The organism is [Mycobacterium] manitobense, assembly GCF_025821665.1.
Taxonomy (GTDB): Bacteria; Actinomycetota; Actinomycetes; order Mycobacteriales; family Mycobacteriaceae; genus Mycobacterium; species Mycobacterium arseniciresistens.
Map to the genome: position 1 here is coordinate 1 of NZ_JACKSJ010000024.1, position 176,263 is coordinate 176,263.

178 protein-coding genes and 3 pseudogenes are annotated in these 176,263 nt (G+C 69.4%); 119 read left to right on the forward strand and 62 right to left on the reverse strand.

Features of this window, described 5'->3' with window-relative positions:
* From H7I41_RS02770 to H7I41_RS02785, 4 genes and pseudogenes are all read left to right on the forward strand, one after another.
* Positions 1 to 560: pseudogene (locus H7I41_RS02770) on the forward strand (hypothetical protein); the annotation flags it as partial.
* 93 nt (positions 561 to 653) lie between these two features.
* On the forward strand, positions 654 to 1,487 hold the full coding sequence (locus H7I41_RS02775) for a cutinase family protein (protein ID WP_264011037.1): 834 nt from the start codon (positions 654 to 656) through the stop codon (positions 1,485 to 1,487).
* A gap of 110 nt (positions 1,488 to 1,597) precedes the next feature.
* Positions 1,598 to 2,428, forward strand: a complete 831-nt coding sequence (locus H7I41_RS02780; protein ID WP_372503651.1) for an SHOCT domain-containing protein — start codon at positions 1,598 to 1,600, stop codon at positions 2,426 to 2,428.
* Positions 2,429 to 2,497: 69 nt separating this feature from the next.
* Positions 2,498 to 3,352, forward strand: coding sequence for a mycofactocin-coupled SDR family oxidoreductase (locus H7I41_RS02785; protein ID WP_264011039.1), 855 nt, complete (start codon positions 2,498 to 2,500; stop codon positions 3,350 to 3,352).
* A 9-nt stretch (positions 3,353 to 3,361) separates the two neighbouring features.
* On the opposite strand, the gene rocD is transcribed toward H7I41_RS02785, so the two are convergent.
* Together rocD and ddaH are read right to left on the reverse strand one after the other, a co-directional pair.
* Positions 3,362 to 4,606 carry an ornithine--oxo-acid transaminase gene (gene rocD, locus H7I41_RS02790; protein WP_264011040.1) on the reverse strand — a complete coding sequence of 415 codons (1,245 nt, stop codon included), beginning with the start codon at positions 4,604 to 4,606 and terminating at the stop codon, positions 3,362 to 3,364.
* Positions 4,579 to 5,427: a dimethylargininase gene (ddaH, locus tag H7I41_RS02795; protein ID WP_264011042.1), complete on the reverse strand. Its 849-nt coding sequence runs from the start codon at positions 5,425 to 5,427 to the stop codon at positions 4,579 to 4,581. The genes rocD and ddaH overlap by 28 nt, the downstream gene beginning before the upstream one ends.
* A 113-nt stretch (positions 5,428 to 5,540) precedes the next feature.
* Between ddaH and H7I41_RS02800 the strand changes: the two genes are divergently transcribed.
* On the forward strand, positions 5,541 to 6,008 hold the full coding sequence (locus H7I41_RS02800; RefSeq protein ID WP_264011043.1) for an Rv2324 family transcriptional regulator: 468 nt from the start codon (positions 5,541 to 5,543) through the stop codon (positions 6,006 to 6,008).
* A gap of 37 nt (positions 6,009 to 6,045) precedes the next feature.
* The gene (locus H7I41_RS02805; RefSeq protein WP_264011044.1) at positions 6,046 to 7,227 is read left to right on the forward strand and encodes an NAD(P)/FAD-dependent oxidoreductase; all 1,182 of its coding nucleotides are present in this window, start codon (positions 6,046 to 6,048) and stop codon (positions 7,225 to 7,227) included.
* A 52-nt stretch (positions 7,228 to 7,279) separates the two neighbouring features.
* Here H7I41_RS02805 and H7I41_RS02810 read toward each other — a convergent pair whose 3' ends face one another.
* The 3 genes from H7I41_RS02810 to mftR all read right to left on the reverse strand — a co-directional run bounded on the left by H7I41_RS02810 (position 7,280) and on the right by mftR (position 9,801).
* On the reverse strand, positions 7,280 to 8,572 hold the full coding sequence (locus H7I41_RS02810; protein WP_264011045.1) for a VOC family protein: 1,293 nt from the start codon (positions 8,570 to 8,572) through the stop codon (positions 7,280 to 7,282).
* A complete protein-coding gene (locus H7I41_RS02815; protein ID WP_264011202.1) occupies positions 8,569 to 9,048 on the reverse strand; it encodes an RNA polymerase sigma factor in 480 nt (159 codons plus the stop codon). The genes H7I41_RS02810 and H7I41_RS02815 overlap by 4 nt, the downstream gene beginning before the upstream one ends.
* A gap of 93 nt (positions 9,049 to 9,141) precedes the next feature.
* Entirely contained in the window at positions 9,142 to 9,801 is a 660-nt protein-coding gene (gene mftR, locus H7I41_RS02820; RefSeq protein WP_264011046.1) for a mycofactocin system transcriptional regulator MftR, read from the reverse strand.
* A 92-nt stretch (positions 9,802 to 9,893) separates the two neighbouring features.
* Here mftR and mftA point away from each other — a divergent pair, with 92 nt between their 5' ends.
* The 7 genes from mftA (at position 9,894) to mftG (ending at position 16,467) form a co-directional block, all read left to right on the forward strand.
* Entirely contained in the window at positions 9,894 to 9,989 is a 96-nt protein-coding gene (mftA, locus tag H7I41_RS02825) for a mycofactocin precursor MftA (protein WP_264011047.1), read from the forward strand.
* 2 nt (positions 9,990 to 9,991) lie between these two features.
* Positions 9,992 to 10,327 (forward strand): mycofactocin biosynthesis chaperone MftB, encoded by a 336-nt coding sequence (gene mftB / locus H7I41_RS02830; protein ID WP_264011049.1) that lies wholly within the window; start codon positions 9,992 to 9,994, stop codon positions 10,325 to 10,327.
* Positions 10,324 to 11,544: a mycofactocin radical SAM maturase gene (mftC, locus tag H7I41_RS02835; RefSeq protein WP_264011050.1), complete on the forward strand. Its 1,221-nt coding sequence runs from the start codon at positions 10,324 to 10,326 to the stop codon at positions 11,542 to 11,544. Before mftB ends, mftC begins: the two co-directional genes overlap by 4 nt.
* Positions 11,545 to 11,546: 2 nt before the next feature.
* A complete protein-coding gene (gene mftD / locus H7I41_RS02840) occupies positions 11,547 to 12,740 on the forward strand; it encodes a pre-mycofactocin synthase MftD (protein ID WP_264011051.1) in 1,194 nt (397 codons plus the stop codon).
* A gap of 120 nt (positions 12,741 to 12,860) precedes the next feature.
* The gene (gene mftE, locus H7I41_RS02845; protein WP_264011203.1) at positions 12,861 to 13,619 is read left to right on the forward strand and encodes a mycofactocin biosynthesis peptidyl-dipeptidase MftE; all 759 of its coding nucleotides are present in this window, start codon (positions 12,861 to 12,863) and stop codon (positions 13,617 to 13,619) included.
* Complete coding sequence (gene mftF / locus H7I41_RS02850; RefSeq protein WP_264011052.1) at positions 13,616 to 15,028, forward strand: mycofactocin biosynthesis glycosyltransferase MftF; 1,413 nt, start codon at positions 13,616 to 13,618, stop codon at positions 15,026 to 15,028. The genes mftE and mftF overlap by 4 nt, the downstream gene beginning before the upstream one ends.
* Before the next feature lie 8 nt (positions 15,029 to 15,036).
* Entirely contained in the window at positions 15,037 to 16,467 is a 1,431-nt protein-coding gene (mftG, locus tag H7I41_RS02855) for a mycofactocin dehydrogenase MftG (RefSeq protein WP_264011053.1), read from the forward strand.
* Here mftG and H7I41_RS02860 read toward each other — a convergent pair.
* A complete protein-coding gene (locus tag H7I41_RS02860; protein WP_264011054.1) occupies positions 16,457 to 17,122 on the reverse strand; it encodes an aspartate/glutamate racemase family protein in 666 nt (221 codons plus the stop codon). The genes mftG and H7I41_RS02860 overlap by 11 nt on opposite strands.
* A gap of 9 nt (positions 17,123 to 17,131) precedes the next feature.
* Complete coding sequence (locus tag H7I41_RS02865) at positions 17,132 to 18,760, reverse strand: MFS transporter (RefSeq protein WP_264011055.1); 1,629 nt, start codon at positions 18,758 to 18,760, stop codon at positions 17,132 to 17,134.
* 91 nt (positions 18,761 to 18,851) lie between these two features.
* Between H7I41_RS02865 and H7I41_RS02870 the strand changes: the two genes are divergently transcribed.
* Complete coding sequence (locus H7I41_RS02870; protein ID WP_264011056.1) at positions 18,852 to 19,523, forward strand: TetR/AcrR family transcriptional regulator; 672 nt, start codon at positions 18,852 to 18,854, stop codon at positions 19,521 to 19,523.
* Here the strand turns inward: H7I41_RS02870 and H7I41_RS02875 are convergent.
* Positions 19,489 to 20,739: a cytochrome P450 gene (locus H7I41_RS02875; protein WP_264011057.1), complete on the reverse strand. Its 1,251-nt coding sequence runs from the start codon at positions 20,737 to 20,739 to the stop codon at positions 19,489 to 19,491. The two genes, H7I41_RS02870 and H7I41_RS02875, sit on opposite strands and share 35 nt — an antisense overlap.
* 72 nt (positions 20,740 to 20,811) lie before the next feature.
* On the opposite strand from H7I41_RS02875, the gene H7I41_RS02880 reads away from it, so the two are divergent.
* Positions 20,812 to 22,488, forward strand: a complete 1,677-nt coding sequence (locus H7I41_RS02880; RefSeq protein WP_264011058.1) for a carboxylesterase/lipase family protein — start codon at positions 20,812 to 20,814, stop codon at positions 22,486 to 22,488.
* A gap of 12 nt (positions 22,489 to 22,500) precedes the next feature.
* Here H7I41_RS02880 and H7I41_RS02885 read toward each other — a convergent pair whose 3' ends face one another.
* Positions 22,501 to 22,974, reverse strand: a complete 474-nt coding sequence (locus tag H7I41_RS02885; RefSeq protein ID WP_264011059.1) for a hotdog fold domain-containing protein — start codon at positions 22,972 to 22,974, stop codon at positions 22,501 to 22,503.
* Positions 22,975 to 23,397: 423 nt separating this feature from the next.
* On the opposite strand from H7I41_RS02885, the gene rpsJ reads away from it, so the two are divergent.
* The 15 genes from rpsJ (at position 23,398) to H7I41_RS02960 (ending at position 35,720) form a co-directional block, all read left to right on the forward strand.
* Positions 23,398 to 23,703, forward strand: coding sequence for a 30S ribosomal protein S10 (gene rpsJ / locus H7I41_RS02890; protein WP_003883485.1), 306 nt, complete (start codon positions 23,398 to 23,400; stop codon positions 23,701 to 23,703).
* A gap of 14 nt (positions 23,704 to 23,717) precedes the next feature.
* Positions 23,718 to 24,371 (forward strand): 50S ribosomal protein L3, encoded by a 654-nt coding sequence (rplC, locus tag H7I41_RS02895; RefSeq protein WP_264011060.1) that lies wholly within the window; start codon positions 23,718 to 23,720, stop codon positions 24,369 to 24,371.
* The gene (gene rplD / locus H7I41_RS02900; protein ID WP_264011061.1) at positions 24,371 to 25,051 is read left to right on the forward strand and encodes a 50S ribosomal protein L4; all 681 of its coding nucleotides are present in this window, start codon (positions 24,371 to 24,373) and stop codon (positions 25,049 to 25,051) included. Before rplC ends, rplD begins: the two co-directional genes overlap by 1 nt.
* Positions 25,051 to 25,353 (forward strand): 50S ribosomal protein L23, encoded by a 303-nt coding sequence (gene rplW, locus H7I41_RS02905; RefSeq protein ID WP_264011062.1) that lies wholly within the window; start codon positions 25,051 to 25,053, stop codon positions 25,351 to 25,353. The genes rplD and rplW overlap by 1 nt, the downstream gene beginning before the upstream one ends.
* 40 nt (positions 25,354 to 25,393) lie before the next feature.
* Entirely contained in the window at positions 25,394 to 26,230 is an 837-nt protein-coding gene (rplB, locus tag H7I41_RS02910; protein WP_264011063.1) for a 50S ribosomal protein L2, read from the forward strand.
* An 18-nt stretch (positions 26,231 to 26,248) separates the two neighbouring features.
* Entirely contained in the window at positions 26,249 to 26,530 is a 282-nt protein-coding gene (gene rpsS / locus H7I41_RS02915; protein ID WP_260992268.1) for a 30S ribosomal protein S19, read from the forward strand.
* On the forward strand, positions 26,530 to 27,087 hold the full coding sequence (gene rplV, locus H7I41_RS02920) for a 50S ribosomal protein L22 (RefSeq protein WP_264011064.1): 558 nt from the start codon (positions 26,530 to 26,532) through the stop codon (positions 27,085 to 27,087). The genes rpsS and rplV overlap by 1 nt, the downstream gene beginning before the upstream one ends.
* Positions 27,087 to 27,944: a 30S ribosomal protein S3 gene (gene rpsC, locus H7I41_RS02925; RefSeq protein WP_264011065.1), complete on the forward strand. Its 858-nt coding sequence runs from the start codon at positions 27,087 to 27,089 to the stop codon at positions 27,942 to 27,944. The genes rplV and rpsC overlap by 1 nt, the downstream gene beginning before the upstream one ends.
* A gap of 1 nt (position 27,945) precedes the next feature.
* On the forward strand, positions 27,946 to 28,362 hold the full coding sequence (rplP, locus tag H7I41_RS02930; RefSeq protein ID WP_264011066.1) for a 50S ribosomal protein L16: 417 nt from the start codon (positions 27,946 to 27,948) through the stop codon (positions 28,360 to 28,362).
* A complete protein-coding gene (gene rpmC / locus H7I41_RS02935) occupies positions 28,362 to 28,595 on the forward strand; it encodes a 50S ribosomal protein L29 (RefSeq protein ID WP_264011067.1) in 234 nt (77 codons plus the stop codon). The genes rplP and rpmC overlap by 1 nt, the downstream gene beginning before the upstream one ends.
* Positions 28,595 to 28,909 carry a 30S ribosomal protein S17 gene (gene rpsQ / locus H7I41_RS02940; protein ID WP_264011068.1) on the forward strand — a complete coding sequence of 105 codons (315 nt, stop codon included), beginning with the start codon at positions 28,595 to 28,597 and terminating at the stop codon, positions 28,907 to 28,909. Before rpmC ends, rpsQ begins: the two co-directional genes overlap by 1 nt.
* Before the next feature lie 223 nt (positions 28,910 to 29,132).
* Entirely contained in the window at positions 29,133 to 31,037 is a 1,905-nt protein-coding gene (locus H7I41_RS02945; protein WP_264011069.1) for a hypothetical protein, read from the forward strand.
* Positions 31,034 to 32,572 carry a hypothetical protein gene (locus H7I41_RS02950; protein WP_264011070.1) on the forward strand — a complete coding sequence of 513 codons (1,539 nt, stop codon included), beginning with the start codon at positions 31,034 to 31,036 and terminating at the stop codon, positions 32,570 to 32,572. The genes H7I41_RS02945 and H7I41_RS02950 overlap by 4 nt, the downstream gene beginning before the upstream one ends.
* On the forward strand, positions 32,569 to 34,059 hold the full coding sequence (locus H7I41_RS02955; protein ID WP_264011071.1) for a glycosyltransferase: 1,491 nt from the start codon (positions 32,569 to 32,571) through the stop codon (positions 34,057 to 34,059). The genes H7I41_RS02950 and H7I41_RS02955 overlap by 4 nt, the downstream gene beginning before the upstream one ends.
* Complete coding sequence (locus H7I41_RS02960; protein ID WP_264011072.1) at positions 34,056 to 35,720, forward strand: ArnT family glycosyltransferase; 1,665 nt, start codon at positions 34,056 to 34,058, stop codon at positions 35,718 to 35,720. Before H7I41_RS02955 ends, H7I41_RS02960 begins: the two co-directional genes overlap by 4 nt.
* 27 nt (positions 35,721 to 35,747) lie before the next feature.
* Here the strand turns inward: H7I41_RS02960 and H7I41_RS02965 are convergent, their stop codons facing one another.
* Positions 35,748 to 36,368, reverse strand: a complete 621-nt coding sequence (locus tag H7I41_RS02965; protein ID WP_264011073.1) for a TetR/AcrR family transcriptional regulator — start codon at positions 36,366 to 36,368, stop codon at positions 35,748 to 35,750.
* Positions 36,369 to 36,507: 139 nt separating this feature from the next.
* Here H7I41_RS02965 and H7I41_RS02970 point away from each other — a divergent pair, with 139 nt between their 5' ends.
* From H7I41_RS02970 to H7I41_RS03005, 8 genes are all read left to right on the forward strand, one after another.
* Positions 36,508 to 37,371 (forward strand): SDR family NAD(P)-dependent oxidoreductase, encoded by an 864-nt coding sequence (locus H7I41_RS02970; RefSeq protein ID WP_264011074.1) that lies wholly within the window; start codon positions 36,508 to 36,510, stop codon positions 37,369 to 37,371.
* A gap of 17 nt (positions 37,372 to 37,388) precedes the next feature.
* Positions 37,389 to 38,465, forward strand: coding sequence for an NAD(P)H-dependent amine dehydrogenase family protein (locus tag H7I41_RS02975; protein ID WP_264011204.1), 1,077 nt, complete (start codon positions 37,389 to 37,391; stop codon positions 38,463 to 38,465).
* Positions 38,466 to 38,544: 79 nt separating this feature from the next.
* Entirely contained in the window at positions 38,545 to 39,723 is a 1,179-nt protein-coding gene (locus H7I41_RS02980) for an acyl-CoA dehydrogenase family protein (protein WP_264011075.1), read from the forward strand.
* A gap of 13 nt (positions 39,724 to 39,736) precedes the next feature.
* Positions 39,737 to 40,813: an acyl-CoA dehydrogenase family protein gene (locus tag H7I41_RS02985; RefSeq protein ID WP_264011076.1), complete on the forward strand. Its 1,077-nt coding sequence runs from the start codon at positions 39,737 to 39,739 to the stop codon at positions 40,811 to 40,813.
* Positions 40,810 to 41,310, forward strand: coding sequence for a MaoC family dehydratase (locus tag H7I41_RS02990; RefSeq protein ID WP_264011077.1), 501 nt, complete (start codon positions 40,810 to 40,812; stop codon positions 41,308 to 41,310). The genes H7I41_RS02985 and H7I41_RS02990 overlap by 4 nt, the downstream gene beginning before the upstream one ends.
* Positions 41,311 to 41,319: 9 nt before the next feature.
* The gene (locus H7I41_RS02995; RefSeq protein ID WP_264011078.1) at positions 41,320 to 41,757 is read left to right on the forward strand and encodes a MaoC family dehydratase; all 438 of its coding nucleotides are present in this window, start codon (positions 41,320 to 41,322) and stop codon (positions 41,755 to 41,757) included.
* Positions 41,754 to 42,956: a thiolase family protein gene (locus tag H7I41_RS03000; RefSeq protein WP_264011079.1), complete on the forward strand. Its 1,203-nt coding sequence runs from the start codon at positions 41,754 to 41,756 to the stop codon at positions 42,954 to 42,956. The genes H7I41_RS02995 and H7I41_RS03000 overlap by 4 nt, the downstream gene beginning before the upstream one ends.
* A 12-nt stretch (positions 42,957 to 42,968) precedes the next feature.
* Positions 42,969 to 43,388, forward strand: coding sequence for a Zn-ribbon domain-containing OB-fold protein (locus H7I41_RS03005; protein ID WP_264011205.1), 420 nt, complete (start codon positions 42,969 to 42,971; stop codon positions 43,386 to 43,388).
* A gap of 4 nt (positions 43,389 to 43,392) precedes the next feature.
* On the opposite strand, the gene H7I41_RS03010 is transcribed toward H7I41_RS03005, so the two are convergent.
* Positions 43,393 to 44,013, reverse strand: a complete 621-nt coding sequence (locus H7I41_RS03010) for a PadR family transcriptional regulator (RefSeq protein WP_264011080.1) — start codon at positions 44,011 to 44,013, stop codon at positions 43,393 to 43,395.
* Between the two features lie 99 nt (positions 44,014 to 44,112).
* Between H7I41_RS03010 and H7I41_RS03015 the strand changes: the two genes are divergently transcribed.
* The 3 genes from H7I41_RS03015 to fadD1 are packed head-to-tail and all read left to right on the forward strand — an operon-like array spanning position 44,113 to position 48,263.
* Positions 44,113 to 45,060, forward strand: coding sequence for an alpha/beta hydrolase (locus H7I41_RS03015; protein WP_264011081.1), 948 nt, complete (start codon positions 44,113 to 44,115; stop codon positions 45,058 to 45,060).
* A complete protein-coding gene (locus H7I41_RS03020) occupies positions 45,057 to 46,661 on the forward strand; it encodes a flavin-containing monooxygenase (protein WP_264011082.1) in 1,605 nt (534 codons plus the stop codon). The genes H7I41_RS03015 and H7I41_RS03020 overlap by 4 nt, the downstream gene beginning before the upstream one ends.
* 9 nt (positions 46,662 to 46,670) lie before the next feature.
* A complete protein-coding gene (gene fadD1 / locus H7I41_RS03025) occupies positions 46,671 to 48,263 on the forward strand; it encodes a fatty-acid--CoA ligase FadD1 (RefSeq protein WP_264011083.1) in 1,593 nt (530 codons plus the stop codon).
* Here fadD1 and H7I41_RS03030 read toward each other — a convergent pair.
* Positions 48,245 to 49,504: a cytochrome P450 gene (locus tag H7I41_RS03030; RefSeq protein ID WP_264011084.1), complete on the reverse strand. Its 1,260-nt coding sequence runs from the start codon at positions 49,502 to 49,504 to the stop codon at positions 48,245 to 48,247. The genes fadD1 and H7I41_RS03030 overlap by 19 nt on opposite strands.
* Before the next feature lie 103 nt (positions 49,505 to 49,607).
* On the opposite strand from H7I41_RS03030, the gene H7I41_RS03035 reads away from it, so the two are divergent.
* The 13 genes from H7I41_RS03035 (at position 49,608) to H7I41_RS03095 (ending at position 57,595) form a co-directional block, all read left to right on the forward strand.
* Positions 49,608 to 51,959, forward strand: a complete 2,352-nt coding sequence (locus H7I41_RS03035) for an arylsulfatase (RefSeq protein ID WP_264011085.1) — start codon at positions 49,608 to 49,610, stop codon at positions 51,957 to 51,959.
* A gap of 2 nt (positions 51,960 to 51,961) precedes the next feature.
* Positions 51,962 to 52,654: a hypothetical protein gene (locus H7I41_RS03040; RefSeq protein WP_264011087.1), complete on the forward strand. Its 693-nt coding sequence runs from the start codon at positions 51,962 to 51,964 to the stop codon at positions 52,652 to 52,654.
* 236 nt (positions 52,655 to 52,890) lie between these two features.
* Complete coding sequence (rplN, locus tag H7I41_RS03045; RefSeq protein WP_137148880.1) at positions 52,891 to 53,259, forward strand: 50S ribosomal protein L14; 369 nt, start codon at positions 52,891 to 52,893, stop codon at positions 53,257 to 53,259.
* Positions 53,260 to 53,577, forward strand: a complete 318-nt coding sequence (gene rplX, locus H7I41_RS03050) for a 50S ribosomal protein L24 (RefSeq protein WP_264011089.1) — start codon at positions 53,260 to 53,262, stop codon at positions 53,575 to 53,577.
* Position 53,578: 1 nt separating this feature from the next.
* Entirely contained in the window at positions 53,579 to 54,142 is a 564-nt protein-coding gene (gene rplE / locus H7I41_RS03055) for a 50S ribosomal protein L5 (RefSeq protein ID WP_264011090.1), read from the forward strand.
* Between the two features lie 4 nt (positions 54,143 to 54,146).
* Positions 54,147 to 54,332 carry a type Z 30S ribosomal protein S14 gene (locus H7I41_RS03060; RefSeq protein WP_011558444.1) on the forward strand — a complete coding sequence of 62 codons (186 nt, stop codon included), beginning with the start codon at positions 54,147 to 54,149 and terminating at the stop codon, positions 54,330 to 54,332.
* A gap of 98 nt (positions 54,333 to 54,430) precedes the next feature.
* On the forward strand, positions 54,431 to 54,829 hold the full coding sequence (rpsH, locus tag H7I41_RS03065) for a 30S ribosomal protein S8 (RefSeq protein WP_264011091.1): 399 nt from the start codon (positions 54,431 to 54,433) through the stop codon (positions 54,827 to 54,829).
* A 14-nt stretch (positions 54,830 to 54,843) separates the two neighbouring features.
* Positions 54,844 to 55,380: a 50S ribosomal protein L6 gene (gene rplF, locus H7I41_RS03070; RefSeq protein ID WP_264011092.1), complete on the forward strand. Its 537-nt coding sequence runs from the start codon at positions 54,844 to 54,846 to the stop codon at positions 55,378 to 55,380.
* A gap of 2 nt (positions 55,381 to 55,382) precedes the next feature.
* Positions 55,383 to 55,793, forward strand: coding sequence for a 50S ribosomal protein L18 (gene rplR, locus H7I41_RS03075; RefSeq protein ID WP_276008208.1), 411 nt, complete (start codon positions 55,383 to 55,385; stop codon positions 55,791 to 55,793).
* A gap of 28 nt (positions 55,794 to 55,821) precedes the next feature.
* Positions 55,822 to 56,499: a 30S ribosomal protein S5 gene (gene rpsE, locus H7I41_RS03080; protein ID WP_264011093.1), complete on the forward strand. Its 678-nt coding sequence runs from the start codon at positions 55,822 to 55,824 to the stop codon at positions 56,497 to 56,499.
* Positions 56,500 to 56,502: 3 nt separating this feature from the next.
* Positions 56,503 to 56,691: a 50S ribosomal protein L30 gene (rpmD, locus tag H7I41_RS03085; RefSeq protein WP_264011094.1), complete on the forward strand. Its 189-nt coding sequence runs from the start codon at positions 56,503 to 56,505 to the stop codon at positions 56,689 to 56,691.
* 2 nt (positions 56,692 to 56,693) lie between these two features.
* Positions 56,694 to 57,137: a 50S ribosomal protein L15 gene (gene rplO, locus H7I41_RS03090; protein ID WP_264011096.1), complete on the forward strand. Its 444-nt coding sequence runs from the start codon at positions 56,694 to 56,696 to the stop codon at positions 57,135 to 57,137.
* 110 nt (positions 57,138 to 57,247) lie between these two features.
* A complete protein-coding gene (locus H7I41_RS03095) occupies positions 57,248 to 57,595 on the forward strand; it encodes a DUF732 domain-containing protein (protein WP_264011097.1) in 348 nt (115 codons plus the stop codon).
* Here the strand turns inward: H7I41_RS03095 and H7I41_RS03100 are convergent.
* From H7I41_RS03100 to H7I41_RS03120, 5 genes are all read right to left on the reverse strand, one after another.
* Positions 57,592 to 58,827: a serine hydrolase domain-containing protein gene (locus tag H7I41_RS03100; protein ID WP_264011098.1), complete on the reverse strand. Its 1,236-nt coding sequence runs from the start codon at positions 58,825 to 58,827 to the stop codon at positions 57,592 to 57,594. The two genes, H7I41_RS03095 and H7I41_RS03100, sit on opposite strands and share 4 nt — an antisense overlap.
* 123 nt (positions 58,828 to 58,950) lie before the next feature.
* Positions 58,951 to 60,489, reverse strand: coding sequence for an HNH endonuclease signature motif containing protein (locus tag H7I41_RS03105; RefSeq protein ID WP_264011099.1), 1,539 nt, complete (start codon positions 60,487 to 60,489; stop codon positions 58,951 to 58,953).
* Between the two features lie 91 nt (positions 60,490 to 60,580).
* Entirely contained in the window at positions 60,581 to 61,531 is a 951-nt protein-coding gene (locus tag H7I41_RS03110; RefSeq protein ID WP_264011100.1) for an alpha/beta hydrolase, read from the reverse strand.
* A 62-nt stretch (positions 61,532 to 61,593) separates the two neighbouring features.
* Positions 61,594 to 62,109, reverse strand: a complete 516-nt coding sequence (locus H7I41_RS03115; protein ID WP_264011101.1) for a nuclear transport factor 2 family protein — start codon at positions 62,107 to 62,109, stop codon at positions 61,594 to 61,596.
* A gap of 140 nt (positions 62,110 to 62,249) precedes the next feature.
* A complete protein-coding gene (locus H7I41_RS03120) occupies positions 62,250 to 63,176 on the reverse strand; it encodes an LLM class flavin-dependent oxidoreductase (RefSeq protein WP_264011102.1) in 927 nt (308 codons plus the stop codon).
* Positions 63,177 to 63,231: 55 nt separating this feature from the next.
* Here H7I41_RS03120 and sppA point away from each other — a divergent pair, with 55 nt between their 5' ends.
* A complete protein-coding gene (gene sppA / locus H7I41_RS03125; RefSeq protein ID WP_264011103.1) occupies positions 63,232 to 65,019 on the forward strand; it encodes a signal peptide peptidase SppA in 1,788 nt (595 codons plus the stop codon).
* On the opposite strand, the gene H7I41_RS03130 is transcribed toward sppA, so the two are convergent.
* From H7I41_RS03130 to H7I41_RS03145, 4 genes and pseudogenes are all read right to left on the reverse strand, one after another.
* A complete protein-coding gene (locus H7I41_RS03130) occupies positions 65,016 to 65,924 on the reverse strand; it encodes a class I SAM-dependent methyltransferase (RefSeq protein WP_264011104.1) in 909 nt (302 codons plus the stop codon). The genes sppA and H7I41_RS03130 overlap by 4 nt on opposite strands.
* Positions 65,925 to 65,934: 10 nt before the next feature.
* Positions 65,935 to 66,835, reverse strand: a pseudogene (locus H7I41_RS03135) (class I SAM-dependent methyltransferase).
* The gene (locus H7I41_RS03140) at positions 66,832 to 67,755 is read right to left on the reverse strand and encodes a class I SAM-dependent methyltransferase (RefSeq protein WP_264011105.1); all 924 of its coding nucleotides are present in this window, start codon (positions 67,753 to 67,755) and stop codon (positions 66,832 to 66,834) included. The pseudogene H7I41_RS03135 and the gene H7I41_RS03140 overlap by 4 nt, the downstream one beginning before the upstream one ends.
* Before the next feature lie 8 nt (positions 67,756 to 67,763).
* On the reverse strand, positions 67,764 to 68,690 hold the full coding sequence (locus H7I41_RS03145; RefSeq protein WP_264011106.1) for a class I SAM-dependent methyltransferase: 927 nt from the start codon (positions 68,688 to 68,690) through the stop codon (positions 67,764 to 67,766).
* Between the two features lie 157 nt (positions 68,691 to 68,847).
* On the opposite strand from H7I41_RS03145, the gene H7I41_RS03150 reads away from it, so the two are divergent.
* The 14 genes from H7I41_RS03150 (at position 68,848) to H7I41_RS03215 (ending at position 82,803) form a co-directional block, all read left to right on the forward strand.
* Complete coding sequence (locus tag H7I41_RS03150) at positions 68,848 to 69,873, forward strand: alpha/beta hydrolase (RefSeq protein ID WP_264011107.1); 1,026 nt, start codon at positions 68,848 to 68,850, stop codon at positions 69,871 to 69,873.
* Between the two features lie 2 nt (positions 69,874 to 69,875).
* On the forward strand, positions 69,876 to 70,727 hold the full coding sequence (locus tag H7I41_RS03155; protein ID WP_372503661.1) for an SDR family NAD(P)-dependent oxidoreductase: 852 nt from the start codon (positions 69,876 to 69,878) through the stop codon (positions 70,725 to 70,727).
* The gene (locus H7I41_RS03160) at positions 70,724 to 71,644 is read left to right on the forward strand and encodes a ferritin family protein (protein WP_264011109.1); all 921 of its coding nucleotides are present in this window, start codon (positions 70,724 to 70,726) and stop codon (positions 71,642 to 71,644) included. The genes H7I41_RS03155 and H7I41_RS03160 overlap by 4 nt, the downstream gene beginning before the upstream one ends.
* 1 nt (position 71,645) lies before the next feature.
* Entirely contained in the window at positions 71,646 to 73,136 is a 1,491-nt protein-coding gene (locus tag H7I41_RS03165) for a flavin-containing monooxygenase (protein ID WP_264011110.1), read from the forward strand.
* A gap of 3 nt (positions 73,137 to 73,139) precedes the next feature.
* A complete protein-coding gene (locus H7I41_RS03170) occupies positions 73,140 to 74,090 on the forward strand; it encodes a MerR family transcriptional regulator (RefSeq protein WP_264011111.1) in 951 nt (316 codons plus the stop codon).
* Positions 74,091 to 74,307: 217 nt separating this feature from the next.
* On the forward strand, positions 74,308 to 75,633 hold the full coding sequence (gene secY, locus H7I41_RS03175) for a preprotein translocase subunit SecY (RefSeq protein WP_264011112.1): 1,326 nt from the start codon (positions 74,308 to 74,310) through the stop codon (positions 75,631 to 75,633).
* 15 nt (positions 75,634 to 75,648) lie between these two features.
* Positions 75,649 to 76,194 (forward strand): adenylate kinase, encoded by a 546-nt coding sequence (locus H7I41_RS03180; protein WP_264011113.1) that lies wholly within the window; start codon positions 75,649 to 75,651, stop codon positions 76,192 to 76,194.
* Position 76,195: 1 nt separating this feature from the next.
* Positions 76,196 to 76,990: a type I methionyl aminopeptidase gene (map, locus tag H7I41_RS03185; RefSeq protein WP_264011114.1), complete on the forward strand. Its 795-nt coding sequence runs from the start codon at positions 76,196 to 76,198 to the stop codon at positions 76,988 to 76,990.
* 53 nt (positions 76,991 to 77,043) lie between these two features.
* On the forward strand, positions 77,044 to 77,577 hold the full coding sequence (locus tag H7I41_RS03190; protein WP_264011115.1) for a sigma-70 family RNA polymerase sigma factor: 534 nt from the start codon (positions 77,044 to 77,046) through the stop codon (positions 77,575 to 77,577).
* Positions 77,574 to 78,314: an anti-sigma factor family protein gene (locus tag H7I41_RS03195; protein WP_264011116.1), complete on the forward strand. Its 741-nt coding sequence runs from the start codon at positions 77,574 to 77,576 to the stop codon at positions 78,312 to 78,314. The genes H7I41_RS03190 and H7I41_RS03195 overlap by 4 nt, the downstream gene beginning before the upstream one ends.
* Positions 78,315 to 78,403: 89 nt before the next feature.
* Positions 78,404 to 80,110, forward strand: coding sequence for a thiamine pyrophosphate-binding protein (locus H7I41_RS03200; RefSeq protein WP_264011117.1), 1,707 nt, complete (start codon positions 78,404 to 78,406; stop codon positions 80,108 to 80,110).
* The gene (locus H7I41_RS03205) at positions 80,088 to 80,753 is read left to right on the forward strand and encodes an SRPBCC family protein (RefSeq protein WP_264011118.1); all 666 of its coding nucleotides are present in this window, start codon (positions 80,088 to 80,090) and stop codon (positions 80,751 to 80,753) included. Before H7I41_RS03200 ends, H7I41_RS03205 begins: the two co-directional genes overlap by 23 nt.
* Positions 80,754 to 80,758: 5 nt before the next feature.
* Positions 80,759 to 81,769, forward strand: coding sequence for a 3-oxoacyl-ACP synthase III family protein (locus H7I41_RS03210; RefSeq protein WP_264011119.1), 1,011 nt, complete (start codon positions 80,759 to 80,761; stop codon positions 81,767 to 81,769).
* On the forward strand, positions 81,769 to 82,803 hold the full coding sequence (locus H7I41_RS03215; RefSeq protein WP_264011120.1) for a pyridoxal phosphate-dependent aminotransferase: 1,035 nt from the start codon (positions 81,769 to 81,771) through the stop codon (positions 82,801 to 82,803). Before H7I41_RS03210 ends, H7I41_RS03215 begins: the two co-directional genes overlap by 1 nt.
* 21 nt (positions 82,804 to 82,824) lie before the next feature.
* Here the strand turns inward: H7I41_RS03215 and H7I41_RS03220 are convergent, their stop codons facing one another.
* Entirely contained in the window at positions 82,825 to 83,493 is a 669-nt protein-coding gene (locus tag H7I41_RS03220; RefSeq protein ID WP_264011121.1) for a potassium channel family protein, read from the reverse strand.
* An 82-nt stretch (positions 83,494 to 83,575) separates the two neighbouring features.
* Between H7I41_RS03220 and H7I41_RS03225 the strand changes: the two genes are divergently transcribed.
* Complete coding sequence (locus tag H7I41_RS03225) at positions 83,576 to 85,072, forward strand: potassium/proton antiporter (protein WP_264011122.1); 1,497 nt, start codon at positions 83,576 to 83,578, stop codon at positions 85,070 to 85,072.
* A gap of 49 nt (positions 85,073 to 85,121) precedes the next feature.
* Complete coding sequence (locus H7I41_RS03230) at positions 85,122 to 85,628, forward strand: MarR family winged helix-turn-helix transcriptional regulator (RefSeq protein ID WP_308214577.1); 507 nt, start codon at positions 85,122 to 85,124, stop codon at positions 85,626 to 85,628.
* On the opposite strand, the gene H7I41_RS03235 is transcribed toward H7I41_RS03230, so the two are convergent.
* Positions 85,625 to 86,584 (reverse strand): NmrA/HSCARG family protein, encoded by a 960-nt coding sequence (locus tag H7I41_RS03235; protein WP_264011123.1) that lies wholly within the window; start codon positions 86,582 to 86,584, stop codon positions 85,625 to 85,627. The two genes, H7I41_RS03230 and H7I41_RS03235, sit on opposite strands and share 4 nt — an antisense overlap.
* An 84-nt stretch (positions 86,585 to 86,668) precedes the next feature.
* On the opposite strand from H7I41_RS03235, the gene H7I41_RS03240 reads away from it, so the two are divergent.
* The gene (locus tag H7I41_RS03240) at positions 86,669 to 87,148 is read left to right on the forward strand and encodes a MarR family winged helix-turn-helix transcriptional regulator (protein WP_264011124.1); all 480 of its coding nucleotides are present in this window, start codon (positions 86,669 to 86,671) and stop codon (positions 87,146 to 87,148) included.
* 22 nt (positions 87,149 to 87,170) lie between these two features.
* Here H7I41_RS03240 and H7I41_RS03245 read toward each other — a convergent pair whose 3' ends face one another.
* Both H7I41_RS03245 and H7I41_RS03250 read right to left on the reverse strand, forming a co-directional pair.
* Entirely contained in the window at positions 87,171 to 88,391 is a 1,221-nt protein-coding gene (locus tag H7I41_RS03245; RefSeq protein ID WP_264011125.1) for a GAF domain-containing sensor histidine kinase, read from the reverse strand.
* Positions 88,388 to 89,050, reverse strand: coding sequence for a response regulator (locus H7I41_RS03250; RefSeq protein WP_264011126.1), 663 nt, complete (start codon positions 89,048 to 89,050; stop codon positions 88,388 to 88,390). The genes H7I41_RS03245 and H7I41_RS03250 overlap by 4 nt, the downstream gene beginning before the upstream one ends.
* Positions 89,051 to 89,148: 98 nt before the next feature.
* Between H7I41_RS03250 and H7I41_RS03255 the strand changes: the two genes are divergently transcribed.
* Positions 89,149 to 89,958: an HAD family hydrolase gene (locus tag H7I41_RS03255; RefSeq protein WP_264011127.1), complete on the forward strand. Its 810-nt coding sequence runs from the start codon at positions 89,149 to 89,151 to the stop codon at positions 89,956 to 89,958.
* Here the strand turns inward: H7I41_RS03255 and mmsB are convergent.
* The 4 genes from mmsB to H7I41_RS03275 form a co-directional block, all read right to left on the reverse strand.
* Positions 89,947 to 90,819, reverse strand: a complete 873-nt coding sequence (gene mmsB / locus H7I41_RS03260) for a 3-hydroxyisobutyrate dehydrogenase (RefSeq protein WP_264011128.1) — start codon at positions 90,817 to 90,819, stop codon at positions 89,947 to 89,949. The genes H7I41_RS03255 and mmsB overlap by 12 nt on opposite strands.
* A gap of 45 nt (positions 90,820 to 90,864) precedes the next feature.
* A complete protein-coding gene (locus H7I41_RS03265; protein ID WP_302471744.1) occupies positions 90,865 to 92,028 on the reverse strand; it encodes an acyl-CoA dehydrogenase family protein in 1,164 nt (387 codons plus the stop codon).
* 7 nt (positions 92,029 to 92,035) lie between these two features.
* Entirely contained in the window at positions 92,036 to 93,556 is a 1,521-nt protein-coding gene (locus tag H7I41_RS03270) for a CoA-acylating methylmalonate-semialdehyde dehydrogenase (protein ID WP_264011129.1), read from the reverse strand.
* A gap of 79 nt (positions 93,557 to 93,635) precedes the next feature.
* Complete coding sequence (locus H7I41_RS03275; RefSeq protein WP_264011130.1) at positions 93,636 to 96,584, reverse strand: arabinosyltransferase domain-containing protein; 2,949 nt, start codon at positions 96,582 to 96,584, stop codon at positions 93,636 to 93,638.
* Positions 96,585 to 96,728: 144 nt separating this feature from the next.
* Here H7I41_RS03275 and H7I41_RS03280 point away from each other — a divergent pair, with 144 nt between their 5' ends.
* Positions 96,729 to 97,424, forward strand: coding sequence for an LpqN/LpqT family lipoprotein (locus H7I41_RS03280; RefSeq protein WP_264011131.1), 696 nt, complete (start codon positions 96,729 to 96,731; stop codon positions 97,422 to 97,424).
* A gap of 3 nt (positions 97,425 to 97,427) precedes the next feature.
* On the opposite strand, the gene H7I41_RS03285 is transcribed toward H7I41_RS03280, so the two are convergent.
* From H7I41_RS03285 to H7I41_RS03310, 6 genes are read right to left on the reverse strand one after another with little or no spacing between them, the layout of a single operon-like run.
* Positions 97,428 to 98,030 (reverse strand): dTDP-4-dehydrorhamnose 3,5-epimerase family protein, encoded by a 603-nt coding sequence (locus H7I41_RS03285; RefSeq protein WP_264011132.1) that lies wholly within the window; start codon positions 98,028 to 98,030, stop codon positions 97,428 to 97,430.
* Positions 98,027 to 99,031 carry a dTDP-glucose 4,6-dehydratase gene (gene rfbB / locus H7I41_RS03290; RefSeq protein ID WP_264011133.1) on the reverse strand — a complete coding sequence of 335 codons (1,005 nt, stop codon included), beginning with the start codon at positions 99,029 to 99,031 and terminating at the stop codon, positions 98,027 to 98,029. Before rfbB ends, H7I41_RS03285 begins: the two co-directional genes overlap by 4 nt.
* A 49-nt stretch (positions 99,032 to 99,080) precedes the next feature.
* Complete coding sequence (locus H7I41_RS03295) at positions 99,081 to 99,947, reverse strand: LLM class F420-dependent oxidoreductase (protein ID WP_264011134.1); 867 nt, start codon at positions 99,945 to 99,947, stop codon at positions 99,081 to 99,083.
* 21 nt (positions 99,948 to 99,968) lie between these two features.
* Positions 99,969 to 100,814, reverse strand: a complete 846-nt coding sequence (locus H7I41_RS03300) for an LLM class F420-dependent oxidoreductase (RefSeq protein ID WP_264011135.1) — start codon at positions 100,812 to 100,814, stop codon at positions 99,969 to 99,971.
* Between the two features lie 58 nt (positions 100,815 to 100,872).
* Complete coding sequence (locus tag H7I41_RS03305; RefSeq protein ID WP_264011136.1) at positions 100,873 to 102,378, reverse strand: ATP-binding protein; 1,506 nt, start codon at positions 102,376 to 102,378, stop codon at positions 100,873 to 100,875.
* Positions 102,379 to 102,390: 12 nt separating this feature from the next.
* On the reverse strand, positions 102,391 to 104,091 hold the full coding sequence (locus H7I41_RS03310) for an NAD(P)/FAD-dependent oxidoreductase (protein WP_264011137.1): 1,701 nt from the start codon (positions 104,089 to 104,091) through the stop codon (positions 102,391 to 102,393).
* Positions 104,092 to 104,145: 54 nt separating this feature from the next.
* On the opposite strand from H7I41_RS03310, the gene H7I41_RS03315 reads away from it, so the two are divergent.
* Positions 104,146 to 104,613, forward strand: coding sequence for an SRPBCC family protein (locus tag H7I41_RS03315; protein ID WP_264011138.1), 468 nt, complete (start codon positions 104,146 to 104,148; stop codon positions 104,611 to 104,613).
* 174 nt (positions 104,614 to 104,787) lie between these two features.
* Positions 104,788 to 105,969 carry an alpha/beta hydrolase family protein gene (locus tag H7I41_RS03320; protein ID WP_372503662.1) on the forward strand — a complete coding sequence of 394 codons (1,182 nt, stop codon included), beginning with the start codon at positions 104,788 to 104,790 and terminating at the stop codon, positions 105,967 to 105,969.
* Positions 105,970 to 105,974: 5 nt separating this feature from the next.
* Here H7I41_RS03320 and H7I41_RS03325 read toward each other — a convergent pair whose 3' ends face one another.
* Both H7I41_RS03325 and H7I41_RS03330 read right to left on the reverse strand, forming a co-directional pair.
* Positions 105,975 to 107,459, reverse strand: a complete 1,485-nt coding sequence (locus tag H7I41_RS03325) for a flotillin family protein (protein WP_264011140.1) — start codon at positions 107,457 to 107,459, stop codon at positions 105,975 to 105,977.
* Between the two features lie 3 nt (positions 107,460 to 107,462).
* Positions 107,463 to 108,029 carry an NfeD family membrane protein gene (locus tag H7I41_RS03330; protein WP_372503655.1) on the reverse strand — a complete coding sequence of 189 codons (567 nt, stop codon included), beginning with the start codon at positions 108,027 to 108,029 and terminating at the stop codon, positions 107,463 to 107,465.
* A 317-nt stretch (positions 108,030 to 108,346) separates the two neighbouring features.
* Here H7I41_RS03330 and infA point away from each other — a divergent pair, with 317 nt between their 5' ends.
* The 8 genes from infA to truA all read left to right on the forward strand — a co-directional run bounded on the left by infA (position 108,347) and on the right by truA (position 113,006).
* The gene (gene infA, locus H7I41_RS03335; RefSeq protein ID WP_003418601.1) at positions 108,347 to 108,568 is read left to right on the forward strand and encodes a translation initiation factor IF-1; all 222 of its coding nucleotides are present in this window, start codon (positions 108,347 to 108,349) and stop codon (positions 108,566 to 108,568) included.
* 29 nt (positions 108,569 to 108,597) lie between these two features.
* A complete protein-coding gene (rpmJ, locus tag H7I41_RS03340) occupies positions 108,598 to 108,711 on the forward strand; it encodes a 50S ribosomal protein L36 (RefSeq protein ID WP_003879483.1) in 114 nt (37 codons plus the stop codon).
* Between the two features lie 184 nt (positions 108,712 to 108,895).
* Positions 108,896 to 109,270, forward strand: a complete 375-nt coding sequence (gene rpsM / locus H7I41_RS03345) for a 30S ribosomal protein S13 (protein ID WP_264011142.1) — start codon at positions 108,896 to 108,898, stop codon at positions 109,268 to 109,270.
* 6 nt (positions 109,271 to 109,276) lie between these two features.
* Positions 109,277 to 109,693: a 30S ribosomal protein S11 gene (gene rpsK, locus H7I41_RS03350; RefSeq protein WP_264011143.1), complete on the forward strand. Its 417-nt coding sequence runs from the start codon at positions 109,277 to 109,279 to the stop codon at positions 109,691 to 109,693.
* A 28-nt stretch (positions 109,694 to 109,721) separates the two neighbouring features.
* Positions 109,722 to 110,327 (forward strand): 30S ribosomal protein S4, encoded by a 606-nt coding sequence (gene rpsD / locus H7I41_RS03355; RefSeq protein WP_264011144.1) that lies wholly within the window; start codon positions 109,722 to 109,724, stop codon positions 110,325 to 110,327.
* 81 nt (positions 110,328 to 110,408) lie between these two features.
* Positions 110,409 to 111,461: a DNA-directed RNA polymerase subunit alpha gene (locus tag H7I41_RS03360; RefSeq protein ID WP_264011145.1), complete on the forward strand. Its 1,053-nt coding sequence runs from the start codon at positions 110,409 to 110,411 to the stop codon at positions 111,459 to 111,461.
* Positions 111,462 to 111,520: 59 nt separating this feature from the next.
* Entirely contained in the window at positions 111,521 to 112,129 is a 609-nt protein-coding gene (gene rplQ, locus H7I41_RS03365) for a 50S ribosomal protein L17 (RefSeq protein ID WP_264011146.1), read from the forward strand.
* 13 nt (positions 112,130 to 112,142) lie between these two features.
* Positions 112,143 to 113,006 (forward strand): tRNA pseudouridine(38-40) synthase TruA, encoded by an 864-nt coding sequence (gene truA / locus H7I41_RS03370; protein WP_264011147.1) that lies wholly within the window; start codon positions 112,143 to 112,145, stop codon positions 113,004 to 113,006.
* 2 nt (positions 113,007 to 113,008) lie between these two features.
* On the opposite strand, the gene H7I41_RS03375 is transcribed toward truA, so the two are convergent.
* The 4 genes from H7I41_RS03375 to H7I41_RS03390 form a co-directional block, all read right to left on the reverse strand.
* On the reverse strand, positions 113,009 to 113,698 hold the full coding sequence (locus H7I41_RS03375) for a cutinase family protein (RefSeq protein WP_264011148.1): 690 nt from the start codon (positions 113,696 to 113,698) through the stop codon (positions 113,009 to 113,011).
* A gap of 40 nt (positions 113,699 to 113,738) precedes the next feature.
* A complete protein-coding gene (locus H7I41_RS03380) occupies positions 113,739 to 114,329 on the reverse strand; it encodes a cutinase family protein (protein ID WP_264011209.1) in 591 nt (196 codons plus the stop codon).
* Between the two features lie 96 nt (positions 114,330 to 114,425).
* Positions 114,426 to 115,094, reverse strand: a complete 669-nt coding sequence (locus tag H7I41_RS03385; protein ID WP_264011149.1) for a cutinase family protein — start codon at positions 115,092 to 115,094, stop codon at positions 114,426 to 114,428.
* A gap of 23 nt (positions 115,095 to 115,117) precedes the next feature.
* Positions 115,118 to 116,164, reverse strand: coding sequence for an EamA family transporter (locus tag H7I41_RS03390; protein WP_264011150.1), 1,047 nt, complete (start codon positions 116,162 to 116,164; stop codon positions 115,118 to 115,120).
* Between the two features lie 76 nt (positions 116,165 to 116,240).
* Here H7I41_RS03390 and H7I41_RS03395 point away from each other — a divergent pair, with 76 nt between their 5' ends.
* Positions 116,241 to 116,795, forward strand: a complete 555-nt coding sequence (locus H7I41_RS03395) for a CGNR zinc finger domain-containing protein (RefSeq protein WP_264011151.1) — start codon at positions 116,241 to 116,243, stop codon at positions 116,793 to 116,795.
* Between the two features lie 31 nt (positions 116,796 to 116,826).
* Here H7I41_RS03395 and H7I41_RS03400 read toward each other — a convergent pair whose 3' ends face one another.
* Genes H7I41_RS03400 through H7I41_RS03415 form a run of 4 tightly spaced genes read right to left on the reverse strand, consistent with a single transcriptional unit; the run spans position 116,827 to position 124,305 of the window.
* On the reverse strand, positions 116,827 to 118,905 hold the full coding sequence (locus tag H7I41_RS03400) for an FAD-dependent oxidoreductase (protein ID WP_264011152.1): 2,079 nt from the start codon (positions 118,903 to 118,905) through the stop codon (positions 116,827 to 116,829).
* Positions 118,902 to 122,108 (reverse strand): ATP-binding protein, encoded by a 3,207-nt coding sequence (locus H7I41_RS03405; RefSeq protein WP_264011153.1) that lies wholly within the window; start codon positions 122,106 to 122,108, stop codon positions 118,902 to 118,904. Before H7I41_RS03405 ends, H7I41_RS03400 begins: the two co-directional genes overlap by 4 nt.
* The gene (locus tag H7I41_RS03410) at positions 122,105 to 122,836 is read right to left on the reverse strand and encodes a hypothetical protein (protein WP_264011154.1); all 732 of its coding nucleotides are present in this window, start codon (positions 122,834 to 122,836) and stop codon (positions 122,105 to 122,107) included. The genes H7I41_RS03405 and H7I41_RS03410 overlap by 4 nt, the downstream gene beginning before the upstream one ends.
* On the reverse strand, positions 122,836 to 124,305 hold the full coding sequence (locus H7I41_RS03415; protein WP_264011155.1) for a hypothetical protein: 1,470 nt from the start codon (positions 124,303 to 124,305) through the stop codon (positions 122,836 to 122,838). Before H7I41_RS03415 ends, H7I41_RS03410 begins: the two co-directional genes overlap by 1 nt.
* Before the next feature lie 96 nt (positions 124,306 to 124,401).
* Here H7I41_RS03415 and H7I41_RS03420 point away from each other — a divergent pair, with 96 nt between their 5' ends.
* From H7I41_RS03420 to eccB, 3 genes are all read left to right on the forward strand, one after another.
* Positions 124,402 to 125,061 (forward strand): hypothetical protein, encoded by a 660-nt coding sequence (locus H7I41_RS03420; protein ID WP_264011156.1) that lies wholly within the window; start codon positions 124,402 to 124,404, stop codon positions 125,059 to 125,061.
* Complete coding sequence (locus H7I41_RS03425; protein WP_264011157.1) at positions 125,058 to 126,110, forward strand: polyprenyl synthetase family protein; 1,053 nt, start codon at positions 125,058 to 125,060, stop codon at positions 126,108 to 126,110. The genes H7I41_RS03420 and H7I41_RS03425 overlap by 4 nt, the downstream gene beginning before the upstream one ends.
* A gap of 66 nt (positions 126,111 to 126,176) precedes the next feature.
* Complete coding sequence (gene eccB / locus H7I41_RS03430) at positions 126,177 to 127,583, forward strand: type VII secretion protein EccB (RefSeq protein ID WP_264011158.1); 1,407 nt, start codon at positions 126,177 to 126,179, stop codon at positions 127,581 to 127,583.
* Here the strand turns inward: eccB and mycP are convergent.
* Together mycP and eccD are read right to left on the reverse strand one after the other, a co-directional pair.
* A complete protein-coding gene (gene mycP / locus H7I41_RS03435) occupies positions 127,542 to 128,888 on the reverse strand; it encodes a type VII secretion-associated serine protease mycosin (protein WP_372503657.1) in 1,347 nt (448 codons plus the stop codon). The two genes, eccB and mycP, sit on opposite strands and share 42 nt — an antisense overlap.
* Positions 128,885 to 130,249, reverse strand: coding sequence for a type VII secretion integral membrane protein EccD (gene eccD / locus H7I41_RS03440; RefSeq protein WP_308214578.1), 1,365 nt, complete (start codon positions 130,247 to 130,249; stop codon positions 128,885 to 128,887). Before eccD ends, mycP begins: the two co-directional genes overlap by 4 nt.
* Before the next feature lie 86 nt (positions 130,250 to 130,335).
* Between eccD and eccCa the strand changes: the two genes are divergently transcribed.
* The 12 genes from eccCa to H7I41_RS03500 all read left to right on the forward strand — a co-directional run bounded on the left by eccCa (position 130,336) and on the right by H7I41_RS03500 (position 143,239).
* Complete coding sequence (eccCa, locus tag H7I41_RS03445; protein WP_264011160.1) at positions 130,336 to 134,145, forward strand: type VII secretion protein EccCa; 3,810 nt, start codon at positions 130,336 to 130,338, stop codon at positions 134,143 to 134,145.
* Entirely contained in the window at positions 134,142 to 135,317 is a 1,176-nt protein-coding gene (locus H7I41_RS30260) for a type VII secretion-associated protein (protein WP_264011161.1), read from the forward strand. Before eccCa ends, H7I41_RS30260 begins: the two co-directional genes overlap by 4 nt.
* Positions 135,318 to 135,391: 74 nt before the next feature.
* Positions 135,392 to 135,715: a WXG100 family type VII secretion target gene (locus H7I41_RS03455; RefSeq protein WP_264011162.1), complete on the forward strand. Its 324-nt coding sequence runs from the start codon at positions 135,392 to 135,394 to the stop codon at positions 135,713 to 135,715.
* A gap of 16 nt (positions 135,716 to 135,731) precedes the next feature.
* Positions 135,732 to 136,028, forward strand: a complete 297-nt coding sequence (locus H7I41_RS03460; RefSeq protein WP_264011163.1) for a WXG100 family type VII secretion target — start codon at positions 135,732 to 135,734, stop codon at positions 136,026 to 136,028.
* 434 nt (positions 136,029 to 136,462) lie between these two features.
* Complete coding sequence (rplM, locus tag H7I41_RS03465) at positions 136,463 to 136,906, forward strand: 50S ribosomal protein L13 (protein WP_264011164.1); 444 nt, start codon at positions 136,463 to 136,465, stop codon at positions 136,904 to 136,906.
* Positions 136,907 to 136,941: 35 nt separating this feature from the next.
* On the forward strand, positions 136,942 to 137,415 hold the full coding sequence (gene rpsI, locus H7I41_RS03470) for a 30S ribosomal protein S9 (RefSeq protein ID WP_372503664.1): 474 nt from the start codon (positions 136,942 to 136,944) through the stop codon (positions 137,413 to 137,415).
* Between the two features lie 310 nt (positions 137,416 to 137,725).
* Positions 137,726 to 138,145, forward strand: coding sequence for a hypothetical protein (locus tag H7I41_RS03475; RefSeq protein ID WP_264011166.1), 420 nt, complete (start codon positions 137,726 to 137,728; stop codon positions 138,143 to 138,145).
* A 373-nt stretch (positions 138,146 to 138,518) separates the two neighbouring features.
* Complete coding sequence (locus H7I41_RS03480) at positions 138,519 to 138,881, forward strand: hypothetical protein (RefSeq protein WP_264011167.1); 363 nt, start codon at positions 138,519 to 138,521, stop codon at positions 138,879 to 138,881.
* Positions 138,882 to 139,025: 144 nt separating this feature from the next.
* Positions 139,026 to 140,402: a phosphoglucosamine mutase gene (gene glmM, locus H7I41_RS03485; protein WP_264011168.1), complete on the forward strand. Its 1,377-nt coding sequence runs from the start codon at positions 139,026 to 139,028 to the stop codon at positions 140,400 to 140,402.
* A gap of 39 nt (positions 140,403 to 140,441) precedes the next feature.
* Positions 140,442 to 140,747, forward strand: a complete 306-nt coding sequence (locus H7I41_RS03490) for a DUF7162 family protein (RefSeq protein ID WP_264011169.1) — start codon at positions 140,442 to 140,444, stop codon at positions 140,745 to 140,747.
* Between the two features lie 3 nt (positions 140,748 to 140,750).
* Positions 140,751 to 142,232, forward strand: a complete 1,482-nt coding sequence (locus tag H7I41_RS03495; protein WP_264011170.1) for a hypothetical protein — start codon at positions 140,751 to 140,753, stop codon at positions 142,230 to 142,232.
* 59 nt (positions 142,233 to 142,291) lie between these two features.
* The gene (locus H7I41_RS03500) at positions 142,292 to 143,239 is read left to right on the forward strand and encodes a hypothetical protein (protein ID WP_264011171.1); all 948 of its coding nucleotides are present in this window, start codon (positions 142,292 to 142,294) and stop codon (positions 143,237 to 143,239) included.
* 63 nt (positions 143,240 to 143,302) lie between these two features.
* Here the strand turns inward: H7I41_RS03500 and H7I41_RS03505 are convergent, their stop codons facing one another.
* The 4 genes from H7I41_RS03505 to H7I41_RS03520 all read right to left on the reverse strand — a co-directional run bounded on the left by H7I41_RS03505 (position 143,303) and on the right by H7I41_RS03520 (position 147,966).
* Positions 143,303 to 144,745, reverse strand: coding sequence for a DEAD/DEAH box helicase (locus H7I41_RS03505; RefSeq protein WP_264011172.1), 1,443 nt, complete (start codon positions 144,743 to 144,745; stop codon positions 143,303 to 143,305).
* Positions 144,746 to 144,969: 224 nt separating this feature from the next.
* The gene (locus tag H7I41_RS03510; RefSeq protein WP_264011173.1) at positions 144,970 to 146,010 is read right to left on the reverse strand and encodes an LLM class F420-dependent oxidoreductase; all 1,041 of its coding nucleotides are present in this window, start codon (positions 146,008 to 146,010) and stop codon (positions 144,970 to 144,972) included.
* 44 nt (positions 146,011 to 146,054) lie between these two features.
* Entirely contained in the window at positions 146,055 to 146,900 is an 846-nt protein-coding gene (locus H7I41_RS03515) for a dienelactone hydrolase family protein (RefSeq protein WP_264011174.1), read from the reverse strand.
* 67 nt (positions 146,901 to 146,967) lie between these two features.
* Entirely contained in the window at positions 146,968 to 147,966 is a 999-nt protein-coding gene (locus H7I41_RS03520; RefSeq protein WP_264011175.1) for an alpha/beta hydrolase, read from the reverse strand.
* A 283-nt stretch (positions 147,967 to 148,249) separates the two neighbouring features.
* Here H7I41_RS03520 and glmS point away from each other — a divergent pair, with 283 nt between their 5' ends.
* Positions 148,250 to 150,115, forward strand: coding sequence for a glutamine--fructose-6-phosphate transaminase (isomerizing) (glmS, locus tag H7I41_RS03525; RefSeq protein WP_264011176.1), 1,866 nt, complete (start codon positions 148,250 to 148,252; stop codon positions 150,113 to 150,115).
* A 5-nt stretch (positions 150,116 to 150,120) separates the two neighbouring features.
* Entirely contained in the window at positions 150,121 to 151,002 is an 882-nt protein-coding gene (locus H7I41_RS03530; protein ID WP_264011177.1) for an alpha/beta fold hydrolase, read from the forward strand.
* A gap of 6 nt (positions 151,003 to 151,008) precedes the next feature.
* Here H7I41_RS03530 and H7I41_RS03535 read toward each other — a convergent pair whose 3' ends face one another.
* Positions 151,009 to 151,875, reverse strand: a complete 867-nt coding sequence (locus H7I41_RS03535) for an alpha/beta fold hydrolase (protein ID WP_264011178.1) — start codon at positions 151,873 to 151,875, stop codon at positions 151,009 to 151,011.
* A gap of 84 nt (positions 151,876 to 151,959) precedes the next feature.
* Here H7I41_RS03535 and H7I41_RS03540 point away from each other — a divergent pair, with 84 nt between their 5' ends.
* Complete coding sequence (locus H7I41_RS03540; protein WP_372503658.1) at positions 151,960 to 152,421, forward strand: CGNR zinc finger domain-containing protein; 462 nt, start codon at positions 151,960 to 151,962, stop codon at positions 152,419 to 152,421.
* Here H7I41_RS03540 and H7I41_RS03545 read toward each other — a convergent pair.
* The gene (locus tag H7I41_RS03545; protein WP_264011180.1) at positions 152,418 to 152,879 is read right to left on the reverse strand and encodes a MarR family transcriptional regulator; all 462 of its coding nucleotides are present in this window, start codon (positions 152,877 to 152,879) and stop codon (positions 152,418 to 152,420) included. The genes H7I41_RS03540 and H7I41_RS03545 overlap by 4 nt on opposite strands.
* A gap of 108 nt (positions 152,880 to 152,987) precedes the next feature.
* Here H7I41_RS03545 and H7I41_RS03550 point away from each other — a divergent pair, with 108 nt between their 5' ends.
* The 13 genes and pseudogenes from H7I41_RS03550 to pknB form a co-directional block, all read left to right on the forward strand.
* On the forward strand, positions 152,988 to 153,425 hold the full coding sequence (locus tag H7I41_RS03550) for a VOC family protein (protein ID WP_264011181.1): 438 nt from the start codon (positions 152,988 to 152,990) through the stop codon (positions 153,423 to 153,425).
* A 10-nt stretch (positions 153,426 to 153,435) separates the two neighbouring features.
* Positions 153,436 to 154,857, forward strand: a complete 1,422-nt coding sequence (locus H7I41_RS03555) for an NAD(P)H-hydrate dehydratase (protein WP_264011182.1) — start codon at positions 153,436 to 153,438, stop codon at positions 154,855 to 154,857.
* 16 nt (positions 154,858 to 154,873) lie between these two features.
* Positions 154,874 to 156,256, forward strand: coding sequence for a glutamate decarboxylase (gad, locus tag H7I41_RS03560; protein ID WP_264011183.1), 1,383 nt, complete (start codon positions 154,874 to 154,876; stop codon positions 156,254 to 156,256).
* A 55-nt stretch (positions 156,257 to 156,311) separates the two neighbouring features.
* A complete protein-coding gene (gene alr / locus H7I41_RS03565) occupies positions 156,312 to 157,478 on the forward strand; it encodes an alanine racemase (RefSeq protein ID WP_264011184.1) in 1,167 nt (388 codons plus the stop codon).
* Complete coding sequence (locus H7I41_RS03570; protein WP_264011185.1) at positions 157,475 to 158,593, forward strand: alpha/beta fold hydrolase; 1,119 nt, start codon at positions 157,475 to 157,477, stop codon at positions 158,591 to 158,593. The genes alr and H7I41_RS03570 overlap by 4 nt, the downstream gene beginning before the upstream one ends.
* Positions 158,586 to 159,053 (forward strand): tRNA (adenosine(37)-N6)-threonylcarbamoyltransferase complex ATPase subunit type 1 TsaE, encoded by a 468-nt coding sequence (gene tsaE / locus H7I41_RS03575; RefSeq protein ID WP_264011186.1) that lies wholly within the window; start codon positions 158,586 to 158,588, stop codon positions 159,051 to 159,053. Before H7I41_RS03570 ends, tsaE begins: the two co-directional genes overlap by 8 nt.
* Positions 159,050 to 159,685: a tRNA (adenosine(37)-N6)-threonylcarbamoyltransferase complex dimerization subunit type 1 TsaB gene (tsaB, locus tag H7I41_RS03580; RefSeq protein ID WP_264011187.1), complete on the forward strand. Its 636-nt coding sequence runs from the start codon at positions 159,050 to 159,052 to the stop codon at positions 159,683 to 159,685. Before tsaE ends, tsaB begins: the two co-directional genes overlap by 4 nt.
* Positions 159,682 to 160,134 carry a ribosomal protein S18-alanine N-acetyltransferase gene (gene rimI, locus H7I41_RS03585; protein WP_264011188.1) on the forward strand — a complete coding sequence of 151 codons (453 nt, stop codon included), beginning with the start codon at positions 159,682 to 159,684 and terminating at the stop codon, positions 160,132 to 160,134. Before tsaB ends, rimI begins: the two co-directional genes overlap by 4 nt.
* Positions 160,131 to 161,156, forward strand: coding sequence for a tRNA (adenosine(37)-N6)-threonylcarbamoyltransferase complex transferase subunit TsaD (gene tsaD / locus H7I41_RS03590; protein ID WP_264011189.1), 1,026 nt, complete (start codon positions 160,131 to 160,133; stop codon positions 161,154 to 161,156). The genes rimI and tsaD overlap by 4 nt, the downstream gene beginning before the upstream one ends.
* 84 nt (positions 161,157 to 161,240) lie before the next feature.
* Positions 161,241 to 162,233 carry an alpha/beta fold hydrolase gene (locus H7I41_RS03595; protein WP_264011190.1) on the forward strand — a complete coding sequence of 331 codons (993 nt, stop codon included), beginning with the start codon at positions 161,241 to 161,243 and terminating at the stop codon, positions 162,231 to 162,233.
* Between the two features lie 181 nt (positions 162,234 to 162,414).
* Entirely contained in the window at positions 162,415 to 162,717 is a 303-nt protein-coding gene (gene groES, locus H7I41_RS03600; RefSeq protein WP_045384501.1) for a co-chaperone GroES, read from the forward strand.
* 124 nt (positions 162,718 to 162,841) lie between these two features.
* Positions 162,842 to 164,461 (forward strand): chaperonin GroEL, encoded by a 1,620-nt coding sequence (gene groL, locus H7I41_RS03605; RefSeq protein WP_264011191.1) that lies wholly within the window; start codon positions 162,842 to 162,844, stop codon positions 164,459 to 164,461.
* A 210-nt stretch (positions 164,462 to 164,671) separates the two neighbouring features.
* Positions 164,672 to 166,165, forward strand: a pseudogene (gene pknB, locus H7I41_RS03610) (Stk1 family PASTA domain-containing Ser/Thr kinase); the annotation flags it as partial.
* A gap of 14 nt (positions 166,166 to 166,179) precedes the next feature.
* On the opposite strand, the gene H7I41_RS03615 reads toward pknB, so the two are convergent.
* Both H7I41_RS03615 and H7I41_RS03620 read right to left on the reverse strand, forming a co-directional pair.
* Positions 166,180 to 166,689, reverse strand: coding sequence for a nuclear transport factor 2 family protein (locus H7I41_RS03615; RefSeq protein WP_264011192.1), 510 nt, complete (start codon positions 166,687 to 166,689; stop codon positions 166,180 to 166,182).
* A 74-nt stretch (positions 166,690 to 166,763) separates the two neighbouring features.
* Positions 166,764 to 167,126 carry a hypothetical protein gene (locus tag H7I41_RS03620; RefSeq protein ID WP_264011193.1) on the reverse strand — a complete coding sequence of 121 codons (363 nt, stop codon included), beginning with the start codon at positions 167,124 to 167,126 and terminating at the stop codon, positions 166,764 to 166,766.
* A 226-nt stretch (positions 167,127 to 167,352) separates the two neighbouring features.
* Between H7I41_RS03620 and H7I41_RS03625 the strand changes: the two genes are divergently transcribed.
* Positions 167,353 to 168,018, forward strand: a complete 666-nt coding sequence (locus tag H7I41_RS03625) for a pyridoxamine 5'-phosphate oxidase family protein (protein ID WP_264011194.1) — start codon at positions 167,353 to 167,355, stop codon at positions 168,016 to 168,018.
* Here the strand turns inward: H7I41_RS03625 and H7I41_RS03630 are convergent.
* Positions 167,994 to 168,830 carry a class I SAM-dependent methyltransferase gene (locus H7I41_RS03630; RefSeq protein ID WP_264011195.1) on the reverse strand — a complete coding sequence of 279 codons (837 nt, stop codon included), beginning with the start codon at positions 168,828 to 168,830 and terminating at the stop codon, positions 167,994 to 167,996. The two genes, H7I41_RS03625 and H7I41_RS03630, sit on opposite strands and share 25 nt — an antisense overlap.
* Before the next feature lie 131 nt (positions 168,831 to 168,961).
* Here H7I41_RS03630 and H7I41_RS03635 point away from each other — a divergent pair, with 131 nt between their 5' ends.
* Positions 168,962 to 169,645 carry an HD domain-containing protein gene (locus tag H7I41_RS03635; protein WP_264011196.1) on the forward strand — a complete coding sequence of 228 codons (684 nt, stop codon included), beginning with the start codon at positions 168,962 to 168,964 and terminating at the stop codon, positions 169,643 to 169,645.
* Between the two features lie 179 nt (positions 169,646 to 169,824).
* A complete protein-coding gene (locus H7I41_RS03640) occupies positions 169,825 to 170,556 on the forward strand; it encodes a DUF4349 domain-containing protein (RefSeq protein WP_264011211.1) in 732 nt (243 codons plus the stop codon).
* A 24-nt stretch (positions 170,557 to 170,580) separates the two neighbouring features.
* Here the strand turns inward: H7I41_RS03640 and H7I41_RS03645 are convergent, their stop codons facing one another.
* The 6 genes from H7I41_RS03645 to H7I41_RS03670 all read right to left on the reverse strand — a co-directional run bounded on the left by H7I41_RS03645 (position 170,581) and on the right by H7I41_RS03670 (position 175,767).
* Positions 170,581 to 171,309 (reverse strand): PAS and ANTAR domain-containing protein, encoded by a 729-nt coding sequence (locus H7I41_RS03645; protein WP_264011197.1) that lies wholly within the window; start codon positions 171,307 to 171,309, stop codon positions 170,581 to 170,583.
* Between the two features lie 203 nt (positions 171,310 to 171,512).
* Complete coding sequence (locus H7I41_RS03650) at positions 171,513 to 173,294, reverse strand: penicillin-binding transpeptidase domain-containing protein (protein WP_264011198.1); 1,782 nt, start codon at positions 173,292 to 173,294, stop codon at positions 171,513 to 171,515.
* Between the two features lie 38 nt (positions 173,295 to 173,332).
* Positions 173,333 to 173,614, reverse strand: a complete 282-nt coding sequence (locus H7I41_RS03655) for a thiocyanate hydrolase (protein ID WP_264011212.1) — start codon at positions 173,612 to 173,614, stop codon at positions 173,333 to 173,335.
* Positions 173,615 to 173,713: 99 nt separating this feature from the next.
* Positions 173,714 to 174,424: a thiocyanate hydrolase subunit gamma gene (gene scnC, locus H7I41_RS03660; RefSeq protein WP_264011199.1), complete on the reverse strand. Its 711-nt coding sequence runs from the start codon at positions 174,422 to 174,424 to the stop codon at positions 173,714 to 173,716.
* Positions 174,425 to 174,452: 28 nt separating this feature from the next.
* Positions 174,453 to 175,292, reverse strand: a complete 840-nt coding sequence (locus H7I41_RS03665; protein ID WP_264011200.1) for an SH3-like domain-containing protein — start codon at positions 175,290 to 175,292, stop codon at positions 174,453 to 174,455.
* 184 nt (positions 175,293 to 175,476) lie between these two features.
* Positions 175,477 to 175,767: a WhiB family transcriptional regulator gene (locus H7I41_RS03670; RefSeq protein ID WP_264011201.1), complete on the reverse strand. Its 291-nt coding sequence runs from the start codon at positions 175,765 to 175,767 to the stop codon at positions 175,477 to 175,479.
* Between the last annotated feature and the right edge of the window lie 496 nt (positions 175,768 to 176,263).

Consider the following 176,263-nt stretch of genomic DNA (forward strand, 5'->3'; position numbering starts at 1 on the left):
GCCCTGCCGCCGCCCCGCGCCCCGCCGCCGCCCCGCGCCCCGAGCCGGCCCCGCGTCCGAATTTCGATTTCACACCCGTCCGGCCGGAGAACTTCTGGTCGCCGGCGCAGGTACCGGCGGGAGTCGACGCGCAGCGCACGGTCGACACCGTCGTCGGTGCGGTCACCGGCACTGCGGGCTGGGTCGGCAACGGGGTGGTCGACATCCTGAGCGCCATGATCATCGCCAACGGCAACGGCAATTGGGCCGGCGGTCCCCAGACGCCGGAAGCCGCCCTCGGCGCACTCCTGCTCCCGGCTCTCACCACCGGGCCTGGCATGCCGAATTCCCTGCCCGCCCTCGACCTCTTCACGCTGCCGCCGCCGAATCTGGACTTCATGCGCAACGTGCCGCCGCCCAACCTCGACTTCCTGCGAGGGTTCCCACCGCCGAACCTCGATGTGACGAAGATCCCGCCGCCGAACCTGGACTTCCTGCAGAGCATTCCGCCGCCGCAGATGCCGCCGCCGCCGAACCTCGACTTCCTGCGCAGCATCCCGCCGCCACGCTTCCCGTTCTGATGCTCGCGTGATCCGTCCCACCTGTAACACGTCCGGCCGACCGGCGATATATCTCGCAGTGGCCGCGCGACGGCCGGAAAGGGTCGGGGTCTCGTGTTTCGTCGTTTAGTTTCGCTGGTCGGTGCCACCGCTCTCGGGGGCGCCGCCGTCATCGGCATGGCCGGTGCGGCCCAGGCGCAACCCGCATGCCCGGACGTGCACTGGATGGGTGCCGCCGGCTCCGGTGAGCGCGGTGCCGAGGTCACCTTGAACGAGGGCATGGGACGTGTGGTCTACCGGTCCATGCTCGACCTGGATCGCCAGCTGCAGCAGGACGGCCGCACCATGACGGCCGAGGCCGTCGTGTACCCGGCGACGGAGGTCCCCGAGGACGGCGGGATCCTGGACTGGTCCGGCTTCATCGACAGTGTCGACGAGGGCTCCGCGGCGCTGGGCAGCCAGTACGCGGCGTTCGTGCAGCAGTGCCCGACCACCAAGGTGGTGCTCGCCGGCTACTCGCAGGGCGCGATGGTGGTGCACCGCAACCTGCACGCGCTGGCCGCCAGCCCGAACCTCGCCGCGTCGCTGCTGATCGCCGACGGCGACCGGCTGCCAGCCGACCCGACGCTCAACCTCGGCTCGGTGTCGTCCGTGCCCGGCGCCGGCAAGGGCGTCGCGCAGGACTGGCCGATCCTGGCGCATGCGCCCGCACCGCTGCCTCCCGCTGTCGGCAGCCGGACGATCAGCGTGTGCGACCTCGGCGACGCGGTGTGCGACTACGACCCCGAGGCCGAGGACACCATGAACCCGCTCGCGGTGGCTGTCCACACCAGCTACGCCACGTCGACGGCCGGCGACTACGTCTGGACCTCGCCGCTGTACCAGCTGGTGTCGTCGACGCTCCCGGCCCCGCAGAACCCCGTGCAGGACGTCTCGCTGCCGTCCTGAGGCACCCTGGAAGACACCACTCGAAAAGCGCCGGTGAGCGTTAGTCTGACACGCGACGTGTCAGACGAGGGGTGTGGCAGATGTTGTGGCGGTACATCAAAGCTCAGGTCATGGTCCTGCTGTGCGGCGGCCTGGTCGGACCGATCTTCCTCGGTGTCTACTTCGCGATGGGCCGAAGCGAGTACGTCGCCTGGATGTTCTGGGCCGGCCTGCTGATCACCGTCGTCGACGTACTGGTCGCGCTGGCGCTGGCGTCGTGGAACGCGCAGCGCGCGGCGAAGACGCAGGCGCTCGAGGCGGGCGGCGTGCTCGCCCTGGCCCAGATCACCGGTATCCACGACACCAACACGCGGATCAACGAGCAGCCGCTGGTCAAGCTGGACCTGAACATCTCGGGTCCGGGACTGGCGCCGTTCGCCAGCCAGGACCGGGTGGTCGCGTCGATCGGCCGGTTGCCGATGATCACCAACCGGAGGCTGGCCGTGCTGGTCGATCCGGCCACCAACGAGTATCAGATCGACTGGGACAGAAGCAGTCTGATCGGCGGGCTGATGCCGGCGACGTTCACGGTGGCCGAGGACAACCGCACCTACGACCTCACCGGTCAGGCGGAACCGCTGATGGAGATCCTGCAGATCCTCAAGGCCCACAACATCGGCATGAACAACATGATCGACCTGCGGTCCAATCCGGCCGCCCGGCAACAGGTGCAGGACATCGTCCGGCGGGCGGCGGCCCGGCAGGCGCCGGCGCAGGGCGCACCGGGCGTCATGCCGGCAGCGCCCGCACCTTCGGGTCCCACGTCGCCGGCCGCGGCGGTCGCCCCGCCGCAACAGTCGACCGCGGCCCGGTTGCAGGAACTCGAGACGCTGCGGGCCATGGGCTCGGTCTCCGAGGAGGAGTACGCGGCCAAGCGCCAGGCCATCATCGCCGACCTCTGACTCGGCGGTACCTAGAACACGTTCCAGTTCGGCTGTTAGCCTGATCGCGTAATCGCGAAAGGAGCAGCGGTGACTGCATCGGGTGGACCCCTGGACGGTCGAGTGGCATTCATCACCGGGGCCGCCCGGGGCCAGGGCCGGGCGCACGCGGTCCGGCTGGCCGCCGACGGCGCCGACATCATCGCGATCGACATCTGCGCCCCGGTCTCCGACACGATCACCTACCCGCCTGCCACCTCCGAGGAACTGGCCGAGACGGTGCGTGCGGTCGAGTCGACCGGCCGCAAGGTGCTCGCCCGGGAGGTCGACATCCGCGATCTGTCCGCGCTGCAGCAGGTGGTGGCCGACGGTGTCGAGCAGTTCGGCCGGCTCGACATCCTGGTGGCCAACGCCGGTGTGCTCAGCTGGGGGCGGCTCTGGGAGATGTCGGAAGAGCAGTGGCACACCGTCATCGACGTCAACCTCAACGGGACGTGGAAAACGATCCGGGCGGCGCTGCCTGCGATGATCGAGGCCGGTAACGGAGGCTCGGTCATCATCGTCAGCTCGTCGGCCGGTCTGAAGGCCACGCCCGGCAACGGCCACTACTCCGCGTCCAAGCACGGACTCACCGCGCTGACCAACGGCCTCGCGCTCGAGGCGGGCGAATTCGGCATCCGGGTCAACTCGATACACCCCTATTCGATCGACACGCCCATGGTCGAGCGCGACGCCATGATGGAGGTGTTCGGCAAGCACCCGAGCTTCCTGCACAGCTTCGCGCCGATGCCGCTGCACCCCGTCAACCACGAGGGCAAGAAGGGTCTGCAGGAATTCATGTCGCCCGACGAGGTGGCCGACGTGGTGGCCTGGCTCGCGGGCGACGGATCGGCGACGCTGTCAGGCAGCCAGATCGCCGTCGACCGCGGCGTGATGAAGTACTGACCTCCCCGCTCAGCCGGTGAGCACGGCGGTGAACTGGTCCACCGCCCAAGTGATCTCGTCTTCGGTGATCACCAGTGGGGGAGCGAATCGCAGCGTCGAGCCGTGCGTGTCCTTGACCAGGACGCCGCGCTCGGCGAGCCGCAGGCTGATCTGCTTCCCGCTGCCCAGCGCCGGATCGATGTCGACGCCGGCCCACAGGCCCAGCCCGCGTACCTCGAGGACGCCGTGGCCGATGAGCCCGCGCAACTGCTCGTGCAGGACGCGGCCCAGGTGCGCCGAACGCTCCTGGTACTCGCCGCGCTCGAGCATCGCCACGACCGTGCTGCCGATGGCGGCAGCCAGTGGGTTGCCGCCGAACGTGGAACCGTGCTCGCCGGGGTGCAGCACCCCGAGCACGTCGCGGTCGGCGACCACCGCCGACAGCGGCACCACCCCGCCGCCGAGCGCCTTGCCGAGCAGGTAGACGTTTGGCCGCACATCCCAGTGGTCACAGGCGAACGTGCGGCCGGTGCGGGCCAGCCCGGACTGGATCTCGTCGGCGATCATCAGCACACCGCGGTCGGTGCACAGACGCCGGACCCGCGGCAGGTAGTCGGCGGGCGGGACGATGATGCCGGCCTCGCCCTGGATCGGCTCGAGCAGCACCGCGACGGTGTGCTCGTCGATCACGGCGGCCAATGCGTCGGCGTCACCGAACGGCACCGAACGGAATCCCGGTGTGTACGGGCCGAATCCGCGGCGGGCTGTCTCGTCGTCGGAGAAGCTGATGATCGTCGTGGTGCGGCCGTGGAAGTTGTTGGCGGCCACCACGATGTTGCCGAGGCCGGCGGGGACCCCCTTGACGTCGGTGCCCCACTTGCGGGCCACTTTGAGCGCACTCTCGACGGCCTCGGCGCCGCTGTTCATCGGCAGCACCATGTCCTTCCCGCACATCGCGGCCAGCGCGGCGCAGAACGGGCCGAGCCGGTCGGAGTGGAACGCGCGGCTGACCAGGGTCACCGCGTCGAGCTGCGCGTGCGCGGTGGCGATCACCTCGGGGTGGCGATGCCCGAAGTTCACCGCCGAGTAGGCCGCCAGGCAGTCGAGGTGGCGACGGCCTTCGACATCGGTGATCCACACCCCCTCCGCGTGCGCGGCGACCACCGGCAGCGGTGAGTAGTTGTGGGTGACATGGCGGTCGTCGAGGGCGATGGCGCGCCGGGTCTCCGTCTCGAAGTCCACGATCGTCACGGGTGTACCTCCAATGTGCAGCATTTGACGGAGCCGCCGCCCTTGAGCAGCTCGGAGAGGTCGACGCCGACGGGACGGAAGCCGGCGTCGCGGAGTTGCCCGGCGAAGCCGGTGGCGGCGGCGGGCAGCACCACGTTGAGCCCGTCGGACACCGCGTTGAGGCCGAGGGCGAAGGCGTCGGCGCTGGCCACCTCGATCGCATCGGGGAAGACCTCGAGCAGGTGGGTCCGGGAGGCGTCGGCGAACGCCGGCGGGTAGAAGGCCACCGTGGTGTCGTCGAGCACCGCGAGTGCGGTGTCGAGGTGATAGAACCGCGGGTCGACGAGTTCGAGGCTCAGCACCGACACGTCGAGGATGTCCGCGATCTCGTCGTGTGCGCGACGGTCGGTGCGGAAGCCATACCCGGCCAACATCATCGGGCCGATCATCAACAGGTCGCCCTGACCCTCGTTGAGGTGGCGGGTGTGCACCGGTGCGAAGCCGCGCTGCTCGAGCCAGTCGGCGTAGGCGGCGGACTCGGCAGCCCGCTGCGGGTAGGCGAACCGGGCCAGGACGGCGTTGTCTCCGACCACCACCGCGCCGTTGGCGGCGTACACCATGTCGGGCAGACCGGCGCGGGCGTCGACGAGTTCGACCGTGTGCCCGAGCCTTTCGTACGTACGGCGCAGGACGTCCCACTGGGCGACGGCGAGGGCGGTGTCGACCGGAACGGTCGTGTCCATCCAGGGGTTGATCGCGTACTCGACGACGAAGTGGGTGGGCGCCGTCATGGCGTAGCGGCGGGTTCTGGCGATTCGTGCGTCGGGCAGGGCGGCGACCGGGGCGTCGGCAGCAGACAACGTCATGGATCGACCATAGAAGCGAGCGGTTGTGCAATCAATCGCTGCCTATTGCTTGTACACCGGTGATCTGTTGCGCTACGGATACTATGTCAGCAATCTATTGCGCGGAGGCGATCATGGACCGTCTGGACAGCACCGACGAGCGGATCCTGGCCGAACTGGCGGAGCACGCCAGGGCGACGTTCGCCGAGATCGGCCAGCGGGTCAGCCTGTCGGCGCCCGCGGTGAAGCGGCGGGTCGACCGGATGCTCGACGACGGGGTGATCCGCGGGTTCACCACCGTCGTGGACCGCAGCGCGCTCGGCTGGAACACCGAGGCCTTCGTACAGGTGTTCTGCCACGGCACAATTGCGCCCGACGAACTGCGGGCGGCGTGGGTCGACATCCCGGAGGTGGTCAGCGCGGCCACCGTCACCGGCACCGCCGACGCCATCCTGCACGTGCTCGCGCGCGACATGCGGCACCTGGAACAGGCACTGGAACGCATCCGGGCGAGTGCGGACATCGAGCGCAGCGAGAGCATCGTGGTGTTGTCGAACCTGATCGAGCGCGCCGCTCCGGAGGTGTCCGAAGGCACAGGGTGACGTGCATGTGGCGGGCGTCATCGTGTAGAACTCCCACGTGAGCACTTCAGGGGGCATCGTCATCGTCGGCGGCGGCCTGGCGGCCGCTCGCACCGCCGAGCAGCTGCGTCGTTCGCAGTTCAGCGGGGCGGTGACCATCGTCAGCGACGAGGACCATCTGCCCTACGACCGGCCGCCGCTGTCGAAGGAAGTACTGCGCAGCGAGACCGACGACGTCACGCTCAAGCCGGCCGAGTTCTACGACGAGAACGACATCACCATGCTGCTCGGCGCCGGGGCGAAGTCCGTCGACACCGCCGCCAGGACGCTGACGCTGACCGACAGCCGCGAAATCGGCTACGACGAGCTGGTGATCGCCACCGGTCTGGTGCCCAAGCGCATCCCGTCGTTCCCTGATCTCGCGGGCATCCACGTGCTGCGGAACTTCAACGAGAGCCTCGCCCTGCGCCAGGAGGCCGGATCGGCACGGCGCGCGGTGGTGGTCGGCGCCGGCTTCATCGGCTGCGAGGTCGCGGCCAGCCTGCGCAGCATGGGGGTGGAGGTGACGCTGGTCGAGCCGCAGCCCGCGCCGCTGGCCAACGTGCTGGGTCAGCAGATCGGCGAGCTGGTCGCCCGCGTGCACCGCGCCGAGGGCGTCGACGTGCGGTGCGGGGTCGGGGTGTCGGAAGTGGTCGGCGCCGACAAGGTCGAGAAGGTCGTGCTCGCCGACGGCGCCGAGGTGGAGGCCGACCTGGTGGTCGTCGGCATCGGGTCCACCCCCGCGGTCGGCTGGCTCGAGGGCAGCGGCATCGCACTGGACAACGGCGTGGTCTGCGACGCGCAGGGCCGCAGCAGCGCCCCGAACGTGTGGGCCATCGGTGACGTGGCGTCCTGGCGCGACACCGTGGGTCAGCAAGTGCGCGTTGAACATTGGAGCAACGTAGCCGACCAGGCCCGGGTCCTCGTGCCGGCGATGCTCGGGCAGGACGTGCCCCAGGTGGTCAGCGTGCCATACTTCTGGAGCGACCAGTACGACGTGAAGATCCAGTGCCTCGGCGAGCCGGAGGCCGACGACATCGTGCACGTCGTCGAGGACGACGGCCGCAAATTCCTGGCGTTCTACGAGCGCGACGGTGTGGTCGCGGGTGTGGTCGGCGGCGGCATGCCGGGCAAGGTCATGAAGACCAGGGGCAAGATCGCCAACGGCGCCCCGATCGCCGACGTCCTGCCCAAGCCCTGAGTGATTTCGGCGCGGAAACCGTCGCTCAGCGAACGTTTCCGCGCCGAAATCCCTAGAACTCGCCGAGGTAGAAGCGGCCGCCCTGGTCGTCGGTGCACTGCGCGGTGACGCCGTAGGGCTGGCGTGCCGGCTGCTCGATCACGGTGCCACCGGCCTCGACGACCCGCCGCACGGCCGCGTCGATGTCCGCGACCGTCCACATCGGCACGGTGGTTGGGGTGGAGCTCCCGCCGGCCATCCCCGACATCGGGTGCGGGCCCGTGACGCCCCAGCCGTCGTCGACGCGGCCCCGTTCGAACGTCCAGAACAACACCCGGCTGTAGAACGACTTGAACGCCGCCGAGTCCTCCACTTGGTAGGTGATGTACGAGAGTTCGCCCGGTCCACCGCCGTTGAGCTCGGGCCGCGGCTCACCGGGTGCGGGCTGGTACACCGCGAACGCCATGCCCGAGGCGTCGGTGGCGCCGAGCACCGCGCCGAAGTCGAACTGCTGGACCTCGTCGACGGTTCCGCCGCCGTCGAGGATCGACTGCCGCGCGCCCGCGAGGTCGGTGACGGCGTAGCAGCAGAACAGCGTGCTGCGGTCGGCGACGGAGAAGATGCCGATGCGCTGGCCGGTGTTGGTGACCTGGTGAGTCGCCGGGTCGTAGGCCCAGCCCAGCACGTGGCCGTAGAAGGCGGCCGCGCGATCGGCGTCGGGCGTCCACAACGAGACGTAGCCGACGTCACCGTGCTGGATCGGGGTGGCGGCGCCGGTGAGCGGCCCGGACAGCATCCACCGATGGCCGAACGGGTCGGTGATCGATGCGCCCCGCGAGCCGTGCTGCTCATAGGCCTCGCTCTGCACCCGGGCGCCGCGGTCGCGGGCCCTGCGCAGGGCGGCGTCGGTATCGGGTACGGCGATCATCAGGCTGACCGAAACCGCTTGCGGATCCGGCGCTCTCAGTCCGAGTTCCGGATACTCGTCGGCCAGGTAGAACACCCCGCCGGACAAAGCCAACTCGGCATGGCCGACGCGGCCGTCGTCCATCACGATCGGTTCACCGACCAACGTCGCGCCCAGGGCGTCGACGTACCAGTCGATGGCGGCCCGGCCGTCGGCGACCGCGAGGTAGGGCAGTGCGGCGGAGCGGGGGACGGTCGATGCGGCCGCCGGTGCAGCGGTGGTCTCGTTCAGTTCGGCGATTGCGGTGTCGGTGCCACTCATGACAACTCCTGAGGTTTGACGGGGAAGGGTGAGCGCCGATTCCAGGCGAGACCGCAGCCGTGCCGCGAACGCCGGATCGGGTTGCACCGGAAGGTCGTCGCCGTGCAGTGCGGCCAACGGATCGTGGTCGTTGTTCATGACGGGGTCCCTCCTTCCGGGTAGTGCGTGCGGAATGCGCGGCGGGCCCGCACCAGCAGCGCCTCGGTGGCGTGCACCGTGCGGCCGATCAGTTCGGCGCACTCGGGTACCGAGCAGTCGTCCATGTAGCGCAGCGCCAGTACGGTCCGGTGGTGTTCGGGCAGCCTGGCGAGCACGCTCTCGGCGACGATGCGGTCCAGTTCGGCATCCCAGTGGTCGATCGGGTCCACGGGTTCGGGCAGCTCGGCGACCGGAACGCTGAACCGGTCATGCCGGCGGCGATAGTGGTCGGCGAGCTTGTGCCGTGCCACCCCGATCAACCACGGCACCGAGATCGCCGGTGGAACGTCCTTGCGGGCCGCGTCCATGGCGGCCAGAAAGGTCTCCGACGTCAGGTCCTCGGCGGTGCCGCGGTCGCCGCAGCGCCGGACGAAGTAGCCGTACACGGACGGCAACGCCTCGTCGTACAGCGCCATCAGACGCTGCGGCGCTTGAGCGGGATCGGCCCGCCCGGATGGGACGCTCACACCCTCAACGTCGCCACCGGAGCCCGAACTCCGACGCCCCGATCACGTTTTTCTTCTCTCCGGCCTCAATGGATCCCGGTCGAGGGCCCGCAAGCCGTCGCTGACCGTGTCGAATGCGGCGTCGAGCGCGTCGGCGAGTGACACCGACTCGTCGGCCAGCCAGTGCTCGTACGCCGACAGTGCGGTGCCGAGCATCGTCCACGCCACGGTCTGCGGTACCAGGTCGGCGGGTTTCGCTCCCAGTCTGCGGGACACGAACTCCGCCACCACCGCACGCCAACCGCCGTACATCGTCATCGAATGTGCCTGCAGCGCATCGGTCTGCAGGATGACGCGCATCCGTTGCCGGTGTCGTGGCGTCTCGGCCTCGTCGAACCGGTTGAACGCCAGCAGCGCCGCGCGCAGCGAGTCGCCGATCGGCACCTGCGGGTCGGCGGCGTCCAGCAGGGCCCGCATCCGGTCCAGGTGGGCGTCGAAGTCGCCCCACGGGATGGCGTTCTTCGACGGGTAGTAGCGGAACAGGGTGCGCCGGGCGATGCCGGCCGCGGCGGCGACGTCGTCGACGCTGACCTCGTCGAACCCCCGGGCGGCGAACAGATCGAGCGCGACGTCGGTGATGTGGTCGCCCGTGGTGGATCGGCGCCGGCCCACGCCGCGCTTGACATCGCCGGCCTGTGGGTGGGGTGCCGAGTCGTCCCGCATCCAACCCACCCTTCCATTTCGGCACTCGATGCCATATTCTTGCGATCTCGGTCACACCTGTCGAGAACCAGTCCACACGAAAGGCGGCGGTTATGGAACCGAATCAGAACGTCGAAGCCGACACCGAGCTCGTCACCGAGACCCTCGTCGAAGAGGTCTCGATCGACGGGATGTGCGGGGTCTACTGATCATGACGACGGCTGCGGGTGCCCGGCCGGGCCCGGATTCCGGTCCGAGGCCCGACGCGGGGTTCGATCCGGACGTGGCTTGGCGGCTGCACCACCAGGTGGCGGTGCGGCCGGAATCGTTCGGGGCGCTGCTCTATCACTTCGGCACCCGCAAGCTGTCGTTCCTGAAGAACCGGACCATCGTCGAGGTGGTCACCTCGCTCGAAGACCACCCCGACATCCGATCCGCCTGCCGCGCAGCCGGAATCGACGATGCGCAGCAGGCGCCTTACCTGCACGCACTGGGCGTGCTGGCCCAGTCCAAGATGCTCGTGACCCGGGAGGGCCAGACACCGTGACTGAGACACTCGTTTCCCGAGGACATGCCCCCGTTCCGCGCCTCATCGAGCAGTTCGAGCACGGCCTGGACGCGCCGATCTGCCTGACGTGGGAACTCACCTACGCCTGCAACCTCGCGTGCGTGCACTGCCTGTCCTCTTCGGGCAAGCGCGATCCGCGCGAGTTGTCGACCCGGCAGTGCATGGACATCATCGACGAGCTCGAACGCATGCAGGTGTTCTACGTCAACATCGGTGGCGGCGAACCCACTGTGCGCCCGGACTTCTGGGAACTGGTCGACTATGCGACCGCCCACCACGTCGGGGTGAAGTTCTCCACCAACGGGGTGCGCATCACCCCGGAGGTGGCCACCAAGCTGGCCACCAGCGACTACGTCGACGTGCAGATCTCCCTCGACGGCGCCACCGCGGAGGTCAACGACGCGGTGCGCGGCAAGGGATCCTTCGCGATGGCGGTGCGCGCGCTGGAGAATCTCGAGGCCGCAGGCTTCTCCGACGCCAAGATCTCAGTGGTGGTGACCCGCCACAACGTCGACCAACTCGACGACTTCAAAGCGTTGGCCGACCGCTACGGCGCCACCCTGCGCATCACCCGGCTGCGTCCGTCCGGTCGCGGGGCCGACGTCTGGGACGAGTTGCATCCCACCGCCGAACAGCAGGTACAGCTCTACAACTGGCTGGTCGCCAAGGGCGAGCGGGTGCTCACCGGTGACTCCTTCTTCCACCTGTCCGGCCTCGGTGAGCCGGGCGCACTCGCAGGGCTCAACCTGTGCGGCGCCGGCCGGGTGGTGTGCCTTATCGATCCCGTCGGCGACGTCTACGCGTGCCCGTTCGCGATCCACGACAAGTTCCTGGCCGGAAACATCCTGGAAGACCGCGGATTCGGCACAGGCTTCTCCGCTGTATGGAAGAACGCGCCGCTGTTCCGCGAACTGCGGGAGCCGCAATCGGCGGGCGCCTGCTCGGGCTGTGCGCACTACGACGGCTGCCGAGGCGGCTGCATGGCCGCCAAGTTCTTCACCGGCCTGCCGCTCGACGGCCCCGACCCGGAGTGCGTCCAGGGCTTCGGTGCGCCCGCGCTCGCGCAGGAGCGGGCCAAGCCGCGGCCCAGCGGCGACCACTCCCGGGGCACCCGTCAGGTGTCCGGTCAAGGCCCGATACCGCTCAAACTGCTGACCAAGCCGCCCGCCCGGCTGTGTAACGAAAGTCCGGTGTAACCATGGCCCGCGACACCTGGTTCGAGACCGTCGCCATCGCCCAGCAGCGCGCGAAGAAGCGCCTGCCGAAGTCCGCGTATTCGTCGCTGATCTCGGCGAGCGAGAAGGGCGTTTCGGTATCCGACAACGTCGAGGCCTTCTCAGAACTTGGCTTCGCGCCGCACGTCATCGGCGCCACCGAGAAGCGCGACATGGCGACAACGGTTATGGGACAAGACATCTCGATGCCCGTCGTCATCTCGCCGACCGGTGTCCAGGCCATCGACCCCGACGGCGAGGTCGCCGTGGCACGCGCCGCCGCGGCGCGGGGCACCGCGATGGGACTGTCCTCGTTCGCCAGCAAGCCGATGGAGGAGGTCGTCGCCGTCAACGACAAGATCTTCTTCCAGATCTACTGGCTGGGCAGCCGCGACGAGATCCTGGCCCGCATGGTGCGTGCCCGCGAAGCCGGCGCGGTCGGTCTGATCTTGACCACCGACTGGAGCTTCAGCCACGGCCGGGACTGGGGCAGCCCCAAGATCCCGGAGCAGATGGACCTCAAGACCATGGTGAAGATGGCGCCGGAGGTCATCACCAAGCCGCGCTGGTTCTACAGCTTCGCCAAGACGCTGCGCCCGCCGGACCTGCGGGTTCCCAATCAGGGTCGCCGCGGTGAGCCCGGCCCGACGTTCTTCGAGGCCTACGGGCAGTGGATGGGCACCCCGCCGCCGACCTGGGAGGACGTCGCCTGGTTGCGCGAGCAGTGGGGCGGCCCGTTCCTGCTCAAGGGCATGGTGCGGGTCGACGACGCCAAACGCGCGGTGGATGCGGGTGTTTCGGCGATCACCGTGTCCAACCACGGCGGCAACAACCTGGACGGCACCCCGGCGGCGATCCGCTGCCTGCCCGCCATCGCCGACGCCGTCGGCGACCAGGTCGAGGTTTTGCTGGACGGCGGGATCCGGCGCGGGAGCGACGTCGTGAAGGCCGTCGCCCTCGGGGCCAGGGCGGTCATGATCGGCCGGGCCTATCTTTGGGGTCTGGCGGCCAACGGCCAGGCGGGTGTGGAGAACGTGCTCGACATTCTTCGCGGGGGCATCGACTCGGGGCTGATGGCGCTGGGCAAATCCTCGATCCACGATCTGACGCCCGAGGACATCCTGATACCCGACGGCTTCACCCGTGCTCTCGGCGTCTCCGCTGGTACTGACACCTGAGGCCAGCCCGTCCCGCACCTGCCCGCCGCTGTGACAGGGGTGGCCTGAGAGGCTCACGGGGTGGGACCTTCGGCGCCGGGCAATCTAGTTGTGAAATCAATTGCTGCGCATACGCCAACAATCGGCGCACACCAGGTTAATTCGGCCTACCATCGGCGGGTGGCTTCCCCCAGCGAGCTTGGGAACTCAACGTCGAGGCGGCTGCAGTACACGTCCTCGGCGTTGATCGTCCCGATCGGTTCGATCGAGCAGCACGGACCCCATTTGCCGCTGGACACCGACACCCGGATCGCCACCGCGGTGGCCGCAGGCGTTGCCGAGCAACTCCGAGTGGCCCCGGGGGGTGAGTGGTTGCTCGGTCCGGCGTTGAGCTACGGCGCGAGCGGGGAGCACGAGGGGTTTGCCGGCACGGTGTCGATCGGCACTTCTGCCCTGCGTCTGCTGCTGGTGGAGTTCGGCCGGTCGGCGGCGAGGTGGGCATCGCAACTGGTCTTCGTCAACGGGCACGGCGGAAACACCGAGGCACTTTCGGCCGCGGCCGCTTTGCTCCGCTACGAGGGGCGCGACGTCGCCTGGTGCCCGTGCAGCGCCGAGAATGCCGATGCACATGCCGGTCACACCGAAACGTCGGTACTGCTCCATCTTTCGCCGAGCGACGTGCGCGTCGACGAGCTGGTTCCCGGCAACACCGCGCCGCTCGCCGAATTGATGCCTGCAATGCGCACCGGGGGCGTCGCGGCCGTCAGCGAGGTCGGGGTGCTCGGCGACCCGACGACGGCCACGGCCGCCGAGGGCGCCAGGATCTTCGCCGAGATGGTCGCGGGCTGCGCCGGGCGGGTCGCGCGGTGGCAACCCGACCGGGACGGACGGCTGAGGTGACCGGTCCTCGGCTTCCCGACGGCTTCGCGGTCCAGGTGGATCGGCGCGTCAAGGTGCTCGGCGAGGGCTCGGCGCTGCTCGGCGGCTCACCGACCAGGCTGCTCCGGCTGGCCCCGACGGCGCAGACGATGCTCACCGGCGGCCGCCTCGAGGTGCACGACGCGATCAGCGCGCAGCTGGCCCGCACCCTCCTCGACGCGACCGTCGCCCATCCGAGACCGGCCAGCGGACCGTCGCATCGCGACGTCACCGTCGTCGTCCCGGTGCGTGACAACCCATCTGGGCTGCACCGACTGGTGGCTGCGCTGCGTGGCCTGCGGGTCGTCGTCGTCGACGACGGGTCGGCCGTGCCGGTCCAGCAGTCCGACTTCGCCGGCATGCACTGCGACGTGCAGGTGATCCGGCACCCCGAATGCCGGGGGCCGTCGGCCGCACGCAACACCGGACTGGTGGCCAGCAACACCGACTACGTGGCGTTCCTGGATTCCGACGTGGTGCCGCGCCGCGGTTGGCTGGAGGCGTTGCTCGGCCACTTCTGCGATCCGGCGGTGGCCCTGGTCGCCCCGCGCATCGTCGGCCTCCGCCAGCCCGACAACGTGGTCGCCCGGTACGAGGCGGTGCGTTCGTCGCTCGACCTCGGGCTGCGCGAGGCGCCGGTGGTGCCGTACGGAGCGGTGTCCTACGTCCCGAGTGCCGCGATCATCTGCCGCCGGGCGGTGCTGACCGAGCTCGGTGGCTTCGACGAGACGATGCGCTCGGGCGAGGACGTCGACCTGTGCTGGCGGCTGGTCGAGGCCGGCGCCCGGCTGCGCTACGAGCCGATCGCGCTGGTGGGCCACGACCATCGGACACATATCCGGGATTGGTTCTTGCGCAAGGCATTCTACGGCGAGTCGGCGGCGCCGCTGTCGGTGCGCCATCCCGGTAAGACCGCTCCGCTGGTGATCTCGGGATGGAGTCTGGCGGCCTGGCTGCTGCTGGCGATGGGCTCCTACGCGGGTTTCCTGGCGTCGCTGCTGGTCGCCGGTGTCACCGGCCGCCGGATCGCGAACTCGCTGCGCCCGGTCCATACCGAGCCGGGTGAGGTCGCCGCGGTGGCGGCGCACGGGCTGTGGGCCGCCGCCCTTCAGCTGGCCTCGGCGATCTGCCGCCACTACTGGCCGGTGGCGCTGGTGGCGGCGCTGCTGTCGCCGCGGTGCAGGCAGGCGGTGCTGGTGGCGGCGATAGTCGACGGGGTGGCGGACTGGCTGGCCCGCAAGGGCAACGCCGACGACGACACCAGACCGGTGGGATTGCTGACGTACCTGCTGCTCAAGCGTCTCGACGACATCGCCTACGGACTGGGGTTGTGGACCGGAGTGGTCCGCGAGCGGCACGCAGGCGCACTGAAGCCGCAGATCCGGACCTGACCGCCGCCTTGCACAGCGACGTCCTGATCGTCGGCGCCGGCAGTGCCGGATCCGTTCTTGCCGAGCGCCTTTCCTCCGACCGTGGGCGCCTTGTCACGGTGGTGGAGGCCGGCCCGGGACCCACCGACCCGCGGGTGCGCGCGCAGATCAGCGACGGACTGCGGCTGCCGATCGGCGCGGCGAGTTCGGTGGTCCGGCACTTCCCGACCACCCTCACCGACCGGCCGGCCCGACCGGCGTCGATCATGCGCGGCGCGGTGGTCGGCGGGTCCGGCGCGGTGAACGGCGGCTACTTCTGCCGGGGGCTGCCGGGCGACTTCGCCGATTGGGCGCAGCCGGGGTGGAGCTGGCAGGACGTGCTCCCACACTTCGTGGCAATCGAGAACGACATCGACGTCACCGGCCCGCTGCACGGATCATCGGGCCCGATCGTGGTGCGCAGGGTCCGTGAATTTGACGGCTGCACAGCATCGTTCGTCGAAGCCGCCCTCGACGCCGGCTACCGCTGGGTGCACGATCTGAACGGCGCCACACCGGAGGCGCCCCGGCCGCTGGGGGTGGGAGCCGTTCCGCTGAACATCCACGGCGGAACCCGGGTCGGACCGGGCGGCGCTTTCCTGCAACCCGCACTCGACCGGGCCAACCTCACGCTGATGGCGGACACGCGGGTACTGCGCCTCGACCTGGCGGCGGGCCGGGTGGTCGGCGTGCACTGCCGAGGACCTGCCGGTGATGAACTGCTCACCGCAGACCGGGTGGTGCTGTGCACGGGCGCCATCGGCACCGCGCAGTTGCTGATGCTCTCCGGCGTGGGTTCGCCGGAGGTGCTCGAACCGCTGGGCATTGCGGTGGTCGCCGACCTCCCCGTCGGCGTCGCGACGGCGGACCACCCGGAATGGGTGCTCCCGGTGGACTGGACTCCGACCCACGATCTCCCCCCGCTGGAAGCCGTGCTGACCACCGGCGAAGTCGAGATCCGGCCCTACACAGCGGGTTTCGCTGCAATGGTGCACGGCCCGGGGCACGATCCGACAGACCGGCCGCACCTGGGGATCGCGCTGATGAAGCCGCGGTCGCGCGGGCGGATCAGGTTGGCCTCCGACGATCCGTCGGTGGCCCCGGTGATCGAGCACCGCTACGACAGCGAACCGGCCGACGTCGCCGCGCTCGCGGCCGGAGCCGAGCTCGCCGCCGACATCATCGGCGGCCCGTCGGGCTTGGCGGCTGCCGCGTGGTCGACCTCCCAGCACCTGTGCGGATCGGCCAGGATGGGCTCCGAGGACGACGACGCCGCGGTCGTCGACCCGCGCTGCCGCGTGCGCGGCGTCGAGAATCTGTGGGTGGCCGACGGCTCGATCATGCCGGTGATCACGGGACGGGGTCCGCACGCCACGATCGCGATGATCGGGCACCGTGCGGCGGAGTTCGTCAGCGGCTGACGAGGGGGACGATCGCCTCGGCCAGCAGGGTCGCCGCGGCGACGCCGTCGACGACCGGGACACCAAGACGGCGCCGCAACGGTTCGGCAAAGCGGGCCATCGCCGCGCAGCCCAGCACGATCGACCGGCTGCCGTCACCGGTCAGCGCTGCGGCGCACAGGTCACCGATGGGTTCGATCGTCGAAGGGTCGGAATCGATGCGCAGCACCGGGATGTCGCACGCGTGGACGCCGACGCACGCCGAAGGGGTGTAGGCCTTCGCGAGTTGCCAGGCCCTCGGCACGGTCGCCGACATCGACGTCACCACCGAGAAGCTGCCTGCCGCAAGGGCGGCCGCGTGCATCGCGGCCTGGGCGATCCCCAGCACGGGGGTGTCGAGCATCCGGCGGGCCTCGTCCAGTCCGGGATCACCGAAACAGGCCACCACGTACGCGTCCGGCCGGTCTTCGGCGGGGCGGCGGGCGGCCTCGGCGAGCAACTCGAGAAGGCCGGGTACGCAACGGCGTTCGTCGTCGTCGTTCTCGATGCTGGCGGGACCGGCCTGCGGGTTCACCGCCTCGACGACGGTGTCCGCTCGCGCGACCGCGGCGGCGCCCGCGGCAATGGCCCGGGTCATCGACGCGGTCGTGTTCGGATTGGCGAGCAGCAGGCGCACGCCGCCAGGTTAGCCGCGCCGGGCCGGCGGCACAGCCCGGAGGGCGGCGATGCGGCGCGCGCGCGGAATCGCGGCGAGCCGGCGGAGGTACCGCGACTGCCTGCCGTCGCGCCCCGGCGACCACACCGCCACGAACACCGCCGCGACGGTCACCGCCACCGCCAGCACGAGCAGGGAGCCGTCCATCGCCTGCAGGAAGGCGTGGTTGGCGTCGGCGGCCAACTGGGCGCCCTGCGGGCCGAGGCGTTCGGCGACCTCCAGCGCCTGGGCCAGCGAGTCCAGCGCAGGCCCGCGAACGGGTTCCGGCAGCGCGGCGACGGCGGGGGAGAGCAGGTTGCCGTACTGGGCGGCGAGCACCGAGCCGGCAGCGGCGATGCCGAGGGCCGCGCCGACCTCGCGCGTGGTGTCGTTGACCGCTGAGGCCACCCCCTGTTTCTCGTCGGGCGCCGCGCCCATGATCGCCGACGTCGTCGGCGCCGTGCACAGCCCGATGCCGGCGCTGACGATCATCAACGGCCAGGCCAGATCCCAGTAGGACGACTCGACATCGAGGATGCGCATGCACGCAAGGCCCGCCGCGAGGAGGAGCAGGCCCACGGTGACCGAGAGCCGCAACCCGATGCGGGGCAGGTACAGCGGTGTCAGCGCGCTGAGGATCAGCACCGGGACCGCCAGCGGCGTGAGCGCGAAGGCGGTCTGCAACGGGTTGTACCCGAGTACCAGTTGCATGTACTGCATCACGAGGAAGAAGAAGCCGAAGTTCGCGAAGAACAGGAAGGTGACCCCGAGCGAGCCGGTCGCGAAGTCCGGCCGCCGGAACAGCCGCACGTCCAGGAGCGGATGCGTCAGCCGGAGCTGGAGTGCGGCGAATGCCGCGGTGAGCGCCAGGCCGGCGCCCACACATCCCCACACCACCGGACTCGACCAGCCGCGGGCGGGCGCCTCGATCACACCGAAGACGAACACCGCCACCGCCGCGGCGACGAGCACGCCGCCGGCCCAGTCGACGGGAGCACCCGACTCGTCGCGCGAGGACGTGATGGTCAGCGTCAGCCCGAAGAGGACGACGGCGACGATCGCGAACGCCCAGAAGATGGACTGCCACGAGAAGAAGTGCAGCAGCACACCGGTGCCGAGGAAACCGATGATGGCGCCGGACCCGCAGACACCGGCCCAGATGCCGACGGCCTTGTTGCGCTCGGCTTTCGGGAAGCCCGCGGTGAGCAGCGAGAGCGTCGCGGGCATGATCAGAGCGGCGCCCGCGCCCGCGACCGCACGCGCGATGATGATCTGCAGCGGGGCGTCGAAGAACACCGGAGCGACCGAGGCGGCGGCGAACACCGCCAGGCCGGCCAGCAGGGCGCCGCGGCGGCCGTAGCGGTCACCGACAGCGCCGGCGGGCAGCAACAGGCAGGCCAGTACCAGCGTGTAGCCGTCGACCACCCAGGTGAGCTCGGTCTGCGTCGCGGCGGTGTTGACGGCGATGTCGGGCATGGCCGCGTTGAGCGCGACCATCGACGAGATCACCAGCAGCACGTCCAGGCATGCCACCGCGAGCAGCCAGGTCCTGGCGCGCGCCGACACGTCGCCGAGCCGGGGATCGGTAGGCTGACCGGGCCGGGCGAGAGTGTCGACCATGGACCTCTCCTTCCGGAAGAGTGACTTTTGAGACTAACCGTCTCGTAGCGAGACCGATAGTCTTGTTCCCCCGCGGAAGGTGGTGTAAACGATGGCCGGCGGTAGTACCGATCCGCGACCGGCGCGCTCCCGTGCCGCATTGCTGGAAGCCGCGACCACGCTGCTGCGCTCAGGCGGCCCGAGTGCGGTGACCATCGACGCGGTCACCCGCACCGCCAACGTCGCGCGCGCCACCCTCTACCGCCACTTCTCCAGTGCCAACGACCTTCTCGCCGCGGCCTTCGTGAGCCTGCTGCAGCCTGCGCCGATGCCGCCCCCTGAGGGGGAACTGCGCGACAAGCTGATGGCCGTGGTCGTCGGCTGGGCCGACTCGATTGCCGAGGTGCCCACGACGCTGGCCGCGATGACGTGGCTGGCGTCGGGTCCCGACCTCGGGCCGTGGGCCGAGGTCCGCGAATCGGGTGCGGTCGACAGCGACGGGACGGCCGTCGCCACGCTGCGCGAGCGCATCATGGCGCTCTACACGGTGCCGTTCGACGCGATCTTCGACAGCCCGCAGGCGCGCGAAGAGCTCGTGGAGGTCGACCGGATCGGGGCGATCGCCCTGCTCATCGGACCGCTGATCCTCGGCCGGCTGAGCACGCTGGCCGACTTCGACTTCCGCGGCTGCGCCGAGGCGGCCGTCGACGGCTTCCTGGCCACCCACGCCAGGAAGGCCGACGGGGGAGTCAGCGCAACGCGTACCGGATCGGCAGGTGCTTGAGGCCGCCGACGAACGTCGTGGCCGTCAGTTCCGCAGGGCCGGCCGGCTCGATCGACTCGAGCCGCGGGATCAGTTCGGTGAACAGACTGTTCATCTCCATCCGGGCCAGCGCGGCGCCGAGACAGAAGTGCACACCGTAACCGAACGACAGGTGCTTGTTGGGCTCGCGGCCGACGTCGAACCGGAACGGCTCGTCGAAGATCTCCTCGTCGCGGTTGCCGGAAACGTATGCGAGATAAACTGATTCACCCTTGGCGATCGGCACGCCGCGCACCTCGGTGTCCTCGGCGGCGGTGCGCATGAACTCCTTGACCGGTGTCGACCAGCGGATCATCTCCTCGACCGCCGTCGGCATCAGCTCCGGGTGCCGGCGCAACCGGTCCAGCTCGCCGGGATTCTCGATCAGCGCGTGCAGTCCGCCGGAGATGGCGTCCTTAGTGGTGTCGTGTCCCGCGCTGGCGACGATGACGTAGTAGGAGGCGGTGTCCATGTCGCCCATCGGCTCACCGTCGATGCGGCCGTTGGCGATCGCCGATGCGAGATCGTCTGTCGGGGCGGCCCGGCGCGACGCGGTCAGCGTCGAGAAGTAGTCGAAGAAATCCGCAAGCACCGCCAGCATGTCCTCGGGACTCTTACCCCGCTGGAACTCCTCGTCGTCTCCGCCGAACATCTCCTGGGTGAGCATGTGCATGCGGCCGTAGTCCTCCTCGGGCAGGCCGAGCAGCGACATGATCACGTACAGCGGGAACTGCACGGCGATGTCGGTGACGAAGTCGCATTCCGGCCCGATGTCACGCATCTGATCGACGTAGCGCCTGGCCAGTTCGTCGACGCGGATCTTCAACGCGCGCATCGCCTTTGGGCGGAACCAGTCGGCGCCGATCGACCGGACCTTGCGGTGGTGCGGATCGTCCATGTGGATCAGGGTGCGCAGTCCGATGCCGGCGTCCAACTGCGCCTTGAAGATGTCGTCGGCTTCGGCGGTGGCCAGCAGTGGCCGCGGCTCCGACAGGAACAGGTCGTTGGCCCGCTCGATCGCCATGATGTCGGTGTGCCTGGTGATCGCCCAGAACGGCCGGTACGGCGGGTTGTCCACCCATGCCACCGGGTTGTTCGCCCGCAGGTCGGCCAGCGCCGCGTGCAGCCGGGCGTCGTCCGCGTAGGCGGTCGGATCGGCAAGCACCTTTGCGGCGTCGTCCATCGTCGGCGTGCTCATCCGGGCTCCTCTACGTCTTGACAGGTGTCCATAAGCCAGCTTATGTGACGCGGGCCACGCTGGGAAGGAGCCATGGGCCGATGCACCGGGGTCTACGCGTGCTTCTCGGTAGGCTCCGCAACCGTGCCCCCATCGCTACGCCTGTCGCGGCGGGCGCTGGTGCGGGCCGCCTGCCTGCTGCTGGTGCCGGCGCTGACGCTCGCGGGCTGCGGCCGTCAGGACGACTCCGCTGCACCCTCGGCCTCCGCCGGTGCCACCCCGGCGGGCGACCCCGCGGAGGTGGAGACCGTCACCGGACGGGTCCGCGGCGAGGTGTCGGCCGGTCACCGGGAGTTCTCGGGGATCCCGTACGCGGCGCCGCCGACCGGCCCGCTGCGCTTCCGTCCGCCGGCGCAGGCGCAGCCGTGGGTCGACGTGCGCGACGCCACCCACCCGGGTCCCCGCTGCATCCAGGACCCCACTGCCGACCTGGAATTCGGCAGGCAGACCGACGAGGACTGCCTGACGCTGAACGTGTGGACGCCGCCGGTGTCTGCCGAGCCCAAGCCGGTGATGGTGTGGATACACGGCGGCGCGTTCGTCAACGGCAGCGGCGGTGTCTACAACGGCAGCTGGCTGGCGTCGCGGGGTGACATCGTCGTGGTGACGGTGAACTACCGGCTCGGCACGCTGGGCTTCCTGGCCCACCCGGCGCTGGGGCCGGCCGGCGACGTCGGCAACTACGGGCTCGCCGACCAGCAGGCCGCGCTGCGCTGGGTGCGCGACAACATCAGCCGGTTCGGCGGCGACCCCGGCAGGGTCACGGTGGCCGGCGAGTCGGCCGGCGGCATGTCGGTCTGCGACCACCTGGTCGCGCCTGGCTCCGCGGACCTGTTCCGGGCGGCGGTCGTGATGAGCGCCCCGTGCCAGGTGCAGGCCGACCTGCCGACCGCCGAACGCGCCAGCGTGGACTACGCCGCCCGCGCCGGTTGTGCCGATCCGGGCACCGCGGCCGAGTGCCTGCGCGACCTGCCCGTCGACAAGCTCCGCGAGCCGGTCTGGTACACCGGCATCGGCGAGGACCGCCTGACCGGTCCGGTGACCGGGACACGGACGCTGCCGGTCGACCCGGTGCGGACCATGGCCGACGGCCGGGCGCTCGAGGTGCCCGTGTTGATCGGCACCACCCGCGACGAGTTCACCCTGTTCGTCGCGTTGCAGTATCTGCGGGGCGTGCGCTATCCCGACACCGAATATCCTGCGCTGCTGCGCGACACGTTCGGTGAAGACGCTGCGGCGGTGGCCGCGCGCTATCCGCTCGCCGACTATCCCGATGCGGCACTGGCCTACTCGGCGGCCGTCACCGACGGGGCGTTCGCCTGCGTCACCGACCGGATGGCCGACGGCCTGACCCGCAGCGGACCGGTGTACGCCTACGAGTTCAACGACCGCGACGCGCCCGCGCCCGAGCCGCTGCGGACGCTGCCGTTCAAGGTGGGCGCCAGCCACTCACTCGAGCTGCGCTACCTGTTCGACGTGGGCGGCGCGCCTGCGCTGTCGGACGACCAGCACCGGCTCTCCGACCAGATGATCGACTACTGGAGCCGCTTCGTGACCACCGGGAAGCCCGACGCGGTGGGCCAGCCCGACTGGCCCGCGCTCGACGGCATCGCCGACCCGGCGCGGATGTCGTTGCAGCCGGGCGGCAGCCGCATCGTCGACACCTTCGACGCCGAACACCGCTGCCCGTTCTGGGCCGGGCTCGAGTAGCCCGCGGGCGGATCAGGCCGGTGTCACCCAGGTGGTGATCTCGGCGTGCACCACCTCCGCGCCGACGCGGTCGGTGACCGTGACGGGGACCACGAGATCGGCGCCCTCGGTGATGGCCGTGAAGTCCGGCGGGTCCAGCCGGGCCGTCGCCCGCAGCGACGTCGTCGCCTTCTGCAGGTACTGCACCGTCATCGCCTTGGGGATCCACCGGTGCGTGGTCGGCACCGTGGCCTCCATCAACATGCCCATCGCCATCTCGGCGGCGTTGCACGACGCGATCGCGTGCACCGTGTGCAGGTGGTTGTGGACGAAGAACCACTTCGGCACCGCGACCTCTGCCAGCCCGGGCTCCATGCGCACCACGTGCGGCGCGATCGAGGCGAAGTAGGGCACCCGCGCGATCGCCGCGGCGGAGAACAGGCGGCTGCCCGCAGGCACGCCGGCCAGTCGCTGCCAGGCCCGGTATGTGCTGGTCGTCTCACTCATCCGCGCTACCTTACTCGCGAGTAAGTTGACCGGTCGCGGACCGCGGTGTTCAGCTGGGTGACGACGCCGTTTCCCGTGCACACGACCCGTCCCCGGTGCGCTGTCGGGCGGCCGGCCAGCAATTTGGATGACGCCCGCTCTTGAGGCATACTGTTCGGGTTGCCTTGAGCCGGGTTCGCACCTGGCCGGGCATGCGACTGGCACCCGAAGGGGTGCATCCGGTCCCAACTCTCGATCGTGGCGGTTTTCCGGCGCGGGCGAGTGTGCGCGAGGGCGACACACCCGAGCGCGGGGGTCGGTGAACCAGAGACAGATACACAGCGGCGGCAACAGCCAGCGCGACGCCCACGGGCGGAGCGCAGCAACACCAGGTCCGATTGGGTCCCCCAGTCGGAACACAAGCAGGAGTGAGGTAGGAAAAGCGTGGCGGGACAAAAGATCCGCATCAGGCTCAAGGCCTACGACCACGAGGCGATCGACGCCTCGGCGCGCAAGATCGTGGAGACGGTCACCCGTACCGGTGCCAGCGTGGTGGGCCCAGTGCCGCTGCCGACCGAGAAGAACGTGTACTGCGTCATCCGGTCCCCGCACAAGTACAAGGACTCGCGGGAGCACTTCGAGATGCGTACACACAAGCGGCTGATCGACATCCTCGACCCGACGCCGAAGACCGTTGACGCCCTCATGCGCATCGATCTGCCGGCCAGCGTCGACGTCAACATCCAGTAGGAGACCCAAGAGAAATGGCTAGAAAGAGCATTCTGGGCACCAAGCTGGGCATGACGCAGGTGTTCGACGAGAACAACAAGGTCGTGCCGGTGACGGTCGTCAAGGCCGGCCCGAACGTCGTGACGATGATCCGTACTCCGGAGCGCGACGGCTACAGCGCGGTGCAGCTCGCCTACGGCGAGATCAGCCCCCGCAAGGTGAACAAGCCGGTGTCCGGCCAGTACGCCGCGGCGGGCGTGAACCCGCGCCGTCACATCGCCGAGTTCCGGCTCGACGACGAGACCGCTGCCGCCGAGTACGAGGTCGGCCAGGAGCTGACGGCGGAGATCTTCGCCGACGGCGCCTTCGTCGACGTGACGGGCACCAGCAAGGGCAAGGGCTTCGCAGGCACCATGAAGCGGCACGGCTTCAAGGGCCAGGGCGCAGCGCACGGCGCCCAGGCGGTGCACCGTCGTCCCGGTTCCATCGGTGGCTGCGCCACCCCCGGCCGGGTGTTCAAGGGCACGCGCATGTCGGGCCGGATGGGCCACGACCGCATCACCACCCAGAACCTGAAGGTGCACAAAGTCGACGCCGAGAACGGCGTCCTGCTGATCAAGGGCGCCATCCCGGGCCGCAACGGTGGCCTCGTGATGGTCCGCAGCGCAATCAAGCGAGGCGAGAAGTAATGGCCGACAAGACGCAGACACTGACGATCGACGTCCTCACCCCGGGCGGCATGAAGGACGGCTCCGTGGAGCTGCCCGCCGAGCTGTTCGACGTGGAGCCCAACATCGCGCTGATGCATCAGGTGGTGAACGCGCAGCTGGCCGCCAAGCGGCAGGGCACGCACTCCACCAAGACGCGCGGCGAGGTGCGCGGCGGCGGCAAGAAGCCGTACCGGCAGAAGGGCACCGGTCGTGCCCGCCAGGGTTCGACACGCGCGCCGCAGTTCACCGGCGGTGGCGTCGTGCACGGCCCGCAGCCGCGTGACTACAGCCAGCGCACCCCGAAGAAGATGATCGCCGCCGCACTGCGCGGGGCGCTCTCGGACCGGGCCCGCAACGGCCGTATCCACGCCGTCACCGAGTTCGTCGAGGGCCAGACCCCGTCGACGAAGAGCGCCAAGACGTTCCTGGCCACGCTGACCGATCGCCCGCAGGTGCTGCTGGTCGTCGGCCGGACCGACGTGACCGGCACGCTCAGCGTGCGGAACCTGCCTGGCGTGCACGTGATCTCGCCGGACCAGCTCAACACCTACGACGTGTTGAAGGCCGACGACGTGATCTTCAGCGTCGAGGCGCTGAACACCTACATCACAGCGGCCACCCGCAGCGCGGCGGCCAAGGACGAGGAGGTGTCGGCCTGATGGCGACCGTGACTGACCCCCGCGACATCATCCTGGCCCCGGTCATCTCCGAGAAGAGCTACGGGCTGATCGAGGACAACGTGTACACCTTCGTGGTGCACCCGGACTCGAACAAGACCCAGATCAAGATCGCGATCGAGAAGATCTTCAAGGTCAAGGTCGACTCGGTGAACACCGCCAATCGTCAGGGCAAGCGCAAGCGCACCCGTGCGGGCTATGGCCAGCGCAAGAGCACCAAGCGCGCCATCGTCACGCTGGCCGCGGGCAGCAAGCCGATCGATCTGTTCGGAGCGCCGGCCTAGCCGGGGCAGGGACTGAGAGACTAGAGAGAGCTTTGTAGACATGGCTATTCGCAAGTACAAGCCGACGACCCCCGGTCGTCGCGGTGCCAGCGTCTCCGATTTCGCCGAGATCACCCGCTCGACTCCGGAGAAGTCGCTGATCCGCCCGCTGCACGGCAAGGGTGGCCGTAACGCCCACGGCCGCATCACCACCCGGCACAAGGGTGGCGGCCACAAGCGGGCCTACCGCCTCATCGACTTCCGTCGCCACGACAAGGACGGCGTCGACGCCAAGGTCGCGCACATCGAGTACGACCCGAACCGCACCGCGAACATCGCACTGCTGCACTACCTGGACGGCGAGAAGCGCTACATCATCGCGCCGCAGGGACTCAAGCAGGGTGCGATCGTCGAGGCCGGCGCCAACGCCGACATCAAGCCCGGCAACAACCTGCCGCTGCGCAACATCCCGTCCGGCACCGTGATCCACGCCGTCGAGCTGCGTCCGGGCGGCGGCGCCAAGCTGGGCCGCTCGGCCGGTGTGAGCATCCAGCTGCTGGGCAAGGAAGGTCCCTACGCGACCCTTCGTATGCCGTCCGGTGAGATCCGCCGCGTCGACGTGCGCTGCCGCGCCACGGTCGGCGAGGTCGGCAACGCCGAGCAGGCCAACATCAACTGGGGCAAGGCCGGCCGGATGCGCTGGAAGGGCAAGCGCCCGACCGTCCGTGGTGTCGTGATGAACCCGGTCGACCACCCGCACGGTGGTGGCGAGGGTAAGACCTCCGGTGGTCGGCACCCGGTGAGCCCGTGGGGCAAGCCGGAAGGCCGCACCCGCAAGAACAAGCCGAGCGACAAGCTCATCGTCCGACGCCGGCGCACCGGCAAGAACAAGCGCTAGGCCGGGAAGGATCCAACGATGCCACGCAGCCTGAAGAAGGGCCCGTTCGTCGACGACCATCTGCTCAAGAAGGTCGACGTCCAGAACGACAAGAACACCAAGCAGGTCATCAAGACCTGGTCGCGCCGGTCCACCATCATCCCGGACTTCATCGGCCACACGTTCGCGGTGCACGACGGCCGCAAGCATGTCCCGGTGTTCGTCACCGAGTCGATGGTCGGGCACAAGCTGGGCGAGTTCGCCCCCACCCGCACGTTCAAGGGTCACATCAAGGATGACCGGAAGGCGAAGCGCCGGTAATGAGTACTCCATCCGCAATAGTCACCGAATATCCGTCCGCCGTCGCGAAGGCGCGCTTCGTGCGCGTCTCGGCGAGCAAGGCGCGCCGTGTCATCGACCTGGTGCGCGGCAAGTCCGTCGCCGAGGCGCTCGACATCCTCCGGTGGGCACCGCAGGACGCCAGCGAGCCGGTCGCCAAGGTGATCGCCAGTGCGGCGGCCAACGCGCAGAACAACGACGGCCTCGACCCGTCCACCCTCGTGGTGGCGACGATCCACGCCGATGAGGGCCCGACCGCCAAGCGCATCCGTCCGCGCGCCCAGGGGCGTGCGTTCCGGATCCGCAAGCGCACCAGCCACATCACGGTGATCGTCGAGAGCCGGCCGCGTCGCGACAGCGGCCGTGGCAAGGCCGCAGGCGAGGCGTCGGCGAGCACCCGCTCGCGACGCGCGCAGGGCAGCAAGGCCGCCGCCGCCAAGACGGTTCCCGCCAAGGCGACTGCTGAGAAGGCGCCGGCCAAGAAGGCTGCCGCGAAGAAGACAGAAGCTTCTGACGAAGCGAAGGAGGGCTCAGAGTAGTGGGCCAGAAGATCAATCCCCACGGCTTCCGGCTCGGTATCACCACCGACTGGAAGTCCCGGTGGTATGCCGACAAGCAGTACAAGGACTACGTGAAGGAAGACGTCGCGATCCGGCGACTTCTCGCCACGGGCCTCGAGCGTGCCGGCATCGCCGACGTGGAGATCGAACGGACCCGCGACCGGGTCCGCGTCGACATCCACACCGCGCGTCCCGGCATCGTGATCGGCCGTCGCGGCACGGAGGCCGACCGCATCCGCGCCGACCTGGAGAAGCTGACCAAGAAGCAGGTCCAGCTCAACATCCTCGAGGTCAAGAACCCGGAGTCGGTGGCTCAGCTGGTGGCACAGGGTGTCGCCGAGCAGCTGTCCAACCGTGTGGCGTTCCGCCGGGCGATGCGCAAGGCCATCCAGTCGGCCATGCGTCAGCCCAACGTCAAGGGCATCCGCGTGCAGTGCTCCGGCCGCCTCGGCGGTGCGGAGATGAGCCGCTCGGAGTTCTACCGCGAGGGCCGGGTGCCGCTGCACACGCTGCGCGCCGACATCGACTACGGCCTCTACGAGGCCAAGACCACCTTCGGCCGGATCGGCGTGAAGGTGTGGATCTACAAGGGCGACATCGTCGGTGGCAAGCGTGAGCTGGCCGCCGCCGCACCGGCCGCAGACCGGCCGCGCCGCGAGCGTCCGTCGGGCACCCGTCCGCGCCGCAGCGGCGCGTCGGGCACCACCGCCACGAGCACCGACGCGGGTCGTGCGGCGACGGGCACCGAAGAAGCTCCGGCCACGGCCGAGGCTGCAGTGGGCACCGAGGCCGCTGCCGGCGCCGCCGCCGAGACGACCCAGAATACGGAGAGCTGACATGCTTATCCCGCGCAAGGTCAAGCACCGCAAGCAGCACCACCCGCGCCAGCGTGGCGTCGCCAGTGGCGGCACCTCGGTGAGCTTCGGCGACTACGGAATCCAGGCACTCGAGCACGCCTACATCACCAACCGGCAGATCGAGTCCGCCCGTATCGCCATCAACCGGCACATCAAGCGTGGCGGCAAGGTGTGGATCAACATCTTCCCCGACCGCCCGCTGACCAAGAAGCCCGCCGAGACCCGCATGGGTTCCGGTAAGGGTTCGCCGGAGTGGTGGATCGCCAACGTCAAGCCGGGCCGCGTGCTGTTCGAGCTGAGCTACCCGGACGAGAAGATCGCGCGCGACGCGCTGACCCGTGCGATCCACAAGTTGCCGATCAAGGCGCGCATCGTGACCAGAGAGGAGAACTTCTGATGGCCGTTGGAGTTTCCACTGGTGAACTGCGTGAACTGACCGATGACGAGCTGACCGACCGGCTGCGTGAATCCAAGGAAGAGCTGTTCAATCTGCGCTTCCAGATGGCCACCGGCCAGCTCGCCAACAACCGCCGGCTTCGTGTCGTGCGGCAGGAGATCGCGCGCGTGTACACCGTGCTGCGCGAACGTGAACTGGGCTTGGCTTCCGGGCCCGCAGGTGAGGAATCGTAATGGCAGACGCAAAATCTGACGCCACCGAAAAGGGTGCCGCGCGCACCCCGCGCACCGAGAAGCCGCGCGGACGTCGCAAGACGGCCATCGGCTACGTGGTGAGCGACAAGATGCAGAAGACCATCGTGGTCGAGCTGGAATCGCGTAAGAGCCACCCGCTCTACGGCAAGATCATCCGGACCACGACCAAGGTCAAGGCGCATGACGAGAACGGCGATGCCGGCGTCGGCGACCGCGTCTCCCTGATGGAGACCCGTCCGCTGTCGGCCACCAAGCGGTGGCGTCTCGTCGACGTGCTCGAGAAGGCCAAGTAGGCCGACCGGCAAGTACAACGGCGAAAGAGCCCCGCACGCTCAGCGTGCGGGGCTTTTCCTTGCCCGGCGTACGGACGCCATTGGCTACCGGCAGCTTTCTCGAAATCAACCATTACAGGTTTGCCTGACGGCCGGATTGTCTACGCTCGGCCCTGTGAGGGTTGGTATCTGGCCTGTATTTCGGGCGATGATGGCCGTCGGCACAAGTCTTGTCTTGTTAACCATGCCGGCGGCCTTCGCTTTTCCAGCGACGGCAGCGCCGGGAGACGGGGGTCAGGTCGCCACTGCGCCGACCCTGCGCCTTGCCGACGTCGGCGCCGATCCGGTGGTCGCGTTCTACGGCACCCAGGGCATCTCGTCGCTCACCATCCCGGTGCCGCCCGGTCTGGTGCCCGCGTCGATGGACGTGACGGTGGAGATCCCGGTCAACGTCGCCGCGGGAACGCTCACGGCCACCCAGGAGAACCGGACGCTGTCGCGGGTCGGGCTGCCGATGGTCGACCGGGCGCCGATCTCGATCCCGCTCGCCGGCGCCGCCGTCGTCGACAACGCGGTGACGGTCACCCTGCGCAGCTACCTGACCCCCACCGGCGACTACTGCCTCGACCCGTCCAATCCGCTGCGCCTGGTCGATGCGGCCGTCCGGTACGAGGGCACCGAGGCGCCGCCGCGCACGGTGGCCGACTTCCTGCCGCCGATCCTGCGCCGCCTCGATCTGTTCGTTCCGGAGACGCCGTCGCGTGTCGAGTCCGACGCCGCCCTCCGGATCGCGACCGCAGTGGTCGCCCGGTACGGGAAGCAGAACACCGAGGTGTCGGTCACCGCGCTCGCCGACGGCCAGGACGCGCCGCCGGGGCCGTCGCAGCCGCTGCAGCGCCAGGTCGTCATCCGGGAGGGCGCCGACGCGGGGGTCTCGCTGCTCGGCACAGTCGGCGTGCCGTCGCTGCTGATCAGCGGCCAGGCCGGGGAGCTGACCAACCAGGCCCGGCTGCTGTCCAGCGACGTCAACCGGCTGGCGCTGAGCTCCAAAGCCGTTGTCGGACCGGTGCAGTCGAGCCCCGTCCTGGCTTCGGACAGCACGACGCTGCGCCGCCTCGGGCAGCCGGGCGTGAACGCCACCGGACTGTCGCCGCAGGTGTCGCTCGGCCTCGACCAGACCAGGCTCGGCCGCTCCGCACGCAACGTGCGCGTCCACCTGCAGGGGTCCTACACCCCGCTGCCGTCGCAGATCGGCGGCCAGCTCGTCGTCGCGATCGGCGCGGAGACGCTGGACAGCTGGACCGCCGACAGCACGGGCCGCATCGACCGGTGGATCGACGTGCCCGACCAGTTGCTCGAGCGCTACACGAACCTGGGTGTGACGCTGGACATCAGCGGGAACGTGGGCCGCTGCGGCGAATTCCAGCCGATCACGCTGACCATCGACGGCGACAGCGAGATCCGCAGTGAGCGCGCCGCGCCGCCGCTGCCCGGCGGCTTCCAGGCCCTGCCGCAGGCGCTGATGCCGCGCGTCGAGGTCGGCATCGGTGAGGACTTCGCCGACACCCGGCGCGCGGTCGCGATCCTCGTCGGGTTGCAGCGGCTGAGCGGCTTGCCGGTCGACACCGCGGTGACCTCGGTGGCCGAGGCCGCCGCCTCACCGAATCCCGCGGTGCTGATCGACGCAGGAGGATGGACCGACGACCGGATCGCGCTGCCGGTCGCAGCCGATGCCGACGGCGAGCTGAACATCCAGAATGCAGGCGGCGCCGGGGAATCCGGCACCCTGACCGTGACCCCGGCACCGGCCTTCGGTTCACTGCAGACCACCTACGCCGGCAACCGCACCGTACTGGTGGCGACGTCGGACAACGCGCCCGGCGAGCTCGACCGGCTGCTGGACTGGCTGTCGGCCGACGTGGACCGCTGGTCGCGGCTGACCGGCAACGCGTTGATCGCAGTGCCCGGTGAGCCACCGGTGACGGTGGCGGCCGGCGACGGCGCACCAGACGTCGCGGCCGCACCGGCCGAGGAAGGCGGGCCGGGCTCCCGCTGGGTGATCGGCGCCGCGGTCGTCGCGGTAGCCGTGCTCGGGGTCGGGGTCGGGCTGATCTGGCTGCTGCGCAAGCGGTCCCGCCGACAACCATGACCGCGACGGCACCTGTCGAGACCGAAACCGGCCCGCGCGGGCCGGCGGCGCTGCTCGCCAGGTACGAGGACATCCACCCGGTCTACCGGCTGATCATCAGGTGGACGTTCATCGCGGCACTCACCGTTGTGGCGTTCTGGGACAGCCTGGCGAGCCTTGCGGAGACCAGCCGGGCCGGCGGCATCGGCGCATACGTGTGGACGGTGCCCGCGGCGGCGATCCTGGTGGCGATCGGAGTGGCCCGCCGCAACCGCACCGAACTGCCCATCCACGACCGGCAGACCGACATCATCGTCGGGACGATGGGACTGGTGCTCGCACTGCTGCTGCAGGGGGTGCTGCTGCAGCGGTACGCACTGTTCTTCCACCTGCTGCGGCTGGACTTCGTGGCGATGTGGCTGTTCATCGTCAGCTGCTGCATCGTGCTGTTCGGACTGCGCCCGGTGATCCGGTTCGCCTGGGTGTGGTTCATGTTGCTGCTCGCATTCTCGCTGCCCTACTACCTCGCGGTGATCCTGTTCGGCGGGGGGAAGTTCGCGGCGGGCGCGGTGACGCTGCTGATCGCGGGCCTCGGCACCGGCATCGCCACCGGACGTACTCAACGGCGCGGTGCGATCGGGTCCGCCGCGGCATGGATCGTCGGATTCGGTGTGCTGTTCGTGGTCGGCGTCTTTTTCCCGGACGCGCCCATCCAGGTCTACCAGCAGGTGCCTGCGCTGACGGCGATCTGTGTGGTCGGCACGGTGATGTACCTGCGGTCCCGCCGCGGCGCCCCCAAACGGATCCTGGAACGCTCCGTCGAACCGCTGGCCGCCAAGCAGGTGTGGTCCGGCGTGCCCCTGGTGATCGTCGTCGCGCTGGTGCTGTCGTTCTTCCCGCTGCCCGCTGTGACCACCACCGCCCCGATCAGCAGGTCCACTCCCGGCTTCCTGGAGCCGGGCCAGCCGCTGGCGGCGCCGACGGGGTGGTCGACCACCGCCGTCCAGACCTACGAGCAGGTGCAGCGGCTGTACGGTGACGACGCGGTGCTGGTGCGTCAGACCATGACCGCCGATGTGGGAAATATACGGTGGGACAAGGCGTCCCGACCGCGCACGCTCGTGGTGGACAGCATCGTCAGTGAGCGGCCGTTCGCATTCGGGGTGTACCCGGGACGGGTGCTGTACGGGTTGACCGCGGCCCGGCTGAGCACACTGCGTCCTGTCGACCTTGGGATGGGGGTCACGGGACAGTTGCTCTCCGTCGTCGACGACGACCTGCTGGTGACGTGGAACTCCCTGCAGTTCGCCTGGGGCAGCGACGACATCGCGCAGCGGGTGACGATCTTCGCCGTCGACAACCACGAACCGGACGCTCCGTTCCCGGTGCCGTCGGGCAACCTGTTCCCGACCCTGCGGACCCTGTTGACCCTGCTGTTCCGCGGCAACGCAGTGCTCGACCAGCGCACGCCGACGTTCAAGGACGGCGAACTGCTCACCGTGTTCGGGCGGGCACTGGTCGGTGCGCAGTTCGCGGCCACGGGAGCACAGCGATGACCACGTTCGCCGACCGTCCGTCACCCGAGGACGCCACCGAGGAGGAGCAGCAGTACGCGCTGCACCGGGCGATCGACGGTCTGCGCGAGGACGATCCGCTGCGGTCTGCCTCGATCTCCGTCGTCCCCTGGCAGAAGGCGGTGGTCTGGGCGCTGCTGGCGCTGCTTGCGGTGTGCGCGGTCTGGCAGCCGATGCCCACGGCGGTGGCCCTGATCGGGGTGTGCACGCTGGGCTATCTGCTCACGATGGCCGACCGGTTGCTCATCTTCCGGCAGGGCCTGGCGTCGCGGGCGATCGTCATCACCGACGAGGAGGCCCGCGCTATTCCGGACGCCGACCTCCCGCCGTACACGATCCTGGTGCCCGCCTACAACGAGCCCGAGGTGGTGGGCGATCTGATCGGCGCGATGGCGGCGCTGGAGTACCCGTCCGACAAGTTGCAGGTGCTGCTGCTGCTGGAGGCCGACGACGACGTCACCATCGCCGCGGCCCGCGCATGCGCGGAGTCCGACGCCATCACTATCGTGCTGGTGCCACCCGCGGACCCGCGCACGAAACCGAAGGCGTGCAACTACGGTCTGTACTTCGCGACCGGTGAGATCGTGACGATCTTCGACGCCGAAGACCTGCCGGAGCCGCTGCAGCTGCGCCGGGTGGTGACCGCATTCGGCCGGCTGCCCGACGACATCGCCTGCGTACAGGCCAAACTCGTATACCACAACGGTCACCAGAATCTGCTCACCGCATGGTTCACCGCCGAGTACGCGTTGTGGTTCGGCTACCTGCTGCCCGGGATGATGGGTTCGACGTCACCGATCCCGCTCGGCGGCACGTCGAATCATCTCCGTCGTGACGTGCTCGAACAGATCGGCGCGTGGGATCCCTTCAACGTCACCGAGGACGCCGACCTCGGACTGCGCATCGCGTCCAACGGCTATCACACCGCGGTGATCGACTCCCGCACGCTCGAGGAGGCCAACAGCGATCCGATCAACTGGATCAGGCAGCGATCCCGTTGGTACAAGGGCTATCTGCAGACCTGGCTGGTGCAGATCCGCAGACCGGTGCGGCTGTATCGCACCATCGGCTTCCGCAGCTTCGTCCGCTTCAACCTGGTGCTCGCGGGCACGCCGATCATCGCGGTGCTCAACCTGGCGTTCTGGTTGATCACCCTGGTCTGGTTCCTCGGCCAGCCCGCGGTGGTCGAGGACATCTTCCCGATGTACATCTACTTCCCGGCGCTCATCGCGCTGATCCTGGGCAACGCCGCCACGCTCTACATGAATCTGATCGCGCTGCGCGAGGACGACCGCTCCGACCTGCTGGTGGCCGCGCTGACCGTGCCCGCTTTCTGGGTGATGATGAGCGTGGCCGCGGCCAAGGGCTGCTACCAGCTGATCCGCAATCCGTCGTACTGGGAGAAGACGTTCCACGGCCTGTCCGAACGGCCCGACGACGTCGAGGCGCAACAGGCCGGGCCGTCGTGACCGATCGCCGGCTCAAGGCCGCGCTGTTCGTCGTGACCCTGGTGATCTATCTCGGGGTCGGATACTGGCTCCAGGTGCACAACGGCTTCATCCTCGGCGACGCGCTGTCCCGGGTCTCGGCGGCCCAGGCGGTGCTGTTCAGCCGGGACCCGCACCTGGCCGCGATCGGTTTCATCTTCACGCCGTTGACGGCGATGGTGCAGATCCCCGCGGTGCTGGCCAGCCCGCTGTGGCCGGAGATGACCGAGCGGGCGTTCTCGGGCAGCATGATGTCGGCGGTGTTCATGGCCGGTGCGGCCGTGCAGATCCTGTCCATGGGCACCGACCGCGGACTGCCGCGCGGCTACGCGCTCACGATCGCCGCCGTGTTCGCGCTGAACCCGATGATCGTGTTCTACGGCTCGAACGGGATGAGCGAGGCGCCGTTCTTGTTCTTCATGTCGTGGGCGGTGCGCAGGCTGATCCTCTGGATGGTCGACGACGACGTGCACCATCTGGTCACCGCGGGCGGCATTGCGATGGGGCTGGCCTACCTCACCCGCTATGACGCGGTGGCCTGCATCGCGGCGGCCGGACTGCTCGTCGGCGTCACCACCTATCTGCGTGCCACCTCAGCGCCGCGGTTCCGCCGGGCACTGCTCGACCTGCTGATGGTCAGCGGACCCGGCACCGCGGCGTTCCTCGGCTGGGCGGTGATCAGCTGGCTGATCACCGGGGAAGCGTTCGCGCAGTTCACCTCCCAGTACGGCAACACCGCGATACTCGAGCAGTCGGGGCAGACGGTGCCGACCTTCGGTTCCGGGATGCTATTCGCCGTCGTGTGCATCCTGCTGCTCGCCCCCGCGCTGCTGCCGATCGGGCTGTGGGCGGCGGTGGGACGGGTGCGGGGGCCGAATTGGCAGGTGCTGCTGCCGCCGCTGGCCGTCTACGGCGCCGCGCTGGCATTCCAGACGGTGGGCTACGCCGCCGGGTCGACATTCCCGTTCCTGCGGTTCTACGTCATCGCGGTGCCGCTGACCGCCTGCCTGGCGATGCTCGCGGTGCCGGACGGCGCCCTGCTGCCGGCCAAACGGCGCGGCAGGTATGCACCGCCCCCCGTCGAACCGGGCCCTCGCCGGCCGTGGCCGGTCTACGCGGCGGTGGCTCTGGTCTTCGCGCTCGGGCTCCCGGTGACGGCGTGGGGGATGAGCCTGCCGAAGTACGCACCGCAGGAGTACGCGCTGGGCGCCGTTCTGGCGCCGGACCCCGACAGCGTCAGCGACCGCAAGAAGATCGAGCACCGCATCGCCGCCTCCTTCTCGACCGAACGCGAGATCGCGCACTATCTCGACGATCTCGGCCTACCGGAGAGCTCGGTGATCACCGACACCGTCTACGGGTTCGCCGTCCTGGCGGCGTCGGACCGGCCGAGGACCTTCGTGGTGCCCTCGGATCCGGACTTCACCGCGCTGCTGAACGCGCCCGCCGAGAACGGCGTCCGGTATCTGCTGGCGGTGCCGCCGGAGGGCCGCGGCGCCGCCGACGCGCTGAACCTGCGCTATCCGACGCTGTACGACACCGGCGCCGACGTGGCGACGCTGGAACTCTCGATCCCCAACGACGGTGACAGCCAACCCGATTGGCGGTTATACCGGGTCAACGAAGCGGTGCCGGAAGCCTAGGCCCGCACACCTGGGTACCGCCGGCGGTCACCGCGCGGCGTCGAGGTATGCGCAGATCACCTCGACGAGCATCTGCCGGTCACGCGCCGTGTCGACCGGCCGGGCCATGATCAGCTGGGTGGTGACCAGGCCACGCAGGGTCGAGAGCAGGAGGTGGCTCAGCGCGGCGCTGCGGGCGGCGTCGAGGTCCGCTCCGACGCCGATACCGAGTCCGGCGAAGGTCCTGGCGAGCTGGCCGAGGTGTTCGCCGGCGGCCGCGCCCCTGGTGGCGCGGGTGCCCACCAGGATCTCGATCGCGGCCCGCGACGTCGGACTCGACATCGCCGCCCACGCCGCGCCCACCACCTGTTCCACCCGCTCGCGGCTGTCGGTCGTGGCGTCGGCGGGCGGCAACTCCCGCAGTGCCGCAAGCAGTTCGGCGAAGCCCTCGTCGACTACCGCCATGAGCAGGCCGTCCCGATCGCCGAAGTGGTACTGGATGACTCCCCATGTCATGCCTGCCCGCTCGGCGATGTGCTTGGCGCTGGCCGCGCCGATCCCCTCGTCGAGGACACACCGCACCGTCTCGGCGATCGCCGTGGCCCGGGTGCGCTCGGCGCGCGCCTGATTGCCGTGCGCGGGCCGGCGCGGCGCGACTCGGGGAGCCATGCGGACAAGGGGACCACACGTGGGGGATTGACATCAAAAGATTGAGCGCTTTATGGTTCCACGGCGGTCGAGGCCCGCATGTGGAGGGCGAAGCCCGCGGCGCCATCCGCGCGATGTGACCGCGAGAGGAAAGACACCGATGGGTTCCCTGGACGGCAAGATCGCGATCGTCACCGGAACCAGCCGTGGTGTCGGTGTCGGCATCGCCCACGAGTTGCTGCGCGCCGGGGCCACCGTCATCGGCTGTTCGCGCACACCGCTGCCGGCCATCCCGGGAGTCGGTGAGCATCCCGGCTGGTCGGAGCGGTCGAAACAGTCGGTGTGCGACCAGGGCGACCACCGCGCCATCGACGCATTCGTTCAACAGGTCGCCGACACCTACGGCCGCATCGACATCCTGGTGAACAACGCCGGCGGCACGGTTCCGGCGCCGCACGCGGAGGACATCCCCGAACTGGTGCAGAAGATCCAGGGCGCACCCCGCAGCGACGACGACTACGAGCGGACAGTGATGTTCCATGCGTTCGCCATCCAGATGAACCTCATCAGCCCACTGTGGTTCGCGGTCAGAGTGTTTCGGCAGATGCGGCACCAGGACGGCACCGGCTGCATCATCAACATCTCCAGCGGGGCATCGCATCCGGCCGGTTCGCCGACGCTGGTGTCCTACGGTGCGGCGAAGGCCGGACTCAACCAGATGACCCGTTCGCTCGCCGAGGAGTGGGGACCGCACGCGCGGGTCAACGCACTCGCCCTCGGCCCGCACCTGACCGACAATCTCCGGTCGTTCGTCCTTCCCGCCGACGATCCGGATGGCGCGAAGTATTTCGCGAAGATCCCGCTGCGGCGCGGCGGCGAGCTCGACGAGGTCGGACGGCTCTGCGTGTTCCTCGCCGGTGGCGGCGCCGATTACGTCAACGGCACCACGATCGAAGTCGACGGCGGCATGATGCCCGGCGTGCTCTACGACGCAGGCCTCAAGACCATCACCGACCTGCTGTGAGCGGACGCGAAGCGACCATGGGCGGGAAACGCCGGGTGATTCAGTTCTCCACCGGGAACGTCGGCGTCCACGCGCTGCGGGCGCTGGTCGGCAGGCCCGACCTGGAACTGGTGGGTGTGCACGCCAACGGCGCGGCCAAGATCGGACGCGACGCGGCAGAGCTGTGCGGCCTGGCCGAGCCGACCGGCGTCACCGCCACCGACGACATCGACGCGCTGCTGGCGTTGAACGCCGACTGCGTCGTCTACACCTCACAGGCCGAGACGCGGCCCCGGGCAGCGATCGAGGAGATCGCCGGATTCCTCGAAGCGGGGGTCAACGTCGTCGGCACGTCGCTGGTCTGGCTGGTCGCCCCGCACCATGCCGACGCCTGGTTGCGCGAACCGCTGGAACGGGCGTGCCGCACCGGCGGCGCCACCCTGTACGTCAACGGCATCGACCCGGGCTTCTCCGGGGACACCCTGGTGCACGCGGCGCTCAGCCTCTCCACCAGGGCGACCGCGGTGACCGTGCAGGAGGTCTTCGACTACGGATCTTACGACGACGCCGAATTCACCGGCGCCAGTTTCGGATTCGGCACCACGCCGGACCACACGCCGATCATGTTCTCGCCCGGCGTCCTGACGTCCCTGTGGGGCGGACAGGTGCGCACCCTGGCCGAGGGCCTGGGTGTCGAGCTCGACGACGTGCGCGAGCGGCACGAGAAATGGGTGACGCCGCAACCCATCGACTGCACGATGATGACGGTCCAACCCGGCCGGGTCGCGGCGGTGCGGTTCGGGGTCGAGGGCGTCGCCGACGGGCGGGCGGTGATCACCATGGAGCACGTCAACCGGCTCACCCAGGCGGCCGCACCGGACTGGATCTACCCGCCGGAGGGCAGGCCCGGCGTGCACCGCGTCGTGGTGCAGGGCGACCCCGGTGTGGAGATCAACGCCCACGTCGGGATCGGGATCGACCACAACCAGGGCGGAGTCATCGCCACCGCCGCACGCGCGGTCAACGCCGTCGGCGCCGTCTGCGACGCCCCGGCGGGCATCCTGGCCGCACACGACCTGAGGCCTGCCGACCACCTCCGCGGCACGATGTGGTGACGACGACGCGGGGCGGATCCCGCAACTCTTTCTTTTCGAAATAGTCCGGAGAGACACGCCTGCGGCTAGGCTGCCGCTCGTGGATGACGGCCTCGATCCGGCGCACCAGGCCTGGGTCGGCGAAGTTCGGGCGTTCCTGCGCGACTCGGTGACACCGGCGCTCGTGTCCGAACTGGCCGAACACGGTCTCGAACGCATCGGCGGCGAAGTGTCGGCATTCCGTCGCAAGGTCGGCGAGAAGGGCTGGTTCGGCGTCACCTGGCCGAAGGAGTACGGCGGACTCGGGCTCGGCGCCATGCACCAGCACCTGCTGATGCGCGAGTTCGAGTACTGGGGTGTCCCGGGGCCGGATCTGACGGTGACCTCGGTGGCGCCGATGATCATGCGTCACGGCACAGACCAGAACAGGCGCGAATTCCTCCCTCCGATCGCCAGGGGCGAGCTGACCTGTGCCGTCGGCTATTCCGAACCGGACGCGGGCACCGATCTCGCCGCCCTGCGCACCCGCGCCGTCCGTGACGGTGACGAGTGGGTGATCAACGGATCGAAGATCTGGAACAGCGGCGCGCAGCGCAGCACCCACGAGTGGCTCTGTGTGCGCACCGATCCCGATGCCCGGCGGCACCGCGGCATCTCGGTGCTCATCGTGCCGCTCGACCGCCCCGGGATCGAGATCCGGCCGCTGACCGCGTGGTCCGGCTACCGCACCAATGAGGTCTTCTTCCGCGACGTCCGGGTTCCGGCAACGAATCTGATCGGTGAGGAGAACCACGGGTGGACCTACATCACCGGCGCCCTGGATCTCGAGCGCGGCGCGCTCACGAACGCCGGTGACCTGCGGCGTGCGCTCGACGAGTTGCAGCGCCACGCCCGGCTCCCGCGGCGCGACGGATCGGTGCCCGCAGGCAATCCGTTCTTCGTGCGGCGTCTTCTGCAGGCCGAGGCCGACGTCGACGTGGCGATGCTGATGGGACTGGAGGCCGCATCGATGCTCGACACGGGTGTCATCCCGACCGTCGAGGTGAGTGTCGAGAAGGTCTTCACCAGCGAGCTGCGCCAACGGATCGCCGACCTCGCCATCGACCTGCTCGGACCCGACGGCCTGCTGGCGCACCGGACGCCCGGCGCCCCCGCCGACGGCGTCTTCGAGCGGCTGTACCGAGCCGCGCCGTTGATGCGGTTCGGCGGCGGCACCAACGAGGTGCTGCGCGACGTCATCGCACAGCGCGGCCACGGCATGCCGTCCTACGGACGCTGACCGGGGACCCGACGTGCGCCTGCTGCCCGACGAGGACGAACTCGAGTTCACCGCGATGCTGCGGCGACTCTTCGCGGTTGACTCCGAGTCACCAGGCGTCTGGGGCCTTCTCGCCGATGCGGGCATCCTCGGACTCGCCCTACCCGAAACCTACGGCGGGTCCGGTGGATCGCTGAAGGATCTCGGTGCCTTCTCGGTGGAGGCGGGCCGCGGCCTGTGCCCGACGATCGTGCACAGCACCATCATCGCGGGCCTTGCCGTGAACGCCATCGGCACGGCCGAACAGCGTGCCGCGCTGCTGCCCGGCATCGCCGCCGGAACATGCCGGTACGCAACGGCTCTGTGGTCGGCCGTCAACGCGCGCGTCGTCACGCCCACGCTGCGGGCCGCACCCGACGGCGAGGGCTGGCTGCTCAACGGCTGCGCCGACTTCGTGCTCGACGCGGCACACGCCGATTTGGTCATCGTCTCCGGCACTGACACCGCCGACACACGATCGCTGGTGTTCGTGGTGCCCACCCTCTCCCCGTCGCTGCGCGCCGAACCGCTGACGATGATGGGCGGGCAGACCGCGGCGCGGCTGCACTTCGACGGTGTCAGGGTCGACGACCCCCGCATGGTGCTCGGCGACACCGGGGGAGTGCCCGACGACCAGCTGCACCGGCTCGCCATGGTCGCCACCGCCCTGACGTCCCTCGACCTCGTCGGAGTCGGCGAGGCGGCCCTGCAGCGCACCGTCGACCACACCGTGCTGCGCCACCAGTTCGGCAGGCCCATCGCGTCGTTCCAGGCCGCTCAGCATCTGGTGGCCGACATGCACATCGCCCTTGCGGCGGCCCGGCTGTCCTGCTGGGCGGCGGTGTCACTCCTCGACGACGGTCATGACGCCACCCGCCCGACCGCCGTTGCCCGCATGCACGCCGCTGGTGCCGCCAAGCTCGCCACCCTCGATGCGCACCAGCTGCACGGCGGCATGGGATACGTCGTCGACACCGACCTGCACCGGTATTCCGAACGGGCGCGGGTGCTCTCCACGCTAGGCGGCGGCGCCGACGTGGCCGCGACGTGGCTGGAGGGAGCCGACTCGTGAACCAGGACAGCCTGATCGACGCCGAATCAGCGGCACGGGTGGGCACCGTCGCCGCCCGTGCCACCGGGGACGTGGACCGGTTGCAGTGGCAGCGCTGGGCGGCGGCGGTGGGTGACCACAACCCGCTGTGGTTCGACACGGAGTACGCCCGCGCCAACGGGTACGACGACGTGATCTGTCCACCGCTGTACCTGCAGTACGCGGTGCTCGGTGTCGCGGCGCTGGCCGACCTGCGCCCCGACGGTTCGTCGGGAGCGGTGTCCGGCGGGCTGGCCTTCCCCCGCGCGCCGCGCCGGATGGCCGGCGGCGAATCCACCACGTTCCATCTGCCCGCCTATCACCGCGACGAGGTCGAGATGGTCCGCACCATCGAGTCGATTGTCGAGAAGCAGGGCAGGTCAGGCCTTTTCGTGTTGGTGACATGGCACACCGGCTACCGCAATCAGCACGGTGCGCTACTGGCCGAGGCCACCACGTCGATGATCGCCCGGCCCTAGGAGACCCGAGTGACCGAGCAATTGTGCTACGAGGACGTCGAACCCGGCGACGCGATCACCCCGCTCGCGGTGACCGTGGACCGGACGCAGATGTTCTTCTTCAGCGCCGCCACCTACAACGGTCACCGCATCCACTACGACAGGGACTGGGCGACGACCGTCGAGGGATACGACGACGTACTGGTGCAGGGCCCGTTGCAGTCCGCCCTGCTGGCACGCGCCCTCACCGACTGGATCGGCGGCCGCGGCCGGCTGATCCGGTACTCGGTGCAGAACCGCGCCGTGGCCTATCCCGGTGAGGAACTGACGTTCGCAGGGACGGTGACGGCCAAGCGGATGGACGACGGGGTCGGCCTCGTCGACGTCGACATCGCGGGCCGGCGGGGAGACACGGTGCTCATGCCGGGTACGGCGACGGTGGCCCTGCCGAGGCGAGACGGCGCGTGACGGGACTGCGCGGCGAAGCGGCGATCGTCGGGATCGCGGAACTGCCTGCCGAGCGCAAGCAGACCCGTCCCGAGCTCTTCACCATCGACCAGTACGCCGCGCTGGCCGCGATGGTGAGCCGGGACGCCGGCCTGGACACCGCGGTGATCAACGGCATCGTCTGCCACGGCATCGCCGAATCGGCCATGTTCGCCCCGGCCACCCTCAGTGAATACCTCGGGCTGCCCATCGATTTCGGTGAGCGGGTCGACCTGGGGGGCGCCACGTCGGCAGGCATGGTGTGGCGCGCGGCCGCCGCCGTCGAACTGGGCCTCTGCGATGCTGTGCTCGCCGTCGTCCCCGGGTCGACGATGCTGCCGCGGTCACAGCGCCGGCTGCCGCAGCAGCCCGCCTGGTACGGCGCGTCGAGCAACGAGTTCGGTTCGCCGCAGGCCGAGTACGAGATCCCGTACGGCAACGTCGGCCAGAACGCGCCCTACGCCCAGATCGCCCGGCGGTACGCGGCGCTGTACGGATACGATCCCGTCGCGCTGGCCAAGATCGCCGTCGACCAGCGCACCAATGCGTGCGCCCATCCCGGCGCGGTGTTCCACGGCAAGCCGCTCACCGTCGAGGACGTGCTGGACAGCCCGATGATCGCCGACCCCATCCACATGCTGGAGACCGTGATGCGCGTCCAGGGCGGCGCGGGCGTGCTGATCGCCAACGCCGACCTCGCGGCGCGTTCCCGGCACCGGCCGGTGTGGATCAAGGGCTTCGGCGAACACATCGCATTCAAGACGCCGACCTACGCCGACGACCTGATGGTGACCCCCGTCGCCCGGTCTTCGGCGAAGGCGTTCGCGATGGCCGGCCTGACCCAGGCCGACGTCGACGTCGCGTCGGTCTACGACTGCTACACCATCACCGTCCTGATGAGTCTGGAGGACGCCGGCTTCTGTCCCAAGGGCGAAGGCGCACAGTGGATCAACGAAACCGATCTGACCTATCGGGGCGACTTCCCGCTCAACACCGCCGGTGGCCAGCTGTCCTTCGGGCAGGCCGGCATGGCGGGCGGCATGCACCACGTGGTCGACGCCGCGCGTCAGGTGATGGGCCGCAGCGCCGACGCCCAGGTGGCCGGCTGCGACGTCGCCTTCGTCACCGGCACCGGCGGCATCATGAGTGAGCAGGTGGCCCTGGTGCTGGGAGGTGACTGACAGGTGACCGGCATGCCCCCCGAATCGCGGCCTGTTGTGCCGCTGCCGGAGCCGACTCCGGTGTCCGCACCGTACTGGCATGCGCTGACCGAACACCGCATCGTGATCCAGTACAGCCCGTCCCTGGGACGCCACGTGTTCTATCCCCGCACCCTGGCGCCGGGGACGCTGGCCGACGACCTGGAGTGGCGCGAGATCTCCGGCGCCGGTGAGCTGTTCACCTACACCGTGGCGCGGCGGCCCACCGGTCCACCATGGGCCGATGCGCTGCCGCAACTGCTCGCCGTCGTCCAGTGGGACGAGGGACCGCGTGTCAGCACCGAACTGGTCGACGTCGATCCGGAGCAGATCCGGGTGGGGATGCGGGTCACCCCGGTGTTCCACGACGTGCCGGGCACCGGCGTGACGCTGCTGCGGTACCGGCCGGCGTGAGATGTCAGGACTTGCGTCGGGCCTTGCGCCTGCGCTTGGCGGCGAGCCGGTCCAGTTCGGCGAGCAGGGTGTCGGCGCGGGCGCACTCGTCGGCGTAGTACTGCGCCGACCAGTTGAGCACCGCGACGGGATACTCCCATTCGGGTACCGGCGCCGCACCCTCGGCGTGGTCCTGGGCGAGCACCCTCATGCGTTCGGACTGCGCGCGGTGCGCCAGCACCATCTCACGCAGTTTCGCCGGATCGGCGGTGTGGCCCAACCAGGCCCGCAGCATGATGCCGTGTTTGAGCACGGCGGGCTCCGGCGCCGCCTCGGCGGTCCAGGCGGACACGGCCCGTTCGCCCTCGGGGGTGATGCGGTAGACCCGCTTCTCGCGCTCACCGCGCTTGCGCGCGACGTTCTTGTTGTCGTCAAGGCGCGACGCGACCAGACCCAACTCCTCGAGCTTGTGCAGCTCGCCGTAGATCTGGCTGTAGGACGGCGCCCAGTAGAAGAACTTGAGGCTCCAGTCGGCCCAGCGCTTCATGTCGAAACCCGACAGCTCCTGACCGAAGGACAGCAGGCCCAGCACCGCGTAACTCGTCGCCCGCAGTCGCGGACCCGGCTCCGGGTGCTCGTCGGCCATGGCGACACCCTAGATGAGCGGCCGCCCAGGGATGCCGACAATCCTGCCCGGCCCCATCTCTATTTCTGATAGAAACAGGTCACCACCCACGAGGAGCCCATGGACGACGGAGTAGCCGCGATGCTGCGGACCCTCGACGACGACTTCCCGGCGGTCGAGCAGATGTCCGTCGAAGCGGCGCGCGCGGCGGTGGCCGCCAGGCGCCAGGCGGTGACCAACGTCGACGACACCGCCGCTCGTGACCGCGTCATCGACACCGCGGCCGGATCCATCGGCGTGCGGATCTACCGGCCGCACGGTCCCGGCGACACGCCACTTCCCGGTGTGGCGTTCTACCACGGTGGCGGATTCGTGTTGTGCGACATCGAAAGCCACGACGGATTCTGCCGGGCGATGTCACGCCACACCGGTTCGGTGGTGGTCTCGGTCGGCTACCGGCTCGCACCCGAGCACCCGGCGCCCGCCGCCGCGGAGGACGCCTTCGCGGCCTTCGACTGGGTCACCCGCAACGCCGCGGAACTCGGCGTCGACCCCCGGCGCATCGCCGTGGCGGGAGACAGTGCCGGCGGCAACCTCGCCGCCGTCACGTCGATCCTGTGCCGGGAACGGGGCACGGTCCCGCCGCTCGCGCAGATCCTGCTCTATCCGGTGATCGACCCGTCGTGCGACAGCGTCAGCCAGCGCCTGCGTGCCACCGGATATGCCACCACCCGTGCTGCCCTGCAATGGTATTGGCGACAGTACCTCGGCGGAGCGGCGCTGCCCGAACCGGCTTACCTCGTCGCGCCCGCACGCGCGGACTCCCTGGCGGCGCTGCCCGCGGCGATCGTGGTCACCGCCACCCTCGACCCGCTGCACAGCGAAGGCGCGGCGTACGCCCGGCGACTGCGCGAGGACGGTACCGCGGTGCTGCACCGCGACTTCCGCGGTCTCTTCCACGGATTCCTCACCATGATGGCCTTCCCGCCCGCGGTTGCCGCCCGCGAACTGCTGTGGTCGGACATGCGCCACCTGCTCGCCGCCCGCGTCGCGGAGGCGGTGTCGTGACCGGCGGGCGCCACGACGTGATCGTGATCGGTGCCGGCTTCGCGGGGCTGTACGCGGTACACCGCGCCGCCGCGGCCGGCATGAGCGTCATGGGTATCGACGCCGCCGACGGCGTTGGCGGAACCTGGTACTGGAACCGTTACCCGGGCGCGCGCTGCGACGTGGAGAGCGTCGACTACTCGTACTCCTTCGACGAGGACCTGCAGCAGTCGTGGACGTGGACCGAGCGGTTCGCCGGCCAGCCGGAGATCCTGGCCTACCTGGAGCACGTGGCCGACCGGTTCGACCTGACTCGCCACTACGTGTTCGGCACGGCCGTGACGGGCGCCGCCTTCGACGAGCGGACCGGGACGTGGGAGGTGCGCACGTCGAACGGCACGCAGCACCGTGCCTCGTTCCTGCTGTGCGCCACCGGCTGCCTGTCCGCGGTCAACCGGCCGCACCTGCCGGGCGTCGGGGACTTCGCCGGCGAGGTCTACCACACGGCGGCCTGGCCTCAGCGCGACCCCGACTTCTCCGGCAAGCGCGTCGGGCTGGTCGGCACCGGGTCCTCGGGCATCCAGGCCGCACCCCTCATCGCGGCGTCGGCCGCGTCGCTCACGGTCTTCCAACGCTCGCCGAACTACAGCGTGCCGATGCCGAACCACCCATGGACCGACGACGACATGCACCGCATCCGGGCGGAGTACGCCGAGCGGCGCCGCCGCTCGGCCTACGCGCCCGCGGGGACGCCGCACACCAGCCCGGCCGGACCCGCCGCCGACACCGGTCCCGAGGAACGTGAAGCGGCCCTGCGGCAGCGGTGGACCCAGGGCGGCGTGCTGTTCAGCAAGACGTTCGCCGACCAGTTGACGGACCTGGCCGCCAACGACATCGCACGGGAGTTCGCCGAGGCACGCATCAGGGAGCTCGTCGCCGATCCGGCGGTCGCCGACGACCTCGTCCCGGCCGACCATCCGATCGGCACCAAGCGCATCTGCACCGACACGGGGTACTACGAGACGTTCAATCTCGACCACGTCAGCCTGGTCAACCTGCGCCGCGAGCCCATCACCGCCGTCACAGCCGGCGCCGTGCAGACGACCACCTCCGAATACCCCTGTGACGTACTGGTGTTCGCCACCGGATTCGACGCGATGACCGGCGCACTGAGTCGCATCGACCCGGTCGGTGCGGGCGGCGCCCGGCTGGGTGACCTGTGGGCCGACGGACCGGTCACGTTCCTCGGGATGATGATCCCGAAGCTGCCGAACCTGTTCAGCTTCAGTGGACCGGGCAGCCCGTCGGTGCTGGCCAACATGGTCCTGCACGCCGAAGTCCAGGTCGACTGGGTGATGGCCTTGATCACCGAGGCCCGCGTGCTGGGTGTCACCCAGGTGGAACCCCGTGCCGATGCCGCCGACGCGTGGACCCGGCACGTCACCGAGGTGGCCGAGGGCACGCTGTTCGTCCACGCCGCCTCATCGTGGTACCTCGGCGCGAACATCGAGGGCAAGAAGCGCGTGTTCATGCCGTACGTCGGGGGATTCGGCAACTACCGCAGGCAGTGCGACGACGTCGCTGCAAACGACTACGCCGGACTGGTGTTCACCTCACGATGAGGACGTCCCATGCATGAGACCATCCAGCAGGTCCTTCGCGACCGCATGGACGACGACGGCGTCGCCGTCATGTACGGGGACAGGACGTGGTCCTGGCGCGAGCATCTCGCGGAGGCCGCCGCCGAGGCGTCGGCGATCATCGATTCGGCCGATCCGGCCCGGCCGCTGCATGTCGGGGTGCTGCTCGGCAACACCCCGGAAATGTTGCGATCCATGGCCGCCGCCGCACTGGGTGGCTACGTGCTGTGCGGCATCAACACCACCCGCCGTGGCGCGGGTCTGGGCGACGACATCCGCCGATCGGATTGTCAACTGCTGCTTGTCGATCCCGACCACCAGCCGCTGCTCGACGGGCTCGATCTGACCGGCGTGACGGTCATCGCCGTGACGTCGCCGGCGTATCTCGAGGCGGTCGGCGCCGCGGGAGCGCTGGTGCCGCACCGCGAGGTCGCGGCCACCGACCCGATGATGCTGATCTTCACCTCGGGGACCAGCGGCAACCCGAAGGCTGTGCCCTTCGCCCACGTGATGGCGGTACTGAGTGGCAGCAGCCTGGTGCTGCAACACGACATCACGCCCGACGACGTCTGTTATCTGTCGATGCCGCTGTTCCACTCGAACGGCGTGGCCGGCGGCTGGTCGGTGGCCGTCTGCAGCGGCGCGGCGATGGTGCCCGCCAAGTTCTCGGCCTCACGCTTCCTCGACGACATCCGGCGGTACGGCGCCACGTACATGAACTACGTCGGCAAGCCGCTCGCACTGGTGCTCGGCACCCCGGAGCGACCGGACGACGCCGACAACCCGCTGCGGGTCGCGTTCGGCAACGAGGCCGCCGACCGCGACATCGAGGCATTCGCGCGGCGATTCGGCTGCCGGGTGATGGACGGGTTCGGCTCCAGCGAGTTCGCCGTCATCGTGGTCCGCGAGGACGGGACTCCGCCCGGATCCATCGGCAAGGGCTGGGAGGGCGTCGCCGTCTACCACCCCGACACCGTGACCGAATGCGCGACGGCGGTGTTCGACCAGACCGGAGCGCTGGTCAATTTCGACGACGCGGTGGGCGAACTGGTCAACACCACCGGCGGCGGTGCGTTCGGCGGGTACTACAACGATCCCGGTGCCACCGACGAGCGCATGCGCCACGGGATGTACTGGTCCGGAGACCTCGCCTACCGCGACGCCGAAGGATGGATCTACCTGGCGGGCCGCACCGCCGACTGGATGCGGGTCGACGGCGAGAACCTCGCCGCCGCACCGATCGAACGAATCCTGCTGAGGCTGCCCGAGCTCAACCAGGTCGCGGTCTACGCGGTGCCCGACCCGCACGTCGGCGACCAGGTGATGGCCGCGGTCGTCCTGAACGACGGTGCCGAACTCGCCCCCGCCGAACTCGAGGCCTTCCTCGCCGGGCAACGGGATCTGTCTCCCAAGGCGTGGCCCCGCTTCGTCCGCATCAACGACGCACTGCCGCAGACGGCCACCAACAAGATCCTCAAGCGCGAACTGATCAAGGACGGCGTGACCGCCGGCGGGGGAGCGCTGTGGGAGCGGCCGGTCCGGTCCCGAACGTATCGGCCCGTCCGCTACGCCGGTGCGGACTGATCTGTCCGACGGCCGCCGGTGTAGTCGACCTCCCAGTGCTTGATGCCGTTGATCATGCTCGACCGCAGGCGCTCGGGATCTCCGAGCGGCTTCAGGTCGGGGAGGTGATCGGCGATGGCATTGAACATCAGGTCGATCGTCATCCTCGCGAGGTTGGCGCCGACACAGTAGTGCGCGCCGGTGCCACCGAATCCGAGGTGGGGGTTGGGGTGTCGCAGGATGTCGAATCGGGACGGCTCGTCGAAGACCTCTTCGTCGAAGTTCGCGGACCGGTAGAACAGCACCAGTCGCTGCCCCTTGCGGATACGGACGCCACCGAGTTCGGTGTCCCGCAACGCGGTGCGCTGGAACGCGTTGATCGGCGAGGCCCAGCGGATGATCTCGTCCGCTGCGGTCTTCGGGCGGCGGGCCTTGAACAGCTCCCACTGCTCGGGGTGCTCGGTGAAGGCCATCATCCCCTGCGTGATGGATTGGCGCGTCGTCTCGTTGCCCGCGATGGTCAGCGTGACGACGAACATCCCGAACTCGGCCTCCGTCAGCTGGCCCTCGTCGTCGGCGTCCATCAACGCACTGACGATGTCCTCGCTGCGCTGCCCGGCCTTGCGCTGTGCCAACTGCATGGCGTACCACATCAACTCGGCGGCCGAGCCCAGCGAGTCGTATCCGGCGAACTCGGGGTCCTCGTCGCCGATCATCTGATTGCTCCAGTCGAACAGCTTCTCCCTGTCCTCCTGCGGTACGCCGAGCAGACCGGCGATGGCCTGCAGCGGTAGTTCGCGGGCGACGTCGAGCACGAAGTCGCCGGTGGAGAGTCCGGCCGCCGCGGCCGCGATGCGCTGAGCGCGCTGATCGAGTTCGGCGCGCAACCGCTCGACGGCCCTCGGGGTGAAGCCGCGGGAGATGATCTTGCGCAGCCGCGTGTGCTCCGGATCGTCCATCATGATCATCGACGCGCGGCCGGCCTCGATCTGACCGCCGCCGCCGGTGACCTTGTAGCGGGGCACCACCGACTTCTCCGACGAGGAGAACACGTCGCTGCGCACCGAAACCTCGCGCACGTCGCGGTGCTTGGTCACCACCCAGTAGCCGCCGTCGCCGAAGCCGCCGACGTCGGGTGGCTGGGCATTCCACCAGAGCGGCGCCGAACGTCGCAGCTCGGCCAGTTCCTCGACGGGCAGCCGGTGGACGTAGATGTCGGGGTCGGTGAAGTCGAAGCCTGGTGGCAGCAGCGGAGCGGGCATGTCGGCACCTCTCTAACTCTTCCGCTTAGGAATACCTCACAGTGTTGCCCGGGGTGACCGATATCGACGGAATGGCGCGTCTCGCGGGTGTAGCGTCCCGGCCATGTCGCCGGAATTCGCGGGCAGGATCGACCTCGACATCCGGGACTCGGAGCCGGACTGGGGGCCCTACGCCGCGCCGACCGCGCCCGCCGGCGCGCCCAACGTGCTGTACCTGGTGTGGGACGACACCGGCATCGCGACGTGGGACTGTTTCGGAGGCCTGGTGGACATGCCCGCCATGAGCCGGATCGCCGACCGCGGTGTGCGGATGAGCCAATTCCACACCACCGCACTGTGTTCACCCACCCGGGCATCGATGCTCACCGGGCGCAATGCGACCACGGTCGGCATGGCCACCATCGAGGAGTTCACCGACGGTTTCCCGAACTGCAACGGCCGCATCCCCTTCGACACCGCGCTGCTGTCCGAGGTGCTCGCCGAGCAGGGATACAACACCTACTGCGTCGGCAAGTGGCACCTCACGCCGCTCGAGGAGTCCAACCTGGCGGCCACCCGCAGGCACTGGCCGCTCTCACGCGGGTTCGAGCGCTTCTACGGCTTCATGGGCGGCGAGACCGACCAGTGGTATCCCGAACTCGTCTACGACAACCACCCCGTCGCGCCGCCCGCCACCCCCGAGGACGGCTACCATCTGTCGAAAGACCTGGCCGACAAGACGATCGAGTTCATCCGCGACGCCAAGGTGATCGCCCCGAACAAACCCTGGTTCACCTACCTGTGTCCCGGCGCCGGCCACGCACCGCACCACGTCGCCCCGGAGTGGGCGGACCGCTACGCCGGACGCTTCGACATGGGCTACGAGCGCTACCGCGAGATCGTGCTGGAGAACCAGAAGAAGCTGGGCGTTGTCCCGGCCGACACCGAACTGTCGCCGATGAACCCCTACCGCGGCGTCACCGGTCCGGACGGGCAGCCGTGGCCGGAGCAGGACACCGTGCGGCCCTGGGACTCGCTGAGCGCGGACGAGCAGCGGTTGTTCAGCCGGATGGCCGAGGTGTTCGCCGGATTCCTGAGCTACACCGACGCCCAGATCGGCCGGGTGCTCGACTATCTCGAGGAGTCCGGCCAGCTCGACAACACGATTGTCGTCGTCATCTCCGACAACGGGGCCAGCGGCGAAGGGGGACCCAACGGTTCGGTCAACGAGGTCAAGTTCTTCAACGGCTACATCGACACCACGGAGGAGGGCATCCGGTTCCTCGACCGGCTGGGTGGCCCGCAGACCTACAACCACTATCCGATCGGCTGGGCGATGGCCTTCAACACGCCCTACAAGCTGTTCAAGCGCTACGCCTCACACGAGGGCGGCATCGCCGACACCGCCATCGTCTCGTGGCCGGCGGGCATCGCCGCGCACGGCGAGGTGCGCGACCACTACGTCAACGTCTGCGACGTCACCCCCACGGTGTACGACCTGCTCGGCATCACACCACCCGACACGGTGAAGGGAGTGGCGCAGAAACCGTTGGACGGCATAAGTTTCCGCGCGGCGCTCGACGACCCGGCCGCCGACACCGGCAAGGACACCCAGTTCTACACGATGCTCGGCACCCGCGGCATCTGGCACCGGGGGTGGTTCGCCAACACGGTGCACGCCGCATCGCCGGCCGGCTGGTCGCACTTCGACCGCGACCGCTGGGAGCTGTTCCACATCGCCGACGACCGCAGCCAGTGCCGGGATCTCGCCGCCGAACACCCCGACAGGCTCGAGGAACTCAAGGCGCTGTGGTTCAGCGAGGCCGAGAAGTACAACGGCCTGCCACTGGCGGACCTGAACATCCTCGAGACGTTGTCGCGTCACCGGCCCTACCTGGCCGGCGCGCGTGACTCCTACACCTACTACCCGGGCACCGCCGACGTCGGCGTCGGCGCCGCGGTCGAGATCCAGGGCAGATCGTTCGCGGTGCGCGCCGACGTGCTGCTCGACGACGCGGACACCGAAGGCGTGGTGTTCAAACACGGTGGCGCACATGGCGGACACGTGCTGTTCTTCGCCGACGGCCGCCTCAACTACGTGTACAACTTCCTCGGCGAGAAGGAGCAGACGCTGTCCTCGCCGACGGCCGTCGGACCCGGCCGGCACACGCTGGGCGCCGGTTTCGTCCGCACCGGCACGGTCGAGGGCAGCCACACCCCCCTCGGCGAGGCGACGCTCTATGTCGACGACGAAGCCGTCGCAACGCTGCCGGACGTGCAGGTGCACCCCGGCACATTCGGGCTGGCGGGTGCGGGCCTGTCGGTCGGACGCAACACCGGCTCACCGGTGTCGCGCAGTTACACCGCGCCGTTCCCGTTCACCGGCGGCACCATCGCGCTGGTGAACGTCGACGTCTCGGGCACACCGTATGCCGACCTGGACCGCGAGTTCGCGCGGGCGTTCGCGAGGGACTGATGATGAACAGAGCTTTGGTACCGGTGCTGGCCGTGGTGTGCCTGGCGACGGCGTGCGCGCGAACCGACGACGGCACAGCGGTGGCGGCGTCGCAGCCGCCGGGATCCGAGGAGTCGGCGCAGCCGTCGTCGAGCAGCGCGGCGGTGACGCCGCCGTCCGGGCCGATCGACTTCGGGGTCGTCCCGACCGATCGGGTGCCGGTGCCCCCGGGAACCGTGACCTGCTCGCCGGAGCCGCGGCCTGCCGCCGAGGCGACGGTCCGCGGACCCGGCCCCACCGCACCCGTGATCACCGTGGCCGTCCCGGACGGCTTCGGGCCGCCGCAGCCCAGCGGCGACGGGGTGCTCATCGCGGGCCCCGAGGACATCAAGGCCCTGGTGACCGTGACCCCGACCGACGAGGAGCCGGCCTACGCGTTCGAGACGTACTCCGACCGGCTCGTCGCCGACTCGTCGATCAGCGCGGTGAGCGTGCTGCCCGGTGAGCTCTGCGACTACAGCGGCCAGGAACTGATGGGCACGTTGTCCAACACCGATCAGGACGCCATCGAGTACCGGGACCGCATCGTGCACATCTGGACCCCCGACGGCGGCATGTACCTGGCAGCGGTGCACGTCACGGCGCCGATGGCGGCCGCGGGCTTCGAAGCCGCGGCAGAGGTGTTCACCGGGGACTTCGCCGTCGCACTACCCTGAAACCTGCGCCCGCGGGCGCAGTGCCTCCGGCCATGAGGGCTTCGGTTGCCGGGGCCGTGTTCGCTGACCAGCGACGATTTGGTTCTCCGCAGGTCCTCACCTAGAATCAACGGGTTGCCTTGGGCAGACCTCGGCCGATCCATTCGGATGGGCCCTGCGTGCTCTTCGGTGACGCAAGACCGCGTACGACCAGGTCGGTATCTGGCGTGCAGACATAACCCAGGTCAGGAGATCGAGTGATTCAGCAGGAATCGCGGCTGAAGGTCGCCGACAACACGGGTGCCAAGGAGATCTTGTGCATTCGTGTGCTCGGTGGCTCGGGTCGGCGATACGCCGGCATCGGCGATGTGATCGTGGCGACCGTCAAGGACGCCATCCCCGGCGGCAACGTCAAGCGCGGCGACGTCGTCAAGGCCGTCATCGTCCGCACCGTCAAGGAGCGCAGGCGCGCCGACGGCAGCTACATCAAGTTCGACGAGAACGCCGCCGTCATCATCAAGCCCGACAACGACCCGCGCGGCACCCGCATCTTCGGCCCGGTCGGCCGCGAACTGCGTGAGAAGCGCTTCATGAAGATCGTCTCGCTTGCCCCGGAGGTGTTGTAGATGAAGGTCCACAAGGGCGACACGGTGCTGGTCATCTCCGGCAAGGACAAGGGCGCCAAGGGCAAGGTCATCGAGGCCTACCCGACCCGCGAGAAGATCCTCGTCGAGGGCGTCAACCGGATCAAGAAGCACACCGCACAGTCGGCGAACGAGCGGGGCGCGTCCTCGGGCGGCATCGTCACGCAGGAGGCGGCGATCCACGTGAGCAACGTGATGGTGATCGACTCCGACGGCAACCCGACCCGCATCGGCTACCGCTTCGACGACGAAACCGGCAAGAAGGTCCGCGTCTCGAAGCGCAACGGCAAGGACATCTGACATGACCACCGCTGAGAAGACCATCCCCCGCCTGAAGCAGCGCTACCGCGACGAGATCAAGGACGCGCTGAACAAGGAGTTCGGCTACGCCAACGTCATGCAGATTCCCGGCGTGGTCAAGGTCGTCGTCAACATGGGTGTCGGCGACGCCGCCCGCGACGCCAAGCTGATCAACGGCGCGGTCAACGACCTGGCGCTGATCACCGGCCAGAAGCCGGAGATCCGCCGCGCCCGCAAGTCGATCGCACAGTTCAAGCTCCGCGAGGGCATGCCGATCGGTGCGCGCGTGACGCTGCGCGGCGACCGGATGTGGGAGTTCCTGGACCGGCTGACCTCGATCGCGCTGCCGCGTATCCGCGACTTCCGCGGCCTGAGCCCCAAGCAGTTCGACGGCACGGGCAACTACACCTTCGGCCTGAACGAGCAGTCGATGTTCCACGAGATCAACATCGACGACATCGACCGGCCCCGTGGCATGGACATCACCGTCGTCACCACGGCGACGAACGACGACGAAGGACGAGCGCTGCTGCGGGCGCTGGGCTTTCCGTTCAAGGAGAACTGAGCAGATGGCAAAGAAGGCGCTGGTCAACAAGGCCAACAAGAAGCCGAAGTTCAAGGTGCGGGGTTACACCCGCTGCCAGCGGTGCGGCCGTCCCCACGCGGTGTTCCGCAAGTTCGGGCTGTGCCGCATCTGCCTGCGCGAAATGGCGCACGCGGGTGAGCTGCCCGGTGTGCAGAAGTCCAGCTGGTAAGCCGGCTTTCAAATCAGACCAATCCAAACAGGTTGCGGTAGGCCCCCGATGGAACTGACCACAGTGGGAACCGCCGCGAGGAAGGTGAACCGGCTGTCATGACAATGACGGACCCGATCGCAGACTTCTTGACACGTCTGCGCAACGCCAATTCGGCGTACCACGACGAGGTGACACTGCCCCACTCGAAGATCAAGGCCAACATCGCCGAGATCCTCAAGGAGCAGGGTTACATCTCCGATTTCCGCACCGAGGATGCCCGCGTCGGCAAATCCCTTGTGGTGCAGCTGAAGTACGGTCCCAGCCGTGAGCGCAGCATCGCGGGTCTGCGCCGGGTGTCCAAGCCCGGCCTGCGGGTGTACGCGAAGTCAACCAACCTGCCCCGGGTGCTCGGCGGCCTTGGCGTGGCGATCATCTCCACGTCGTCGGGCCTGCTCACCGACCGCCAGGCAGCGCGAAGCGGCGTGGGCGGCGAAGTCCTCGCCTACGTGTGGTGAGGGGGAACTGAATCATGTCGCGCATTGGTAAGCAACCGGTCACCATCCCCAACGGGGTCGACGTGACCATCGACGGTCAGAACGTCTCGGTGAAGGGGCCCAAGGGCACCCTGGCCGTGGCCCTGGCCGAGCCGATCAAGGTTTCACAGGACGACGGCGCCATCGTGGTGACCCGTCCCAACGACGAGCGGCGCAACCGCTCGCTGCACGGGCTCTCGCGGACGTTGGTGGCCAACCTGGTCACCGGTGTCACCGAGGGGTACACCACCAAGATGGAGATCTTCGGCGTCGGCTACCGCGTGGTGCTCAAGGGCAACACGCTGGAGTTCGCGCTGGGATACAGCCACCCCGTCGTCATCAACGCGCCCGAGGGTGTGACCTTCGCGGTGGAGACGCCGACGAAGTTCTCGATCTCGGGCATCGACAAGCAGAAGGTCGGCCAGATCGCGGCCAACATCCGCCGCCTGCGTAAGAGCGATCCCTATAAGGGCAAGGGGATCCGCTACGAAGGTGAGCAGATCCGCCGCAAGGTCGGAAAGACAGGTAAGTAGAGATGGCTACTGCGAAGACAGAAGCCCCCACCACGCGCAAGCCCGTGGGGCAGAACATCTCCCAGACCCGCCGGACGTCGCGACTGCGTCGGCACGCGCGGCTGCGGAAGAAGGTCGCCGGCACCGCCGACGTGCCGCGTCTGGTCGTGCACCGCTCATCGCGGCACATCCACGTGCAGCTGGTCGACGACCTCACCGGCACCACCCTGGCGGCGGCTTCGTCCATCGAGGCCGACGTGCGGGCGGTGGACGGCGACAAGAAGGCCCACAGCGTTCGCGTCGGTCAGCTGATCGCGGAGCGCGCCAAGGCCGCGGGTATCGACAAGGTCGTGTTCGACCGCGGCGGATACACCTACGGCGGACGGATCGCATCGCTCGCCGATGCGGCTCGCGAAGGCGGGCTCACGTTCTGATGATTGTTAGCAACGGAAGGACTGCATGATGGCCGAGCAGGCAGCAGGAGCGGCCGGGCCGGCGACGTCCGACCAGCGAGGCTCCCGCGACAATCGCGGCGACAACCGGGGTCGTCGTGACGACCGCGGTGGACGCGGCGGACGCGACGGTGGCGACAAGAGCAACTACCTGGAGCGCGTCGTCGCGATCAACCGGGTTTCCAAGGTGGTCAAGGGTGGTCGGCGTTTCAGCTTCACCGCCCTGGTCATCGTCGGTGACGGCAAGGGCATGGTCGGCGTCGGTTACGGCAAGGCCAAAGAGGTTCCCGCCGCGATCGCCAAGGGCGTCGAGGAGGCTCGCAAGGGCTTCTTCCGCGTGCCGCTGATCGGTGGCACCGTCACGCATCCGGTGCAGGGTGAGGCGGCCGCAGGCGTGGTGATGCTGCGTCCGGCCAGCCCCGGTACCGGTGTGATCGCCGGTGGTGCGTGCCGTGCGGTGCTGGAATGCGCCGGCGTGCACGACATCCTGGCCAAGTCGCTGGGCAGCGACAACGCGATCAACGTGGTGCACGCCACCGTTGCCGCGCTGAAGATGCTGCAGCGTCCGGAAGAGGTGGCCGCCCGTCGCGGGCTGTCCATCGAGGATGTCGCCCCGGCCAGCATGTTGCGGCACCGTCGTGAGGCTGACGCGCTGGCCGCGTCGGCTGCACGTGAAGGGTCGGCGTAGGCAATGGCATCGCAAAAAACACTGAAGATCACCCAGGTGCGCGGCACCATCGGTGCGCGCTGGAACCAGCGGGAGAGTCTGCGCACACTCGGCTTGCGGAAGATCCGCCAGTCGGTGGTCCGTGAGGACAACGAGCAGACCCGCGGACTCATCAAGACCGTGCACCACCTCGTTGACGTAGAGGAGGTCTGAGAATGACACCGATCAAGCTCCATGACCTGAGGCCGGCACCCGGCGAGAAGAAGGCCAAGCAGCGCGTCGGTCGCGGTGAGGGCTCCAAGGGCAAGACCGCTGGCCGTGGCACCAAGGGCACCAAGGCCCGCAAGAACGTCCCGGCGACGTTCGAGGGCGGCCAGATGCCGATCCACATGCGGCTGCCGAAGCTCAAGGGCTTCAAGAACCGCTTCCGCACCTCATACGAGGTGGTGAACGTCGGCGATCTCGACCGGCTGTTCCCCAAGGGCGGCGACATCGGCCTCGACGAGCTCGTGGCGTCCGGTGCGGTGCGCAAGAACACGCTGGTGAAGGTACTGGGCGACGGCAAGGTGTCGGTCAGCGTCAATATCAGTGCCCACAAGTTCAGCGGTAGCGCTCGCGAGAAGATCACCGCCGCAGGCGGATCGGCGACCGAGCTTTAAGCATCGAACAGAGGCCCCGCACGCTTCCCGCGTGCGGGGCCTTTGTCGTTGACGTAACGTTGCACGACGCGGGCGCGATTACCCTGCGTAGTGCGAACCGAGGAGAGTCCATGATCCGGCACTGTCGTACTGTCGCCGTCGCGGTGGCGGTGGCGGGCTTCGCGGTGTGGGGGCAGGCCGGTATCGCCGGCGCCGACACCAACGACGATCGGTTTCAGAAGGTGATCACCGAGATGGGCCTGAAGGGCGCACCCGGAACCGACCTCCCGGCGATGGGGCGCGCCGTCTGTGACGCGATCACCCAGCAGCTGGCCGCCAATCCGAACCCGGCGCCGGTGGTGCGCGGCGTGGTGTCCACGCTGGAGAACAGCAACATGACTCGTGAGGAGGCCGTCGGCTTCATGCGAGCGTCGGTGGCCGTCTACTGCCCTCAGCACCGCCGCTTCACCGGCCGCTAGGTCTGCGGGCGAGTCTTCATCACGTCACGGAACAACGCCTGGCGGATCGCGAGTTCCCGCGGGTCGCTGTAGAGGTGGAATCCCTGCCGGTTCATCACGTAGGCGAATCCGGTGGCGGTGTCGGGATCGGCGAAGCCGAAGGATCCACCGAAGCCGGGTGTGCCGAAGGCCGTTTCGGACGAGCCGAACGAGAAGTGCGGCGAGATCGGCTTGCAGAATCCGAGTGAGTATGCGACGCCGATGTGCATGATCTTGTCGTTGGGTCCCTTGCTGGGCGGTGTGGCGTCGGCCTTCAGTGCTTCGAACGTGTCGGTGTCGAAGCCGATTTCAGCGCCACCGGTGGCCGCGTCGCCGTAGAGCCGGGCGACGGGTTCGGCGGTGCCGTGGCCGTTGACGGACGGGATCTCGACGGCGCGCACGTCAGGGCGGTTGTAGGCGCCGTCGAAGGGAGCGACGTCGCTGGGTACGCCGACGGTGCGCGCCGTCAGGCCGACGGGATTGAGAGACGTCGCGAGGAATCCGGGCGGCATCACGTTCATGTGCAGCAGCGTCTCCCATCGTTTCCAGTAGTGCACGAGGGCGATGCGGTCGGCGCTGACGGCGTCCGTTAGTCCGATGTGAAGGTCGAGGCCCATCGGTGTGGCGATCTCGTCGGCGAGGAACCGGCCGAGCGTGCGGCCGGCGGGGTCGGTGCGGCGGATCAGCTCGGACTGGTACCAGCCCAGGGTGATGGCGTGATAGCCGTGCCGGGTGCCGGGCACCCAGGCGGGCTTCTGGGCCGCGAGCATCGCCGAGAGACGCTGGGTGTCGGCGACATCGGCGAGTGTGGGTGCCGGGGTCAGGGCGCAGAGACCGGCCTGGTGGGCGAGCAGTTGACGCACCGTGATGTCGGCCTTGCCGGCCTGCGCGAATTCGGGCCAGAGGTCGGCGACCCGGTCGCCGTAGGAGAACAGGCCCTTCGACACTGCGGCCGCAGTCGTCAGCGCCGCAATGCCTTTGGTCGTGGAGAACATGTTGACGATGGTGTCGCGCTGCCACGGCTGTTGCGTGAGGCCGTTGCGGTAGCCGCCCCACATGTCGACCACCTTGACGCCGTCGCGGTAGACGGCGACGGCGGCGCCGATCTCTTCTCGGGCGGCGAAGTTGGCGCGGAAGGCGTCGGCCACCTTGCCGTAGCCCTCGTCGGCGTCGCCATGAATGTCGTCCGGTGACACCGCGACCTTGAGCACCATGTTGACCTCCCGCCTGACGGCAGAATATGGCACCGCATGCTGCGGGGGAGAGGTATTCGGGTGCTCCGCGCAGGCGGATACCGCCGACGTGTGGTGGCGTCGGCGGTGGTGGCCGCGGTGTCGCTAGAAGGGTGGTGGTTCGTCGCCGGGTTGCGGTGGGGGCTTGGGGGCGAACAGTGCGTCGAGTGCTTGTCGGCGGTTGCGGCGGCGGGCTTCGCGGTGTTCGCGGTTGTGTTGGCGTTCAGCAGCGATGCGGGCGGCTTTGTTCTGGGCTCGGGTGCGTTGCCGTTGGGGCATCATCGCGGTGCGCTCACCGGATGGGTCGTCTCGGTTGTCGCGTCGGACGACGGGGGCTGTCGGTGCGCAGAGGCTGGGGAACAGCAGCGCCGATCCGGGTGTGGTGGTGTAGGTCTGGCCGGCCGGGCTGGTCCAGATGACGGTGCCGTCGCACTGTTGTCGGTCGTGCCAGCCCCAGAAGGTTTTGATCAGATGGTGCAGGCGGCACAGGCATTTCAGGTTCGATGCCTGGGTCGGCCCGCCCTGGCTGTAGGGGATGGTGTGGTCGATGTCGGTGCTGAACGCCGGCACGTCGCAGCCCGGGAAGCGGCAGCCCAAATCGCGGCACCGCACGAACTCCGCCAGCGTGCGCGAGGGGGTATAGCGCGGTTCGGGGCCGGCGTCGCCGGGATGGATCAGCGGCCGGATGGTGGCGTGCTCGGCCAGGCCGGCGATCTGTTCGGGCGGCAGGATCCCGTCGTTGTGCACCAGTGATGCCACCGAGTCATCGGCAGTGGCAGACTCGGCATCGGCGGCCTCGGCGTCAGCCCCACCAACAGCGTCGGGTCCGGTCACGACATGGATGACGAATGGCGCGGCGACCGCGTCCGTGTTCGGGCAGTCGGGATTGCCGCAGTGGCATTGCAGGCGTTCGGCGCCGCGGGATATCGCGGCGATGGCGTCGACGCGGCGCTGTTTCTTGGTGCGTGGATCGCCCGGGCAGACGGTGTCAGCGAGCGCGTCGAGGCGGTTGTCGAACACTCGGGCCCCGGCGGTGGGCATGGTGCCGCCGAAATTGCTCATGCCGTCGAGGCCGTCGACGACCCACACCTCACGCTCCTCGGCGGCTTTCTTGCGGCGCCGCAGCGCATCTCGATCGTGTCTGGCGATGATCCGGTCGACATACCCGCAGACCTGGCCGTAGCTCAACTTCATCAACCGGGCGGCCGCACCCGCCACGGTGGCGTCGACGAGGGTCAAAACCGCGGGGTCGGTGATCAGGGCGGTGCGGTGCAGCACGGTGGTGACGATGTCGAGGGTCAGTTCACCGACGCGGAACATCGCCGCGACCAACGGTAGGCGTTCACGCAGTCCGCGCGCGAGGCTGACCTGATCCTTGGCCCGCTCGTAACCGATGTTCAGCGCGGCGGCGATCTCGACGGCCACCGCGGATTCGGTGTCGACGGCCCACTGGTCGCTGGTCTCGTCGCGTTCGGCGAATCGCACCGCATACAACTCGCCGATCGCGGTCAACCGTGCCGCGGCCTGCTGGTTCTCCCGACGCGCCGCGACCATCACCGCGGAGATCAGTTGGCGCGCCTCGGCCGACTCCGGCCGCGTGACGGCCAGTACCTGGTCGAAGCTTGCCTGCGTCGGATCGAACATACATTCGATTATCGCAGAGGGGTATGACACGCGAAAGCGGCGCACAACGGTTGTGGATAACCGGCGCGACGGGGCCCGAATCGGGCCGTCGTCAGAGCGAACGCGCGAAGTGCTCGGCGACGATGTCCACCGCTTCGGCGACCTTGCCGGTTCCGTCGTAGAACTCGAAATGTGGACCTTCCGTCCAGTGCAGGTTCTTGGGTCCGGCCAGCAAGTCGTAGGTCTTGCGCGCCTGATCGGGCAGTGCGCAGTCGTCGCTGTGGACGACGAGTGCCGGCGCCGTCACCGCCGCCGCCTTGCTCACGGGATCGAAGGCGAGCCACGGCTCCCACGACATGACCGCGAACTCGTTGCGCCACTGCGAGACTCCGCCGCCGCGACCGGTATCCATGTAGTACTCGTTCGGGCCAGGATGGGAGGCGCTCTGGTCCTGGTCGTGATAGGCCAGAATCGTCTGGTTCTCGCCGGTCTGCCGATAGCGCTGTGCGGCGGCGCGCGCGGCGGCCTGTCGTGCCGCGACGCCGTCGGCCCCGCCGTAGAGCGACGGCGTGATCTCCGGTTCCGCGAGGTGGCCGGCCACGCTGGCGACCGCTCGCACCCGGGGGTCGGCGGCCGCCGTGTACAGCACAGTGCCGCCCGACGTGCAGATGCCCAGCAGACCGAGCCGCTCGGAAGCGACGTCGTCGCGGCCACCCAGGTAGTCCAGCGCCGCGGACAGGTCGGCCGACTTGGACTCCGGATCCTCGAACTGACGGACTTGCCCACCGCTGGCGCCGTAGTTGCGGTAGTCGATCGACAGCGCCAGGAATCCGCGCCGGGCCAGCTCGGCCGCATAGATTCCGCCCATCTGCTCCTTGACCGCGGTGAGCGAACCGCCCACGACGACGGCGGGCAGCTGACCGCTCCCCACATCCGTCGGCCGGTACACATGTGCGGCGACGAAACTGTCCCCGGCCGGGAACCTCGCCGATTCGGCGGTGCCCAGCTCCCGCGCGGACAGGTACCTGGGCGGCGCAGGCGGCGCAGCTGCCCCGCACGCCATGAGCGGTGCACCTGCGGCTGCGGCGGCTGCGGCACGACAGAAGTCCCGCCGGGACAACGCGTTCACCGGTCCCCTCCCGGGAGGGCGTCGACTACCACCTGGAAGCGCCGCGGATCGAAGTAGTCGTGGTACTCCAGCACTTTCGTCCCGCGGAACCGGAACACCGCGATATTGGTGTTGGTGTACCGCTGGCCGGTCCGCAGCAGCGCGTCGACGAGGTACTCCACGGTGACCGCATCCGAGTCCGCCGCCGGGTACACACCGGTGAGGTCGGTGCGGAAGGTCTCGAAATTGGCGAACAGGTCGCGGAAGCCGGCGACGATGGCCGCCTTGCCGTCGATGGACGGGGCGAACCCCTCGGGCGGGTACGGCACGATGATGCGGCCGTCCTCGGCCCACAGATCCGCCCACGCGTCGACGTTCTTGGCCGTCAGCAACGCGAAGAACTCACGAGCGATCGCCGCCGTGGTCAACGGCTGCGCGGTCGCCGGGTGCGCGTTGCCCATCATCATCGTCCCTCCCGTCGCCGCCGCGGCGGCGCGGACGAAGGCGCGCCGTGACAGATGAATTCTTCGCACAGACACCCTCCGAGTCGTCGTCCCGTGTTCGATTCCGCCTACCCGGATGCTAGTTCGCCATCCGCGAGTGACACTGCCGCAGAATCGAAGTGAGCAAGATCGGTCTGGGTGGGACCGCCGCACGGAACCCGGGACCCATCTCAGCGCAACTGTGGAAGAACCTCAGCGGCAAGCCGTTCCATCTGCTCACGGTCCTCGGCGACGCCGGCGCCCAGCGGGTTGAGCAGAACCATCTGCGCCCCCGCGTCGATCACCTCACGCAGGCCGCGCGCCACGTCGTCCGGCGTGCCCGCAACCGGGACGTCCTCGATGCCCGCCATTCCGCCGTAGATCCGGCGCAGTCCGGTCAGCACGCGTTCCCGTGCCCGCTCCGCGTCGTCGTCGACCGCCAGGTACACCCGCTTGCCGATCGTGAACTGCTCGGCGTCCCTGCGTTGTTCGACGAGTTCGCGGCGCACCACGCGGACGGAGTCGGCGAATGCCGCGGTCGTCGACGAGCCGGCACCCAGGAATGCGTCGCCCAGCCGCACCGCCCGGGCGAGCGCCTTCGGGGCGTTGGCGCCGAACCAGATCGGTGGGTGTGGCCGCTGCACCGGCTTGGGCTGGATCGGTAGATCGTCGACGTCGCGGAAGCGGCCGTGGAACGTCACCCGCGGCTCGTCGGACCACGCCGCCTTCATGAGCTCGAGGCCCTCGGTGAAGCTGCTGACGAAAGTGGCGCGCTCGACGCCGAACGCCTCGAACCTGCGTCGATTGCCGCCCGCCGCCACTCCGAGATCCAGCCGACCGTGACTGAGCCGGTCGACGGTCGTCACCGCAGCGGCCAACTGCAGCGGATCGTGCAGTGCCGTGAGCATCACCCCGACCCCGAGCCGCAGTCTGGTGGTGCAGGCGGCGGAATACGCGAGCAGCTCGAGCGGCGCCAGCACCGGTGTCGGCCCGATCGCCTGCTCCAGCACCCAGCCGCCCTCGAAACCCAGTTCCTCCGCCCGTGCCAGGAAAGCCTTCACCCCCTCGGCGTCGAAGCCGTCGGGGTCCAGTTGAGGTATCGCGATGGAGAACCGCACCCGACCACCGTACGAGGCCGACCAGGCGGTCCCGGGCAATCGGTACCCTCGCAATATGGCCGCTTTCCTCCCGGGTATTCCCGGCCCCGACGACCTACGCGGACTCGTCCGTCGTGTCGACACCGCACGTCACCACGGCGTTCCCGACGGATGCATCCTCGAACTCGATCTGCAGTCGGTGCCGAAGGAGAGCAACGGATTCGATCCGCTCGCCATGCTCGCCGGCGGCGGGCGTCCACCGGTGCTGCGCCAGGTCGTGGCCGCCATCCACCGCGCCGCCGAGGACGACCGGGTGACCGGGTTGATCGCGCGGGTGCAGTTCCCGGTCTGGGCCGCGGGCCCGGTGCAGGAGCTGCGCGAGGCGATCTCGGCGTTCAGCGACGTCAAGCCGACACTGGCGTGGGCCGAGGCGTACCCCGCCACGCTGTCGTACTACCTGGCCTCGGCGTTCCGCGAGGTGTGGATGCAGCCGTCGGGCACCGTCGGGCTGATCGGTTTCGCCACCAACGCGATGTTCCTGCGCGACGCGCTGGACAAAGCAGGCATCGAGGCGCAGTTCATCGCACTCGGCGAGTACAAGTCGGCGGCCAACGTGTTCACCGAGGACCGCTACACCGACGCCCACCGCGAGGCCGACAGCCGGCTGATCGAGAGCATCAAGTCGCAGGTGTGGGATGCGATCGCCGAGTCGCGCCACATCGACCGTGCGGGCATCGACGCGCTGGCCGACAAGGCGCCACTGCTGCGCGACGCCGCCGTGTCCGCCGGCCTGGTGGACCGGATCGGATTCCGCGACGAGGCCTACGCCCGGATCGCCGAACTGTCCGGCGCAGAAGACATCTCGCCCGAGGCCGGCGATCCGGACGGGCCTGACGCCCCACCGCGGCTGTTCCTGTCCCGCTACGCGCGGGCCACCGCGCCCCGCCCTTCACCGTCGCTCCCCGGCCGCAAGGCGAAGCCGACCATCGCGGTGGTGACGCTGGACGGCCCGATCGTCAGCGGGCGCGGCGGCCCCGGGTTGCTGCCGCTGGGGAACTCGAGCGCAGGCGGCGACACCATCGCCGCGGCGCTGCGCGAGGCCGCCGCCGACGACTCGGTGTCGGCGATCGTGCTGCGCGTGGACAGCCCCGGCGGATCGGTGACGGCGTCGGAGACGATCTGGCGTGAGGTGGTCAGGGTGCGCAGCGGCGGCACGCCGGTGGTCGCCTCGATGGGCGCGGTGGCCGCGTCCGGCGGCTACTACGTCTCGATGGACGCCGACGCGATCGTGGCGAACCCCGGGACCATCACCGGGTCGATCGGCGTCATCACCGGCAAGCTGGTGGCGCGCGAACTCAAGGACCGCCTCGGTGTCGGCTCGGATTCGGTACGCACCAACGCCAACGCCGATGCATGGTCGCCGAACGCCCCGTTCACCGACGAGCAGCACGCGCAGGTCGTCGCCGAGGCCGACATGTCCTACACCGACTTCGTCGAACGCGTCGCGGCGGGCCGCAAGCTGTCGGAGGAGGCGGTCGAGGCGGTGGCCCGCGGCCGGGTGTGGACGGGCGCCGACGCCAAGGAGCGCGGCCTGGTCGACGAACTGGGCGGCCTGCGCACCGCGATCAACCGGGCCAAGGTGCTCGCCGGTCTGGACGCCGACGCCGACGTGCGCCTGGTGGGCTATCCGGGGTCCTCGCTGATGGACATGCTGCGGCCGAGGCAGTCCTCGCAGCCCGCCGCGGCCTCACTGCCCGACGCGCTCGGTGCGCTGGTGGGCCGGTCGGTGGTCGGGATGCTCGGTCAGGCCGAACGGTCGTTGACCGGGGTGAACGCGTTGTGGCTTGGAGACCACCGCTTCTAGCGGCGGCCGCTGACGTAGACGATCTCGCCCATGGGATCGTCCTCGCCGAGGTCGGGAACCGCAAGGCCGTAGCGCGCGAACAACTCTGACCGCGGCGTGCTGTCCATTCGCCAGCCCTTGGCCGTCAGGTACTCCGCCGCGCTCTGCCGTTCGCCGTGGTAGATGAGCGACGGCATGTCGATGTCCAGACCCTGCCTGCGGAACTCCGCGGTGGCCGCGCGTGCCTTCTCCGGGTCGAAATCCCGCATCCCCGGGACGAACTCGGTGGCGACGGCACTGCCGGGCTCCGACAGCGCGTCGATGTCGTCGAACAACCGGTCCTGCGCCTCGGGCGGCAGGTAGATCAGTAGTCCCTCGGCGCACCACGCGGTCGGCGCACCGGCGTCGAATCCGGCGGCCCGCAGTGCGGCGGGCCAGTCCTCGCGCAGATCGATCGGCACCGTGCGGCGCTGCGCCGTCGGCGCCGCACCGATGTCCTCCAGCGTGCGGGTCTTGAACTCGATCACCTCGGGCTGGTCGATCTCGTAGACCACGGTGTCGTCCGGCCACGCCAGCCGGTAGGCCCGCGAGTCCAGTCCGGACGCCAGGATCACCGCCTGACGGATCCCACCCGCGGTGGCCGCCTCGAAGTAGTCGTCGAAGAACTTCGTGCGCACCGCCATCTCGTCGATGTTGGCCTGCACCCGCGGCGCGGACTCCGGGTCGAGGTCGGACATGTCCAACTCGCCGTCGGCGATCTTGGCGAAGAACTCGATGCCCACCGCCCGCACCAGGGGAGCCGCGAACGGGTCGTTGATCAGTCCGCGCGGGTCGCGGCTGGCGACGGCCCGGCCTGCGGCCACCATCGTCGCCGTCGCGCCAACGCTGGACGCCAGGTCCCAGCTGTCGTCATCTGCACGTGCCACGTGCATCACGCTACGTCGTGAGGGTGGCCGACAGATAGCCCGAGTCGCCGAACACCCTGAGCAGGTCGTCTTCGGGGAACGCGAACCCGTTGGCGGCGTAGGCCTCTGTGCTCGACACCGTGCTGACCTGCCAGCCGTGATCGGCGAGGTACACACCGGCGGGGATGCGCTCCCCGGTGTAGAACAGCGCGGCGAGGTCGATGTCGGAGCCGACCCGCTTCGCGCGCTCGGTGAGCTCCGCGGCCCAGTTCTCGGGCAGTGCGGTGGTGTCCATGTGCTCGGTCGCCAGCCGGCTGCCCGGTGCGCTGAGTGCGGTCATGTGGTCGAACAACCGGTCCTGCGCGTCGGGCGGCAGGTACACCAGCAGTCCCTCGGCGATCCAGGCCGTCGGCGCCTGCGGGTCGAAACCGCTGTCGCGCAACGCCTGTGACCAGTCATCCCGGAGGTCGACGGCGACGGTGCGGCGGTCGGCGGCCGGTGCGGCACCGGCGTCGGCGAGTACGCGGGTCTTGAACTCGATCACCTGCGACTGGTCGATCTCGAACACCACGGTGCCCGACGGCCACTCCAGCCGGTAGGCGCGGGTGTCCAGACCGGACGCCAGGATCACCGCCTGCCGCACGCCGGCAGCGCATGCGTCGGTGAAGAAGTCGTCGAAAAACCGTGTGCACCGCGATCTGCTCACTCATCCGCCTGCGGTCGAGGATCGGGTCACCGGGCACGTGCACTTGCCCCTCGGCCACCTTGACGAACGCCTCGAGTCCAACGGCCTTGACCAGCGCGTCGGCGTAGGGGTCGTCGATCAGGGCGTCGGGGCCCTTCGACGCCAGGGCGCGTGACGCGGCCACCGACGTGGCGGTGGCGCCGACACTGGACGCGAGGTCCCAGGTGTCGCCGTCGGTTCGGGTCATGCTGTCTCCTCTTCTCGGATTGCGGTGACGGCCAGCGACTCCCGCAGTGATGCCAGCTCGTCGTTGTCGGGGAACTGACGGCCGTACCCGGCGAACACCTCGGGCCGCGAGCGCGAGGCGACGTCCCAGCCGCGCTCGCGCAGATAGTCGACGACCGGTGTCCGCTCACCGGGATAGAACAGCTGGGACAGGTTCACGTCGAACCCGTGGTCGCGCCACTGGCGGCCCAACCGGTCGGCCTTCTCGCCGATCCCGGCTCCTGCGTCGGCGTGGTCCTCGGTGGCCAGCCGGCTGCCGGTCGCGCTGAGGGCGGTGATGTCATCGAACAGCCGGTCCTGGGCGTCGGGTGGCAGGTAGCGCAACAGCCCCTCTGCGCTCCAGGCCGCCGGCGCGCCGTCGTCGAACCCCGCGGCGCGCAACGCCGCGGGCCAGTCTTCCCGGAGGTCGACGGCGACGGGGCGGTGGCGGGCGGCCGGTTCTGCACCGATGCCCGCCAATGTCTGCGTCTTGAAGGCGATCACCTCCGGCTGGTCGATCTCGTAGACGACGGTGCCGTCGGGCCAGGACAACCGGTAGGCGCGCGCATCAAGCCCGGAGGCCAGGATCACCGCCTGACGGACCCCCGCCGCGGCCGCCTCGACGAAGAAGTCGTCGAAGAACTTGGTCCGCACCGCCATGATCTCGGTCAGCACCTGCGATGCGGCCCGAGCCTCGGCGGTGTCGTCGGGCAGGTCCAGGTCGCCGTCGACCAGCCGGGTGAAGAATTCGACGCCGACCGCGCGCACCAGCGGCGCCGCGAACGGGTCGTCGATCAGCGCGCCGGGTTCGCGGCTGGCGAGTGCGCGTGCCGCGGCCACCATGGTCGCCGTCGCGCCGACACTGGACGCCAGATCCCAACTGTCGGAGTCGGTTCGTGCCATCGGAGGCCCTACCTGACGGCGGAGACGTAACGGATGTCGGCGAAGTTGGCGCTGTCGCCCTCGGCCGGTGGCAGGCCGACCCGCACGAGAAGGTCGGTGGCGGTGATGCTGTCGGCGCTCCAGCCACTGCCCTCGAGATAGGCCGCCACCTCGGCGCGTTCGCCGGTGTAGACCAACTCGGAGAAGTCGAGATCGAAGCCGTGCCTGCTCCACTGGTCGGAGACGGCCTTCATCTTCGACCGCAGCTCGTCCTCGTCGATGTCCTCCTGGTGGACGACACCCTCGGCGGCGATGCGGCTGCCCGCGGGGCTCAACTCGGTGATCTGGTCGAGCAGCCGGTCCTGCGCCTCGGGCGGCAGGTAGCCGAACAGTCCTTCGGCGATCCAGGCCGTCGGTGCGGTGCGGTCGAAGCCCGCGGCGGTCAGGGCGCCGACCCAGTCGTCGCGCAGGTCCACCGGCACGGTGCGCCGGTCGGCGCTCGGGGCGGCCCCGAGGTCGGCCATCGTGCGGGTCTTGAACTCGACGACCTCCGGCTGGTCGATCTCGAACACCACGGTGCCCGCCGGCCACGGCAGACGGTAGGCGCGGGCGTCCAGACCCGCCGCCAGGATCACGGCCTGGCGGACGCCGGCGCGGGCGGCGTCGAGGAAGAAGTCGTCGAAGAACCGCGTACGCGCGGCCATCCCGTCGGCGAACCGGTCCATGTTGCCGACGCCGCCGGTGGCCTCGGGGTCGAGTTCGCTGGGCTGCAGCTCACCACTGGCGAGCTTTGTGAAGAACTCGACGCCGACCGCACGCACCAGGGGCTCGGCGAACGGATCGTCGATGACCGGATCGTCGGCCCTGGTCGCGACGGCGCGGGCGGCGGCCACCATGGTTGCCGTGGCCCCCACGCTCGAAGCCAGGTCCCAGGTGTCGTTGTCGGTGCGCGCCATGTCTCCCTCTCTGCACGTCGGACGGTTACTTAGCTGATGTAATCGACAATACCCGCCGAACCTGAACGACTCCTGAAAGTCAGCCCAACGTCGACAACGCGGAATGTTGTCATTGACCAATGTCACCATTGGGTGTTGACTCAGTCGGGTGACAACGATGTCCGCCACCACAGTGGCCGCCGACTCCAGCATTCGTCGGCGCGGGTCCCGCCGGTCACGCGCGGCGGCCGCGGTGAGCACGGTGACCCTGCGTCAGATCAGCGCGGTCCTGCCGCCCGAGCGGGCGTGGGGACTGCGGATGTCCCGGTGGATCATCGCCGGCGTCATGGATGCGTTCGGGCCCTCCCTTGCAGGCGCCGTCGTCGAACCGGTGGACACCGTCACGGCCGACGGCAGACGGGTCCGCGGCGAATGGGTCCGGGCGCGTGGGGTGGCACGCGGGGACGCGGCGGTGTACTTCCTGCACGGAAGCGGATACGCGCTGTGCTCGCCGCGCACGCACCGCAGGCTCACCGCATGGTTGTCGGCGCTGACCGGGTTGCCGGTCTTCTGCGACGACTACCGGCTCGCACCCCGGCACCGCTTCCCCTCAGCCGCCGACGACGTGCGTGCGGGCTGGGACTGGCTGCTCGACGAGCAGCGGTTCGACCCAGGGCGGCTGGTGGTGGCCGGTGACTCGGCGGGCGGGCACCTCGCACTCGACCTGCTGCTCACCCCTGAGGTCGCGCAGCGGCACCCGGCGGCAATGGTGCTGTTCTCCCCGCTGTTCGACCTGACCTTCGGCCTGGCCAGCGAGCGGGAGCGGCTGCGCCCCGACCCCGCGATCCGCGCGGCCGACGCGGCCCGCCTCGTCCGGTTGTACTGCCCGGACACCGATCCCACTGATCGCAGGCTGGCCATCGGGGTGGCCGCCGGCCCCGCACTGCCACGGACGCTGATCCAGGCCGGCGGCGCCGAGATGCTGGCCGCCGACGCCCATCGGCTGGCCGACGAGATCCGGGCCGCCGGCGGTGATTGCGAGCTGCAGGTCTGGCCTGATCAGGTGCACGTCTTCCAGGCTCTGCCACGGCTGTCGCCGGAGGCGGTGCACGCCATGCGGTACGCGGCCGGGTTCATCGGCTCGGCGTTGCGCAGCAGGCAGATCGACACGGACACAGACGCGGACACGGAGAAGGTGGGATGACGATGTTCGGATTCGGCGACAGGCGCAGCCGGGACTCGCGGGCGGTGATCACCGGCGCGGGCAGCGGCATCGGCGCCGCGTTCGCCGTCGAGCTGGCCGACCGCGGTGGACGGGTGGTGTGCTCCGACATCGACGAGATCGCCGCGCAGCGCACCGTCGACGCGATCACCGACCAGGGCGGTGACGCCATCGCCGTGCGCTGTGACGTGTCGGCGATCGACGAAGTCGAACAGCTTGCCGCGCAGGCACAGTCATGGTTCGGCGCGCCACCCACGCTGGTGGTGAACAACGCCGGTGTCGGGGCGGGCGGGGCGCCGATCGGCGAGGTGTCACTCGAGGACTGGTCGTGGACGCTCGGCATCAACCTGTGGGGGCCGATCCACGGCTCTCATGTCTTCGCGCCGGTGCTGCGCGAGGCCGGCTACGGCGGCATCATCAACGTCGCATCCGCCGCCGCGTTCGGCGCCGCGCCGGGGATGGCGGCCTACAACGTCAGCAAGGCAGGGGTGCTGTCGCTGTCGGAGACGCTGGCCGCCGAGTTGTCCGGCACCGGTGTCGAAGTCACCGTGCTGTGCCCGACGTTCGTCAAGACCAACATCGTCGCCGCGGGACGGATCTCCGACGAGTCGACACGACTCGCCGAGACCCTGATGCGGTGGACCGGGATGTCCGCGACCCGGGTGGCCCGGCAGTGCCTCGACACCCACGACCGCGGCGGTCTGTACTGCATGCCCCAGCTCGATGCCCGGATGGGCTGGGCGGTCAAACGACTCACACCGGGCGTCTACACCCGCGCGGTCGGCCTGGTGTCGCGCATCAACCTCCCTACGCAGAGCAAGGAGATCATCCGATGAGCATGGACATGGACGCGATGCTGGCCAAGATCAAGGACCGGCAGTGGGCGCTGGCCGACATCGACTGGGAGGCACCCGGCGCCGAGACCATCAGCGACGAATTCCGGCCGAAGCTCAAGGCGTTCATGGCCGACCTGTGCTGGATCGAGAACGTCGGCGCCCGCGGCTTCGCCGCACTGGCCAAGAAGGCGCCCACCCCCACGCTCGCCGAGATCTACCGGTACTTCCATGCCGAGGAGCAGCGGCACGCCAACGCCGAACTCGCGCTGATGAAGCGGTGGGGAATGCTCGAGGACGGCGAGATGCCCGAGCCGAACGTAAACATCAGGCTCGTCATCGAGTGGCTCGACAAGTATTCCGACGACATGTCGCTGTCGGTGCTGGGCACCGTCATCCCGATGCTCGAGGTGGCCCTCGACGGCGCACTGCTCAAGTTCCTGCTCGACGAGGTCGAGGACCCGGTGTGTCACAAGGTCTTCGAGAAGATCAACAACGACGAGTCCCGGCACATCGCGGTGGACTTCGAAGTGCTCAACATGATCGGCCACGCCAAGGCACGCAAGCTGGCCGTCGACTTCGTCGGCAGCTTCGCCACCCCCGGACTGGTCATCGGCATGATCATGTACGTCCCGCTGCTCAACCGCATGCGCAACAACATCGTCGACATGGGGCTGGAACCGGAGCGGCTGTACAAAGCGATGAATCGCTTCAAGGAACTCGGTGGCCGTGCCGAGTTCACCTGGCGGGTTCCGACCTACCAGATCCTGAAACTGCACGGCCGGATGGTGGTCAATCCGCGCCACCCGTACCACTGGCTGGCCAACCCGATGGTGCGGGCGTCCGACCTGTACCCGCGCAAGCTGCTGCGTCCGATCCCCAGCTGGTTCAAGGAACTGACCTACGAGCCGGCGGCCTGACATGGCGCGCACCACCGTCCACGACACGCTGATCGTCGGCGCCGGCTTCACCGGCATCGGAACGGCCATCAAACTCCGCGAGGCCGGCGTCACCGACTTCGTCATCCTCGAGCGCAGCGACCGGGTGGGCGGCACCTGGCGGGACAACACCTATCCCGGTGCGGCATGCGACATCCCGTCGCTGCTCTACTCGTTCTCGTTCGTCCCGAACCCGAGCTGGTCGCGTGCCTACTCGCCGGCCGACGAGATCTGCCGCCACATCGAGGAACTCGTCGACGACTCCGGGCTGCGCAGCCGTATCCGGTTCGGCGTCGAGGTCACCGGCCTGCACTTCGACGAGGCCGCAGGGGAGTGGACGGTGATGGCGGGCCGCAAGAGGTATCGCGCCCGCACCGTCGTGCTGGCATCGGGCCCGCTGCCCGACCACAAACCGCCGGACATCCGCGGCCTCGACACCTACCGCGGCCACACCATCCACAGCGCCCGCTGGGACCACGACTACGACTTCACCGGCAAGCGGGTCGCGGTGATCGGCACCGGCGCGAGTGCCGTGCAGATCGTGCCCGAACTGGTCAAACGCGCCGCCTTCGTCAAGGTGTTCCAGCGCACCCCCGGCTGGGTCCTGCCCCGGCTCGACGTCGCGGTGCCGCCGGTGGTGCAGGAACTGTTCGCCAAAGTGCCTGCGACCCAACAACTCGCGCGGCAGGCACTGTTCTGGGGGCACGAGGCCACCGCGACGGCACTGGTGTGGAATTCGCCGCTGACATCACTGGTGGCCCGGCTCGGCAAGGCCCACCTGCACCGCCAGGTCAAGGACCCGTGGATGCGCCGCCAGCTCACCCCCGACTTCACACCGGGCTGCAAGCGGATGCTGATGTCCAGCGACTACTACCCGGCGCTGCAGGCCGACAACTGCAAGCTCATCGACTGGCCGATCGCGACGGTGAGCCCCGTCGGCATCCGCACCAGCGACGGGATCGAACACCACCTCGACTGCATCGTCTTCGCCACCGGCTACGACGTGCACCTGACCGGACCGCCCTATCCGGTGACCGGACTCGGCGGCAGGTCGCTGCAGGACGAGTGGAAGCGCGGCGCGCAGGCCTACAAGAGCGCCAGCGCGCACGGCTACCCGAACCTGTTCTTCATGACCGGTCCGAACTCCGGTCCGGGTCACAACTCGCTGCTGGTGTACGTCGAGGGCCAGATCGACTACGCCGTTCGCGCCATCACCACCATCCTCGACGGCGGCTGGCGCTACCTCGACGTCCGCCGCGACGTCCAGCGCCGCTACAACGAGCGGTTGCAGAAGCGGCTCGGCGCCACCACGTGGATGTCGGGGTGCACCAGCTGGTACCTCACCGAGGACGGGTTCAACGCGTCGATGTACCCGGGATTCGCGACGCAGTATCTTCGACAGATGCGCGACTTCCGGATCGGCGACTACCACGCGGTGGCCGACGGCCGCGCGGTCGCCCGGTCCAGCGCCTGAGCCGTGGCCCGCGAGCGGACACCGCGCGACCAGGCGGGCGCGGTCACCGCGATCCTGGCCACCCTGCGCAAGGCGCCGGGGCGGGTCCGCAGACAGTCCCGCGACCTCATCGAGACAGCCGTCTCGCAGCTCTTCGACGCGGCCGTGCGCCAGGCCCTCGACACCGGGACCGACGGTGAGTACCGCATCGACGACCTGGCCCGGCTGGCCGGCACCACCACCCGCAACGTGCGGGTGTACCGCGACCGCGGGCTGCTCCACCCGCCGCTTCGGGTCGGCCGCATCGCGGTGTTCAACGACACCCACCTGACCCGGCTGCGGCTGATCACCTCGATGCTCGACCGCGGCTACACCCTGGCCCACGTCGACGAGATGCTCAGCGCCTGGGAACAGGGCAAGAGCATCGGCGACGTGCTCGGCCTGGAGACCGCGCTGGCGGGCACCTGGGCCGCCGAGAAGCCGGAGACCATGACCAGGGCCCACGCCGAGGAACTGGTCGGCGAACCGGCGGCGTTCGACCGGCTGGTGGCACTGCGATTGATCAGGCTCGACGACGAGACGCCCGGTACCGGCGCCGACTCGGACCCGAAAGTCACCGTCGTGCGGCCCAAGCTGCTCGAGGCGTTCGAGGAGATCCGCGGTTACGGCATCGGCATCGACAAGCTGATCGACGTCTACGAACAGACGCTGGGGCCGGTCACCGAGATCAGCAACATCCTGGTGCGGACCGGCGCCGAGCACGTCACCGAGCGGATCCGGCCGGGGGAGGGGCTGCCCGCCGACACCGAGATCGCCGAGCTGATCACCATGCTGGTGCGCTTCCGCACCCAGGCCGTGGCCCAGGTGGCGGCGACGCTCGCGGCGTCCATCGAGGCCTCGATCGAGACGCTGGCAGGGCAGATCCTCAACGATCTCATCGACCAGTCGGCCGACGCGCACCAGGACGGATCGTGATTGGACACGCGCGGCGGACCGGGCGCCGATACCCCGGCCGGCCTGGTCAACGATGCGGGGATGACGAGGGCCAACTGTTACTCTCGTAGACTGTTTCACGCGCGACTTCCGCAGGCTGTGCGCCCGCGGGGCTGACGCGCACATTTGACCAATACGCTGGACGAATCCAGCCCCATTTGGCACGCCGCGCTGAGAGGTCGGCTGCGCAGGAGGAAGAGTGCTCTCGGCTTTCATCTCGTCACTGCGGACGGCCGACCTGAGACGCAAGATCCTGTTCACGCTCGGCGTGGTGATCCTCTACCGGGCCGGCGCACAGCTGCCGTCTCCCGGTGTCGACTACCCCAACGTGCAACAGTGCATCGAGCAGGTCAGCGGCGGTGACTCCGGTCAGATCTATTCACTGATCAACCTGTTCTCCGGCGGCGCGTTGCTGCAGCTGTCGATCTTCGCGGTGGGCGTGATGCCCTATATCACCGCGAGCATCATCGTGCAGCTGCTCACGGTGGTGATCCCACGCTTCGAGCAGCTCCGCAAGGAAGGCCAGTCCGGCCAGGCCAAGATGACGCAGTACACGCGTTACCTGGCTGTCGCGCTGGCGGTCCTGCAGTCCACCAGCATCGTGGCGCTGGCCGCCAACGGCGGCCTGCTGCAGGGCTGCACCCTCGACATCATCAACGACCAGTCGATCTTCGCACTGGTCATCATCGTGCTTGTGATGACCGCGGGCGCCACGCTGGTGATGTGGATGGGCGAGCTGGTCACCGAGCGCGGCATCGGCAACGGCATGTCCCTGCTGATCTTCGCCAGCATCGCGGCGGCGATCCCCGGCGAGGGCAAGTCGATCCTGGACAGCCGGGGCGGCATGGTCTTCACGCTGGTCTGCATCGCCGCACTGATCATCATCATCGGCGTCGTCTTCGTCGAGCAGGGCCAGCGCCGTATCCCGGTGCAGTACGCCAAGCGCATGGTGGGCCGCAAGATGTACGGCGGCACGTCGACCTACCTGCCGCTGAAGGTCAACCAGGCCGGCGTCATCCCGGTGATCTTCGCGTCCTCGCTGATCTACATCCCGCACCTGATCACCCAGCTGATCCAGAGCGGGAGCAGCAGCCCGGGCACCGGCTGGGTGGAACGGATCGTCGCCGAGTACCTGACCGACCCCAGCAGCCCCGCCTACATCGCCGTCTACTTCGGGCTGATCATCTTCTTCACGTACTTCTACGTGTCGATCACGTTCAACCCCGACGAGCGGGCCGACGAGATGAAGAAGTTCGGCGGCTTCATCCCGGGCATCCGGCCCGGCAAGCCGACCGCCGACTACCTGCGCTACGTGCTGAGCCGGATCACGCTGCCGGGCTCGATCTACCTCGGTGTGATCGCCGTCCTGCCGAACCTGTTCCTGCAGATCGGCAATACCGGCACCGTCCAGAACCTGCCGTTCGGCGGCACCGCGGTGCTGATCATGATCGGCGTGGGTCTTGACACCGTGAAACAGATCGAGAGCCAGCTCATGCAACGCAACTACGAGGGCTTTTTGAAGTGAGAGAGGGTTCCTAAGTTGAGAATCGTTTTGCTGGGCCCGCCGGGGGCGGGCAAGGGCACGCAGGCGCAGAAGCTCGCCGAGAAGCTCGGCATCCCGCACGTCTCCACCGGGGACCTCTTCCGCAAGAACATCAGCGAGAAGACCCCGCTCGGCGAGGAGGCCAAGCGCTACCTCGACGCCGGCGACCTGGTTCCCAGCAGCCTGACCAACGCACTCGTCGAGGACCGCATCGGTGACGACGACGCCAAGGACGGGTTCATCCTCGACGGCTTCCCGCGCTCGGTGGAACAGGCCAAGGCCCTGCACGACATCCTGGAGGCGCACGGCCTGCAGCTGGACGCCGTGCTGGAGTTCCAGGTGTCCGAGGACGAACTGCTGTCCCGGCTCAAGGACCGCGGCCGCGCCGACGACACCGAAGAGGTCATCCACAACCGGATGAAGGTGTACCGCGACGAGACCGAGCCGCTGCTGGAGTACTACCGCGACGAGCTGAAGACCGTCGAGGCCATCGGCTCGCTCGACGAGGTCTTCGCCCGCGCGCTGCGCGCCCTCGGTAAGTGACGTGGCCGGCCTGAGACTGCGCAGCCGCAAGGTCGTCCCGCAGCGCAGCGCCGGTGAACTCGACGCGATGGCCGCGGCCGGCGCGCTGGTCGCCGCGGCACTGCGCGCCGTGCAGGCCGCCGCCGCCCCCGGGGTGTCCACCAAGGAACTCGACGGGGTCGCCGAATCGGTGATCCGCGACGGTGGCGGCATCCCGTCGTTCCTCGGCTACCACGGCTTCCCGGCCAGCATCTGCTCATCGGTCAACGAGCGGGTCGTGCACGGCATCCCGTCGGGTGACGAGCTGCTGGCGGCGGGTGACCTGGTGTCGATCGACTGCGGCGCCATCCTCGACGGCTGGCACGGCGACTCCGCGGTCACCTTCGGGGTGGGCGCGCTCATCGACGCCGACCACAACCTCTCGGAGGCCACCCGCTCCGCCATGGAGGCCGGGATCGCCGCGATGGTGCCCGGCAACCGGCTCACCGACGTGTCACACGCGATCGAGGTCGAGACCCACGCCGCCGAACAGCGCCACGACCGGGCGTTCGGCATCGTCGCCGGCTACGGCGGCCACGGGATCGGCCAGCAGATGCACATGGACCCGTTCCTGCCCAACGAGGGCGCACCCGGACGCGGGCCGCTGCTGGCGCCCGGCTCGGTGCTGGCCATCGAACCCATGCTGACGCTGGGGACGACCAAGACCATCGTGCTCGCCGACGAGTGGACGGTCGTCACCGCCGACGGATCGCGGGCGGCGCACTGGGAACACACCGTCGCCGTCACCGACGACGGGCCACGCATCCTCACCGCCTGACGGGGAGATGAACCTGGCCACCGTCGCCGTCGTGTCACAGACGGAGGTTGGTCATGGAGGACCCAGAGGCCGCGATGATGCGGATGCTCTACGCCGAGCACGCCGCGGCGTTGTGGCGCTATGCGCTGCGCCTCACCGGTGACCAGGCCAGCGCCGAGGACGTGGTCCAGGAGACGCTGCTGCGGGCCTGGCGGCGGCAGCCCGAGGGGGTGGCGGTCAGTCACCTCGACAGCGGCGCGCGCTCGCCGCGGGCCTGGCTGTTCACGGTGGCCCGCAACCTCGTCATCGACGACCGCCGCAGCGCGCGGTACCGCAACGAATCCGGCACGCCGGTCGTGGAAGACGTCGCCGACCGGGCCGGCCCCGACGAGGTGAGTGCCACCCTGGACCGGATGACGCTGCACGCCGCGCTGGCCGGCCTGTCCGACGACCACCTGGCCGTCATCCGGCGGGCGTACTACGACGGGGCCGCCACCGGACAGATCGCGCAGGAGCTGCAGATCCCGGAGGGCACGGTGAAGTCCCGGCTGCACTATGCGGTGCGGGCGCTGCGGCTGAATCTGCAGGAGATGGGGGTGACCCGGTGAACCATCATGGTGATGCTGGGGCGGAGGCCGCGCCCCCCGACGATCGGTACCTCACCTGGGACGCGGCCTACGTGCTCGGCGCCCTGTCCGGCGCCGAGCGCCGCGAGTACGAAGGGCACCTGGCCGGCTGCGGCCGCTGCCGGTCCGCGGTGGCCGAGCTCAGGGGCATCCCGGCACTGCTGGCCACGCTCGACGCCGAGGACGTCCGCGCGCTCGACGAACAATCCGCCGATCCGCCACCGCTGCGGCCCGAGGTGCTCGCGTCGGTGCTCGACAGGGTCGGGTCGCGGCGCCGCCGCTACCGCAGGGTGACCACGGCGGCGGTCGGACTGGCGGCCGCGCTGCTCGCTGCCGGCGCCGTCATCGCGATCCGGCCCGAGGTCGTGGGGCTGGAACCGGCCACCACCACGCAGGCCGGGCCCCCGTCGCTGGAGATGGCGAAGGTGTCACCGACGCCGATCAACGCATCCATCACGATGAGCGGATACGGCTGGGGCACCCGCATCGACATGACGTGCACGTACGGCGACTGGGGGAATCGCGACGCCGCACCGCAGACGCTCGCCATGGTGGTGATCGGCCGGGACGGCAGCCGGTCGGAGATCGCCACCTGGCTCGGCCTGTCCGGTGCGACCGCGATGCCGAGCGCGAACACCCCGATGCAGCCGGAGGAGATCGCGGCCGTGCAGATGATCTCGACGCCCGACGGCACTGTGCTCCTGGAGAAAAAGCTGTGAATCACCCGACGGGGTGAACCGCACCGGGCCGCCTGTCGTGTCCATGGAGAGCGCACCGGAGTGCGACGCGACGACGACAGGTGAGATCCATGGCCAGTGCGCAGCGGGTGGTCGACCACATCGTCGGCCACCTCGCCGCGGTGGGCGTCACGCACGTCTTCGGTGTCGGCGGCGCCAACATCGAGGATCTCTACGACGCGGCGCACCGCCGCGAGGACATCACCGCCGTACTGGCCAAACACGAATTCGGCGCCGCCACCATGGCGGACGGCTACAGCCGGGCCGGCGCGCCACTCGGCGTGGTGGCCGCGACGTCGGGCGGCGGCTGCCTGAACGCCGTTCCCGCACTGGGGGAGTCGTTGGCCAGCCGGGTGCCGGTGCTGGCGCTGGTGGGGCAGCCGCCGACCGTACTGGACGGCCGCGGCGCGTTCCAGGACACCAGCGGCCGCAACGGCGCACTAGACGCCGAGTCGCTGTTCTCCACGGTGTCGTTGTTCTGCAGGCGGGTGCTCACACCGGAGGCCATCCGCACGGCACTGCCTGCCGCGATCGCTGCCGCCCGCACCGGCGGCCCGGCGGTGCTGTTGCTGCCCAAAGACATTCAGCAGGCATGGCTGAGTGGTCTCAACGGCGTGCCCGCGGTGGCCGAGGACCGGCGGGTCGGCGACCCGCATCCGATCGCGCGGGCGGTGCGCGCCGCAGCCGGGCCGGTCACCATCATCGCCGGTGAACAGGTGGCGCGCGACGACGCCCGCGCCGAACTGGCCCAGCTGCGTTCGCTGCTGCGGGCCGGTGTGGCGTGCGTGCCCGACGCCAAGGACGTGGCGGGCACGCCCGGATACGGGTCGTCGTCAGCACTCGGGGTGACCGGGGTGATGGGCCATCCCGGGGTCGCCGACGCGGTGGCCGGCAGCGCGCTCTGCCTGGTGGTCGGCACCCGGTTCGCGGCGACCGCGCGCAGCGGCCTCGAGAAGGCACTGGCGACGGTGCCGACCTACTCGATCGGTTCCGCGCCGACGTATCTGGCGTGCACCCATGTCCACACCCAGGACCTGCGCGCCTCGCTGTCGATGCTGAGTGCGGCGCTCTCCGGAGCCGGTCGCCCGCACCGGTTGCGGGTGGCCCCTGACACGCCGCGCACCGAACTGCTGCCGCCGCCGCACCACGGGCCCGGCATCCGCTACCGCGACGCGATGGCCGCACTCGACGCCGCACTGCCCGACGGGACCGACATCGTCGTCGACGCGGGCAACATCGGCGCGGCCGCCATCCACCACCTGCCGGTACGGCGCGACGGCCGCTTCGTCGTGGCGCTCGGCATGGGCGGGATGGGATACAGCTTCGGTGCAGGCATCGGGGTCGCGTCGCACCGCCGCAGGCGGACCGTGGTGATCGCGGGCGACGGCTCGTTCCTGATGCACGGCATGGAGATCCACACCGCGCTGCAGTACCGGCTGCCGGTGACCTTCGTGCTGTTCGACAACCACGCCCACGCCATGTGCGTCACCCGCGAGCAGCGGTTCTACGGCGGTCGCTACAGCTACAACAGATTCGGCGCCAGCCGGCTCGGGGCAGGCCTGGCCGCGATGTTCCCCGGCCTGCCCGCGGTCGACGTCGACCACCTCGACACGCTGCCCGGCGCGCTGGTCGCGGCCCTGGCCGTCGACGGCCCGTCGGTGGTCACCGTCGAATGTTCGGCTGACGAGATCCCGCCGTTCGCACCCTTTCTCGAGCCATCCCACCAACCACTCACCGAAACGGAGACACGTGCCGATGTCCATTCCCGCACTCGCTGACATCACCGCGCATCGCGGCACTACCGAACCGATCGACGGCGTCATCCGCATCGAGACGTCGCCACGCGAAAAGGCCACCCCGGTCATCATGGAGATGATGCGGTCGGTGTACCCGCACGACGAGGTGTTCGGCGAGTACTGCACCGTCAACGGCTTCGTCGACTGCCCACCCGACGACCTCTTCGACTACCTGGCCGACACCCGATGTCTGGCCGAATGGACCTACAGTCTGCGCGATTTCACGCCCACCGAGGAGCCGGACCTGTGGCTGGCCTACGACCGGCTGGGCTCCGAGACCACGATCTACACCCGCACCGTGGCCGACCGCACGGCCAGGACGGTGGACTACCACTGCGCGTGGGACCAGGGCCGCCACCTCTGGATGATCTACCTGATGCGGGTCGTCGACGCGCAGGTGGTGTTCGACCGGCCCGGGTCGGTGGTGCTGTGGACCAACTGCCGCCACCCGTATTACGACCACAATCCGTACCCCGAGGCGGCGCCGCCGCAGCGACCGGTGTGGGTGGGCGATTTCTGGGACATGTTCGGCGCAGGCCACCGGCTGGAACTGGACAACCTCAAGGCGATCGCCGAGTACCGGCACCGCAACGGCCTCCCGGTGACGCCGGACTGGACGAGGTGAGCCCCGTGACCGCCAGCCTGACCGACGTGTCGACGTACCTGCCCGGCGAACCGATCGGCGCCGAGTACTACGCCAGGCACGCAGAATCCGACGAACTGCGCGACAACCTGATGTTCCGGGCGCCGCGGTGGCGCCATCACGTCGCCGAGGACGAGACTGCCGTGGACATGGTGGAGCGGGCCGCGGCCGGCCTGCTCGAGCGGCACGGCGCCGACGTGCTCGCCCAGGTGGACGTGCTGATCACCCACACCCAGCTGCCCGACATGCCGTTCTACGGCGGCGGCGCCGCGATGGCACACCGCCTCGGCATGAAACCAGAATGGGTGGTGGATCTGCACAACGGCGGCTGTGCGGCCTTCGTGCTCGGGCTCAAGCTGGCGCGTCAGCTGCTGACGTCGGGCGAGGGCCGGTGCGCGCTCGTTGCCGTCGCGCAGAACTCGGCGGGTCAGGTGTTCGACCAGCCGACCGTGCGGCGCCGGGCGCAGGCCGCTGTGCCCGGTGACGGCGCCGCCGTCGGACTGGTCACCCGGTCGGACGAATCACCGATCCTGGACGTGGTGTGCCGCACCTACGGCGAGTACGCCGGCGAGATGACGATATCGACGGACCCACCGCGCAAGTGGTGGCAGCCGGGCCCGGGCGAAGGCTGTATCGGATTCACCGAAGGCAGGATCACCAAGGTGCTGGCCAGGGGCAACCGGCAGGTACCGGAGGTCTCGCTGGCACTGTGCAAGCGAATCGGTCTGTCGCCCAGCGACATCGGACTGTTCGTCACCAACCAGCCCAACCGGGTGTTCCTGCGCAACTGGCGGGAAGCGCTGGAACTGCCCGCAACCCGGCATGCCGACACGTTCGACGAGTGCGGCAACCTGTTCGCCGCGGGCATCCCGGTGAACCTCGACCGGGCGATCAGCGACGGCCGGCTCGAGACGGGCGACGTCGTGCTGATGGCGGCGTTCGCCCATGCCGGCGACTTCGCCGGCGCCGCGGCCGTGCGCTGGGGTGGACGGGGCTGATGGGCTCCCCCCGCCGGGCGCTCGACGATGCGGTGGCCGCACTGCCCGACGCGTCGGACCCGCTTGCCCTGTCCCTGAACGAGAGTCCGTTCCCACCGTTGCCCGCGGTGCGGGCGGCGATGATCTCCGCGATCGACGCCGCCAACCGGTATCCGCCGTTCCTCCCCGAGCGGCTGCGCGCGTTGGTCGCCTCTCACGTCGGGGTCGCCGACGATCAGGTGGTCCTCGGCGTTGGCGCCACCGGCGTCGTCATGCAGGTGCTGCAGGCCGTCACCGCACCCGGCGACATCATGGTGATGGCGTCGCCGACGTTCGACGGATATCCGATCTTCGCCGCGACGGCGCGACTGATCTCGGTGACCGTCGCGCTCGACGTGTACGGATACCACGACCTCGACGCCATGGCCGAGGCGGCGCGCACCGCACGGGTGGTCGTGCTGTGCCGGCCGCACAACCCGACCGGCACCGTCGAATCCGCCGCCGAGGTCGAGGAGTTCCTGCGCCGGGTGCCCGCGGACACGGTGGTGATCCTCGACGAGGCCTACGTGGAATTCGTCGCCGCACAACACCGCATCGACGCGGCGGACCTGGTGCGGCGCTACCCCAACACCGTTGTGGTGCGTACCTTCTCGAAGGCGTACGGATTGGCGGGCGTACGGGTCGGCTACGCGTTCTGCGCGGCGCCGCTGGCCCGCACGCTGTGGACGTGGCAGCTGCCGTTCGGCATCGGCAGCACCGCGATGGTGGCGGTCGCGGCCTCCTATGACGCCGAATGCCAACTGCAGCAACGAGTCCGGGCCATCACGGCGGAGCGCCGGCTGCTGCGCAGGCGGCTGCGATCGGTGGGTGTACACAGCACCGACGCCCACGCCAACTTCGTGTATCTGCCGCCGCAGCGCCCGTGGCGCGACGTGTTCGACGGCACCGGCCCGCAAGTCCGCCACTACGCCGACGGCGGAGTGCGGATCACCGTCGGAAACAGGCGGTCGACCAGGGCGGTGCTGTCGGCGGTGGCGGGTTCGGAGCAGGTCTAGCCCACATCCGTCCGCGCGAGCCTAGGCCCGGTGCACCGCCGCGCGGATCACGTCCTCGGCATCGGCGTCGGCGACGAACCACAACTCGTCACCGGCGCGCAGCACGTCCGCGCGCGGCGGCAGGATCACCTGCTCGTCGCGCACGATGGCCACCAGCGCACTGTTCGCGGGCAGCGCCACGTCGCGCAGCCGCCGCCCGATGAACGGATTGTCGCCTGGATCCTCGCGGGGCAGCCGCAGCGTCGACACGTCCGCCCGTCCCCGCAGTCCCATCAGCGGCACCAGGTGACCGACGTCGATGGCGCCCTCCACGATCGCCGCGATGGCCTGCGGGGTGGACACCGCGACGTCGACACCCCAAGACTCGGTGAACAGCCACTCGTTGCGCATGTCGTTGACCCGGGCCACCACGCGCGGCACCCCGAACTCCGTCTTGGCCAGCAGCGCGGCCGCCAGGTTCACCTTGTCGTCACCGGTCGCGACGATCACCACGTCACAGGTCTGCAGCGCAGCCTCCTCGAGCGCCGCCAGCTCGCACGCGTCGGCAAGGAACCAGTCGGCGCCGGGCACCGTGGACGGCTGGTACTTCGCCGGATTGCGCTCGATCAGCAGGATCTTGTGACCGTTCTCGACGAGCTCGTTCGCCACCGACCGGCCGACCGCCCCCGCTCCGGCAATCGCGATACGCATGGTGTTCTCCTTCGCCGTGTCAACCTATGGTGACCGACCGGAGGGCGCGGCGCCGCACCGGTACTGAGATACTGGCGGGGACATGACGGTTCAGCAGCTGTACGTGACGCTGCTCGTCGGCGGACTCGTCCTGCTGTTCAGCATCGCGGCGACCAGGCTGGCCACGATCGCCGGCCTGCCGAGCCTGCTGCTGTTCCTCGGGGTGGGCGTGCTCATCGGCGAGGACGGCGTCGGGCTGCAGTTCGACGACGCCCAGCTCGCCCAGGCGCTGGGAACCGCGGCGCTCGGCATCATCCTGGTCGAAGGCGGCCTGACGACGCGGTTCTCCGACATCCGCGACGTCATCGCGCCCGCCGGTGTGCTGGCCACCGCCGGCGTCGCCATCAGCACCGGCATCACCGCCATCGGCGCGCACCTGCTGCTCGGCCTGGACTGGCAGCTCTCGCTGCTGCTCGGCGCCATCGTGTCGTCCACCGACGCGGCCGCCGTCTTCTCGGTGCTGCGGGTTGTGCCGCTGCCACGGCGGGTGTCCGGCCTGCTCGAGGCCGAGTCCGGCTTCAACGACGCCCCGGCGATCATCCTGGTGCTGCTGTTCAGCACCACACCGCTCGACCTGTCGCCGGGCGAGATCGCGTTCACACTGGTCTACGAGCTCGGGGTCGGCATCGCGATCGGCCTGGTGTGCGGGTTCGTCGGCGCCGCCGGGCTGCGCCGCATCGCACTGCCCGCATCGGGCCTCTACCCGCTCGCGACGTTCGGGCTGGCGTTGCTCGCCTTCGCCGCGGGCGGAACGCTGCATGCCAGCGGGTTCATCGCCGCCTACCTGTCCGCCCTCGTACTGGCCAACTCCGGGCTGCCGCACCGCTCGGCGATCCGCTCGTTCGCCGAGGGTTCCGGATGGCTCGCCCAGATCGGGCTGTTCGTGCTGCTCGGTCTGCTGGTGTCGCCGGACGAACTGCCGCGGGACCTGGTGCCCGCCCTCGTCGTCGGCCTCATCCTGCTGCTCCTCGGGCGACCGGTGTCGGTGGTGCTGTCGCTGTTCCGTTTCCGCGTGCCGTGGCGGGATCAGGTCTTCATCTCCTGGGCGGGGTTGCGCGGGGCGGTCCCGATCGTGCTGGCCACCTACCCGGTCGTGGAGGGCGTCCCCGGCAGCGAGCGGCTGCTCAACATCGTCTTCATCCTCGTGGTGGTGTTCACGCTGCTGCAGGGTCCGGGTCTGCGGACGGTCGCCGGCCGGCTCGGGCTGATCTCGCCGGACGCCACCCGCGAGATCATGGTCGAGTCGGCGCCGCTGGACGTGCTCGAGGCCGAGCTGCTGACCATGACCGTGTCGCCGGGCTCGTCGCTGCGCAACGTCACCGTGCTCGAATTGCGGCTGCCCGACCCGAGCGTCATCACGCTGATCATCCGCGAGGCGCGGCCGTTCGTACCGCAGCCCGAGACCCGCATCCAGATCGGCGACGAACTGCTGATCGTGACCACCTCGAAGACGCGGGAGGCCGCCGAACGCCGGCTGCGCGCGGTGAGCCGGCGCGGCCGGCTGGCGCACTGGTTCGGCGAGTACGGCCTCCCCGACTGACCCTGCGCGCTCGGCCGTGAGCCGGCCAGTTCATGCGGTATGAAGAGGCGTGGCCATCCAACCCTCCGACCGCCGCGACCCGATCGGCCTGGCGCGTGCCAACTGGGAGGGCGCCGGCTGGGGCGAGGTCGCCGACGGGATGGTGGCGGTGACGTCGGTGATGCGGGCGCACCAGATCCTGCTGGCCCGGGTGGAGACGGCGCTGCGCCCCTACGACCTGAGCTTCTCGCGCTTCGAGCTGCTGCGGCTGCTGGCGTTCAGCCGCAGCGGCGCCCTGCCGATCACCAAGGCGTCGGACCGGCTGCAGGTCCACGTGACCAGCGTGACCCACGCGATCCGGCGGTTGGAGGCGGCCGGCCTGGTCGAGCGCATCCCACATCCGACCGACGGACGCACCACGCTGGTGCGAATCACCGACCTCGGCCGCTCCACGGTCGAGGACGCCACGGTGACGCTCAACAAGGAGGTGTTCGCCGACATCGGCCTGTCCGGCGAGGAGTCCCGCGCGCTGGCCGCGTCGATCGAGACGCTGCGCCGCCATGCCGGTGACTTCTAGGCGCCGCCGATCTCGCCGTGATGCACCGTCAGCCAGTCGCGGAACGACTGCAGCTGCGGGTCGAGTTCGCGGACCAGCTCGAGGTCGCGTGCCGCGGAGAACTGCTCGGAGTTCTCGGCGTAGTACTGGAACATGTTGCCCATCTCGACCGCGGAGGGAAAGCCCTGTGCGCGGAACTCGTCGAAGCCGGTCGGGCGGTACTCGACCTCTTCGCCGAGCGCGTCGGACAGGGCCTCGGTGTACTGCCGGCCGGTCAGGTGATCCCCGGCGATGCTGACCGTCTCTCCGATGAACTCGCCGCGGCGGAAGATGCCGGCAGCCACCCGGCCGATGTCGTCGACGGCGATACCGGGCACCGGGCGGTCGGTGAGGGGTGCGGTGAGGATCAACCGGCCGCCCTCGCGAACCGGGGCCGTGGCTCCCGTGAAGTTCTCGTAGTAGAACGTGCTGCGTAACAACGTCGTCGGCACGCCGTAGTCACGGAACAACGCATCGGCCTCGGCCTTCACGTCGAAATGCGGCACCTTGTACCGCTCCTCCACCGTCGGGATGCGGTCGTCGTCGCCGAAGAACGTTCGGGTGTCCTCGAGCGTCGACCAGATCACGTGCGCCACGCCGGTTTCAGCAGCCGCCGATGCCGCGGCGTCGGCCTGGGCGAGTTCCATCTCACCGCGGCTGCGCGCCGCGTCGTCCTCCGGGGACCGTTGGGCCCAGTAGTTCGTCACGATGTAGGCGCCGTGGACGCCGGCGAAGGCCTTGACGATGCTCGCGCGGTCGTCGAGGTCGGCTTCCACGACCTCGGCTCCGGCCGCCGACAGCCGCTGGGCGCCTGCCGAGTCGGCATTGCGGGTCAGTGCGCGCACGGTGAAGGCGGAATCGGCGAGGAGCGCGCGCACCACTGCACCGCCCTGTGCTCCCGTGGCTCCGACCACTGCCACCGTTCGGTCATCTGTCATGTCGAACTCCTTAGGTTGATGTGTCAACCTCAAAAGTAGAGCGTTCTGGTTGATGTGTCAACCTGATCGGCTACGATCGGTGCCATGTCCGAGGCAAGCCGGCTCACCGCCGGTGAACAACAGGCCTGGCGTGCCTACGTCGAGATGCAGCATTGCCTCGAGCGGTATCTGGGCCGCACGCTGCAGCGGGACTTCGGCCTGTCAGAAGCGGACTTCGAGGTGCTGGTCAACCTGTCCGAGTCGCCTGGGTCATGCATGCGCGCCGTCGATCTCGGGCGGGCCACCCAGTGGGAGAAGAGCCGGCTGTCGCACCACCTGCGGCGGATGGAGGAACGGGGCCTCGTCCGGCGGCAGGCGGGCAGCGGGCGCTATCCGGAGATCGTCCTCACCGATGCGGGCCGGGCGGCGATCGAGGCAGCGGCGCCCGCCAACGCTGCCCGGGTGCGGCAACTCTTCGTCGAGGTGCTCGGTCCGGACCGGTTGGACACCATGCGTGCCATTGCCGAGGACGTCACCGCGGCGATCGCCGCGCACCAGGAGGCGGACCGCAGAGTCGACAACTGAACCGCTCCCGCACGGCGCTCGGTCAGTCGGGTGCGGCCGCCGGCAGCGGGATGGTGGCCGTCACCGCGGTACCCGCCCCGGGCCGCGACCGGATGTTGAGCCTGCCACCGACGATCTCGGCGCGTTCGGCCATGGACAGCAGGCCGTAGCCGCCCATCTCGTCGCTGCCCAGCGGATGCTCGAAGGTGTCGAAACCGATTCCGTCGTCCACGATTTCGAGCTTGGCGACATCGCGCGCGTCGGCCACCGAGAAGGTCAGCCGCGCGGTGGCGGCCCTGGCGTGTTTGACGACGTTCTGCAGGCACTCCTGCGCGATGCGATACAGCGCCAGCTCGATGTGGTCGGGCAGTCGGACCTCCGCGAGGTCGACCTGGATCTCCACCTGGGGGATCGACCGGGCCAGGCTGGCCAGTCCGCCGGCCAGCCCGAGGTCGTCGAGCACCGGCGGCCGCAGATTGCCGATGGCGGCGCGGGCCTCGCCGAGTGTCAGGTCGACGAGTTCGCGGGCCATGCCCAGCTGTTCGGCCGCACTGGCCGGATCCGCCGCCCTGGCGGCCGCGTCGAGCCGGTAGGACAGCGTCACCAGCCGCTGGGAGATGCCGTCGTGGATGTCGGCGGCCAGCCGGCGGCGCTCCATCTCCTGTGCCTCGATCACCTGCTCGACGAAGTTCTCGTGCGCGCGTTCGCGGGCCACCAGCTGGCGGTGCAGCCGCGCCTGGTGCAGCGCACCCGCGATCAGCCGCCCGATGACCAGCAGCAGTTCGACGTCGCGGGCGGCGAACTCCCGCCGCGCGACGGTGTGCACGTTCAGCACACCCACCAGACCGCCGGGATCGGTCTCCATCGGCACCGACACCATCGAGGTGAAGTCGCGCCCGCGCAGCGACTCGAACGGCATGTAGCGCGGGTCGGACTCCTTGTCGTCGGCGATGATCACGGGTTCACGATGGCTGGCCACCCAGCCCGAGATGCCCTGCCCGAGCGGCAGCCGGATCTTGCCGACCTCGCTGTCGAACGGCGGCGTCGCACCGGCCAGCGTCAGCGACCGTTCGGTGTCGTCGAGCACGTGCACGAAGCACACGTCGGTGGCGGTGGCGGCGGTGATCATCCTGGCGGCCGCCGCGGCCAGCGGTTCGACGCCGGGACCGCTGGAGGCGGCCTGGATCAGCTCGCGCAGCAAGGCCAGCTCCCGGTCGGCGGCCAGGGCGTACTGACCGAGGTCGCGCACCGCGTGCGGCCTCACCGGTAGATGCCCTCACGCAGGGCGGTGGCCACCGCGCCGGTCCGGTCGCTGACGCCGAGCTTGCGGTAGATCGACCGCAGATGGCTCTTCACGGTCTCGTCGCCGATCACCAGCTTCCCGGCGATACCGCGGTTGGACAGGCCGTTGACGACGTAGGACAGGATCTCGCTCTCCCGCTGGGTGAGGCCCTGCCGGGCGCCGGGCCAGAACTCGTCGCGCTGCAGGCGGGCCGCGGTGTCGACCGCCCGCGCGGCCATCGTCGGGTCGATCGCCGTCTCGCCGCCGTGCACGAACTCCAGCTGGCGCACCAGTTCGTCGCTGCCGATGCTCTTGAGCAGGTATCCCGATGCGCCCACCCGGAGCGCCTGGAACAGGTACTGCTCGTCGTCGTAGACCGACAGCATCACCACCTTCTGGGCGGGGTCGCGCTCGCGAAGCTGCAGGCAGAGGTCCAGGCCGCTGGCGCCCTGCATCCGGACGTCACACAGCACGATGTCCGGTTTGAGGTCGTCGATCACACCGACCGCGCGCTCGGCGCCGACTGCCTGCCCGACCACGGTCACCCGGTCGTCGAACGCGGCGAGCATGGCCTTGAGGCCTTCGATGACCATCTCGTGGTCGTCGACCAGCACGAGGCGCACCGGAGAGGCCATGGCCATCACCTTAGGGCCGCCGCCGCGCGTGGTAGCGCAACTTCGCGCCGCCAATCCCCCCAATGGGGGAGGCGCCGGCCTGTGACGTAGACCACTGTTGTCGCATGCCCTCCACCGAGCAGAGAACATGGCGCGCCGGTCGATTCTGGTGGGACGGCGGCCACGCCGCCGACGCCGACGACTCCCGGCTGCAGGCACTCGTCTTCGACCTCGACGCACTCGCCGACGTCGAGTTCGAGGTGCACCGCAAGGTCTTCAACGCCGCCTTCGCCGCCCACGGCATGCCGTTCACCTGGTCCGTCAGCCGGTACCGGCAGCTGCTGGCCCTGAGCGACGAGCGGCAGCGCGTCACCGCCGAACTACGCAAGCGCTGCGTCGGCACCGAGTGCGACGTGCTGACCGAACTGCTCGCCGACGAGATCTGCGCCACCAAGGCGATGATGTTCGACGAGATGATCGCCGAGGCCGACCTGGCGCCCAGGCCGGGGCTGGTCGACCTCGTACAGGACGCCTATGCCGCCGGCGTGCCGGTCGCGGTGGTGTCCAGCGGGCGGCGCAGCCTGGTGGAGCCGCTGGTGCGCCAACTGGTCGGAGAGGGCCTGGTCGAGGTGCTGGTCACCGCCGACGACATCAGCACGCCTGCGCACTGCGGCGAGGCGCACCAGCATGCGCTCGCAGAACTCGGACTGCCCGCGCGCAGTGTCCTGGCGATCGCGGGGTCGCCCGCCGGGCTGCGACAGGCGAATAGCGTCGGGATGGCGACCGTGCTGATCGACGGCGCCGGTGGCTGCGACATCCCGGCCGCCGCCGCGGTGCGCGCCGACTACATCGGTGCGGGCACCGGTGCGCTGCGGATCGCGGACTGTCAGCGCCTGCACGCGCGCTGGAGCAGCCGGCGGCGGTCAGCCGCGTAGCTTCTCGATCACCGCGCTGAAGTCCTTGTCGGCGTGTTCGGTGGCGAACTCCGCGTAGATCTCGGCGGCGTGGGTACCGAGGGGTGCGGCCGAGCCGGTGGACTGCACCGCCGCCATGGCCAGCCCGAGGTCCTTATTCATCAGCGCGGTGGCGAAGCCCGGCTTGAAGTCGTTGTTGGCCGGTGAAGCCGGAACCGGCCCCGGCACCGGGCAATTGGTGTGCACGGCCCAGCAGTTGCCGGTCGCACCGGTGATCACGTCGAACAGCGACTGCGCGGGCAGGCCGAGTTTCTCCGCGAGCACGAACGCCTCGCCGATCGCGATCTGTTGCACGGCCAGCACCATGTTGTTGCACAGTTTGGCGGCCTGGCCGGCGCCGGACTGCCCGCAGTGGATGATCTTGCCCGCCATCGGGTCCAGCACCGGGCGGGCCCGCTCGACGGCCGCATCGTCACCGCCGACCATGAACGCGAGGGTGCCCGCGGTCGCGCCCTTGATGCCGCCGGACACCGGCGCGTCGATCTGGGCGAACCCGAGGTCGGCCGCCTGACCGTTGATGGCCCGTGCGTCATCGACCGAGATCGTGGAGGTGTCGATGAACAGCGTGTCCGGCTTGGCCGCGGGTAGCACCTCCGCGTAGCAGGCCTTGACGATGTCGCCGTTGGGCAGCGAGGTGATCACCACATCGGCCTCGGCGACGGCGGCTGCGCCGCTGTCGAACACCCTGGCGCCCTTCGCCTCTGCGGCCGCCTTGGACGCGGCGACCGGGTCGAAGCCGCGGACGTCGTGACCGGCGGCGAGCAGATTCGCCGCCATCGGGCCGCCCATGTTGCCCAGTCCCAGGAACGCGATCGTCGCCATCTGTCTAATTCCCCTGTCGCTTCGCTCTGATGTCAGGTTCTCCGGTCACGACGCGCGGGCCCGGCCTGCCGCGGCCCGCCCGATCACCACGCGCATGATCTCGTTGGTGCCCTCCAGGATCCGGTGCACCCGCAGGTCGCGGACGATCTTCTCCAACCCGTACTCCCGCAGGTAGCCGTATCCGCCGTGCAACTGCAGAGCCTGGTCGGCCACCTCGAAGCACGCGTCGGTGACGTAACGCTTCGCCATCGCGCACAACTCGACCCGGTCGGGGTGGTCGTCGTCGAGTGCCGTCGCGGCCCGCCACAGCAGGGTCCGCGAGGTCTGCAGCGCAGTCGCCATGTCGGCCAGCGTGAACCGGATGGTCGGCTCGTCGAGCAGCGCCCCGCCGAAGGCCTGCCGGTCGGCCAGGTAGCCGGCCGCCTTGTCGTAGGCCGACTGCGCGCCGCCCAGCGAGCAGGCCGCGATGTTGATGCGGCCACCGTTGAGGCCCTTCATCGCGATGCCGAAGCCCGCGCCCTCGCCCTCGGCGCCCCCGAGCAGCGCGTCGGCGGGCAGCCGGACGCCCTCGAGGATCACCTGTGCGGTGGGCTGGGCGTTCCAGCCCATCTTCAGCTCCTCGACGCCGAAGCTCAGCCCCGGGGTGTCCCTGGGCACCACGAACGCCGAGATGCCGCGCGGGCCTTCGGATCCGGTGCGAGCCATCACCACGTAGAGGTCGGAACTGCCCGCCCCGGAGATGAACTGCTTGACCCCGTCGAGCACCCAGCCGTCGCCGTCGCGCACGGCCTTGGTGCGCAGCGCGCTCGCATCGGAACCCGCCCCCGGTTCGGTCAGGCAGTAGCTGGCGATGGCCTCCATCGAGGCCAGCCGCGGCACCCAGGACTTGCGCTGTTCCTCGGTGCCGAACGTGTCGACCATCCACGCGCACATGTTGTGGATCGACAGGAACGCCGCGACCGTCGGGTCGGCGGTGGCGAGCGCCTCGAAGATGCGCACGGCGTCGATCCGCCGCAACCCGCTGCCGCCGACGTCATCGCGGCAGTAGATCGCCGCCATGCCGAGTTCGGCGGCTTCCCGCAACACGTCGGTGGGGAAGTGGTGGGTCTCGTCCCACTCCAGAGCGTGTGGCGCCAGGCGCTTCTCGGCGAACGCGGCCGCCGTCTCGGCGATCACGCGTTCGTCGTCGTCGAGGCCGAACAGGTCCATGGATCCGCTATTTCATCGTGGGGATGACGAACTCGGCGCCATCCTTGATGCCCGACGGCCAGCGCTGGGTGACGGTCTTGACCTTGGTGTAGAACTGGATCGACGCCGGGCCGTGCTGGTTCAGGTCACCGAAGCCGGAGCGCTTCCAGCCGCCGAAGGTGTGGTACGCCACCGGAACCGGGATCGGCACGTTGACGCCGACCATGCCGACCTGCACCTTGGCCACGAAGTCGCGGGCGGTGTCGCCGTCGCGGGTGAAGATCGCCACCCCGTTGCCGTATTCGTGTTCCGACGGAAGAGCCAGTGCCTCTTCGTAATTCGAGGCACGCACGATGCACAGCACCGGGCCGAAGATCTCGTCGGTGTAGATCGACATGCCCGGGGTGACGTGGTCGAACAGGGTGGGGCCGATGAAGTAGCCGCCCTGCAGGTTCTGGTCGTCGAACGTGAGGTCGTCGCTGGCGCGTTCGCGGCCGTCGATGACGGCTTCGGCGCCGGCGTCGACGCCCTGGCCGATGTAGTCACGCACCCGCTCGAGCGCCGCGCCGGTGACCAGTGGACCGTAGTCGGCCTTGGGGTCCAGGCTGTGCCCGACCCGCAACTGGTTGACGCGCTCGACGAGCTTGTTCCTGAGGCGGTCCGCGGTCTCCTTGCCGACGGGCACCGCGACGCTGATCGCCATGCACCGCTCGCCGGCACTGCCGTATCCGGCGCCGATCAGCGCGTCGACGGCCTGGTCGAGATCCGCGTCGGGCATCACGATCATGTGGTTCTTGGCGCCGCCGAAGCATTGCGCGCGTTTGCCGTTGGCCGCGGCGGTGGAGTAGATGTACTGCGCGATGTCGGAGCTGCCGACGAAGCCGACGGCCTGGATCTGCGGGTGGTGCAGGATCGCGTCGACGGCTTCCTTGTCGCCCTGGACCACCTGGAACACCCCCGGCGGCAGACCCGCTTCGAGGAACAGTTCGGCCAGTCGCAACGGCACCGACGGGTCACGCTCGGAGGGCTTGAGGATGAACGCGTTCCCGCACGCCAGTGCCGGGCCGGCCTTCCACAGCGGGATCATCGCCGGGAAGTTGAACGGCGTGATCCCGGCGACCACCCCGAGCGGCTGACGCAGCGAGTACACGTCGATGCCGGTGCCTGCACCCTCGGTGTACTCACCCTTGAGCAGGTGCGGGATGCCGATCGCGAACTCGATGACCTCGATGCCGCGCTGGATGTCGCCCTTGGAGTCGGCCACCGTCTTGCCGTGCTCGATGGACAGCAGTTCGGCCAACTCGTCGACGTTCTGGTTCACCAGTTCGACGAAGCGCATCATCACCCGCGCGCGGCGTTGGGGGTTGAACGCCGCCCACTGCAGCTGCGCCTCCGCGGCGCCGGCGACGGCGGTGTCCACGTCGGCGGCCGAGGCGAGCAGCACCTGGGCCTGCGCCTCACCGGTGCTGGGATTGAGCACGTCCGCGGTGCGCGTCGACTGGCCGTTGGTGCGCCGGCCGTTGATGAAGTGTGGAATCTGTGTGCTCATGGAATGCCCCTACGCCGACGATGCCGATTACTTGGATATCCTAGTAAATGCTCGTCGGGGTTGGCAAGAGTGCTCGCACTCATGGTGACACCCGATGGCCCCAGCGGGTGACCGTCGCCGTCTCCCGCCGGTAGGTGTCGTGCGGCGTGGGGTCGGCCGACAGCAGCACCGCACCCCATGCTGCGTCCGGGCGGCCGACGACGCGACTCGGCACCTCGTAGAACCGGCTGTAGGGCACCAGTGCGGCGAAGCTCCCGCCCAGCGACTGGTCGGTGGGTTCGGTGAACCACGGCCCCGGCGACGCGATCACCACCCTGGGCACCTGGGCCACCCCGGCGGACACCCGCGCGATGTCGGGCAGGCACGGGAACAGGAAGCCCTGCGGCCAACTGATCAGCACCGGCCCGCGGTCGGCGAGAAAGTCGTTGAGCGGCAACGTGGATCGAGTCCGTGGCCCCGTCACCGCGAGCCAGCCGTCGCGGTCCGCGGCGTCGTCGACCGCCAGCACCCGCATCCGGTCGGCGCCCGGCGGAATGCCGGCGGCGTCCAGCCCGACCGACCGCCACGCCGGATGCAGCGAATTGTCCTCACCCGACGTCGTGTCCTCGGGCGCCACGGCCGGCCCCACCGGCGTGACGGCATCCGTCCCGGCGCGGCCGAACTCCAGGCGGACCGCGCTCGCGCCGTGGCCGCGGCCGTTCACGGACACCGCGACCGAGGCGCCGGGCGGGAGGACGAACCAGGGGCTGATCAGCCTTCCGGTACCCGCCGCCGCCCCCCGGCTGCCCCACAGATGGGTGGACATGCCGGTGCCCGGTGCATCAGGAGGAGGCGCATCGGGATCGAAACCGCCGAGCGGGACGAAGCCGGTCTCCTCGGTGGCCGGCCCTGCCGACAGCAGCGGGGGGCCGTCGGCGAGCACCTCGATGTCATCGGCCAAGCCGCAGTAGGGTCCTGCGGTCAACCGGTCGATGTTGACCAGCGCCAGCGATCCCTGCGGCCGCCGGACCGGCGCCACGGTGAACGACGCCAGCAGCAGCGTCACGGAGACGGCCGCAGCGGTCCCCGCCACCAGACCGGGAACGACGAGCAGGGCATCCCGCCGCGAGGAAGCGACCGCGACGAGCGCAGCGACGACGGCCCCAGCCGGCCACAGCCACCACGCCGACAGCGGCACGCCGAGCGGGCGGATCGGTCCGTCGGCCCACGGCACGTCGTAGAGGACCGGCAGCCACCAGGCATTCGACCCGGAGAAACACAGGGTGGCGGCGCATGCCACGATCAGGGCTCCGATCACGGCGGTCACTCTGTCGGCGAGGGTGATTCGCGACCGGGTGAAGCGGGCCAGCGCCACCACGCCGACGGTCAGGAGCGCGGCGAACAAGCCTGCTGCCGCGCCGAGGTGGTAGGACCACTTCGACGGGGCGAAGGCCAGCAGCGCCAGGGCCAGCACCAGGACGCCCGCCATGCGCAACGCCGAACGCGCGGTGGCACCGGGGCGCCTGCGCACCGCGAGCGCCACCACCGTCGGCACCAACGCCAGCGACAACAGCACCGGGATCCGCTTGGCGGCGCTGCCCTGCTGGGAGTCGCCCAGCAGATACGCGTAACGCTCGGTTTCCCGGTACCACGGAAGCGACGGTCCGAATTCGGTGTGCCAGCGGGTGGCGGTGCGCACGCCCTCCCACGTCTCGTCCGCGAACACGACGACGAACGCGACGGCGACGAGGCAGCAGAGCGCCGCGACGGTCCCCGCGATCAGTGTGCGACTCGGTCCGGCGCCCCCCACGATGCGGACGATCCGCGGCGCGAACAACGCGGCCGGCGCGACGACCATGACCGCCGACGGGCTGACCGGCAACACCAGCGCGGCGGTCAGGGACGCCCAGCCCAGCGTCGCGGGAGCGCGGGACCGCCACAGCAGCGTCAGCACCACGACGAGCCCGAGCGCGACATAGCCTTCGGGGCGGGTACCGAGGTTGAACGGCAGCCACGCCGCGAGCAGGGCTGTCGCGGCGAGCACACGCACCCACACCGATGACGCCACCGCGGGCAGCGCGACGCCGAGAAGGCCCCGGCTGAACACGAACCAGGTCGCCACCGCCAGCACGGTGCTCGGCAGTCGCAACCACAGTGGCGCGAGGCTCACCTGGGTCAGCGGTGCGAGTAGTTGCTGGCTGAAGGCGAACGGCGACTCGGCGGCATTCCACCAGCGGTAGTAGTTGCCCGGGCTGCCGGTGTCGGCCACGTTGCGGGCGATGGTGGTGGCCCAGCCGTCGTCGACCGCGAGCGGCCCGATGACGGCCCACCCGCACAGCACCGCCACCACCGCCGCGTCGATCGCCATCAGGTGCCACCGCGACGACGGCGGCGGCGGCCGCGGCCAGGACGGCTGTGACGGCGAAAGGCTGTGCAGGAGAACGAGAACGATGGCCGCCGCAAGAAGCGCCACCACCACCAATGCCACTTTCGCGACGCTGGGCCGGGTGGCGAAGGGGTCGTCGACCCGCACGGTCATCGTCATGCCCACCGCGTCGTCCGGGCTCAGCGCGGTGCGGAACGCGAGCACCTTCGGCACGGGCGCGTCCAGGACTGTCTGCGGTGCCGCGTCGCCGCCGATCTCGATCTCCGAGTGAGCCGCCCGCACCGTCAGAGCGCAGCCGGGATCGCCGTCCGGCAGATCGATGACCCGATCGCCCGGCAGCATGCGCAGCACACCGTTGTCGGTGTACAGGACCAGTCCCTCGGCGTCGGGCGCGGTGGCGAGCACCGTGGTGCGCTCCGGCCGGGCACGCGCGGCCGCCACCGCCGCGCACGGCACCGAGGCCGACATCTCGGTGGGCCGGTACGGCAGCACCTGCGCAGTGCTGGACATCACCGCTGCGCCGGGCGCCGGCCATGTCAGGACGGTCCGCTCGGCGTGCACCGGCGCGAACGGCAACGCGAGCGCGGCTGTCAGCCCTACGGCAGAGACGCCGAGCAACAGCCACGCGGAGACCGGCCGACGCAGGCGGAGTTTGCTTGGCACTGCAGCGCCACGTTAGGGGTAGCGGCCGCTGCAGGGCCCCATCGAGGCATTACGGGCCGGTGACGTCGCTGCACCGCGATCCAATCGCATTCCAATCGGGCTCAGTACCTTCGCGGAACGACCCACGGATCGAAGGGAACAGGGATGACACGGTCAACGAAGACGGCGGCACTCGTCGTCGCCACTGCGCTGGCACTAGGTGCGGCCACCGCGTGCGGCTCCGAGGACAAGACGAACACCGCCACCACCTCGGCGAGCACGTCGGCGTCCGCCTCGGCGGCCGCGTCGAGCAGCGCCGCACCCAGCAGTGCGCCTCAGGGGCCGGATGTCACGGTGGCCGACTACCTGCGGGACAACGGCATCAGCCAGACCTTGGTGAAACGGGGCGAACCCGGCACACCGCAGCTCAACCTGCCGATCCCGCCGGGCTGGCGCGACCTCGGCGCGGACGCGCCCGAGGATGCCTGGGGGGCCATCGTCCTGGACGGGCCCGCCGCGACAGACCCGCCGGCCGTCATCGCGCGGATGGCCCGGCTGTCCGGGGGCGAGCCCGACGCCGCCGAGATCCTGAAGCTGGCACCGAATGCATTGCGGAACCAGCCCGGTTACCAGGGTTCGGAAGGCCAGCCGGCCGAGCTCGGCGGCTTCCAGGCGACGGCGGTCGCCGGCACGGTCCAGAAGGACGGCGCGGCGATGTTCGTCGCCCGCAAGACCGTGGTCATCCCCGGGCAGGACGGGATGTACCTGCTGGCACTTGACGCCCAGGGCACCGAGGATCAGCAGGCGGCGATCACGGACGCGATGTCGGTGATCGACGCGGAGACCACCATCGAGCCCTGACCGTCAACGCCTGCGCAGCTCCTCGACGAACGCCTCGGTGTCCGCCCAGGCCGGCAGCAGCCCGGCGGCCTGGACCTCGGCGAGCGGCGGCGCCGCCGCGTCGCGATCCGACAGCACCAGCTCGCCGTCATAGCCCCAGTCGATGCCGAGCTCGGGGTCGCGCGGGTCGATGGTGTGCTCACGGTCGGGGGCGTAGGCCGTCGAACACAGGTACATCACCGTCGATCCGTCGCGCAGCGACAGGAAGGCGTGGCCGAGGCCCTCCGACAGGTACACCGACCGGCGGTCGCGGTCATCGAGCAGCACGGAGTCCCACTGACCGAATGTCGGTGAGCCAACCCGGATGTCGACGACGACGTCGAGCACCGCGCCGTGCAGACAGGTGACGTACTTGGCCTGGCTCGGCGGCAGCTCGGAGAAGTGCACACCGCGCACCACGCCGGCTGCCGACACCGAGCAGTTGGCCTGGGCGAGGTCGAACCCGTGTCCGGCGAACCCCCGGAAGCCGCGGTCGGTGAACCACTCGAAGAACACCCCACGACTGTCCGTGTGCACGGTCGGTGTGATCTCCCAGGCGCCAGGCACCGTCAGCTCGCGGACGGTCACTGTCCGCGCTCCTCGTACCGGGCCTCGACTGCGTCTTTGAGCGGCCGCCACCAGGCTTCGTTGTCGCGGTACCACTCGACAGTGGAGCGCAGGCCCTCGGCGAAGTCGGTGTGTTTCGGGGCCCATCCCAGCTCGTCGTGGAGCGCGGAGGGGTCGATCGCGTAGCGGAGGTCGTGGCCGGCCCGGTCGGTGACGTGGTCGAAATCGTCGGGATCGCGACCCATGATCGCCAGCAGTGTGCGCAGCACCGACAGGTTGTCGCGCTCACCCTCGGCGCCGATCAGATAGGTGCGGCCGATCTCGCCGCGTTCGAGGATGCGCCACACCGCACTGTTGTGGTCGTCGACATGGATCCAGTCGCGGACGTTGGCGCCGCTGCCGTAGAGCTTGGGGCGCCGCCCGGTGAGGATGTTGGTGATCTGGCGCGGGATGAACTTCTCGACGTGCTGGTACGGCCCGTAGTTGTTGGAGCAGTTGGAGATCGTCGCGCGGATCCCGTACGACCGCACCCAGGCCCGCACCAGCATGTCGGCGGCCGCCTTGGTCGACGAGTACGGGCTCGACGGGTTGTAGGGGGTCGCCTCGGTGAATCGTCGCGGCTGATACAGCGGCAGGTCGCCGTACACCTCGTCCGTGGAGACGTGGTGCAGCCGGACTTCCCGGTGCGCTTGGTGGCGGCGCACCGCCTCGAGCACGGTGTAGGTGCCGATGACGTTGGTGTGCAGGAACGGCTCGGGATCCGCGAGTGCGTTGTCGACATGGGTCTCGGCCGCGAAGTGCACGACGGTGTCGGCGCCGGCGACGAGCCGGTCCATCAGGGCGCCGTCGGTGATGTCGCCCTCGACGAGGTCTATCGCGCCCTGCACCGGGGTGAGCGACTCACGGCTGCCGGCATAGGTGAACGCGTCGAGCACGGTGACCGACGCGGCCTTCTCGCCGACCGCGCGGTGGACGAAATTCGCGCCGATGAACCCGGCACCGCCGGTGACCAGCAGTCGCATGGGCTCGACCCTATCGGGCGCCGCGGCGCACGCTCACCCCGCGCGCGGGTCAGCCCTTGAGGCCGAGGGGGCCTGCGAGCTCGGTCAGCGTCGGGATGAGCGCGTCCTTGCCGCCGAGCACCTGGATCGTCACATGGTCGGCGCCCGCATCGAGATGCTGGTTCAGGCGGGCGGCGATCTCCTCCGCCGTGCCGTACGCGACCACCGCGTCGATCAGCTTGTCGCTGCCCGGTTTGGTGACGTCGTCGTCGGTGAAGCCGAGCCGCTTCCAGTTGTTGACGTAGTTGCGCAGGTCGAGATAGAACTCAACCGTCTGACGGCCGACGTCGCGAGCCTCGTCGGCATCGGTCTCCAGCACCACCTTGTGCTCGGGTGCGAGGAAGACCGTCGGGCCGATCAGATTACGGGCCTGGCCGGTGTGCTCGGGCGTCGTCAGATACGGATGCGCTCCCGCGCTGCGCCGCGCCGACAGCTCGAGCACCTTCGGGCCGAGCGCGGCGATCACGCGGCGGCTCGTCGGCACCTTGGCGGCGTCGAGCTTGTCGAGGTACTCGACAAGCACGTCGTAGGGCTTGCGGTACTCATCGGTGTGCTCGGGATGGCCGATGCCGACGCCGAGCAGGAACCGGTTCGGGTACGCGTCCTCGATGCGGTGATAGGACTCCGCGACCTCCTCGGCGGACGACGCCCAGACGTTGACGATGCCCGTCGCGACCTGCAGTGTCTCGGTCTGCTCGAGGATGGGCTCGACGAACGACAGGTCGGCCGCGGGTGATGCGCCCACCCACAGCGCCCCGTAGCCGAGCTTCTCGATCTCCGCGGCCTGTTCGGGTGCCGGCGCCCCGCCGGTCCAGACGCCGTAGCGGCCCAGTCCGGGCTTGAGCGACACGCCCTCGCTGGTCGAAGCCTCACTCATACGATTCGAGTCCCTTCAGGTTCACTGCAGGCCGAGCGGCCCAGCCAGGTCGGCCAGTGCGGGCACCAGCTTGTCAGGTCCGGTCAGCACCTGCACCGGCACGTGGTCGGCGCCGGCGGCGATGTGCTGCGCGAGTCGCGCGGCGATCTCCACCGGTGTTCCGTAGGCGACGACGGCGTCCACCAGACGGTCACTACCCGGTTTTGCCAGATCTTGATCATCGAACCCGAGACGCCGCCAGTTGTTCAGGTAATTCTGCAGGTCGAGGTAGATCTCGAGGGCTTTGCGGCCGACGGCGCGGGCGCGTTCCGGATCGGTGGTCAGCACCGCCTTGTGCTCGGGCGCGAGGAATGCGTCGGCGCCGATCACCTCGCGGGCCGTGGCGGTGTGCTCGGGGGTGGTCAGATACGGGTGGGCACCCGCCGACCGGTGCGCCGAAAGTTCGAGCACCTTCGGGCCGAGCGCGGCGACCACCCGGCGGTCCTTCGGGACGCCGTATTCGTCGAGCTTGTCGAGGTAGTCGTTCAGTGCGACCAGCGGCTTCTTGTACTCCGAGTCGGCTTCGGGGTGGCCGACGCCGATGCCGAGCAGGAACCGGCCCGGGTAGGCGGCCTCGATGCGGTGGAACGACTCGCTGACCGGGCCGGGCTCGGCGCTCCACACGTTGACGATGGCGGTGGCGAGCTGCAGCTTCTCGGTGGCGCCGAGGATGGGGTCGATCCACTCGAGGGCGGCAGGCGGGGAACCGCCCGCCCAGATGGCGCCGTAGCCGAGCGCCTCGATCTCCCGCAGCTGTGCGGGAGACAGCTGTGCGAACTGGGTGTAGAGCCCCATGACGCCGTAACGGCCCATGTCAGGTTTGGTCATGGTGGCGACAACCTCCGGCCGGTCGAGAGCTATTCCGTTCCGCTCAGGTCGAGCGGAATCATTCGGTGCCGGCGGCGGACAGTTCACCGGGCGTCGGCGTCACCGGCGGCGGCGCCACCAGCGGCAGGCACACGATGAACCGGGTGTCTCCGGGGCGGGACTGCACCGAGAGGTTCCCTGCGTGCTTCTCCACCACGATGCGCCACGCCAGGTCCAGGCCGAGCCCGGTGCCCTCGCCGAACGGTTTCGTGGTGAAGAACGGGGTGAAGATGCGGTCGACGATGTCCTCGGGGATGCCGGGGCCGTCGTCGCAGATCTCGACCCGGATCATCTGCTCGCTCTCGCGGCTGGTCCGGATGGTCAGGGTGCCGTGCCCGTCCATCGCCTGGATCGCGTTGTCGATGATGTTGGTCCACACCTGGTTCAGATCGCCCGGGTAGCACTGCAATTCGGGCAGCGTCTTGTCCATCTCCTTGACGATCGTGATGGGCCTGCCCTTGCCCTGATGGCCGATCTTCTCGCCGAACATCATGATCGTGCTGCGAAGCAACTCGTGCACGTCGGCGCTCTGGTACGAGCCGCGGTCCATCTGCGAGTACTGCTTGGCCCCGGCGAGCAGCGCCGAGATGCGCTTGCTGGCCTCGGCGATCTCGTTCATGCGCAGTTCGTTGTCGATGGTGTACTTCAGCCACCCGACCGCGGCCTGCAGCGACGCGGTGGCGTCGACCTCGTCCACCGAGGTGAGCACCTTCTCCAGCCAGTCGGTGTCGAGACCGGCCTCGACGAATGTCGGTGCGTAGTCCCAGGCGCCGACGATGTCGTGGCTCTCGAGCCAGTCACCGATCGCGTCCTCCCGGTCGGACGCCTCGAGCGCCGACAGTTCGACGCCCCGGTTCTTGGCCACCTGCTCGGCGACGTCGTCCTGGATCCGGACCAGCACGCGCAGTGCCTCGGGGGAGAACTTGCCGTCGGCGAGCATCGAGAGCTTGTGCCGCATCTTGCCGACCGTCTCCCGCAGGTCGGAGACGGCCCGCGCCGTGGCGGCCGCCGGATTGTTGAGCTGATGCGTCAGGCCCGCGGTGATGGTGCCCAGCGCCAGCAGCTTCTCGCGCTGCCCGATGATCTGGCTCTGCCGCCTGCCACCGACGAGGTGCCCCTCGAGCAGGTGCACCGCCATCGGGAACTGCGTCTGCATGAACTTGGCGAAGTCGTTCGAGTCCAGCACGAAGCAGCGCGACGGCTTGGTCAGCCGCACCGAGGCCTGGTAGCTCTGCTCCTCGCCGGGGATGTAGGCCGACCATGCGCCGAAGTACACGCCGCGCTGGGAGGTCCGGTTGGTCTGGATGTCGACTCCGCCCGAGCGCTTCGACATGATCAGCTCGCCGTCGATCATCACGTAGAAGCAGGTGGCGGGTTCGCCCTCGGTGCTTATCGGCCCGGCGGGGAAGGTCTCGATGTGGCCGGCCTCGCAGAGGATGTCCAGCTGCGCGTCGGAGAGGTCCTCGAAGAGGAACAGCGTGCGGAGTTCCTCGCGCACGCACTCCTCACCGTTCTGCGAGCCCATGGGACGTCCTTCCTAGGCTTCCGCCAGGTACCGGTGCACCAGCATCACAGCCATCGAACCCTCGCCGACGGCCGCCGCCACGCGCTTGGCGGATTCGGAACGCACGTCTCCTGCAACGAACACTCCGGGGACACTTGTTTCCAGGTGGTGGGGCGGACGCTCGAGCATCCATCCGCTGACCTTGGTCACATCTGGTCCCGACAGGATGAAACCGTGATCGTCGCGGGCTATTCCCGCTTCCTCCAGCCAGTCGGTGCGCGGCGTCGCGCCGATGAAGCAGCACATCCGGTCGCAGGACACCGTCTCGGTCTCGCCCGACTGCCTGTCGATCAGGACGAGACCCGACAGGTGGCCGTCCTCGGCCAGGGTGTCCTTGACCTCGGTGCAGGTCCGGACCCGGATGTTCTCCTTCTTGAGGATCCGGTCGACGAGGTACTGCGACATGCCCGCCTCCAGCGACGGACCCCGGATCAGCATCGTGACCGTCTTGGCGGTCTCGGACATGTACATCGCGGCCTGACCGGCCGAGTTGGCGCCGCCCACGATGTAGACGTCCTCGCCCTGGCACTCGCTGTTGTCCGACACCGAGGCCCCGTAGTAGACGCCGCGGCCGATGTAGTTGCAGTCCGGGTCGTCGGGATCGTCCCAGCAGCCGTTGATCTGCAGCTGGCGGTACTCGACGCCGGTGGCGAGGATGACGGCGCGCGCGCCGATGGTGCTGTCCGGCAGGCGGATCGAATGGGCGGCGCCGATGCCGTTGACCTCGAGCCTGCCCGCCTCCTGGGTGGTGATGACCTCGGCGCCGAAGCGCTCGGCCTGCCTGCGCGCCGTCGTGGTGAGGTTGGCGCCCGAGACGCCGTTCTCGAAGCCGAGGTAGTTCTCGATCTTGGAGCTGCGGCCCGCCTGCCCACCCGTCGACGACCTCTCGATGAGCACCGTCCGCAGGCCCTCGGACGCGCCGTACACCGCGGCCGCCAGGCCGGCAGGACCGCCGCCGATCACCGCGAGGTCGTACATGTCCAGCTGCGGGCTGGTCGACAGGCCGAGCAGGGTGGCCAGTTCGGCGTCGGTCGGCTCGACGAGCGTCTCACCCTTCTCGGTGATCACGACCGGCAGCCGGCTGCCGTCGACGCCGGCGGCGTCGAGCAGCTGCCTGCCCTTGTCGTCCTCGGCGTTGACGGCGCGGAACGAGTACTCGTTGCGGGCCAGGAACTGCCGCACCTGCCAGGACCGCTCGTTGTACCGGTGCCCGATGACCTTGGTGTACGGCATCGCCCGGTCGCCCACGGCGCGCCACTCCTCGAGCAGGCCGTCGAGCACCGGGTAGAGCTTCTCCTCCGGCGGGTCCCACGGCTTGAGCAGGTAGTGGTCCAGGTCGACGACGTTGATCGCGTCGATCGCGGCGTGGGTGTCGGCGTAGGCCGTCAGCAGCACCCGGCGGGCGAGCGGGAAGAACTCCATCGCCTTCTCGAGGAACTCGATGCCGCTCATCTGCGGCATCCGGTAGTCGGCGACGAGCACCGCGACGGTGTCGCCGCGCAGTTTGAGTTCCTTGAGGGTGGCCAGCGCATCGGCGCCCGATTCGGCCCGCAGGATGCGGTACCGCTCGCCGTAGTGGCGGCGCAGGTCACGTGCGACCGCGCGGGACACCGCCGGGTCGTCGTCGACCGTGAGGATCGCAGGTTTTCGGGTCTGGTGATCAGGACGCGTCATCACCGGTAATTATGCGCCGGTCGTCCAGTGGGTATCGGGTCGTACGCTCACAGCGTGACCGATCTCGAATTCTCTGAGGCGATCCGCGTCGCGCTTCCGCCCGAGCAGGTCTACGCGCTGGTCTCCGACATCACCCGGATGGGGGAGTGGAGTCCGGTGTGCAAGGCGTGCTGGTGGGAGGACGGCGGCGGGCCGGAGGTGGGGGCGTGGTTCGTCGGCCGCAACATCACTCCGGAACGGACCTGGGAGACGCGCAGCCAGGTGGTGGCCGCCGATCCGGGCCGCGAATTCGCCTGGGAGGTGAACGGTGGCTGGGTGCGCTGGGGCTTCACGATGGCCGCCGAGGACGGTCAGGCGGGCACGCGGCTGACCCAGTCATGGGTCTTCCTGCCCAAGGGCATCGCAGGCTTCCACGAGCGGTACGGCGAGGCGGCGGAGGCGGAGATCGCCAAGCGCAGCGAGGCGGCGAAGAGTGGTATCCCCGCGACGCTGGCCGCGATCAAGCAGACCGCCGAGGATTGAGGATCGAGAGCCACGTCATGGTCCGCCGCGCTTGTGAGCAAGGCCTCCCGGATACTTCGGGGCTGCGTGGCTACCTTCTAACGCATGGGATCACGCAACGACGATGAGGCCGGACGGGAGTCGGGCCGCTCTGTCGTGGAGCGACTGCCCGGATCGGGGCCGCTGCGCACCGTGCTGGCGCCGCTGACCCGCACGGGCGGCTACTACGCGAAGTCCTGGCGCGACTATCTCGGTGACGGGCCGGACCAGATGCCGATCGCACGTCCGACCGTCGCGCTCGCCGCTGAGGCGTTCCGCGACGAGGTGGTCCTGCTGGGGCTGCGGGCACGCAGGCCCGTCAGTGGTGCGCGCGGATTCGAGCGCATCAACGGCGAAGTCGAGGAGGCACTCGAGTTCTACGGTGAGCGCGGGCTGCTCGACGAGCCGCAGCGGTACTTCGCTGCACCCGAGCCGCTGACCGACGTGGAGGTCAGTCCCGTGCGGCGGCGCAACCGCTCCTATTCGCGGTTGCGTTGGCAGAGTGGGTATCGTCCGCTGCCCGGCGAGCCCGGCGGCGATCGCTGGCTGGGTTATCGGGCGATGTCGCGCGGTTACGGGTTGATGCTGCGGCACCCTGATCCGCGGCCGTGGCTGATGTGCGTCCATGGAACCGAGATGGGCCGTGCCGCAATCGATCTGGCGCTGTTCCGGGCCTGGTACCTACACGAGACGCTCGGCCTCAACGTCATGTTGCCGGTGCTTCCGATGCACGGTCCCCGGGCGGCGGGGCTGCCGAAAGGCGCGGTGTTCCCGGGCGAGGACGTGCTCGACGACGTCCACGCGACCGCCCACGCCGTTCACGACGTCCGCAGCCTGCTGTCGTGGATCCGGCGGGAACAGCCGGACGCGCCGATCGGTGTGTATGGAATGTCGTTGGGCGGCTTCATCTCCGCGCTGGTCGCCAGCCTCGACGACGACCTCCTGTGCGCAGTCCTCGGCGTGCCCGTCGCGGACCTCGTCGAACTGTTGGGCCGCCACTCGGGACTGCGCCGCGACGATCCCCGCCGCCGGACCATCGAACTCGCCACCCCGCTCGGCCGGATGATCTCGCCGCTGGCCATGGAACCGAGGGTGCCGATGAGAGGCCGGTTCATCTACGCCGGCCTCGCCGATCAGGTCGTCCACCCGCGCAAGCAGGTCGGTCGCCTGTGGGAGCACTGGGGACGCCCGGACATCGAGTGGTATCGGGGCGGGCACGCCGGGTTCTTCCGGTCCCGGCCGGTGCAGCGCTTCGTCACCGACGCGCTCACGCAGTCCGGCCTGGTCTCAGCCCTTCCGCCGGGCGCTGCGGAACCGTCCGGCGCGCTGACCGGCTGAGCAGGTCAAGACGCCGGCGGCGCGACCGGATGCGAGTTCGGCTGCGCCGGTTGGCCGTCGGAGCCGGCCATGTCCGTCGACCCGGCGCGGTTCAGCATCGCGGCCACGTCGATCCCCGACGACTTGAGCGACTCGACGATCTTCGCGACGGCCAGCGGGCTGACGCCGAGCAGCCCACCCACCGCGTCCTGGGTGTCCGACGAACCGCCGATGATCGACAACCGGTCGACCGAGGCCAGTGGCAGAGCTGCGGCCTCGGTCGCCTTGACGACCGACGCGAGCACGTCGGGCAGCATCAGCAGCCGGGCGGCGTCGGCGCTGTAGTTGTTCAGTGCGGCGGCGATCTCCTTCTTACCGGTCGCCTCGGCCACCAGCTTGGCCTCGATGCCCGCCGCCTCGGCGAGTTGCTCGACCCGCAGCGCGTCGGCCGCCGCCTTGCGGGCGTCGGCCTCGGCCTGCCCGGCGCGCACCGCGGCCTCGGCCTGGGCTTCGGCACCCAGGATCGTCGACTGGCGCTGGCCTTCGGCGCGGGCGATGTCGGCCGCCCGCTGCGCCTCCGCCGGCGCGATGACGTCGGCCTGCAGCGCCGCCTTGGCCTGCTCGGCGCGACGTTGCTCCACCTCGATGCGGGCCTCCACGCGGGCGGCCTCCGCCTGCTCGGTGGCGATGCCGACGTCCTTCTGGGCGCGTGCGTTCGCCAGCGGCCCCGCCATGTCGGCCTGGGCGTTCTCGGCCTCGGTCTGGGCGCGCAGGCGGGCCAGTTCGACGTCGCGCTTCTGATTGGCGGACGCGATCGCGGTGTCGGCCTCGGCTTGGGCGACCGAACCGGCCTGGCGGGCCTTGGCCGACTGGATCTGCGCGTCGCGCTCTGCCTCGGCGGTGCCGATGGCGGCGTCGCGCTTGACCTCGGCGATACGGCGCTGGCCGAGGGATTCCAGGTAGGCGTTGCGGTCGGAGATGCCGGCGATCTTGAGGACGTCGACCTCCATGCCGATGCGGGCGAGGTCACCGCCGGCTTCGTCGACCACGCTGCGCGCCAGGGTGTCGCGGTTTGAGTTGAGGTCCTCGACGGTCATCGTCGCGGTGATGCCGCGCAGGCTGCCCGCCAGGATCTCGTTGATCTGCCGCTGCAGCTCGTTGAGGTCCGAGGTGAGGAAGCGCTGCACCGCCGTCTGCACGGCCTCCTCCGACGAGCCGATGCGGACCAACCCGACCGCCTCGACGTTGACCGGGACGCCGTTGTTGGACAGCGCGTTCTGCAGGTTGATGCTGACGTTGAACGGTTCGAGGCTCATGATGTCGACCCGTTCGATCCCCGGCACGCGGAATCTGGCGCCGCCGCGGACCACCTTCGGGGTGCCGCGGCCGGTGAAGACGGCCACCTCGTTGGGCGGCACCTTGATGTAGTTCTTCACGTAGATCAGCGGGAGCGCGACGAACAGCAGCAGCGCCGCGATCACCGCGACGATCACGATCATCAGCACGGACATGGGTCAGAACCTTTCGGACGGATGGTCGAGATCGGGGACGGCGACGACGTGGACGTAGTCGGCGTCGACGTCGGCGATGTAGACCTGGGTGGACTTGGGCAGTGCCGCCGGCTCGTCGCTGCGGGCCTTGGATCGCACCCGGTTTCCGTCGACGTCGACGAACGACACCTCGCCCCAGCCTTCGGGCGGCACCTCGAGGGTGACGGTGCCGAGCAGGCCGATGTAGGAGGAGCGGCCGCGGTGGGAGTTGGCCTCCTGGCGGCGGAGGTAGGGCAGCAGCACGCCCTGCAGCAGCGAAACGAGGACGATGGCGGCGCCGCCGGCGACCAGCGCGGAGCCGAACCCGGGCAGGCCGGCCCATTCGCCGATCAGCCCACCCGCGCCGGCGCCGAGCACCGCCGCCGACAGCCCGGTCAGGCTGAGGAACGGCATACCGTCGCCGCTGCCCACCTCGGCGAACAGCAGCGCCGACAGCACCGCGACGGCCCCGACGACGAACGCCGCGAGGTACACAGCGGTCACGGGATCCTCCGGGCGGGCGGGTACGGCAACAGGGTGATCATGGTCCATTCTCGGTGCCCGCGGACGCGTCTCGCGCATCAATTGCGGCTAACCACGTACGCTCGCGTCGCGACGGCGCACGCTTGGTCCCCGCACCGGCCGGTCGGCGGCGGCGACCGCACACGAGGTACGGCTGCGCCGCTGGTCGGACGATTTTGGGGCGGGCGGCCGAGCGGGTAGTATTGACCAACGGTGCGGCAGCCGCGCCGACTCTTGCGTGCCCCTGGTTTGGAATATCCGACTACTGGCTCACGTTGTAGTCGATTCGATTGCTGCGCCGAACGGCGCCAATACCAAGACAGGACACGGAGGACTTCCGAGAACTCATGGCCAAGAAAGACGGTGCCATAGAGGTCGAGGGCCGCGTGGTCGAACCCCTGCCCAATGCGATGTTCCGCATTGAGCTGGAGAACGGACACAAGGTGCTCGCCCACATCAGCGGCAAGATGCGGCAGCACTACATCCGCATCCTGCCCGAGGACCGCGTCGTGGTGGAGCTGTCTCCCTACGACCTGTCCCGGGGCCGCATCGTTTACCGCTACAAGTAAGCCCGAGACAGAAGAAGGATCGATAAGCCGTGAAGGTGAACCCGAGCGTCAAGCCCATTTGCGATAAGTGCAGGGTGATCCGCCGGCATGGGCGGGTCATGGTGATCTGCTCCGATCCGCGACACAAGCAGCGCCAGGGCTGATCCGCCCCGGCGGCTGCGCCGCAGTACCTCACAACTGAATGCTGACCTCCCAGCACCACCGAGCGGATACGCCGCTCGATCACGTCCGGTCGGAGGCCGGACCCCGACTACACCGTCGATACATCGGCAGTAGCAGGGAACGGGCTGGGAAAAGACCTCCGCAAAGAGAAGGAATGGCACACCCATGGCCCGATTGATGGGCGTCGATCTGCCACGCGACAAGCGCATGGAGATCGCACTCACTTACATCTACGGCATCGGCCGTACCAAGTCGCAGGAGATCCTGTCGGCCACTGGTATCGACCGCGACCACCGCACCAAGGACCTGACCGACGACCAGGTCACCCAGCTGCGCGACTACATCGAAGCCAACATCAAGGTGGAGGGCGACCTGCGCCGCGAGGTTCAGGCAGACATCCGCCGCAAGATCGAGATCGGCTGCTACCAGGGCCTGCGGCACCGCCGTGGCCTGCCGGTGCGCGGCCAGCGGACCAAGACCAACGCGCGTACCCGCAAGGGCCCCAAGCGCACCATCGCCGGCAAGAAGAAGGCCAGGTAACCCCAGATGCCACCTGCGAAGAAGGCCGCGGCCGGTCCCAAGAAGGGCCAGAAGACCCGCCGCCGGGAAAAGAAGAACGTCCCGCACGGCGCCGCGCACATCAAGAGCACGTTCAACAACACCATCGTGTCGATCACCGATCCCCAGGGCAACGTCATCGCCTGGGCGTCCTCGGGTCACGTCGGCTTCAAGGGGTCGCGTAAGTCGACGCCGTTCGCCGCTCAGCTGGCCGCCGAGAACGCGGCCCGCAAGGCGCAGGAGCACGGTGTGAAGAAGGTCGACGTGTTCGTCAAGGGTCCGGGTTCGGGCCGCGAGACCGCCATCCGATCGCTGCAGGCCGCCGGCCTCGAGGTCGGTGCCATTTCCGATGTCACGCCGCAGCCGCACAACGGTTGCCGTCCGCCCAAGCGGCGCAGGGTCTAGTCGGGCTCGGGAAGGAAGAGGAAGACCAATGGCTCGTTATACCGGACCCGCCACCCGCAAGTCCCGCCGTCTCGGCGTCGACCTGGTCGGTGGAGATCAGTCCTTCGAGAAGCGCCCCTACCCGCCCGGCCAGCACGGCCGCGCGCGGATCAAGGAGAGCGAGTACCGCCAGCAGCTGCAGGAGAAGCAGAAGGCCCGCTTCACCTACGGCGTGATGGAGAAGCAGTTCCGCCGTTACTACGAAGAGGCCAACCGCGTCGCGGGCAAGACCGGCGAGAACCTGCTCCAGATCCTGGAGAGCCGGCTCGACAACGTCGTGTACCGCGCCGGGCTCGCCCGGACCCGCCGCATGGCGCGTCAGCTGGTCAGCCACGGCCACTTCACCGTCAACGGTGTCAAGGTCGACATCCCGAGCTACCGGGTGTCGCAGTACGACATCATCGACGTCAAGGACAAGTCGGTGAACACCGATCCGTTCGTGATCGCGCGGGAGACCGCGGGTGACCGTCCGATCCCGTCGTGGCTGCAGGTCGTCGGCGAGCGTCAGCGCATCCTGGTGCACCAGTTGCCGGAGCGCGCGCAGATCGACGTGCCGCTCGCCGAGCAGCTCATCGTCGAGTTCTACTCGAAGTAACACCCTGCGCGCCCGATCCCGGGCGTCGCAGTTCACTGACCGGCATCAAATAGCGGATGCCGAGAAGGAGATAGAAACACCATGCTGATTTCTCAGCGCCCCACACTGTCCGAAGAGACGGTTGCCGAGAACCGGTCGCGGTTCGTCATCGAGCCGCTGGAGCCGGGCTTCGGCTACACGCTGGGCAACTCGCTCCGGCGAACCCTGCTGTCGTCCATCCCGGGCGCCGCGGTCACCAGCATCCGCATCGACGGTGTGCTGCACGAGTTCACCACCGTGCCGGGGGTCAAGGAAGACGTCACCGACATCATCCTGAACCTCAAGGGCCTGGTCGTGTCGTCCGAGGAGGACGAGCCGGTGACCATGTACCTGCGCAAGCAGGGTCCGGGCGAGGTCACCGCGGGTGACATCGTGCCGCCCGCCGGCGTCACGGTGCACAACCCCGACATGCACATCGCCACCCTCAACGACAAGGGCAAGCTCGAGGTCGAGCTCGTCGTCGAGCGCGGGCGCGGCTACGTCCCCGCCGTGCAGAACAAGGCGTCGGGCGCCGAGATCGGCCGCATCCCGGTCGACTCGATCTACTCGCCGGTGCTCAAGGTCACCTACAAGGTGGAGGCGACCCGCGTCGAGCAGCGCACCGACTTCGACAAGCTGATCCTCGACGTCGAGTCGAAGAACTCGATCACCCCGCGGGACGCGCTGGCCTCGGCCGGCAAGACCCTCGTCGAGTTGTTCGGTCTGGCACGGGAACTCAATGTCGAGGCCGAGGGCATCGAGATCGGGCCGTCGCCGGCCGAGGCCGACCACATCGCCAGCTTCGCGCTGCCGATCGATGACCTCGACCTGACGGTGCGGTCCTACAACTGCCTCAAGCGTGAGGGTGTGCACACGGTGGGCGAGCTCGTGGCCCGCACGGAGTCCGATCTGCTGGACATCCGCAACTTCGGCCAGAAGTCCATCGACGAGGTGAAGATCAAGCTGCACCAGCTGGGTCTCTCGCTGAAGGACAGTCCTGCCACGTTCGATCCCTCCGAGGTCGCCGGTTACGACGCCGCGACCGGCACCTGGAACAGCGACGCAGGTTACGACCTGGACGCCGACCAGGACTTCGCCGAGACCGAACAGCTCTAAGAACATCCGTCCCGGTCCTACCTGATACGGGGGCCGGCCCCATTTAGGAGATAGTCGCCATGCCCAAGCCCACGAAGGGCGCTCGCCTCGGCGGGTCGTCGTCGCACCAGAAGGCGCTGCTGGCCAACCTGGCCACCTCGCTCTTCGAGCACGGCCGCATCAAGACGACCGAGCCCAAGGCGAGGGCATTGCGGCCCTACGCGGAGAAGCTGATCACCCATGCCAAGAAGGGCACGCTGCACAACCGGCGTGAGGTGATGAAGAAGATCCGCGACAAGGACGTGGTGCACTCGCTGTTCGCCGAGATCGGCCCGTTCTTCGCCGACCGCAACGGTGGCTACACCCGGATCATCAAGGTGGAGGCACGTAAGGGCGACAACGCCCCGATGGCCGTCATCGAGCTGGTGCGGGAGACCACGGTCACCTCGGAGGCCAACCGGGCCCGCCGGTCGGGCGGCTCCAAGGCCGCTCCGGTAGCCGCCGCGGCGGCGCCGCAGGCCGCGGTCGAGCCGGAGGCCACCGAGGGCCCGGTTGCCGACGACTCCTCTGCCGAGGAGACCGCCGCCACCGACGCGCTGCCCGAGGCGGAGGACACCACCGCCGCCGAGGCGTCGCGCTCGACGGAGACCGACGACCCGACCGCCGACAAGGCTGACGACGCCAAGTAGTCACGCTGTGAACATGCCCGCCATCGACTCCGGTGGCGGGCTTGTTCGTCTTCGGCTCGAGATCGCCTACGACGGCACAGCGTTCGCGGGCTGGGCGGCCCAGACGGGCCAGCGCACGGTGGCCGGTGTGCTGGACGAGGCGTTGTCCACGGTATTCCGCACACCGGTGGTGATGCGGGCCGCCGGCCGCACCGACACCGGGGTGCACGCCACCGGCCAGGTCGGCCACGTCGACGTGCCCGCTGCCGCGCTGTCGCACGCCTACCCGCGGCGTAGCCCACCGGGGGAGACCGAGTTCGGCCCGCTGGTGCGCCGGCTGGGCCGGTTCCTGCCCGACGACGTCCGGGTGCTCGGGATCGCCCGCGCCGCAGCTGGATTCGATGCCCGGTTCTCGGCGCTGCGCAGGCACTACACCTACCGGCTGTCGACGGCCCGGTACGGCGTGATGCCGCAGCTGTCGCGGTTCGTGACGGCCTGGCCGCGTGCGCTCGACGTCGACGCGATGGCGGTCGCCTCCCGGCCGTTGATCGGCCTGCACGACTTCGCCGCCTTCTGCCGGCACCGCGAGGGCGCCACCACGATCCGCGATCTGCAGCGGCTGGACTGGTCGCGCGACGGTGACCTGATCACCGCGCACGTCACCGCCGACGCCTTCTGCTGGTCGATGGTGCGCTCGCTGGTCGGCGCGCTACTCGCCGTGGGCGAGGGCCGGCGCGACCCCGGCTGGTGCGCGGGCCTGCTCACGGCGTCCCGGCGGTCGAGCGACTTCGCCGCCGCGCCGCCGCACGGCCTCACGCTGGTCGGTGTGGACTATCCGCCCGACGATCAGCTGGCGGCCCGCACCACGGTCACCCGCGAGCTGCGCGTGATCGACTGAAGTCAGATGCGGCCTGCGACGAAGTCGGCGGCCTGGTTGACCATGCCGGCGTTGATGTAGGCCCTGGCCGCGTGGTCACCCCAGTTCTTCTCCCAGGTGTTCGGGTCGGCCGGGTTGCAGATGGGGTCGGCGCCGTGGCACAACTCGATGGTGCGCTCACGGTAGAGCGGGCTGAGCGCGCCGATCGGGCCGGCCCACGCGCTGCCGTTGCCGAACAGCGCGACGGCCGCGATCTTCTGGTCCATGCCCGGGGGCAGTGGCTTCTTGAACCCGAAAGCGGCGATCGGTGCAGCCAGCACGATATCGGTGACCGCGGCCCCCAACGAATAGCCGCCGAGCACCAGCCGGGTGTCGGGGCATCGGCCCGCCATGTCCTGGATGCGGGAGCTCATGTCGTTGGCGCCGATGTCGACCTGGGTGTCGGCGGGGTAGTTCACCGCGTAGAGGTCGATGTCCCGGTCGGACTTGTTGCGCAGTGCACTGATGAAGTTGTTGCCGATGAGGCCTGCGCCAGGGGACTCGACCCGGCCGCGGGCGAAAATCACCTCGACCTGCGGGCAGGCCTGCGCCGACGCCGTGGCGGCGACGCCGTCGACGGGGACGGCGGCAGGCGCGACCAGCAGACCGGCGGCGACGAGGACAGCGGAGGCGGCCAGGCCGCACCGGCGGGCCCAGGTGTTCACAGCATTCACCCAGCCGATAGTAGCCAAAGAAATTGACGGCGCGGCCGGGCTAGAGAAGTCCGGCAGCGAAGCGCGCCGCCTGGTCGGCCGCCGCACCCGCGTAGTCGCGGTGCGCGGCAACGCTCTCGCCGTCGGTGCAGACGGGGTCGCCGGGGTTGCACAGGTCGATCGCCCGGGCGCCGTAGACCGGGCTGCGGGTGAGCGGAAGACCCAGTTTCGCCGTCGGGTTGCCGAAGACCGCAACGGCCGCAACGTGATCCGGCACGTTGGCCGGTAGCGGAGAATTGAAGCCGATGGCGGGCACCGGAACTGCGGCGATGACGTCGATGACGGCGGCGCCCTCGGAGTAACCGCCGAGCACCAGACGGGTGTTCGGGCAGTTGGCGACCATGTACTGGATGTGGCCGCTGGCGTCGTTCGCGCCCGCGGCCGCTGCGAGGAAGTCATAGCTTGCCGGATAGTTCACCGCATATGCGCCGACGGACCGGTCGCCGACCCGGCCGCGCAGCGACTCGACGAACGCGTTGCCGACCCGGCCCAGGCCGGCCGCCTCGTCGGTGCCGCGGGCGAACACCACCTCGACGTCGGGACAGTCCTGGGCCGTTGCGGTGGCCGGTCCGCCCACCAGGATGGCGGCCATGGCCGAGAGGACGGCGGCGGTGACGATGATCGCCCGGCGCAGCACCCGGCGTGAAACAAGATCAGAGCTCACGCCGAAGTGTAACGCGCGAAGTTGCTAAATCAGTCCCGCGGCGAACGTGGCGGCCTGGGTGACGAAGGGCGAGGCCTCGTATCGGGTGTGCGCGAACGGGTTGCGGCCGTCCGAGCAGATCGGGTCGCCGTCGCTGCACGCGTCGATGCTCTTGCCGGCGAAGGTGCCCCGCGCCGACAGCGGGCTGCCGAACTTGGCCGACGGGTTACCGAACACCGCGACCGCGGCGACCTTGCTGTTGTAGCCGCCCGGCAGCGGCGGCGCCGAGGCGATGGCACCGATCCGGTCGCCCAGTGGCGGCACGCCGGCCAGCATGTCCATCACCGCCGCCCCCTGTGAGTAGCCCCCCAGCACGAACCGGGTCGAGGGGCACTGTCCCGACACCGAGGCGATCCGCGCGGTGACGTCGTTGGCGCCGTCGGCCGTGGTGAGGAAGTCGTAGGTGGCGGGATAGCTCACGCCGTAGGTGCTCAGCGTGCGACCGCCGAGCAGTGGCCGCATCTGGTCGGCGAGCGCCTGGCCCACCCGGCCGATGCCGCCCGGTTCGCTGGTGCCGCGGGCGAATATCAACTCGACGTCGGAGCAACCCTGGGCGGCGGCCACGGGGGCCGGCCCGGCCACGGTGAGGGCGGCCGCCGACAGCGCGGCGGCCACGACGGCGGCGAATCGGGAAGCGGAGCTAAGCAACGTCACCGGGTCATACTCACACAGGTGGGTCAGTTGCGGCCAACGGACTGCGTGTGAGGAAGCTCGCCGACGGTGTCGGGCCAGTCCGCGGCGTGCGCCGCGGCGGTGTCGCTGCGGTCGCCGAGCCGTGCGACGGCCAGGCCGAGCAGCACCACCGCACCGCCGAGGGCCTGGGTTGCGCTGATGGCCTCGCCGAGCAGCAGCCAGGCCGCGAGCACGGCGAACATCACCTCGGACAGCCCGACCAGCGAGGCGAACCGCGGGCGCAGCCGGGCGATGCCGACGATGCCGAGCGAATAGGCCACGGCGGTGGGGACGAGGCCGAGGGCGATCACGGGCACCACCCAGGACGTGGTCCATCCCGCGATGACGGCGTCTCGGGCGGTGAACGTCATCGGCATCACGCCGGTCAGGCCGAGCAGGGCGGTGGTGGCGGCGCCCACCGCCAGCCCACCAGCGGCCAGGGTGATCGGATGCAGCCCGGCAGAGCCGTCGGGGCGTTGCCCGCCGACCTTGTCCGACATCAGGAAGTAGCAAGCCGCGCAGACCGCCGCGGCCAGACCCCAGCCGACGCCGACGAGGTTGATGTGCGCTGCGGCCAGTCCGCCGGCGCCGACCACCCCGAGCACCAGCATGATTCCGACGACCGCGGTCGCCGCGCCGGCGAGGGTGAGCGAACTGGGCCGCCGCCTGGTGCTGATCCAGAGCCAGGCCACCACCAGGACCGGTGCGGTGTACTCGAGCAGCAGTGCCACGCCGACCGACAGGTGGTTGACGGCGTTGTAGTAGAACAGCTGCGCGCCGGCGATCGGCACGAGTCCGTAGGCGACGACGGTGCGGCGGTGGGTCAGCGCCTCGCGGATCCAGCCCGGTCGCACGGCGGTGGCGAACAGTGCCATCAGCAGGGCGCCGCCGGCGAGCCGGGCGGTGACCGCCGCGGTGGGGCTCCAGCCCGCTGCCATCAGCGATTTGCCGAGGGGGCCCGACATGCCGAACGCGAGAGCGGACCCGACGGCGAACATCAGGCCCATCCGGAACTCGTGGACGGCCGGTGCCGGGCGCAGCGTGGACGCCATGTGGCGACCTCCCCTCATGTAAGGAGTAAAATGAGCTTTGGTCATGACGCTAACTGCGGAGGGAGTCATGAGTCAAATGATTTTCACTCATGACACCGAGCTCACCCTGCGCGCGGCGTGTGTGCTGATCAACACCGACCGGGTGGACGGCGAACAACTCGCCGACATGGCCGCACTCGACGAGTACCTCGACGGCTTCGGCTGGACCGGCAGGCGCGACCGCGACGCCGCCGAGCTGGCCGACGTGCACCGGCTCCGACAGCGGCTGGGCGCGATCTGGGCGGTGGCCGACGACGAGGAACGCACGGTCGGTCACGTCAACGCGCTCCTCAGTGACACCCGAGCGGCGCCGTGGCTCACCCGCCACCCCGAGATGCCGGAATGGCACCTGCACCTGGCATCGGTGCACGACCCGCTGTGGCAGCGGATGGGCGCGGAGATGGCGATGGCACTCGCGGACCTGATCCGCGGGGGCGAGTTGCGACGGCTCAAGGTGTGCGCGGCGCCCGACTGCGAAGCGGTGCTGGTGGATCTCTCCCGCAACCGGTCCCGGATGTTCTGCGACACCGGCAACTGCGGCAACCGCCAGCACGTGGCCGCGTATCGCGAACGGCGCGCCAAGGACTCGTGACGCCGGCTTTGATGCGCCCGGCGGCCGGAAGTCAGGGCATGTAGAAGCCGCGGATGCGGTGGTAGCGGCCGCGGCCCAGAAGCGCGTTGGCGGCCTGCAGCCCCGACACCACCGCCGCCTCGATGCAGCCCGCGTTGATACCCGTGTCGGTCCAGTCACCGGCGAGCACCAGGTTGTCGTAGCCGCTCTCGTCCGGACGCAGCCGGTACCGGTCGCTGCCCGGCACCGACTGCACATAGCGGTCGGACGGATCCACGTTGACGCTGAGGTGTTGTGTCTCGATGGCCGCCTTGCCTACACGAGCATCGTTGCCACACAACAGTTCCCATTGGAAATCGCCAGCGCGATAGGCGTTCGGGAAGAACAGCGCGAGGTTTGCCTCCACGTGGTGGGTGGCGTCGGCGAGCACCGCTTCACGCCAGCGGGACAGGTAGTCGTCGTGGGGCTCCGCGGTCGGCCACCGAGCCTTCAGGCTGCCGCAGAAGTAGGCCACCGTCTGCGGCGCGTCGCCGTCTGGCCAGTGCTCGGCCCACAATGTCTGGGGCATCGAGGCCCACGTCTCGAAAGGCCTCAGGTATGCGCTGATCGTGGCGCCGGGCGCGTGCCAGCCAAGTGCCCTTTCCGCCGGTCGCAGCCACAGTTGCAGCGCCTGGGTGGCGACGGTCTTGACGTGGGCGGTCATCTGCGCCCACTCGGGACGGTCGGAGATGAGGGCGGGCGCGACGACGGGCAGCATGCCGATGGAGACGGCCAGAACCACGTGGTCGAAATGTTCACCCCGACGCAGCACGCGCTGCTCGACGTCCGAGGTCTCGGTGAAGTGCGATTCCAGATCGCCGACCGTGGTGGTCGCGACGACCTGGTCGGTCAGCGGCGTGGCGGGAAACACCGGTAGACCCTTGACCGTCGTCAACGGTTCGTACACTTCGCGACCGTCCGCGAGATCGAGTTGTCTTGCCAGAGCGATGGTCTCGATCGTATGGCCGCACGGGTCCGGCTGCAGCGCGACGACCCGGTGGAAGAACTCGAACCGAACTCCCCGCCGCCGCAGTGCCTGGTACAGCGGGGCGATGACGACGTCACCCATGCCCGCCGTCATCTTCCAGAAGATTGCGCCGCGATAACCGAACAACACCTGGCCGATCAGGAACACCATGGTTCCGGCCGCGACCGCCGGTCGTTCCGGGTCGCCGTCGGCGTAGCCGAACACGAGGTCGTACAACCCGCGTATCAGGGGTGACTCCAGGATGTCCGGGTGGCCGCCGTGGCTGAGCACCCATACCCCGAAGTCGACGTCGTTGATGGCGCGAAACCCGCGCGGATCGGTGATCAGGTCGTCGGCGATGATTCCGCCGATGGCGGCGGCCAGGAGCGAGGCCAGGATCCATCCGCGCCGGTCGGCCGCCCGGCTCTCGTATTCGATCGACTCCCGTGCCGCGCGGAGCACTGCCTCGACCAACAGCGTCGGATTGCCGGCTGCACCACCGGAATCGCCGAATGCGAGTACTCCGGCCAACAGGGCCCGCCTGAGTGCGTCAAGGCCGGCCGACGACTTCGCGCGCGGCGGCTGGGCCGACGCGGTGAACGACAGCCCGGCCGCCGGGGTGTCATCGCCGGTGAGCGAGGCGGTGAAAGCGGCCAACAAACGCAGCGCGCGTTCGACGAAGGTCACCGCTGTCAGTGCTCGGCCCTCTTCGTCGTCCGGTGCCCCCGGCAGGTCGTCGTCGTGAGGGTGGGTGCCCAGCCAAGTCGTCCATTCACCGCCGAAGCGCTCGGTGAGACCGGGATTGTCGGCGGGAACGAGTGCCTCGCGCCACGACGCGATCGGCGATTCCGGATCAGTGGTGGCCCTGTCCAATTCGGCATAACACTCGCGCAGCATCCGGAAGGCGTTCTCGTAGGAGCCGAGCCAGATGTGCAGGCCGTGTTCCTCGATGCGGCCGCTGTTCCCGCGGCTGGACGCCGCCTTGCCGCCGAGTCGCCAGCCGCGCTGGTACACGGTGATCGAGTCGAACCGGTCCCGCCAACCAGGCTCGCTGAGCCGCCATGCCGCGCTGAGACCGGCCATGCCGCCGCCGAGGATCGCGACCGCTCCGCCGCCGGCACTCACCCGAGAAGGGCCCTCGCGCGGACGAGTTCGGGCCAGTCGCTGTGTGCAGGGAACCGGCTCACCGCTTCGAGGAGCGCCTCCGAGGCGCCCGGCCCGTCGGACTCGTGGTACGACAGCGCCGCACGCAATTCGAAGACCCGGGCATCCTGTCGGCGCGCGAGCTGCAACGCCGCATGGAGGTCCGCGTGCATCGTCGCGATGTCGTCGTGTGTGTGCGCGCGCAGCCGGAGCAGTTCGGCGTCGTAGAAGTGCATGCCGGTGGACTCCGCCAGATCGAGCGCCGTGTCCAATCGCTGCTTGGCCTCGTCGTGGGCGACGGCGGCGATCCACAGCCGCGCCAGCACCGCGTCGTAGAACGTGACCAGGGAGATGGCTCCCAGCGCGCGCCAGGCGTCGACATACATCTGCATCGTGGCGATATGACCGCTGAGGTCGACGGTGCCGGTGGAGTCGTCCGCAGCGGCGATCGCACTGACGGTGGCGTCCTGGGCGGCGCCCACCATGGCCCACGAATCGAAGCCGTGCTGCTGCCCTAGTTCCGTCAATTGTCCCGCGACCTGGCGGGCACGGTCGAACTGTCCCGCCTCGATGCGGAAGAGTACTTCGATCTGCCGGGCGTAGGCCAGGCTGAACGCCCCCTTGGGGAAGGGTAATTGGGCACAACGGTCCTCGACCCTGCGGAGCTCTTCCTCCGCTGCGCGCAGATCACCGTCGAGCGCGTGGGACAGTGCGCGATGGGTGTACAGGCCCGCTGACGCGTCGTTCGGCATGAACAGCATGGCCTCGAGTTCGCGTTCCGCTTCCGGAGTGAGCATTTTCAGCGCGACATCGAATTTGCCTCGTGCGTGGGCGAATTCGCCCCGGTACCACGCGAGCATCCCCAACGCGAGGTCGTTGATCGGGAGGAAGGCCTGCCGCGATCCCACGAGGTTGGCCCGGATCGAGGTGACGAGCAGCTCGGCACGATCGAGGTCGGCGCGCATCGTGTAGTACGGGTACAGCGACATGACCGTCGAGAACACGTCGTCGTCGCGCAGGTCGCTGCTGCACAGCTCGAGGCAGCGTTCGAAGTCGGTCGCCGCGTTGGCGCTGGACACTCCTTCGGCGGCCTGTGCCAGCAGTGCGCGGCGCAGCCTCAGGTCTATCTCGAGTCGATGGCGGTCCGCGCCGGGCGGTGCCTGCTCGATCTGCGTCACCGCGTAGGTGAGATGGGTGCGTGCTTCCCCGAGTGCACCACGCGTCCACGCGTTCGCCGCTGCCCGGCCGTAGGCCGACGCCGCTTCGAGATGCCGTTCGGCCCGTTCGTAGTGGCGGGCGATCAGCGGCCAGTCGGGATTGCCCTCGACAGGCCCGGAGACCAGTGCATCGGCGACTCGGCTGTGCAGTGTCCGCCGGATGCTCGGCGGCGAGAGCTCGGCGGCGACTTCTCGAAGCAATTCGTGCCGGAACCGCCAACTCTCGGCGTCGAGCGGTTCGAGCACCCGGCCGGCCGTCAGCTGCGTGATGACCTCGTCGACGGCGGCGCCGTCGAGGTCGGTGGCAGCCATCAGCAGGCCGCGGTCCACTCGGCTGCCGATGATCGCCGCGGCCTCGACCACCCGCAGGGCTTCAGTGCTGGTGCGAAGCCGGGCGAACAGCGCTTCGTAGAGGCTGTCCGGTACCTCGACCGACCGGGTGCCTGCGGCCGTCTGCTGCCTGAGCTTGGCCACCACCTCCTCGATGTAGAGCGGCACCCCGTCACAGCGCCGGTGGACGATGCGCTGCTCCTCGTCGGTGGCGCCGGGGTGCAGCGCCGTCGTCAGTTCGGCGACCTCGTCGGGGTTGAGCGGCTGCAGCTCGAACACCGTCGTCCGCGACAGGTCCGACACGGCGACCGGGACGCGGCTGGTCATCACGACCAGGACGTGCCCGCCGAGGTCAGCGCGCAGGAGCGCCTGTACGACCTCGATGGTCGTCTCGTCGAACCAGTGCAGATCTTCGACGAGCACCACGGACGGCGCGCTGCGCACACAGCTCAGCAGATATGTCTGCACTGCCTCCCCGATGAGGTCGTAGAGTCTGCGGCCCTCGGCATGCACCGGTTCATATCCGCTGTCGGCGCCGATGCCCAGAACAGGCGCCAACAGTGGGACGACGGCGTCGGCGTCAAGGGAACGGTGCTCGACCTCACGCCGTAGACGACGCAGGCGCTCATCGGCATCCGAGGTGCGCGTTATCCCGCACTGCCGTTCGAGCAGCCGGCGAATCGGTCGCAGCCCCACGTCGGTGTGGAAGGGCGAGCCGATGAGCTGGAGCACCGCGCCGTGCGAATTTTCGGCCATGTCGACCGCCGACCATGCGAGCCGGCTCTTGCCGATGCCCGCGTCACCCGCGAACAGCACCCCCGGATTGTCGAGGCCGTTCGTCAAGGCCTGCGACCAACCCCGCTGGAGATACCGGTGTTCGTCGCTGCGGCCCACCAACGGGCCGAGCGGCGTCGCGACGACGTCGCGTTCAGCCAGGACACGGAAGTAGTGCACCGGGACGTCAACACCTTTGACGTTGCGCGGCAGCCGGGCCTCGAGGTCGAAGCCGTCACGGATCAACGGCTCGATCGCCGACGACACGGCCACCGTGCCGGGTTCCGCGAGGCTGCAGACGCGAGCGGCCAGGTTCGCCGCGAGGCCGTAGACGTCGTCCTGTGCTGTATCGAGATAAACGATGCCCCGGTGGATTCCGACCCGCACGTTGATGTCGAAGCCGAAGCGCTTGTGCACCCGACCGCTGAGGGCGGTCACCTCGCGTGTGATGTCCAATCCGGCCTGCACCGACCGTCGCACGTCGTCCTCGTGCGCGCGGGGATGGCCGAAGAATGCCAGCAGACCGTCACCCTTGGTGTTACCCACATGGCCTTCGTAGGCACGCACGACGCGCAGTACGTCATCGCGGTAGCGGCCGACCACGGTGCGGTAGACCTCCGGCTCGATGCGGGTCGACAGAGCGGTGGAATCCACCAGGTCGACGAACATGATGGTGAGCCGCCGGATCTCACCGTGATTGGCGGGGGCGGCCAGTAGGTCCTCGGCGTCGGTGTTGTCCCTGTCGACGGCCAGCACCTGACCGGCAAGCCGGTTCGCCGTGGTGCGGTCACCGTCGGCCAGCGCCGCAACGGCGCGGTCGAGAAGTCTGTCGACCCCTGAAGCTGGTCGATTCGTCGGCGTCACAACTCGAAGGACACCGGCTGGGTGTCGTCGGTGCCCGCCCCGGCGCCGGTGCCGGTCAGCTTCACCTCGCCGACGTATACGCCGCTCGGGATGCCGGCGGAGTTCACCACGAGCCGGAAAGTGGTGGCGTTGGCGAGAAGCCGCGCGTCGGCGGGTATGAAGCTGACGAGCCCACAGATGTTCTCGTTCGGCACGTCCTTGCGGCACAGCGAGGTCGCCGTCAAGATCCGGTCCCACGGCTGGACCTTCTTCACGGGGATGGGATCGCTGGTCAGCACTGGGTTTCCGTACGCGCCCGGTCCGGCGGCGATGGTCTGAGCGATCTCGGCGCCGCGCAACATGCTGATGCGGGTCAGCTTGATCGCCGACGTCAGCCACTCGTCCCGGTCGAAGACGTCCTTCTTGTCGGTGAACGCCGCGAGCGCCTCCTCGGCGACCTGGCTGGCTTCCAGGAGGCCACGCCGCACCACGGTGCTGACGTGATCCGCGAGCAGCAACACCTTGGGGTCCGGCGGTGTCTGCAGCGGTATCCGTGCGATGTCCGCCGCGCCCCGGATCGCGATCCTGGTCAACTCGAACAGCGACTTTGCGGCGTCGTCGGGGGTGAAGTTGGTCTTGTCGTCGTCGTTGATCCTGGTGGCGGCATCGATGGCGACCTTCGCCGCCTCGTCGACGGTCGCCGACGCACGAGCAGCCACCTTCGCGGCGATGACCTTCGGGTCGTCCATCAGGGCGTCACATCCTTCGGTGGCTTCACGTTTCGCTCCGCCTTCTCGTAGACCTCCAGCGACCAAGCCTTGAGATCCTTGCCCATCTGGGTGGTCACCTCCTCGACATCGGTCTTCACCGTGCCGTCCAGCCACCGGCTCGCGGCGTCGCCAGTGTTGCTGCTCACCCGCCGGATCAAGCTCTTGAGCAGGCAGGCACCGTCCTTGATGGCGTCGGCGGCGTTGATCGGCAGTGTGGCGGGTACCGGCGGGAAGATCACGTTGGGGCCGGTGTCGACGGGTTGCTTGCTCTGCGCGCCCATAGGCCAGCCCTCGACGGGCTTCTTGTTCGGGTTGAAGTCGCCGTTGGTCGCATTCCGCGCGGCGGCGATGATCATCTCGTAGGCCGAGTCACCCCAGCCGAGCTGGCAGCCGAGTGCCGCCGTCGCGGTCGGGCTGAGGCCGTTGACGCGCTCCTCCTTGCTCGTGCGGACCCGGACCCCCGTGCCGTCGGCGTTCTTCGGCGTCACCCAGAGGTAGCCGTTGTCGATCTCGACGATGCCGATGCATTTGTCCTCGCCTTGGCGGTTGGGATCCAACTGGTAGTTGATGTAAAAGCCCTTGTCGCGATCATCCTCGAGCGAGAAGATGAGCGCGGTCTTCAGCGTGTAGAACTCGGGTTCGGCCGAGATCTCCTCGAGGATCCGCCACCAACCGTCACTGGTGAAGTAAGGCTGTTGCTTCGTCATGGAGTGAAAGAATTTTGGATAGCACAGATGCCAGTTCGCCGGATGGATGATCGCCTTGACCTGGTCGACGGTGACGTCGTCGTCGCAGCATTCGGTGTAAAGCGTGCTGCAGTACTGTCCGCCGGCGTCCTCGAGTGTGCCGAAGCAGCGTGACGAGTCCTTGGCGAATTGCTCACTGACGGCCTCACCCGCGAGGACGATCCAGGACTCGCGGTCCTGGATCCGCTCGATTCTCTCCAGCAGGTACTCCGCGTTGCCCACCGCGTCACGGCGTCCCGGCCGGGGAACCGTCGGCTCGACGGGCCAGGGGTCCAGTAGACCGGGAAGAACGGTCATGACGGTTTCGTCGATACGACCATGGCGCAGCAGATTGAGCCGTTCCCATGCCACGAGCGCAAAGGCGGCCCGCGCCAGGGCCGGATGCCTGTCCTCCTTGGCTTGGAAGCTGTTCCACACGCGGTCGGGGTTCGGCTCCCTGTTGAGATTGGCGCGCGCGTCCTCGGCACTCGGGAAGCTGTACAGGTACCGCGACCTGGGGTTGCGCACTGCGTCTGATCCGAAGAACTCCTGCAACTCTTGGAACCAGCCCTGGCGGCCGAGTCCGGTGGTGTTCGGCAGCAGCCTCTCGGCGAGATCGACGATGTCCGCATTGGCACCGGTACCGGGATCCGCGTCGGCTTCGACCACCAACTCGTCTATCGCACCGAACAATGCCGTGACTTCGCTGCGAATATCTGCCATGGTCCCCGCCTCCCATGAATTGACGCCTTAGCATAGCGTTGTACTGGCGAAACAGCGGAAAAACGGCGATCGGGGGGCGAGTTGGCCGAGCGTGGATTGGGCGACGACAGCACGCTGCTCGACCTGCCCTGGGCAGCGGTGTTCGACCCGGCAGCGAATGCGCGAGCGTTGGGGGCGGTGCAGTCCCAAGGACTGCGCGCCGCAACGGAACTCGTCGATCGGTTCGTGACGGTGTTCGCTGAGGGCGAGTCATCCGGGTCACGGGATGATTCCGACGACACCGCAACGGCGACAACGCGAAACGCTGCACCCGACGCGCGCGTCGACGGCCTCTTCTCGGCATGGCAGAACTTGATATCGAAAATTGCGCCGAACGTCGGCACGCCGAATGCTGCCGCCGGTGGCGTCGCGACAATCGACGTGGTGGGCGGCCAACCGTCGAACACGGTCCACCTCACTGTCACCGGCGCGGGTGCGGCTCACGCCGAGGTATGGCTGCACAACGGGGGTCCGGACGACTTCGGTGAGGTCCGGTTGCGCAGCAGCGAGCTGCTCGGTCACACCGGACACAGCGTCGCCGCGGCTCAAGTGACGTTCGACCGCCGGTCGGTACCCCTGCCACCGCGGACCAGTCACGGGACAGTGGTCACCGTGCGGGTACCCGACGGCACGCCGCCCGGGGTGTATCGCGGCACTCTTCTCGTCGACGATCACCCGGACCTGTGGCTGTCGATGATGCTGACGGTGCGGGAATGACCGACACCGCCGACGCGGTCGACCTGGTCGAGAATGTCGAGGCCACCCTGCGCGAGGTCGGCCGTGCGGTCCGCCGCACCATGCTCGACGCCATGCCCGACGGGGAACCGGTGCACTGGCTCTACGGGCCGATGCGCGAGTATCCATCGCGCCCGGGCAAGGCGTTGCGCCCGGCCCTGTGCCTGGCCGCCGGGCGAGCGTTCGGGGCTCCCACCGAGGAACTCCTGGGTGTCGGTGTGGCGATCGAACTGCTGCACAACGCCTTCCTGGTCCACGACGACATCGCCGACGGCAGTGAGATGCGCCGGGGCAGGCCGACGCTATCGGCGAGTCACGGGCTCGCCGCGGCACTCAACGCCGGCGACGGGCTGGCGATCGTGGCGGGGCAGGTGCTGCGACGTGCCACCCGGCGACTCGACCGGGACCTGGCCGACCTGGTGTGGGGCGAATTCGACACCATGGCCCTGCGCACCCTCGAGGGACAGGCCATCGAGATCGGTTGGCAGCGCGACGACGTCGAGAACCTCGACCCGCAGGACTGCCTCAACCTCATCATGCACAAGACCTGCTGGTACACCACGATCCATCCCTTGCGGGTCGGAGCGATCATCGGCTCGCGAGGCACCGCTGACCTGCGGCCCCTGGTGCGCTTCGGCTTTCACTTCGGCGCGGCGTTCCAGATCCGTGACGACCTGCTCAACCTGGTCGGCGACGAGGCCACCTACGGCAAGGAGATCCTCGGGGATCTCTTCGAGGGCAAGCGCACGCTTCCACTGGTGCATCTGATGTCGTCGGCAACCGGTGCCGACAAGGTGCTGGTGCGCGACTATCTGCGGCGCACCCGCGCCGAACGCACGGCCGAGCAGGTGTCCGCGGTGCGGCGGCTGATGGACGACTACGGCAGCATCGCGTTCACCCGGGAGTACGCCGAAGGCATCCTGCTCGTCGCCGAGGAGTACTTCGAGCAGGCCTTCGCCCAGGCCGAGCCCGGACCGGACCTGGACTTCCTGCGGGCGCTGGTGCCCTACGTGTGGGCGCGCTGGCGCTGACCGCGGCGCCGAGATTGGTGACATGGCGTTGTGCCGCAGGCCGTTAGGCTCTCCTCGGGGGATGCCATGGCGGAATCACGGGAACGCACGACCACTCGGCTGCAGGTCAGCGCACACCGCTTTCTGACGCGCCGGATGCAGCATGCGCTGGTGCGCGGGGATGTCCGGATGCTGGACGATCCGCTACGCGCACAGTCGCTTTCGTTGACCGCTGGCGCCGTGCTGGCGGTGATCGCGATCGCCGGGTGTGCCGTTGTCGCGTTCCTGAGACCACAGGGTGCGATCGACGGCGCGACCATCGTGACGGTCCGGGAGTCCGGCGCCCTCTATGTACGGATCGGTGACACCATCCACCCGGTGCCGAATCTGGCGTCCGCGCGCCTGGTTGCGGGCGCCGCGGACGACCCGACTGTGGTGAGCGAGCAGGCGGTCGCCTCGGCCCGCCGCGGCCCGATGGTCGGAATCGCCGGGGCACCGACGTCCATCGGCACCGCCCTGCCGGCGGCCGAATCAATATGGGACGTCTGCGACTCCGCGGACCGGACGATCGTGCGGGTGGGCTCACCCGCAGACGCGGCGCCGTTCGGCAGTGCCGACGCGGTGCTGGTCGCCCCCGTGGCCGAGAGCGCCGCCACCACATACCTGCTGCACGCCGGCCGACGCGCGCAGGTCGACCTGCGCGACCGTGCCGTCACCCGGGCGTTGCGGCTCGACGGCCGCACGCCGCGTCCGGTGTCACGTAGCCTGCTCGACGCCATCCCCGAGGACCCACCCATCGTCGCGCCCACGATCCCGGGGGCCGGATCCGCCGGGCCGGCGCCGCTCGGCGGGTATCCGGTCGGCACCGTGGTGCGTTTGGCGCGCGCCGAGGCTGCCGAGCACTACGTCGTCCTGACCGACGGTGTGCAGCGCATCGGGGAGGTCACCGCGGACCTGATCCGACTCACGGTCACCCAGCCGCACCGTGACATCCCGACGGTCGCCGCCACGGCGCTTGCAGCCGCACCGTCGGTCGAGACACTGCCCGTTGCAACCTTTCCGGCACGCGTGACGGTCGTGGACCCACCGGTGCTGTGCGCGCGATGGCACGACGGCGGCGCTCCGTCGCCAGCCGGGACCACGCTGTGGCGGGCGGACGCCTTCGCGTCCGGACCGGGGCTCGTCGCGCTGGCACAGGCCGACGGCGCGGGGCCGGGACTCGACGCGGTTGAGGTGCCGGCCGGGCGCAGTCTCTTCGTACGCGCGGTCGGTGTCGGAGGGTCGGGTGGCAGCGCAGGACCGCTCTACCTGGTGAACGATCTCGGTGTGGTGTTCGGGGTGCGCGACGTACAGACCGCGCAGCATCTGGGTCTGCCTGCCAACGCGACACCGGCGCCGTGGCCGGTGCTGGCGAGATTGCCGCGCGGCCCCGAATTGAGCAGGGATCGCGCGTCAGTCCTGCACGACGCGGTGGCGGGACCGGGGCCCGGCTGATGCGCTGAGCGCGACCGCAGCGGCCACCAGGACGCACACGGCGGCGCCGTAGGCCGCGACACGGCGAGGGCGGGTGTCCGGTTCGGCGGCGGTCGGGGGTGAATCCAGCCGCACCGGTCCGCCGCGGCGAGCGTTCGCCGCCGGCGCCGTTCCGGTCACGGCGGCGACCGCGTCGACGACACCGTGGCCGACGACCGGGTCCCAGCCCGCCGCAGGTTGTCGGGCGGTGTCCTCGATGCGGGCCATCACCTGTCGTGCGGTCAGCTGCGGCCATCGCGACCGGACCAGTGCCGCAACGCCGCTCACCACGGGAGCTGCGTAGCTGGTGCCGGAGATCGGCTCACCGCCCGACGGTGTGGGCAGTGTGGTGATCAGCCCCTCGCCGTCGGGGTCCAGTGCGACGACTTCCTCGCCGGGCGCCGCCACGTCGACCCACGGCCCCGTCAGGCTGAACGCCGACGGCGCGCCCGAGGCGTCGACCGAGCCGACCGTGAGCACCAGATCGTCGTACCAGGCCGGACTCACCACGGTGCGCACGGACTCCCAGTCCGGTCCGGCTGGGCGGGCCGGGTCGGCCGCGGGATTCTGCTCCGGGCACTGGCCCGCACCACCGACGTTGCCCGCGGCGGCCACGACGACGACGTTCTTGACGTCGACGGCGTAGGCGAGGGCGGCGCCGAGGGGGCGGTCGTCGGGAGCGTCCGCCGCGGGCAGGCACGCCACCGACGACACGTTGATCACGGTCGCGCCGAGGTCGGCGGCGCTGCGGACGGCCATCGCCAACGTCGCGACGTCGCCGTAGCCCGACCCGCCGGGATCGTCGACGGCCCGGAACCGGTTGCTGGACTGACGGATCGTCACGATCGACGCCTCAGGTGCGACACCGCCGGCCTGCCCGGGCGACACTGCGGCTCCGATGATCCCGGCGACGATCGTGCCGTGGCCGTCGCAGTCCTCGGTGCCGTCGCCTGTCGACACATAGTCTCCGCCCGGCACCAGGTGCGGCAACAGCCGGTGGCGCGTCACCCCGGTGTCGATGACCGCGACAGTCTGACCGGCTCCCCGGGTCAGCGGCCGGACCTCATCCAGCGCGAGCATGTCGAGCCGTCCTGTGCCGCCGGCCGCATCGCCGGCGTCCAGGCACGCGCCCTGCGGCTCGGTCAGGTCAGGGGGCGCCGGCGGGCGAGGCGCGGGCAACAACGTGTCGTCCACGGCGGGAGGCGTCACCGCTGAGACGACCGGAGCCGTCATCAGTGGGGCGGTGCCCACCACGACCGCCGCGACGAGCCGGCCCGCCGTGCTCACGGCAGCTGCCACCCGCGGATCGCGGCGAACACGCCCGCGATCCAGCAGGCCAGTGGCAGCACCGCGGTGAGTGCGATGTACTCGAGCGCGTCAACGGCGCGCGCCGCGACGGGACCGGCCGCCGACCGCGCAGCCGGTGACAGCGCGACTGATCCGGCCACAACCGTCGACACCGCGATCCAGAATGCCTGACCCGTCATCGCCATCGACACACCGACGAATGCCGATGTGAGACAACCCATGCCACAGGTGGTCAGGGCGGTGCGGCACCATCCGTCGGCGTGCGACCGGCTCCGCAGCAGCAGTGCCAGGCCGACTGCCCCGCAGAAGCCGGCGTCGACCGGCCATGGCGCGCCGACCCCCGCGCCGCCGACCGCCACCAACAGCACGCCCGCCAGCGCTGCACCGGACGCGCCGGTCACCAGGGCCGTGAGAAGCCACCGCCCTCGTGCTGCCCGCCGGTCGGCATCGCTCTCGACATCCAATGTCTGACCCGCCGCTACCAAGCCGGCCAGCAGCACCGAGAACCGCGCCGCGGAACTCAGCATGACGAGACCGAGCACGGTGAGAATCGTTCCGATGACGGCCGTCGGCGCCGCCCACACCACCGCGGCACCGAGTGCGGCCGCCATGAGCGAGCCGGTGGCGGCGATAGCCGTCAGCCACACGGACGGCCGAACGGACAACCGGAGCAACAGGATAGACGCCGCGGTCACCGACGACGCGGCAAGCAGGAAGTTGGCCGGGGCCGGACCGCCGGGCACGATCCGGTAGCCGAGCACCGCGGCGAGCAACAACGCGACGTGCTGCAGGCTATGGAGCCACCACGGGTCCGGACCCGTCCGTTCGGCGACCGCCGCCGCAGCCGCCGCCGCGGTGGCGAGTGCGCCGACAATGCCGAGATGTATTGCGGTGGATAACGACACACCGGCGCATGCCACTGCGACAGCACCGCCCGCGACCGTCCAGGCCGTCGCTGCGGACGTGATCAGCCGCGACGGCGGGCCGCACGCCGCGGCATCGGCCACCACCGTCGAAAGGTCCTGCGATCTGAAAGTTGGTGGCGGCGGGTCGTGGCGGGAGAGTAGGAGCACCTCACCGTCGCGGACGCCGACCTCCGACAGGCTCATCGACTGGTCGAGGGCCGCGCCTGCGACGCGGCACAGCCGCCAGCGGATCGGTGCATCCGGGCCCGGCACTCCGACCCTGTCGATGATCGACGGCAGCAACTCCGCAATGGTCATCGCCGACGGCAATGCGAGATCAACTGTCCCGCAATGACCTCCGTCGACGCTGTGTACCGAAATCCGGCGCAGAGAATCCGACACCGCATCACCCCCCGTGATCGTCGGCGATGTCACCGTAACCGACCCTGCGGGCGTCGGTGCGCGCCAAATTTTCTGCCTGGGGATGGAACCCGTTCGGCGTCCTCGCCGTCTGATCGATGATGGAGTTCATCCGAGGCAAGCGGCTGTCAGTGCCGGCGGTGGCCGACGGCGACATCGCCGTGCAACCTCCGCCGGAGGTGCCGCGCGTGACGCCGGCCAATCCGCTGGCGCGACTGCTTCCGGTCGCGATGGTGGTCGCCGCCGGCGGCATGATGGTGCTCTACTTCACCTCCGGCGCCTCGGGTCCCCGGAGCCCGATGTATCTGCTGTTCCCGGTGATGATGGTGCTTTCGCTCGTCGGCACACTGGCCTACGGCCTGCGGGGTGCCCGGACCGCTGAGCTGGACCAAGGGCGACGCAACTATCTGCGGTACCTTCAGGCGTTGGACCGGGCGGCCGCGGAAATCGCCCGGGCACAACACCGATCGTCGCACTGGCGGCATCCGTCACCCGACGGGCTGTGGACCCTGGCCGGTGGCGCGCGGATGTGGGAGCGTGCACCCACCGATGACGACTTCGGTCACGTCCGCCTCGGGCTGGGGACCCGACCCCTGTCCACCCGGTTGATCGCGCCTCCCGCACGACCCGTCGAGGAACCTGATCCGGTGACCACCTCGGCGGTCGATCGGCTCATCGGCAACCGCGGCATCGTCACCGACGTGCCCGTCGCGGTCGACCTGTTCCGCGCCGACGCGATAGCCGTCACTGGTGAGGGTGACGCCGTGCGGACCCTGTTGCGGGCCGTGCTGTGTCAGGTGGCGGTGCTGCACGGCCCTGAGCACGTCAGGATCGCCGCGGTCACCGACCCCACCACCGGGCCCTGCTGGGACTGGCTGAAATGGCTGCCGCATCACCGGCATCCGGACACCTTCGACGGTGCAGGGCCGGCCCGGATGACGTACAACACCGTCGCGGCCGCGCGCGATGCGGCGGCCGATCTCCTCGACGGCTGTGCCGGCATCCTGATCGTCGTCGACCTCGCGGTGCCCGAGATCCCGGAACCGTTGCGCTCGCAGGCCGGCGCGGCGGTGACGGTGCTCCTGATTGATGTGGCCGGTACGGCAACGCGCGGCACCACACCGTGGATCGTCGACGGAGGCGTCCTCACACTCGTTGACGGCCAACGGGTGCTCGCCGATGGTCTGGATGCGGCTGCGGCCGTCGCATGTGCCCGCAGGCTCGCTCCATACCTGCCGGTGGCCGCCGACGCGGACGATCCATTGCTCAGCCGCACCGACTGGCCGGCTCTGGTCGGCATCGACCTGACCCGCCTCGACCCCGGCGACGTGTGGCGATCCCGCGATGCCGCAGCGCAACTGCGGGTGCCGGTCGGTGTCTCCGAGCACGGTGAACCCGTCCACATCGACGTCAAGGAGGCGGCGCACCGGGGGATGGGTCCCCACGGTCTGTGCATCGGCGCCACCGGGTCGGGGAAGTCGGAGTTCCTGCGCACACTCACGTTGGGCATGCTCGTCTCGCACCCTCCGGACCGGCTGAATGTCATCCTGATCGACTTCAAGGGCGGCGCGACGTTCCTGGGTTTCGACCGCGCCGCCCACGTGTCGGCGGTGATCACGAATCTGGCCGACGAGGCGCATCTGGTGGCGCGGATGAAGGACGCGCTGTCCGGAGAGGTCACTCGCCGGCAGGAGGCACTCCGCGCGGCGGGCAACTTCGCCGACATCGCCGACTACCACCGGGCGAAGGCCCGTCGCCCGGACCTTCCCGCGCTGCCGTCCCTGCTGATCGTGGTCGACGAGTTCTCCGAACTCCTCAGTCAGCACCCCGATTTCGCGGAGTTGTTCGTGGCGATCGGGCGGCTCGGCCGGTCACTGGGCATGCACCTGCTGCTGGCCAGTCAGCGCCTCGATGAAGGACGGCTGCGCGGTCTGGACAACCACCTGTCCTACCGGGTGTGCCTGAAGACGTTCTCCGCCGGTGAATCACGTGCGGTTCTCGGAGTGCCCGACGCCCACCACCTGCCCGGCGCACCGGGCGCGGCGTACCTGCGAACGGCCACCGGGGAACTCATCCGATTCCAGACCGCCTACGTCTCGGGTACGGCTGTCGAGCCTGTGCGATCCTCGGCGACCGGACCGATCGCCGTGCCGTTCTCCGCCGTGCCGGCGCCCCGGCCATCCGCCGATGCCGGGCCCGGCGCGGGCGCGGGCCGCAGCGTCCTCGACACCGTGCTCGACCGGTTGGCCGGTCACGGCGCACCCGCGCATCGGGTGTGGTTGCCGCCGCTGACCGAGCCGCCGACGCTGGACCAGCTGTTGACCCATGGCGGCCTCGGAGCGCTCACGGTCCCGATCGGCCTGGTGGACCGGCCGTTCGAGCAGCGCCGGGATCTGCTTACCGCCGTGCTCTCCGGCGCGGAAGGCAACGTGGCCGTCGTCGGTGGGCCACGCAGCGGCAAGTCGACTGCCCTGCGCACCTTGGCGCTGGCGTTGGCGGCGACCTTTGATCCCCGCGACGTGCAGCTCTACTGCCTCGACTTCGGCGGTGGGGTGCTGGCGTCATTGCACGCCCTGCCACACGTCGGCGCCGTGGCCGGCCGCCACGAGAGCGATCTGGTCCGCCGCACGGTGGCCGAACTCGAGTCGCTGGTGCGGGCCCGCGAACTCGGATTCCGGGAACTGGGCGTCGACTCGGTGTCGGAGTTCCGGCGCAGGCGGGCGGCCGGTGATCCGGCGGTTGCCGCCGACCCGTTCGGTGACGTCTTCCTCGTCGTGGACGGCTGGGCGGTGGTGCGTCAGGACTTCGAGGGCCTCGACGCCGCCATCACCGCGCTGGCCGCACAGGGCCTGTCCTTCGGCGTGCACGTCGTCCTCGCCGCATCGCGGTGGGCGGACATCCGTCCCGCGCTGAAGGATCAGCTCGGCACCCGGATCGAACTGCGGCTCGGCGATCCGGCGGAGTCCGAGATGGATCGCAGGCGGGCACGAGATCTGGTCGACTGCCCACCCGGCCGGGGGATCACCCGGGACGGCGCCGACTTCACGATCGCACTGCCGCGGCTGGACGGTGTGGCACGCCCGGCCGGGCTGGCCGATGCGCTCGCCGACGGTGCGCAGTACCTGCGGGCGCGTCACCCCGGCCGGGGTGCGGCGCCGATCAGGCTGCTTCCGGCGCGGGTCGAGCTGGCCGAACTCACCGCGGCAGCCGCTCCGGGCGGCCCGGTCGTACTCGGCGTCGGCGAGCGGCGACTCACGGCCGTCACGCTCGATTTCGACGAGCAGTCACATCTCATCGTCCTGGGGGAGCCGGGGTGTGGAAAGACCTCGACGCTGCGCACGCTGTGCGCCGAGATCGTGCACACCAGGGACGCGCGGAGCGCCGAACTGGTGATCGTCGACTATCGCAGGACGCTGCTCGGAGTGGTGGAGACCGATCACCTCCGGGCCTACCTGATGTCCGCGGGCGCGGTGGACGCTCACCTGCCCGCCCTGCTGGAACGGCTGCGCGGACGCCTGCCCGGCGACGAGGTGACACAGCGCCAGTTGCGTGACCGGTCGTGGTGGTCGGGGCCCGAGATCTATGTCGTCGTCGACGATTACGACCTCGTCGCGGGGAGTGCGGGCCATCCGTTGTCGGCGCTGGTCGATTACCTGCCGCACGCGAGGGACATCGGTTTACACGTCGTGGTCGCCCGCCGCTCGGGCGGCGCGGCGCGGGCGATGTTCGATCCGCTGCTGGCCCAGCTGCGCGACCTGGGCGCCATGGGACTGCTGATGAGTGTGCAGCCCGAGGACGGCGTGCTGCTCGGCTCGGTGCGGCCGGCGGTCCGCCCACCCGGTCGGGCCGTGCTGCTGGCCCGAACCGCGGACGAGCAGATCGTTCAGGTGGGGTGGACTGAGCCGCCGTGACCGCGGTGATCGAGGTGGGGCCGATGGCGGTGTCGGGAGTCGGCTCCGTCGACAGTGAGAGTGCTCTGGCTGCATTGGAATTCGTCGACTCGGGGTTGGCGCTCGTCGGGGAGCGGCCGGTGCCGACCGACGAGTTGTGGCGCGACGTCCTGCGTTTCGCCGCCGGGGGACCGGTGCACGCGGTGGTGTTGGTCTGTCCGACGTGGTGGCCGCCACGCCGTGTCGATCGAGTGCGCACCGCGGCGCAGTCGTGGGCTACCGACGTGGTGGTTTTCACCCGCGCGGAAGCGCTGCGCGCGGCGGTGTCCGCGGTGGATCCGGCCGTGGTCGAGATCGGTCCCGACCTCGTCGTCGTCACCGCAGGCGACGATGTCGCGGCGGTGCCCCGCGTCGGCGATCCGCTGCGGGTGGGCCTGGCGGCGGCCGACGCGGTGGGCATCGGCGGCGCCGTCGTCATCGACGCACCCACGGACGTGCCGGGAGCGGTCGATTTGGAATCTGCGATCGCCGACTCGGTACGACCGGACGGAGTCGTTGTGATGCGCGTCGACCGCCGCGCGGTTCGGGCCGCAGCCGCGAATCTCAGCGCGCCCGAACCGTCAGCCGACCCGGCGGTGACGACGCCACGCCGTCGCGGCCGCCGCGGCGTCGCCGTCCTCAGTGGCGCGGTCCTCTCGGTCGCGGGACTGGGCGTCGCGCTCACCGGTCGGGCCGACCCGGTTGAACCTGTGCCCGACGATCCGGAAACACTGCTCGTCGAGGGTCGGGTCGCGGTCAAGGTGCCGGCTATGTGGGCCGTGGAACGGGTCACCGACGGGCCGGGATCGGCGCGCGTGCAGGTGAACTCACCGGACGACCCGGACACGGCGCTGCTACTCACCCAGTCGCCCGTGGCGCCGGGGACGACGCCCGAACAGGTCGCCAACACCTTGCGGGTCGCGCTGGCCGACGAAACACCTGGTGTCTTCACCGACTTCGTGCCCGACCAGCGCAGGGGAGATCGACCCGTCGCGTCCTACCGCGAGATCCGGCTGGGGCGCCACATCGACTGGTCGGTGTTCGTCGACGGCGCCGTGCGGATTGCCGTCGGGTGCCAGGGACCGCCGGATCTCGAGCGACAGGTCGGAGCCGTCTGCGACAGGGCCGTCCGATCCGCACATGCGATCTTTTGAGGAATCGAGGGAACCGGGTTGCTCTGCGCTGCGTCGAACTTGATATCGCACAACGACACTGGAAAGGCGATCCCATGACGACACCCGGCGGTGGTGCGCTCAACACCGACTTCGACCTGATGACCTCGGTAGCGGGCAAGGTCGACGCGCGCAACGAGGAGACCCGCGCGATGCTGCAGTCCTTCATCGGCAGGATGGGCAGTGTGCCGCCGTCGGTGTGGGGTGGCGTGGCGGCGACCCGGTTCCGCGACGTGGTCGAGCGGTGGAATACCGAGTCGACGAAACTCCATGTGGCGCTGCAGAGGATCGCCGAGACGATCCGGCACAACGAACGGACGCTGCGCGACGCCGGTGACGGTCACTCGCAACGCATCGACGCCGTCGCCACGAACCTCTGAGAGAACGGGAACCGTCATGGATCAGGTGCTGTCCTACAACTTCGACGAGATCGAGTACACGGTTCGTCAGGAGATCCACCAGACGTCGACGCGGATGAACGCGGCACTCGACGAACTGCGTTCGCACATCGCGCCGCTGCAGCAGATCTGGACGCGCGAGGCGGCCGAGGCGTATCGGGGCGAGCAGGTCCGGTGGGATCAGGCGGCCGCGGCGCTCAACGAGATCCTGTTCAGCCTGGGCAACGCGGTCCGCGACGGCGCCGACGACATGGCGGCCACCGACCGCAGTGCCGCCGGCGCTTGGGGGTGGTGACGCCACTCATCACAGACTCTGTGCGGTCCTGCTGGGAGGAGAGCCCGGCGGGACCGCACAGCTCTGTGTGCTCGACGGCCTGGCCTGGTTTTTGCGCTGAGGGTCGTGGCGATGCCGAAGCGACAGCCCTGGGTGCAAAAACCGGAGCCGCTGCGGCGATCGCTACGTGTTCTCGCTGGTCAACGCGGTACGGGCAGGAGACGTCAAGGCGGCTTGACCAGCGTCGACGGTAGGCTCGGTGGCGTAGCCGGTCCGTCGCACGGCAGCTGCAAAGGGCGTTTTGACCTGCGACGACGTGCACCGGTAAGCTGCTCCGTTGGCGTGCGGTACGCACGAAGTCCTCGGGTCACTGTCGGTCGCCGAGACCACTTCACCGTCAATGCCTGACCGGCACCCCGGGTCTCCGGGAACCCCGAGAAGAAGAGGTAAGCGCTGTGCCTACGTACACGCCGAAGGCGGGTGACACCACGCATTCGTGGTACGTCATCGACGCCACCGACGTGGTCCTCGGCAGGCTCGCCGTCGAAGCAGCCAAGCTGCTCCGCGGCAAGCACAAGCCGACGTTCACGCCCAACGTCGACGGTGGCGACTTCGTCATCATCGTCAACGCCGAGAAGGTCGCCATCGGTGGCGACAAGCTCACCAAGAAGTTCGCCTACCGCCACTCGGGTTACCCCGGCGGCCTGCGCAGGCGCACCATTGGCGAGCTGCTGGTCAAGCACCCGACCCGCGTCGTCGAGAACGCGATCGTCGGCATGCTGCCGCACACCAAGCTGAGCCGCCAGGTGCAGAAGAAGCTGAAGGTGTACGCGGGTCCCGACCATCCGCACGCCGCGCAGCAGCCGGTTCCGTTCGAGATCAAGCAGGTGGCCCAGTGACCGAAACGACCGACGACGTGACCACCGAGGCCACCGTGACCGACGAGGCCACCGAGGCCACCGAGGCCACCGAGGCCACTGAGGCCGCCGAAGCCACCGAGACCCGCGAGCCGGTCTACATGGAGCGGCCAATCCAGACCGTCGGCCGCCGCAAGGAGGCCGTGGTCCGCGTGCGCCTGGTGCCCGGCACCGGCCAGTTCAACCTGGACGGCCGCACCCTGGAGAACTACTTCCCCAACAAGGTGCACCAGCAGCTGATCAAGGCGCCGTTCGTGACCGTCGACCGGCTGGAGAGCTTCGACGTCTACGCCCACCTCGACGGCGGCGGACCTTCCGGGCAGGCCGGCGCGCTGCGCCTGGCGATCGCCCGGGCGCTGATCATCGTCCAGCCCGAGGACCGGCCGGCCCTGAAGAAGGCCGGCTTCCTCACCCGTGACCCGCGTGCCATCGAGCGCAAGAAGTACGGTCTCAAGAAGGCCCGCAAGGCGCCTCAGTACTCGAAGCGCTGATCTGCGCACAGACGCAAAACCGATCGCCGAGCATGCCGCGTGCATGCTCGGCGATCGGCGTTTGTGAGCCGTCACACACTGCGGTCTGAGTAAACCGAGCCGGCGCTGTGCGCGGGAGTGACGGCGCAGCAGTTACTTAGGGCGTATCACGGTGTGCCCGGTTCGGCGACGGTGGGTTTGAGTTCCGCCCCGCCGCTGCGAAACCCTCGATTCCGGAGCACGGACGCCATGCGGCGTCGGCAGGACCTGCCTCTGGTGCGACGCGAGTCGCAGACCGGACTGTTGCTACCGAATCCGAGAGGAGTGATTGATGACGAACGCCAAGAGCATCGTGAAGAACGTCGCAGCGGGCACCCTGATGGGTGGCGGGCTGCTGATCGCCGCAGGCCTGGGCACCGCGAACGCGCAGCCCCTGCAGAACACCCCGGACGGCCTGGTGAACGTCGCCGTCGCCGAGCAGACCATCCTCGAGGGTGTGAGCACCGACGAGGCCGCGACCAAGACCGCCGCGATCTGCGGCTCGGAGGTCGCCGAGGTGACCGCCCTGGCCGACCGCGTCGACGCCGAGGGCACCGAGCAGACTGTGTGCGCCGGACTGCCCGGTGGCGACCTCGTGATGACCCAGAACGCCGCGAACGCCTCGCAGCCCGAGGGTGCCGAGAGCGGCGCCGCTGAGACCGGCCCGGAGGGCGTCGAGACGCCTGACAGCGCGCCGGTCCAGACCGGATAACTCACCGATCTCACCGCCCGTGTCCGCCCGGACACGGGCGGTGAGTCGTTTGAATTGACGGCGGCTTCCATCGGCCAGTAACGACCCGGCGAGCCGTCTCGATCTCATAGACAGGAGTGCAACCTGCGGTTAAGCCACAGGGCTATTTACGTCTCAGTTAATTAGTTTGACGCATTGTACGCTTCCTTCCAAAAAGATTCCTGTGAAAACGGTTTGATCTTTCCCTTGATCGAGGAAGCCCTCTGTCAGGAAGTCCGGGCGCCGTAGCGGCGTTGGCAGGCAATTCCTGCCTCCGGTACGAGTCCAGTCGCTCGTCGAGGGGCCGGACCGCGACTTCCACGACTGAAAGGGATCCACCGAAATGAAGAACATCATGAAGACCACAGCCGCAGGTGCCATGATCGGCGGCTCGCTGCTGTTCACCGTCGGCATGGGCAGTGCCACCGCGCAGCCGCTCAACGTGCAGGACGGCCTCGTCAACGTCGGTGTCGGAGACGTGACAATCCTCGAGAACGTGAACGTCGGCGTGGCCGCGCAGGTGATCGCAGCCATCTGCGGCACCGACGTGACCGCTGCCGTCCTCGGCGAGGTCGACCAAACCGGCGACACCCAGACGTTCTGCAACCTCCCAGGTGGCGACGTCGCCGTGACTCAGAACGCCGGAACCCCGGGGCAGTCAGGGCAGGTTCCTCCCGGAAATCCGCAACCCGGAACTCAGGGCGGCCCGAACCGCTGACGAAACCTGACCTCACCGCCCGTGTCCGCTTCCGGACACGGGCGGTGGGCCGTTCGGGTCTCGCCGCCGTATCGGTTCGGCGGCGGAGCGGACGGCACCCGCGCGGGTTGGCTCTCGCACCGCGATGTGTGAGAGGTTGTGCGCATGGGTCGACTCTTCGGCACCGACGGGGTGCGCGGCGTCGCCAATCGGGACCTGACGGCCGAGTTGGCGCTGGCGCTGGGCTCGGCGGCGGCCCGCAGATTGGGCACCACCGGCGGGCAGGAGCGAAGCGACCGGGGGATCGGCACCGGCCAGCACGGCCGACGGCGCGTCGCAGTCGTCGGCCGCGACCCGCGGGCCAGCGGCGAGATGCTGGAGGCCGCGGTGATCGCCGGGCTGACCAGCGAAGGCGTCGACGCGCTGCGGGTCGGCGTGTTGCCGACGCCCGCGGTCGCCTACCTGACCAGTGCCTACGACGCCGACTTCGGCGTGATGATCTCCGCCTCGCACAACCCGATGCCCGACAACGGCATCAAGATCTTCGGCCCGGGCGGTCACAAACTCGACGACGCCACCGAGGATCGGATCGAGGAACTCGTGCAGGCCGGACCCGGTGAGCGGCCGATCGGTGCCGGCATCGGCCGCGTTGTCGACGCCGAGGACGCGCTCGAGCGCTACCTGCGCCACGTCGGCAAGGCCGTCACCAGCCGCCTCGACGGCCTGACCGTGGTGGTCGACTGCGCGCACGGCGCGGCGTCGACAGCGGCGCCGCTGGCCTACCGCGCCGCAGGGGCGCGCGTCATCGCGATCAACGCCGAACCCACCGGCCTGAACATCAACGACGGCTGCGGGTCCACCCACATGGAGACACTGCAGGCCACCGTCGTCGCGCAGGGCGCCGACCTCGGCCTGGCCCACGACGGCGACGCCGACCGCTGCCTGGCCGTCGACGCCACAGGCCGGGTCATCGACGGCGACGCCATCATGGTCGTGCTCGCGCTGGCCATGCAGGAAACGGACGAACTGGCGTCGAACACGCTGGTCGCGACGGTGATGAGCAACCTCGGCCTGCATCTGGCCATGCGGGCGGCCGGCATCGAGGTGCGCACTACCGGCGTCGGCGACCGCTACGTGCTCGAAGAACTGCGTGCCGGTGAATTCACCCTCGGCGGTGAGCAGTCGGGTCACATCGTGCTGCCGTCGTTCGGCACCACCGGGGACGGCATCGTCACGGGCCTGCGGCTGATGGCGCGGATGGCTCAGACGCGCACGCCGCTGGCCGACCTCGCCGCGCCGATGGAAACGCTCCCGCAGGTGCTGATCAACGTCCAGGTCGCGGACAAGGCGACGGTCGCGCAGGCTCCGTCGGTGCAGACGGCCGTCGCGCAGGCCGAGGCCGAGCTCGGTGACACCGGCCGGATCCTGTTGCGGCCGTCGGGAACCGAGCAGGTGATCCGGGTGATGGTGGAGGCCGCCGACGAGGACACCGCTCGCCAGCTCGCCGTCCGTGTGGCGGAATCGGTGAGCGAACAGCGCTGACGCGGAACCGGATCACCGCCCGCGGCGTCCAACCCGGGTATGGGAGAACGTGACGCCACCCGCGTCGACGCAGCCGCGCTGCACGCCGCAGCGCACCAGTACGAGTCGGCGGCCCGCCTCGTCGACACCGCGGTCCGCACTCATCTGAATGCGCTGACGTTCGACGGCGCCGCGGCGGGGCGGGCGCACACCGTGCGAGGCGAAGCGTTGCGCGCCGCCGTCGACGATGTCGTCGCTCCACTGCGGCAGTGGTCGAGGGCGGCGGCGGAGATCGCAGTGCTGCTGCGGCTTTCGGCGGACCGCTACACCGATGTCGACGCCGCTGCGGCACGTCGGGTCGGCTGAGCGATGGCCGGCCAGTTCGACGTCGCCGGCCGGCTGGCCGACGGACGGCCGGCGGTCGACACCGTCGACGCCTATGTATCGGCCTGCGCCGCGCTCGGATTCGAACATCCAGATCTCACCGCCCGAGTTGGCCAGGTGGACGGCTGGTACGGCAGCGAGTCCGGCATGGATCTGGAATCTCTCGACGCCGACTGCGCCCGGCTGCGCGCGGCGACGGCGGCCATCGAGCAGGCCCGAGACCTGCAGGACGGTACGGTCGGCGCGCTGGCCGACTTCTGGGCCGGATCCGGTGCGCGGTCGGCTCAGGAATTCCTGCGACGTCACGGTGACGCGTCGGCGATGGCGGGGACTGCGGTGCGCGCTGCGGCCGAGGTGCTGACGGAACTGCGGGATGGTCTGTGGCGCAGCGTCGACGCCAAAGTCATTGCCACCCAGGCGATCGCCGACACCAGCGAGAGCGTGGAGTGGCGGGCGGCCGCCCATACGGTGCTCACCGGAGCCGGAGACCGCGTGGCGGCCAGTGAACTGGTCGATCTGCGCGTGAAACCGTTCGTCGCCGGCGAGGTCGGCAACGAATGGGTCAGCGCGATGCGGGCGGGTACCGACGACGTGGTGGCCGCGTACGGCGCGGCGACCGCGGAGCTGACCGCAGTGCCGGTTCCCGTGTTCGAGGTGCCCGCCGATTGGGGGCCGGCGGCAATCCGCACCGCACCGGCCGGTCTCGTCGAAACACATTCTGTGACTGAGCAATCCGATAACGGGGCACCCGCGTGGAGTGGCTCGCCGGCGTGGAACGCTTCCGCGGCCGGCGCAGCACCGTGGCCGGCCTCGTCACCAGCACCCGCCGCGGGGGAAGCGGCACCCGCCGCGGTGGAGCCGGCGGCGGCGCCCGAGCCGACGGCATTGTCGGCGGCGCCCGAACCGGCGGCGGCTCCCGTCGAGCCTGCCACTGCGCCGTCGTCGACGCCTGCGATGGGTGGGCTGCAGGACGTGGGGTCCGGGCTCTCCGGGATGGGCCAGCAGTTCGCCGACATGCTCGGCGGGTTGCTCGGGTCGTCGGGTGACGCGCTCTCAGGTCTCGATCAGCTCGAGCCACCCGATGAGAAGGACGCCGAACTCGACGACGGCGAACCTGCTGTGGCGGTTTCCGAAGACGATGGTGAACCCGAATTCGGCGCCGGCTCGGTGAATCCGGCTGGCGGCGGCGGGTCGCCGGCACCCACCGACGCCGCGGGCTCCACACCCGGCGTGACCGGCGAAACACCGGAATGCGCCGAAACCCCGACGCCGGTCGCACCTGCCGAGGAGCCGGTTGCCGAGGAGCCCTCTGCCGAGGTTCCACCTGCCGAGCCGCCACCGACACCGCCGCCACCCGCCGAGCCCGTCGCCGCGGCACCGGCACCGGCACCGCACGACGCTGCGGCGGAGCAGGCCTCCACACCGTGCGAGATCGCCGCCGACGAAGTGCCGCAGGCCGGCGAGTGAGCGGACCGGCCGCATGATTGGTGCGAGGACACCCACCTGAACGTGCTTAGGCTGTGCGCGTGAAGGTTGTCGTCCTACGAGTCGCCGTGGTCGCGGCGGCGTTGCTCACCGCGTGTGCGCCAGACGATTCTACGCCGGCGGATTCACCGGAGCCGACGCAGAACGCACCGGCCGGTCAGGATCGGCTCGATGTGATCCAGTCGTTGCGCCGCGTCGACCCCTGCGCGCTGTATGGCGGCGCATCAGCTGTCGCCGGTCAGCCGCTGACGATCGACGGGCAGACGATGCCCCTGAGCTGCGATGCCCACACGCTCGACGGAGGAGACGAAATAGAGGTCAGTATCGGGGTGAACGTCGCAACGGTCCCTCCGGTGGAGACGCCGGCCTGGGCCGACCGTCTCGACATCGACGGTGTCGATGTCGCAGTCACGTCGGCTCTGGAGGCGCCGGACGCACCGCCGCGCGACGACGTCGTGACCTGGACATGCGGCGTTCTCGCCGCGTATCCCGACAGCACTCGGCTGATCGTGCATGCGTCCGCACCGCCTGAAGCCGACGCCTGCGCGGTCGGCGAGGACGTCATGCGAACCGCGATCCGCGAATTCGCAGAACGTCCCGGATGGGGTTCGACCGACTTCCCGACCACCGTGCTGACGGGCGCAGACCCGTGCGCGGCACCAGAGCGGCTGCGACCGACCCACCGCGTCGACATCGATGTGGCGAATTCATCGGTCAGCGCGTGCGCGTTCACGCTCGACAACAGCGACATGGTCACCACGTCCTCGATGTATTCGAGGCCGGAACACCTCGACTACTCGACAGATCACTTCGACATCGGCGGGCACCGGGTGGCGGGCGACGCCGCAAGTGGCGTGTTCGACGTCGTAGTCGGTCCCGAATTCCAGGTCGCGGGTGAGCGGTTGGTCCCGACGATGAACATCGTGGATCTGTCACTGGACATGAACCGCATCAGGATGGTCGCCCGAGCGATCGCGGAGCAGTACTGACCCACTGAGCAAAGAGAAAGGCCCGCGGTTACCCGCGGGCCTTCCGTCAGTGCTCGTCGCCGATCAGCGGCTGCGCGACAACCCGGCCGAGAACGAAGCGGCAGTGGTGCTCCGCCCGCCGCCGGTCCGTCCGGACTGACCGCGGCGGTTGCCGCCGCCACCTTGGCCACCGGAGTGCCCGCTGCGTTGGGCACCGCCGCGCTGGCCGCCACGGCTCTGGCCGCCGTTCTGGCCGCCGCCGCCCTGGCCGCCGCGGTTCGGATTGCGCCGCCGTCCGGACTGCTGACGCGGTTCGTTCTGCTCGTTCATCGGCGCCGCGACCACCAGCGGTCCGTCGAAACTGCGCTCGCCCGGGGCGATCTCGAGCAACACGGGGTGCGAGGCACCGCTGAAGCGGGTGATCGTCGGCTTGATGCCCGCCTTGCGGGTCAGCGTCCGGACGTCGGACACCTGCGCGTCCAGCATCAGGGTCACCACGGTGCCGTCGGCGCCGGCTCGCGCCGTGCGGCCCGAGCGGTGCAGATACGCCTTGTGCTCGACGGGCGGATCAGCGTGTACGACCAGGGTGATGTCGTCGACATGGATGCCGCGCGCGGCGATGTCGGTGGCCACCATGACCGTGGCGGAGCCGTCGGAGAACGCGGCGAGGTTGCGCGTGCGGGCGTTCTGCGACAGGTTGCCGTGCAGTTCGACGGCGGGTACGCCGCGCGAATTGAGCTGCCGTGTCAGGTTCTTCGCACCGTGCTTGGTGCGGGCGAAGACGATGGTGCGGCCCGGTGACGCGGCCAGATCGGTCAGCACGTTGACTCGTGCCGCCGTGCCGTCGACGTGCAGCACGTGGTGCACCATCGCCGACACCGGTGACTGCGCCGAGTCGACGCTGTGCTCGATCGGGTTGTGCAGGTAGCGCTTGACGATGACGTCGACGCCGCCGTCGAGTGTGGCGGAGAACAACATCCGCTGTCCGTCGCGCGGTGTCTTGTCGAGCAGCCGCTTGACCGGGGGCAGGAAGCCGAGGTCGGCCATGTGGTCGGCCTCGTCGAGCACGGTGATCTCGATCGCGGACAGGTCGGCGTGATGCGAACGCACATGGTCCTCGAGCCGGCCGGGGCAGGCGATCACGATGTCGACGCCCTGGCGCAGCTTGTTGATCTGCGGTTGCGCGCCGACACCGCCGAAGATGACGACGGAACGCAGACCGGTCGCCTCGGCCAGCGGGGCGAGTGCCGCGTCGATCTGGGCGACGAGTTCGCGTGTCGGCGCGAGGATCAGCGCGCGCGGCTTGCCGGGACGGCGCGGCTTCGCGTCGTTGGCCAGCCGCGTGACGACCGGCAGCAGGAAGGCATAGGTCTTGCCGGAGCCGGTCCGGCCGCGGCCCAGCACGTCACGGCCTGCCAGCGAGTCGGGCAGCGTGGCGGACTGGATGGGGAAGGGGCTCTCGACGCCGTTGGCGGAGAGGGAATCGACGACGGCCTTGGGCAGGTCGAAGTCGGCGAAGGAGGGCATGGTTGACCCACCGGTTTCTTGCACAGACAAGGTTGGATACTCCGAAAAAGTAGTGTGGTCGTCCTGCCCGGCGCGGGTGAGTTCCCGCGGCGCTCGGTTGACGATCGAGAAGCGGCAAAAGGCAGAACAGACGATGCCGCTGTGAGCAGTCTACCGGGTCTGCCCGGAAATGCCGCTATGGCGCTGGTCACCGTGCGCCGACACGGGCTCGGCACCGGCGTCGATCAGGGCAGCAGTGACTGCAGTTCCTCGACGTACCGCACCGACTCACGACGATCGCCGGTCAACGGGTGCACCAGCATCGTCGTGACACCGGCCTCGGCGAACGCGGCCAGCCGTTCCTTGACGAAACCCCGTGTGCCGACCAGCGACACGCTGCGCACGAGTTCGTCGGGCACGGCGTCGATCGCTTCGGCCTTATTGCCTGCCAGGAACAGATCCTGGATGTGGTCGGCGATCTCGCCGTAGCCGTAGCGGGTTGCGAGCTTGTGATAGAAGTTCTGCCCCCGGGCGCCCATGCCGCCGATGTAGAGCGCCAGTTGGGGTTTGGCCCACGCCAACCTGTCCTCGACGTCGTCGCCGACCGCCAGGCTGGCGCTGACCATGACGTCCAGTGGGCCGAGTTCCGGGTCGCGCCTGGCCGATCCGCTGCGCAACGCGTCGCCCCACACGTCGTCGGCCTTCTCCGGGAAGAAGAACACCGGTTGCCAGCCCTCGGCGATCTCGGCGGTCAACTCGACGTTCTTCGGGCCGAGCGCGGCGATGGTGATCGGGATACGTTCGCGCACCGGATGATTGATGAGGTGCAGCGGCTTGCCGAGACCGGTGCCCCGGTCGGCGGGCAAGGGGATCTGGTAGTGGCGGCCGTCGTGGACGACGTCCTCGCGGCGCCACACCTGGCGGCAGATCTCGACGACCTCGCGGGTGCGACCGAGCGGAGCGTCGAAGGGCACGCCGTGAAATCCCTCCATCACCTGCGGTCCTGAGGTGCCGATGCCCAGCCGGAACCGGCCGTCGGACACGTAGTCCAGACCCGCGGCCGTCATCGCCAGCAGCGATGGTGTGCGCACGTAGATCGGGACGACGCCGGAGCCGAGCTCGATCGTCGAGGTCTTCGCCGCCAGATAGCCCAGCTGGCTGATCGCGTCATAGGAGTAGGCCTCGGCGACCAGGGCGATGTCGACACCGACCTTCTCCAGTTCGACGACGTCCTCGACCGCTTCCTTGAAGCCGCCGGCGTAGCTCAGGAAGATGCCAGTCCGCATGACCCCAGAACCTATCCCAACCGGTTGGTTGGGAGTGCGGCGGGTCAGGGCTTGAGCAGGGCGACGACCTTGTTCTCCAGGTCGACGGGGTCGTCGGAGAACGGGTCGAGCACGTCCGCCCGGGGCAGCGCCGCCTCCGGGTCGGCGAAGTCGCGGTAGGCCTTCTCGCCGGTCAGCTCGTGCAGCAGATAGCCGGTGAGCAGGGCCCGGACGATCTTCTGGGTGCCCTTGTCGGCGCCGGGGAGGCCGACCACGCGGGCCAGGCGCCTGCCCTCGATGAGGCCGCCGGCCTTGACCTTGTGCACCGCGCGCAGTGTCGCCGGACGCCACACCCGCGCCAGTTCGACGGCGTTGGATCGCAGGGACATCGGATCGCCCGGATCGGCCAGGATCAGGCCCGGCACTCGCAGCGACGCCGCCGGCGCCACGGTCGGGGGACTGGTCACCGTCGGGAACAACGCGGCGACGGCCTTCACCCGCGACGGCATGCCCGCCGCGGCGAACACGGCCGCCGACCCGCCGAAACCGTGCCCCGCCAGGCCGAGCTTGGTGGGGTGCACGCTGATCTTGCCCGGCCCCAGCCGCACGCCGCTGAGGATGTCCAGGGTGGTGCCCAGGTCGAACGCCAGGTTGAGCACCGAGGGCGCCAGCCCGGTCTCGGTGGCCGGCACGGCGGCGACGATGCCCCACGACGCCAGGTGCTCGATGGTCCCGTGATAGCGGTAGTCACCGGCCAGCCAGTCGTGGCCGAACGCCACCGCGGGCAGGTTCATGCCCGACTCCGGGGTGTAGACGACACCGGGAAGTCCGGCGAAGGCGAGGTCACCGCGCAGAACGCGGTGCGGTCCGCGGCGGGTCAGCGCCTTGAACAGCTTCTTGGTGCTCGGCACGAATCGACCGTAGCCCACCGCCGCTGTCTTCCGCCCTCGGCGTCGTGGTCGCGCGGCGACGGACCGGTTAGACGCCCAGCGCCGGACCGATGGTGGTGTTCCAGGACTCCTGCATCTCGGACTCGAACAGGCCCCACGTGTGGGATCCCTCGGGCCGGACGATGTAGGTGATCGGCACACCGTTGGCGGCGGCCGCATCGGCGAATATCCGGGTGCTGTCGAACACGACGCGCTCGATGAAGCCGCCGGTGATGTTCGGACCGAATCCCGGTGGGAGCCGGTCGACCGCGCCGACGCCGCCGCTGGCGGAGGCGGCCACGTACACCGCGGTGCCCTTTAGTTTCGCGACGTTCCTGGTCGGGTCGTGGGCGATCCACTCCGGTCCGCCCGGGGGACCCCACATGGCCTCGGCGCTCTGCCCACCGCTGCCCAATGTCAGCGACACCTGCTGGACGTTGTCCGCGGGATTCAGCAGACCGCTGTAGGACCCGACCGCCTGGAACAGCCCCGGCGCCTGCACGGCGTAGTCCAGCGCGGTGCCGCCGGTGCTCGACAGGCCGCCGACCGCGTTGCGGCCGTTGGTGTCGTACTCGGCGTTGATGAGCGGCGGCAGCTCCCGGGTCATGTAGGTCTGGTACTGCTTGCCGGGATCGCTGACCCAGTTGGTCCACCAGCTGAACTGGCCGCCCAGAGGCGATACGACGTTGACGTTCCGCTCGGCGAAGAAGCCCTGGATGTCGGTCATGCCGAACCAGCTCTTGCCGCCGGGGGCGATGCCGCCGCCGGCGATGTCGTCGCCGCCGTCGATGCCGGGCAACAGGTAGAACGTCGGGGCACCCGCTTCCGGCGCCTTGAACACGTCGTTGACGATGACCTTGTTCATCGACGGCGAGAAGACCGAGACCTTGTCCCAGCGCTCGTTGACGTGCTGGATACCGGTGATGTGGGCGCCTCCGGGCGCCGCTGCGGGTTCGGCGGTCGCCGACGGAACCGGCGCGAGGAGGGCGGCTGTCAACAACGCAATCACCGGGGCGGCTGCCAGTCTTTTCAAGATCGATGAGGTCACGCCGGGAATTATGTAGTCGGGAGAACTATCAGGCGCGGCTTACCGGGCGCGCCTGCGTGTCGGTGTTTGCACTTGCAAAGACTCTGCTAAGCGCGAACGTCTGACAAAGCTCGGTCGTCTTCACTGCTGGCAAACGTCGGCAGCAACGAAACTCGGTAGTTCACTGCGACGGGCCGCCCGCCGTGGCGGTTCGGCCCCTCGACCGCCCGTCTTCGCAGCTCAGCGTTGGTGCATGGTGGTCGTGGGAGTGCCGAGCGCGGCCCTTGCACTACTCTGGACCCCTATGTGCGGAATCGTCGGCTACGTGGGGCAGCGCCCCGCCTGCGGCATCGTTGTCGACGCGCTGCACCGGATGGAGTACCGCGGCTACGACTCGGCGGGCATCGCCCTGCTCGACGGCGACGGCGGCATGAAGGTGGAGCGCCGGGCCGGCCGGCTGGCCAACCTCGGCGAGGTCCTCGAATGCACCGATCCCGCCGCGCTGTCGGGGCAGACGGGCCTCGGGCACACCCGCTGGGCCACCCACGGCCGGCCGACCGACCGCAACGCCCACCCGCACCGCGACGCCACGGGCAAGTTCGCCGTCGTCCACAACGGCATCATCGAGAACTTCGCGCCGCTGCGGCACGAACTCGAGGCCACCGGCGTGGAGTTCGCCAGCGACACCGACTCCGAGGTCGCCGTGCACCTGGTGGCCTGGCAGTACCACCACGGCCCCACCGCGGGTGACTTCGTCGCGTCGGTGATGGCCGTGCTGCCGCGCCTGGAGGGTCACTTCACGCTGGTGTTCGCCAGCGCCGAGGATCCCGGCACGATCGTGGCCGCCCGGCGGTCCACCCCGCTGGTGCTCGGTATCGGCGACGGGGAGATGTTCGTCGGCTCCGACGTCGCCGCGTTCATCGAGCACACCCGCGACGCCGTCGAACTCGGGCAGAACCAGGCGGTGGTGGTCACCGCCGACGGCTACCGCGTCACCGACTTCCACGGCGCGGCCACCGACGACTTCCGTGAGTTCCACATCGACTGGGACCTGTCGGCCGCCGAGAAGGGCGGCTACGAGTACTTCATGCTCAAGGAGATCGCCGAGCAGCCGACGGCGGTGGCCGACACCCTGCTCGGCCACTTCGTCGACGGCCGCATCGTGCTCGACGAGCAACGCCTGAGCGATCAGGAACTGCGCGAGATCGACAAGGTCTTCATCGTGGCGTGCGGCACGGCCTACCACTCCGGGCTGCTGGCCAAGTACGCGATCGAGCACTGGACCCGGCTGCCCGTCGAGGTGGAGCTGGCCAGCGAGTTCCGCTACCGCGACCCGGTGCTCGACCGCAGCACGCTGGTGATCGCCATCTCGCAGTCGGGGGAGACGGCCGACACGCTCGAGGCGGTGCGTCACGCCAAGGAGCAGAAGGCCAAGGTGCTCGCGGTCTGCAACACCAACGGCTCCCAGATCCCGCGCGAATGCGACGCGGTGCTCTACACCCGCGCCGGACCCGAGATCGGCGTGGCGTCCACCAAGACGTTCCTGGCGCAGATCGCGGCCAACTACCTGGTGGGGCTGGCGCTCGCGCAGGCCCGTGGCACCAAGTACCCCGACGAGGTCGAGCGCGAGTACCACGAGCTCGAGGCGATGCCGGAACTCGTGCAGCAGGTGCTGGGCACCATGGACTCGGTTTACGGCCTGGCGCAGCGGTTCTCGAAGTCGCCGACGATCCTGTTCCTCGGGCGCCACGTGGGTTACCCGGTGGCGCTGGAGGGTGCGCTCAAGCTCAAGGAATTGGCGTACATGCATGCCGAAGGCTTCGCCGCCGGCGAGCTCAAGCACGGGCCGATCGCGCTGATCGAGGACGACCTGCCCGTCATCGTCGTGATGCCGTCGCCGAAGAACGCCGCGATGCTGCACTCGAAGCTGCTGAGCAACATCCGGGAGATCCAGGCCCGCGGGGCCGTCACGATTGTGATCGCCGAGGAGGGTGACGACACCGTGCGCCCCTACGCCGATCACCTGATCGAGATACCAGCGGTGTCAACGCTTTTTCAGCCGCTGCTGTCGACGATCCCGCTGCAGGTGTTCGCCGCGGGGGTGGCTCAGGCCCGCGGCTACGACGTCGACAAGCCCCGTAACCTCGCCAAGTCCGTCACCGTCGAGTAGCTCCGGTGGGCGGGGTCGGGTGCTTCCGCGACGACGCCGCGCACGCGCACTTCATCGACGCCTACGGGCGGGCTCAGGCAGACCTGCCGTCGCATGACGAGTCGATCGATGTGGCAACGGCTTTCGGTACGGCGCGGGTGTACCGCTTCGACGGGGGCGGCGGACGTCCGGTGGTGCTGCTGCCCGGACGCAACGCGTCCACCCCGATGTGGGCCGCCAACCTGCCCGGCCTGCTGGCGCACCGCACGGTGTACAGCGTCGACCTGCTCGGCGAGCCCGGCATGTCGGTGCAGGACCGCCCGCTGCGCGGCGCCGACGATCAGGCGCGGTGGTTCGAGGAGATGCTCGCCCTCCTGGGCCTGTCGTCGGTCCACCTGATGGGCGTCTCGTTCGGCGGCTGGACGGCAGCCAACCACGCCGTGCGCATTCCCGGGCGTGCCGCATCGCTGACCCTGCTCGACCCGGTGATGACGTTCGCGCCGATCCCGATTCGGACGATGCTCGCGGTGGCGCCGATGGGCCTGCCCGGAACGCCGCAGTTCGTGCGCCGCCGCGTGCTGCGCTGGCTCTCCGGCGGCGCCGACGTCGACGAGAGCGTGCCCGTGGCTGCCCTCATCGCTGCGGGCACCGCTGATTTCGTGCTGCGGCAACCACTTCCGCAGCGGTTCAGCGACGGCGAGTTGCGGGCACTGGACATCCCGGTGCTGGCGCTGATCGCCGGCCGCAGCGTGATCCACGATGCCCGCCGGGCCGCGCGGCGGGGTCGGGATCTGTTGCCCCGTGGTCAGGTCGAGCTCTGGCCGGACGCCTCGCACGCGATCAACGGCGAGTTCCCTGACGAGATCGCCGCGCGGGCGGGGCAGTTCTGGGACGAGGTCGACGGCTGACGGCCATCACGTCAGGTGGCGCGCGAGGAACGGGCGGACGAGGTCGACGACGGCTTCCAGGCGGCTCTCCAGCAGGAAGTGGCCGCCGTCGAGCAGATCGATCTGGGCGTGGGGCAGGTCCCGGCCGAAGGCCAGTGCCCCGTCGGGCCCGAAGATCTGGTCGTTGCGGCCCCAGACCGCGAGCAGTGGCACCTGCGAGGTCCGGAAATACTCGTGCACCTGCGGATACAGCTCGACGTTGGAATGGTAATCACCGAACAGTTCGAGCTGGGCGTCGACCTTTTCGGGCGTCGACGCGACCGCGGCGTGCGCGGTCGCCCACGCATCGGGGTCGACGACGGTGGGGTCCGAAACCCCATGCGTGAACTGCCATTCCAGGCCAGCCGGGGTGATCAGCTCCCGTAGGGCGGCGGCGTTCGCCTCGGAGCGGTCGCGGCCGTAGGCGAACAGCGGTTCCATCGCGTCGCCGACGAACCCCTCGACGTATGCGTTGCCGTTCTGGGTGACGACGGCGGCGATCCGTTCGGGGTGCCGCAGCGCTAGTCGCCAGCCGACCGGTGCGCCGTAGTCCTGGACGTAGAGGGCGTAGCGATGCACGCCAAGGGCGTCGAGCAGCGCATCGATGTGATCGGCGAGAGTGTCGAAGGTGTAGGCGAATTCGGCTGTACCGGGCACGTCGGACTGGCCGAAGCCCGGATAGTCGGGCGCGATCACCCGGTAGCGGTCGGCGATTGCGGGGATCAGATTGCGGTACATGTGCGAGCTCGCGGGAGTGCCGTGCAGCAGCACCACCGCCGGAGCGTCCGCGGCACCCGCCTCCCGGTAAAAGATGCGGCGGCCGAGCACTTCGGCGAAACGGTGATGAGTGACCATGTCTAACCCCTTCAGTCGTCCATTGCAGTTAGACACAGTCAATCCGCTGGCTTCTAACCTGTCAACCGAACTATGATGGTTAGCGTGATCTGGCGCGACGTCCTGCTCGACCTGCTGAACACGACCCCGGTGGTCGATGGCCGGCGTACCGAACTTCTCGACGAAGGGTGGCTGGCGGCGCACGGCGCCGACCGGGGGAGCGTCGACGAGGCCCGGCGGGTGCGTGACGACCTGCAGCGGGTGGTGCGCGGCGAGGCGGCCGCCGACGTGCTGGCCGGCTGTCTCGACGGCGTCCGCCGGGTACCGCACATCACGGACGAGGGATTCGCGTGGTCGACCGACGCACCGTGGGCCGGCCACGTGGTGCTGGCATGGGGCGAGCTGCAGCGCGAGCTACCGGGCCGGCTGCGGCCGTGCGCCAACGACGAGTGCCGTTTGTTCCTGCTCGACCGCAGCAGGGCGGGTACGGCGCGCTGGTGCTCGATGAAGGGCTGCGGGAACCGGATGAAGGCCCGCAGGCACTACGACCGGGTGTCGCGCGGTTAGAGCTCTCGGATCCGCGCCTCCGTGACTTCCTCTGCGGCACGGGCGAAGCGGGCCAGCCGCTGTAGGCCGGCGACGTCGAAGTCGGTGAGCAGTCCGGCGAGGTCCGCGTTGAGCGGTTCGTACATCGCGGCGACGCGGGCGATACCGTCGCCCGCGGGTGCGATCACCACACGGCGGCGGTCGTGCGGGTCGGGGGAGCGGGTGATGTAGCCCGCCGCCAGCAGACGGTCCAGCATGCGGGTGGTGGCGCCGCTGCTGAGGTTCACCCGCCGGGCCAGCTCCCCGGGCGTGGCCGGTCCGAATCGGGCAAGCACGTAGAGGCATTGGGTCTCCGTGGGCGACACCCCGAGCCTGCGGGCCACCAGATCGTTGAACTGGGCGACGAGAACCTGCCATCCGGCCATCGCCTCGATGGCGTCCCGCACCGCCGCTGTCCGGCCGGCCGATCGCTCGGGCACGGTTGCGCTCCCTACTGCTGGGGTGCTTCACTGCACAGGTAAGTATTTGCACGATGCAACTATTGCGCCGAGCAATTAAACACTACGACAGGAAGCGGTGGTTCCGCCATGCCCGACTTCACCGGTTCGCTCATCGACCACCTCAACATCGCGGTGCCCGACCTGCCCCGCTCGCTGGCCTTCTACGAGCCGGTGCTGGCCGTCCTCGGCATCGTCAAGCTGCTCGAGGTGCCCGCCGATCCGGCGGCCGGACAGCTGGAGATGCACGGGTTCGGGCGCCACCCCAAGCCGTTCTTCTGGCTGGTGGCCGACGGCACCGTCGGTTCGAACATGCACCTGGCGTTCACCGCGGACGACCGGGCGACCGTGCGCGCCTTCCACGACGCGGCGCTCGCCGCGGGTGGCCGGTCGCTGCTCGAACCTGGGCAGCGGCCCGAGTATCACGCCGACTACTACGGCGCGTTCGTCCTCGACCCGGACGGCGTCAACGTCGAAGCCGTGTGCCATCAGCCCGAACGGCTCAGCAGTACGGCGCCCAGACCGTAGGCTTGCGGTGATGCGGCACTACTACTCGGCGGATGCGATCCGCGACGCCGAAGCGCCGCTGCTGCAACGCCTGCCCGATGGCGCCCTGATGCGGCGCGCCGCCCACGGGCTGGCCACCGCGATCGCCCGCGAACTGGCGCTGCGCACCGGTGGTGTCGCGGGGCGGCGGGTGTGCGCGGTCGTCGGCTCCGGTGACAACGGCGGCGATGCGCTGTGGGCGGCGGCCTTCCTGCGGCGCCGCGGGGTGGCGGCCACCGCCGTCCTGCTCACCCCCGACCGCGCGCACCGTGCTGGTCTGGCGGCGTTCCGGCGCGCAGGCGGTCAGGTGGTCGAGCAGGTCCCGCCCACAACCGATCTCGTGATCGACGGCGTCGTCGGGATCTCCGGCAGCGGCCCGCTTCGGCCCGGCGCTGCCGAGGTGTTCGCCGCCGTCGACGCCGCAGGCATCCCCGTCGTCGCGGTCGATCTGCCGAGCGGGCTCGACGTCGCGACGGGCGCCGCCGACGGCGCCCACGTGCGTGCCGCGCTCACCGTCACCTTCGGCGGCTACAAACCCGTGCACGCCCTCGGCGACTGCGGCCGGGTCGAGCTGGTGCACATCGGACTCGAGCTGCCCGATGCCGTAGCCGCCGGTTTCGAGGCGGGCGATGTGCTGGCGCGCTGGCCGGTTCCCGGCCCCCGCGATGACAAGTACACCCAGGGCGTCACCGGAATCCTCGCCGGGTCGTCGACCTATCCCGGTGCGGCCGTCCTGTGCACGGGCGCCGCCGTCGCGGCGACCTCGGGGATGGTGCGTTACGCGGGCACGGCGGGCCAGCAGGTGCTCGCGCTGTGGCCGGAGGTGATCGCCACGCCGACCGCCCAGGAGGCCGGCCGCGTCCAGGCCTGGGTGGTCGGACCCGGGTTGGGCACCGACAGCGCAGGCGCCGCGGCCCTGGTGTTCGCACTGGACCAGGACCTGCCGGTGATCGTCGACGCCGACGGCCTGACCATCCTCGCCGCACACCCCGACCTGCTCGCCGACCGACGAGCGCCGACGGTGCTCACCCCGCACGCCGGCGAGTTCGCCCGCCTCGCGGGCTCGCCGCCCGGCGACGACCGCATCGCCGCCACCCGCAGGCTCGCCGACCAGTTCGGCGCGACCGTGCTGCTCAAGGGGAATGTGACCGTGATCGCGGAGCCGGGTGGGGCTGTTTACCTGAACCGCGCCGACGAATCCTGGGCTGCCACGGCAGGATCCGGCGATGTGCTGTCCGGGATGATCGGTGCGCTGTTGGCGGCGGGGCTGCCGCCCGGCGAGGCCGCCGCCGCGGCGGCCTTCGTGCACGCCCGCGCCGCCGGCGCCTCGGCGCTCGATCCAGGACCGCACCCGGCGCCGACATCGGCGTCGCGCATCCTTGCCCACATCCGGACCGCACTGGCCCAGCTGTAACCCGAGAGGAAACGCCATGTCGCGCAGGCACAAGCCCGCCCCCCACATCGCTCCCGCGTACACCGGACGGCTGGCGATGGCGCCGGTGCCGTCACTGCGCATGCCCGAGGAGTGCCTCGATCCGCAGTCGGCGTACCGGTTCATCCACGACGAGCTGATGCTCGACGGCAGCTCCCGGCTCAACCTCGCGACGTTCGTCACCACGTGGATGGACCCCGAGGCCGAGAAGCTGATGGCCGAGACGTTCGACAAGAACATGATCGATAAGGACGAGTACCCGGCGACCGCCGCCATCGAGCAGCGCTGCGTGTGCATGGTCGCCGACCTGTTCCATGCCGAGGACCTGCGTGACGACGAGCCGGCCAGCGCAGTCGGGGTGTCGACGATCGGGTCCAGCGAGGCGGTGATGCTGGCGGGGCTGGCGCTGAAGTGGCGCTGGCGCCAGCGCAACGAGAACTGGAAGGGCCGTACGCCGAACCTGGTGATGGGCGCCAACGTCCAGGTGGTGTGGGAGAAGTTCTGCCGCTACTTCGACATCGAGCCGCGCTACCTGCCGATGGCCGAGGACCGCTACGTCATCACCGCCGAGCAGGTGCTGGAGCACGTCGACGAGGACACCATCGGCGTGGTGGCGATTCTGGGCACCACCTACACCGGTGAGCTCGAGCCGATCGGCGAGATCTGCGCCGCACTCGACGAACTCGCGGCAGGGTCCCGCAAGCTCGACATCCCCGTGCACGTGGACGCCGCCAGCGGCGGGTTCGTGGTCCCGTTCCTGCACCCCGACTTGGTGTGGGACTTCCGGCTGCCGCGGGTGGTGTCGATCAACGTCAGCGGCCACAAGTACGGACTGACCTATCCCGGCATCGGTTTCGTGGTGTGGCGCAGCGCCGAGCACCTGCCCGAGGAGCTGGTGTTCCGGGTGAACTACCTGGGCGGTGACATGCCGACGTTCACGCTGAACTTCTCCCGGCCCGGCAACCAGGTGGTCGGCCAGTACTACAACTTCCTGCGGCTGGGCAGGGCCGGGTACACGCAGGTGATGCAGTGCCTGTCACAGACCGCCCGGTGGCTCGGTGACCAGTTGCGCGACAGTGAGCACTTCGAGCTGATCACCGACGGCTCGGCCATCCCGGTGGTGAGCTTCAGGCTCAAGGGCGACCCCGGCTACACCGAATTCGACGTGTCCCAGGCGCTGCGGGGCTACGGGTGGCAGGTGCCCGCCTACACCATGCCCGAGGGCGCCGAGAATGTCTCGGTGCTGCGGGTGGTGGTGCGCGAGGGCTTCTCGACCGACCTCGCCAGAGCTCTGCGCGACGACATCGTGACCGTGCTGGGGCACCTCGACGCGCTCAAACCCGACGGCCGGTTCGACGAGATCCAGCCCTTCGCGCACTAGTCGAGCGGGCGGCCCCGGCGGCGCCTCGGCGGCCTCTGGGACAATCGGTGACGAGATGACTGCGCCGCCGACCGACCTCACCACCACCGCGCAGGCGGTGGTGGACCTCGACGCGATCGCCCACAACGTCACCGTGCTGCGCGAACGCGCCGGATCGGCGCAGGTGATGGCCGTCGTCAAGGCCGACGGGTACGGCCACGGCGCCGCTCCGGTGGGGCGCGCGGCGCTCGCTGCAGGAGCGGCCGAACTGGGCGTGGCCACCCTCGACGAGGCGCTGGCGCTGCGCCGCGACGGCATCACCGCGCCCGTGCTGGCCTGGTTGCACGCGCCCGGCGCCGACTTCGCCCCCGCCGTGGCGGCCGATGTCCAGATCGCGGTGTCCTCGGTGCGTCAACTCGAGGAACTCCTCGGCGCGGTCCGCCGCACCGGGCGCACCGCCACGGTCACGGTCAAGGCCGACACCGGACTGAGCCGCAACGGTGTCAGCCCGGCCGAATACCCCGCGCTGCTCGACGCGCTGCGCAGGGCGCAGGCCGACGACGCGATCCGGTTGCGGGGGCTGATGTCACATCTCGCCCTCGGCGATGAACCGGACAACCCGGTCAACGACCGGCAGGCCCGGCGGTTCACCGAGATGCGGGAGCTGGCGCATGACCGCGGAGTCCGCTTCGAGGTGGTGCACCTGTGCAATTCGCCGGCGGCGCTGACCCGTCCGGACCTGGCCTACGACCTGGTTCGGCCGGGCATCGCCATCTACGGCCAGACGCCGATCCCGCAGCGCGGCGACATGGGGCTGCGGCCGGCCATGACGCTCACCTGCCCGGTCGCGATGGTCCGCAGGATCAGCGCCGGTGACGGTGTCTCCTACGGCCACACCTGGATCGCCGAGCGCGACACCACCGTCGCGCTGCTGCCGATCGGCTACGCCGACGGCGTGTTCCGCAGCCTGGGCGGCCGCCTCGACGTGCTGATCAACGGACGGCTGCGTCGCGGCGTCGGCCGCATCTGCATGGACCAGTTCGTCGTCGACCTGGGCCCGGGTCCGGTGGACGTCGCCGAGGGTGACCGCGCCGTCCTCTTCGGGCCGGGCGACGCCGGAGAATCGACGGCGCAAGACTGGGCAGAGCTGCTCGGCACCATCAACTACGAGGTCGTCACCAGTCCGCGGGGCCGGGTGGCCCGGGTGTATCGCGGCGGGCCGCAGGCGGTTTCGGCCCGGTGACGAGCGACGAGGCACGCAGGCGCGGACGTCTGCGCGGCGCGCGGTGGCTGGCCGGGGCGGCGGGCCTTGCGGCCGTCGGCGGGCTCGCCGGTTCGACGGTGATGAGGTCGCTGACCCGGCGCGTCACCGACGACGACCCGCACCTCGACGAGGACTTCGAACTCCTCGACGCCGACCGCAGTTCGGTGGTGACCACATCGGACGGGGTGCCGCTGGCGGTTCGCGAGACCGGGCCGCTGGACGCGCCGCTGACGGTGGTGTTCGCGCACGGCTTCTGTCTGCGCATGGGCGCGTTCCACTTCCAGCGCGCCCGCCTGGCCGAGCAGTGGGGGCCGCAGGTCCGGATGGTGTTCTACGATCAGCGCGGTCACGGCCAGTCCGGTGCGGCGCCACCGGACACCTACACCGTCACCCAGCTCGGTCAGGATCTCGACACCGTGCTGGCCGTGACGGCGCCGAAGGGTCCGGTGGTGCTCGTCGGCCATTCGATGGGCGGGATGACCGTGCTGTCGCACGCCCGTCAGTTCCCGCAGCGCTATCCCACCCGCGTCGTCGGCGCCGCACTCATCTCCTCGGCCGCCGAGGGTGTTTCGCGGTCGCCACTGGGCGAGATCCTGAAGAACCCGGCGCTGGAGGCGGTGCGGTTCGCGGCGCGGTACGCACCCGGGGCCGTACACCGCACCCGCGGCGCGGCACGCGCGGTGATCGGCCCGGTGCTGCGGGCGGCGTCCTACGGTGACGAGAAGATCAGCCCGAGCGTCGTCGCGTTCTCCGAGCGGATGATGCACGACACCCCGATCGCCACCCTCGTCGAATTCCTGCACGCGCTGGAGGTGCACGACGAGACCGCGGGGCTGGCGACGCTGGCCAAGGTCCCCACTCTGATCGCCTGCGGTGACCGCGACCTGCTGACCCCGATGGAGTACTCGCAGGAGATGGCCGCGGCGCTGCCGAAGTCCGAGCTGGTGATCGTCGGCGGCGCAGGTCATCTGGTTCAGCTCGAGGAGCCGGAGACCATCGACGACGCGCTGGTCCGGCTCGTCGAGCGCGCCACGCCCTCCAAGCTCGTCGCGCTGGGGCGGCGGCTGCGGGAGCGGGCCCGGCCCCGTGGCTGAGCGGTCGGGCGGGACGGCGGAACTGGCCACCGCCGAGGACACCGCCGCCCTTGGTGCGCGGCTGGGCGCACAGTTGCGCGCCGGCGACGTGGTGGTGCTCTCGGGACCGCTGGGTGCGGGAAAAACCGTGCTGGCCAAGGGGATCGCGCAGGCCATGGACGTCGACGGACCGGTCACCTCGCCCACCTTCGTGCTGGCCCGCGTGCACCGGGCGCGACGGCCGGACGCACCCGCGATGGTGCACGTCGACATGTACCGGCTGCTCGACCATCCCGGCGCCGACCTGCTGGCCGAACTCGACTCCCTGGACCTCGACACCGATCTCGACGATGCCGTGGTGGTCGTCGAGTGGGGTGAGGGTCTGGCCGAGCGGCTCTCCGAGCACCACCTCGACATCCGGCTCGAACGCAGTGCGCACACCGATACCCGCAGTGCGGTGTGGCGGTGGAGCGCGCAGTGAGCACGCTGATCCTGACCATCGACACCGCCACCCCCGCGGTGAGCGCCGGTGTGGTGCGCCGATCCGGTGCCGAGGTGACCGTGCTCGCCGAGCGTGTCACCGTCGACGCCCGCGCGCACGCCGAGCAGCTGACCCCGAACGTGCTCGCCGCTCTGCGCGACGCGGACGTAGAGGTCGACGCGCTCGACGCCGTGGTCGTCGGCTGCGGACCGGGACCGTTCACCGGGCTGCGGGTGGGCATGGCGAGCGCCGCCGCCTACGGTCACGCGCTGGGGATCCCGGTGCGCGGGGTGTGCAGTCTGGATGCGATCGGTGTGGACGCGTCCTCCGCCCCGGATCTGCTGGTGGTCACCGACGCCCGGCGCCGCGAGGTGTACTGGGCGCGCTACCGCAGCGGCGTGCGGACCGACGGCCCCGCGGTCAGCGCACCGGCCGAGGTGCCTGCCGGTGCCGGCGCCGTGGCCGGTTCACCGGAGCATGCCGCGCTGTTCGACCTGCCGCGGATCCCTCCGGTGTACCCGTCGCCCGGCGGACTGGTGCGCGCCGTCGACGACTGGGACGCGGAGCCCGAGCCGCTGGTGCCGCTGTACTTGCGCAGGCCCGATGCCAAGCCGCCGGCCTCACGGCGATGACGGTCGTCTACGGCCAGCTGCAGCCTGAGGACGCCGCGCGGTGCGCGGAGCTGGAGTCCCTGCTGTTCCCGGGCGACGACCCGTGGCCGGCGCAGGCGTTCCGCACCGAACTGGCGGCCAGGCACAACCACTACGTCGCGGCGCGGGTGGACGACACACTCGTCGGCTATGCCGGGATCGCCCGGCTGGGCCGAAAGGCGCCGTACGAGTACGAGATTCACACCATCGGCGTCGACCCCGGATACCAGGGCAGGGGCATCGGCCGCCGGCTGCTGGACGAGGTGCTGGTGCACGCGGGCGACGGTGTGGTGTTCCTCGAGGTGCGCACGGACAACGACCCGGCGATCGGGCTGTACACCAGTTCCGGCTTCGTCGTGGTGGGCCTGCGCAAACGGTATTACCGGGTCAGCGGCGCCGACGCCTATACGATGAGGCGCGATCCGCCATGACAATCATCTGTGCCATCGAGAGCTCCTGCGACGAGACCGGTGTCGGTGTCGCCGAGCTGACCGACGACGGCGCCGTCCGGCTGCTCGCCGACGAGGTGGCGTCCAGCGTCGACGAGCACGCCCGGTTCGGCGGCGTGGTGCCCGAGATCGCGTCCCGGGCGCACCTCGAGGCCCTCGGCCCGACGATGCGCCGGGCCCTGGAAACCGCCGGTGTGCGCAGACCCGACGTCGTGGCGGCCACCATCGGACCGGGTCTGGCCGGGGCGCTGCTCGTGGGGGTGGCGGCGGCCAAGGCCTATGCGGCCGCCTGGCAGGTGCCGTTCTACGCCGTCAACCACCTCGGCGGTCACCTCGCCGCCGACGTCTACGACCACGGCCCGCTGCCCGAGTGCGTCGGGCTGCTGGTGTCCGGCGGGCACACCCATCTGCTGCACGTCCGCTCACTCGGCGAGCCGATCCTGGAACTGGGCAGCACGGTCGACGACGCGGCGGGGGAGGCCTACGACAAGGTCGCGCGGCTGCTCGGGCTCGGCTACCCCGGCGGCAGGGTGCTCGACGATCTGGCGCGTGAGGGCGACCGCGCGGCTGTCGTGTTCCCGCGCGGGATGACCGGCCCCCGCGACGATCCGTACGCGTTCAGCTTCTCCGGGCTCAAGACCAGCGTCGCCCGCTATGTGGAGAGCCACCCGGACGCGGCGCAGGCCGACGTCGCGGCCGGTTTCCAGGAAGCCGTCGCCGATGTGCTGACCCTCAAGGCGGTGCGGGCCGCGACCGAACTCGGGGTGTCGACGCTGCTCATCGCCGGTGGGGTGGCGGCCAATTCCCGGCTGCGTGAGCTCGCCGAGGAGCGTTGCGCCGCAGCCGGACTGACGCTGCGCGTGCCGCGCCCCCGGCTGTGCACCGACAACGGCGCGATGATCGCGTCGTTCGCCGCGCATCTGATCGCCGCGGGTGCGGCGCCCTCGCCGCTCGACGTCGCCAGCGATCCGGGTCTGCCGGTCGTCAAGGGTCAGGTGGCGTGAGCGAAGAGGTCGGCATTCGCCGCCACCGTGCACCTGTTGGTCGATCCGCGAACATCTGACGGCCGGTCCGGCAGACTCGCTCCCGTGCACTACGACCTGCGGTTGCGACCTGCACAGCCGGCGACACCCGCGCCGGACGCCTTCGAGATCCACCGCCGCCACGTCCCCGCGAGCGAGCACCGCGACGGGTTGTCGCTCGCGTTCGTGCACGAAGGCCTCGGCGGCTACCCGTTGTTGTTGGTGCACGGTTACCCCGAGACGAAGCGGATCTGGTGGCGCAACATCGGTCCGCTGGCCGTGGCCGGCCACGAGGTGATCGCTCCCGATCTGCGCGGCTTCGGCGACTCCGATCTCTCGGCCGACGACGTCTACGACCTCGCGGCGTGGAGCCGCGACCTGTACCTGCTCGTGCACGACGTGCTCGGTCACGAGCGTTGCGGCGTCGTCTGCGGTGACCTCGGCGGTGCGGTCGCCGTTGACATGCTGCACCGGTACCCCGGCTTCGTCGACAAGCTCGTCTACTTCAACACAGTGCCGCCGTTCGTGTTCGACGACTTCGTCGCGGCGGGCATCGACGTCGCATCGATACTCGCACTCGGCGACGGACCGACCGCCGACTACCGCCACCTGCAGGGTGTGACACCGGATGCGCTGGCCGCGGAACTCGATTCACCGGCCAAACGCAGGCGGTACATCGGCGGAATGTACGGCCACCGGCTGTGGGCGTCGCCGGGTACGTTCAGCGCCGCCGACATCGACTTCATGGCCGAACCGTTCGCCACCGAGGAGCGGATGCGTGCCGGCTGGGCGTGCTACCAGCTGATGCACGGCAGGCCGATGAGTGAGCCGCCGATCCTGGACCGCAAGGTGGACGTGCCGACGCTGATCCTCTACGGCATGGACGACCACGTCATCGGGCCGGATTTCCTGCACACCTGCGAGGTGGCGTTCACCGACCGCGCCGGGCCGGTCGTGGTGCCGGGTGCGGGCCACTTCCTGCAGTGGGAGCGGGCAGACCTGCTCAATCCGCTGGTGACCGCATTCTTCGGTGACCTTCGCGTTCACCATTCACGGTAGGCACTACCCGAGCCTTGAGTGCTAGCACTCGCATGTATAGAGTGCTAGGTGGCAGGCGGCCAACCCCCTGCGCCGGCACCCGCGACGACGGCGCACGGACCCGGACGCATGCCGAACACCTGGTAACACACAGGTCCGGGGTGTGCCCGGATCTACACCCGAAATAGTGGAGGGCTCCATCGTGGCGAGCGTGAACATCAAGCCACTCGAGGACAAGATCCTCGTACAGGCCAATGAGGCCGAGACCACGACCGCTTCCGGTCTGGTCATCCCCGACACCGCCAAGGAGAAGCCTCAGGAAGGCACCGTCGTCGCTGTCGGCCCCGGCCGCTGGGACGAGGACGGCGAAAAGCGTATCCCGCTGGACGTCTCGGAAGGCGACACCGTCATCTACAGCAAGTACGGCGGCACCGAGATCAAGTACAACGGCGAGGAATACCTCATCCTGTCGGCGCGCGACGTGCTGGCAGTCGTCTCCAAGTAGCGACGTGTTCCGCCCCGGAGATCCCCGTGCACACGGGTGATGTCCGGGGCGGCATGCGTTCCGTCTCTTCTTTCACACCCCCTTCTCTTCACGACATCCGTCTTTTCAAGCAGGAAGCAGTTCTATGAGCAAGCAGATTGAGTTCAACGAGACTGCGCGCCGGGCAATGGAGGTCGGCGTCGACAAGCTCGCCGACGCCGTCAAGGTGACACTCGGCCCGCGCGGCCGCCACGTGGTGCTGGCCAAGTCCTGGGGCGGCCCGACCGTCACCAACGACGGTGTCACGATCGCGCGCGAGATCGACCTCGAGGACCCGTTCGAGAACCTGGGCGCACAGCTGGTCAAGTCGGTGGCCACCAAGACCAATGACGTCGCGGGCGACGGCACCACCACCGCGACGGTGCTGGCGCAGGCGCTGGTGAAGGCCGGGCTGCGCAACGTCGCGGCCGGCGCCAACCCGATCGCGCTCGGCGCCGGGATCAGCAAGGCCGCCGACGCCGTATCCGAGGCGCTGCTGGCCGCGGCCACCCCCGTCAGCGACAAGAAAGCGATCGCCCAGGTCGCCACCGTCTCCTCGCGCGACGAGGAGATCGGCGAGCTGGTCGGCGAGGCCATGACCCGCGTCGGCGCCGACGGCGTCGTCACGGTCGAGGAGTCCTCGACGCTGAACACCGAGCTCGAGGTGACCGAGGGCGTCGGCTTCGACAAGGGCTTCGTCTCGGCCTACTTCGTCACCGATTTCGATTCGCAGGAGGCCGTCCTCGAGGACGCCCTGGTGCTGCTGCACCGCGACAAGCTCAGCTCGCTGCCCGACCTGCTCCCGCTGCTGGAGAAGGTCGCCGAGGCGGGTAAGCCGCTGCTGATCATCGCCGAGGACGTCGAGGGCGAGGCGCTGTCGACGCTGGTGGTCAACGCCATCCGCAAGACGCTCAAGGCCGTTGCCGTCAAGGCGCCGTTCTTCGGTGACCGCCGTAAGGCGTTCCTGGAGGACCTCGGCATCGTCACCGGCGCGCAGGTGGTCAACCCCGACGTCGGCCTGGTGCTGCGGGAGGCCGGCCTCGACGTGCTGGGCTCGGCGCGGCGCGTGGTCGTCGATAAGGACAGCACCGTGATCGTCGACGGCGGTGGCGGCGCGGAGGCCATCGCCGACCGGGCCAAGCAGCTGCGGTCGGAGATCGAGTCCACCGACTCGGAATGGGACCGCGAGAAGCTCGAGGAGCGGCTGGCCAAGCTGGCCGGCGGTGTCGCGGTGATCAAGGTCGGTGCGGCCACCGACACCGACATGAAGAAGCGCAAGGAAGCAGTCGAAGACGCCGTGTCGGCGGCCAAGGCGGCGGTCGAGGAGGGCGTGGTCACCGGCGGCGGTGCCGCGCTGGTGCAGGCCCGCTCGGCGCTCGACGGCCTGCGCGGGTCGCTCACCGGCGACGAGGCGCTCGGCGTCGAGGTCTTCTCCTCCGCGCTGTCGGCTCCGCTGTTCTGGATCGCCACCAACGCCGGTCTCGATGGCGCCGTGGTGACCAACAAGGTGTCGGGCCTGCCGAACGGACAGGGCTTCAATGCGGCCACGCTGTCCTACGGCGACCTGTCCGAGGACGGCATCGTCGACCCGGTCAAGGTGACCCGGTCCGCGGTGCTCAACGCGGCGTCGGTGGCACGGATGATCCTGACCACCGAGACGGCGATCGTCGACAAGCCGGCCGAGGACGAGGATCACGGACACGGCCATCACGGCCACGCCCACTAGATCAAGCACGCACGAAGCGCCCCCGGTCCTTGCGACCGGGGGCGCTTTCGTTCGTCGGTGGGTGCCCAACCCGTCGATGGTCGACATCTCGGCTCTCAGGGCGGATGCGGCCGAAACGTGCCACCATCGGCAGGTGGCACCGGATTTGCCGATAGGCAGTGCGCTGCCGGCTGAGAACCCCACCTCGCCGGCGCCGACCGGGACATCGCCATGATCGCTCCGCGGCGACTGTCGGGCAGGTATGAACTCGGCGAGATCCTCGGCCTGGGTGGCATGTCCGAAGTCCACCTGGCCCGCGATCTGCGGTTGCATCGTGACGTCGCGGTCAAACTGCTACGTCTCGACCTGGCCGAGGACCCCAGCGTCAATCTGCGGTTTCAGCGAGAAGCGCAGAACGCGGCATCGTTGAACCACCCTGCCATCGCCGCCGTCTACGACACCGGTGAGGTGCAGACGCCGAGCGGGACGCTGTCCTACATCGTGATGGAGTTCGTCGACGGTGTGACATTGCGCGATTACGTGCGTACCCACGGTGCGATGCGCCAACGGCAGGCCATCGAGGTGATCGCAGATGCCTGTCAGGCGCTGAACTTCAGTCACCAGCGAGGGATCATCCACCGCGACGTCAAGCCGGCCAACATCATGATCGGCACGGCCGGCTCGGTGAAGGTGGTGGACTTCGGCATCGCCAAGGCGATCGCCGACAGCGACGTCGGCGTCACCCAGACCGGCGCGGTGATCGGCACCGCCCAGTACCTGTCGCCTGAACAGGCCCGCGGCGTTCGGGTCGACGCTCGGGCCGATGTGTACTCGCTCGGATGCGTGCTCTACGAAATCGCCACCGGAGAGCCACCTTTCGTAGGAGATTCGCCCGTCGCGGTCGCCTACCAGCATGTCCAGGTAGAGCCGGTGAAGCCGTCAGTGCTCAACAGTGAGATCACGCCCGACCTGGACGCAGTGGTGCTCAAGGCGATGGCCAAGAATCCCGACAATCGTTATCAGACGGCCGCGGAGATGCGCACCGACCTCGTTCGCGTGCATCGTGGACAGACCCCGTACGCCGCTATGGCGGGGATCGGCGCCGACGGCGACTCGGCGCTGGCCGGGCCCGACATCAATCCGCCGACAGCCCAGTTGGCGACACAGCCGTCAGGTGACGGCAGGCGGCACGCAGGCCGGTCGACCAGGCGTTGGCTGACTGCGGTCGCGGTGCTGGCTGTGCTCGCCATCGGGGGTGGGATCGGGATCAACCTTCTTGCAAGCGATTCCCGCGACGTGGCGGTTCCCGACGTGCACGGTAGGACGTCGGCCGACGCGGTCGCCGTCCTACAGAACGACGGCTTCAAGACCCGCATTCTGCAGAGCGCGGACGCGACCGTACCGCCCGGTCTCGTGATCAACACCGACCCCGATGCCGACACCGCGGTCGCCGCGGGGGAGGAGATCACGCTCAATGTGTCGACGGGTCCCGTCCCCGACGTGTCGACCGGTGCTGCGCAAGTAACAGTGCCCGAGGTGAGGTCGTTGACCTATGCCGATGCCGTCCGCGAGCTGACGGACGCAGGCTTCGGGCGGTTCCAGCAGGCGTCCTTACCGTCACAACCGGAGATGAAGGACCTTGTCGTGGGCACGAACCCCCCGGCCAACCGAATTGCCGCGACCACCACCGAGATCACCATCGTGCTGGGTTCCGGTCCCCTGACTCCTGATCCCTGATCTCATGAGGGCAGCGGTACGCGCGTGATCAGGTCGTCGAGTGCGACCAGGTCCAGGTACGCGACGACGCGGGTCACCCGTTCGTTCGCCATGGTCATCACCCAGGCGTACTCGTTGACGTACGGCACGCCGTCGCGTGCGGTCGCGGTGCCCCGCCATCGCGCGACCACCTGGTCGTCGTCGGCGATCAACTCCTGAACATCGGCCTGGATCTGTCCGGTCAGCCGGTCCACGATCGGGGCGACGCCGTCGTCGAGGAACTGCTGCCGGCTGGTGTACGTGGTCGGTGCCGTCGCCCGGGCGACCGTCCAGGTCACGTCGTCGGCGAGGATCGCGTAGAAGGTCTCGGCGTCCCCGACACCGCGCGTGAAGGCCTCCCGCACCAGGTGGGTGTTGCGTTGTTCGGCGTCAGCCTGCGGCGGTGCGGCGTCGGCTGTGGCACATCCCGCCGTGACTGCAGCCGCAGCGAGCAGTGCGGCGAGGGTTGTCCTGGTCCTGCGTCGATCGGTCATATCCGCAACGTAGCCAGGCGGTGGCGTCCCAGGCAGGGTGCAGTACTCCCTGGCTGGACATCATGGCGCGGCAGTCACCGTCGAACGAGTATCAGCCGCGCACCCATGGCGATATCGGCGCCTGCGCAAGCCGCGGCGTACGTAGGGGGCAGGCGGGTGATCGAGGCATCGTGGGTGAAGATTGCGTCATACACCGCGTGGGCCGCCCAGCCGACGCCCACTACGCGACGTGCGGTTCGGGCGGGCAGCCAGGTTGCGGCGCCTGCGACCGCGCATGCTGCGGCGAGCGTGACCGTCTCACGGGTGTCGATGCCCCACCGGCGACGCGACAGCGGATACACCGCGGCAGCCGTGACCAGGCCGACGGCCGCAACTGACGTGCGCCTGCGAGGCAGGAATCGAGCCATCGCCATGTCGGCCGCGAGTGCGAAACCCACGCCTTGAGCGAATGAGCTCCGCTCCTCAAAAGTGCTGCTGCGAAACATGACAAGCCGTTCTGTTCGGTGGGCCGGTCTTGTCGTCACCTGCCCTGCACTCCTGGTATCGAGGTAATGCTAAGCACCTGCACAGCACATGGGTCGGGATTGCCCCGACTCGCGGCCGGGAATTCCTGGGCACGCTGCGACGCTGCCAATCCATGTACGTACGTCGACTGGAGGATGCATGAGTAGGCGTTACCCCGCGATCGCTTTCACCGACGACGTGCAGGCGGTGCAGCGCGAGCACGGCAGCGACCGGGTGTACGCACGTAAGCGCATCATTGCCGGTGCTTCCGCCGAACCGGACCGGCTGACCGACGACGAAGCCGAGTTCCTGGCCGAGCGCGACGGGTTCTATCTCGCATCCGTTGGCGAAACCGGCTGGCCGTACGTGCAATTTCGCGGTGGGCCAAGGGGATTCGCGCGCGTCCTGGATCCCGGCACGATCGGCTGGGCGGACTTCCGCGGCAACCTGCAGTACATCAGCACTGGCAACATCGGAGGGAACGACCGGGTCGCGATCATCGCCATGGACTACGCCCGGCGGAGGCGGCTGAAGATCTTCGGGCACGCCCGGATCGTGACCGCCGAGGAGGATCCGGAGTTGATCCGGTCCCTGGGCGACGACGGATATGACGCGGTGGTCGAGCGCGCGGTCATCGTCAGCGTGGACGCGTTCGACTGGAACTGCCCCCAGCACATCACGCCCCGGTTCACCGTCGAGGAACTCGAGCCGGTACTCACAGATATGCGGCGACGGCTGGCCGTCCTGGAGGAGGAGAACGCGTCCCTCAAGGCAGAGCTCGGTCGGATCGGTGACGGCCGTCAGCCGAAATCCAGCAGGGTGTAGGCGCCGCGGATCTGCTTGGTCAGTCGCAGTTGCCAGAATGCGGGAAACAGTCTGTCGAACACCAGGCCCCGGCCGTGCGGCATCGGGAGGTCGTGCACGGCATGGATTCCGGGCACCGTGCCGGCCAGCTCCGCCAGCTGGGAGGCCGACATGCTGAACGGCATCGGCGGGACACGGTACCTGCGCGAGGCCCGCATCCCGTTCGGCGCGAGCCGCTTCACCAGCACCGGCGGCAGGTCGAACATCATCTGCCCACCCGGGAAGCGGTTGGCGCACTCCCTGATGAGGCCCATGGCCTCGTCCGGCTGCAGATACATCAACAGGCCCTCGGCGGTGATGAAGACGCCGTCACTCGCGTCCACCTGATCCATCCACGTGTAGTCGAGGGCCGACTGCGCGATGCTGAGGATCCGTGGGGAGGACGGCAGCAGTCTCCTGCGCAGTTCGACCACGGGCGGCAGATCGACGGTGACCCAGCGGAATGTGGCATCGGGCAGCGCGCTGTTCAGGCGCCAGAAGCTGGTCTGCAGCCCTTCGGCGAGGGCGACGACCACCGCTGACGGACGCCGGGTGAGGTATCGGGCCGCGGCGCGGTCGAAGGCGAGGGCGCGGACGGCTGTCTCCTGACCTCGTCGACCGAACTTGCCGAAGTCGAAGTCGATGGCGTCGGCCAACTGGATCGCCATCGGGTCGTCGATGACGGGGTTCGGGTGGCGGGCCTGGTACGCCCGGGCGTTCAGCGTGAGCAGGGCGGTCTCCGAGACGCCGGTCAACGAGCCGGCGTCGACCCTCTCGCCGTCTGCGCGGTTCACCGGTATCAAATTACCCGGGCGGCCTGCGAGTCCGGCGGGATCGATGGCGATGCACACGGGTGGCCGGATTCCGGCGGTGACTGACACTCTGGCCACTGGCTGCGGGTGGACCCGCTGACCACCATGAGGACATGACCAGCCGGCACAACGTCTCGTTGACCACCCGAGGCGCTCAGTGGGACCTTCCCGACTCCGACATCTCCTCAGCAGCATTGAAGCTGGTGTTCGACGTATCACCGGCATTCCTCGCCAACCACTGCGTCCGCAGCTTCCTGTTCGCACGCGAGCTCGCGTGCACCCCCGACCGACGCGGAGCGGACGGCCTCGACGAGGAGACGCTTTTCCTCGCCTGCCTGCTGCACGACCTCGGCATCACCGACTACGGGACGGGCGGTCAGCGATTCGAGGTCGACGGCGCCGACGCCGCTGCGCGGTTCCTTCGCGACCACGGCATCGCCGAGGACCGGATCGTCACCGTGTGGCAGTCCATCGCCCTGCACACCAGTCTCGGCCTCGCACAACGGTTCGGAGACGTGCAGTCAATCGCGTTCTCCGGTATCTCGCTCGACATCGACGGTATGGACAAGGGCCGACTCACCCGGGGTTTCGCCGAGCGGGTCCATGACGCGTGGCCGCGCGACGACCTCGGATTCGCGATCGCCCGAGCCATCGACCGCGGTATCCAGGCCGATCCGATGAAGGCGCCGCCCTTCACGTTTCCCGCCCACGTGCACGAATTGTTCAACGGCAGATCGCTGACATTCTTCGATGTGATCGCGAATTCCGGCTGGGGGGATCGACCGCCGCAGGAGTGACGCTCGAGGCCGATCCTGTGAATTCCGCGCAAACGCAGGCGTTCTCCGTCCGGATGGCTAGGTTGCCAGTCATGAGAAGGCATCTGGCGCGCGCGGTCGTGGCGATGGCGGCGCTGACCCTGCTGACGGCATGCGCGGGATCGCCCGTGGGTATCGGCACGGAACCCGCGACCGGCAACATGAAGGACGCCGCCGGCGCGCCGGCACCCCAGAACGGGCCGCCGCAGGAGCTGACCGAGCAGCGCGACGTCGTCAAGACCGCGTCCATGACGATCACCGTGGCAAGCACATCGGAAGCCGCTGATAAGGCCGCGGTGATCGTCGAGAACGCCGACGGGCGGGTCGACAGCCGTTCCGAGGATTCCGGCTCGGGGCAGGGCCGGGCGCTCACCTCGATCGTGCTGCGGGTGCCCGCGCCGAAGTTGGACGGTGTGGTGCGCGAACTCAAGACGCTGGGCACCGTTCAGACCGCCGAGACCCGGTCGGAGGACGTGACCGCTCAACGCGTCGATCTCGACGCGCGGATCAAGGCTCTGCAGACGTCGGTCGACCGACTGCTGACGATCATGCGTGACGCCAGGGATCCCGAGGCGCTCATCGCAGCCGAGAACGCGCTGTCGCAACGCCAGGCCGACCTGGACAGCCTGCGGGCGCAGCGCGATCAGCTCGGCGACCGGATCGACTACAGCACCGTGGATGTCACGTTCGTCGCCGAGCGGGTCGGCGGGCCGTCGCCGCAGCAGTACCAGGGATTCCTCGGCCAGGTCGAACGGGGATGGGACGCATTGGTTTCGGTGACCGGCACGCTGTTCCTGCTCGTCGGCCTGCTGCTGCCGTGGCTGGCTGTGCTCGCCGTGTTCGCACTGGCCGGCTACGCACTCATCCGGGTGGTGCGGTCGCGCCGATCGTGAAGCCGGACGGCGCACACCGAGCCGTCATTCGGTGGTGGGTGCCTCGAGGGTCATCAGGTAATGGTCGACGGGTGCGCGCGTCTGGTCCGACGTCTGGAGCAAGCTCGGCAGCGTGTCGACCAAGGTCTGCGCCACGACGTGCAGTTTGATGTTCAGTTCCTGGGAGCGCCATCTCAACACCGCGAAGGCCGCGTCGGCGGTGAGGTCGTAGACGGCCATCAGCATGCCCTTGGCGATGTCGATCGACTCACGGTGGGCGACGATGACCTCGAGTTCCTCGTTGATCGTCTCCTGGACCTGAGCGTGGACACTCGCCGTGATGTCGATGTAGAAGCCGCGGGTGGCCACGATCCGCTTGTCGTCGTCGGTGACGGCTTCACCGACCACCACCACGTTGCGGGTGGTGCCGTCCCTGGCGATGATTCGGTGCCTACTACTGAACGGCGCCGAGGTCTGCTGCAGCAATGCGCGCACCTTCGCCAGGTCGTCGGGGTGCTTGTGGCTGAGGACGAGTTCGGTGGTGGGTGTCACCTCGCCGGGCTCGTAGCCGTGCATCCGGGCCACGGTGTCCGACCACGTCCAGGTGTCGGTGAGGTAGTGGTATTCGAAACGCCCGACCCGCTGCGGAGGTCCGCCCATCAGGGCGCGGTCAAGGCGACTCGCGGCCTGGCCGTCCACGCCCATCTCGGCGGCATCGGCGGCCGCCTGGGTCGCGAAGCCGCTGCTGGTTTTCTTCGAAGCCTTGGTGGCCATGTCCCGAGATTATGCCAAGTCGGGTGGCGATCGACGCCAGCGTCAGAAATCGGCCACCTGGTGCGGTAGGCACGGGCGAGCGCTGCTTTCTCAACGAGAGGGTTGATCCCGTACCCACCTCATAGCGAGCCTGTCAACGCAACCGCGTTGCACCCGCCACTCCACTGAGTATGCCCTTACACGGGAAGATCAAACCCCGAGGCTCAGCCGCCGACGGCGGGCCGCAGGAAGTCACCGGTCACCTTGATCGCGGGCGCCGAGGTGTTCCCGCCGACCACGAGCGTCGCGAAGGCGATGTCGTCGACGATGCCCGCGAACCAGCCGTGCGAACTCGTGTTGTCGCCGAACTCAGCGGTCCCGGTCTTGCCGCCCAGCCCGGGGATGTCGCGCAGCTCGCTCGCGGTGCCGTCGGCGACCGTCTGACGCATCATCGCCCGGAGGCTGTCGACGATGGCCGGCGGAATGGGCTTCGACTCGGTGTCCGCCGTGGTCTTCTCGCCGACGACGAGTGCCGGCGTGATCGTCGACCCGTGCCCGAGGCTGGCCTCGGCGACCGCTAGGCCGAACGGGCTCACGGTCACCGTGCCCTGACCGATTCCGTTCTCCACCTTCTGCGCCGGGGTGTCGGCGCTGGGCACGTTGCCCGTGATGGTGGTGAGGCCCGGGATGACGTAGTCCACGCCGATGCCGAACAGTCTGGCCATATCGGGCAGCGCGTTCGCGGGCAGCTGGTCGGAGAGCACCGCCATGGTGGTGTTGCACGAGCGGGCGAACGCCGTCGTCAACGGCACGGTGCCCAGGTCGAATTCGTCGTCGTTCGGGATCGTGCGGTCCTCGACCGTGACCCGACCGGGGCAGGCCTGCGGGCTGTCGGGTGTCGCGATGCCCGCCTCGAGCGCCGCCGCCGTGGTGATGGTCTTGAACGTCGAGCCCGGCGGATACATGCCCGAGAACGCTATGGGCCCCTGCGCGTCGGCGGGTGCGTTCTGCGCGGCGGCCAGGATGCCACCGGTGCTGGGTGAGATCGCCACCACGACGGCGGGCCGGGATTCCGCGGCGACGGCCGCTTGCGCCAGCAACTGCAGGCGGGTGTCCAGGGTGGTGCGGATCGGCGGCGTGTCCCTGGCCGGCGTCGAAGTCAGGTCGTAGGTGGGCTGACCCTGAGCGTCGACGAGGGCCACCGACCAGCCGGCGGCCGCATCGATCGCCGTGCGCCAGGCATCATCCAGGCCGCTGATCACCGGCGAGGACAGCTCGCGGTTGGCGGTGAGCAGCGCACCCTGCTCGGTGACCGTGACGCCCGGAATCTGGGCCAGCTGATCGCGAACCACCGCCAGATCGGCTTCCCGCAGCCGGATCACCGTGACGGCGTCGTCCTGCGTGGCGGCGAATTGTTCGGCGATGGTGGCCTCGGTGATGGTCGGTGCGAACTGCTGTAGCAGCGGCGCCAGGGTTGCCGCCGAGGCCAGGTTGTCGCGGCGCAGGTCGACCACGCCGACTGTCTGCCATGTCATCAGCGGCTGGCCGTCGCGATCGGTGACGGGGGTGAGGAAGTTCTTGTCGTCGCTGTACTGAAAGTGCATGCCCGCAGCCAGGTCCGGGTGCAGCACCGTCGGCGCCCACTGCACCCGCCACTCGTCGCCGGACTGCGTCGCGGTCGCCGTCGCGTCGTACCGGAAGTTCCGCTCGGGTCCGAACGTCCACGAGTAGTTCAGCGTCGCCTGGTGGGAGTCCTCGGACACGTCGCCGACGTCGACGGTCACCGTGGTGTCCTTCGGCATGCCGTCGAACATCGACGTGATGGCCGGCGCGGCCGCCGCCTGGTCGGTGGTGCCGGCCGCCGCGGCGGCGGCGTCCTTGCGTTGCAGCGCCTCGGCGAATGCCTGCAACGCGTCCTTCGGGTCGCTGCCGGTGAACAGCGAACACCCCGTCGACGCGGACCACAGGACACATACGAGCAGCAGCAGTGCGAAACGTCGAGTCATGGCACCACGAGGGTAACCATGCCGCCGTGCGGCGCCGCCTAGGCTTCGAGACGCGCCCGGACGCTCGCGAGGCGCTGCTGCAGCGTCGCCTCGTCGACCACGCCGCGCGCCAGCAGCGAGTGCGCGAGCGCCATCAACTGGTTCTCGGGGTAGGGCAGATCCGCGTACCGGCTCGCCGAGAGGGCGTCCTCCTCGTCGCGGCGTTCCTTGAAGTTCGGGACATTCGCGTCGCACGCCGCCTGGTCGAGGGCATCGCAGAGGCCGTCGAGGCTGGTCTTCCACGGCGGCACCGGATTCTCGACGCCGTACTTGGCGGCCATCCGCGGCCACACCTGGTTGCGCTCGACGATCTCCTGCAGGACAGCGCTTCTGACTTCGTCGACGGGTTGTGGTTCAGGCTCGGTGGACACGGTGGGTCCTCACTCGGCCGGAATCGGATGCGTCGCCGGCCGGGTCTTGGTGATGACGTTGGTGGTCACGCCCGCCTTGGGCAGCGCCACGCCGATCAGGCAGTCGCGGGTGATGATCTCGGCCAGCTGGTCCTCGCTCCAGCCCTCGGTGCCCTCGGGCTGCATGGGCATCACCATGAACCGGTGCTTCTGGTTGGAGTCCTGCACCCGGACCTCGACGTCGTCGGGCAGGTACAGGCCGAATTCGGCGAGCACCGGGCGGGGCCACCGGACGAGGCGGCGGCGGTAGTTAGGGGTGCGGTACCACTCGGGGGAGTTGCCCAGGATGGGCCGCGGGTAGCACGAGCACAGCGCGCACACGATGACGTTGTGCAGAGTCGGTGTGTCGGCGAGGATCTCGAACGCCGTGAAGTCGCTGGGCGTGCCGAAGCCGGTCGGCTCCATCCAGTCGACGCCGCACTCCTTGCTGGCGGTCATCGGTTCGGTGAGTGCCAGCTGCTTGAAGTCGGGGTCCAGCCACGCCCTGGCCACCAGGCGCGCCGCGGGCGTGGGACCGATCTGCTCGGCGAACTCGGTGAAGCGCCGATGCTCCTCGGCGGTGAAGATGCCCTTCTCGATGCACAACTCGCGCAGCGCGATCTCGAGGACCTCGAAGTCGGTGACTTCGTCCACCATCGGCTTGACCGTCCGGTCGTGGTCGTGGTCGTGGTCGTGAGACATGTATGGATTCCCTCTCGAAAACCGGCAGTCAGTGGGCGGATTCGAGCCAGCGCTCGGGCAGCTCGGTGCGCAGTGTGTCGGTGGCGGTTCCGGTGTAGCCGTCCCACAGCTCGGACATGTTGAACTGGACCACGTAGAACCATTCGGGCTTGGCGTCTTCGCGGTCCCAGGTCTCGTCCTCCGCGGCGGGACTCTCGTAGGCGACCGAGGCGATCTCGCCGGTGGCGCCGCGGCAGTATTCCGGTGTGCGGGTGTAGAAGATCACCGGCAGTTCGCGCACCGTGACCCGGTCGCCCACCTTGAAGCCCGGCTCGCCGGCCAGACCGGAGTACTTCTGCGGATCACCTTTGCCGACAGCGTCTTTGTGGTGGCTGTTCCGTTTCACCTGGGACCCGTCGCCCTCGGACTTCGGTTGCGCCTCGAGCTTCCTGCCGTCGAGGCCACCGGCGTACCGCGAGGACACCTCGGCCATCCGCTCGCTGATCTCACCGAGCGCCAGGTGATGCTTCTCCACCAGGATGCGGGCGACGGCAAGCAGCCACCGGCCGTAGTAGGGCAGCCCGAGATACTCGGCCCGGCCGACGTCGACGTTGCCGATGCGGCGCCGTTCCTCCGACAGCCAGATGCCCCGCCATGCCAGCACCTCGCAGATGACGTAGGTGAGTTCCTCCCACTGCTCGTATTCCTTGTTCACGAATTCTTCGGGCGCGCAGGGCTCGCCACCGACATCGTGAACGGGCTTGAGGTAAGCCGTGATCCGGGCATGGTCTAGCAGGTCGGGAGTGGGGGCGTCCGGGAGCTCGGGGTAGGCGGACTTCAGTCGCGACACCAGTTCGAGCTGCGCTGCGCGTTCGGCTGCCGTGCTCATGGGAGCTCCCTTCATCCCGCCACGGTGCGGCGGGATGTCGAAGTACCGATCGTCGCGACTCAATCTAGTGGCGCGCGCCCGCGAGATGTGGGCTTTTCGGTGCGTTTTCCGCGGGGAGGCCGGGGTCCGGACACGGCGAGGCCCCACCCCGGTTTCCCGGAATGGGGCCTCCTCGAAGTCTTCTCTACGCCGAGCGGCGGATGCCGCGTTTGAGCAGCAGTTCGCGTTCCGCCTCGCTCAAACCGCCCCAGATGCCGTAGGGCTCGCCGACCGCCAACGCGTGGGACCGGCACTGTGCGATCACCGGACAGCTCCGGCACATCTCCTTGGCGCGCATCTCCCGTTGGGCGCGGGCGCGACCACGCTCGCCATCGGGATGGAAGAACACCGACGAATCGACGCCTCGGCAAAGGCCCTGCATTTGCCAGTCCCAGATGTCGGCATTGGGTCCGGGCAGCTGCTGCGGCTGTGGCATGGGTAAAACCCCTCTCTACACACTCTTGTGGAGAACGCGGGAGCGCGTGAGTTGTGGAACCGATCCGAGCTCGTGTCGCCGATGACTACTCGTGCACACAAAGTAGGGGTGCGCCAGAAATTCCGTCAATAGCCTGCACGTGTGCTCAATGACATAACCGCAGCTGGAGAATTTACGTCACGTTCATTGTTGTGACCTGTGGGTAGCGCGGAAGGTGCTAGCGAATCACCCTCGACCAGTACGCTTCACGCGTTTCCGCAGATCGGGTTCGCCGGTTCTGCCCATGTTCTGCGGCACACCGGTGAGTGCCGTAACGCCGCCGTAACCCGCGCACCATCAACTGTTAACCGTGGCTGGTCCGGATCGTCGATGAATTTGCCGGCAACGGCCCGCGCGGTGTGCTTGATACCGTCGCCGAGCGATGACGACGACCCCAGCGACCGCTCTCCGGTTCGCCGCCTTCGGCGCCGACCCGGGCCGCTGGCCGTTGCCGCCC

Coding starts and splice junctions, on each gene's coding strand:
- H7I41_RS02780 (WP_372503651.1), top strand. CDS start 1,598: ATGGTCCTGCTGTGCGGCGGCCTGGTCGGACCGATCTTCCTCGGTGTC.
- rocD (WP_264011040.1), bottom strand. CDS start 4,606: ATGCTGCACATTGGAGGTACACCCGTGACGATCGTGGACTTCGAGACG.
- ddaH (WP_264011042.1), bottom strand. CDS start 5,427: ATGACGTTGTCTGCTGCCGACGCCCCGGTCGCCGCCCTGCCCGACGCA.
- H7I41_RS02800 (WP_264011043.1), top strand. CDS start 5,541: ATGGACCGTCTGGACAGCACCGACGAGCGGATCCTGGCCGAACTGGCG.
- H7I41_RS02810 (WP_264011045.1), bottom strand. CDS start 8,572: ATGAACAACGACCACGATCCGTTGGCCGCACTGCACGGCGACGACCTT.
- H7I41_RS02815 (WP_264011202.1), bottom strand. CDS start 9,048: ATGGCGCTGTACGACGAGGCGTTGCCGTCCGTGTACGGCTACTTCGTC.
- mftR (WP_264011046.1), bottom strand. CDS start 9,801: ATGCGGGACGACTCGGCACCCCACCCACAGGCCGGCGATGTCAAGCGC.
- mftA (WP_264011047.1), top strand. CDS start 9,894: ATGGAACCGAATCAGAACGTCGAAGCCGACACCGAGCTCGTCACCGAG.
- mftB (WP_264011049.1), top strand. CDS start 9,992: ATGACGACGGCTGCGGGTGCCCGGCCGGGCCCGGATTCCGGTCCGAGG.
- mftD (WP_264011051.1), top strand. CDS start 11,547: ATGGCCCGCGACACCTGGTTCGAGACCGTCGCCATCGCCCAGCAGCGC.
- H7I41_RS02865 (WP_264011055.1), bottom strand. CDS start 18,760: ATGGTCGACACTCTCGCCCGGCCCGGTCAGCCTACCGATCCCCGGCTC.
- H7I41_RS02870 (WP_264011056.1), top strand. CDS start 18,852: ATGGCCGGCGGTAGTACCGATCCGCGACCGGCGCGCTCCCGTGCCGCA.
- H7I41_RS02875 (WP_264011057.1), bottom strand. CDS start 20,739: ATGAGCACGCCGACGATGGACGACGCCGCAAAGGTGCTTGCCGATCCG.
- H7I41_RS02880 (WP_264011058.1), top strand. CDS start 20,812: ATGGGCCGATGCACCGGGGTCTACGCGTGCTTCTCGGTAGGCTCCGCA.
- H7I41_RS02885 (WP_264011059.1), bottom strand. CDS start 22,974: ATGAGTGAGACGACCAGCACATACCGGGCCTGGCAGCGACTGGCCGGC.
- rplC (WP_264011060.1), top strand. CDS start 23,718: ATGGCTAGAAAGAGCATTCTGGGCACCAAGCTGGGCATGACGCAGGTG.
- rplD (WP_264011061.1), top strand. CDS start 24,371: ATGGCCGACAAGACGCAGACACTGACGATCGACGTCCTCACCCCGGGC.
- rplW (WP_264011062.1), top strand. CDS start 25,051: ATGGCGACCGTGACTGACCCCCGCGACATCATCCTGGCCCCGGTCATC.
- rplB (WP_264011063.1), top strand. CDS start 25,394: ATGGCTATTCGCAAGTACAAGCCGACGACCCCCGGTCGTCGCGGTGCC.
- rpsS (WP_260992268.1), top strand. CDS start 26,249: ATGCCACGCAGCCTGAAGAAGGGCCCGTTCGTCGACGACCATCTGCTC.
- rplV (WP_264011064.1), top strand. CDS start 26,530: ATGAGTACTCCATCCGCAATAGTCACCGAATATCCGTCCGCCGTCGCG.
- rplP (WP_264011066.1), top strand. CDS start 27,946: ATGCTTATCCCGCGCAAGGTCAAGCACCGCAAGCAGCACCACCCGCGC.
- rpmC (WP_264011067.1), top strand. CDS start 28,362: ATGGCCGTTGGAGTTTCCACTGGTGAACTGCGTGAACTGACCGATGAC.
- rpsQ (WP_264011068.1), top strand. CDS start 28,595: ATGGCAGACGCAAAATCTGACGCCACCGAAAAGGGTGCCGCGCGCACC.
- H7I41_RS02945 (WP_264011069.1), top strand. CDS start 29,133: ATGCCGGCGGCCTTCGCTTTTCCAGCGACGGCAGCGCCGGGAGACGGG.
- H7I41_RS02950 (WP_264011070.1), top strand. CDS start 31,034: ATGACCGCGACGGCACCTGTCGAGACCGAAACCGGCCCGCGCGGGCCG.
- H7I41_RS02955 (WP_264011071.1), top strand. CDS start 32,569: ATGACCACGTTCGCCGACCGTCCGTCACCCGAGGACGCCACCGAGGAG.
- H7I41_RS02965 (WP_264011073.1), bottom strand. CDS start 36,368: ATGGCTCCCCGAGTCGCGCCGCGCCGGCCCGCGCACGGCAATCAGGCG.
- H7I41_RS02970 (WP_264011074.1), top strand. CDS start 36,508: ATGGGTTCCCTGGACGGCAAGATCGCGATCGTCACCGGAACCAGCCGT.
- H7I41_RS02975 (WP_264011204.1), top strand. CDS start 37,389: ATGGGCGGGAAACGCCGGGTGATTCAGTTCTCCACCGGGAACGTCGGC.
- H7I41_RS03005 (WP_264011205.1), top strand. CDS start 42,969: ATGCCCCCCGAATCGCGGCCTGTTGTGCCGCTGCCGGAGCCGACTCCG.
- H7I41_RS03010 (WP_264011080.1), bottom strand. CDS start 44,013: ATGGCCGACGAGCACCCGGAGCCGGGTCCGCGACTGCGGGCGACGAGT.
- H7I41_RS03015 (WP_264011081.1), top strand. CDS start 44,113: ATGGACGACGGAGTAGCCGCGATGCTGCGGACCCTCGACGACGACTTC.
- fadD1 (WP_264011083.1), top strand. CDS start 46,671: ATGCATGAGACCATCCAGCAGGTCCTTCGCGACCGCATGGACGACGAC.
- H7I41_RS03030 (WP_264011084.1), bottom strand. CDS start 49,504: ATGCCCGCTCCGCTGCTGCCACCAGGCTTCGACTTCACCGACCCCGAC.
- H7I41_RS03035 (WP_264011085.1), top strand. CDS start 49,608: ATGTCGCCGGAATTCGCGGGCAGGATCGACCTCGACATCCGGGACTCG.
- H7I41_RS03040 (WP_264011087.1), top strand. CDS start 51,962: ATGAACAGAGCTTTGGTACCGGTGCTGGCCGTGGTGTGCCTGGCGACG.
- rplX (WP_264011089.1), top strand. CDS start 53,260: ATGAAGGTCCACAAGGGCGACACGGTGCTGGTCATCTCCGGCAAGGAC.
- rplE (WP_264011090.1), top strand. CDS start 53,579: ATGACCACCGCTGAGAAGACCATCCCCCGCCTGAAGCAGCGCTACCGC.
- H7I41_RS03060 (WP_011558444.1), top strand. CDS start 54,147: ATGGCAAAGAAGGCGCTGGTCAACAAGGCCAACAAGAAGCCGAAGTTC.
- rpsH (WP_264011091.1), top strand. CDS start 54,431: ATGACAATGACGGACCCGATCGCAGACTTCTTGACACGTCTGCGCAAC.
- rplF (WP_264011092.1), top strand. CDS start 54,844: ATGTCGCGCATTGGTAAGCAACCGGTCACCATCCCCAACGGGGTCGAC.
- rplR (WP_276008208.1), top strand. CDS start 55,383: ATGGCTACTGCGAAGACAGAAGCCCCCACCACGCGCAAGCCCGTGGGG.
- rpsE (WP_264011093.1), top strand. CDS start 55,822: ATGGCCGAGCAGGCAGCAGGAGCGGCCGGGCCGGCGACGTCCGACCAG.
- rpmD (WP_264011094.1), top strand. CDS start 56,503: ATGGCATCGCAAAAAACACTGAAGATCACCCAGGTGCGCGGCACCATC.
- rplO (WP_264011096.1), top strand. CDS start 56,694: ATGACACCGATCAAGCTCCATGACCTGAGGCCGGCACCCGGCGAGAAG.
- H7I41_RS03095 (WP_264011097.1), top strand. CDS start 57,248: ATGATCCGGCACTGTCGTACTGTCGCCGTCGCGGTGGCGGTGGCGGGC.
- H7I41_RS03100 (WP_264011098.1), bottom strand. CDS start 58,827: ATGGTGCTCAAGGTCGCGGTGTCACCGGACGACATTCATGGCGACGCC.
- H7I41_RS03105 (WP_264011099.1), bottom strand. CDS start 60,489: ATGTTCGATCCGACGCAGGCAAGCTTCGACCAGGTACTGGCCGTCACG.
- H7I41_RS03110 (WP_264011100.1), bottom strand. CDS start 61,531: ATGGCGTGCGGGGCAGCTGCGCCGCCTGCGCCGCCCAGGTACCTGTCC.
- sppA (WP_264011103.1), top strand. CDS start 63,232: ATGGCCGCTTTCCTCCCGGGTATTCCCGGCCCCGACGACCTACGCGGA.
- H7I41_RS03140 (WP_264011105.1), bottom strand. CDS start 67,755: ATGGCACGAACCGACTCCGACAGTTGGGATCTGGCGTCCAGTGTCGGC.
- H7I41_RS03145 (WP_264011106.1), bottom strand. CDS start 68,690: ATGGCGCGCACCGACAACGACACCTGGGACCTGGCTTCGAGCGTGGGG.
- H7I41_RS03150 (WP_264011107.1), top strand. CDS start 68,848: ATGTCCGCCACCACAGTGGCCGCCGACTCCAGCATTCGTCGGCGCGGG.
- H7I41_RS03155 (WP_372503661.1), top strand. CDS start 69,876: ATGTTCGGATTCGGCGACAGGCGCAGCCGGGACTCGCGGGCGGTGATC.
- H7I41_RS03160 (WP_264011109.1), top strand. CDS start 70,724: ATGAGCATGGACATGGACGCGATGCTGGCCAAGATCAAGGACCGGCAG.
- H7I41_RS03165 (WP_264011110.1), top strand. CDS start 71,646: ATGGCGCGCACCACCGTCCACGACACGCTGATCGTCGGCGCCGGCTTC.
- H7I41_RS03190 (WP_264011115.1), top strand. CDS start 77,044: ATGGAGGACCCAGAGGCCGCGATGATGCGGATGCTCTACGCCGAGCAC.
- H7I41_RS03200 (WP_264011117.1), top strand. CDS start 78,404: ATGGCCAGTGCGCAGCGGGTGGTCGACCACATCGTCGGCCACCTCGCC.
- H7I41_RS03205 (WP_264011118.1), top strand. CDS start 80,088: ATGTCCATTCCCGCACTCGCTGACATCACCGCGCATCGCGGCACTACC.
- H7I41_RS03215 (WP_264011120.1), top strand. CDS start 81,769: ATGGGCTCCCCCCGCCGGGCGCTCGACGATGCGGTGGCCGCACTGCCC.
- H7I41_RS03220 (WP_264011121.1), bottom strand. CDS start 83,493: ATGCGTATCGCGATTGCCGGAGCGGGGGCGGTCGGCCGGTCGGTGGCG.
- H7I41_RS03225 (WP_264011122.1), top strand. CDS start 83,576: ATGACGGTTCAGCAGCTGTACGTGACGCTGCTCGTCGGCGGACTCGTC.
- H7I41_RS03235 (WP_264011123.1), bottom strand. CDS start 86,584: ATGACAGATGACCGAACGGTGGCAGTGGTCGGAGCCACGGGAGCACAG.
- H7I41_RS03240 (WP_264011124.1), top strand. CDS start 86,669: ATGTCCGAGGCAAGCCGGCTCACCGCCGGTGAACAACAGGCCTGGCGT.
- H7I41_RS03250 (WP_264011126.1), bottom strand. CDS start 89,050: ATGGCCATGGCCTCTCCGGTGCGCCTCGTGCTGGTCGACGACCACGAG.
- H7I41_RS03255 (WP_264011127.1), top strand. CDS start 89,149: ATGCCCTCCACCGAGCAGAGAACATGGCGCGCCGGTCGATTCTGGTGG.
- mmsB (WP_264011128.1), bottom strand. CDS start 90,819: ATGGCGACGATCGCGTTCCTGGGACTGGGCAACATGGGCGGCCCGATG.
- H7I41_RS03265 (WP_302471744.1), bottom strand. CDS start 92,028: ATGGACCTGTTCGGCCTCGACGACGACGAACGCGTGATCGCCGAGACG.
- H7I41_RS03270 (WP_264011129.1), bottom strand. CDS start 93,556: ATGAGCACACAGATTCCACACTTCATCAACGGCCGGCGCACCAACGGC.
- H7I41_RS03280 (WP_264011131.1), top strand. CDS start 96,729: ATGACACGGTCAACGAAGACGGCGGCACTCGTCGTCGCCACTGCGCTG.
- rfbB (WP_264011133.1), bottom strand. CDS start 99,031: ATGCGACTGCTGGTCACCGGCGGTGCCGGGTTCATCGGCGCGAATTTC.
- H7I41_RS03295 (WP_264011134.1), bottom strand. CDS start 99,947: ATGAGTGAGGCTTCGACCAGCGAGGGCGTGTCGCTCAAGCCCGGACTG.
- H7I41_RS03300 (WP_264011135.1), bottom strand. CDS start 100,814: ATGACCAAACCTGACATGGGCCGTTACGGCGTCATGGGGCTCTACACC.
- H7I41_RS03305 (WP_264011136.1), bottom strand. CDS start 102,378: ATGGGCTCGCAGAACGGTGAGGAGTGCGTGCGCGAGGAACTCCGCACG.
- H7I41_RS03310 (WP_264011137.1), bottom strand. CDS start 104,091: ATGACGCGTCCTGATCACCAGACCCGAAAACCTGCGATCCTCACGGTC.
- H7I41_RS03325 (WP_264011140.1), bottom strand. CDS start 107,459: ATGTCCGTGCTGATGATCGTGATCGTCGCGGTGATCGCGGCGCTGCTG.
- H7I41_RS03330 (WP_372503655.1), bottom strand. CDS start 108,029: ATGGACCATGATCACCCTGTTGCCGTACCCGCCCGCCCGGAGGATCCC.
- infA (WP_003418601.1), top strand. CDS start 108,347: ATGGCCAAGAAAGACGGTGCCATAGAGGTCGAGGGCCGCGTGGTCGAA.
- rpsM (WP_264011142.1), top strand. CDS start 108,896: ATGGCCCGATTGATGGGCGTCGATCTGCCACGCGACAAGCGCATGGAG.
- rpsK (WP_264011143.1), top strand. CDS start 109,277: ATGCCACCTGCGAAGAAGGCCGCGGCCGGTCCCAAGAAGGGCCAGAAG.
- rpsD (WP_264011144.1), top strand. CDS start 109,722: ATGGCTCGTTATACCGGACCCGCCACCCGCAAGTCCCGCCGTCTCGGC.
- H7I41_RS03360 (WP_264011145.1), top strand. CDS start 110,409: ATGCTGATTTCTCAGCGCCCCACACTGTCCGAAGAGACGGTTGCCGAG.
- rplQ (WP_264011146.1), top strand. CDS start 111,521: ATGCCCAAGCCCACGAAGGGCGCTCGCCTCGGCGGGTCGTCGTCGCAC.
- truA (WP_264011147.1), top strand. CDS start 112,143: ATGCCCGCCATCGACTCCGGTGGCGGGCTTGTTCGTCTTCGGCTCGAG.
- H7I41_RS03380 (WP_264011209.1), bottom strand. CDS start 114,329: ATGGCCGCCATCCTGGTGGGCGGACCGGCCACCGCAACGGCCCAGGAC.
- H7I41_RS03390 (WP_264011150.1), bottom strand. CDS start 116,164: ATGGCGTCCACGCTGCGCCCGGCACCGGCCGTCCACGAGTTCCGGATG.
- H7I41_RS03395 (WP_264011151.1), top strand. CDS start 116,241: ATGATTTTCACTCATGACACCGAGCTCACCCTGCGCGCGGCGTGTGTG.
- H7I41_RS03410 (WP_264011154.1), bottom strand. CDS start 122,836: ATGGACGACCCGAAGGTCATCGCCGCGAAGGTGGCTGCTCGTGCGTCG.
- H7I41_RS03415 (WP_264011155.1), bottom strand. CDS start 124,305: ATGGCAGATATTCGCAGCGAAGTCACGGCATTGTTCGGTGCGATAGAC.
- H7I41_RS03425 (WP_264011157.1), top strand. CDS start 125,058: ATGACCGACACCGCCGACGCGGTCGACCTGGTCGAGAATGTCGAGGCC.
- eccB (WP_264011158.1), top strand. CDS start 126,177: ATGGCGGAATCACGGGAACGCACGACCACTCGGCTGCAGGTCAGCGCA.
- eccCa (WP_264011160.1), top strand. CDS start 130,336: ATGGAGTTCATCCGAGGCAAGCGGCTGTCAGTGCCGGCGGTGGCCGAC.
- H7I41_RS03455 (WP_264011162.1), top strand. CDS start 135,392: ATGACGACACCCGGCGGTGGTGCGCTCAACACCGACTTCGACCTGATG.
- H7I41_RS03460 (WP_264011163.1), top strand. CDS start 135,732: ATGGATCAGGTGCTGTCCTACAACTTCGACGAGATCGAGTACACGGTT.
- H7I41_RS03475 (WP_264011166.1), top strand. CDS start 137,726: ATGACGAACGCCAAGAGCATCGTGAAGAACGTCGCAGCGGGCACCCTG.
- H7I41_RS03480 (WP_264011167.1), top strand. CDS start 138,519: ATGAAGACCACAGCCGCAGGTGCCATGATCGGCGGCTCGCTGCTGTTC.
- glmM (WP_264011168.1), top strand. CDS start 139,026: ATGGGTCGACTCTTCGGCACCGACGGGGTGCGCGGCGTCGCCAATCGG.
- H7I41_RS03490 (WP_264011169.1), top strand. CDS start 140,442: ATGGGAGAACGTGACGCCACCCGCGTCGACGCAGCCGCGCTGCACGCC.
- H7I41_RS03495 (WP_264011170.1), top strand. CDS start 140,751: ATGGCCGGCCAGTTCGACGTCGCCGGCCGGCTGGCCGACGGACGGCCG.
- H7I41_RS03505 (WP_264011172.1), bottom strand. CDS start 144,745: ATGCCCTCCTTCGCCGACTTCGACCTGCCCAAGGCCGTCGTCGATTCC.
- H7I41_RS03510 (WP_264011173.1), bottom strand. CDS start 146,010: ATGCGGACTGGCATCTTCCTGAGCTACGCCGGCGGCTTCAAGGAAGCG.
- glmS (WP_264011176.1), top strand. CDS start 148,250: ATGTGCGGAATCGTCGGCTACGTGGGGCAGCGCCCCGCCTGCGGCATC.
- H7I41_RS03535 (WP_264011178.1), bottom strand. CDS start 151,875: ATGGTCACTCATCACCGTTTCGCCGAAGTGCTCGGCCGCCGCATCTTT.
- H7I41_RS03550 (WP_264011181.1), top strand. CDS start 152,988: ATGCCCGACTTCACCGGTTCGCTCATCGACCACCTCAACATCGCGGTG.
- H7I41_RS03555 (WP_264011182.1), top strand. CDS start 153,436: ATGCGGCACTACTACTCGGCGGATGCGATCCGCGACGCCGAAGCGCCG.
- gad (WP_264011183.1), top strand. CDS start 154,874: ATGTCGCGCAGGCACAAGCCCGCCCCCCACATCGCTCCCGCGTACACC.
- alr (WP_264011184.1), top strand. CDS start 156,312: ATGACTGCGCCGCCGACCGACCTCACCACCACCGCGCAGGCGGTGGTG.
- rimI (WP_264011188.1), top strand. CDS start 159,682: ATGACGGTCGTCTACGGCCAGCTGCAGCCTGAGGACGCCGCGCGGTGC.
- tsaD (WP_264011189.1), top strand. CDS start 160,131: ATGACAATCATCTGTGCCATCGAGAGCTCCTGCGACGAGACCGGTGTC.
- groL (WP_264011191.1), top strand. CDS start 162,842: ATGAGCAAGCAGATTGAGTTCAACGAGACTGCGCGCCGGGCAATGGAG.
- H7I41_RS03615 (WP_264011192.1), bottom strand. CDS start 166,689: ATGACCGATCGACGCAGGACCAGGACAACCCTCGCCGCACTGCTCGCT.
- H7I41_RS03625 (WP_264011194.1), top strand. CDS start 167,353: ATGAGTAGGCGTTACCCCGCGATCGCTTTCACCGACGACGTGCAGGCG.
- H7I41_RS03635 (WP_264011196.1), top strand. CDS start 168,962: ATGACCAGCCGGCACAACGTCTCGTTGACCACCCGAGGCGCTCAGTGG.
- H7I41_RS03640 (WP_264011211.1), top strand. CDS start 169,825: ATGAAGGACGCCGCCGGCGCGCCGGCACCCCAGAACGGGCCGCCGCAG.
- H7I41_RS03645 (WP_264011197.1), bottom strand. CDS start 171,309: ATGGCCACCAAGGCTTCGAAGAAAACCAGCAGCGGCTTCGCGACCCAG.
- H7I41_RS03650 (WP_264011198.1), bottom strand. CDS start 173,294: ATGACTCGACGTTTCGCACTGCTGCTGCTCGTATGTGTCCTGTGGTCC.
- H7I41_RS03655 (WP_264011212.1), bottom strand. CDS start 173,614: ATGGCCGCCAAGTACGGCGTCGAGAATCCGGTGCCGCCGTGGAAGACC.
- scnC (WP_264011199.1), bottom strand. CDS start 174,424: ATGTCTCACGACCACGACCACGACCACGACCGGACGGTCAAGCCGATG.
- H7I41_RS03665 (WP_264011200.1), bottom strand. CDS start 175,292: ATGAGCACGGCAGCCGAACGCGCAGCGCAGCTCGAACTGGTGTCGCGA.
- H7I41_RS03670 (WP_264011201.1), bottom strand. CDS start 175,767: ATGCCACAGCCGCAGCAGCTGCCCGGACCCAATGCCGACATCTGGGAC.